The organism is Streptomyces sp. NPDC005752, assembly GCF_040630715.1.
Classification (GTDB): domain Bacteria; phylum Actinomycetota; class Actinomycetes; order Streptomycetales; family Streptomycetaceae; genus Streptomyces.
Genome location: NZ_JBEXYB010000001.1, coordinates 55830 through 285246 on the forward strand (window position 1 = coordinate 55830; position 229417 = coordinate 285246).

At 71.0% G+C, this 229417-nt stretch carries 196 protein-coding genes, 1 tRNA gene and 1 pseudogene (1 of these 198 running past the window's edge); 105 read left to right on the plus strand and 93 right to left on the minus strand.

Going from position 1 to position 229417, the window contains the following annotated elements:
* Positions 1-247: 247 nt before the first annotated feature.
* The gene (locus ABZ441_RS00280) at positions 248-1216 is read right to left on the minus strand and encodes a diacylglycerol kinase family protein (RefSeq protein WP_358966098.1); all 969 of its coding nucleotides are present in this window, start codon (positions 1214-1216) and stop codon (positions 248-250) included.
* Positions 1217-1367: 151 nt separating this feature from the next.
* Here ABZ441_RS00280 and ABZ441_RS00285 point away from each other — a divergent pair, with 151 nt between their 5' ends.
* Positions 1368-1817 (plus strand): hypothetical protein, encoded by a 450-nt coding sequence (locus ABZ441_RS00285; RefSeq protein WP_358966100.1) that lies wholly within the window; start codon positions 1368-1370, stop codon positions 1815-1817.
* A gap of 30 nt (positions 1818-1847) precedes the next feature.
* Here ABZ441_RS00285 and ABZ441_RS00290 read toward each other — a convergent pair whose 3' ends face one another.
* The 3 genes from ABZ441_RS00290 to ABZ441_RS00300 form a co-directional block, all read right to left on the minus strand.
* Positions 1848-2783, minus strand: coding sequence for an RNA polymerase sigma factor SigF (locus ABZ441_RS00290; RefSeq protein ID WP_358966747.1), 936 nt, complete (start codon positions 2781-2783; stop codon positions 1848-1850).
* A 23-nt stretch (positions 2784-2806) separates the two neighbouring features.
* Positions 2807-3220 carry an anti-sigma regulatory factor gene (locus ABZ441_RS00295; RefSeq protein ID WP_014154139.1) on the minus strand — a complete coding sequence of 138 codons (414 nt, stop codon included), beginning with the start codon at positions 3218-3220 and terminating at the stop codon, positions 2807-2809.
* A gap of 230 nt (positions 3221-3450) precedes the next feature.
* Positions 3451-3711 (minus strand): UBP-type zinc finger domain-containing protein, encoded by a 261-nt coding sequence (locus tag ABZ441_RS00300; protein WP_358966103.1) that lies wholly within the window; start codon positions 3709-3711, stop codon positions 3451-3453.
* Between the two features lie 35 nt (positions 3712-3746).
* Here ABZ441_RS00300 and ABZ441_RS00305 point away from each other — a divergent pair, with 35 nt between their 5' ends.
* On the plus strand, positions 3747-5348 hold the full coding sequence (locus tag ABZ441_RS00305) for a Na+/H+ antiporter (RefSeq protein WP_358966105.1): 1602 nt from the start codon (positions 3747-3749) through the stop codon (positions 5346-5348).
* Here the strand turns inward: ABZ441_RS00305 and ABZ441_RS00310 are convergent.
* The 3 genes and pseudogenes from ABZ441_RS00310 to ABZ441_RS00320 form a co-directional block, all read right to left on the minus strand.
* On the minus strand, positions 5324-6256 hold the full coding sequence (locus ABZ441_RS00310; RefSeq protein WP_358966108.1) for a pyridoxal-phosphate dependent enzyme: 933 nt from the start codon (positions 6254-6256) through the stop codon (positions 5324-5326). The genes ABZ441_RS00305 and ABZ441_RS00310 overlap by 25 nt on opposite strands.
* 29 nt (positions 6257-6285) lie before the next feature.
* Entirely contained in the window at positions 6286-6876 is a 591-nt protein-coding gene (locus tag ABZ441_RS00315) for an N-acetylmuramoyl-L-alanine amidase (RefSeq protein ID WP_358966111.1), read from the minus strand.
* Positions 6877-7045: 169 nt separating this feature from the next.
* Positions 7046-7522 (minus strand): annotated as a pseudogene (locus ABZ441_RS00320) (hemin transporter); the annotation flags it as partial.
* A gap of 122 nt (positions 7523-7644) precedes the next feature.
* Between ABZ441_RS00320 and ABZ441_RS00325 the strand changes: the two are divergent.
* Complete coding sequence (locus tag ABZ441_RS00325) at positions 7645-9033, plus strand: FAD-linked oxidase C-terminal domain-containing protein (protein WP_358966114.1); 1389 nt, start codon at positions 7645-7647, stop codon at positions 9031-9033.
* Between the two features lie 8 nt (positions 9034-9041).
* On the opposite strand, the gene ABZ441_RS00330 is transcribed toward ABZ441_RS00325, so the two are convergent.
* Positions 9042-10052 carry a questin oxidase family protein gene (locus ABZ441_RS00330; protein ID WP_358966117.1) on the minus strand — a complete coding sequence of 337 codons (1011 nt, stop codon included), beginning with the start codon at positions 10050-10052 and terminating at the stop codon, positions 9042-9044.
* 260 nt (positions 10053-10312) lie between these two features.
* Between ABZ441_RS00330 and ABZ441_RS00335 the strand changes: the two genes are divergently transcribed.
* The 3 genes from ABZ441_RS00335 (at position 10313) to ABZ441_RS00345 (ending at position 13889) form a co-directional block, all read left to right on the plus strand.
* Positions 10313-11716: a family 2B encapsulin nanocompartment shell protein gene (locus ABZ441_RS00335; protein ID WP_358966119.1), complete on the plus strand. Its 1404-nt coding sequence runs from the start codon at positions 10313-10315 to the stop codon at positions 11714-11716.
* A gap of 98 nt (positions 11717-11814) precedes the next feature.
* On the plus strand, positions 11815-12858 hold the full coding sequence (locus ABZ441_RS00340; protein WP_358966122.1) for a family 2 encapsulin nanocompartment cargo protein polyprenyl transferase: 1044 nt from the start codon (positions 11815-11817) through the stop codon (positions 12856-12858).
* A 365-nt stretch (positions 12859-13223) separates the two neighbouring features.
* Positions 13224-13889, plus strand: coding sequence for a DUF6304 family protein (locus ABZ441_RS00345; RefSeq protein ID WP_358966125.1), 666 nt, complete (start codon positions 13224-13226; stop codon positions 13887-13889).
* 127 nt (positions 13890-14016) lie between these two features.
* Here ABZ441_RS00345 and snpA read toward each other — a convergent pair whose 3' ends face one another.
* Positions 14017-14694 carry a snapalysin gene (gene snpA / locus ABZ441_RS00350; protein ID WP_358966128.1) on the minus strand — a complete coding sequence of 226 codons (678 nt, stop codon included), beginning with the start codon at positions 14692-14694 and terminating at the stop codon, positions 14017-14019.
* Between the two features lie 256 nt (positions 14695-14950).
* Here snpA and ABZ441_RS00355 point away from each other — a divergent pair, with 256 nt between their 5' ends.
* From ABZ441_RS00355 to ABZ441_RS00375, 5 genes are all read left to right on the plus strand, one after another.
* Positions 14951-15904 carry a LysR family transcriptional regulator gene (locus tag ABZ441_RS00355; protein ID WP_358966131.1) on the plus strand — a complete coding sequence of 318 codons (954 nt, stop codon included), beginning with the start codon at positions 14951-14953 and terminating at the stop codon, positions 15902-15904.
* Positions 15905-15976: 72 nt separating this feature from the next.
* Complete coding sequence (locus ABZ441_RS00360; RefSeq protein ID WP_358966134.1) at positions 15977-16981, plus strand: NAD-dependent epimerase/dehydratase family protein; 1005 nt, start codon at positions 15977-15979, stop codon at positions 16979-16981.
* 9 nt (positions 16982-16990) lie between these two features.
* Complete coding sequence (locus ABZ441_RS00365) at positions 16991-17344, plus strand: DUF952 domain-containing protein (protein ID WP_358966137.1); 354 nt, start codon at positions 16991-16993, stop codon at positions 17342-17344.
* Positions 17341-18222 (plus strand): NAD(P)H-binding protein, encoded by an 882-nt coding sequence (locus ABZ441_RS00370; protein ID WP_358966139.1) that lies wholly within the window; start codon positions 17341-17343, stop codon positions 18220-18222. The genes ABZ441_RS00365 and ABZ441_RS00370 overlap by 4 nt, the downstream gene beginning before the upstream one ends.
* Before the next feature lie 248 nt (positions 18223-18470).
* Positions 18471-19493 carry a peptidoglycan-binding protein gene (locus tag ABZ441_RS00375; RefSeq protein ID WP_358966142.1) on the plus strand — a complete coding sequence of 341 codons (1023 nt, stop codon included), beginning with the start codon at positions 18471-18473 and terminating at the stop codon, positions 19491-19493.
* 145 nt (positions 19494-19638) lie between these two features.
* Here ABZ441_RS00375 and sodN read toward each other — a convergent pair whose 3' ends face one another.
* Positions 19639-20034, minus strand: a complete 396-nt coding sequence (gene sodN, locus ABZ441_RS00380) for a superoxide dismutase, Ni (RefSeq protein ID WP_014154121.1) — start codon at positions 20032-20034, stop codon at positions 19639-19641.
* Between the two features lie 180 nt (positions 20035-20214).
* On the opposite strand from sodN, the gene sodX reads away from it, so the two are divergent.
* A complete protein-coding gene (gene sodX / locus ABZ441_RS00385) occupies positions 20215-20652 on the plus strand; it encodes a nickel-type superoxide dismutase maturation protease (RefSeq protein ID WP_358966145.1) in 438 nt (145 codons plus the stop codon).
* 251 nt (positions 20653-20903) lie between these two features.
* Here sodX and ABZ441_RS00390 read toward each other — a convergent pair whose 3' ends face one another.
* Together ABZ441_RS00390 and ABZ441_RS00395 are read right to left on the minus strand one after the other, a co-directional pair.
* Entirely contained in the window at positions 20904-21254 is a 351-nt protein-coding gene (locus tag ABZ441_RS00390; protein ID WP_358966148.1) for a hypothetical protein, read from the minus strand.
* A gap of 457 nt (positions 21255-21711) precedes the next feature.
* Positions 21712-22341, minus strand: coding sequence for a CGNR zinc finger domain-containing protein (locus tag ABZ441_RS00395; protein ID WP_358966151.1), 630 nt, complete (start codon positions 22339-22341; stop codon positions 21712-21714).
* A gap of 65 nt (positions 22342-22406) precedes the next feature.
* Between ABZ441_RS00395 and ABZ441_RS00400 the strand changes: the two genes are divergently transcribed.
* From ABZ441_RS00400 to ABZ441_RS00410, 3 genes are all read left to right on the plus strand, one after another.
* On the plus strand, positions 22407-23201 hold the full coding sequence (locus tag ABZ441_RS00400; RefSeq protein WP_358966153.1) for a class I SAM-dependent methyltransferase: 795 nt from the start codon (positions 22407-22409) through the stop codon (positions 23199-23201).
* Positions 23202-23336: 135 nt separating this feature from the next.
* Positions 23337-23840, plus strand: coding sequence for a SigE family RNA polymerase sigma factor (locus ABZ441_RS00405; protein ID WP_358966154.1), 504 nt, complete (start codon positions 23337-23339; stop codon positions 23838-23840).
* Positions 23837-24613, plus strand: coding sequence for a hypothetical protein (locus tag ABZ441_RS00410; protein WP_358966157.1), 777 nt, complete (start codon positions 23837-23839; stop codon positions 24611-24613). The genes ABZ441_RS00405 and ABZ441_RS00410 overlap by 4 nt, the downstream gene beginning before the upstream one ends.
* A 68-nt stretch (positions 24614-24681) precedes the next feature.
* Here the strand turns inward: ABZ441_RS00410 and ABZ441_RS00415 are convergent, their stop codons facing one another.
* From ABZ441_RS00415 to ABZ441_RS00425, 3 genes are read right to left on the minus strand one after another with little or no spacing between them, the layout of a single operon-like run.
* Positions 24682-25443 carry an amino acid ABC transporter ATP-binding protein gene (locus tag ABZ441_RS00415; protein WP_358966160.1) on the minus strand — a complete coding sequence of 254 codons (762 nt, stop codon included), beginning with the start codon at positions 25441-25443 and terminating at the stop codon, positions 24682-24684.
* Positions 25440-26408 carry an amino acid ABC transporter permease gene (locus ABZ441_RS00420; RefSeq protein ID WP_358966163.1) on the minus strand — a complete coding sequence of 323 codons (969 nt, stop codon included), beginning with the start codon at positions 26406-26408 and terminating at the stop codon, positions 25440-25442. The genes ABZ441_RS00415 and ABZ441_RS00420 overlap by 4 nt, the downstream gene beginning before the upstream one ends.
* A gap of 27 nt (positions 26409-26435) precedes the next feature.
* Positions 26436-27392, minus strand: coding sequence for an ABC transporter substrate-binding protein (locus tag ABZ441_RS00425; RefSeq protein WP_358966164.1), 957 nt, complete (start codon positions 27390-27392; stop codon positions 26436-26438).
* A 522-nt stretch (positions 27393-27914) separates the two neighbouring features.
* Between ABZ441_RS00425 and ABZ441_RS00430 the strand changes: the two genes are divergently transcribed.
* From ABZ441_RS00430 to ABZ441_RS00450, 5 genes are all read left to right on the plus strand, one after another.
* Positions 27915-29150: an NADP-dependent malic enzyme gene (locus tag ABZ441_RS00430; protein ID WP_358966167.1), complete on the plus strand. Its 1236-nt coding sequence runs from the start codon at positions 27915-27917 to the stop codon at positions 29148-29150.
* Positions 29151-29339: 189 nt separating this feature from the next.
* Positions 29340-30305, plus strand: a complete 966-nt coding sequence (locus tag ABZ441_RS00435; RefSeq protein WP_358966170.1) for a zinc-binding dehydrogenase — start codon at positions 29340-29342, stop codon at positions 30303-30305.
* The gene (locus tag ABZ441_RS00440) at positions 30302-30847 is read left to right on the plus strand and encodes a GNAT family N-acetyltransferase (RefSeq protein WP_358966173.1); all 546 of its coding nucleotides are present in this window, start codon (positions 30302-30304) and stop codon (positions 30845-30847) included. Before ABZ441_RS00435 ends, ABZ441_RS00440 begins: the two co-directional genes overlap by 4 nt.
* A gap of 31 nt (positions 30848-30878) precedes the next feature.
* Positions 30879-31088 carry a sigma factor-like helix-turn-helix DNA-binding protein gene (locus ABZ441_RS00445; RefSeq protein ID WP_014154112.1) on the plus strand — a complete coding sequence of 70 codons (210 nt, stop codon included), beginning with the start codon at positions 30879-30881 and terminating at the stop codon, positions 31086-31088.
* Positions 31088-31657 carry a Clp protease N-terminal domain-containing protein gene (locus ABZ441_RS00450; RefSeq protein ID WP_358966176.1) on the plus strand — a complete coding sequence of 190 codons (570 nt, stop codon included), beginning with the start codon at positions 31088-31090 and terminating at the stop codon, positions 31655-31657. The genes ABZ441_RS00445 and ABZ441_RS00450 overlap by 1 nt, the downstream gene beginning before the upstream one ends.
* Before the next feature lie 50 nt (positions 31658-31707).
* Here ABZ441_RS00450 and ABZ441_RS00455 read toward each other — a convergent pair whose 3' ends face one another.
* Both ABZ441_RS00455 and ABZ441_RS00460 read right to left on the minus strand, forming a co-directional pair.
* Positions 31708-32685 carry a helix-turn-helix transcriptional regulator gene (locus tag ABZ441_RS00455; RefSeq protein ID WP_358966179.1) on the minus strand — a complete coding sequence of 326 codons (978 nt, stop codon included), beginning with the start codon at positions 32683-32685 and terminating at the stop codon, positions 31708-31710.
* A gap of 1 nt (position 32686) precedes the next feature.
* Entirely contained in the window at positions 32687-33544 is an 858-nt protein-coding gene (locus tag ABZ441_RS00460; protein ID WP_358966182.1) for a DUF4097 family beta strand repeat-containing protein, read from the minus strand.
* Positions 33545-33790: 246 nt separating this feature from the next.
* On the opposite strand from ABZ441_RS00460, the gene ABZ441_RS00465 reads away from it, so the two are divergent.
* Positions 33791-34678, plus strand: coding sequence for a hypothetical protein (locus tag ABZ441_RS00465; RefSeq protein WP_358966185.1), 888 nt, complete (start codon positions 33791-33793; stop codon positions 34676-34678).
* On the opposite strand, the gene ABZ441_RS00470 is transcribed toward ABZ441_RS00465, so the two are convergent.
* From ABZ441_RS00470 to ABZ441_RS00495, 6 genes are all read right to left on the minus strand, one after another.
* Entirely contained in the window at positions 34679-34861 is a 183-nt protein-coding gene (locus ABZ441_RS00470) for a DUF6104 family protein (RefSeq protein WP_031091411.1), read from the minus strand. It abuts the gene before it with no gap.
* Between the two features lie 90 nt (positions 34862-34951).
* Positions 34952-38761 carry a multifunctional oxoglutarate decarboxylase/oxoglutarate dehydrogenase thiamine pyrophosphate-binding subunit/dihydrolipoyllysine-residue succinyltransferase subunit gene (locus tag ABZ441_RS00475; RefSeq protein ID WP_358966189.1) on the minus strand — a complete coding sequence of 1270 codons (3810 nt, stop codon included), beginning with the start codon at positions 38759-38761 and terminating at the stop codon, positions 34952-34954.
* 260 nt (positions 38762-39021) lie between these two features.
* The gene (locus tag ABZ441_RS00480; protein WP_358966192.1) at positions 39022-40098 is read right to left on the minus strand and encodes an ATP-binding protein; all 1077 of its coding nucleotides are present in this window, start codon (positions 40096-40098) and stop codon (positions 39022-39024) included.
* Complete coding sequence (locus tag ABZ441_RS00485; protein WP_014154105.1) at positions 40095-40832, minus strand: response regulator transcription factor; 738 nt, start codon at positions 40830-40832, stop codon at positions 40095-40097. Before ABZ441_RS00485 ends, ABZ441_RS00480 begins: the two co-directional genes overlap by 4 nt.
* Before the next feature lie 233 nt (positions 40833-41065).
* The gene (locus ABZ441_RS00490) at positions 41066-41749 is read right to left on the minus strand and encodes a spermidine synthase (protein WP_358966195.1); all 684 of its coding nucleotides are present in this window, start codon (positions 41747-41749) and stop codon (positions 41066-41068) included.
* 89 nt (positions 41750-41838) lie between these two features.
* The gene (locus ABZ441_RS00495) at positions 41839-42678 is read right to left on the minus strand and encodes a nucleotidyltransferase domain-containing protein (RefSeq protein WP_358966199.1); all 840 of its coding nucleotides are present in this window, start codon (positions 42676-42678) and stop codon (positions 41839-41841) included.
* A 129-nt stretch (positions 42679-42807) separates the two neighbouring features.
* Here ABZ441_RS00495 and lon point away from each other — a divergent pair, with 129 nt between their 5' ends.
* On the plus strand, positions 42808-45246 hold the full coding sequence (gene lon, locus ABZ441_RS00500; protein ID WP_358966202.1) for an endopeptidase La: 2439 nt from the start codon (positions 42808-42810) through the stop codon (positions 45244-45246).
* A gap of 95 nt (positions 45247-45341) precedes the next feature.
* On the opposite strand, the gene ABZ441_RS00505 is transcribed toward lon, so the two are convergent.
* Positions 45342-46106, minus strand: coding sequence for a polysaccharide deacetylase family protein (locus ABZ441_RS00505; RefSeq protein ID WP_358966750.1), 765 nt, complete (start codon positions 46104-46106; stop codon positions 45342-45344).
* Between the two features lie 170 nt (positions 46107-46276).
* Positions 46277-47119 carry a lysozyme gene (locus tag ABZ441_RS00510; RefSeq protein ID WP_358966205.1) on the minus strand — a complete coding sequence of 281 codons (843 nt, stop codon included), beginning with the start codon at positions 47117-47119 and terminating at the stop codon, positions 46277-46279.
* Positions 47120-47369: 250 nt separating this feature from the next.
* On the opposite strand from ABZ441_RS00510, the gene ABZ441_RS00515 reads away from it, so the two are divergent.
* Positions 47370-47852 (plus strand): MarR family transcriptional regulator, encoded by a 483-nt coding sequence (locus ABZ441_RS00515; RefSeq protein WP_358966753.1) that lies wholly within the window; start codon positions 47370-47372, stop codon positions 47850-47852.
* Between the two features lie 56 nt (positions 47853-47908).
* Here ABZ441_RS00515 and ABZ441_RS00520 read toward each other — a convergent pair whose 3' ends face one another.
* On the minus strand, positions 47909-48694 hold the full coding sequence (locus tag ABZ441_RS00520) for a protein phosphatase 2C domain-containing protein (RefSeq protein ID WP_358966208.1): 786 nt from the start codon (positions 48692-48694) through the stop codon (positions 47909-47911).
* Positions 48695-49054: 360 nt separating this feature from the next.
* Between ABZ441_RS00520 and ABZ441_RS00525 the strand changes: the two genes are divergently transcribed.
* The 5 genes from ABZ441_RS00525 to ABZ441_RS00545 are packed head-to-tail and all read left to right on the plus strand — an operon-like array spanning position 49055 to position 54745.
* Complete coding sequence (locus tag ABZ441_RS00525; protein ID WP_358966210.1) at positions 49055-51949, plus strand: nitrate- and nitrite sensing domain-containing protein; 2895 nt, start codon at positions 49055-49057, stop codon at positions 51947-51949.
* Entirely contained in the window at positions 51946-52425 is a 480-nt protein-coding gene (locus ABZ441_RS00530) for a roadblock/LC7 domain-containing protein (protein WP_358966213.1), read from the plus strand. The genes ABZ441_RS00525 and ABZ441_RS00530 overlap by 4 nt, the downstream gene beginning before the upstream one ends.
* Entirely contained in the window at positions 52422-52835 is a 414-nt protein-coding gene (locus ABZ441_RS00535; protein ID WP_358966215.1) for a DUF742 domain-containing protein, read from the plus strand. Before ABZ441_RS00530 ends, ABZ441_RS00535 begins: the two co-directional genes overlap by 4 nt.
* Positions 52816-53466: an ATP/GTP-binding protein gene (locus tag ABZ441_RS00540; protein WP_358966218.1), complete on the plus strand. Its 651-nt coding sequence runs from the start codon at positions 52816-52818 to the stop codon at positions 53464-53466. Before ABZ441_RS00535 ends, ABZ441_RS00540 begins: the two co-directional genes overlap by 20 nt.
* A gap of 37 nt (positions 53467-53503) precedes the next feature.
* Positions 53504-54745, plus strand: coding sequence for a styrene monooxygenase/indole monooxygenase family protein (locus ABZ441_RS00545; protein WP_358966221.1), 1242 nt, complete (start codon positions 53504-53506; stop codon positions 54743-54745).
* Positions 54746-54816: 71 nt separating this feature from the next.
* Here ABZ441_RS00545 and ABZ441_RS00550 read toward each other — a convergent pair whose 3' ends face one another.
* The 5 genes from ABZ441_RS00550 to ABZ441_RS00570 form a co-directional block, all read right to left on the minus strand.
* Positions 54817-55983, minus strand: coding sequence for an NlpC/P60 family protein (locus ABZ441_RS00550; RefSeq protein WP_358966223.1), 1167 nt, complete (start codon positions 55981-55983; stop codon positions 54817-54819).
* Between the two features lie 178 nt (positions 55984-56161).
* Positions 56162-58702 carry a PQQ-binding-like beta-propeller repeat protein gene (locus ABZ441_RS00555; RefSeq protein ID WP_358966226.1) on the minus strand — a complete coding sequence of 847 codons (2541 nt, stop codon included), beginning with the start codon at positions 58700-58702 and terminating at the stop codon, positions 56162-56164.
* A 68-nt stretch (positions 58703-58770) separates the two neighbouring features.
* Complete coding sequence (locus ABZ441_RS00560) at positions 58771-59046, minus strand: hypothetical protein (protein WP_358966228.1); 276 nt, start codon at positions 59044-59046, stop codon at positions 58771-58773.
* 10 nt (positions 59047-59056) lie between these two features.
* Positions 59057-59818, minus strand: a complete 762-nt coding sequence (locus ABZ441_RS00565; RefSeq protein ID WP_358966230.1) for a TetR/AcrR family transcriptional regulator — start codon at positions 59816-59818, stop codon at positions 59057-59059.
* Between the two features lie 40 nt (positions 59819-59858).
* Entirely contained in the window at positions 59859-60794 is a 936-nt protein-coding gene (locus ABZ441_RS00570; RefSeq protein ID WP_358966233.1) for a diiron oxygenase, read from the minus strand.
* A 189-nt stretch (positions 60795-60983) separates the two neighbouring features.
* Between ABZ441_RS00570 and ABZ441_RS00575 the strand changes: the two genes are divergently transcribed.
* Positions 60984-62093, plus strand: a complete 1110-nt coding sequence (locus ABZ441_RS00575; protein WP_358966235.1) for a ferritin-like domain-containing protein — start codon at positions 60984-60986, stop codon at positions 62091-62093.
* 68 nt (positions 62094-62161) lie between these two features.
* Here ABZ441_RS00575 and ABZ441_RS00580 read toward each other — a convergent pair whose 3' ends face one another.
* A complete protein-coding gene (locus tag ABZ441_RS00580) occupies positions 62162-62476 on the minus strand; it encodes a hypothetical protein (protein ID WP_358966238.1) in 315 nt (104 codons plus the stop codon).
* A 122-nt stretch (positions 62477-62598) separates the two neighbouring features.
* On the opposite strand from ABZ441_RS00580, the gene ABZ441_RS00585 reads away from it, so the two are divergent.
* Positions 62599-63489 (plus strand): ADP-ribosylglycohydrolase family protein, encoded by an 891-nt coding sequence (locus ABZ441_RS00585; protein ID WP_358966240.1) that lies wholly within the window; start codon positions 62599-62601, stop codon positions 63487-63489.
* Positions 63490-63562: 73 nt separating this feature from the next.
* The gene (locus ABZ441_RS00590) at positions 63563-64435 is read left to right on the plus strand and encodes a hypothetical protein (RefSeq protein ID WP_358966243.1); all 873 of its coding nucleotides are present in this window, start codon (positions 63563-63565) and stop codon (positions 64433-64435) included.
* Here the strand turns inward: ABZ441_RS00590 and ABZ441_RS00595 are convergent.
* The 6 genes from ABZ441_RS00595 to ligD form a co-directional block, all read right to left on the minus strand.
* Positions 64401-65489, minus strand: a complete 1089-nt coding sequence (locus ABZ441_RS00595; RefSeq protein WP_358966246.1) for an amidase — start codon at positions 65487-65489, stop codon at positions 64401-64403. The genes ABZ441_RS00590 and ABZ441_RS00595 overlap by 35 nt on opposite strands.
* Positions 65490-65535: 46 nt before the next feature.
* The gene (locus ABZ441_RS00600) at positions 65536-66993 is read right to left on the minus strand and encodes a penicillin-binding protein 2 (RefSeq protein WP_358966249.1); all 1458 of its coding nucleotides are present in this window, start codon (positions 66991-66993) and stop codon (positions 65536-65538) included.
* Positions 66990-68378: an FtsW/RodA/SpoVE family cell cycle protein gene (locus tag ABZ441_RS00605; protein ID WP_358966252.1), complete on the minus strand. Its 1389-nt coding sequence runs from the start codon at positions 68376-68378 to the stop codon at positions 66990-66992. Before ABZ441_RS00605 ends, ABZ441_RS00600 begins: the two co-directional genes overlap by 4 nt.
* Positions 68379-68460: 82 nt before the next feature.
* Entirely contained in the window at positions 68461-68784 is a 324-nt protein-coding gene (locus ABZ441_RS00610; protein ID WP_358966255.1) for a zinc-ribbon domain-containing protein, read from the minus strand.
* Positions 68781-70910, minus strand: a complete 2130-nt coding sequence (locus tag ABZ441_RS00615) for a PBS lyase (protein ID WP_358966258.1) — start codon at positions 70908-70910, stop codon at positions 68781-68783. Before ABZ441_RS00615 ends, ABZ441_RS00610 begins: the two co-directional genes overlap by 4 nt.
* A gap of 182 nt (positions 70911-71092) precedes the next feature.
* Positions 71093-71986: a non-homologous end-joining DNA ligase gene (gene ligD, locus ABZ441_RS00620; RefSeq protein ID WP_358966261.1), complete on the minus strand. Its 894-nt coding sequence runs from the start codon at positions 71984-71986 to the stop codon at positions 71093-71095.
* Between the two features lie 59 nt (positions 71987-72045).
* Here ligD and ABZ441_RS00625 point away from each other — a divergent pair, with 59 nt between their 5' ends.
* The 6 genes from ABZ441_RS00625 to ABZ441_RS00650 all read left to right on the plus strand — a co-directional run bounded on the left by ABZ441_RS00625 (position 72046) and on the right by ABZ441_RS00650 (position 79319).
* Positions 72046-73104, plus strand: a complete 1059-nt coding sequence (locus ABZ441_RS00625) for a Ku protein (protein ID WP_358966264.1) — start codon at positions 72046-72048, stop codon at positions 73102-73104.
* Positions 73105-73541: 437 nt separating this feature from the next.
* Complete coding sequence (locus ABZ441_RS00630) at positions 73542-74690, plus strand: NERD domain-containing protein (RefSeq protein ID WP_358966265.1); 1149 nt, start codon at positions 73542-73544, stop codon at positions 74688-74690.
* A 76-nt stretch (positions 74691-74766) separates the two neighbouring features.
* The gene (locus ABZ441_RS00635; RefSeq protein ID WP_358966268.1) at positions 74767-75726 is read left to right on the plus strand and encodes a D-2-hydroxyacid dehydrogenase family protein; all 960 of its coding nucleotides are present in this window, start codon (positions 74767-74769) and stop codon (positions 75724-75726) included.
* A gap of 97 nt (positions 75727-75823) precedes the next feature.
* Complete coding sequence (locus tag ABZ441_RS00640) at positions 75824-76492, plus strand: SUMF1/EgtB/PvdO family nonheme iron enzyme (RefSeq protein ID WP_358966756.1); 669 nt, start codon at positions 75824-75826, stop codon at positions 76490-76492.
* 44 nt (positions 76493-76536) lie between these two features.
* The gene (locus ABZ441_RS00645) at positions 76537-77268 is read left to right on the plus strand and encodes a hypothetical protein (protein ID WP_358966271.1); all 732 of its coding nucleotides are present in this window, start codon (positions 76537-76539) and stop codon (positions 77266-77268) included.
* Positions 77269-78101: 833 nt separating this feature from the next.
* Positions 78102-79319 carry an ATP-grasp domain-containing protein gene (locus tag ABZ441_RS00650; protein ID WP_358966273.1) on the plus strand — a complete coding sequence of 406 codons (1218 nt, stop codon included), beginning with the start codon at positions 78102-78104 and terminating at the stop codon, positions 79317-79319.
* A 337-nt stretch (positions 79320-79656) separates the two neighbouring features.
* On the opposite strand, the gene ABZ441_RS00655 is transcribed toward ABZ441_RS00650, so the two are convergent.
* The 4 genes from ABZ441_RS00655 to ABZ441_RS00670 all read right to left on the minus strand — a co-directional run bounded on the left by ABZ441_RS00655 (position 79657) and on the right by ABZ441_RS00670 (position 83104).
* Positions 79657-80649: an esterase family protein gene (locus tag ABZ441_RS00655; protein WP_358966276.1), complete on the minus strand. Its 993-nt coding sequence runs from the start codon at positions 80647-80649 to the stop codon at positions 79657-79659.
* Between the two features lie 70 nt (positions 80650-80719).
* Positions 80720-81433, minus strand: a complete 714-nt coding sequence (locus ABZ441_RS00660; RefSeq protein ID WP_358966279.1) for a C39 family peptidase — start codon at positions 81431-81433, stop codon at positions 80720-80722.
* Between the two features lie 156 nt (positions 81434-81589).
* Positions 81590-82588 carry a winged helix-turn-helix domain-containing protein gene (locus ABZ441_RS00665; RefSeq protein WP_358966282.1) on the minus strand — a complete coding sequence of 333 codons (999 nt, stop codon included), beginning with the start codon at positions 82586-82588 and terminating at the stop codon, positions 81590-81592.
* A gap of 444 nt (positions 82589-83032) precedes the next feature.
* Positions 83033-83104: transfer RNA gene (locus ABZ441_RS00670), tRNA-Arg, on the minus strand.
* A gap of 206 nt (positions 83105-83310) precedes the next feature.
* On the opposite strand from ABZ441_RS00670, the gene ABZ441_RS00675 reads away from it, so the two are divergent.
* The 25 genes from ABZ441_RS00675 (at position 83311) to ABZ441_RS00795 (ending at position 109550) form a co-directional block, all read left to right on the plus strand.
* Positions 83311-83781, plus strand: a complete 471-nt coding sequence (locus tag ABZ441_RS00675; protein ID WP_358966284.1) for a response regulator — start codon at positions 83311-83313, stop codon at positions 83779-83781.
* 78 nt (positions 83782-83859) lie between these two features.
* Positions 83860-84930: an ArgS-related anticodon-binding protein NrtL gene (nrtL, locus tag ABZ441_RS00680; protein ID WP_358966287.1), complete on the plus strand. Its 1071-nt coding sequence runs from the start codon at positions 83860-83862 to the stop codon at positions 84928-84930.
* Between the two features lie 27 nt (positions 84931-84957).
* A complete protein-coding gene (gene lysA / locus ABZ441_RS00685) occupies positions 84958-86349 on the plus strand; it encodes a diaminopimelate decarboxylase (RefSeq protein WP_358966290.1) in 1392 nt (463 codons plus the stop codon).
* Positions 86350-86444: 95 nt separating this feature from the next.
* Positions 86445-87800, plus strand: coding sequence for a homoserine dehydrogenase (locus ABZ441_RS00690; RefSeq protein WP_358966293.1), 1356 nt, complete (start codon positions 86445-86447; stop codon positions 87798-87800).
* Positions 87801-87806: 6 nt separating this feature from the next.
* Positions 87807-88877, plus strand: coding sequence for a threonine synthase (gene thrC, locus ABZ441_RS00695; protein WP_358966295.1), 1071 nt, complete (start codon positions 87807-87809; stop codon positions 88875-88877).
* 264 nt (positions 88878-89141) lie between these two features.
* On the plus strand, positions 89142-90059 hold the full coding sequence (gene thrB / locus ABZ441_RS00700) for a homoserine kinase (protein WP_358966298.1): 918 nt from the start codon (positions 89142-89144) through the stop codon (positions 90057-90059).
* Between the two features lie 388 nt (positions 90060-90447).
* Positions 90448-92532, plus strand: a complete 2085-nt coding sequence (gene rho, locus ABZ441_RS00705) for a transcription termination factor Rho (protein ID WP_358966301.1) — start codon at positions 90448-90450, stop codon at positions 92530-92532.
* A gap of 521 nt (positions 92533-93053) precedes the next feature.
* Positions 93054-94157: an LCP family protein gene (locus ABZ441_RS00710; protein ID WP_358966304.1), complete on the plus strand. Its 1104-nt coding sequence runs from the start codon at positions 93054-93056 to the stop codon at positions 94155-94157.
* 188 nt (positions 94158-94345) lie between these two features.
* Entirely contained in the window at positions 94346-94570 is a 225-nt protein-coding gene (gene rpmE / locus ABZ441_RS00715) for a 50S ribosomal protein L31 (RefSeq protein WP_123461667.1), read from the plus strand.
* 153 nt (positions 94571-94723) lie between these two features.
* Positions 94724-95800 (plus strand): peptide chain release factor 1, encoded by a 1077-nt coding sequence (gene prfA / locus ABZ441_RS00720; protein ID WP_205022357.1) that lies wholly within the window; start codon positions 94724-94726, stop codon positions 95798-95800.
* A gap of 45 nt (positions 95801-95845) precedes the next feature.
* Positions 95846-96691, plus strand: a complete 846-nt coding sequence (gene prmC / locus ABZ441_RS00725) for a peptide chain release factor N(5)-glutamine methyltransferase (RefSeq protein ID WP_031091484.1) — start codon at positions 95846-95848, stop codon at positions 96689-96691.
* A gap of 58 nt (positions 96692-96749) precedes the next feature.
* Positions 96750-97397 carry an L-threonylcarbamoyladenylate synthase gene (locus ABZ441_RS00730; RefSeq protein ID WP_031091485.1) on the plus strand — a complete coding sequence of 216 codons (648 nt, stop codon included), beginning with the start codon at positions 96750-96752 and terminating at the stop codon, positions 97395-97397.
* Positions 97394-98035 carry a protein-tyrosine-phosphatase gene (locus ABZ441_RS00735; protein WP_358966309.1) on the plus strand — a complete coding sequence of 214 codons (642 nt, stop codon included), beginning with the start codon at positions 97394-97396 and terminating at the stop codon, positions 98033-98035. Before ABZ441_RS00730 ends, ABZ441_RS00735 begins: the two co-directional genes overlap by 4 nt.
* Positions 98036-98173: 138 nt before the next feature.
* Entirely contained in the window at positions 98174-99463 is a 1290-nt protein-coding gene (gene glyA, locus ABZ441_RS00740) for a serine hydroxymethyltransferase (RefSeq protein WP_358966311.1), read from the plus strand.
* Positions 99464-99556: 93 nt separating this feature from the next.
* Entirely contained in the window at positions 99557-100936 is a 1380-nt protein-coding gene (locus ABZ441_RS00745; protein WP_358966313.1) for an MraY family glycosyltransferase, read from the plus strand.
* A 263-nt stretch (positions 100937-101199) separates the two neighbouring features.
* Positions 101200-101637, plus strand: coding sequence for a hypothetical protein (locus ABZ441_RS00750; protein WP_031091489.1), 438 nt, complete (start codon positions 101200-101202; stop codon positions 101635-101637).
* A gap of 222 nt (positions 101638-101859) precedes the next feature.
* A complete protein-coding gene (gene atpB / locus ABZ441_RS00755; protein ID WP_358966316.1) occupies positions 101860-102675 on the plus strand; it encodes a F0F1 ATP synthase subunit A in 816 nt (271 codons plus the stop codon).
* Positions 102676-102750: 75 nt separating this feature from the next.
* Positions 102751-102996, plus strand: coding sequence for an ATP synthase F0 subunit C (gene atpE, locus ABZ441_RS00760; protein ID WP_014048348.1), 246 nt, complete (start codon positions 102751-102753; stop codon positions 102994-102996).
* Positions 102997-103037: 41 nt separating this feature from the next.
* Positions 103038-103583: a F0F1 ATP synthase subunit B gene (locus tag ABZ441_RS00765; RefSeq protein ID WP_358966320.1), complete on the plus strand. Its 546-nt coding sequence runs from the start codon at positions 103038-103040 to the stop codon at positions 103581-103583.
* On the plus strand, positions 103580-104395 hold the full coding sequence (locus ABZ441_RS00770) for a F0F1 ATP synthase subunit delta (RefSeq protein ID WP_358966323.1): 816 nt from the start codon (positions 103580-103582) through the stop codon (positions 104393-104395). Before ABZ441_RS00765 ends, ABZ441_RS00770 begins: the two co-directional genes overlap by 4 nt.
* A 147-nt stretch (positions 104396-104542) precedes the next feature.
* Complete coding sequence (atpA, locus tag ABZ441_RS00775) at positions 104543-106114, plus strand: F0F1 ATP synthase subunit alpha (RefSeq protein ID WP_358966325.1); 1572 nt, start codon at positions 104543-104545, stop codon at positions 106112-106114.
* A gap of 3 nt (positions 106115-106117) precedes the next feature.
* Entirely contained in the window at positions 106118-107035 is a 918-nt protein-coding gene (locus tag ABZ441_RS00780; RefSeq protein ID WP_031091494.1) for a F0F1 ATP synthase subunit gamma, read from the plus strand.
* Positions 107035-108477 (plus strand): F0F1 ATP synthase subunit beta, encoded by a 1443-nt coding sequence (atpD, locus tag ABZ441_RS00785; protein ID WP_356530883.1) that lies wholly within the window; start codon positions 107035-107037, stop codon positions 108475-108477. The genes ABZ441_RS00780 and atpD overlap by 1 nt, the downstream gene beginning before the upstream one ends.
* Positions 108478-108586: 109 nt before the next feature.
* A complete protein-coding gene (locus ABZ441_RS00790) occupies positions 108587-108961 on the plus strand; it encodes a F0F1 ATP synthase subunit epsilon (protein ID WP_014154046.1) in 375 nt (124 codons plus the stop codon).
* 142 nt (positions 108962-109103) lie between these two features.
* Complete coding sequence (locus ABZ441_RS00795; protein WP_358966328.1) at positions 109104-109550, plus strand: DUF2550 domain-containing protein; 447 nt, start codon at positions 109104-109106, stop codon at positions 109548-109550.
* Between the two features lie 90 nt (positions 109551-109640).
* On the opposite strand, the gene ABZ441_RS00800 is transcribed toward ABZ441_RS00795, so the two are convergent.
* The 3 genes from ABZ441_RS00800 to ABZ441_RS00810 form a co-directional block, all read right to left on the minus strand.
* Positions 109641-111521 (minus strand): glycoside hydrolase family 18 chitinase, encoded by a 1881-nt coding sequence (locus ABZ441_RS00800; RefSeq protein ID WP_358966330.1) that lies wholly within the window; start codon positions 111519-111521, stop codon positions 109641-109643.
* Between the two features lie 168 nt (positions 111522-111689).
* Positions 111690-112340 (minus strand): response regulator transcription factor, encoded by a 651-nt coding sequence (locus ABZ441_RS00805; RefSeq protein ID WP_358966759.1) that lies wholly within the window; start codon positions 112338-112340, stop codon positions 111690-111692.
* Positions 112337-113533 (minus strand): histidine kinase, encoded by a 1197-nt coding sequence (locus ABZ441_RS00810; RefSeq protein ID WP_358966333.1) that lies wholly within the window; start codon positions 113531-113533, stop codon positions 112337-112339. The genes ABZ441_RS00805 and ABZ441_RS00810 overlap by 4 nt, the downstream gene beginning before the upstream one ends.
* A gap of 151 nt (positions 113534-113684) precedes the next feature.
* On the opposite strand from ABZ441_RS00810, the gene ABZ441_RS00815 reads away from it, so the two are divergent.
* Positions 113685-114242: a hypothetical protein gene (locus tag ABZ441_RS00815; protein ID WP_358966336.1), complete on the plus strand. Its 558-nt coding sequence runs from the start codon at positions 113685-113687 to the stop codon at positions 114240-114242.
* Here the strand turns inward: ABZ441_RS00815 and ABZ441_RS00820 are convergent, their stop codons facing one another.
* From ABZ441_RS00820 to ABZ441_RS00830, 3 genes are read right to left on the minus strand one after another with little or no spacing between them, the layout of a single operon-like run.
* Positions 114243-114815, minus strand: a complete 573-nt coding sequence (locus ABZ441_RS00820; protein WP_358966339.1) for a cob(I)yrinic acid a,c-diamide adenosyltransferase — start codon at positions 114813-114815, stop codon at positions 114243-114245.
* Between the two features lie 13 nt (positions 114816-114828).
* Positions 114829-115578, minus strand: a complete 750-nt coding sequence (locus tag ABZ441_RS00825; protein ID WP_358966342.1) for an ABC transporter permease — start codon at positions 115576-115578, stop codon at positions 114829-114831.
* 7 nt (positions 115579-115585) lie between these two features.
* On the minus strand, positions 115586-116368 hold the full coding sequence (locus ABZ441_RS00830; RefSeq protein WP_358966345.1) for an ATP-binding cassette domain-containing protein: 783 nt from the start codon (positions 116366-116368) through the stop codon (positions 115586-115588).
* Between the two features lie 82 nt (positions 116369-116450).
* Here ABZ441_RS00830 and ABZ441_RS00835 point away from each other — a divergent pair, with 82 nt between their 5' ends.
* From ABZ441_RS00835 to ABZ441_RS00850, 4 genes are all read left to right on the plus strand, one after another.
* Positions 116451-117092 (plus strand): helix-turn-helix domain-containing protein, encoded by a 642-nt coding sequence (locus ABZ441_RS00835; protein WP_358966348.1) that lies wholly within the window; start codon positions 116451-116453, stop codon positions 117090-117092.
* Positions 117093-117219: 127 nt separating this feature from the next.
* Positions 117220-118068, plus strand: coding sequence for a 3-hydroxyacyl-CoA dehydrogenase family protein (locus ABZ441_RS00840; protein ID WP_358966351.1), 849 nt, complete (start codon positions 117220-117222; stop codon positions 118066-118068).
* Positions 118069-118311: 243 nt separating this feature from the next.
* Positions 118312-118635, plus strand: a complete 324-nt coding sequence (locus ABZ441_RS00845; RefSeq protein ID WP_205022373.1) for an STAS domain-containing protein — start codon at positions 118312-118314, stop codon at positions 118633-118635.
* Positions 118636-118913: 278 nt separating this feature from the next.
* Positions 118914-121379 carry an ATP-binding protein gene (locus ABZ441_RS00850; protein WP_358966354.1) on the plus strand — a complete coding sequence of 822 codons (2466 nt, stop codon included), beginning with the start codon at positions 118914-118916 and terminating at the stop codon, positions 121377-121379.
* A gap of 69 nt (positions 121380-121448) precedes the next feature.
* On the opposite strand, the gene nucS is transcribed toward ABZ441_RS00850, so the two are convergent.
* Positions 121449-122120, minus strand: coding sequence for an endonuclease NucS (gene nucS / locus ABZ441_RS00855; RefSeq protein WP_205022375.1), 672 nt, complete (start codon positions 122118-122120; stop codon positions 121449-121451).
* Between the two features lie 258 nt (positions 122121-122378).
* Between nucS and ABZ441_RS00860 the strand changes: the two genes are divergently transcribed.
* Positions 122379-122771 (plus strand): SCO5389 family protein, encoded by a 393-nt coding sequence (locus tag ABZ441_RS00860; RefSeq protein ID WP_205022376.1) that lies wholly within the window; start codon positions 122379-122381, stop codon positions 122769-122771.
* Between the two features lie 105 nt (positions 122772-122876).
* On the opposite strand, the gene ABZ441_RS00865 is transcribed toward ABZ441_RS00860, so the two are convergent.
* Positions 122877-123908, minus strand: coding sequence for an LLM class flavin-dependent oxidoreductase (locus tag ABZ441_RS00865; RefSeq protein ID WP_358966358.1), 1032 nt, complete (start codon positions 123906-123908; stop codon positions 122877-122879).
* A gap of 217 nt (positions 123909-124125) precedes the next feature.
* Between ABZ441_RS00865 and ABZ441_RS00870 the strand changes: the two genes are divergently transcribed.
* Positions 124126-124455, plus strand: coding sequence for an ATP/GTP-binding protein (locus ABZ441_RS00870; protein ID WP_205022378.1), 330 nt, complete (start codon positions 124126-124128; stop codon positions 124453-124455).
* A 1-nt stretch (position 124456) separates the two neighbouring features.
* On the opposite strand, the gene ABZ441_RS00875 is transcribed toward ABZ441_RS00870, so the two are convergent.
* The 7 genes from ABZ441_RS00875 to mce all read right to left on the minus strand — a co-directional run bounded on the left by ABZ441_RS00875 (position 124457) and on the right by mce (position 134050).
* Positions 124457-125323 carry an ABC transporter permease subunit gene (locus ABZ441_RS00875; protein ID WP_358966363.1) on the minus strand — a complete coding sequence of 289 codons (867 nt, stop codon included), beginning with the start codon at positions 125321-125323 and terminating at the stop codon, positions 124457-124459.
* Entirely contained in the window at positions 125320-126459 is a 1140-nt protein-coding gene (locus ABZ441_RS00880; protein ID WP_358966366.1) for an ABC transporter ATP-binding protein, read from the minus strand. Before ABZ441_RS00880 ends, ABZ441_RS00875 begins: the two co-directional genes overlap by 4 nt.
* 138 nt (positions 126460-126597) lie before the next feature.
* Positions 126598-127377: an ABC transporter permease subunit gene (locus tag ABZ441_RS00885; RefSeq protein ID WP_205022381.1), complete on the minus strand. Its 780-nt coding sequence runs from the start codon at positions 127375-127377 to the stop codon at positions 126598-126600.
* 5 nt (positions 127378-127382) lie between these two features.
* Positions 127383-128393: an ATP-binding cassette domain-containing protein gene (locus tag ABZ441_RS00890; RefSeq protein ID WP_358966370.1), complete on the minus strand. Its 1011-nt coding sequence runs from the start codon at positions 128391-128393 to the stop codon at positions 127383-127385.
* A 90-nt stretch (positions 128394-128483) separates the two neighbouring features.
* Positions 128484-129422, minus strand: coding sequence for a cellulose-binding protein (locus tag ABZ441_RS00895; protein WP_205022383.1), 939 nt, complete (start codon positions 129420-129422; stop codon positions 128484-128486).
* A gap of 175 nt (positions 129423-129597) precedes the next feature.
* Entirely contained in the window at positions 129598-133389 is a 3792-nt protein-coding gene (scy, locus tag ABZ441_RS00900; protein WP_358966373.1) for a polarized growth protein Scy, read from the minus strand.
* 232 nt (positions 133390-133621) lie between these two features.
* Positions 133622-134050 (minus strand): methylmalonyl-CoA epimerase, encoded by a 429-nt coding sequence (gene mce, locus ABZ441_RS00905; RefSeq protein ID WP_358966376.1) that lies wholly within the window; start codon positions 134048-134050, stop codon positions 133622-133624.
* A 135-nt stretch (positions 134051-134185) separates the two neighbouring features.
* On the opposite strand from mce, the gene ABZ441_RS00910 reads away from it, so the two are divergent.
* Together ABZ441_RS00910 and meaB are read left to right on the plus strand one after the other, a co-directional pair.
* The gene (locus tag ABZ441_RS00910; RefSeq protein WP_358966379.1) at positions 134186-135388 is read left to right on the plus strand and encodes an acetyl-CoA C-acetyltransferase; all 1203 of its coding nucleotides are present in this window, start codon (positions 134186-134188) and stop codon (positions 135386-135388) included.
* A gap of 28 nt (positions 135389-135416) precedes the next feature.
* Positions 135417-136379, plus strand: coding sequence for a methylmalonyl Co-A mutase-associated GTPase MeaB (gene meaB / locus ABZ441_RS00915; protein WP_358966382.1), 963 nt, complete (start codon positions 135417-135419; stop codon positions 136377-136379).
* Positions 136380-136543: 164 nt separating this feature from the next.
* Here the strand turns inward: meaB and ABZ441_RS00920 are convergent, their stop codons facing one another.
* Positions 136544-137206 carry a PepSY domain-containing protein gene (locus tag ABZ441_RS00920; RefSeq protein WP_358966385.1) on the minus strand — a complete coding sequence of 221 codons (663 nt, stop codon included), beginning with the start codon at positions 137204-137206 and terminating at the stop codon, positions 136544-136546.
* Positions 137207-137325: 119 nt separating this feature from the next.
* Between ABZ441_RS00920 and ABZ441_RS00925 the strand changes: the two genes are divergently transcribed.
* Both ABZ441_RS00925 and ABZ441_RS00930 read left to right on the plus strand, forming a co-directional pair.
* Positions 137326-137985: a response regulator transcription factor gene (locus ABZ441_RS00925; protein WP_358966388.1), complete on the plus strand. Its 660-nt coding sequence runs from the start codon at positions 137326-137328 to the stop codon at positions 137983-137985.
* Complete coding sequence (locus tag ABZ441_RS00930) at positions 137982-139445, plus strand: HAMP domain-containing sensor histidine kinase (RefSeq protein WP_358966391.1); 1464 nt, start codon at positions 137982-137984, stop codon at positions 139443-139445. The genes ABZ441_RS00925 and ABZ441_RS00930 overlap by 4 nt, the downstream gene beginning before the upstream one ends.
* Positions 139446-139473: 28 nt before the next feature.
* Here the strand turns inward: ABZ441_RS00930 and ABZ441_RS00935 are convergent, their stop codons facing one another.
* The 4 genes from ABZ441_RS00935 to ABZ441_RS00950 all read right to left on the minus strand — a co-directional run bounded on the left by ABZ441_RS00935 (position 139474) and on the right by ABZ441_RS00950 (position 142099).
* On the minus strand, positions 139474-139950 hold the full coding sequence (locus tag ABZ441_RS00935) for a MarR family transcriptional regulator (RefSeq protein WP_358966394.1): 477 nt from the start codon (positions 139948-139950) through the stop codon (positions 139474-139476).
* Between the two features lie 96 nt (positions 139951-140046).
* On the minus strand, positions 140047-140820 hold the full coding sequence (locus ABZ441_RS00940) for an AIM24 family protein (RefSeq protein WP_358966396.1): 774 nt from the start codon (positions 140818-140820) through the stop codon (positions 140047-140049).
* A complete protein-coding gene (locus tag ABZ441_RS00945; protein WP_358966399.1) occupies positions 140817-141467 on the minus strand; it encodes an AIM24 family protein in 651 nt (216 codons plus the stop codon). Before ABZ441_RS00945 ends, ABZ441_RS00940 begins: the two co-directional genes overlap by 4 nt.
* Positions 141467-142099, minus strand: coding sequence for an AIM24 family protein (locus ABZ441_RS00950; protein WP_358966762.1), 633 nt, complete (start codon positions 142097-142099; stop codon positions 141467-141469). Before ABZ441_RS00950 ends, ABZ441_RS00945 begins: the two co-directional genes overlap by 1 nt.
* Positions 142100-142307: 208 nt before the next feature.
* Here ABZ441_RS00950 and ABZ441_RS00955 point away from each other — a divergent pair, with 208 nt between their 5' ends.
* The 3 genes from ABZ441_RS00955 (at position 142308) to ABZ441_RS00965 (ending at position 144558) form a co-directional block, all read left to right on the plus strand.
* Positions 142308-142658 carry a DUF3817 domain-containing protein gene (locus tag ABZ441_RS00955; RefSeq protein ID WP_205022396.1) on the plus strand — a complete coding sequence of 117 codons (351 nt, stop codon included), beginning with the start codon at positions 142308-142310 and terminating at the stop codon, positions 142656-142658.
* A complete protein-coding gene (locus ABZ441_RS00960; RefSeq protein ID WP_015578763.1) occupies positions 142655-142948 on the plus strand; it encodes an MTH1187 family thiamine-binding protein in 294 nt (97 codons plus the stop codon). The genes ABZ441_RS00955 and ABZ441_RS00960 overlap by 4 nt, the downstream gene beginning before the upstream one ends.
* Positions 142949-143124: 176 nt before the next feature.
* The gene (locus ABZ441_RS00965) at positions 143125-144558 is read left to right on the plus strand and encodes a glycosyl transferase (protein WP_358966403.1); all 1434 of its coding nucleotides are present in this window, start codon (positions 143125-143127) and stop codon (positions 144556-144558) included.
* A 19-nt stretch (positions 144559-144577) separates the two neighbouring features.
* On the opposite strand, the gene ABZ441_RS00970 is transcribed toward ABZ441_RS00965, so the two are convergent.
* Positions 144578-145564, minus strand: a complete 987-nt coding sequence (locus ABZ441_RS00970) for a DUF5937 family protein (RefSeq protein ID WP_358966406.1) — start codon at positions 145562-145564, stop codon at positions 144578-144580.
* Positions 145565-145636: 72 nt separating this feature from the next.
* Here ABZ441_RS00970 and ABZ441_RS00975 point away from each other — a divergent pair, with 72 nt between their 5' ends.
* The 4 genes from ABZ441_RS00975 (at position 145637) to ABZ441_RS00990 (ending at position 149694) form a co-directional block, all read left to right on the plus strand.
* Entirely contained in the window at positions 145637-146980 is a 1344-nt protein-coding gene (locus tag ABZ441_RS00975; RefSeq protein WP_358966409.1) for an MFS transporter, read from the plus strand.
* 32 nt (positions 146981-147012) lie between these two features.
* On the plus strand, positions 147013-147522 hold the full coding sequence (locus ABZ441_RS00980) for a MarR family transcriptional regulator (protein ID WP_358966413.1): 510 nt from the start codon (positions 147013-147015) through the stop codon (positions 147520-147522).
* A gap of 55 nt (positions 147523-147577) precedes the next feature.
* Positions 147578-147910: a DUF3817 domain-containing protein gene (locus tag ABZ441_RS00985; protein WP_205022400.1), complete on the plus strand. Its 333-nt coding sequence runs from the start codon at positions 147578-147580 to the stop codon at positions 147908-147910.
* An 83-nt stretch (positions 147911-147993) separates the two neighbouring features.
* On the plus strand, positions 147994-149694 hold the full coding sequence (locus ABZ441_RS00990; protein ID WP_358966415.1) for a methylmalonyl-CoA mutase family protein: 1701 nt from the start codon (positions 147994-147996) through the stop codon (positions 149692-149694).
* A 31-nt stretch (positions 149695-149725) separates the two neighbouring features.
* Here the strand turns inward: ABZ441_RS00990 and ABZ441_RS00995 are convergent, their stop codons facing one another.
* Entirely contained in the window at positions 149726-150364 is a 639-nt protein-coding gene (locus ABZ441_RS00995; protein ID WP_358966418.1) for a TetR/AcrR family transcriptional regulator, read from the minus strand.
* Positions 150365-150700: 336 nt separating this feature from the next.
* On the opposite strand from ABZ441_RS00995, the gene ABZ441_RS01000 reads away from it, so the two are divergent.
* The 4 genes from ABZ441_RS01000 to ABZ441_RS01015 all read left to right on the plus strand — a co-directional run bounded on the left by ABZ441_RS01000 (position 150701) and on the right by ABZ441_RS01015 (position 154831).
* Positions 150701-151657 carry a tetratricopeptide repeat protein gene (locus tag ABZ441_RS01000; RefSeq protein ID WP_358966419.1) on the plus strand — a complete coding sequence of 319 codons (957 nt, stop codon included), beginning with the start codon at positions 150701-150703 and terminating at the stop codon, positions 151655-151657.
* 603 nt (positions 151658-152260) lie between these two features.
* Entirely contained in the window at positions 152261-152902 is a 642-nt protein-coding gene (locus ABZ441_RS01005) for a DUF6230 family protein (protein ID WP_358966422.1), read from the plus strand.
* A 95-nt stretch (positions 152903-152997) separates the two neighbouring features.
* The gene (locus ABZ441_RS01010) at positions 152998-153573 is read left to right on the plus strand and encodes a DUF6114 domain-containing protein (protein WP_358966425.1); all 576 of its coding nucleotides are present in this window, start codon (positions 152998-153000) and stop codon (positions 153571-153573) included.
* Positions 153563-154831: a hypothetical protein gene (locus ABZ441_RS01015; RefSeq protein WP_358966427.1), complete on the plus strand. Its 1269-nt coding sequence runs from the start codon at positions 153563-153565 to the stop codon at positions 154829-154831. Before ABZ441_RS01010 ends, ABZ441_RS01015 begins: the two co-directional genes overlap by 11 nt.
* Before the next feature lie 122 nt (positions 154832-154953).
* Here ABZ441_RS01015 and ABZ441_RS01020 read toward each other — a convergent pair whose 3' ends face one another.
* The 4 genes from ABZ441_RS01020 to pta all read right to left on the minus strand — a co-directional run bounded on the left by ABZ441_RS01020 (position 154954) and on the right by pta (position 160606).
* A complete protein-coding gene (locus ABZ441_RS01020; protein WP_358966430.1) occupies positions 154954-155589 on the minus strand; it encodes a hypothetical protein in 636 nt (211 codons plus the stop codon).
* A gap of 183 nt (positions 155590-155772) precedes the next feature.
* Complete coding sequence (gene pyk / locus ABZ441_RS01025; RefSeq protein ID WP_358966432.1) at positions 155773-157200, minus strand: pyruvate kinase; 1428 nt, start codon at positions 157198-157200, stop codon at positions 155773-155775.
* A gap of 74 nt (positions 157201-157274) precedes the next feature.
* Positions 157275-158492 (minus strand): acetate kinase, encoded by a 1218-nt coding sequence (locus ABZ441_RS01030; protein ID WP_358966765.1) that lies wholly within the window; start codon positions 158490-158492, stop codon positions 157275-157277.
* Between the two features lie 41 nt (positions 158493-158533).
* Positions 158534-160606, minus strand: coding sequence for a phosphate acetyltransferase (gene pta, locus ABZ441_RS01035; protein WP_358966436.1), 2073 nt, complete (start codon positions 160604-160606; stop codon positions 158534-158536).
* Positions 160607-160847: 241 nt separating this feature from the next.
* Between pta and ABZ441_RS01040 the strand changes: the two genes are divergently transcribed.
* Positions 160848-161873 (plus strand): ATP-dependent 6-phosphofructokinase, encoded by a 1026-nt coding sequence (locus tag ABZ441_RS01040; RefSeq protein ID WP_205022410.1) that lies wholly within the window; start codon positions 160848-160850, stop codon positions 161871-161873.
* Between the two features lie 99 nt (positions 161874-161972).
* Here the strand turns inward: ABZ441_RS01040 and ABZ441_RS01045 are convergent, their stop codons facing one another.
* The 3 genes from ABZ441_RS01045 to ABZ441_RS01055 form a co-directional block, all read right to left on the minus strand.
* Positions 161973-162596: a helix-turn-helix transcriptional regulator gene (locus ABZ441_RS01045; RefSeq protein WP_358966768.1), complete on the minus strand. Its 624-nt coding sequence runs from the start codon at positions 162594-162596 to the stop codon at positions 161973-161975.
* Between the two features lie 166 nt (positions 162597-162762).
* Entirely contained in the window at positions 162763-163437 is a 675-nt protein-coding gene (locus ABZ441_RS01050; RefSeq protein WP_358966439.1) for a response regulator, read from the minus strand.
* A complete protein-coding gene (locus tag ABZ441_RS01055; protein ID WP_358966443.1) occupies positions 163434-165092 on the minus strand; it encodes a sensor histidine kinase in 1659 nt (552 codons plus the stop codon). Before ABZ441_RS01055 ends, ABZ441_RS01050 begins: the two co-directional genes overlap by 4 nt.
* Positions 165093-165246: 154 nt before the next feature.
* On the opposite strand from ABZ441_RS01055, the gene ABZ441_RS01060 reads away from it, so the two are divergent.
* From ABZ441_RS01060 to trxA, 3 genes are all read left to right on the plus strand, one after another.
* Entirely contained in the window at positions 165247-166611 is a 1365-nt protein-coding gene (locus ABZ441_RS01060; protein WP_358966446.1) for a cation:dicarboxylase symporter family transporter, read from the plus strand.
* Between the two features lie 350 nt (positions 166612-166961).
* Positions 166962-167378 carry a MerR family transcriptional regulator gene (locus tag ABZ441_RS01065; RefSeq protein ID WP_358966449.1) on the plus strand — a complete coding sequence of 139 codons (417 nt, stop codon included), beginning with the start codon at positions 166962-166964 and terminating at the stop codon, positions 167376-167378.
* On the plus strand, positions 167375-167719 hold the full coding sequence (gene trxA, locus ABZ441_RS01070; protein WP_358966451.1) for a thioredoxin: 345 nt from the start codon (positions 167375-167377) through the stop codon (positions 167717-167719). The genes ABZ441_RS01065 and trxA overlap by 4 nt, the downstream gene beginning before the upstream one ends.
* An 11-nt stretch (positions 167720-167730) precedes the next feature.
* Here trxA and ABZ441_RS01075 read toward each other — a convergent pair whose 3' ends face one another.
* Entirely contained in the window at positions 167731-168183 is a 453-nt protein-coding gene (locus ABZ441_RS01075; RefSeq protein WP_358966454.1) for a PIN domain-containing protein, read from the minus strand.
* A complete protein-coding gene (locus ABZ441_RS01080) occupies positions 168176-168448 on the minus strand; it encodes a type II toxin-antitoxin system prevent-host-death family antitoxin (protein WP_358966456.1) in 273 nt (90 codons plus the stop codon). The genes ABZ441_RS01075 and ABZ441_RS01080 overlap by 8 nt, the downstream gene beginning before the upstream one ends.
* A gap of 644 nt (positions 168449-169092) precedes the next feature.
* On the opposite strand from ABZ441_RS01080, the gene ABZ441_RS01085 reads away from it, so the two are divergent.
* The 5 genes from ABZ441_RS01085 (at position 169093) to ABZ441_RS01105 (ending at position 174492) form a co-directional block, all read left to right on the plus strand.
* The gene (locus ABZ441_RS01085) at positions 169093-170082 is read left to right on the plus strand and encodes a MarR family transcriptional regulator (RefSeq protein WP_358966459.1); all 990 of its coding nucleotides are present in this window, start codon (positions 169093-169095) and stop codon (positions 170080-170082) included.
* Positions 170083-170200: 118 nt separating this feature from the next.
* Positions 170201-170671, plus strand: a complete 471-nt coding sequence (locus ABZ441_RS01090) for a hypothetical protein (RefSeq protein ID WP_358966462.1) — start codon at positions 170201-170203, stop codon at positions 170669-170671.
* A 421-nt stretch (positions 170672-171092) separates the two neighbouring features.
* The gene (locus tag ABZ441_RS01095; RefSeq protein WP_358966465.1) at positions 171093-171455 is read left to right on the plus strand and encodes a hypothetical protein; all 363 of its coding nucleotides are present in this window, start codon (positions 171093-171095) and stop codon (positions 171453-171455) included.
* 104 nt (positions 171456-171559) lie between these two features.
* Positions 171560-172252 carry an ABC transporter ATP-binding protein gene (locus ABZ441_RS01100; protein WP_358966468.1) on the plus strand — a complete coding sequence of 231 codons (693 nt, stop codon included), beginning with the start codon at positions 171560-171562 and terminating at the stop codon, positions 172250-172252.
* The gene (locus ABZ441_RS01105; RefSeq protein ID WP_358966471.1) at positions 172252-174492 is read left to right on the plus strand and encodes a hypothetical protein; all 2241 of its coding nucleotides are present in this window, start codon (positions 172252-172254) and stop codon (positions 174490-174492) included. Before ABZ441_RS01100 ends, ABZ441_RS01105 begins: the two co-directional genes overlap by 1 nt.
* 87 nt (positions 174493-174579) lie before the next feature.
* On the opposite strand, the gene glgB is transcribed toward ABZ441_RS01105, so the two are convergent.
* The 4 genes from glgB to ABZ441_RS01125 all read right to left on the minus strand — a co-directional run bounded on the left by glgB (position 174580) and on the right by ABZ441_RS01125 (position 182534).
* Entirely contained in the window at positions 174580-177003 is a 2424-nt protein-coding gene (glgB, locus tag ABZ441_RS01110) for a 1,4-alpha-glucan branching enzyme (RefSeq protein WP_358966474.1), read from the minus strand.
* A 41-nt stretch (positions 177004-177044) separates the two neighbouring features.
* Entirely contained in the window at positions 177045-178484 is a 1440-nt protein-coding gene (locus tag ABZ441_RS01115) for a maltokinase (protein WP_358966476.1), read from the minus strand.
* A 229-nt stretch (positions 178485-178713) separates the two neighbouring features.
* Positions 178714-180441 carry a maltose alpha-D-glucosyltransferase gene (gene treS, locus ABZ441_RS01120; protein ID WP_358966478.1) on the minus strand — a complete coding sequence of 576 codons (1728 nt, stop codon included), beginning with the start codon at positions 180439-180441 and terminating at the stop codon, positions 178714-178716.
* The gene (locus ABZ441_RS01125; protein WP_358966481.1) at positions 180438-182534 is read right to left on the minus strand and encodes an alpha-1,4-glucan--maltose-1-phosphate maltosyltransferase; all 2097 of its coding nucleotides are present in this window, start codon (positions 182532-182534) and stop codon (positions 180438-180440) included. The genes treS and ABZ441_RS01125 overlap by 4 nt, the downstream gene beginning before the upstream one ends.
* 717 nt (positions 182535-183251) lie before the next feature.
* On the opposite strand from ABZ441_RS01125, the gene glgP reads away from it, so the two are divergent.
* Together glgP and ABZ441_RS01135 are read left to right on the plus strand one after the other, a co-directional pair.
* On the plus strand, positions 183252-185930 hold the full coding sequence (glgP, locus tag ABZ441_RS01130) for an alpha-glucan family phosphorylase (protein WP_358966482.1): 2679 nt from the start codon (positions 183252-183254) through the stop codon (positions 185928-185930).
* A 330-nt stretch (positions 185931-186260) separates the two neighbouring features.
* The gene (locus tag ABZ441_RS01135) at positions 186261-187934 is read left to right on the plus strand and encodes a SpoIIE family protein phosphatase (RefSeq protein WP_358966770.1); all 1674 of its coding nucleotides are present in this window, start codon (positions 186261-186263) and stop codon (positions 187932-187934) included.
* A 95-nt stretch (positions 187935-188029) separates the two neighbouring features.
* On the opposite strand, the gene ABZ441_RS01140 is transcribed toward ABZ441_RS01135, so the two are convergent.
* From ABZ441_RS01140 to glgX, 4 genes are all read right to left on the minus strand, one after another.
* Entirely contained in the window at positions 188030-190072 is a 2043-nt protein-coding gene (locus tag ABZ441_RS01140) for a M4 family metallopeptidase (RefSeq protein ID WP_358966485.1), read from the minus strand.
* Positions 190073-190868: 796 nt separating this feature from the next.
* Positions 190869-192740 (minus strand): ABC transporter ATP-binding protein, encoded by a 1872-nt coding sequence (locus ABZ441_RS01145; protein WP_358966487.1) that lies wholly within the window; start codon positions 192738-192740, stop codon positions 190869-190871.
* Positions 192737-194539 (minus strand): ABC transporter ATP-binding protein, encoded by a 1803-nt coding sequence (locus ABZ441_RS01150; protein ID WP_358966490.1) that lies wholly within the window; start codon positions 194537-194539, stop codon positions 192737-192739. Before ABZ441_RS01150 ends, ABZ441_RS01145 begins: the two co-directional genes overlap by 4 nt.
* 277 nt (positions 194540-194816) lie before the next feature.
* Positions 194817-196937, minus strand: a complete 2121-nt coding sequence (gene glgX, locus ABZ441_RS01155; protein WP_358966772.1) for a glycogen debranching protein GlgX — start codon at positions 196935-196937, stop codon at positions 194817-194819.
* 269 nt (positions 196938-197206) lie between these two features.
* On the opposite strand from glgX, the gene ABZ441_RS01160 reads away from it, so the two are divergent.
* From ABZ441_RS01160 to ABZ441_RS01190, 7 genes are all read left to right on the plus strand, one after another.
* Positions 197207-198427: an Ig-like domain-containing protein gene (locus ABZ441_RS01160; RefSeq protein WP_358966492.1), complete on the plus strand. Its 1221-nt coding sequence runs from the start codon at positions 197207-197209 to the stop codon at positions 198425-198427.
* Between the two features lie 204 nt (positions 198428-198631).
* A complete protein-coding gene (locus ABZ441_RS01165) occupies positions 198632-199882 on the plus strand; it encodes an Ig-like domain-containing protein (RefSeq protein WP_358966494.1) in 1251 nt (416 codons plus the stop codon).
* An 85-nt stretch (positions 199883-199967) separates the two neighbouring features.
* Complete coding sequence (locus tag ABZ441_RS01170) at positions 199968-200735, plus strand: enoyl-CoA hydratase-related protein (protein ID WP_358966497.1); 768 nt, start codon at positions 199968-199970, stop codon at positions 200733-200735.
* Between the two features lie 250 nt (positions 200736-200985).
* Positions 200986-201501 carry an ATP-binding protein gene (locus ABZ441_RS01175; RefSeq protein WP_358966501.1) on the plus strand — a complete coding sequence of 172 codons (516 nt, stop codon included), beginning with the start codon at positions 200986-200988 and terminating at the stop codon, positions 201499-201501.
* 388 nt (positions 201502-201889) lie between these two features.
* Positions 201890-202699 (plus strand): polysaccharide deacetylase family protein, encoded by an 810-nt coding sequence (locus ABZ441_RS01180; protein ID WP_358966503.1) that lies wholly within the window; start codon positions 201890-201892, stop codon positions 202697-202699.
* Positions 202699-203871 carry a YncE family protein gene (locus ABZ441_RS01185; protein ID WP_358966506.1) on the plus strand — a complete coding sequence of 391 codons (1173 nt, stop codon included), beginning with the start codon at positions 202699-202701 and terminating at the stop codon, positions 203869-203871. Before ABZ441_RS01180 ends, ABZ441_RS01185 begins: the two co-directional genes overlap by 1 nt.
* Before the next feature lie 104 nt (positions 203872-203975).
* A complete protein-coding gene (locus tag ABZ441_RS01190) occupies positions 203976-204191 on the plus strand; it encodes an EF-hand domain-containing protein (protein ID WP_358966509.1) in 216 nt (71 codons plus the stop codon).
* Positions 204192-204239: 48 nt separating this feature from the next.
* Here ABZ441_RS01190 and ABZ441_RS01195 read toward each other — a convergent pair whose 3' ends face one another.
* The 10 genes from ABZ441_RS01195 to ABZ441_RS01240 form a co-directional block, all read right to left on the minus strand.
* The gene (locus ABZ441_RS01195) at positions 204240-206534 is read right to left on the minus strand and encodes an N-acetylmuramoyl-L-alanine amidase (RefSeq protein WP_358966512.1); all 2295 of its coding nucleotides are present in this window, start codon (positions 206532-206534) and stop codon (positions 204240-204242) included.
* Positions 206535-206723: 189 nt separating this feature from the next.
* Entirely contained in the window at positions 206724-207125 is a 402-nt protein-coding gene (locus ABZ441_RS01200; RefSeq protein ID WP_358966775.1) for a GntR family transcriptional regulator, read from the minus strand.
* 49 nt (positions 207126-207174) lie between these two features.
* Positions 207175-208143, minus strand: a complete 969-nt coding sequence (locus ABZ441_RS01205; protein WP_358966514.1) for an ABC transporter permease subunit — start codon at positions 208141-208143, stop codon at positions 207175-207177.
* Complete coding sequence (locus ABZ441_RS01210; protein ID WP_358966517.1) at positions 208140-209084, minus strand: ABC transporter ATP-binding protein; 945 nt, start codon at positions 209082-209084, stop codon at positions 208140-208142. The genes ABZ441_RS01205 and ABZ441_RS01210 overlap by 4 nt, the downstream gene beginning before the upstream one ends.
* Positions 209085-209248: 164 nt before the next feature.
* Complete coding sequence (locus ABZ441_RS01215; RefSeq protein WP_358966519.1) at positions 209249-210979, minus strand: RICIN domain-containing protein; 1731 nt, start codon at positions 210977-210979, stop codon at positions 209249-209251.
* 368 nt (positions 210980-211347) lie between these two features.
* Positions 211348-218685, minus strand: a complete 7338-nt coding sequence (locus ABZ441_RS01220) for a MupA/Atu3671 family FMN-dependent luciferase-like monooxygenase (protein ID WP_358966521.1) — start codon at positions 218683-218685, stop codon at positions 211348-211350.
* Positions 218682-222047 (minus strand): beta-ketoacyl synthase N-terminal-like domain-containing protein, encoded by a 3366-nt coding sequence (locus ABZ441_RS01225; RefSeq protein ID WP_358966523.1) that lies wholly within the window; start codon positions 222045-222047, stop codon positions 218682-218684. The genes ABZ441_RS01220 and ABZ441_RS01225 overlap by 4 nt, the downstream gene beginning before the upstream one ends.
* Complete coding sequence (locus tag ABZ441_RS01230; RefSeq protein WP_358966526.1) at positions 222044-223369, minus strand: MFS transporter; 1326 nt, start codon at positions 223367-223369, stop codon at positions 222044-222046. Before ABZ441_RS01230 ends, ABZ441_RS01225 begins: the two co-directional genes overlap by 4 nt.
* A 173-nt stretch (positions 223370-223542) precedes the next feature.
* Entirely contained in the window at positions 223543-223995 is a 453-nt protein-coding gene (locus ABZ441_RS01235) for an NUDIX domain-containing protein (RefSeq protein WP_358966529.1), read from the minus strand.
* A 319-nt stretch (positions 223996-224314) separates the two neighbouring features.
* Entirely contained in the window at positions 224315-225109 is a 795-nt protein-coding gene (locus ABZ441_RS01240) for a helix-turn-helix transcriptional regulator (protein WP_358966532.1), read from the minus strand.
* Positions 225110-225294: 185 nt separating this feature from the next.
* On the opposite strand from ABZ441_RS01240, the gene ABZ441_RS01245 reads away from it, so the two are divergent.
* The 3 genes from ABZ441_RS01245 to ABZ441_RS01255 all read left to right on the plus strand — a co-directional run bounded on the left by ABZ441_RS01245 (position 225295) and on the right by ABZ441_RS01255 (position 227192).
* Positions 225295-226236, plus strand: a complete 942-nt coding sequence (locus ABZ441_RS01245; RefSeq protein WP_358966535.1) for an SDR family NAD(P)-dependent oxidoreductase — start codon at positions 225295-225297, stop codon at positions 226234-226236.
* Positions 226237-226391: 155 nt separating this feature from the next.
* Positions 226392-226583, plus strand: coding sequence for a hypothetical protein (locus ABZ441_RS01250; RefSeq protein ID WP_358966538.1), 192 nt, complete (start codon positions 226392-226394; stop codon positions 226581-226583).
* A gap of 6 nt (positions 226584-226589) precedes the next feature.
* Positions 226590-227192 (plus strand): hypothetical protein, encoded by a 603-nt coding sequence (locus ABZ441_RS01255; RefSeq protein WP_358966540.1) that lies wholly within the window; start codon positions 226590-226592, stop codon positions 227190-227192.
* A 333-nt stretch (positions 227193-227525) separates the two neighbouring features.
* Here the strand turns inward: ABZ441_RS01255 and ABZ441_RS01260 are convergent, their stop codons facing one another.
* On the minus strand, positions 227526-228911 hold the full coding sequence (locus tag ABZ441_RS01260) for an L-serine ammonia-lyase (RefSeq protein WP_358966543.1): 1386 nt from the start codon (positions 228909-228911) through the stop codon (positions 227526-227528).
* A gap of 154 nt (positions 228912-229065) precedes the next feature.
* Positions 229066-229417: the final stretch of a serine hydroxymethyltransferase gene (gene glyA / locus ABZ441_RS01265; protein ID WP_358966546.1), read on the minus strand. Its footprint extends 911 nt past the window's final position; 352 of the gene's 1263 nt are visible here — the last part of the coding sequence; the start codon falls outside the window, past its right edge; its stop codon occupies positions 229066-229068.

The window sequence follows — 229417 nt, forward strand, 5'->3', positions numbered from 1 at the left end:
AAAGGTCCTACGCCCAGTTGAGCTGGATGTGGTCCTGTTGTGGTGAGGAGGGGTTCTGGCTCTCAGTGGAGGCCGATGTTGCGGGCCGTCCCGATCGCCAAGTAGAGATTCGCAAACCTCGGCGGCGGATACAACCCCTTCTGGAAAGTTTTTTTTGATTCCTCGGTGTCGACTAGGTCACAGCCGTACTTCTAAGGGGTGGGGGCCAGCCCAAACGTTCGAGTTAAAGGACTTTGGCCGCTTCCACTCACACAATCACACGCAGTGCACGGCGTACGCCTGTGAACGTCACGCTCGTACGCAGTCCCAGGTGGTCACCGTCCATCTGGAAGGGCAGTGGAGCCTTTGAATGCAAGGTGAAGTCGGTGAGGTCGTGCATGGAGACGGCGTGCTTGCCGTGTGGACCCTTCTCGGGGCTCGAGGTGAGCAACTGAGTGGCGTACCGGGTCATGGCGGGGGTGGAGAGACGCCTCAGGCCGAGGATGTCCAGGGCGCTGTCGAAGGAGGCCTTCGGGGAGGCGTATATCGGGCGGTTCCCCAGGTAGGTCCAGGGAGCGGTGTTGCAGATTATCGACAGCGCGAGGTCCGTGACCGGGTCCCGGCCGGGGACGTCGAGGGTGATCTGGCCGTCGCGCCGGTGCGGCTCCTCCACGAACTGCCGGAGCACCTGGCGCACGTACAGCGCGTGGGTGGACCGCTTGCCCCGCTCGCGCTTCTGTTCGACCCGGCCGATGACGCCCGCGTCGAAACCGAGTCCCGCACAGAAGGTGAACCAGCGCCCCGGAACGGCCTCGTCCGCCGTGCCCGGGGTGCCGGCCGCCAGGCCGAGTCCCACCGTGCGCTCGCTGCGGTCGGCCAGGGCGTCCAGGATGGCGCCGGTCGCCTCGACGGCGTCGTTGGGGATGCCCAGAGCGCGGGCGAACACGTTGGTGGAGCCGCCGGGCACCACGGCGAGGCTCGGCAGGTTCTCGGGGTCCGGTCCGTTGTGCAGCAGCCCGTTGACCACTTCGTTGACGGTGCCGTCGCCGCCGAGGGCGACCACCAGGTCCACGTCGTCGGAGTCGGCTGCCCGCCGCCCCAGGTCCCGGGCGTGCCCGCGGTACTCCGTGGTCACGGCCTCGATCTTCATCTCGCTCGCGAGGGCGTGGATCAGTACGTCACGGGTCCGCGCACTGGTAGTGGTGGCAGCTGGGTTGACCACGAGAAGTGCGCGCATGTCCGCCAGAGTACCTACCGCGCGGTACCGCCCGAAGCCGCGATCCCATCGGGTCCACTCCCGATGACACAGCGTGACGGGTCCTCCCCTGGGCGCGGGCGTCCCGGCCCCGGCTTCGCTTCCGGGGGTCCGGGATGCGAATCTGAAAGGCGTGAGCACTCAGCAGAACACGCCCTCCCCGTCGCCCTCGGCCGGCGCGGAGAAGCCGGGCCGGATCGCCGCCCTGGCCGCAGTCAACGCGCTCGAAGGCGCGGCGCTCGTCCTCGGCGGGATCTACATGCTGGCCGTCGGGCTCCTCGGGCGGCCCGACAGCATCCAGCAGGCCGAGATGGGCGGGCTCACGCTGGTGGCACTCGGCCTGATCCCGCTGTTCGCCGCGCGTGGGCTCCTGCTGCGGCGCAGCTGGAGCCGCGGCCCCGCGCTCATCACCCAGCTCATGGCGCTGCCGGTGGCCTGGACGCTTCTGCGGTCCCAGGGCGCACTGATCCCCGCGGGCATCGTCCTCGCCGTGGTCGCCGTGACGGGGCTCGTTTTGGTGCTCAATCCCGCGACCACGCAGGCGCTGGGCATCCGGGGGTCGCGGACGACCCCCGACGCCTGACCCGCCGCGGTCCCTGCTCCCGCCGGCCGGCTACTCCTCGACGAGCAGCCGCTCGCGCAGCTGCGCGAGCGTCCGCGCCAGGAGGCGGGACACGTGCATCTGGGAGATGCCGACCTCCTGAGCGATCTGCGACTGCGTCATGTTGCCGAAGAAGCGCAACAGCAGGATCCGCTTCTCGCGTGGCGGGAGGTCCTCCAGCAGCGGCTTGAGCGACTCGCGGTACTCGACGCCCTCCAGGGCCTCGTCCTCGGAGCCCAGCGTGTCCGCGACCGCCGGGGACTCGTCGTCGGTGTCCGGGACGTCGAGCGAGAGCGTGCTGTAGGCGTTGGCCGACTCCAGTCCCTCCAGGACCTCCTCCTCGGAGATCCCCAGGCGCTCCGCCAGTTCGTGCACGGTGGGGGAGCGGCCGTGCTGCTGGGAGAGTTCGGCGGTGGCCGTGGTCAGCGACAGCCGCAGCTCCTGGAGGCGCCGGGGCACCCGCACCGCCCAGCCCTTGTCCCGGAAGTGGCGCTTGATCTCGCCGACGACCGTGGGGGTCGCATACGTCGAGAACTCGACGCCCCGGTCGGGGTCGAACCGGTCCACCGACTTGATCAGGCCGATCGTGGCGACCTGGGTCAGGTCGTCGAGCGGCTCGCCGCGGTTGCGGAATCTGCGGGCCAGGTGTTCCACGAGCGGCAGGTGCATCCGCACCAGCCGGTTGCGCAGCTCGGCCTTCTCCACCGAGCCGTCGGGAAGCTCCCGGAGCTCGATGAAGAGCGCCCGCGCCCCACTGCGGTCGCGTGGATCGTGGTGCGCGTGCTCGCTCATATGGACCGCCCGCTCCGCCTGCGACTGCTCCAACGCGACCGGACGGCCCTTCGTCCCGTCCGCACCGTCCGCCTCGTCCTCCGGATGCGGCCGGGCCTGCTGTTCCGGGAGGGCTGCCGGGCGCACCGCTTCCGACCGGATCGTCTCGTCACGCACAGGACCGTCCCCGTTCCCGTCGCTCACGCCGGCCCGGGTCCCGCGCCGCGCTGTTTGTACAGGCTGATGCTGACCGTACGGTCGTCGGCGACCGTGGAGTCGACCTTGCCGGCCAGTGCGGAGAGCACCGTCCAGGCGAAGGTGTCGCGCTCAGGGGCGCGGCCGTCCGTCGTGGGTGCCGAGACGGTCACCTCGAGGGAATCCCCGACGAGTCGGAAGACGCAGCTGAGGACGGAGCCCGGCACGGCCTGCTGGAGCAGGATCGCGCAGGCCTCGTCGACCGCGATGCGAAGATCCTCGATCTCGTCGAGAGTGAAGTCCAAGCGCGCTGCGAGGCCGGCCGTGGCCGTACGCAGCACCGACAGGTAGGCACCCGCAGCGGGCAGCCGGACCTCTACGAAGTCCTGGTTCCCGGGCTCGCCTGCGATCTGGGACACCCTCACCTCCAAGGTGGCACACACTCGTTCGAGGCTCCGGGACGAGTGCCCGGGGCCATACGGTCCGTCGTCGGTTCTGTGGTCCGGCGACGCTGTCGCCACCCATGATGCCGTGTCGCCGAGACCGCAACCTTGCGATTACTCATCGTATGCATATGAGTACACACAGTGGCTAGAGGTCTGCGGCGGTCAATTGCGAAGAACCGGCGCCGGTTTGACGTACCCAGGCGTCAGACGATCGAACCGTCCACGAAGCACCAGCGCCAGCTCTCGGCGCAGTCGAAGCTGCGCATCACCGGGTGGCCGGTCGCCTCGAAGTGAGCCGAGGCGTGCTTCAGGGGCGAGGAATCACAGCAGGCGACGCGCCCGCAGACCAGGCAGAGCCGCAGCTGCACGGGATGGGTGCCGGCCACCAGACACTCCGGGCAGGTGTCGCTGAGCGGGGCCGGCTCGGGGCGCGGCAGTTCGGATACGTGGAGGCACTCACTCATGATGGCCACGTTACGTCGGATGTGAGGACAGCGAGATGGACGCATTGCCCCTGGTGGCGCTCGTCGCGGTGAGCGCGGTGGTCGCGGGGGCGGCCCGCCGGACACCGGTGCCCGCGCCGCTGCTCCTGGTCGCGGCCGGACTGCTGGCCTCGTACCTGCCCGGAGTGCCCAGCTACACCCTGGACGCGCACATCGTGCTGCCCCTGCTGCTGCCGCCGTTGCTGTACACGGCGGCGGTCGACAGCTCGTACCTGGATCTGCGGGCCAACCTGCGGCCGGTCGCGCTGCTCTCCGTCGGGTACGTGCTCTTCGCGACGGTCGCGGTGGGCTGGCTCGCCTACCTGCTGGTGCCGGACCTGCCACTCACGGCCGCGCTGGTGCTCGGCGCCGTCATCGCCCCGCCGGACGCCGTCACCGCCGCGGCGATCGCCCGCCGGGTGGGCCTGCCCGCCCGGGTCACCACGATCCTCCAGGGGGAGTCCCTGGTGAACGACGCCACCGCGATCACCGCCTTCAAGGTGGTGCTCGCCGCGGCGGTCGGTGAGGGCATGAGCTGGGGCGAGGGGATCGGCGAGTTCCTGCTGGCGTCGGTCGGCGGAGTCGCTGTCGGCCTGCTGCTGATGGTTCCGCTGCACTGGCTGCGCACCCACCTCAAGGAGGCGCTGCTCCAGAACACCCTGTCGCTGCTGATCCCCTTCGTGGCGTACGCGGCCGCGGAGCGGGTGCACGCCTCCGGGGTGCTCGCCGTGGTCGTCGTCGCGCTCTACCTGGGGCACCGGTCCTGGCAGGTCGACTTCGCGACCCGGCTCCAGGAGGCGGCGGTCTGGAAGATGGTCGCGTTCGTCCTGGAGTCGGCGGTCTTCGCGCTGATCGGGCTGCAGCTGCCGTTCGTCCTGAGGGAGCTGGGCGCCTACAGCGTGATGGACGCCTTCCGGTACGCGGTCCTCGTGTTCGTCGCCGTGGTGGTGGTGCGCTTCGTCTGGGTGTACCCCGCGAGCTACCTGCCGCAGTGGTTCTCCAAGCGCGTCCGGGAACGCGAGGGGCCGATGCCGTGGACGTCTCCCCTGATCGTCGGCTGGGCCGGGATGAGGGGGGTCGTCTCGCTCGCCATCGCCTTCTCCATCCCCATGGTCACGCACGACGGTGAGGACTTCCCCGCGCGCAGCCTGGTGCTGTTCCTGACCTTCACCACCGTCATCGGGACCCTGGTCGTCCAAGGGCTGAGCCTGCCCCTGCTGGTGCGGGTGCTGAAGCTCCCGGGACGCGACGCGCGCACCGAGACGCTGGCCGAGGCACAGGCGCAGAGCGAGGCGTCGGCGGCCGCGGACGAGCGCCTGGACGGGCTGCTGGCCGACCCCGTCAACGCGCTGCCCGATCCCCTGACCCAGCGGCTGCGCACCGTCATGGAGCGCCGCCGCAACGCCGTCTGGGAACGGCTCGGCGCGGCGAACCCGGCCACCGGCGAGTCGGCGGACGACACCTACCGGCGGCTGGCCAGGGAGATGATCGCCGCCGAGCGCGAGGTCTTCGTACGCCTCAGGGACGAGCGGAGGATCGACGACGAGATGCTGCGTGCCCTGCTGCGCCGGCTGGATCTGGAGGAGGCCGCCGCCTACCGGGAGTCGGACGGCGGCTGACCGTCACCTGCCGTCCCGGGCCGTCCGGTCACGACGGCGGTGACCGTGGACCCCGGGGCGAAGGCGCCCTCCCCCGCCAGCACGGTCAGCCCGTACAGGAGTTTCGCCACGTAGAGCCGTTCGACGGGCAGGCCGTGCCGGTCCTCGAAGTCGTCGGCGAAGGCGTGCAGCTCCGGTGTCGTACGTGCGTACCCGCCGAAGTGGAAGCGGTCGTCCAGTGACCACCGCCCGACGGGCGCGCCGAAAGCCTCCCGCTGCAGATCGCGTACCGCCGCTCCCAGGAAGCCGCCGCGCAGGACGGGGACGCCGAGGGCGCGCTGCCGGGGGCCGAGCCCTGCGGCCAGTCCCGCCAGGGTGCCGCCGGTGCCACAGGCGACCGCCACGGTGCCGGACCGGCCGCGCAGTTCGCGGCCGAGCTCTGTGCAGCCCTGTGCGGCGAGCGCGTTGCTGCCGCCCTCCGGGATGACCACGCACTCCCCGAAGAGGCTCAGCAGGCCTTCCAGGACCGAGGGAGAGGTCTTCGCGCGGTAGGTCGCGCGGTCCACGAAGTGCAGTCGCATGCCGTCGGCCGCGCAGCGTGCGAGGGAGGGGTTCAGCGGCCGACGGGCCAGCTCGTCGCCCCGCACGACGCCGACGGTGGGGAAGCCCAGCAGCCGTCCGGCGGCGGCCGTGGCCCGGAGGTGGTTCGAGTAGGCGCCGCCGAAGGTCAGTACGGTGCGGCCCGCGGCGGCCCGGAGATTGGGGGCGAGTTTGCGCCACTTGTTGCCCGGCAGGTCCGGGTGGATCAGGTCGTCCCGCTTGAGCAGCAGCGTCACGCGGTGCCGTGCGAACCGCTCGTCCTCGGCCGGCTGCAGGGGTGAGGGCAGCACCGGCCGCAGCCGGGAGAGACCGAGCGTTTCGTCGTCCATGCGTTCATTGTCTGCGGCCCGGTGCCGCCCTACTTCAGCCGGTCGTGGATCCGGTTGCGCATACCCGTCATGGAGAAGCCGCGCGGATCGACCTTGCCGGGCTGCCACTCCCGGTGTCCGACGACCGAGGGGGCGTCCCAGCCGTGGAAGCGGCAGACCGCCGCGGCCGCCTTCTCGACGGCCTCGAGCTGGACGGCGGGCCAGGGGTCCTTCCCGTCGCCGAGGTTCTCGCACTCGAAGCCGTAGAAGTGACGGTTCCCGTCGGTGTTGGACTCGTTGTCCGAGGGCAGGCGCTTCTCGGCCACCACGGCGCGCAGGACGTCGTCGTCGCCGAGGCCGGCGTGGTTGGCACGGCCGTAGCCGACCAGATGGACCCGTCCGTCCTTGGCGATCACACCGTGGCAGAGCGGCCCCGGCAGCCCCGGGTGCCCGTCCCGGCAGATCTCGACGGTGCGGGCCGTGCCCTTGGTGACGGTGTGGTGCAGCATCACGCCGTGCACCGGCCCCCAGGGGCCTTTGTGGTTGCGGTTGTGCGTACGCCAGTCGCCCACCTGGACGACGGTGAGCCCCTCGTTCTTCAGGGCCTTGAGGAAGTTGCTGGCTGACATGGGTGAGGACATGGCCGACTCCTTGTCTGACGGGGGAGCGTGTCCGTACAGCGCTTCTACCGGAACACCTGGCTCCGGCAAACCTGTTCGGGCGTTGTTTGCGCCCTGTGCGATGTGATCCGGACAGTTCGGTCCTGGCGGTTTCGTCCTCAGGTTGTGCGCGTGCCCCGTGCGGGTGGGCTCAGCCCTGGGCGAGCCAGAGGTCGGGACCGAACACCTCGTAGTGGATGTCGGCCGCCGCGACCCCCTTGTCCAGCAGCTGGGCGCGGACGGCGCGCATGAAGGGGAGCGGACCGCAGAGATGGGCGTGGGTGCCCGGGGCGACCGGAACACCGCTCAGGTCGACCGTGCCGGTGCGCTCCGCGGGGTGGCCGGGCTCCGGGTTCTCGTACCAGAAGTGGGCGACGGCGCCGGGAATCTTGCCGGTGAGCGCCGCGTGGTGCGTGCGCAGCGCGTGGTCGGCGGGCGACCGGTCGCCGTGGACCACGACGACGGGGGATCGGCGCTCCTTCTCCGACAGGTGCTCCAGCATCGACAGGATCGGAGTACAGCCGATCCCGGCCGAGGCGAGGAGCAACGGGACGTCGGAGCCGTCGAGAACCAGGTCGCCGTACGGTGGGGAGACGTGCAGCCGGTCGCCTGGGGGCAGTCGCGCGTGCGGCTGCGCGGAGAGATGCAACTTAGACCCCTGGTCCTGTGCGTGAGGGGGCGCGCCATCATGGGGGTGCGGTCCCGTGACGGACGCGGGGTGCGCGAGAGCAGGAGAGGTGGTCACCGGCCGTGCCGAAGCCGAACGCAGCCGACGGGATACCGGCGAGCAGGGTCGTCACCGACCCGGAAAGCCTGGGCCGTTACGCGCGCGACGAGGCGGAGTGGGCCCCGGCGGGCCTGCCCCTCGCCGTCGTACGGCCCCAGGACACCGATGAGGTGCGCGCCGTCGTCGCGTACTGCGTCGAACACCGGATCCCGGTGATCCCGCGCGGCGCGGGCACGGGCCTTTCGGGCGGAGCGAACGCGGTGGACGGTGCCGTCGTCCTCTCCTTCGAGGACATGAACCGGATTCTGCGCGTCGACCCGGTGGAACGCCTCGCCGTCGTCCAACCGGGCGTCGTCAACGACGACCTGCGCGCCGCGTGCGCCGCGCAGGGCCTCTGGTACCCGCCGGATCCGGCGAGCTCTCCCTGGTCCACCATCGGCGGCAACGCCGCCACCAACGCCGGCGGCATGTGCTGCGTCAAGTACGGCGTCACCCGGGACTACGTGCTCGGGCTCGAGGTCGTCAACGGCCTCGGCGAGGTCGTGCGGGTGGGCCGGCAGACCGCGAAGGGGGTCGCCGGGTACGACCTGTGCGGTCTGTTCGTCGGCTCCGAGGGCACGCTCGGCGTGATCACCGAGATCACCGTGAAGCTGCGCGGCGCGCGGCCGGCCGAGCGCACGGTCGCCGGTTTCTTCGACTCGGTCGTCGCGGCCGGTGACGCGGTGCGCCGGGTGACGGCCGCGGGAGTCGTGCCTTCGGCGCTCGAACTCCTCGACCGGCACTGCCTGCGGGCCGTCGACGAGTGGAAGAACATGGGCCTGTCGGCGGACGCGGACGCGATCCTGCTCGGCCGCGTGGACACCCCGGGAGCCGCGGGCGACGCCGAGGCCGAGGCCATGAGGGCCTGTTTCGCCGAGGCCGGGGCCGCCTGGGCCGAGGTCTCCACCGACCAGGCGGAGGCGGACGCCCTGTTCCAGGCCCGCCGGCTCGCCTATCCGGCCCTGGAACGACTGGGGCCGGTGCTCACCGAGGACGTGGTCGTGCCGCGGTCCCGGGTGCCGCAGATGCTGGCGCGTATCGAGGAGATCGGGGGCGAACACGACGTCCTCATCGCCAACATCGCCCACGCAGGCGACGGCAACCTCCACCCCCTGATCATCACCGAACCCGGTGACGACGCGGCCAGGGCCCGCGCCCAGCTCGCCTTCGAGGACATCCTCGACGCGGCGATCTCCTTCGGCGGCACGGTCACCGGTGAACACGGCGTGGGCCTGCTGAAGATGGGCGGCATGGACCGCGAGATCGGTCCCGCCAACCTCGCCATGCAGCGAGCGGTGAAGGCGGCCCTGGACCCCCACGGCATCCTCAACCCGGGCAAGGTCGTCGTTTCGGGAGCACCGCTGGCGTACTGAGCGGCCCTCTATCGCATGGGTTCACCGAGCTCGACGGCACGCAGGGCCGCCGCGAGCGACTGCTCGTCGCCGAAATCCACGGCTGTGTCGGTCAGCTTGATGACGTGCTCGTCGCCATGGGCCAGAGCGCGTTCCACGACCTCTTCGGGCGTGATCCGGCCAGGCGGTGCGTAGGCCACCGGGGCGTCCGGCGCGTACATGGCGGTCACCGCCGCGGACGCGGTCCAGGCGGCCCGGAGGCTCGGTACCCACAGGGCCTCGGGCAGCGCGGGGAGGGTCCGCAGGACTGCGTTGGGGGCCGTGGCAGCGTGGACCAGCATCGTCTCGTCGCCGTGGCCGTGGGTGGCGTACCGGTGGGTGGCCGCCCGGACCAGTTCGGTGAGCCGGTGGCGCGCCCCGGCCGGGTCCGTCACCCCGGCGGCCCACACCGGCAGGCTCCTGACCCGGCCGAGCCGGTCGGGGAAGCCGCCCTCCCGTTCGACGACCGGCGCCACCGCGGCGAGGGCCGCCGCGGCACTGTCGGCGCCGGGCGTGGGGGCGAGGCCGGTGACGGGGTGGTGACGGGCCGCCCAGTATCCGAGGCCGTGGGCCAGTTCGGTCCGACGCGGCCCGGTCTCCTCGCCCGCCAGGAGTGTGCGCACGGCGTGGCCCACGCGGATCACCGGATGCGTCGATCCGCCGTACATACCGGGCAGGAGGCGGGGCCACCACAGCGTGAGCACCTCCCGCCAGGGGTGCTCGGCGAGCTCCCGGCCGAAGTAGCCGATCCAGTCGGCGGCGCGGCGCGGGTCGCCGAGCGCGGACCGCCAGTCGGCGTCCGTGACCGGCTCCACGCGGGCGGGGAACTCCTCCAGCTTCGACGCGTAGAGGTCGAGCCAGCGGTGCACGGCAGCCGACTGACCGTTGGCCGCGAGGGCTTCGACGGCCATCGGTGCGTGATTGGTGAGCCGTCCGAGCCGCTCGGGACCCGAGGTGTGCAGCCGCTGAAGAGCCTCGTCGAGCGTGCCTGTCGTATCCACGGCAGGAACGCTAGGTGCCTGTGCGCTGCGCGGTAACGGGCGTAGGTCCCGGATGTGAGCGGGCTGAAGTCGTAGGACCTGGGCCGTGGTTGCCGTACGTCCGTCACATCCGGGCCCCCCGGGCCGTATACGGGCGTCCAGGCGTGGGCAACGTTCCCGTCCCGGGCCCGAATAGTCACACTCTTTTGTGTAATAGCGTGCCGTGTCCTCAACTGCAAGTCTTCTTCTCGCAGGTCAGTCCATGATCGAGAGGATGTCGGATGTCCGTTGGTGAAGAGGTTCGCGACACGCAGCCGCCGCAGCAGAGTCTCGGCACAGCGGCTGCGCGGAACCTCGCGACGACCACCAAGTCCGCCCCGCAGATGCAGGAGATCACCTCGCGGTGGCTGCTGCGCATGCTGCCGTGGGTGCAGGTGCAGGGCGGCACCTACAGGGTGAACCGCCGGCTGAGCTATTCGGTCGGGGACGGCAGGGTGACTTTCGTCCAGACCGGCGACCGGGTCACGGTCATCCCCGCCGAACTCGGTGAACTTCCCGCCCTGCGCGATTTCGGTGACGAGGAGGTACTGGCCGAACTGGCGCGCAGGTGTGAACAGCGCGACGTCGCGGCCGGAGAGGTGCTCGCCGCGTCGGGGGAGGCGGCGGACCGGGTCCATCTGCTGGCCCACGGCAAGGTCGAGAAGATCGGGGCCGGCCCGTACGGCGACGAGACGGTGCTCGGAGTCCTCGCCGACGGCGCCTACTTCGGCGACCACGTCCTGCTCGACGGCGACGCGACCTGGGAGTACACGGCCCGTGCGGTGACCGCCTGCACGCTCCTGACCTTGCGCCGGTCCGACGTGCTCAACCTCGCCGCCCGTGCGGACTCGCTGCGCGACCATCTCGCCGGGCTGCTCGCCATTCCGCACCAGCGCACCAACAGGTACGGCGAGGCGGAGATCGACCTGTCGGCGGGACATGTGGGGGAGAGCGTCGTCCCGCACACCTTCGTCGACTACGAGTCGGCGCCCCGCGAGTACGAACTGAGCGTCGCCCAGACCGTGCTGAAGGTCCACAGCAGGGTGGCCGACCTCTACAACCAGCCGATGAACCAGACCGAGCAGCAGTTGCGGCTCACGGTCGAGGCGCTGCGTGAGCGCCAGGAGCAGGAGCTCATCAACAACCGGGAGTTCGGGCTGCTCAACAACTGCGACTACGGGCAGCGGATCCAGCCGCACGAAGGGGCGCCCGGCCCCGACGACATGGACGAACTCCTGTCGCGACGGCGCGGGTCGAAGCTGTTCCTCGCCCATCCGCGCGCCATCGCCGCATTCGGACGGGAGTGCAACAAGCGGGGCCTGGTGCCGGAGAGCGTCGAGGTCGGGGGGCACCACGTGCCCGCTTGGCGGGGGGTGCCGATCTTCCCGTGCAACAAGATCCCGGTCACGGATGCCCGCACCACATCGATCATCTGCATGAGGACCGGCGAGGCCGACCAGGGCGTCGTCGGGCTCCAGCAGAGCGGTATCCCGGACGAGATCGAGCCGAGTCTCTCTGTCCGCTTCATGGGCATCGACGAGCAGGCGATCATCTCGTACCTCGTGACGGCCTACTACTCCGCCGCGGTCCTCGTGCCGGACGCCCTCGGTGTCCTGGAGAACGTGGAGGTGAGCCGCTGGCGGTGACGCTCGCCGGGGTCCGGGCGGCAGCCGCCCGGACCCCGTCAGGCCGAGGCCGCGACCAAGGCGCCCCCTGGGCGCCCGGGAAGGAGTGACCCGTGACCATGACCAGTACCGATGCCGCGATGGAGGGGCACAAAGCCGACGTGCTCCTGGAACACACCCGCAACGCCGTCGACCCGCATCTGCGAGCAGCCGTCGAAACGCTGCCCGGTGCGATACGCCGGGTCGCCATGTACCACTTCGGCTGGCAGCACGCCGACGGTACGCCCGCCGCCGGCCGGGCCGGCAAGGCCATCAGGCCCGCGCTCGTCCTGGCCGCCGCGCGTGCACTGGGAGGGGATGCCGAGGCGGCGATGCGGGCGGCCGTCGCGGTGGAGCTCGCGCACAACTTCACCCTGCTCCACGACGACGTCATCGACGAGGACACCACCCGGCGGCACCGGCCCACGGCCTGGGCCGTGTTCGGTGTGCCGGACGCCGTCATCACGGGTGACGCCATGCTCGCCCTCGCCCTGCGGCTGCTGGCGGACGACCCGCACCCGGCGTCCGGACAGGCCGTGGTGCGGCTCTCGACCTGCGTGGTCGAACTCTGTGCGGGACAGCAGGCCGACTGCGCCCTGGAGGAGAGGGGCCCCGAGGACGTCACGCTGGACGAGTGCTTGGCCATGGCCATGGCCAAGACGGGCGCTCTTCTGGGCTGTGCCTGCGCACTCGGGGCGCTCTACGCCGGAGCGGGGGAACGGGCGGTCGACGCCATGGACGGCTTCGGCCGGGAGGCGGGTCTCGCCTTCCAGCTCATCGACGACCTGATCGGCATCTGGGGGGACACGGCCCGCACGGGTAAACCGGTCGGGTCGGACCTGACCGCCCACAAGAAGTCCCTGCCGGTGGTCGCGGCGCTCACCTCGGACGCCCCGGCCGCCGCCGAACTCGCCGCGCTCTACCGGGGTGCCATGAACACACCGGCGGAGGTCCGGAGCGCCGCCGACGCGGTCGACCGGGCGGGCGGCCGGGACTGGGCCCAGATCGCCGCTGCGGACCGGATGGCCCGTGCCGTCCATCACCTGTCCCGTGCGGTGCCCGCACCGGCGGGTGCGGGAGACCTGCTGGCCCTGGCCGAGTTCGTCACCCGCAGAACGCACTGACCGTCCCGTCCGTGACCGGCTCCGAAGACCAACTCCGGGATCCCGTGGACCGGTCGGGCCGACCGGTCCACGGGACGAAGAGAGCGGGCCGGTCAGGGGCGTACGCGTCCGGCAGGCGGCGGCGGAGCGAGGAACTCCCGCCCTTCCGGAGGAGGGCGGCACGCGCAGCCGCGGTCTCTGCGAGCGGCTCGGTCCCACCTCCGCAGGGCAGGCCGTCGACCTTCCCGGTGGCCCCTCGACATGGCCCCCCGATGTGGCCCATCCGGCGCGAACCCCGCGCCGGATGAGGGGGATCGGACTCCGGGGGCGCGGAAGGGGGAGGGTGCCACGGGCCGGTCCCGAGGCACGGACTACAGTCCCTGCTCATGACAGATGAGTCGTGGGCAGGCTGGTACCGGGACCGTCACGGTTCCGAGGCCGTCATTCTCACCACGGACGGACAGCAGCTCCGTATCCGCATCCGGGGCACGGACTTCGAGGGCGAGAGTTTCGACGGTCTGGGCCCCGTGACGGGAACACCCCAGGAAGGGCTGTTCGACCTGGTGGACGGCGTGCTCGACGACTGCGTGCTGGAGTGGGACCTCCCGCTCCCGGTCCTCGTGTCCGGGACGGTCCGTCAGGCCACGCTCAGCTGCCTGCTGTCCCTGCGCAGGGCGGACCCGGACCTGTATCTCGCACTCCATCTGGACGGGGCGGTGTACGAGTCGAACCGCGCCGAGGGGGACTTCGCCGCGGCACTGGCGACGGTCCAGCGGATCCTGCCGCCGGACATGCATCTGCAGACGTGCATAGCCTGCGCCTTCTCCGACTACTTCCCTGCCCCGGCCCGCGGTCTGTCCGGCGGGCTCGCCTGCTTCCGCGGCGCGAAGGACGCGTACCGCGATGCGGCGGGCGGGAACGATGTCGTGGGCCTCTGGGACCGGCGCACCGGATTCGTCCAGGAGATATGGAGCTGCCGGGAGTTCGAACCCCGCCCAGCGCACGGAGCCGGCACGGGTCATCGGGGCGCCTTCCCGCTCGAACTCGCCTGAGCCCTGCCCCGGCGCCCCTGACCTGCCTGGGCTGCGCCCCGTGACCTGTCGGGGGACGCGCCCGTGGGGCCGCCCCGCTCACGCGGAACGGCCCCTGCGCCGGGTGGTGCCGGTGCTGTCTTGCTTGTCAGGACGTGGTGCGGGCGAGAGCCGACGCGAGGCCGTTCTGCCAGAGGCTGTTCACCTGTGAGCGCTCGGCCGCGTTCGGAGAGGCGTTCGTGCAGGACGTACCGGGCCCACCACCCGACATGAGCTCGCTGCACGGACCGGTGTAGTGGTCCGGCAGCCCCAGCACGTGCCCGGTCTCGTGGGCGGTGACCCGGGTCGAGTTGTACTGCTGGTTCTGCGCGTAGTCGAGGAAGATGTAGCCGCTGCCGTGCCCGTTCGTGCTCGCGTACGAACCCCGGGAGTCGTTGCCCTCGCGGTAGGTGAAGTCGGGGTTGGACCCCTCCTGCAGCTTGACGTTGCTGACCGAGCTGTTCCAGATGCTGGTGCTGCTGGCTATCTGGCTGCGGAAGCTGGGGGCGTTGGTGGTGCTGTAGACCACGGTGACGGCTGCGGCGCCCGGCTTCGCGGCCCGCTTCTCGGCGACCGACTTCATGACGGCGTCGAAGAACGCCTTGTTCGCGGCGGCGTTCTCGCTCGAACCTGCGTACGCGGCGTAACCGGCCTGCACCGAGGTCACGGTGGCCGTGGACGCGGGGGCCGGGGCGGCGGCGACTGCGGGGGTGGTGCCCAGCGCGGCGGCGAGGGCGAGTCCGAGACCGGCAACGGCCGACACGACGGCTGTCCTGGGGTGTCTCATGGGGGGTGTCTCCTACCTGTCCGATGGACCCCGTCCGGAAGGCGGACGGGGAACGGGTGGGGGGTACGGAGAGAGTGTCGGGGCAGCCGGGCCCGCAGCGGATGATGTCAACCGGCGATAACACCGCCCTATCGCCCGGACAGGAAGCACACAGGATCAGCACGTGCCGGTCGCCCCGACACCCCCTGAATCGCGCCGGTTGGTGGGGGTTGGGGCATCTGGTGCTCGGCGTACGAACAGTCATACGCTCGCTGTCATGGAGCTCGAGGTGAGACACCTCAGGGCGCTCTGCGCCATCGCCGACACGGGCAGCCTTCACCAGGCCGCACGGCGGCTGGGCGTCAGCCAGCCCTCCTTGACGACGCAGCTCCAGCGGATCGAGAAGACCATGGGCGCGGAGTTGTTCCGCCGGGGGAGGACGGGTTGCCTGCCGACGCTCCTGGGGCGTGCCGTCCTCAGCCGCGCCCGTCCTCTGGTGGACGGCATGACCGCCCTGGTCGGCGCCGCGACGGCGGAGGCCGAGGCCGCCCGGGCCGGTGGACCCTGCCTGCGGATCGGCTCCACCGCGAGCCGAGTGATCGGCGGCTGGCTGCGCGGACTGCGGGTGAGACTGCCCGGCACGGACATCTCGCTCCGTGTCGACGTGTCGGCCCGGGCGCTGCTGGGCGCGGTGGCGGCCGGCCGGCTGGACGTTGCCTTCGTGCACGAGGTGGAAGGGTGTCCGCTCACCGTTCCGGACGGACTGAGCCAGCGCGTACTCGTGGAACGCGAACCCCAGTTCATCTCGCTGGCCCGGGACCATCCGGCGGCCGGAAGGCCGGTCGTGGACCTCGACGACCTGGCGGGAGACCGGTGGATGGTCGACCCCTCGGTGGACGGTGAGTGGGACGGGGTGCGGCGGGTCCTCGGCGCCGCGGGTCTCGATCCGCCCGTCCTGCACGGCGACTACCTCACGGCGGCCTCCCTCGTCGTGCTCGGCGAGGCGGTCGCGCCCTGCCAGCCGACCTCGGGCCCCCGTGACGACATGGCGATCCGCCCTCTGCGCGGCGACCCGCTGGCGGTGCGGCTGTTGCTGGTCTCCCGGCCGGGCGCGGACACGGACGCCGTGTACGAGGAGCTGGAGGCGGCCTACCGTGACGCGGCGCGGCGGGCCGAGGAGTACCACCGGTGGCTGCTGCGCCATCGCAGCCCTCTCGCGTACACGTCCTGACCGTAGAGTTCCCCGTTCTGCCGACAGCGAGGTTCTGTTCCCACGGCCTGTTCCGCCGGGCACGATCACCGTATGAAGCTCTTGATGCTCGGCGGTACGGAATTCGTGGGGCGCGCGGTCACCGACGCCGCTCTCTGGCGTGGTTGGGAGGTCACCGTCTTCCACCGGGGCCGCCACGCGGCACCGGCCGGGGTCCGGACGCTGACCGGTGACCGGACGGCGGGTGAGCCGGGGCTCGCGGAACTGGCCGACGGCACCTGGGACCTGGTGGTCGACACATGGAGCGGCGCACCCTCGGCTGTCCGGGACGCGGCCCGGCTCCTGAGGGGCAGGGCGGGGCACTTCAGCTACGTGTCCAGCAGGTCCGTGTACGCCTTCCCCACCCCCGCGGGGCTCCCGGAGGACGGACCCCTGGTGGCCGGGGCCTCCCAGGACGCGGGAGCGGACACCCCCTACGCAGAGGCCAAGCGTGGTGGGGAACTGGCGGCGCTCGACGCCTTCGGCGACCGCGCGCTGCTGGCCCGGGCCGGGCTGATCCTCGGCCCCGGGGAGAACATCGGCCGTCTGCCGTGGTGGCTGAACCGGACGGCGAGGGGCGGACCCGTCATCGCGCCGGGGCCGGCGGACGCCGGGCTGCAGTACATCGACGCGCGTGACCTGGCGGACTGGCTCCTCGACGCCGCGTCGAACGGCCTGTCCGGCGCGTACAACACCGTGAGCCGCCCGGGGCACACGACCATGGGCGAGCTCCTGGACGCCTGCGTCCGTGTGACCGGTTCCCGCGCCCAACTGCGCTGGACCGAACCCGAGGTGCTCCTCTCCGCAGGTGTCGAGCCGTGGACGGACCTGCCGGTCTGGCTGCCCGCCGGAGAGCTCTACGACACCCTGCACATGGGTGACGTAGCCAAGGCGCACGCAGCCGGTCTGCGCTGCAGACCGGTCGGCGAAACCGTCGCCGACACCTGGGCCTGGCTGCGCGAGCGGGGAGGGGCCGCCCCGCAGCGGCCGGACCGGCCCCCGGTCGGTCTCGACGCGCAGACCGAGGCGAAGCTGCTCGGCGCGCCCGACAGGCCTTAGCGTGGCCCGATGACCGAACAGTTGCTGCACCTCACGGAAGAGCCCCTGTGGGAGGCCGCCCGCAGGGCGGGGACGTACGAGATGTCCACCCGTGGCCGCACCCTGCGGGAGGAGGGATTCATCCACTGCTCGCTGCCCCGTCAGCTTCCGTCTGTGGCCCGGGCGTTGTACGGGTCCGACGCCGCCGGCCTGGTGGTCCTGGTCATCGACCCCGGCCGTCTCCCGGCACCCGTCCGGTACGAAGCCATGGAGTCCGGTGGCGAGGAGTTCCCTCACATCTACGGGCCGCTGCCGACGAGCGCGGTCGTCGAAGTGCGCCCCTGGGACGGGCACATGGCACAGGAGGACGGTGAGGCGGGATGATCAGCCCTCTTGTAGCGGTGACGGGCGCCGGCGGGGCGGTCGGCGGCCGGGTGGCCGCACGGCTGGCCCGGACCGGCGTGCCCGTGCGACTTCTGGGCCGGAACCCTTCCCGGCTGCCCGAACTGCCGGGCGCGACCGTCGGGCCCCCCGCCCCGTACGGCGACGGTGAGGCGATGCGACGCGCGCTCGACGGGGCGCACACCATGTTCCTCGTCTCGGCGCACGAGAGCCCCGACCGGGTGCGCGAGCACATCACGGCGGTGGACGCGGCCGTCGCGGCGGGCGTCGAACGGATCGTGTACGTGTCCTTCCTCGGCGCCGCCCCGGAAGCGACGTTCACCTTCGCACGCGACCACTGGCACACCGAGGCGCACCTGCGGATGGTGGACGTGCGCCACACCTTCCTGCGCGACAGCTGGTACCTGGCGGGACTTCCCGCGATGACGGGCGCCGACGGCGTGCTGCGCGGGCCGGGCGGCGACGGGCGGGTCTCCGCCGTGGCGCACGAGGACATCGCCGACGCGGCGTCAGCCGTCCTGCTGGAGGAGGGGAGCGGTCACGACGGTATGACGTACGACCTCACGGGGCCCGAGGCGTTCACCCTCGCGGAGGCGGCCGAGGAGCTGAGCCGCCGCACCGGCCGCACCATCCGCTACGTCCCCGAGACCCGGGAGCAGGCCTACGCGTCCCGCGCCCACCACGGCGCCCAGGACTGGGAGGTGGCTGGCTGGGTCACGTCGTACGAGGCCATCGCGGCGGGGGAGCTGGCAGTGGTCTCGAACGCCGTACCCGCCCTCACGGGTCACCCGGCCAAGAGCCTGGCCGACTACCTGCGGGAGAACCCGGACAGCTACCGCCACCTTCTTCCGGGATCCTGACCGGGCCTGACCGGACCGGCCCGTACCGGCCCCGGCCGACGCGCCCGGGCCCACACGGGCCCATACACAGGGCCCTGACGGGGCCTGCGTTTGGGCCCATTCGCGGGCCCCTGGACCTATGGCCGGATCGGCGCCTCTTCCCTAGTGTCTATGCGGGTAGATAGTGGCGTGCCCATTACAAATGCACGTCCTGGGGCATGCCCGACTCCGACGACACGTGCCCGATCAGCAGCCCTGAGGGAGAGAACATGTGCGATTCCTGTGCGACGGCGGCCGAGGCGACCACGCCGGAAGGGGCTGAGCCGCACGGCGGACTTTCCCGTCGCGGCCTGCTTGCCGGGCTGGGACTCGGCCTGGGCATCTCCGCAGCGGGTCCGGCCGCCGGAGCCGCGACGGCTTCCGCGGCCCAGTCGGCTTCCGGGGGCGCCACGCCGACGGCTGCGGCGGCTTCGGCGAAGAACGGCAGATGGTCCAATCCTGCTTTGGGCCGTTTCCCCGGCGGCGGCCACTACGGCGCTCCCCGGGGCGGTGCCGCGCACGCCGGTCAGGACGTATCGAACCCGACAGGCACCGGGGTCTACGCGGCAGCGGCCGGAACGGTCGTCCGCCGCTCGTGGGGAGGCGGCCTCACCGGCCGGACCGGTAACGCGCTGGTCATCTCGCACGGCGGCGGCCAGTACACCTACTACGGTCACCTCAACGCCTACCGGGTCGCGCTCAACGCCACGGTCGCCGCCGGTCAGCGCATCGCCGACATGGGGGCCACCGGCAATGTGACGGGACCTCACCTGCACTTCGAGACGCATTCGGGTGGGCTCGGCGTCACGGTCAACCCGGTCACCTTCCTGGCTGCCCGGGGTGTGGACCTGGGCGGCGGCTGGCCCAGGATCGACCCCGGCGCGAGCGGCGCGACGGTCGTCGTCATCCAGCACCTCATGACGCAGCGCGGCTACGGGCTGGTCGCCGACGGGCAGTACGGCACGGTGTCTTCCAACGCCGTCAAGCACTTCCAGAGCGCCAAGGGGCTGGTGGCCGACGGTCAGGTGGGCCCGGCGACCTGGCCGCACCTCGTTCACACACTGCGGCAGGGAAGCAGCGGCTCTCATGTCCGGGCGCTGCAGACCGCTTTGAACAGGCGCAGCGCGGGCCTGGTTGTCGACGGCACGTTCGGAACGGTCACGACGACCGCCGTGCGCACCTACCAGGGCGTCAACCGGCTGGTCGTCGACGGCGAGGCGGGCCCGGTGACCTGGCAGGCGCTGGTCGGCTGACACCGGTCCGGTGAACCCGGCTCAGCCGTGAAAGCAGACCGCACCCGGTCCTCGACGGACGCCGTTCTCGGCGGCCTGCGGACCGGGTGCGGACCGGTAGGTCATATGACCAGCGAGATCGCGGGTCAGACGGCCTAGCCGGAGATCAAGCCTTCTTGGTCTCCCAGAAGATCGTGTCGATCTGGGCGATCAGGTCCAGAGCCTTCTGGCCCGTGGCCGGGTCGTTCGAACCCTTGGCCGCGGAGAGCGCCTTCAGGGTGTCGTTGACCAGCTGGTGCAGCTCCGGGTACTTCTCGAAGTGCGGGGGCTTGAAGTAGTCGCTCCAGAGCACCGAGACGTGGTGCTTCGCGAGCTCGGCGCGCTGCTCCTTGATCAGAACGGCGCGCGTGCGGAAGTCCGCGTCCTCATTGGCCTGGTACTTCTCCTGGACGGCCTTGACGGACTCCGCCTCGATGCGGGCCTGGGCCGGGTCGTACACGCCGCAGGGCAGGTCGCAGTGGGCGCTGACCTTCACCTTGGGGGCAAACAGGCGGGAAAGCATGGAGCTGTCCTTCCTCGTGATCGTCTTCTCAGGTGGGACATTACTCCGTGGGAGGCCCCTTTCAGCGGCTGCCCCCTGGGGCTTAGGCCAAAAGTCCGGGGTGAGGATGGGACCGTCGGCCGAAAATACGCAGTGGTGCGCGCAGCCGTGTACCGGAGGATGGACGGGGAGGTGCCACAGATGCCGGAACCGGCGGAGGAGCCGTGGAGCGGGCGGGCGGCGCGCAGGCCGTTCCAGGTGGTGGAGGTGACGGGGCCGTCGATGGTGCCCACGCTCTACCACGGGGACCTGCTGCTCGTGCAGCGCGGGGCGCCGGTGCGCCCGGGGGACGTGGTGATCCTGCGTCATCCGCTCCAGCAGGACCTGCTGGTCGTGAAGCGGGCATCCGAGCGACGCGGCGGCGGCTGGTGGGTGCTCGGGGACAACTCGTTCGCGGGCGGGGACAGCACGGACTACGGGACGGTGCCCGAAGAGCTCGTGCTGGCCCGGGTGCGGGCCCGCTACCGCCCGCTGAGGAAGGATCAGCGGTCGGTGGCCGGGCTGGTGGGCTGGGCGGTGTCGGCGGTGCGCCGGGTCTCGTCGGAGCGCTCGGACTCCAGGCGCTTGCGGGCCCGGTAGGCGGTGATACGACAGAATCTGCTACGCCAGGTGTACCCGCCGTGCCGCAGAAGGCAACCGCCGCCAAGACAGGGCGGCTTATGGGGAGTTATCAGTGTGGAGGGAATGCGTCGATGTATGCGATCTCTGCCTCTCAATACAGCGCACTTGGTACGCACCGGATAGGCGGGTTTCGCATGTCGGGGAAAATAGATGCGGTACGGGTACTCGCCCCCGTACCGCATCTATGGCTTAGCTTTTCGTCCGGTCAATCAAGGCTTGGGGTACCAGGTAATACCACCCCAAGATCCGCTGACGTATTTCTGATATCCGCGCTGGGTTACCTCGGTTGTGGAACCGCAGGTAGCAGTGCTGTAGCCCGCGGTGGACAGAGCGCCGCCATACACCTTGGCCGCGCCACCGAGGGCGAGGCAGTTGGCGACCGCGCGCACCTTCTGCCCGCATTTAGGTGCTTCCGTGTAGACCTTCGAGCCGTTACTCGTTGATACCGGTGTGACCAGATAACCGCAGCTGGGGTCAGCGGCAGCGGTGCCTCCAAGGGCAAGGACGCCTCCGGCGACAAGCGCGGCTGCACCGATTGCGGATGCCAGCTTCTTGATCAAGGTCCCCCCAAGTTGTGAACGTTTTGCTTCTAAACGCCAGAAAATCTGATGGGCCGCAATTTGCGCTGCCCTGCCTAGTCTTTATATGTGATTTCCGCGGATGTGGGCAATTATTTTTTCGGCCTCCGTGTGGCTGGAATTTTATCCGATTGTGGTTCGTTTGGTTGCATTGCGTAAGTTTGGGCGCGCTGGAAGGTTTGGCGTCGAGCTTCGAGTTGGGGGGCAAAGATTCCGTCCATGCTTCGGTTCGGCAGAAGTGGTTTCCGATGTTCTTCTACTGCGCGGAACCTTTCAGCTGGCGGACCCATAAAGTCGGTTCAGGGCGGGTCGGTTGGGCGGGTAACTGTGATCGCGAGTCGCGTGCTGTGGCTTCAGGGTGGATGGTCAAGGCGTCATTTCGGGCCCTCTGGAGGTCGACGTGGTCGCTGTGATTCCGCTACCGGCCGCTGGGAAGGGATCAGCGGTCGGTGTTCGGGCTGCTGGGCTGGGCGGTGTCGGCGGTGCGCCGCGTCCCGGCGGAGCCCTCCGACACCTGGCGCTTGCGGGCGCGGTAGGCGGCGACGTTGGCCCGGGTCGCGCAGCGGTCCGAGCAGTAGCGCCGGGAGCGGTTCGTCGAGGTGTCGAGATAGGCGTTGCGGCACGGTGCGGCCTCGCACAGGCCGAGCCGGTCCACGCCGTGCGAGGTGAGGTGGAAGGCGAGGCCCATCGCCGCGATCGAGGCGTAGCCCGCCGTCGCGTTCGACGGGTGGTCGGCGAGGTGCATGTGCCAGTCCGGCGTGCCGTCCTCGGCCCGGGTGTCGTGGCCCGAGATCTGCGGACTCACCGGGAACTCCAGCAGCAGTGAGTTGAGCAGATCGACCGCGAGGGTCTCGTCGCCGCCGTCCGCCGCCTCGAAGACCGCGCGGAGCCGGGCCCGCACGGACCGGAAGCGGGTCACGTCCCCGTCGGCCGCACGGCGGGCCGCCTGCGCGTTGGCGCCGAACAGGTCGCGGACGGACTCGACCGTGGTGAGGGAGTCCGTGCCCCGGGCCGGCTCCTCGGTGTTGACCAGACGCACGGCGTAGTCCGAGTAATAGGCCAATTCCACTTGTAGTCCTTACGGTGTGGGTCTATGGTCGATGTGTCGACCAGTGTAATGGGTGGTCGTCCTCAATGGGTATTACAAGTGTGCGTGACGAGGTGGAGGTCCGGGTGACGGCGACAGGCACCGACTGGCAGTCCTGGCAGGAGAGCTGGGACCGGCAGCAGGAGTGGTACATGCCGGACCGCGAGGAGCGGTTCCGGGTGATGCTGGACATGGTCGAGGCCGTGGTGGGGCCCGAACCGAGAGTGCTCGACCTGGCGTGCGGTACGGGCAGTATCACGGACCGGCTCCTCAGGAGGTTCCCCCGAGCCACCAGCACGGGCGTCGATCTCGACCCCGCGCTGCTCGCCATCGCGCGTGGCACCTTCGAGGGGGACGACCGGGTCACCTTCGTCACCGCCGACCTGAAGGACGCAGCCTGGACCCAGCGGCTTCCGTACCCCGCGTACGACGCCGTGCTCACCGCAACCGCACTGCACTGGCTGCACAGCGAGCCGCTCGCCACCCTCTACGGGCAGATCGGCGGACTGGTCAGGGACGGCGGGGTCTTCATGAACGCGGACCACATGATCGACACCGACACCCCCCGCATCAACGCCGCCGAACGCGCCCAGCGGCACGCGGTCATGGACCGGGCCAGGGACCGGGGTGCCGTGGACTGGGCGGACTGGTGGGCCCTGGCGGCGAAGGACCCGGTCCTCGCGGAGCCCACGGCCGAGCGGTTCGCGATCTACGGCGAGCACGCGGACGGTGACATGCCGTCCGTCCACTGGCACGCCCGCACGCTGCGCGAGGCCGGCTTCGCGGAGGCGCGGGCGGTCTGGGCCTCGCCGTCGGACAGCCTGGTCCTCGCAGTGAAGTAGGGCGGCGGTACGAAGACCGAGGGGCGGCTGCGGCCGCCCCTCGATCCGTTCCGGCCCCCGCTGCAACCTGCCGCCCCCGCCGGCGCACTGGAAGGGTGAGACGGTCCGCACCCGCGGGCCCGGAGAGGGGCGCCGATGACGCGGAGCGACGACGACGCCGCACTGCACGCGTTCGTGGAGAGCAGACGCACCGCGCTGTTCCGCAGCGCCTACCTGCTGTGCGGTGACCGGCACGAGGCGGAGGACCTGGTCCAGACGACCCTGGTCAAGGTCGTGCTCGGCGGGAAGCGCCACGGACGCCTCGACAACATCGAGGCGTACGCACGCAAGACCCTGGTCAACACCCACATCGCCGCCCGCCGCCGGTTCTGGCGGCGTGAGCGGCCGTACGGCGAACTGCCCGACAACGCGGGCGAACAGGCCGACTCGGACACCGGTCTGCTGGTCCGGGCGGCGCTCGCCCGGCTCACGGCCAGGCAGCGGGCGGTGCTGGTGCTGCGCTACTGGGAGGACCTGAGCGTGGAGGCCACGGCCGAAGCGCTCGGGATGCGGGAGAACACGGTCAAGAGCCACACGGCTCGGGGCCTGGCGGCGCTGCGCGCCGGCATGACGGCGGACCTGGCGGAGGAACTCGTATGAACACCGTGCACCAACTGCTGGAGCGGGCCGTCGAGTCCGCAGGGAGCCCCGCGGTCTCGACGGAGGCGGTCCACGCCCGGGCGGCCAGGGTCCGGTTCAGGCGCCGGGCCGCGGTGTCCACCGCCGCGCTCGCGGTGGTCGCCACCGGGGCCGTCACCCTGCCGGGCATCGTCGGCGGCGAGCAGCATGAGCAGGCCTCGGTGGCCGCGTCACCGGTGGCCCGGGCCGACGGGAGCGGGAAGGCGGACCGCCTCGCCGCGCTGCTGCCGCCGGACGTGGGCAGCGTCGAACGGGTCTCGCTGGCCGTCCTGGTCAAGGGTGCGACGCCTGAGCAGGCGCGGACGACGTACACCGGGCCGCTGGACGGGGAGTACATGGTCCGCAAGGACGGCGGTACCGGCTACCTCGTCCTGTCCTTCATGGACCGCACCGCGGTGAGCAAGAAGTTCGGTGCCGGGGCCGGACCGGACAACCTCTGCGAGACCCGGGGCAACGAGCCGTCCCTCACCGACTGCGTCCGTGAGGAGCGGCCGGACGGCAGCGTCCTGACGACATGGAGCGACTCGATGGACCACGGCGACGGCGGCACACCCGAGTGGGGCCGTGAGGTCGTCGGCAGGCTGGTGCTGAAGGACGGGTCGATCCTGGCCGCGCGCTCCAGCACGGGCTACCTCGGCGAACGGTCCCAGGGCCAGCTGCTCAGGACCCCGCCGGTCGGCCAGGAGGAACTGGGCACCCTGCTCACGCGTCCCGGGCTGCTGCCCCGGAAGTAGCGGGAAACGGCGAGGAGGGCGGTACGGACCGGGTCCGTACCGCCCTCCTCGTGCTGCCGGCAGAGGTGTTACAGCACCTTCGACAGGAAGGACTTCGTCCGGTCGTGCTGAGGGTTCGTCAGGACGTCACGCGGGTGGCCGGACTCGACCACGACGCCGTCGTCCATGAAGACCAGCGCGTCACCGACCTCACGGGCGAAGCCCATCTCGTGGGTGACGACGATCATTGTCATGCCCTCCTCCGCGAGGCCGCGCATGACGTCCAGGACGTCGCCGACCAGTTCCGGGTCGAGCGCCGACGTCGGCTCGTCGAAGAGCATCAGCTTCGGTTCCATGGCCAGCGCGCGGGCGATCGCCACGCGCTGCTGCTGTCCGCCGGAGAGCTGGGACGGGTAGTTGTTCGCCTTGTCGGACAGGCCGACCCGGTCCAGCAGTTGTCCCGCGCGGGCCCAGGCGACGGCCCTGGTCTCGCCCTTGACCTGGACCGGGGCCTCCATGACGTTCTCGAGGGCCGTCATGTGAGGGAACAGGTTGAAGCGCTGGAAGACCATGCCGATGTCACGGCGCTGGAGAGCGACTTCGCTGTCCTTGAGCTCGTAGAGCTTGTCGCCCTTCTGGCGGTAGCCGACCAGGTCGCCGTCGACGTACAGCCGTCCGGCGTTGATCTGCTCCAGGTGGTTGATGCACCGCAGGAACGTCGACTTGCCGGAACCGGACGGGCCGATCAGGCAGAACACCTCACGCGGGGCGACCTCCAGGTCGATGCCCTTGAGGATGTGCGCGGGGCCGAAGGACTTGTGGACGCCCTCGGCCTTCACCATGGCGGTCATGCGGAGACACCCTCCGAAGGACGGTTGCTGAAGGAGGCGAGGTTGACCTTGACCCGCTGCCACGGGGTCAGCGGCAGGCTGCGCAGGGTGCCTCGGGCGAAGCGGCGCTCCAGGTAGTACTGGCCGACGCTGAACACGCTGGTCATCGCGATGTACCAGATGGAGGCGACGAACAGCATCTCCATCACCGCGTAGCTGGTCGAGCCGATCTGCGACGTGGAGCGCAGCAGCTCGTTGTAGGTGACCGCGTAGACCAGGGACGAGGTCTTCAGCATGTTGATGAACTCGTTGCCGGTCGGCGGGATGATCACCCGCAGGGCCTGCGGGAGCACCACGCGGCGCATCGTCTTCGCCTGGGTCATGCCGAGCGCGTGCGAGGCCTCGGTCTGGCCCTCGTCCACCGACTGGATGCCCGCCCGGACGATCTCCGCCATGTACGCGGCCTCGTTGAGGGCCAGACCCAGCAGGGCGCACATGAACGGCGACATCACATCGGTCATCTCGTCCTTGTAGATGAACGGGATGTTGAGGACCGGGAAGATCAGGGCCAGGTTGAACCAGAGGAGCAGCTGCACGTAGACCGGGGTGCCGCGGAAGAACCAGATGTACAGCCACGCGACCCAGCTGGTCACGGGGTTCTTGGAGAGCCGCATGACGGCGAGCACCACGCCCAGGATCACACCGAGGATCATGGCGAACACACTGATCATCAGCGTGCGGCCCGCCCCGGCCATGACGGTGTCGTCGAACAGCTTGTCCTGGACCGCCTGCCACTGGATGTCGCCCTGCGAGAAGGCGTAGACCAGGGCCGCCAGCAGCGCGAGCACGACCACGCCGCTGATCCAGCGGCCGACGTGCCGGACGGGGATGGCCTTGATGGTCTCCGGTGCGACGGTGGTGGCCTTGGAGACGGGTGCGTCGGCGACCGATGGGCCGCCGGGCACCTTGTCGAACTTGTCAGTCACGGTGACTGCCCTTCGGTGGTGCGCCGGTCACTTGCCGCCGTTGATGGCGGCCTTGTCGATCGCGCCGGTGCCGGCACCCCACTTGTCGAGGACCTTCTGGTAGGAACCGTCGGCGATGATCGCGTCCACGGCCTCCTTGAGGGCGTCACGCAGATCGGTGTTGTCCTTGTTGACGCCGATGCCGAACGGGCCGGCGTCCACCTGCTCACCGACAACTTCGTAGTCCTTGCCGCCGTTGGCCTTGCGGGCCAGGTCGAGGGCGACCGGGTAGTCGTTGACACCGGCGACGGCGCCGCCCGACTTCACGCGGGTCTGGGCCTCGGTGTCGTTCTCGAAGGACTGGATGTCGACGGCCTTCTTGCCGCCGTCCGTGCAGGCCTTCGACTGCTTCTGCAGGGCCTTCTCGTACGTGGTGCCGCGCTGGACCGCCGCGCCCTTGCCGCACAGGTCCTTGATGGACTTGATGCCCTCGGGGTTGCCCTTCTTGGTGTAGACGGCGGTGCCGGCCAGGAAGTAGTCGACGAAGTCCATGCCCTTCCCGAGCTTCTTGCCGTCTTCCAGACCCTCCTGGCGGTCCTTCGTGTCCGTGATCGAGGACATGATGACGTCGTGTCGGCCGCTGTACAGAGAGGTGATCAGGCCTTCGAAGGAACCGGAGGTGAACTCCAACTTCACACCGAGCTGCTTGCCGAGCGCCTCGGCGAGGTCGGGGTCCACACCGACGATCTTGCCGTTCTCGACGGACTCCATCGGCGCGTACTCGGCATTCGTGCCGACCTTGATGACGCCGGACTTCTGGTACTTCTGCGGGAGCTTGTCGAAGAGCGGGGCGCTGTTCTCGGACGTGTCGTTCCCGGCCTTCGTCGAACCGCTGTCGGTCTGGTCGCCACAGGCGGTCAGCAGCAGGGTGCCGGCGACCGCGACTGCGCAGACCGCGGCAATCCGGGACTTCGCGGCCGTACGGCAGAGGGTGCTTGCGGTCATGATCGGAATCCTCCGGCGGTGAGGGAGCGCTGGTCAGGTGGTCACGCACGCACCTTCGAGTGACGCCACCTTGTGTGATTACGGCATCTTGCCATTCGGACTCACCCGATCAGGGGGCCGGGCATGTCAAAATCGGGTAACGGGCGACCCCCGAACATCAATGGGCCGGTGCCGCAGGGCCGGACCATCTGCTGGAAAGTGCGTGCTCCTCCGGAGAATCTCCGGTGCGTCTCGACCTACGGACGGCCTTTGTAGCCCTTAGTGGACTTGTCCAGATATTCGGCTATGAGTCATGTCACCGAGTCGATACCGACTCGTAAGAGGCCCGGTCCGTCCGGTAAGAAAGACCTTTACACCCCTCATCCGGGGCTCAGGGCGCGTGTGCGGCGCGCCCGCGCGTATCTGTTCCCCCTGCCGGAGCGGTCCGACCGCTCAGTGCCGGGAACGTACGCGGTGCCCGCCCACCCCTCCTCAACCAGGAGTGGCCACCCTCAAATGATGAAGACTTAAGGGGTCAACACAATGGCAGCGGAGATCGTCAATCCTCGCAGCGACAGCAAGACGCACGGCACTGCCGGTGCGGAAGGGCTCAGCAGTGCGGACGAGCCCTTCGACCCGGCTTTCGCCCTGCACCGCGGCGGGAAGATGGCCGTGCAGGCCACCGTTCCGATCCGCGACAAGGACGACCTGTCCCTCGCGTACACGCCCGGCGTGGCCAAGGTGTGCAGCGCCATCGCCGAGAATCCCGAGCTCGTCCACGACTACACCTGGAAGTCGCAGGTCGTGGCCGTCGTGACGGACGGTACCGCCGTCCTCGGTCTGGGCGACATCGGGCCCGAGGCGTCCCTCCCCGTGATGGAGGGCAAGGCGATCCTCTTCAAGCAGTTCGGCGGTGTCGACGCGGTGCCCATCGCGCTCGCCACGACCGACGCGGACGAGATCGTGGAGACCGTCGTGCGCCTCGCGCCGTCCTTCGGCGGGGTGAACCTGGAGGACATCTCGGCCCCCCGGTGCTTCGAGATCGAGCGCAAGCTCCAGGAGCGTCTCGACATCCCGGTCTTCCACGACGACCAGCACGGCACGGCCGTGGTGACCCTCGCGGCCCTGCGCAACGCGGCGAAGCTGTCCGGCCGGACGCTCGGTGACCTGCGTGCCGTCATCTCCGGCGCCGGCGCGGCGGGTGTGGCCATCGCGAAGTTCCTGCTGGAGGCCGGCATCGGCGATGTCGCCGTCGCCGACCGCAAGGGCATCGTCAGCGGCGACCGCCACGACCTCACGGACGTCAAGCGCGAGCTGGCGGAGATCACCAACCGGGCGGGCATCACCGGCTCCCTGGAGACGGCCCTGGCCGGCGCCGACGTCTTCATCGGTGTCTCCGGCGGTACGGTCCCCGAGCCGGCTGTGGCCTCGATGGCGCCCGGCGCGTTCGTGTTCGCCATGGCCAACCCGAACCCCGAGGTCCACCCCGACGTCGCGCACAAGTACGCGGCCGTGGTGGCGACAGGGCGGTCCGACTACCCGAACCAGATCAACAACGTGCTGGCGTTCCCGGGCATCTTCGCGGGCGCGCTGCAGGTGCGGGCCTCCCGGATCACCGAGGGAATGAAGATCGCCGCGGCGAACGCGCTGGCGGACGTGGTCGGCGACGAGCTGGCCGCGGAGTACGTGATCCCGTCGCCCTTCGACGAGCGGGTCGCTCCCGCCGTCACGGCCGCGGTGGCCGCGGCCGCCCGCGCCGAGGGTGTCGCGAGGCGCTGACGCAGAAAGGGGCGGGGCGGGGTGCGCGGGCCGCACCCCGCCCCGCCCCTTTGCGCAGTCCGCCGCGGCCTTCCGGGTGCGGGCGCCGTCCGTCCCCGGAGGGCGCCTCCGTACGCGGGGGCGGGCTGGGGCGTGTGTCACACCGCCGAACAGTTACGTCACGGCGCGTCACGGCCTATCGTCGTGGCCATGTTCGCCGCCTACGCAGCCCGCATCGACCGTGACCGGCCCCTGGACGGCCTCGAGCTGGGTGAACGCCCGGCGCCCGAGGCGCGGCCCGGGTGGACCACCGTCCAGGTCCGGGCCGCATCTCTCAACCATCACGACCTCTGGTCCCTGCGCGGTGTGGGCCTCGCCGAGGACAAGCTGCCCATGATCCTCGGCTGCGACGCCGCGGGCGTGGACCAGGACGGCAACGAGGTCGTCCTGCACTCCGTCATCGGCCAGACGGGACACGGCGTCGGCCCGGACGAGCCGCGCTCCATCCTCACCGAGCGCTACCAGGGCACGTTCGCCGAGCAGGTCACCGTCCCCAGCTGGAACGTCCTGCCGAAGCCGAAGGAGCTCACCTTCGAGCAGGCGGCCTGCCTGCCGACCGCATGGCTCACTGCGTACCGGATGCTGTTCACCAATGCCGGTGTGCGGCCCGGTGACTCGGTTCTGGTGCAGGGGGCGGGCGGTGGTGTCGCCACCGCCGCGATCGTGCTCGGCAAGGCCGCCGGCCTCCGGATGTTCGCCACCAGCCGTGACGAGGCCAAGCGCAAGCGGGCCGTCGAGCTGGGGGCCGTGGAGGCCTACGAGCCCGGCGCCCGGCTGCCGAAGCGCGTCGACGCCGTCATCGAGACCGTCGGAGCGGCGACCTGGTCGCACTCGGTGAAATCGCTGCGGCCCGGCGGCACCCTGGTCATCTCCGGTGCCACCAGCGGCGACCGGCCCTCGCACGCCGAGCTGACCCGGATCTTCTTCCTGGAGCTCAGGATTGTCGGCTCCACGATGGGCTCCAAGGACGAACTGGAGGACCTGCTGTCGTTCTGCGCGGCCACCGGGGTGCGGCCCGTCATCGACGAGACCCTGCCGCTGGACCGGGCCCGCGAGGGCTTCGAGCGGCTGGCCGCCGGTGATCTCTTCGGGAAGATCGTCCTCACCACCTCGTGAGGGACGCGGCGGAACTGCTGACCACGGAGGGGCTGTCGCTCCGGCCCTGGCGGCCGGACGACGCTCCGGCGGTGCGCCGCGCCTTCGCGCCCGCGGAGATGGCGCGGCAGGTGGGCCGGCCCGTCACGACCACGGCCGAGGCATCGGAATGGATCGCTGACCGGGAGGACGAGCGGAAGGCCGGCAGCGGATACACCTGGGCCGTCGTCCGTGGGGGAGCCGCACTCGGGTCTGTCGCCGTGACCTCGGTGGATCATGTGCACAACACCGGGTGGGTCTCGTACTGGACCACCGAAACCGCCCGCGGTACCGGTGTCGCCGCCGCGGGCCTGCGCGTCCTGGCCCGCTGGGCCTTCGGCGGCCTGGGGCTCCACCGGCTGGAGCTCGGGCACAGGACGAACAATCCTGCTTCCTGCACCGTCGCCGTGCGGGCCGGTTTCGCCGTGGAGGGAATCGAGCGGAACAAGCTCCGCTACGGGGACGTCCGGTACGACGTGGAACGCCACGCACGCCTCGCCACCGACGATGTCAACTTTGATTGACAAGGGGCGGGCGTCAATGTAGGTTGACATCATGACCGAAGCAACGGATCTCGCCGCACGTGCCGGTGACCGCGACCCGCGCGTCGGGCTGCGGGCCGTCGCCGCGCTGCGGAGGCTGCTCGAGCAACTCGAAGCCGTCCAGGTGAGAAGCGCCCGTGTCCAGGGATGGTCGTGGCAGGAGATCGCTGCCGAGCTGGGTGTCAGCAGGCAGGCCGTGCACAAGAAGTACGGGAGGCATTGATGTTCGAGCGATTCACCGAGGGAGCGCGGGCGACCGTGACCGGCGCCGTGACCCATGCCGAGCGGGCAGGGGCCGACTCCGTCACCGAGGAGCACCTGCTGCTCTCCCTCCTGGACCGGAAGAGCAGCCGCGCCTCCTTCGCCGTCGCCGCTCTCGGGCTCGTCGACCGGCGGGCCTCGATGGAGGCGGCGCTCGCGGAGGCCCGCCGCCGGGGCGGGCTCACCAGGGCCGACACCGAGGCGCTCGCCGGTATCGGGATCGACGTCACCGAGATCCTGACCCGGGTTGAAGGCATCCACGGTGAGGGAGCCCTGGCGGGCGCTCGCGGGAGCCGGCGCCGGTGGTCCGGTCGGCGCCCTTTCACGGGCGGCGCCAAGGGCATTCTGGAAAAGTCCCTGCGCATCGCGCTCGGCCGGCGTGACCGCTTCATCGGCGAGGAGCACCTGCTGCTGGCCCTGACCGCCTGCCCCGGCGTCGTCGCCGATGTACTGGCCGAGAACGGTGCGACCTACGCCACGGTGGAGCGGGCACTGTACGGAGACGGCGGGGAGAGCCGCGCGGCGAGCTGACAGGCCCCCGCCGCCCGGTCGTGGGTCCACGGCCGGGCGGCGGGCGGAATTCACGACGCGCCCTTGGAGCCCTTCGCCTCGTCGGCCGTTCCCCGCAGCAGCGAGTCGATGTGCGTCGCGGCGGTGGCCAGATGACCGCGGGCCTCGGAGAGCTGGGCCCCGGTGACGCCGTGGTCCCGGGCAGCGTCACGGATGTCGTCGCGGAAGCGGTCCAGCAGGCGGTCCAGGTCGCGGGCCGGATCGCCGGTGGTCGCGGCGTCGGCGGCCCACTCGATGTCCGGCTCCTCGGGCGCGGGGCGGCTGTAGGAAGGCCAGGTGCCGGTTCTCGCGAAGTTGCCGAACTGGCCGGTGATCTCAGCCAGTCCGTCCCGCACGCCCGCGGGCCAGTCGCCCCGCGAGAAGTGCTCCTGGACCTGGCGCGCGGCGTTCTGCATCTGCTCCCGCGCCTTCTCGTGCGCTTCCTGGGCCTGGCGGCGGGCCCGGTCCGCGTCCTCACGGGCCCTGCGGGACTCGTCCTTCGCCCTGCGGGCCTGCTCCTTCCACTCCTGCTTGGCCTTGCGCAGCTCCTCCTTCGCCGTGTGCCACGCCTCCTTGTCCCCTGGACCGGAATCCCAGCCGCTCCGGTCGCCGCCGGTGGTGTGCCGGGACTCGGAGGCCGCGGCGCGCATCTCGCTGCGAAGGCGGCCGGCCGCGCCCCGCACGTCGTCGCGGATCTCGGCGGCCAGCTCGGACACGGACTCGCGGATCTCCAGCTCCAGATCGGCCAGCTCGCCGCTGCGGCCCGCCAGCTCGGCCCGTCCGGCGTCGGTGATGGAGTAGACCTTGCGACCGCCTTCGGTGGCGTGGGTGACCAGGCCTTCGGCCTCCAGCTTGGCCAGCCGCGGATACACGGTGCCCGCCGACGGTGCGTACAGCCCCTGGAAGCGCTCTTCCAGGAGCCGGATCACCTCGTATCCATGGCGGGGGGCCTCGTCCAGCAGCTTGAGGAGGTACAGCCGCAGACGGCCGTGGGCGAATACGGGAGCCATGTCAGAGCACCTTTCCGGTCGGCTCGGCATCATGCGCGCTGTCCTGGGAGGGTGGGCGGCGCAGCAGGGCGATCGAGCCCGAGACGGTGGTCGCCTTCAGCTTCCCCCTGCCCGCTCCCAGCGTGCCGGTGATCTTCTTCGCGCCCCATTGGCCGCCCACGCGCAGGTCCTCGAAAGCGTTGGACACGGTGCCGCTCGCGGTGTTCGCCTCGACCCTCGCGTCCGCGGGGTGAGGCAGCCGGATGGCGATCTCCCCGGACACCGAGGTGAGTCTGATGTCGGTCGGATTCGGCGAGGTGTCGAGATCGAGCACCAGGTGGCCCGTGACGGACTCCGCCCGGACCGAGGTGCCGGCGCCCTCGACGACCGTGAGGTCTCCGGACACGGACTGGAAGCGGAGGTCACCGGTGACGGCCTGGGCCTCCAGGTTGCCGGACACGGTCTCGGCCCGGACGGCTCCGGAGAGGTCGACCAGGGTGTTGTCGCCCGAGATGCCCCGCAGCTCGGTGCGTCCTCCGATGCCCGAGACGACAGCCTCGGCGCCGACCGCGCCCACCTCCACCGCCGCGCCGGCCGGGACGGCGAGCGAGACCGCGGCGCTTCGGCGCGGGCTCCGGCGGTCGAGCCAGGTGAGAAGGCCCTGCCAGGGCAGATCTTCGTAGGCGACGGTGAGGGTGCCGCCCTCCAGGGTCACCATCAAGGGAGGCCCTTCGATCGCGGTCACCTCCAGCCGGGCGGTCGGTTCGTCCGTGCCGACGACATTGACCATGCCGTCGACGATGCGCACGTTGAGTGCTGTCACGGGGGCGTCGAAGGTGAGCTTCCGGGGCTCGGCGACGCTCCATGTCGACTCAGGCATGAATCTGACCCTTCCGCTGGGTGGCAAGACGCAACATATCGCGTCAACCTGAGAACACGATATATCGCGAATCGGTAAAGTCAAGGGTGAGTCGAACGGGCGCTCGCGGAGGGCGGAGGTCGGAGGTCGGAGGCGGAGGGTGGAAGGAGGGCGGTAGGGGCGCGGGTGGCGCCACGAAGGCGCCAGGAGGGCGACGAAAGCAAGATGAATGGTTCATGTGCTGCCAAATTGCCCTAGCGTGAGGGCATGACCGCGACATCCGTGGGCGCCCTACTGCTGTGCCGGGCCGACCCCGAGACCGTACGGCCCGTGGCCCGTCTCCTGCGGGAGAGCATGCTGCTCCTGCCCGCCGGAGAGGGCTGGAGCGTGCTCGTCCCCGAGGGCAAGCCCTGGAGGAGGGACGGACGCGTGGGCGGCAGAACACCGGCTGACGGCGGCGTTGGCGGCACACCGGCGGACGGCAGCGGTCCGGAGCCCGTCGACCGCGTCGTCGGCGGATGGGCCACCGCCCTCGCGGTGGGTTCCACCTGGCCTGTGCTCGCCCTGTGGTGGGACGGCGACCGTGCCGGCTACACCCTCGCCTCGGGCTTCCGCCGTCCGGTCGGCTACATCTGGCTGGCCGACGGCACCCCGGCCGCCGAGGACGAAGCCATGCGGACGTCCGCCCTCCGGCTCGGCCTGGACCCCGTCACCGACGTCCAGGCGCTGGAGGCCCTCACCCGCGCGGATCCGGAGACCGATGCCGACGCCCGGCTCCAGGGCCTGCTCGCCGTGCTCACCCGGGCCGGGGTGAAGCTGCCGCCCGGGCTGTCGCCCGGCGAGCCGGCCGACCGGCTGCGCTCGGTCGCCGGGATCCATCCGGAGGCGGAGCAGATCGAATGGGCCGGCTGGCGCGACGCCGTGCGTGAGGAACTCGACGCCGTCGAGAGCGGCAGCCTCGGCCCCTGGGTGATCGGCCCGAGGGCCCGTGCGGTGGCCACGGCTCAGGTCGCCACGGGCCTGCCGCTGGCCCTGTGGGGAGCCCGTAGGCGCAGCGGCGGATGGATCGCCGCAGGGCTGGTCCTTCTCCTGCAGGGTCTGCTGGGCTTCGCGTACGACCGCTGCAGGAACGCGGGCGGCGCCGCCGGGCGGTGACTAGTCGTCCTCGTCCTCGTCGTCCAGCCGTGCCAGCCAGGTCGCGAGCCGCTCGACGGGGACCTCGAAGTCGGGGTTGAGGTCGACGAACGTACGGAGCTGCTCGGCGAGCCACTCGAAGGTGACCTCCTCCTCGCCGCGCCGCTTCTCCAGTTCCTCGATGCCACGGTCCGTGAAGTACATGCGACCAGAATAACGAGGCCGGAACGCCGGAGGACCCGGCCCCGCGAGATGCTCGCGGGGCCGGGCCCTCCGATGACGTACAGCCGCTGATCAGGCCTCGAAGACCTCGGCGAGCAGCTGAGCCTGCTCGGCCTGGTGACGCTTGGCCGAACCGACCGCCGGGGACGAACCGCGCGGGCGCGAGATGCGCCGCAGGCGCTCACCGTGCGGCACGTCGGCGCCGACGGCCAGGTCCAGGTGGTCGATCAGGTTGAGCGCGATGAACGGCCACGCACCCTGGTTCGCCGGCTCCTCCTGGGCCCAGAGGTACTTCTCGGCGTTCGGGTACTTGGCGATCTCGGCCTGGATCTCCGCACCCGGCAGCGGGTACAGGCGCTCCAGACGGATGATCGCCGTCTCCGTGTCGCCACGCTTCTCGCGCTCGGCGTCCAGGTCGTAGTAGAGCTTCCCCGACACGAAGACGACCTTGCGGACCGCCTCGGCGCTGACCGTCTCGTCGCCGATCACCGGGCGGAAGCCGCCGGTGGTGAACTCCTCGACCTTCGAGGCCGCCGACTTGAGCCGGAGCATCGACTTCGGTGTGAAGACGATCAGCGGCTTGTGGTGCGGGTTGTGCACCTGCCAGCGCAGAAGGTGGAAGTAGTTCGACGGCAGGGTCGGCATCGCGACCGTCATGTTGTCCTGCGCGCACATCTGCAGGAAACGCTCCGGGCGGGCGGACGAGTGGTCCGGGCCCTGGCCCTCGTAGCCGTGCGGGAGCAGCAGGGTGACGCCGGACGTCTGGCCCCACTTCTGCTCGGCCGAGGAGATGAACTCGTCGACGACGGTCTGGGCGCCGTTGACGAAGTCACCGAACTGGGCCTCCCAGATCACCAGAGACTCCGGGCGGGCCAGCGAGTAGCCGTACTCGAAGCCCATCGCCGCGTACTCGCTGAGCAGCGAGTCGTAGACGTTGTAACGGGCCTGGTCGTCGGAGAGGTAGAGCAGCGGGGTGTAGTCCTCGCCGGTCTTCTGGTCGACGAGCACGGCGTGGCGCTGGCCGAACGTGCCGCGGCGGGTGTCCTGGCCGGCGAGCCGGACCGGGGTGCCCTCCATCAGCAGCGAACCGATGGCCAGGGTCTCGCCCATGCCCCAGTCGATCGTGCCGTTCTCCACGGAGGCCGCGCGGCGCTGCATCTGCGGGAGCAGACGCGGGTGCACCGTGATGCCGTCGGGGATGTTGACCTGCGACTCGGCGATCAGCTTCACGACCTCCGAGGACACCGCGGTGCCGACCGAGACCGGGAACTCCGCCTGGACGTCCGGGACATGCGGCTGGGACGGTGCCGAGGTGGCCTCGCGGACCTCCGCGAAGACCTTCTCCAGCTGGCCCTGGAAGTCCTGGAGGGCCTGCTCGGCCTCTTCCAGCGTGATGTCGCCGCGACCGATGAGGGACTCGGTGTAGAGCTTGCGCACCGAGCGCTTCTTGTCGATCAGGGTGTACATCTGCGGGTTGGTGAACTCCGGGTTGTCGCCCTCGTTGTGACCGCGGCGGCGGTAGCAGATGAGGTCGATGACGACGTCCTTGTTGAACGTCTGCCGGTACTCGAAGGCGAGCCGCGCGACGCGGACCACGGCCTCCGGGTCGTCGCCGTTGACGTGGATGATCGGCGCCTCGATCATGCGCGCCACGTCGGTGGCGTACATCGAGGAGCGCGAGGACTCCGGTGCGGCGGTGAAGCCGACCTGGTTGTTGATCACCACGTGCACGGTGCCGCCGGTGCGGTAGCCGCGCAGCTGCGACATGTTGAGCGTCTCGGCGACGACACCCTGGCCCGCGAAGGCCGCGTCGCCGTGGAGCGCGACGGGCAGGACCGTGAAGTCCGTGCCGCCCTTGTTGATGATGTCCTGCTTGGCGCGGGCGATGCCCTCCAGGACCGGGTCGACCGCCTCCAGGTGCGAGGGGTTGGCGGCCAGCGAGACCTTGATCTGCTCGCCGTCCAGACCGGTGAAGGTGCCCTCGGCGCCCAGGTGGTACTTGACGTCGCCTGAGCCGTGCATCGACCGCGGGTCGAGGTTGCCCTCGAACTCCCGGAAGATCTGCGCGTACGACTTGCCGACGATGTTCGCCAGGACGTTCAGCCGGCCGCGGTGGGCCATGCCGATGACGACCTCGTCGAGGCGGGCCTCGGCGGCGGAGTCGATGACCGCGTCGAGCAGCGGGATGACGGACTCGCCGCCCTCCAGCGAGAACCGCTTCTGGCCGACGTACTTGGTCTGCAGGAACGTCTCGAACGCCTCGGCGGCGTTGAGCCTGCGCAGGATCCGCAGCTGCTCCTCGCGCTCCGGGGCCGGACGCGGACGCTCCACCCGGTCCTGGAGCCACTTGCGCTCCTTCGGCTCCTGGATGTGCATGAACTCGATGCCGGTGGTGCGGCAGTACGACTCACGCAGGACACCGAGGATGTCGCGGAGCTTCATCATCGTCTTGCCGGCGAAACCGCCGACCGCGAAGTCGCGCTCCAGGTCCCACAGGGTGAGGCCGTGCTCGGTGATGTCCAGGTCGGGGTGCTTGCGCTGGCGGTACTCCAGCGGGTCGGTGTCGGCCATGACGTGGCCGCGGACCCGGTAGGAGTGGATCAGCTCGAAGACCCGTGCGGCCTTGGTGACGTCGTCGTCGTGCGAGGCGTCGATGTCCTTGAGCCAGCGGACCGGCTCGTAGGGGATCCGCAGCGCCTTGAAGATCTCGTCGTAGAACTCGTTCTCGCCGAGCAGGAGCTGGGACAGGACGCGCAGGAACTCGCCGGACGCGGCACCCTGGATGACCCGGTGGTCGTACGTCGAGGTCAGCGTCATGACCTTCGAGATGCCCAGCTTGTTCAGGGTGTCCTGAGAGGTGCCCTGGAACTCCGCCGGGTAGTCCATCGCGCCGACGCCCATGATGAGGCCCTGTCCGGGCATCAGGCGCGGCACCGAGTGGACGGTGCCGATGCCGCCGGGGTTGGTCAGCGAGGCGGTGACACCGGAGAAGTCGTCCATGCCGAGCTTGCCGACGCGGGCACGGCGGACGATGTCCTCGTAGGCCTGCCAGAACTCGAAGAAGTTGAGCGTCTCGGCCTTCTTGATGGCCGCGACGACGAGCTGGCGGTCGCCGTTCGGCTTCACCAGGTCGATGGCCAGGCCGAGGTTGACGTGCTCCGGCTTGACCAGGGTCGGCTTGCCGTCCTTCACCGCGAAGGAGTAGTTCATCGACGGCATGGCCTTGAGGGCCTGCACCATCGCGTACCCGATGAGGTGCGTGAAGGAGATCTTCCCGCCGCGGGCGCGCTTCAGGTGGTTGTTGATGACGATGCGGTTGTCGAAGAGCAGCTTCACCGGAACCGCGCGGACGGACGTGGCCGTCGGCAGCTCCAGCGAGGCGTTCATGTTCTTCGCCACGGCGGCCGACGGGCCGCGCAGCGTCACGAACTCCGGGCCGCCCGGTGCCTCGGCCGGGGCCTCCGCCTTCGCGGGGGCCGGCGCCGCCTTCGCGGGCGCCGCCTTCGCAGGGGCGGCGGGAGCCTTAGCGGGAGCTGCCGGAGCAGCGGCCGCGGGCTTGGCCGGAGCGGCGGGGGGTGCCGCCGGGGCCTGCGCCGGAGCCGCGTTGTTCACGGTGTTCGCGGCCGTAGCCGGAGCCGGAGCCGGGGTCCCCGCTCCCGCGGGTGCGGTGACGGGCTTGTCCGCCGTGCCGGACGTACCCGGCTTGTAGTCGGCGAAGAAGTCCCACCAGGCACGGTCGACCGAATTGGGATCCTGGAGGTACTGCTGGTAGATCTCGTCGACGAGCCACTCATTGGGGCCGAAGGCGGCGGCCGGGTTGGACCCGGTGCCCGCTTCTTGATCGGTCGAGATGCTCGAGTTACTGGGGGACTGAGACGACACGGCGGCAACCGCCCTCTTCCGCTTCACAAGGTGATGGACAGCGGAAATCAAGGCTACGCCCCCCGAGCCGTTACGTGCAGGCCGGGCCGGTCTTCGTCGTGCACATCACATCGGAAGTCGGGTTTCGGCGCATGAAATGGCGGGAAACAAGCAGGGTTCCGCTGTCCTTCGGGTACGCGAGGCCGGTGCTACGGCCCCCTGGACCGTATCTCTTTCCCGGACGGGAAGGAGAAACGGGGCCCTCCGCTTCGAACGCGAGGTCAACTCCGCATCGGAGGGTTCCCCGGAAGAGTGACCTGTATGCGGCAGCCTTTGGCTGATTCGGCCACACCGATGCGCCCGCCGTGCAGGTCCACCGCCCAGCGGGCGATCGCGAGTCCCAGCCCCGTCCCGCCGTCGCTGCCCGGCCCGTGCGGGGACGGCGCCTGACCTCGGTTGAAGCGCTCGAAGACCCGGTGGCGCTCCGCCTCCGGGATGCCGGGCCCCTCGTCGATGACCTCCAGCTCCAGCGACTCGGGATACTCCCCGCGCCGCGCCAGCACCGTGACCCTGCCATGCGGCGGGCTGTGCTTGACGGCGTTGTCGATGAGATTGGCGACCACCTGGTGCAGGCGTTCCGCGTCCGCGTGCGCCGTCAGCTCGGGCGGCGACACGTCGAGGTGAAGATGGACGTCGGTACGGGAGTGGTTGCCCGAACCGGAGGAGAGCCGGCGCTGGGAGGCGGCGAGATTCGCCTCCTTCAGCACACCCGACAGATACGGCCAGACCTCGAAGCGGCGCGCCTTGAGCGCCAGCACACCGTGGTCCAGCCGGGACAGGTCCAGGAGGGTCTCCACGAGTCTGCCGAGGCGTTCGGTCTGTTTCAGCGCCGTACGCATGGTCTCGGGATCCGCCGCGGACACCCCGTCCACCACGTTCTCCAGGACGGCTCTGAGCGCCGCGATCGGAGTGCGCAGCTCATGGGAGACGTTGGCCACCAGCTCCTTGCGGTGCCGGTCCTCCGCCTCCAGATCGTCCGCCATGCGGTTGATCGTCTGCGCAAGGTCACCGAGTTCGTCGCGCCGCCCGGCGCCGCTCACCCGTCGCGTGTAGTCGCCGTGCGAGATCGACCGTGCGACGGCGCGCATCTCGTCCAGCGGGGCTGTCAGACCGTGCGCCACGAACTGGGTGATCAGCAGGGTGGCGATCACCGAGAAGACCGTGATGAACCGGAACTCGGTCCTGGTCCGCAGGGCGACGATGAGCAGCCCGGTCGTGATGAACACGGAGATCACCACGAGCGCGCCCAGCTTGGCCTTGATCGAGAAGGGCCGCAGTCCGGAGCCGGGCCGGGTCATGGCGCGGGGGTCTCCAGGGCGTAGCCGACGCCGTGCACGGTGCGGATCCGCTCGGCGCCGATCTTCCGGCGCAGGGCCTTGATGTGGCTGTCGACCGTGCGGGTCCCGGAGGCGTCCGCCCAGTCCCACACCTCGGCCAGCAGCTGCTCACGCGAGAGCACCGCCCGGGGTGTGTTGGCGAGGCAGACCAGCAGGTCGAACTCGGTCGGGGTGAGGTGGACGTCGTCGGCGCGCACCCGGACCCGGCGCTGCGCGTGGTCGATCTCCAGCTCGCCGAGGCGCAGGATGCCGCTGCGCGGCGTCACCGCGGCCAGCGCCGCCCGCTCGACCCGGCGCAGCAGGACGTGCACCCGCGCCGCCAGCTCGCGCATGGAGAACGGCTTGGTCATGTAGTCGTCGGCGCCGACCCCGAGCCCGACCAGCATGTCGGTCTCGTCGTCGCGTGCGGTGAGCATCAGCACCGGTACGGGGCGCTGGGCCTGCACACGACGGCAGACCTCGAGCCCGTCGAAGCCGGGAAGCATGATGTCGAGCACCATCAGGTCGGGTTGCCAGGCCTCGGCCGCGTCCACGGCCGCGGGGCCGTCCAGTGCCGTCTGCACCAGGAAGCCCTCGGCCCGCAGCCGGGCGGAAATGGCGTCGACGATCGTTGCGTCGTCCTCGACCACCAGCACCCGGCGCTGAGCCCCGGGGGTGGCCGCGACGCCGTTGTGGGTGGTGTGTGTCTGTTCCATCGCCCCGCCCCTGCCCGTTCTCGCGGAGGCCATTCCCCCGGAGGCACGGTTATCGCTTGTGGATTTTCGTCGGTGATCCCTTGTGCCGGTCAGCAGCGTAGAGGCAGAGGACGCCTCTCGGCTACGCAGGGTGTTGACCGTCGTGAAGGTGTTACCCGCGGGAAGGGGACGGACGGACGGACTTGTGCCGCCTCATCCATGATGGGGCAGGGATGTGGGTGCATCGTGGGGGTTCAGTGGTTCCGAAGTGCGAGATGGACCACGTCCGGCACACCTCGGGCAACGGCTACTTCTTCGGTCCTTACTGCGTGGAATCCGGCATTCCGCATAGCGTTCCCGAAGGCCGCGGACGGCTGCGCGGACCAGACCGCGAGGACTCCGCCAGGTGTCAGGCGCGCGAGGCAGGCAGCGAGGCCCGAGGGTGAGTAGAGGCTTTCGTTGTCCTGCGTGACGGTCCAGTCGGGGCCGTTGTCGATGTCCAGGCACAGCGCGTCGTAACGCTCCGTGGTCGTACGGAGAAGCGCTACGAGGTCGGTGCGGAGGATCTCGGTCCGCGGATCGGCGAGCGCCGCGGCGGAGATCCGGCCGAGCGGTCCGGTGAGGTGCCAGTCCACGACGGCCTGCTCCCGCTCGACGACCGCGATCCGGCCCCAGCGCGGCTCGGTGGCCGCGCGCACCAGCGAGAAGCCGACGCCGAGCCCTCCGATCAGCACCGACGGGGTTGGCCGCGAGGCCGGCAGGGCGGCGAGCGCGGCGTCGACCAGCAGACGTTCGGAACGCCCGTCGGATGTGTCCATCAGGAAGCACCCGTTGGCGATGATCTCGAAGACGTCGCCGCGCTCGCGCAGGACGACTTCGCCGAACGGGCCCTCGCGCCGGTCGAGGACGACGGGGCGGTGGGCATCTGTGGCGGGCATGGGCGAGGTCTCCGGTCTCGGCACGGTTCTGTCTCCGGTCGCCCATCCTTCCGTGCGAACAGGGCCCGGACCAGCGGATTCCCGTGGGCTCACTCTTCAGGGCGGGGTGCCTTCGTGCCATGGACCGCGGTGTACTCGGCGGCCAGCCAGGGAGTCAGGTCCTCGACGAGCATCGCCAGTACGGCCGGGTCGGCCGAAGGGGTCCGTGCCGTGGCCGCGGCCGCGCGGACCTGAGCGGCGCGTTCCGGGTGATCCGGGTAGTAGCGCGCGAAGAGTTCGGCGGACCGGTGCAGGTCGCTCGTCCAGCCGCCCCAGCGCGGCATCACCAGGGTGAACGCCGACCGGACGAGGCGGCGGGAGACGCCCCGGCTCAGCTTCCGGCGGGCCTCGTCGGTCGTGGCATCGGCCGCACGGACGCGCCAGCGGGGGAGCGCGAGCCCCAGATCGCCGTTCGTCTCGCGGGCGAGCAGCGAGGTGGGGCGGTAGCGCGGGAGGCGTGCGGCCAGGTCCTCGCCGAGCAGCGGTGTGCAGAGACAGGCGATGAAGAAACCCGCGTCGTCGCGTTCCAGTTCGCTCAGCAGGGTCCGGACGGGGTACAGCAGCAGGCCGACGCCGTCGATCACGGGGAAGGCGGCATCCAGGGCGGCGGAGATCTCCTCGGCCGCCGTCCGGTCCGAGTCGGTGGGCCCGTCGCGGACGGCGACCAGCAGATCCAGGTCGGACACGCCGGGAATGGCCGTGCCCCTCGGAATGCTGCCGTAGAGGTAGGCGCTGTGCAGCCGGTCGGGGCCGTACGCGTCGGTGATGGCGGCGCGGGCCGCCTCGACCACCGGGGCGAACTCCTCGGGTACGCGTTCCGCGGCGCCCTCGCGGCGGATCGTCCCGTCCGCCGCGAGCCCTCTGTCCTCGGTGCCGATCGCTTCGCCCATGCGCGCAGCTTCGCAGGTGGCGGCAGGAGCGGGCAGGTGATCGCTGAGAGCGAACACGACACGGGGAACATTCCCCGGCTCACAAGCATTGAGCCGACATAGCTCAACTTGCCTGCCTAAGGGGAGATCATGACTGCAGGATCCAACGCGTCCACGTCGTCCAAGCCGATCGACCTGCCCGTGCTGCCGCTCGACGACGAGGTCGTACTGCCCGGAATGGTGGTGCCGCTCGACCTGTCGGACGCGGAGGTGCGCGCCGCCGTGGAGGCCGCCCAGGCCGTCGCGCGGTCCGGGGGCGGCAAGCCCGAGGTGCTGCTCGTGCCGCGCATCGACGGGAACTACACCGGGACCGGCGTCCTGGGCACCGTCGAGCAGGTCGGACGGCTGTCGGACGGGGATCCGGGCGCCCTCATCCGGGCCCGTGACCGGGTGCGGATCGGCGCCGGGACCAGTGGGCCCGGTAACGCGCTGTGGGTGGAGGGCACCCGGATCGACGTGTCGCTGCCCGACCCCCTGCCCGGCTCGGCGGCCGAGCTCGCCAAGGAGTACAAGGCCCTCGCCACCAGCTGGCTGAAGAAGCGCGGTGCCTGGCAGGTCGTGGACCGGGTCCAGCAGATCGATGACGTCTCCGCCCTCGCCGACAACTCCGGCTACTCGCCCTTCCTCACCATCGCCCAGAAGGTCCAGCTGCTGGAGACCGTCGACGCGGTCGCCCGTCTGAAGCTGGCCATCCAGTGGCTCGGCGAGCACTTGGCCGAACAGGACGTCGCCGAGTCCATCGCCAAGGACGTCCAGGAGGGCGTCGACAAGCAGCAGCGTGAGTTCCTGCTGAGGCGCCAGCTCGACGCGGTGCGCAAGGAGCTCTCCGAGCTCAACGGCGGACCCGGTTCCGGCGCGGACGAGTCCGACGACTACCGGGCCCGTGTCGAAGCCGCCGATCTTCCGGAGAACGTCCGGGAGGCCGCCCTCAAGGAGGTCGAGAAGCTGGAGCGCTCCTCCGACCAGAGCCCCGAGGGCTCCTGGATCCGCACCTGGCTGGACACGGTCCTGGAACTGCCGTGGACCGAGCGGACCGAGGACGCCTACGACATCAAGGGCGCCCAGGAGACCCTCGACGCCGAACACGCGGGTCTGCAGGACGTGAAGGAGCGCATCACCGAGTACCTCGCCGTGCGCAAGCGGCGTGCCGACCGCGGGCTCGGTGTCGTGGGCGGCAGGCGCGGCGGCGCCGTGCTGGCACTGGTAGGCCCTCCCGGTGTGGGAAAGACCTCGCTCGGCGAGTCCGTGGCACACGCCATGGGGCGCAAGTTCGTCCGGGTCGCCCTCGGCGGTGTCCGGGACGAGGCGGAGATCCGCGGCCACCGGCGTACGTACGTCGGCGCGCTTCCGGGGCGCATCGTCCGCGCCATCAAGGAGGCCGGTTCGATGAACCCGGTCGTGCTGCTCGACGAGATCGACAAGGTCGGGTCCGACTACCGGGGGGATCCGGCGGCGGCGCTGCTCGAAGTACTCGACCCGGCGCAGAACCACACCTTCCGTGACCACTACCTGGAGGTCGAACTCGATCTCAGCGACGTCGTGTTCCTGGCCACGGCCAACGTCCTCGACTCCATTCCCGAGGCCCTGCTCGACCGCATGGAACTGGTCACGCTGGACGGTTACACCGAGGACGAGAAGGTCGTCATCGCCCGTGACCACCTGCTCCCGCGCCAGTTGGAGCGGGCCGGTCTGAAGACCGACGAGGTCGGCCTGGACGAGTCCGCGCTGCGCAAGCTGGCGGGCGAGTACACCAGGGAGGCCGGGGTGCGGAACCTGGAGCGGGCCGTCGCGCGGCTGCTCCGCAAGGTCGCGGCCCAGCACGAACTGGGTGAGCGGGAACTCCCGTTCACGGTGTCCGCACAGGACCTGCGCGGTCTGATCGGCCGGCCGCACCACGTACCGGAGTCGGCCCAGGACCCGGCCGAGCGCCGTACCGCGGTGCCGGGTGTGGCCACCGGACTCGCGGTGACCGGAGCGGGCGGCGACGTGCTGTACGTCGAGGCGTCGTTGGCCGACCCGGAGACGGGGGCGTCCGGACTCACGCTGACCGGTCAGCTCGGCGACGTCATGAAGGAGTCCGCGCAGATCGCCCTGAGCTTCCTGCGCTCGCACGGGGCGGAGCTGGAGCTTCCGGTCGCCGACCTCAAGGACCGGGGCGTGCACATCCACTTCCCGGCGGGCGCGGTCCCCAAGGACGGCCCCAGCGCCGGCATCACCCTGACGACCGCGCTGGCCTCGCTGCTCTCCGGACGGCTGGTCCGTACGGATGTGGCGATGACCGGCGAGGTGTCACTGACCGGACGGGTGCTGCCGATCGGAGGCCTGAAGCAGAAGCTGCTGGCCGCCCATCGCGCGGGCATCACCACCGTGGTGATCCCCCAGCGCAACGAGGCGGACCTGGACGACGTCCCGGCCGAGGTCCTCGAAACCCTGGAGGTCCACCCGGTGACCGACGTCCGCCAGGTGCTGGAGATCGCGCTCGCCCCGGCCTCGGCCGGAGTGCGGGACAGGATCCCGGCCGCCGCGTAGGCGCCACGTCGTGACGGGCGCGGCACCACGCCGACGGCCGGTACGGACGGGCCGTCCTCCTTCCGGAGGGCGGCCCTTTCCGTGCGCGGGCCAGGTCAAGGGCGGTAGACCGTGCCGGGTACGGGCTCCGCAGGGGCCATCAGCTGAGGGACGGTCACGAAGGTGTAGCCGCGCTCCTTCAGCGTGTCGATGATGCCCGGGACCGCGGGGACCGTCCCCTTGTAGATGTCGTGCAGCAGGATGACTCCGTCCTTGCCGGCCTGGTCGAGTATCCGCTTCCTGATCAGTGCGGAGTCGTTCGTGGAGTAGTCCTTGGCGGTCGCGCTCCACAGGACCTGTGCGAGCCCGAGCTCCTCGCAGACGCCGGAGACGGTGTCGTCGGTGCGGCCCTGAGGGGGACGCATCAACCGGGGCCTCTTCCCGGTGATCTCCTCGATCGCGAGCTGGGTCCTCTCCAGCTCCGCCCGTATCTCCGCGGGCTTCTTCTCCGTCAGGATCTGGTGGGACCAGGTGTGATTGGCGACCTCGTGTCCCTCGGCCGCGATGCGCCGCACGGTCTCCGGGTGCTTCAGGACGTGGTTCTCGCCCAGCAGGAAGAACGTGGCAGGCACCTTCTTCTCCTTGAGTACGTCCAGGAGGCGCGGGGTGTCCTTCGCCGGCCCCGCGTCGAACGTCAGCGCGATGCACTTTGCCTTGCGGCAGTCCACCTGGCCGAACACCCCCTTGGCGTCGGAGGCCGCCTCGGCGCGGGCGGATCCGGGAGCTGTCGTCTCCATCGCGCATCCGCCGAGCGCCAGAGTGAGCACCGTCACCAGAGCGGCGGCCAACCCCGAACCGAACGGCGTCGTCTTTCCGGGCACAACAGACACAGCGCGTCACTTCCCCATGGCTCGGCCACACACCGGCGGTGCGGCACGGCGTGACTATACACAGCGTGTATACGTGGTGTGCATAGTAGGGTCCGGGGCAACGCCGGACCCCGGCGACCTGGAGCTGGTCACCGGGGCCCGGGTTCTGCGTCGTGCGGGGATCAGCCGTTCGCGAGTGCCACCACGCGGTCAAGGGCGCCGTTGAAGTGGTTGTGGTCGCCGACCGTCGGACCTGACGACGTGTACTGCCACATCGTGTAGTAGCTCCAGCCGGCCGGGAGTTCGCCGACCGTGGTGTTGTAGCGGGCCACCCAGAGCGGGTTGGTGGCGCCGAAGCCGCCGTTGTTGCCCGTGCAGTCCTTCCACCAGCTGGTCGCGGTGTAGATCACCGGGTCACGGCCGGTGCGCGCCTTGTAGGTGTTCACGAAGTCCCGGATCCAGGCGACCATGCCGGCCTGGGTCTTGCCGTAGCACTGTGCGCCGTACGGATTCCACTCGATGTCCAGCACGCCGGGCAGTGTCCTGCCGTCCCTGGACCACCCGCCGCCGTTGTCCACGAAGTAGTTCGCCTGGGCCGCGCCGCTCGTCGTGTCCGGGGTGGCGAAGTGGTAAGTGCCCCGGATCATCCCGACGTTGTACGAGCCGTTGTACTGCTGCGTGAAGTACGTGTTCTTGTAGTACGTCCCCTCGGTGGCCTTGACGTAGGCCCACCTCACGCCGCTGTTCCACAGGGTCGACCAGGCGACGTTGCCCTGGTGGCCGCTGACGTCCACGCCTTCGGTCTGGACGGCTTTCGTGCCGGTCGAGGAGCCTCCCGCCTGACCGTCGTGGGCGATGACGCCCTGGCCCATTCTCGCCGTGCCCCGCTCGGGGACGGCGGCCGTGTCGGCCGCGGACGCCGCGCCGGGCAGGGTGAGCAGGAGGGTGAGGGCGGCGAGGAATGTCCCCGCCGCGAGAAGGTGGCGCCGGCGGGGTGCCGTGGTTCCGGATCTGTGCACGGGCATTGCGTGCCTCCGAGGGCTCGGTGGGGGGAGCTCATGGCCCAGGAGTGGGTGCGGGACACTCCTGCGGTGCGTGCCGTGGTGTGGACATGCCAACCAGGGCGCTCATGAAGCTACGCACGTAGACCCGTGCTCCGGAAGGGGGCCTGGCGACTGCCGTAGGTCTACGCCTGCGAAATACTGGCGGAGCTGCGGTGATGGCCGGGGCTGAAAGAAAGTTTCATCGGCGGGAAAGCGCATGAGGGGTGCTGACGTGCACGGGAGCGGAAGCGATGGTGAACCCGGCGCGATGGCCGGAAATGGTGTGGACCATGAGTTCCTCGCCCTGGAGAGGGAGTTGGCGGTCTTCCTGCGCCGGGCACGGGCCAGTTCGGGGGAGATGTCCCGCGAGGTCCATCCGGATCTGGAGGCGGCTGCCTACGGGCTGCTCGTACGGCTGGAGTCGGCGGGGCGGCAGCGTGCCACGGATCTCGCCGCCTACATCGGGGTGGGCAAGGCGACCATGAGCCGCCAGCTGCGGGCCCTGGAGGGCCTCGGACTGGTGGCCAGGGAGACCGACCCGGCGGACGGCCGCGCCTCGCTCGTCCACCTCACGGAGGAGGGGCTCGCGCGTTTCCGCAGCGTCCGCGACGCCCGCCGGGGACGCTATGCCCGCAAGCTCGCGGACTGGGACCGCACCGAGGTCGCGGAACTGGCCCGGCTGCTGCACCATTTGAACGAGCGCGCCGAGAGCTGAGGTGCCCGGCTGGACGGCGCCGGCGCCGGCGCGAGGGACGGCTTCACCGCGGGGCCCTACAGCTCCACGAGGACCGCTGTCGCGTCGTCGTGGGTCTTGCCGCGGCCCAGGCGGGCCCGGCCGGAATCGGTCCGCTCCAGTTCCCTCACCCGGTCGATCAGCCCCTGCGGCCCCTCCTTCCGCAGAACCTCCAGAGAGGCACTCCAGTCGCCCTCCTGGAACTTCTCCGTCCAGCGGCTCGCCCCGTCGGTCAGCGCCGCCAGTGCCCGGACCTCGGCCCGGGGGGTCTCGCCCGTCACCGCGCGTGACGACACCAGGGGGTCCGCGGCCGCGGTGAAGAAGCCGCCCTCCTTGTTCCGTGCGTGCGCGTCCGCGATCGCCTCCGATGCCAGCGAGCCAGGTGGCAGCCGGTCGAGGCGGTCGTCGAGCAGGGGCCGGACGGTGCCGTCCGGCGCCTCGACGAGCAGGACCGAGTCGGAGAGCACGAGATGCTCGACCCGCTCGTCGTCCCAACGCGCCAGGACCACCGTCGCCTGAGGCGTACGCACGTGAGAAAGGTCACACGTGGCGCGGTGGGCGTCGGCGGTGCGCCGGATGGACCGTGCGAGGACCTCGGTCAGCGTCAGATCCCGCCTCGAAGCGGACAGTTCGGCCAGGGCGCTCCCGATCCGCGCGGTGAACCACGGAACCGTGTGCACACAGCCGTCGTCGCCCGGAGGTGGGGTCACGCCGTCGAGCAGGACGAGGACGCCACCCTGGCCCGACGCCGGGACGGTGGTCGATGCCCAGTCCTCGTTGGGGCGTTCGGGGCTGCCCGGCTCGGTGGCGAGTTCGATACGCATCGGGACAGTCTGCACGACGTCTTCACGGAGCCTGCACGACCCCGTGGTTGGCCCGTACCAGCAGGTCAGATGGCTCCGCAGGATGGAATCCATACCTCCATGCATATGCGGGCGGGCATAATCCCAAAGCCCGGCCCGAAGTTCCACCCGGTGGCCCGTGCATGCCCAGCGGCGCCCGTGGGGAGACTTGTTCGCCAACTCCGGATTGCTGTTCACTCCTTTGAGTGGCGGAGCGGTTGATGCGCGGCCCCCTCTCAAAAGCGCTGGAATGGTCAGAAGCCGTACCAGGGCGGGGAGCCCATACACGTGACCGTGCGTCACCTCTGCTTCAAGGGCGGACGATCAAGATTGCGAGCACCGGTGCAGAAGAAGCGGCCTCGGAGCAAGAACAGCGCGCGCGAGGAGTCCGGGGCGACGCCTCAGGCGGCTGTGGCCTCCAAACGGACCGTGCGGGTACGCAGCCGGCTCGTCGCCGGCGTTGCCGTCGTAGGGATCACCGTCATCGCCGCGGGCGCCCCGGCGGCGCTCGGCGCGTCCTCCGATCTCAACGAGTCCCAGCGGCTGGTCACGCTCGCAGAGCTGAACCAGCAGGCGATCACCCTCGCGCACTCCCTCGCGGACGAGCGCGACGAGGTCACCGCCCACATCGCGGGCGGCCGTGAGGGCGACGGCAAGGACGGCACGACGAGCCCCGCGGCCCGTGTCGACCAGCAGGTGGACGAGATCCGGGAGGCCGCCCCGGCGGCGCTGCGCCGCGACCTCGCCGACATCCCCTCGCTGCGCCGGACCGCCCTCACGGGCGAGGGCTCGGCGATGGAGGCGTACCAGGCGTACTCCGAGGTCATCGCCAAGCTCCAGGACCTCGCCGACGAGCTCGCCGAGAAGACTCCGCCGCGGGCCGCCGACGCGACCCGCGCCCCGCTCGCCCTCGGCGGCGCCGTGGAGCGGGCCTCCGCCACCAGGGGGTTGCTCCTGGCCGCGCTCGCGGTGCCCGGTACCGAGCCGCAGCAGCCGGAGATCGACCCGCTCACCGGTCTGCCCGTCCAGAGCCAGGACGGAGGCACCGACGAGGACGACCGCAGCCGCGACGAGTTGAGCGCGGCCGCCCAGCAGGCGCGGGTGCACGAGCTCGCCTCGCTCGCGGAGTTCGACCAGTCCGCCGGTACCTCCGCCCGGGACAGGCTCGCCTCCACGGTCACCGGCTCCGAGGTCGCCGTCGCGGAGAAGTACCTCACACGTTTCACCGACCGCCCCGAGCTGTCCGACGCGGACCGGCAGGCCGACCCCGGGAAGGTCGAGGCCGCGCTCTCCGCCAGGATCGACCGCATGCGCGGTGTCGAGTCCGCGCTGGGCACCGCACAGGTCAAGCGTCTGGAGGCGCTGCGCGACGACGACGTCACCGCGCTGGAACTCCACCTCGCCCTGCTCGGCGGCTGTCTGCTGATCGCCGTCGGCGTCTCCACCGCCGTCGCCCGCACCCTCACGCAGCCGCTCGCCGTCCTGCGGCTCGGGGCCGGCCGCATCGCAGCCGAGCCCGAGAGCGCCGAACCCGTCCGCTACACCGGGCGCAACGACGAGTTCGCCCAGGTCGTGCGGTCCATCAACACCCTGCACGGCAAGCTGCAGGAGCTGCACCACGACGTCACAGGCCGGCACGAGAGCATGCAGGCGGAGCACGGCGAGCTGATCGCGGGCCGCGAGGCCCTCACACTCCAGCGGGCCGAACTCCAGGTCCGGGTGGCGGAACTCGGCTCCCAGCTCGAACGGCTGAGGAACACGGTCCACCACACCTTCGTCAATCTGTCGCTGCGCACGCTCGGCCTCGTCGAGCGCCAGCTCGGCGTCATCGAGGGCATGGAGGAGCGCGAGCAGGACCCGGAGCGCCTCGCGACCCTCTTCAAGCTCGACCACATGGCCACCGTCATGCGGCGCCACAGCGAGAACATGCTGGTTCTCGCGGGTACCGATCACAGCCAGGGGCACGCCGGCCCGATCCCGCTGGTCAACGTACTGCGCGCCGCGGTCAGCGAGATCGAGCGGTACGAGCGGGTCACCATCCAGTCGCTGCCGTCGCACGCCCAGGTCGCGGGCTTCGCAGCCGACGACCTGAGTCACCTGGTCGCCGAACTCCTGGAGAACGCGACCTCCTTCTCCCCGCCCGACTCCCATGTCGAGCTCTCCGGCTGGCTGCTGGAGACCGGCGAGGTGATGCTCTCCGTCCAGGACGCGGGCATCGGCATGTCGGTGGTCCGGATGAGCGAGCTCAATGCGAGGCTGGCCGACCCGGCGTCCTTCGAAGCGGGCGAACAGACCGCGGACGGGGCCGGGCTGGGTCTTCAGGTGACCTCGCTGCTGGCCGCCCGCCACGGCATCCGGGTACAGCTGCGCGAACAGAAGGGGAGCGGGGTGACCGCGGTCGTCGTCCTTCCGCAGGCGCTGCTGCCCAAGTCGCCGCCCGCGGCCTCTCCGCCGCCCGTACCGCTGCCCGGGGACGCGCCCACGCTGAACCTGCCGGGTTCCGTGGCCGAGGCCAACTCCAACGCACTCCCGCCCCGCCCCGCCCCTTCCGCCGACGACCCGCTGATCGCGGCCGCGGAGCGGACCCTGCAGGCGGCTTCCCCGCAGCCCGCGACGCCTGCGCCCGCCGAGCCGGTCTCCGAGGCGGCCCCGCAGGCTCCCGAGGCCTCACAGGCCCCACAGGCCCCCCAAGCCCCTGAGGCTCCGCAGACCCCTCGGGCTTCCCATCCCGGGGCCGGGCTCCACGAGGAGGCCGAGGCCGAGGCCGAGACCACGATGCAGGTCCGGCTGCCGGTGCAGCAGGACGCGTCGAGCCCGTACGCCGTCGGACCCGACAGCCACGAGCGCACCGCCGACACGAGCCCCACGACGGCATCCGCAGCCGCGCCCGCGCCCACTCCGGCCGCCGACGTCGTCCCCGGCCCCCGGCAGCCGCTCACCGGACTGGGCGAGGAGGTGCCCGACCCGGCACCCCTGCCCGAGCGCCTCACGGACAAGGGGCTGCCCAAGCGCACCCCCAGGATCGCCGCGCAGTCGTCGGCCCCGGCCACCGAGCGCAAGGGCAGCCTGGACAAGGACGCCCTGCGCCGTCGGCTCGGCGGATTCCACCAGGGGGCGAAGGACGGCCGCCGCGATGTCGAGGCGGAGATCGGCGAGAGCGGCCCACAGACCGACCAAGACCGTACCGACGGTCGAATCGATGAGACGGGGGACACAGTCGAGGAGGCACGCAGTTGACTGCGCCCAGCACATTCGGGCTGAGCACCGAGGCCCGGAACCTTCACTGGTTGCTGAGCAATCTCGTGGAGGAGGTGCCAGGGGTCCACTCGGTCACCGTCGTCTCGTCCGACGGACTCATGCTGCTCTCCTCGGACCCCGGTCTCGCGACGGCCACGGCGTCAGGACGGAAGGATGGCCCCCGGGGCTCCAGCGCCGACCTCGCCACCATCGTCTCCGGCATCGGATCCCTCACGATCGGTGCCGCCAAGCTGATGGACGGCGGCGGCGTCAAGCAGACGATGGTCGCGATGGAGGAGGGCAGCGTCTTCGTCATGTCGATCAGTGACGGTTCCCTCCTCGGGGTACACGCCACCCCCGACTGCGACATGAGCGTCGTCGCCTACCACATGGCGCTCTTCGTCGGCCGTGCCGGACACGTACTCACCCCCGAACTCCGCAGTGAGCTGCGCAAATCGATGGAGAGCACCCAGTGACGTCAGCTGCTGAACCCGTACGAAAACTCCCCGTCAGGGGCTCCGACCGCAAGGCCGCACGGGTCCGTCCGTACTCCCTCACCGGTGGCCGCACCCGCTTCGGCCACGTCCTGCTCGTCGAGACGTTCGTCGCCGCGCTGGAGGCCCCCGAGGAGCGCCGGGAACTCACGAACGGCAACCTCGCCTCGCGCGTCATGCCGGAGCTCCACGCCATCGTCGAGCTCTGCCGCCGGATGCGTACGGTCGCGGAGATCTCCGCCCTGCTGAAGATGCCGCTCGGCGTGGTCCGGGTACTGCTCAGCGACTTGGCCGACCAGGGAAAGATCCGCGTCTACGGCACCGGTCACGGCACCGGCCAGCCCGACCGCGCACTTCTCGAAAGGGTGCTCAATGGACTCCGCCGTCTCTGAGGCGCCGCTCTTCACTCCGCGTCAGCGGAACCCGCAGGACCGGACCGACGAGCCGGTGCAGTCCTGGCAGCTCGACCACACGCGCGCGCCGATCGCCACCAAGATCGTCGTGGCGGGCGGGTTCGGCGTCGGCAAGACGACCTTCGTCGGCTCGGCCTCCGAGATAACCCCGCTCCAGACCGAAGCGCTGATGACGCAGGCCAGTGAGGAGACCGACGACCTCACGGCCACGCCCGACAAGGTCACCACGACCGTCGCGATGGACTTCGGCCGCCTCACACTGGACGACGACCTCGTCCTGTACGTCTTCGGAACCCCCGGCCAGCAGCGCTTCTGGTTCATGTGGGACGACCTGGTGCGTGGTGCGATCGGCGCCGTGGTCCTGGCCGACACCCGGCGCCTCGCCGACTGCTTCGCGGCGCTCGACTACTTCGAGAGCTGTGGTCTCCCCTACGTCGTGGCCGTCAACCACTTCGAGGGGACGACCGATTTCGCCGAGGGCGACGTCAGGGACGCCCTGACAGTGCCTCCGCACGTGCCTGTTGTGATCATGGATGCGCGTAACAGGATCAGCGTCGTCGAGTCGCTCCTCGCCCTGGTGGGTCACGCACTCGACGTCGCCCCCGAGTAACGACAGACGCACCCAGCACACGTAACGGAGAACCGCGATGCGGAAGATACTCATAGTCGGAGCCGGCCAGTCCGGCCTCCAGCTCGCCCTCGGACTGCAGTCCAACGGGTACGAAGTCACCCTGATGTCCAACCGCACCGCGGACGAGATCCGGTCCGGCCGGGTCATGTCGACGCAGTGCATGTTCCACACGGCTCTCCAGCACGAGCGTGACCTCCAGCTCAACTTCTGGGAGTCGCAGGCCCCGCAGATCGAGGGTGTCGGCGTCTCGGTCGCCGGTCCCGACTCCTCGCGAGTCATCGACTGGGTGGGCAAGCTGGACGGTTACGCCCAGTCCGTCGACCAGCGCGTGAAGATGGCCGGCTGGATGGAGACCTTCGCCCAGCGCGGGGGGCAGCTCGTCATCCACGGTGCCGCGGTCTCCGACCTGGACTACTTCTCCCGGACGTACGACCTCGTGATGGTCTCGGCCGGCAAGGGCGAGCTCGTCTCCATGTTCGGCCGGGACGCCTCCCGTTCGCCCTACGACGCCCCGCAGCGGGCGCTGGCCGTCGCGTACGTCCACGGTCTGGGCCCCCGGCCCGAGCACCCGGAGTTCGACGCGGTGCGGTGCAACCTGGTCCCGGGTGTCGGTGAGCTCTTCGTCATGCCGACCCTGACGACGTCGGGCCGTGCGGACATCCTGTTCTGGGAGGGCGTCCCCGGCGGTCCGCTCGACGCGTTCCAGGGCATCAAGGACCCCTCGGAGCACCTGGCCAAGACGCTGGAACTCATGGAGACGTACACGCCGTGGGAGTACGCACGCGCCACGAAGGTCGAGCTGACCGACGCCAACGCCACGCTGGCGGGCCGTTACGCCCCGACCGTGCGCAAGCCCGTCGGGCGGCTGCCCGGCGGCGGTCTGGTACTCGGGGTGGGCGATGTGGTCGTCGCCAACGACCCGATCACCGGCCAGGGTTCCAACACCGCGTCCAAGTGTGCGCACTCCTACCTGCACTCGATCCTGGAGCACGGCGACCGGCCGTTCGACGAGGAGTGGATGGAAGCCACGTTCGAACGGCACTGGGAGAACACCCAGCACGTCGTGAAGTGGACGAACGCGATGCTCGGCCCGCCGCCGGAGCACGTCCTGAACCTGATCGGCGCGTCCGGTCAGCTCCAGCCGGCCGCGGACCGGTTCGCCAACGGGTTCAACGACCCGGCGGACTTCGACAACTTCTTCTTCGAGCCGGAGAAGACGAACGCCTACCTCGCCTCGCTCACCGGCGCGCAGGGCTGACACGAGCGCTCGGAGAGGCCGGCCCGCCCCCTTCCGTCACACTGGTGCGGACGGGTGGGGCGGCCCGGCTCTCATGCGTCCGGGGCGTCGTAGCCCGAGTCCGCACCCGCGGTGGCGCCCTCGGGCAGTTCCGGCGGCGCGTAGGTGCTCAGCGGCTCGCTCCCCGGGTCGGGGCGTACGGCCCCGAGCAGCGGGTTCGAGGCCAGGGGTGAGACCTTCACCGTGGCGCCGGGCCTGGGGGCCTGCACCACGAGACCGTCGCCGATGTAGAGCGCGACGTGCGTCGCCTTCGGGAAGTAGACCACCAGGTCGCCGGGGCGCAGCGAGCCGACCGGTACCTTCGGCAGCCGGCGCCACTGTTCCTGCGAGGTGCGGGGGATCGTCAGGCCCGCGGACGACCAGGCCTGCGAGGTGAGCCCGGAGCAGTCGTACGACTCCGGCCCCTCCGCGCCCCACACGTACGGCTTGCCGATCTGTTCGACGGCGTAGCGGACCGCCTCTCCGCCCGCCGCGGACGGCGTGCGCACCGAGCTGAGCGCCCCCGATGCGGCGAGCGCGTCCTGCGCCTCGCCGATGTTCTTCTCCTCCAGTGCCGACAGCGCGGCCAGCTGCTCTGCCGACAACGAGGCCAGCATCGCCTCGATGCCCTTCAGACGTGACTGCACGACGTCGCGCTGTTTCTTCTGCCGGGCCGCCAGCATCCGCTGCCGGGCCTGCGCCGTACGGGATCTGGCGGCCAGGACCTCGGCGTGCCGCTCCGCGCCGGTCAGCCGGTCGACGACGGCCGAACGGCCTGCCTGGGCACGCTCGATGACATGGCTCTGTTCGAGGGCGCGGGCCGGGTCGTCGGCCAGCAGCAGCGTCAGGTACGCGGAGAAGTCCGTGCGCCCCTGGTACTGGTCCCGCGCCAGCCGCCCGGCGTCCCGGCGCCCGGAGTCCAGCGCGGCCCGGGCCCCGGTGAGTTCGGCGCGCAGCTTCGCGGCCTCGGCGGTCCGCTTCTTCAGCTCCTCCTCGGTGCCGTTGAAGAGCTCGCCCGCCTCCTCGGCCTTCCGGTAGAGCGTCTGCAACTGCTTCAGCAGCCCGGCCACGCTCTGCGGAGCCGGGCCGGCAGCGGGCGCGGGGGCAGGTGAGGCGCCCGGCGTCGGGTCAGGTCCTGCGGGCTCGGCGACGGCGGGGGAGGCGGCGACGACCGCGGCCAGCGCCGCCGTACAGAGGCCGCGTGCGACTCCGCGGGGCACGGCATCACCTCCGGTGTCAGGGGCGATGCCGATTAGTCGGACTACCCCACAAATGGTCGGATCGCACCCATCCGGTCATTCGGTGCGGGGTGATGCAAGGACCGCGTGGCGTGCCGCCCGGGGGTGTGCCCCGAACGGCGGACCCGGTGGTGCGGGCGGGCCTCCGCCCGCCTGCGCGTCACTTCACGGGGAAGGCGTAGAAGGCCCGTTCCCGCTGGACGACGGTGGTCTTCCCGGCGGCCAGCACCCGGTACGGAGCGCTGACCGTCGCGCCCTTCGGGTCCTGGGCCCCGATGTCCTGGAACTTCCACAGCCGGCGCCCGTCCGCGGCGGCGAACGCGGTCACCTGGGAGGCGTCCGCGGCGAGCAGCGTGTTCCCGCCCCCGCTCAGCGTGAGCGCCGGAGCGCCGTCACCGGGCGGAACCTCGGTGGACCGCCGCCAGAGCGGCTTTCCGGTCGCCCGTTCGACCGAGCCGACCTCCTGGTTGCTGTTCGTGGTGTGGAGTACCATCCCGGCCGGGAGCGGCGGGCCGAAGACGGACGACTCGGTACCGTTCAGTGTCCAGACCGGCTTCCCCGTGTCCGTCTCGAAGGCCTGCAGAGCGTCGCCCACCGCGCCGTACAGCCGCCCTTCCCCGTCCCCGGCCGCCGCGCCGGCCGGGGCGACCGCGCCGAACCGCCGGCTCCACAGCAGCTTCCCGCTGTCGCGGCCGAAGCAGCGGAAGACGGCCTTGCCCTTGCCTGCCGCGGCGTCGGAGGGGGTGAGCGTGCCCGCGTCCTGGCGTACGACGAGGTCGGCGTCCCGGACAGCGGTGACGTCGTAGGCAGGGGTGCCGGGTGCCCGGCCCGCGGGCACGGCCACGCGCCAGAGTTCCTTGCGCCGCACGACGTCGTAGGCGAAGAAGTAGGCCTTGGCGGCCTTCGTGTCCTTGCCGCGCTTCTTGCCCTTCTTCGGCTTCGGCGCCTTCACCGTGACGGTGTGGGAACCGGTGAACCAGAGGACGGAACCGGACAGGCCCGTGAGCGGGGCCACCTTCATGTCCGGTACGCCGGTGAACCCGTCCGCGAAGCGCACCCGGTGCTCGATCCGCCCGTCCTCCGGCGACAGCCAGAGAAATTCGGTCGGGGCCGCCAGGAGGCAGAGGCCGTCCCCGGCGGCCAGGACCTCCTGCGCGCCCGCGGCTTCGGGGCACTCCCAGACCTGCCGCCCCGTGCGGAGGTCGACGGCCGTCGCCCCGGCCGTGTCCGTCAGCACCAGCAGCTCGTCCTGCCAGACACCCGCGGTCGACGGGGCCGGGGCGGCGGCCGGTCGGGTGTACATCCACAGGGGATCGGGCGCCAGGCCGGGCAGGGCGGGCCCGGGCGCCGCCTCCGGTTCGCCGGCGGCTGCGCCGGGTTCGCCGGACCCGAAGGCGGACACGGCCGCCCCGCCCAGGACCAGCCCCGCCGCGCCGGCGGCGACGGCGGTGAGCAGCGCCCGCCGGCCGGTGGCCGGGGCTGACGCGCCACGCGGCGCTGCGGTGGGTGCTGCGGAGGGCAGGGCCCGGGGGAGCGCGGGTGCGGCGGCTACGCCCAGGGGTGCGGCGGCAGCCGGGGAGGCGTACGGATACGGCGGTGCGGCTGCAGGCGCGGGTGTCCGCGGCGGGGCGGCCGCCGGGAGGTGCGGGGGCACGGCGGCGAGCCGGGTCGTCGCCCGGTCGGACCGGGGCCCGCGCGACCCGGCCCCCAGGACGCGGGTGGTCCGGCTGCCCTGGCCGATGCCGATCCCCGGCGTGCCGCTCGCGGGAGCACCACCCGTGGGTACCTCGTCCTGGACCGGGGTCACCGGCGTCTCCAGGGCCCGTACCCGTGCCGCCTGGTCCGTCACCGCGGCCGACAGGGGCCCGGGCAGCCAGCCGCCCCTGGCGAGGCCTGCCGCGCCCTCCAGCGCCAGCTCCGCGGCGACCGATCCCGCGCCGGGCCGCTCCCCGGGGTCCTTCGCCAGACAGCTCGCGATCAGCGCGCGCAATCCGTCCGGCACGCCGCCGAGTTCGGCCGGTCCGTGCGCGATCCGCTCGGCCGCCTCCGCCGCGGGCCCGTCGGCGAGCGGGGTCGTCCCGGTCGCCGCGTACGCCAGCAGCAGGCCGAGGACGAACAGGTCGGACGCCGGGCCGGCCTCCCCGCCTTCGACCTGCTCGGGGGTGAGGTAGCCGAGCCGCACCGACAACTGCCCGCCCTCGCGGGCCTCGGCGGAGGCGGCGGCCCCCAGAGGCCCGAACGCGGTCAGCCGTGGGCCGTCCTCGGCCAGCAGCACCGTGTCCGGCGCCAGCCCCTGGAGTACGGCCCCGGTGGCGTGCACCCGGCAGAGCGTCTCGGCCAGGCCCGCGCCCAGTATCCGCACGGCGCGCTCGGGCAGCGGACCGGCGAGGCCGATCGCCTCGGCGAGCGTCACCGCGGGCACGTAGGCCGTGGCCGTCCAGAGCCCGTCGTCCTGCGGAGAGGCCAGCGGCGGCTGCACCCAGCCACCGGCCAGCCGCTCCGCGGTGCGGGCCTCGGAGCGGAAGCGGCGCCCGAAGGCGGGCAAGGAGGCGAGGGAGGGCCGGGCGGCCGTCACCACGGCGGGCCCGTCGCCGTCCGCGCCCCGGGCCAGGTAGTGCACGGCGCTCGCGCTTTCACGGAGGCGCGCGAGCACGGTGTACGGGCCGAAGCGGCGTGGATCGTCCTGACGCAGCGCCTCCATGGCGCACCCCCCTTGTGACCGTGCCCTCGGCACCGGGCCGATCTTACGGGCGCGGGCACGCGGGAGGCTCAGGAGCCGCTTCGGGGGCTGTTCCAGGGCCACTTGGGGGTGAAGCGTTCGCGGCCGTCGGGAGCGTACTCGTACACCCAGCCGCGCTGCAGTCCGAGTCGCTTCGTATGGCCCGCCGGGGCGCGCCGGTAGGCGTGGACGGTGTCGGGGCCGCCGCCGGCGTCCGGTACCGGGACCTCGTACCACTTGGGCGGATGGCCGGTCGGCCCGAGCAGGACGGGCAGCACCCGGCCGTCCAGGGGGCCGCCGCGGAAGGGCGTGTTCTCGCTTTTCACCCGGCCAGTGTCACTCAGGAGGCAGCAGGTGTGCCGCGTGCCCCGCCACCGGGATGATCAGCGCCGTGAGCCGTCCGGCGGGGCCGTCCGTGGTCTCCTGGCTCAGCAGCTCCGCCACCACCTCCGCCGTCTCCTCGTCCGAGGCCGCGGTCGCGGCGAGCAGGGCCATCAGATGGTCGACCAGCCAGGAGCGCAGACCGGCGGCCGGAGGCTGCTTGTCCTCGTCCAGCCAGATCAGGGACGCCGCCTCCACGGCGGCGATCCAGGTGCGGACCATCATCCGCAGCCGGGGCCCCGCCGGCTCCTGGCCCGGGCCGGTCCCACGGCCCAGGTGGAGCAGGATCTGCTCGGCCGCGGACCGCCGCACGCCGTCCACGATCGTCGTCGTGCGCGACGTCTCGGCCACGCTGCCGCCGCGCAGCAACGCACTGAAGCCGGCGTCGTGCTGGTCGACGAAGCCGAGATAGCGGTCCAGGACGCGGCTGACCCGCTCGGTGGGCGGGCCCGCGGCGGGTTCCGCGAAGCAGAGCGTGAGCTGGTCGGCGGCCGATCCTAGGGCGGCCTCGTACAACTGCTGCCTGCCGCCCGGGAAGTAGCGGTAGACCAGCGGACGGGAGACCCCGGCCGCCGCTGCCACCTCGTCGATCGACACGTCGTCCGGCGCCCGGTGGGCGAAGAGGGAGAGCGCCGCGACCAGCAGTTGGGCGCGGCGCTCCTCGACACCGAGCCGTCGGTACGCGCGGGCCGGCGGTACTGCGGGTGCGGAGGTCATACTCCGAAGCCTAAGCGCTCCCTCCGGAAGGGGACCGGCCTCAGGCCAGCAGACCCGAGCTCTTCCACAGCCTGCGCCCCACTCCGTTGAGCACCCCGATGTCGTCGAAGAAGTCCGTGAGCCTCTTCGCCCCCGTCTGCATGACCTCGGCCCGGTGGCCGCTCGCCTTCACCTGGGCGACGGCCTCGTGGCGGTCCAGTCCGACGTTGTCGTACACCTGCGGGTTGACGAAGCACACGGAGAAGACGCGTGCCGCCTCCCCGCAGCTCAGCCTGGTCATGCGCCGCTCCCACGCGGGGGCGGTCACCATCTGGCGGCGCAACTCCTCCCGCGCGTAACGCACATGACGGGCCTCCTCGACGACGTGGATGCGGGTCACTCCGCGTACGAGCGACTGGACGCGCTCGTCGGGGAAGGTGAGTCGCTGCATCCAGTCCAGGATCTCCTCGCCGAGCAGGGTCGCGGCGAACGAACCGGGCGTGGTCGAGATGGTCTTCAGTACCCGCGCCAGGTTGTGGTAGCGGGGCGGCACCGGATAGGCAGGGGCCCCGCCCCACTCGATCATGCGGGCGAACATCATGGAGTGCCGGCACTCGTCGGCGATCTCGGTGAGGGCGTAGCGGACGTGCTTGCTGGTCACGGACTTGTCGTAGATGTGGCGGACGAGCAGCTGCATGAGGATGATCTCGAACCAGATACCGAGCGAGGCCAGCGACGCCGCCTCGTGGCGTGCCAGCTCCATCCGCCGGTCCTCCGACATCGTCCGCCAGAGGGGGGTGTCGTAGAGGGAGACCAGCTCGGGCGGCCAGAACCACTTGCCGTCCTCGGCGGGGGAGGCCCAGTCGAGCTCCGTGTCCGGGTCGAAGGAGTGCTTCGCCGAGGCCTCGAGCAGACGGGCCGCGACCTGCTCCCGGTCCTTGAGCGGGCCGAGGGCGTCGCGCAGCGCCTGGATGTCCTCGTCGGTCACTGTCGTCATGGCTGTGGGCACCTCGCACATGGGTTACCGGCGGTCATTTCTCTGCTCACCGATTATGAGACTGCCTGTCAGCAAGGCAGTCAATCCCTTGTGCGCTACTTGTTGACCCCGCGTCTACCAACGTGTGAACCTGCCAACTGACGTCAGCACCACGGAACATACGATCCTCGCCGCGCGAAGGAGCTCTCCGTGTCGACACACGACCTCTACATCACCCCGCCCCCGGCTCCGACGTGGCAGGTGCCAGCCACAGGTGCCGCCCGTTTCAGCTGGGACTACGACGACGGCCGTGAACGCCTCCTCGCCCTCTACCAGAAGGGCAAGGACAAGCAGTGGGACGGCAACAAGCGCATCGACTGGAGCCTGGAGGTCGATCCCGCGGATCCCCTCGGCACCCCGGACGAGGCCCTCACGCTCCACGGGACGCCGCACTGGGCGAAGATGACCGAGCGGGACCGCGGCGAACTGCGCAAGCACTACACCTCCTGGCAGTTCAGCCAGTTCCTGCACGGTGAGCAGGGCGCCATGGTCTGCGCCGCCCGCATCGTCGAGTCCGTCCCGGACCTGGACGCGAAGTTCTACTCCGCCACGCAGACGATGGACGAGGCGCGGCACGCGGAGATCTACGGACGCTTCCTGCACGAGAAGATCGGGATGCTCTACCCGGTCAACGACAACCTCCAGGGGTTGCTCGGCGACACCCTGCGCGACTCCCGCTGGGACATGCCCTACCTCGGCATGCAGGTCCTCATCGAAGGGCTGGCACTCGCGGCGTTCGGCATGATCCGCGACACCACGACCAAGCCGCTGCCCAAGCAGATCCTCGCCTACGTCATGCAGGACGAGGCCCGCCACGTGGCCTTCGGGCGGATGGCACTGCGGGACTACTACAAGCAGCTGAGTGACGCCGAACTCCGCGAGCGCGAGGAGTTCGTCATCGAGGGCTGCTACCTGATGCGTGACCGCCTCAGCGGCGTCGAGGTCCTGGAGAACTTCGGTATCGGCCGGCAGGAGGCCAAGGAGCTCTCCGAGCACTCGGAGTACCTGCAGCTCTTCCGCAAGCTGCTGTTCAGCCGGATCGTCCCCTGCGTCAAGGACATCGGACTCTGGGGCGAACGGCTCCAGAAGGCCTACGTCGACATGGGTGTGTTCGAGCTGGGCGACTCGAACCTGGACCTGCTGATGGCCCAGGACGAGGAGATCGCCGAGCAGTTGGACCGGGACCGCTTCGCGGTGGAGGAGCGGGCGCGGGTCGCGGAGGTCGCGGACGCGATCACGGCGGGCGGAGCCGACGGCTGACCCGCCCCCTGCCGCCGGCAGGCCCGCGCGACCGCCTGCCGCCCGGCAGACCCGCGCCCGCCCGGCCGCTAGTTCTCGTCGGGGAGCTCGATCGTCCTCCCGTTCTCGTCGAGCGTCCGGGTGCTCCAGTAGGTCGACCACTTGTCGCCCTCGTGCTCGGGAACCTTGCCCTCCGGGTAGCGGGCGTAGCCCTTCGGCGGCTCCTCGTCGTCGGGCACACATGCTTTTCCGGGACCGCCCACGGACAGGACCGGGTACTCGTCGCCCCCGCAGGTCGCCTGCTGCATGGAGCAGGCGCTGGTGAGCAGGGCGACCGTGGCGGTGGCCAGGGCGAGCCCGATCGTGGTGCGGAACGTGGGGCGGAGTCTGTTGGCCGTGCGCATGGTCGGGCTCCCTCTGATGTGTTGCTGACGGGATTCAGCCTGCCCTCACCGGCGGAGCTGATCTTGAGCACGCGTACTCATATCGGGTGTACGTACCGCGTACACCGGCGGAGGATGGGGGCATGAACTCCGCTTCGGCCCTTGGTGATTCAGCAGCAGCCCGCCGCAGTCTCGAAGCGCTCGCGCTCGGTGACGCCTTCGGAGAGCGCTGGTTCCCGCTCTTCCGGCCGCCCCGGCAGGCGTACGCCGAGGTCCGGGCGCGCCGCACCCCGCACGAGCCCGTGTGGCACTGGACGGACGACACCGCGCTGGCGCTGGCCCTGCAACGGGTCCTCGACGAGTGCGGGCAGGTGGATCAGGACCGCCTGGCCCTGTACTACGCCCTGGCCTTCGACGCGGACCGGGCCCGTGGGTACGGGCACGGGATGCACATGCTCCTCCCGGAACTCCTGACCTCTCCGGGGGACTGGCGCACCCTGGCGCCCGGGCTCTTCGAGGGCGGCAGCCTCGGAAACGGGGCGGCGATGCGGGTGGCGCCGCTCGGAGCCCGCTTCCACGCCGACCTCGGCCGGACCGTGGAACAGGCGGCCCTCTCGGCGGTCGTCACCCACGCCCATCCGCAGGGTGTCGCCGGCGCGGTGGCGGTCGCGGTCGCCGCGGCGCTCTCGGTGCGCGGCGGGCTCACCCTGGAGGCGGTCGCCGCGCACACCCCCGAGGGGCCGGTGCGGGAAGGCGTGCTCCGCGCCGCGGGGGTGCCGTTCGTCACGGAGCCCTGGAAGGCCGCCGACCTCCTGGGCAACGGGCAGCGGATCCGGGCCGACGACACGGTGCCCTTCGCGCTGTGGACGGCGGCCCGGCACCCGGACGACCTGGAGCAGGCGCTGTGGGCGACCGCCGAGGGATTCGGCGACGTGGACACGACCTGCGCCATCACCGGGGGCGTGGTCGGGGCGGCGACCGGGACCGAGGGGGTCCCCGCGGAGTGGCGCCTGCGACGGGAACCGCTGAGCTGACGGGGTGGATCCCTCGGTTGCCGAAGCCCCGTACGGCGAACTCCTGTTCGTGCCGGTGACGTAACGTGAGCGCATGAGCATGCCACCGCAGGGTCCGTACGGGCCGCCTCCGCCCCCGCACGGTCCGTACGGGCAGCAGGCACAGCAGCCCGGTGCCTACGGGCAGCAGCCCCCGCCCGGTTCGTACGGGCAGCAGCTCCCGCCCGGCCCCTACCCGCCGCCGGCGGCCTACGCCTACCCGCCCCAGGGGGTGCCCGGTCCTCCCGGACCGTGGGGGCAGCCGGGGATGCCCGGTTGGCAGCCCCGACCGCCGCGCAGGACGCGGGCGGGGCTCGTCGTCGGGATCGTGGTGGGGGTGTCCGTGCTCGTGCTGGGGATCGGCTTCGGCGCGTTCACGCTGATCGACAGGGGCGCGGACGCGGCGTTCCCCGCGGCTACGCACGAACTCGTGGTGCCGGAGGAGGTGCTGGACGGGGAGTTCGCCCTGGCCGAGGACCTGTCGGAAACCGAGGGCAAGGAGATCGAGGAGGCCCCCGACCCGAGGGTCCGGGACGGTAAGGCCGCTGTCGCCCGGTACGGGACGGACGAGGGCGGTGTCCTGGTCCTTTCGGGGATGTACGGACGTCTGGCGAGCCCGGGGGCCATGCGGGCAGAGATCCTGGAGGGCGCGGCCGGGGCCGAGGGCGCGGAGGCGGTCGTGCCGCCCGAGGAGTTCCGGCCCGACGGCTACGGCATCACGGTGGAGTGCCAGGTCGTGCGCTGGACGGACCTCGGCACGACGACCTACGCGCCGATGTGCGCCTGGGGTGACGCCAACACGGCGGCCATGGTCGCCGTGATCCGGCCCGGCGAGATCGCGGAGGACGCACAGTCGGTCGACCTGACGTCGGCCGCCGAGGACACGGCGAAGGTCAGGGCGGAGATCCGCCGGCCGGTCGGCCGATAGGCGACCGGCCGAGCGCCCCCTCCACCGCGCACGCCATGCCGAGCAGCGCCGCGTCCGTTCCCCGCCCCGTCACCAGTTGGAGTCCGGCCGGGCAGCCGTCCCCCGTGAAGCCGGCGGGCACACTCGCCGCCGGATGACCGCTGAGGTTGAACGCCCAGGTCAGCGCGGTGGAGTAGATGTCGCCCGGTCCGTCGTGGCCGTGCGGCGGGGTGGGCGCGACCGGGGTGAGCAGCAGGGGCGTACGGGCGAACAGGGCGTCCAGGGCGCGGTCGTTGGCGGCACGGAGCCGCTCCGTGGATGCGGTCGGGCGTCCCGCGCGCGCCGCGAACCACGCCCGGGCCGGGTCGAGCAGTTCGCAGGAGCCCGGCACCAGGCGTACCGTTCCCGCCGCCACCAGCCGGCCGACGGCTCGCCGCGTCACGTCCGCGACCTCCGGGGCGACGGCGGCGAAACCCAGGTCGGGGCTGTAGACGGCCGGCACGGGGAGCCGCGCCGGCCGCGGCACGTATGCGTCGGCCACGTGGCGCAGATACGCGTCCGCGCGCTCCGCCGAGCTCGCGAGTACCCCGGCGGTCGCCAGGCCCGTGCGGTCGGGGGAGGGGAGCAGACCCGCGCTCGTCCGCAGGCCGAACACCCCGCACCACGCCGCCGGGATCCGCACCGACCCCGCGCCGTCACTCCCGGTCGCCAGCTCCACCATGCCCGCGGCGACCGCCACCGCCGATCCCGCGGAGGACCCGCCCGGAGTCCGGTCGTGGCGCCAGGGGTTGACCGTACGGCCGTGCGCCCCCTGCCCCCAGGTCTGCCACGGCGTACCGGGGCCGGGGACGGAGGTCGCGCCGACCGGGATGCCGCCCGCGGCGATCAGACGGCGCGCGGCGTACGAGCGGATCCCCGAGCGGCCCTTGACCGCGAACGGCAGCCCCGCGAGCGGCAGCCGGGACGCTGCCTCCGCCCGGGCCCGCGCCTCCTCGTGCCACACCTCGGTGAACGCGCACAGTTCCGGGTCGAGCCGGTCGATGCGGGCGAGCGATGCCTCGAGTGCCGCTGTCATGGCACCAGTCTCGGCCCTCGTGCGCGGGGAGGCCCCGGCGCCCGCCTCAGCCCTCCAGCGCCGCCTCCATCACCGCCCGGGCGATCGGGGCGGCGTCGCCGCCCCCGCTGACGTCAGCGCGGTCGGCCTCCGCGTCCTCCACGACCACCGCGACGGCGACCGCCGGGCGGCCGGAGTCCGGGGCCTGCGCCCACGCGATGAACCAGGCGTACGGCGTGCCGGAGTTGTCGACCCCGTGCTGGGCGGTGCCCGTCTTCCCGCCGACCGTCACGCCGTCGATCGCCGCGTTCGTGCCGGTACCGTCCTCCACCACGTCGGTCATCATCCGCTGCAGCTGCTGTGCCGTCGCCGGGTTCATCGCCCGGCGGTAGGAGTCCGAGCCCTGCTGCCTGACCGTGGCACCGCCGTCCTTGGTCACCCGGTCGACCAGGTGGGGGCGCCTGAGGTCGCCGCCGTTCGCGACCGCCGAGGCCACCATCGCCATCTGGAGCGGCGTCGCCGTCGTGTCGAACTGGCCGATGGAGGACTGCGCCAGCTGGTCGTCGCTCATCTCCGAGTCGAAGTTGCTGCGGGCCACCCGTGAGGGAATCGTGAGGCCGTCGTCGTTGAAGCCGAACCTGCCCACCGCCTCCAGCATCCCGTCCAGCCCCACCTCGACGCCGAGACGGGCCATCACGGTGTTGCAGGAGACCCGGATCGCCTCCGCCAGGGACGCCTTCTCGCAGCCGCGCGCCTCGTCGGGCAGCACGGTCGAGGTGCCCGGCAGGACGTACGGGGACGGAGTGTCCGTCGCCGCGTCCGGGTCGGTGACCACACCGGCGTCCAGCGCGGCCGCCGCCGTCACGATCTTGAAGGCCGAACCTGGCGGATAGGTCTGCCGGATGGCCCGGTTGAGCATCGGGCGGCTCTGCGCCCGGTTGAGCCGCGCCCACGCGTCGGTGACCGAGGAGCCGGTGCCCGAGAGGACCTCGGGGTCGTACGACGGTGACGAGACCAGCGCCAGGATCCGGCCGGTGGCGGGGTCGAGGGCGGCCACCGCGCCGCGCCGGCCGTCCAGGCCCTCGTACGCCGCGCGTTGCACCGGGGCCTCGACGGTGGTGACGACGTCGCCGCCGGGCTGCCGGCTGCGGGTGATGTCACCCCAGAGGGGGAGGGGTGCCAGGAGCGGGTCGGTGCCCGAGAGGACGCCGTCCTCGGCGTTCTCCAGCAGCGTGGTGCCGTACGTCTGCGAGGCGTAGCCCGTCACGGGCGCGTACAGCGGGCCGTGGCGGTAGGTGCGCTCGTACGCCAGCTGTTCGCCGGTGTCCTTCGAACCGGTGACGGGTTCGTCGCCGACCAGGATGTTGCCGCGCGGCTGGTCGTAACGATCGATGGTGGTACGGCGGTTGGCCGCGTTGGTGTTCAGTTCGTCGGCCTCGAAGAGCTGGACACGGGCGGCGTTCGCCAGCAGGGCGAGGAGCAGGAAGAGGCAGAATCCGGCGGCGCGCCGGATGTAGGGGATCATTTCTCCTCCGCGGCCGGTGCGGTGCCGGTGCCGGTGCCGGTGCCGGTGCCGGTATCGGGCTCAGGGGTGCGGGCCACGTCGCTGACCCGGATGAGCAGCGCCACGATGATCCAGTTGGTGACCACGGACGAACCGCCCTGGGCCAGGAAGGGCATCGCCATCCCGGTCAGCGGGATCAGGCCCATCACCCCGCCCGCGATCACGAAGACCTGGAGCGCCAGGATCGAGGCGAGGCCGATCGACAGGAGCCGCCCGAAGGGGTCCCGCAGCGCCAGGCCGGCCCGGAAGCCGCGGGCCACCAGCAGGGCGTACAGCAGGAAGATCGCGGTGAGCCCGGCCAGGCCGAGTTCCTCGCCCGCGGTGGCCAGGATGAAGTCGGACTTGGCGGCGAAGCCGATGAGGATGGAGTGGCCGAGCCCGAGACCGGTGCCGAGCATGCCGCCTGCGGCGAACGCGAAGAGGGACTGGGCGAGCTGGCTCGGCCCCTGGCCCGCGTTGATCGTGGCGTACGGGTCCAGCCAGTCCTCCACCCTGCTGTGCACATGGGGTTCGAACGAGCCGACGGCGAAGGCGCCGGCGGCGGCGAGGAGCAGCCCGACGGCGATCCACCCGGTCCTCCCGGTGGCCACGTAGAGCATGATCACGAAGAGGCCGAAGAAGAGCAGTGAGGTGCCGAGGTCCCGTTCGAGGATGAGGACGCCGACGCTGAGCAGCCAGATCGCGACGATGGGGCCCAGGACGCGGCCGGTGGGGAACTGGAGCTTCCAGATCCTGCGGCCGGTGTACGCGAGTGCGTTGCGGTTGGCGGCCAGGTACGCGGCGAAGAAGACCGCGAGCAGGATCTTCGCGAACTCGCCCGGCTGGAAGGAGAGTCCGCCGATCCGGATCCAGATCTTCGCCCCGTTCACCGCGGGGAAGAAGATCGGGACGAGCATCAGCACCAGCGCCGCCGCGACCGACATGTACGCATAACGCTGGAGCACCCGGTGGTCCCGCAGCAGTACGACGACGGCGATGAAGAAGGCCACCCCGAGCGTGGACCAGATCAGCTGCGTCGTCGCCGCCCGGTCGCTCGGCGTCTCCAGGTCGAGCCGGTAGATCAGCACCAGGCCCAGCCCGTTGAGCAGGACGGCGATGGGCAGCAGCAGCGGGTCGGCGAACGGGGCGCGGAAGCGGACCGCGAGATGGGCGAGCAGGGCGAGGAGGCCGAGACCGGCGCCGTACCCGGCGACGTCGGGGGGTACGGCGTCGTTCCGGGCGAGGCCGACGGCGGCGTAGCCGTAGACGGAGACGATCACGGCCCCGATCAGGAGCGAGAGCTCGACCCCGCGCCGCTTCGGCAGGCGTAGCTCGGGAGGGCGTGCGTCCGCCGTCGTTGCGGTCATGCCCCGCAACGTAGCAAGAGGCGGGTGTTATTTCCCTTATGTCAGCTTCGTGGCATTACCCGGCGGACGCTCCCGGGGCGGCTCAGCTCTGGTACGGGTTCTGGCCGCCGGGAGGCGCGTAGCCGGGCTGCTGCTGCTGGGCCGCGCCGAACGGATTGCCGTCCTGTCCGCCCTGGGCCTGCGCCAGCAGTTGCTCCGCCTCCTCCTTCGGTATCTGCCGCTCCCCGCCGCAGAAGGTGCACTGCGTCGCGTACTTCGTGGAGAAGGGGAACAGCGGCACGAAGAACAGCGTGAACTTGGTGACCCGCTTGCGCAGCGTGTGCGCCGCGGGGTTGCCGCACCAGCCGCACACCATCGTCAGGACCGCCAGTTGGTAGAGATAGCCCCGCGTACCGAAAATGATCATGATGTGGTTCCTTTCCCCGTGTCTTCCAGAAGTGTCCGCCGGCAGAGCGCCAGCAGCTTCTCGTCCTCATAAGTGTCGTGACTGCCGTAGCCGCCGTCCATCGCGTTGTGACGGCGCACGGCGAGGAGCTCGGCACGCAGCACCTGTGCCGCGTCCGACCCTGCCGCAGTCAGCCCCATCCGCGCCAGACATTCCGCGACCCGGACTCTGACGTGACGGTTCCTCTCCCACGCGGAGAGGAGCACCGGCACCGCCTCCGCGGCCCGCCCCGACACCTCCCACAGGGCGATCGCGGCGTCGACCCGGAGCCACAGCTCCTCGTGCGCCAACAGGGCCAGCAGCCTCGGCGCGACCGTCTCGGCCCGCCGCCCCAGCCCGCCCAACGCGTTCGCGGCCGCCCGGCAGTCGTGGACCTGCTGCGCCCGCAGCCCCTCGGCCAGCACCGGCAGCACCTCTTCGGCGTCGCCCGTGACCGCCCACAGGGCCTCCGCCGCCTCCGTCGCCGCCGCCGACCCGGGCCGCCGGATCAGCCTGCGGAGCTCCGGAGCGGCGCAGTCGGCGGCCGGCCCGAACGACCCCAGCGCCCGCAGGGCCGCCGTGCGCAGCCACTCGCCCCGGTACTCGGGCGCACCCCGCAGCACCCGCAGCACCTCCGGGGCTGCCTCGCCCGCGCGCAGCGCCGTCAGCCCGGCGAGAAGAGGGCTCGCCCGGTCGTACGCGCCCTCGTCCAGGCCGACCTCGCCGAGCCGGCGCCGCAGCGCCCCGGCGAGCGGGGCCGCCGCCCCGCCGAGGCACCGGATCGCGAACCCCACGTCGTGCGGCACCTCGGGCCGCTCCAGGGCGGCCGCCAGGGCCGGCAGCGCCCGGGCGTCGCCCAGCCTGGACAGCGCCTTCACCGCCGAGCCCAGGCCCGGCGGCCCGCTCGCCCACTCCTTCACCCACGCACCGGGATCCGCCGCCACCCGGCCGGCCAGGGCATCGGCCGCGGGCACGGCCAGGCCGAACAGCTCCTCCAGCACGTGCGAGGCGGCCTCGGCGAGCCGCGGCTCCCGGGCCGCGAGCTGCGCGCCGACCAGCCGCACCAGACCGTCGTACGAACCACGCCAGGCGCGCATCAGCCCGCCGCTCATCCGTACGGCGTCCAGGCGCTGCCAGGGGTCCGGGCTGCTCAGCTGGTCCGTCAGCAGTGCCGTACGGTCGTCCACCCGGTCGTCCAGGCCACTGTGCAGCGTCCGCAGCAGATCGGCGGCCCACGGGGTACTGCGGCCGGCGGACTCCTCGGCCGACAGCTCCCGCAGCTGACCCACCAGGGTCGGCGCGGTGGCCCGGTCCGGCGCGGTCTCGTCACCACCCGGCGCCTTCGCGGTGGCGGACTCCGCCCGGAAGGGCCGGGAGCGCAGCTCCCGCAGCAGCCCCGACACCACCCGCACGACGTCGCCGGGCAGCGCGTCCGGCGCGCACCTGGCCAGCTGGGCGAGGGCCGCGAGCCGCAGCCCGGGCGGATACGCCTCGGCGGCGAGCCGGCTCAGCCAGTCCGCCGCCTGCCCCGACAGCGGCCGGTGGCGCAGGGCGATCCGTCCGGCGGCCTCGACGAGCGCGAGCCGCACCTCGTCGTCCGCCTCGACCGGGAGCCGCTCGCGCAGGAGGACGAGCACCCTCTCCGGCCTGTCGTGCAGCGTGGCCAGGGCCAGCGGTGCGGCGTGCCGCACCCCCGGATCGTCGTCGGCGACCAGCTCGAAGAAGACCGCGGACCCGGCGGACACGGCTGCCGCGGCCATGGCGTAGTTCGCCACGCCCTCTATCTCGTCCTCGTCCAGCTCGTCCAGTTCGCTCTCGTCGTCCACGTCCAGATCGATGCCGCCGATGCTGGTGAGCAGTTCGACGACGCCGCCCCGGTCCCGTATGCCGGGATCCACGGCCAGCTCGAAGAGGAACGGGATGCACGCGAGCGTGCACGCGTACACATCCCCCTGGTGGTGCACCGCGCCGTACATCCCGTCGAGCGCGCTCTCCCGCTCCGCCGCGTCGGCGGAGGCGAGTCCGTACAGGAGCCCCGGCACATCGTCGGCCGGGCCGTAGGCATGCTCCATCGAGGCCCAGTCGACCTCGTCGATCCCCGTGAACACGCCACACCCTCCCCGTGTCTTGTCCCGGCGCCCCGGACACGGCGGGAACCGTGCGTGCGAAGCAGCGCCTGCGCAGAGTGTGCACCACGGCCAGGATGCTCCACCCTCCACTTGCGGCCTTTCCTCACCGCGCCCGCCCGGGCTGTGAAGGTGCGGTGTGCGCCCGGCCCCTCCGACTCCCCTCAGCCCCCGGGCAGAGGCCTGGCCTGCCCGGGATCGGTCAGCGGGCCGAGCAGATCCCCGTGCCGCTCCAGCCGTGCCGTCATGTCACCGGCGAGGAAGACGAGGTCGCCCGGCGCACCGCATGCCTCGATCTCGTCCCAGCCGACCGGCGCGGACACCGTCGGACTGCCTTTCGCGCGCAGGGTGTACGGCGCCGCGGTGGTCTTCGACGCGGCGTTCTGGCTGAAATCCACGAAGACCTTCCCCGGGCGCAGCGCGCGCGTCATCCGGTGCACGGCCAGCTCGGGCAGTGCGGCCTGCGCCTCCACGGCCAGCTTCTTCGCGTAGGCCGTCACCTTCTCGGAGGGGGTGGGCGCCAGGGGGACGAGGAGGTGCAGGCCCTTGGAGCCCGACGTCTTGCCGTACGAGGACAGCCCGTCCGAAGCCAGCCGTTCCCGTAGCCAGAGGGCCACCGCGCAGCACTCGACGACGCTCGCGGGGGGCCCGGGGTCCAGGTCGAACACCATCCGGTCGGCCACGGCGGGGGAGCCCTGCCGCCACTGGTGGGTGTGGAACTCCACCACCAGGTTCGCCGCCCACATCAGGGACGGCAGATCCTGCGCGAGCACCTGGCGGGCGTCGGGGTCGTCGCTGCGGGGCACCGGGGCGGTACGCACCCAGTCGGGTGTTCCGGGCGGCGGATTCTTGGTGAAGAAACGCAACCCCTCCGGACCGTCCGGGTAACGCAGGAAGGACAGCGGACGGTCGCGCAGGTGCGGCAGCATCGCCGCCGCGGCCGTTGCCGCGTAGTAGTGCAGCACCTCGCCCTTGGTGGTGCCGGTCGCCGGGTACAGCACCTTGTCGAGATTGCTGAGCGCCAGGCGCCGCCCCTCCACCTCCGTGATCGGCGTCATACGATAAGAATCACATGAAATCGTAAGGATGAGCTCATAGCGCGCACAAGGGGTGAACGGTGAGGTCCATCTGGAACGGCTCCGTCTCGTTCGGCCTGGTCAGCATCCCGGTCAAGCTCATGAACGCCACGGAGAACCACGCGATCTCCTTCCGGCAGATCCACCTCTCCGACGGCGGCAGGATCCGTTACCGCAAGGTCTGTGAACTGGACGAGGAGGAGGTGCCCGCCTCCGAGACCGTCAAGGCGTACGAGGACGCCGACGGCAGGGTGATCCCCGTGACCGACGAGGACCTCGCCTCGCTCCCGCTCCCCACCGCCAAGACGATCGAGATCGAGGGGTTCGTGCCGGCCTCGGCGATCGATCCCCTCCAGCTGGACTCGGCGTACTACCTCTCGGCCAACGGCGTCCCGGCCGCCAAGCCCTACGCGCTGCTGCGCGAGGCCCTCAGGCGCAGCGGCAAGGTGGCCGTGGCGAAGTACGCGCTGCGCGGGCGGGAACGGCTCGGGATGCTGCGGGTGGTCGACGACGTGATCGCGATGCACGGCCTGCTGTGGCCGGACGAGATCCGCACCCCGGAAGGCGTCGCTCCGGAGTCCGGCGTCAAGGTCCGTGACGCGGAACTGGACCTGGCGGACGCGTTGATGAACACCCTCGGCGACGCCGACCTGGACACGCTCCACGACGAGTACCGCGAGGCGGTCGAGGAACTCGTCGCGGCGAAGGCGGCGGGTGAACCCGTGGCGCAGGAGCGGGCCGAGGAGCCCGAGGGCAAGGTGATCGACCTCATGGCGGCGCTGGAGAGCAGTGTGCGGGCGGCGAAGGAGTCCCACGGGGAGGACAGCGGAAAGGAGGGCGAGGTCGCGGAGGTCCACTCCATCGGCTCCGCCCCGAAGAGGACCGGGGCGTCCTCGAAGCGGGCCCCGTCGAAGAAGGCGGCGCCGAGGAAGGCGGCCGCGAGGAAGACCGCGGCGAAGAAGACCTCCGGGAAGCCCCCTGCGAAGAAGTCGGCAGCAGGGAAGCCCGCGGCCGAGAAGGCGACGGCGAAGAAGGACACCGGGAAGAAGCCCCCGGCGAGGAAGCAGGCCAAGGGGGCTCGGAAGCGCACCTCGGCCTGACGCGACGCGCGCCGAGCCGAGGACCGGCGCGCGGCCCGGCACGGTGCCACCACACCGTCCCTACGGTCGCGTGAGCCCTTCTGCCCCTCCGGCATCCGCGTCGGCACCCCCGCCCTGCCGTCCCGGGGCCTCCCCCGCCTCCGGGACGGGGGAGGCCGCGGGGTGGATCGATCTCGTGGTCGATGCCGCTCGTACAGGTGACGAAGCGACCGTTTCCGAGGCCAGGGACGAAGCGAGGACCATGATGGAGGCCTGTCCGGCTCCGGCTCCCCCTGGCCTGACCGGGTTCCGGAGCAGTCCGGGGCACACAGGGCCCGGCCTGCCCCGGAACGCCGGGCTCCCGACTCCGCGCGCCCCGCTCTGCGCCCTGTGCGGGAGCCGGCCCGGAGTACAGCCTGGGGAGCAAGGACGCCGACGGGGTGAACAGAGGGGGCACGATGCAGGATCTCAAGGTCACGTCATGGCAGCTCTTCGGGCACGACCGGCTCTATGTGAACCTGCCGGACGGCACCGCGATCGGATGGGCGGACCGGGGGAGCGGCACGATCACCGTCCTGCACCCGCGCTACCGCGACGCCGTGACCGACGCGCTCGCGCGCCAGATCCCGGACCTGCCGTCGCTCGTCGGTGAGGACGTGCCGGCGGGGCCGGCGGCCCCGAGGACTCCGCCGCAGGTCCCGCGGATCCCGCCCATGAGGGGGATACGGAAGAGGGGCGTCGTGCAGGAACCGGCTCCCGCGGTGGAGCAGACGTCCGCGCCCGCGCCGGAGACGGGTCACGAGCCGGTGGCCGCGCCTGCGCCGGTCTCCGCGCCCGTGCGGGAATCCGCGCCCGTCCAGGAGCCCGCGCCGGTGCCGGAGTCCGCGCACGGGCACGGCCCGGTGGAGGCGTCCGGCGCGCCCGTGCCGGACCCGGTTGCCGGTCACGGACCGGAGCGGCGCGGGCGGCCGGGCGCCCTCCCCCCGCTGACCCCCGCGAGCGACCTCGCGTCGCGGCGGCCGGGGGCCGGACTCCGGGAGCAGCTCGGCGAATCCGGGACCGGGGCGCTCGTACGGGTGGCCACCGGGGCGCTGCGGCGGCACAGGGACGCGGACCCGCGGCGGGTGGCCCTCGCGGGGGAGCGGCGGGTCGGAGCCGAGCTCAAGCGGCTGACCCGGCACGGCTGGCGGGTGCTGCACTCCGTGCCTCTGCCGGACGGCACGGAGATCGGGCACCTGCTCATCGGACCCGGCGGTGTGTTCGCCGTGTGCACCGAGCACCACCCCGGGGCATCGGCACGGATCGAGGACGGCACGCTGCGGATCGACGACGGCGCCCCGCAGCCGTACGAGCTCGACGGGCGCCCCGGCGCACGGCGGGCCCGGGCCGCGCTGGAGGCGTACTGCGCCTTCGACGTACCCGTGCAGACCGTGCTGGTGTTCACCGGCGTCACCGCGCTGGAGGTGGCCTCCACCCCGGCCGGTACCCGTGTCTGCCGGGAGCGCCAGGTATCTGTTCTCGCCCCGCTGACCGGTGTGTTCACCCCCACCCAGGTGGAGAGGGTCTACGACGTCGCGCGGAACCGGGAGGCCTGGCTGGACGCGTGAGTGCGGGGGCGCGGCCGGTAGATTCCCCCGGGTGCTGCCGCAGTGCCAGTACCCGTACGCCGAAGGGGAAGTCATCATGAAGCTCCGCTGTGCCGTGCTCGACGACTACCAGGCCGTGGCGGTCACCGCCGCCGACTGGTCGTCCGTCGCCGACGACATCGACGTGGTCAGCTTCGCCGATCACTGCGCCACGGAGGACGAACTGGCCGCGCGACTGGCCGAGTTCGACATCGTCGTGACCCTCCGGGAGCGCGTGCCCTTTCCCGCGACGCTGATCGCGCGCCTGCCCCGGCTCCGGCTGCTCGTCGCCTCCGGCATGCGCAACACCTCCATCGACTACGCCGCCGCCGAACGGCACGGGATCACGGTCTGCGGTACCGCCAGCACGGCCACCCCGCCCGTCGAGCTCACCTGGGCGCTGCTGCTCGGACTGGCGCGCGGGCTGGTGACCGAGGCCGACGCCCTGCGGAACAACGGTCCCTGGCAGTCCACCGTCGGGGCCGACCTGCACGGGCGCAGGCTGGGGATCCTCGGGCTGGGGAAGATCGGCAGCCGGGTCTCCGCGGTCGGCCGCGCCTTCGGCATGGACGTGGTGGCCTGGAGTGCGAACCTGACCCCTGAGCGGGCCGCGGAGGCCGGGGTGGGTTTCGCCGCGTCCAAGGAGGAACTGCTGGAGACCAGCGACTTCGTCTCCGTGCACCTGGTGCTGAGCGAGCGCACCCGTGGACTGCTGGGCGCCAGGGAACTCGGGCTGATGCGGCCGGGCAGCTATCTGGTCAACACCTCCCGGGCGGCGATCATCGACCAGGACGCGCTGCTCGACGTGCTGCACCGCGGAGGCATCGCCGGCGCGGGGGTCGACGTGTTCGACGTCGAGCCCCTCCCGGCGGACCACCCGATGCGCAGCGCGCCGCGCCTCCTGGCCACACCGCACCTGGGTTACGTCTCGCAGGCCAACTACGCGGCGTACTACGGGGACGCGGTCGAGGACATCCGGGCCCACCTCGACGGCGAGCCTGTTCGCCTGCTCGGCTGAAGATCCAAGTAGCGTGAGCGCGGGGGAACTTCGCCCCCCTCCGGACAGGAAGGCCCACCACGTGCACACGCTCACCGACGACGAGACGGTCTCCTGCATGGTGCGCATACCGGCCGGGACCGTGGACCTCCGCGACGACCGCCGCGGTGCCCGCTGGCAGGAGGAGATCGAACCCTTCCTGCTCGCCCGCCACCCCGTCACCGTCGGACAGCGCCGCGCCGTCACGGGAGCGGCCCCCGACCTCGACGTGCCCGACGCCCTGCCCGTGACCGGCGTCAGCTGGCTCGACGCCATCGACCTGTGCAACCGGTTCTCGGCCGATGCCGGGCTGGCACCGGTCTACTCCCACGACGTACGGACCGGACAGGTGACCCGCGACCCGGACTCCGACGGCTACCGGCTGCCCACCGAGGCCGAGTGGCAGTACGCCTGCAAGGCGGGGACCACCGGCTACCGCTACGGCGAGATCGACGCCATCGCCTGGTACGACGGCAACTCCGGCGGCCGGGTACACGAGATCGGCGGGAAGATCCCCAACGCCTGGGGCCTGCACGACATGCTGGGCAACGTCTGGGAGTGGTGCTGGGACGTGTACGACGAGGAGGTCTACGGCGCCTACCGCACCTTCCGCGGCGGCGGCTGGGCAGAGTCGGAGCGCGGCTGCGGCGCCACCGTGCGCCGTCGCAGCCACCCCACCTTCGCGATCGACGACCTCGGCCTCAGGCTGGCCCGCGACAACCGGGGCGCGGAAAATTCACGCGGCTGATCGAATACGAGTGCGGTAGGTTTCTGGCACTCGAAGGGGGCGAAGTGGCGAAGCTCAACCAGATCATCGCCGTGGAGAAGGGTGTCAAGAGCAAGTCGCTCCAGGACATCACCGCGGCCCACCACAAGGTGCAGAAGCCGGTACTGCTGGCCGGCATCTCGCGTACGTACCAGCCGAAGGACGAAGAGGGCGAGCAGCTTCCGCCCGAGTCCGCGCGGGTACAGATCAAGGCCGAGGAAGCCCTGCGCGAGATGTCCGCGTCGCTGACCCGGCTGTTCGACGTGACGGCGACGAAGGACTGGGCCAACTGCTCGGCCCGCGCGGACGTCACCGTCGACGGTCGTACGGTCGTGAGCGAAGTACCGGTCAGTTACCTGCTCTTCCTGGAGAAGCAGCTCACCGACCTGCACACCTTCGTGAAGAAGCTTCCGGTCCTGGACGCCTCGGAGTCCTGGTCGCTCGACCCGTCGACGGACTGGTGGAAGACGGACCCGGTCCGCACCATCCGGACGAAGAAGGTCCCGCGCAACCACGTCAAGGCCGAGGCGACCGACAAGCACCCGGCGCAGGTCGACGTGTACTACGAGGACGTGCCCATCGGGTACTGGACGACCGTGAAGTTCTCCGGAGCGCTGCCGGCGCGGCGGGTGAACGAGCTGCTGGAACGCGTCGAGAAGCTCCAGCACGCGGTGAAGTTCGCCCGCGAGGAGGCCAACGGCGCCGAGGTCACCGACCGGCGGGTCGGAGACGCGGTGTTCGGCTATCTGTTCGGCTAGCCCCCGACACGAGGCGGCATCCCCAGAACGCCCCCGCGCCACGTCGTGGGGGTGCGCACCACGCCCGAGGCGGAATTGAGGTCCGCCCCGTGTGTCGAGCGCAAGCTGAAACTGACGTTCAGCCTGAAGACGCGGTAACGGTGGAGGTTCGAGTCCTCCCCCCGGCACCACATGCCGGGGTGGCCCAACATGGCAGAGGCAGCCGCGATCAATCTCAGACTCTCGCTCCAGCTTCAGTATCGCCGCCGACTGCCAGATCGACCGAGTACGGACGAACACCGTTGAATGCTGGTTCGAATCCGGCCTGCGCCTCTTTCACGGCGCGGTAGTTCAAGGGAAGAACGCGACGGTCTGACGACTGATCCGCACTCTTAAACGGCGCTGGCAAGCGCAATTGGGTGGCAACCCCAGGGGCCCGGGAGCTGGATACGACTCCCGGGCTCCGTCACGTCCCGCCCCTCCCGGCTGTGCGACCTGAGGACCTCCGGACCCGTGCGGGCCACCGTCGTATCCGGGAACGGCCGACGTCGACGCGCCCAGGCCGTGGAGCACCGGCTCGTGGCCCTGGGAACGCCGTCGGCCGGCACGTTCGCCGACGGGGCCCTCCCGGACGCCTCGGGCGGCCGCGCGGTCCGGGCCGTCGGGTCTCGAACTGTGCGTCTCGATCTGGCTGATACTCTCCCCGCTACATTCCGCCACCCCCCTTGAACAGGCCCGCGCGATGGGGGTAAGGGCGGCGCCCGGAGAGGCCGTCGACGAGCAGACTCCCGCCTTCCGAGGAGCCGTTCACCACCCCGCACCGCGTTCCCCAGAGACAGAAGGCGAGACCCGACGTGGCTGAAAACCGAGACGTCCTCATCTACTCCAAGCGCTCCGAGGGCGGGGTGCGTTTCGTCTCGCGCCTGCTCAATGAGCTGGGACGCCGCCCGGTCCTGGTCTCCGACGAGCCGGAGGACGTCCACCGCGGCCACTGCGCGGCCCACATCGTGGTCGACTGGGAGACAGCGAGCCTGGAGGAACTGGTGGCGGCGGTCGGGGCGGCGGGCGTGGAGCCTACAGCGGTCGTCAACTTCGTGGATCCGCTGCTCTCCTGGCAGGTGCGCACGGCGCGGCACTACGGACTGGCGGGCGGAGAGAAGGGCCGTGAAGTCCTGCTGAGCAAGGCACGGGTACGGGCGGCCATGGCGGACCGCGGCCTGTCCTCGTTGGCCTTCGCGACCGGAACCGTCACTTCCCTCGACACCGACGCGGTCACCTCGTACCCCGTCATCGTCAAGCCCGACCAGGACTCCGGCGCTTCACGGCTCGTCCGCCGCGCCGAGAACCCGGCCGAGCTCGTCTCCTGCCTCAAGGAACTGGCCGCCGCCTCGGGTCCGGAGACGGACGTCATCGTGGAGGAGTACATCGACGGCATCGAGTTCTCCGTCGACGGGCCGGTGCTGGACAGCCGGTTCCATCCGCTCTTCGAGGTCGAGAAGACGGGGCACGACAACCGGCGGCACCACGACGCGGGACTTCTCATCTCGCCCCCGGTCTCCGCACGGGTGCGCTCTGCCGTGGGCGAGCTGTCGGAGCGGGTTCGGGCGCTGTGCTCCTCTCTCGGCCTCGGGGACAGCTGGCTGCACGTCGAAGGGCGGGTGCGCGCGGACGGCACCTGCGAACTGGTCGAGATCAATCCGCGGCCCGGTGGCCGCTCGTACCGGGACGCCACCCTGCGGGCCTGTGGGGTCGACTCCATCAACATGTCGGTACGCATGGCGCTGGGCGAGCGCCTGGACGGCGTCCTGGCCGGGGCGACCACCGGCACCGAGCTGCTGGCCATGCTTCCCTTCGAGGCCGACCGCGTCGGAACCCTGGCGAGCGCCACCTCCGTCGAGGAGCTCATGCGGATTCCCGGGGTGGTGGACGGCTACCTGTTCGAGCGCTTCCGCGTGGTGACGATGGACCGGGAGAACTTCTTCGCCGAGGCCCTGATCGCCGCCGACAGCATCGCGGACCTGTACAAGATCGCCGAACAGGTCCGCTCGGCTTTCACCTTCACCTTCGAGTGACCCGCACGGGCGGAGGTCCGCTCACTGCCGGGACGGGCCCCGCGACGGTCCGTGCGTGACGGGTACGGCGCAGCAGTGCACCGTCACGGTCCGGTCCGGGGCCCCTCGCCGGTCGACGGTGGCCGGACAGGTCCACCTCAGGTGTTCGTACGGAGCGACGGCCGACGCGTCGGAGGTCAGGACGTCCGGGACCGGATGGAGCCCGCGCCGCCGGGCGCCGCACGCGGCCCGCTTCACCGGCCGGGCGCCCGTACCGTGGCCGCGTGCGGCTGACCCTCCGTCCCGCCGTGGTCGCGCCATGCGCTCAGGGGCGCCCGGTTCAGCGGTCCGTGGGCCCCTAAGCCTTGCGGAGCCGGCCGACGATCCCGTCCAGATCCCGCTGGAACAGATCCGGGCGGACGAAGTGCCCGCCCGGCACCTCGTGCCACTCGTGCGGGATTCCCGCCGCGCCGAGGCCGGCCCGGAACTCCCGCTGGCCGGCGAGCACCTGCGTCTCGTTGACCGTGTCGAACCAGTTGACCGGGTCCGGACTGGTTCCCGCGACCAGGAAGACCCGCTTGTCGCGGTAGCTGCCGATGCGCTGCACGGGGTTGTCCGCGGTGACCCTGGCCTCGTCCCACAGCGGCGCGCCGTAGACCGTGCCGCCGCCCAGCTCCACGGCCGCGGACGAGGTGTTGGCCCAGTGGGTGACCAACCCGAAGTCGCGGCGCAGGCTCGCGGGCCCGGAATGAGCGCTCACCGAGGCGAAGTGGCCGTAGTACTTGGCCGCGTACTTCAGCGCACCGAAGCCGCCCATCGAGAACCCGGAGACGGCCCGGCCGTCGTACTCGGCGAACGTCCGGAAGTTGGCGTCGATCCACGGGATCAGCTGGGCGATGTGGAACGTCTCCCAGTTGCGGGGACCCGTGTTGGAACTGACCGGGTTGGAGTACCAGCCCGCATGGCCCCCGTCGGGCATCACGACGATGACCGGCTTCCCGGCGGTCCAGGCGCGGATGCCCATCCGGTCGAAGGTGATGAAGTCCTGGTCGGCGCCGCCGCCGTGGAAGAGATAGAGGACCGGATAGCTGCGACCGCTGCTGTGATAGCCGTCGGGAAGAAGGACGTTGACCGCCGGATCCCAGCCGATCGCGTCGGTCGCGAAGCGGTAGTACCACATCCGGGGGTCGCGCTCGTCATGGCCCACGACGCGCAGCCCGAAGCCGTCGCCCGCCGCGGCGGCAGACGAGGCCGACGCCATGACGCCTCCCGCGCCGAGGGCCGTTGCCGCGGTGACCGAGCCGATGGCCCTGATGACGTTCCTGCGGGTGGGGCGGTGCGTACTCAACATGATCTCCTGGAGTGGGAAAGGCCCGGCAGCGGGCACCGGCGGGGGATGTGCCCCCGCCGGGCAGGGGGAGTCAGGCGGAATACCCCTTCGGAGGGATCAGCGTGGCGAGCTGGTCGAAGGAGATCCAGTAGATCTGGTTGCCGCTGAAGGAAGCCGGGTCTGCGATGAGGACGGTCCGGTCCACCTCGTCGTAGCCGAAGACGGTGAAGTAGTGGTAGATCGTCTGGTTCGAGGGATACCCGGGCGGCTGGTTCCCCGGCGGGGCCACGATGTTGGCCACCAGCGGGTAGTTGCGGTCGATGTCGAACACGATGTCGTGCCACAGGAGGTCCCGCTGCCCCTGGGTGGGCGGATCGTTCGGCATCTCCTTGGTCTCGTACCAGCCGCCGCCCAGGTTCGAGTTGAGTACGCCGGTCACCTGGCCGATGTGGTCGGTGCCCGCCTGGGTGGTGCCCAGCTGCCAGGCGAGGTCGCCCTGGCTGGGCGGTGCCATCCGGGCCGAGAGGGCGATGCGCGTGGCGGCCGGGCCGCACCAGTACCCGGTCTCCTGGACCTGGTAGTCGATCTGGAGCCAGTGGGCGCTCCTGGTACGCCCGGAGTCGACCCTCAGCCGGCTGCCCGGCTCGTCGAACCCGCTGAGGACGGCCGTGCCCGCCTCGGAGCCGTGGGCGCCGACGGACACGGAGGGGAGGGACGGCGCGGGCGACGCGTAGGCCGCACCTGGCTGGAGCAGCGCTCCGAGGGCGACGACTGCGATCGCGGCGGACACACATCTCTTACGCATGGGAGCTCCTGGGGGGGACGGGCCCGTGAGGAAGGCCGCGGTGGGGGTGCCCGGTCGTGTGCGAGAGCAGGACCAGCGTGATTCCCGGGTCCGTGGAGCCGCAAGCGGTGAAAGTCCAGGCTTACGGGGGAGGTTGGGCCCTCCGCGCCCGTTCCGTCAGAGTGACCCCTGCCGTCCCTCGACGGCCAGCAGGGCACGTCCCTCCTCGGTGGCGAGGTGGAAGGACCGCCCCGCCGTGCGGACCGTGGTGATCAGGCCGGCCGCGCGCAGCACGCTCACGTGCTGGCTGACGGCCGGGTGGGTCACCCGCAGAAGACGGGCGGCCTCGACGGTGGAGCAGCCGGTGAGGGCGGCGCGGAGTATGCCGGCACGCGTGTGCCCGAGCAGCGGCCCCAGCGGGCCGGTTCCCCGACCGGTGCGTGCGTCGGGGACGGGCCCGGCCCAGTCGGCCGCGTGGTGGATGGGATAGACGAGCACCGGTGGCAGCGCGCCGTCGGCCAGTGTGGCCGGCGTGGGCCAGCAGAAGAACGACGGCTGCAGCACGAGGCCCCGGCCCCGCAGATGGAGCTGCTGATCGACGGGGTAGGCGACCTCCAGGACGGGGGGCCGCCAGCGGATCTGCGGACCGAGGCCGGCCAGGAGCCCCTCGGTGCCCCGGTCGAGGAGGCTGTGCAGGCGGACGGCGCGGTCGGCGTCGATGTGTGCGTGGACACGTGGCCAGTAGGGCGCGAGCGCCTCCAGTTGATAGGTGTGGAGGGCGTCGCCGAGCCTGCGCAGGGCATCGCTGTCCCCTGCCGCCAGCGAGCGCACCCAGCCTGGCGGCCTTATGGAGGAAGCCAGTTGGGACAGGTCGGTGCGCAGCCGTGGGCGCGGGGTGCTCATGAGGACGTCGAGAGCCGCCTGCAGGCTGGTGCGGTCGCCGGATGTGGGGGTGAGGAAGTCGGGGGAGTAACCGGTGGGCGGCAGCAGTCCGGCCAGCAGCGTGCGACCGCCCGAGAGTCTGGGCCGGGCCCAGTGCCGCCAGGCACCGAAAACCCGCTCGCCGTCACGGCGTTGGAGGGTCTGCACGCTGTTGGTGATCTCCCAGAGGAAGTCGGGCCCCGGGGCCACCCGGACCCGCGCCAGGTCCTCGGACGTGAAGTACACCCGCAACATGGGCCCTCCAGCGAAAGGCGAAGGTGCGCTGATGCCGACCGCGGGGCGAACGTCGGGTCAACAGCGCACCGGACGAGCTCGGTTGCACCTTCTGCGCAGCACCCCCACGGCTGAACTTCGGGCAGCGTATACCGCTCGATCCCCGAGTTTCCCGCGAGGGAGAGAGGTCGCGCAGCCGGTCCCGGGCCCACTGCTCCGCCGGCGAGGGGACGCTGCCGGCGCGACACCGGGCGAACGTGCGCCGGCCGCGTCCGCCGTCGCGGCCTGCCGGACGCTGTTCCCGGGATTGGCCATGCCGCCTGTGCCCGGCTTCGGCGCCGAGCCCGGGCTCGTGGCCGCGCCCGGGTGCTCACGGCTCCGTTCGGACGCCGACGGGGAACAAAAAAAGACCCCCTGCACAGTGTCGCCACTGATGAGAGGGTCTTTTCGGCACTTCCTGCGAAGTGCCCCCGGCAGGATTCGAACCTGCGCACCCGGCTCCGGAGGCCGATGCTCTATCCCCTGAGCTACGGGGGCGAGTCGCCGCACTTGGCGGCGACGAGTGAAACCCTACCAGCTCCGACGGGGTGTCCGGGCACAGGTTTTTTCCGCGTCGGCCCGCCGGTCCGCCGCCGGTCGGGCCTGTTCAGGGGACGGGCGCGGGAGGTCGTGTGCCGACTCCTGCGGGCGGGGCGCCGAATGCTGTTTCGCGGGGGCGCCCGGCCGCCCCTCCCGGGGCGGAAGTGGGCAAAACCCGGACGCGGCCCTTCCGCTCGACCTACCCTCGAAGGGTGTCAGGGGCGTACGGCCGCGTGCTTGTTGTGGACGACAGCAAGGTCATCCGGCAGCTGATCAGGGTCAACCTCGAGCTGGAGGGCTTCGAGGTCGTGACCGCGGCCGACGGCGTCGAGTGTCTGGATCTGGTGCACGAGGTCTGTCCGGATGTGATCACCCTCGACGTGGTGATGCCCAGGCTCGACGGAATACAGACCGCGGCCCGGTTGCGCGCCGACCCGAGGACGGGGCATCTGCCCGTCGCCGTCATCAGTTCGTGCACACCCCACGAGGTGGCCGCCGGGGTCGACGCGTTCCTCGCGAAGCCCTTCGAGCCGAGCGAGATGGTGCGCATGGTGCACCGGCTCGCGTGCCGGGGTGATCGCACGCGGTTCGACGGCAGGCGCGGCGCGGGGACGGCCGGGAGCGCCGCCGGCTGACCGTGCGGCCGGGCCGCGGCTGCCCGTATGGCGAAACCGGTTGGCGAAGTGCCCCCCTTCCTCCCATACGCTGGTCCCGTGACCCCCGCAGATCTCTCCCGGACCGTGCTGCACGCTGTGCGCCGCGCGGTCGACGAGGACGCCCTGCGCGCGCCGGTGCCCGGCGGCGTGCGGGTCGAGCGGACACGTCCCGGCGGCAGCGGCGACTACGCCTGCGCCGTCGCCCTCCAGCTGGCCGGCCCCGCCGCGCTCCCGGCGAGGGACGTCGCGGCGCTGCTGCGGGACCGGATCGTCGGTGTACCCGGAATCGGACGGGTCGAGGTCACCGGGCCGGGCTTTCTGAACTTCACGCTGGACGCCTCGGCCGACGCCGAGACCCGTGCCGCCCGCGTGCGCGAGGTGCGCGAGGCGGGCCTCCGGTACGGGCGGGTCACCGTGGAGGCCGGGCGGCTCCACCGTCTCCACCACCCGCGCGAGGTCCGGGCCGCCGTCCTCGCGGACAGCGTGGCGCGCCTCCTGCGTACCCAGGGAGGTCAGGTGATCGTCGGCTGCACCGGGGAGCCCGACCCCCACTGGGAACGGCTCCGCGTCAGGGTCTGCTCGCGCCACGCGTCGGAGGAGGCCGAGGAGAGCTCGGAGATCCGTCCCGTCCCCGCCGGTACCACCGCTGAGGCCCTGGTGGGCCGGCTCGGGTGCGAGGCCGCGCTCTGGGGGCTGCAGCGGCCCGCCGCCCACGACCACGCGCCCCTCGGTGACGACCTCCTCGTACAGGGTGAGTCCAACCCGTTCTTCCTGGTCCGCTACGCCCACGCCCGTACCCGCGCCCTCACCCGTGAGGCGGAGCGGCTCGGTTTCACCTGCGGATACGACGTCGACGTCGACGCGCCCGCGCTGCATGCCGCGATCGCCGACCACCCCGGCGTCCTCGCCACCGCCGCCCGCCACCACGCACCCGACCGGCTCGCCCGGCACCTGGAAGCCGTGGCGGACGCCTTCCTCGCCTTCCAGGCCACGACGCCGCCGCTCCCCGTCGGCGACGAGAAACCCTCGGCCGCCCACCGCTCCCGGCTGGCCCTCGCCGAAGCCGCCGGGAAGGTGCTGGCCGGCGGCCTGTTCGTGCTCGGCATCAGCGCGCCCCGACACCTCTGAAGAGACCTGAGAGAGCAGAGCAGAACGATGAGCCGATCCGCCCACCCCGCAGGACCCCGTCACGCCGACGTCCTCCCCGAGGGCCACTACACCGCCCCGGCCACCGACCTCAACGAGCTGGACCCGAAGGTCTGGTCCCGTACGGTCACCCGTGACGCCGACGGTGCGCTCACCGTCGGGGGTATCGAAGTCGCCCGGCTGGCCGAGGAGTTCGGCACTCCGGCGTACTTCCTGGACGAGTCCGACTTCCGGGCGCGCTGCCGTGCCTGGGCGGACGCCTTCGGGGCCGACGCCGACGTGTTCTACGCGGGGAAGGCCTTCCTGTCGCGCGCCGTGGTGCGCTGGCTCAAGGAGGAGGGGCTGAACCTGGACGTGTGCTCCGGCGGTGAGCTCGCCACCGCGCTGGACGCGGGGATGCCCGCCGAGCGCATCGCCTTCCACGGCAACAACAAGACCGTCGGCGAGATCGAGCGGGCCGTCGAGGCGGGCGTCGGCCGGATCGTGCTCGACTCGTTCCAGGAGATCGCCCGGGTCTCGCACATCGCCCAGCGGCTCGGCACGCGCCAGCGGGTGCAGATCCGCGTGACGGTCGGGGTCGAGGCCCACACCCACGAGTTCATCGCCACCGCGCACGAGGACCAGAAGTTCGGGATCGCGCTGGCGGACGGGCAGGCGGCCGAGGCGGTCCGCAGGGCGCTCACCATGGACGGCCTGGAGCTCATCGGCATCCACTCGCACATCGGCTCGCAGATCTTCGACATGGCAGGCTTCGAGGTCTCCGCACGACGCGTCGTCCATCTCCTCGCCGAGGTCCGCGACGAGCACGGCGTCGAGCTCCCCGAGATCGACCTCGGCGGCGGCCTCGGGATCGCGTACACCTCCGAGGACGACCCGCGCGAGCCGCACGAGATCGCCAAGGCGCTCGGCGACATCGTGACCCGGGAGTGCGAGTCGGCAGGCCTGCGCACCCCGCGCATCTCCGTCGAGCCGGGCCGCGCGATCGTCGGCCCCACCGCGTTCACGCTGTACGAGGTCGGCACCATCAAGCCCCTCGACGGCCTGCGGACGTACGTGAGCGTCGACGGCGGCATGTCGGACAACATCCGCACAGCCCTGTACGACGCCGAGTACAGCGTGGCGCTCGTCTCACGCAGCTCCGACGCCGCGCCCATGCTCGTACGCGTCGTCGGCAAGCACTGCGAGAGCGGTGACATCGTGGTCAAGGACGCGTTCCTGCCGTCCGACCTGGCCCCCGGCGACCTGATCGCCGTGCCCGCCACCGGCGCGTACTGCCGGTCCATGGCGAGCAACTACAACCACGCACTGCGCCCCCCCGTCGTCGCCGTGCGCGACGGTCGGGCACGGGTCATCGTCCGCCGCGAGACGGAGGAAGATCTCCTGCGTCTCGATGTCGGCTGATGAAATTCACATCTCAAAATCCGGACGGGTGGCAGAAACCCCCGTCCGGTGAGTGAGACTGGTCCACACATCAGAAGTACGAGAAACGAGGTCGGATGATGCGTACGCGTCCGCTGAAGGTGGCGCTGCTGGGCTGTGGAGTGGTCGGCTCAGAGGTGGCGCGCATCATGACGACGCACGCCGACGACCTCGCCGCGCGCATCGGTGCTCCGGTCGAGCTCGCCGGTGTCGCCGTCCGCCGGCCCTCCAAGGTGCGCGAGGGCATCGACCCCGCGCTGATCACCACCGATGCGACCGCCTTGGTCGAACGGGGCGACATCGACGTCGTCATAGAGGTCATCGGAGGCATCGAGCCCGCCCGCACGCTCATCACCACCGCCTTCGAGCACGGCGCGGGCGTCGTCTCGGCCAACAAGGCGCTGCTCGCCGAGGACGGCTCCGCGCTCCACGCCGCCGCCGAGAAGCACGGCAGGGACCTCTACTACGAGGCGGCCGTGGCCGGCGCGATCCCGCTCGTACGCCCCCTGCGCGAGTCCCTCGCGGGGGACAAGGTCAACCGGGTGCTCGGCATCGTCAACGGCACGACCAACTTCATCCTCGACAGGATGGACACGAGCGGCGCCGGATACTCCGAGGCGCTCGACGAGGCCACCGCCCTCGGGTACGCCGAGGCCGACCCGACCGCCGACGTCGAGGGCTTCGACGCCGCCGCCAAGGCCGCCATCCTCGCCGGGATCGCCTTCCACACCCGCGTCAAGATCGGCGAGGTGCACCGCGAGGGCATCACGGAGGTCACCGCCGCGGACATCGCCTCCGCCCGGCGCATGGGCTGCACCGTCAAGCTGCTCGCCATCTGCGAGCGCGCCGCCGACGGCCGGTCCGTCACCGCCCGCGTGCACCCCGCGATGATCCCGCTCAGCCACCCGCTGGCCTCCGTCCGCGAGGCGTACAACGCGGTCTTCGTCGAGGCCGAGGCGGCCGGGCAGCTGATGTTCTACGGTCCCGGCGCCGGTGGCGCCCCGACCGCGTCCGCGGTCCTGGGCGACCTGGTCGCCGTGTGCCGCAACATCATCGGACAGGCCACCGGCCCCGGTGAGTCCGCGTACACGCGTCTGCCGGTCAGCCCCATGGGCGACGTGGTCACGCGGTACCACATCAGTCTCGACGTGGCCGACAAGCCTGGCGTACTCGCCCAGGTCGCGACGGTCTTCGCCGAACAGGGCGTATCCATCGATACGGTCCGACAGAAGAGCCGACAATCGGGCAGCGGCGACGGAGTTGCCATCGAGCAGGGCGGCGGCGGGCGACGGGTGGGCGGAGACGGCGAGGCATCTCTCGTCGTCGTCACCCACCGCGCGCCCGACGCCGCCCTCTCCGGGACCGTCGAAGCGCTGCGCAAGCTGGACACCGTGCGCGGTGTCGCCAGCATCATGCGTGTTGAAGGGGAGTAAGGACCCATGACCAGCAAGGGCACCCACCAGTGGCGCGGCATCATCGAGGAGTACCGGGACCGGCTCCCGGTCACGGGCTCGACGCCGGTCGTCACACTCCGTGAGGGCGGCACGCCGCTCGTTCCGGCTCAGGTCCTCTCCGAGCGCACGGGCTGCGAGGTGCACCTCAAGGTCGAGGGCGCCAACCCCACCGGGTCGTTCAAGGACCGCGGCATGACCATGGCGATCACCCGGGCCAAGGAGGAGGGCGCGCAGGCCGTCATCTGCGCCTCCACCGGCAACACCTCGGCCTCCGCGGCCGCGTACGCCGTTCGCGCGGGCATGGTCTGCGCCGTGCTCGTGCCGCAGGGCAAGATCGCGCTCGGCAAGATGGGGCAGGCACTCGTCCACGGCGCGAAGATCCTCCAGGTCGACGGCAACTTCGACGACTGCCTGACCCTCGCCCGCAGCCTCTCGGACAACTACCCGGTGGCGCTGGTCAATTCGGTCAACCCGGTCCGCATCGAAGGCCAGAAGACCGCCGCGTTCGAGATCGTCGACGCGCTCGGTGACGCCCCCGACATCCATGTGCTGCCGGTGGGCAACGCGGGCAACATCACGGCCTACTGGAGGGGCTACAAGGAGTACGCGAAGGACGCGGTCTCCACGCACACCCCGCGGATGTGGGGCTTCCAGGCGTCCGGTTCCGCGCCGATCGTCCGCGGCGAGATCGTCAAGGACCCGGCGACCATCGCCACCGCGATCCGCATCGGCAACCCGGCGTCCTGGCAGTTCGCGCTGGACGCCCGGGACGAGTCGGGGGGCTTCATCGACTCCGTGACGGACCGTCAGATCCTGTCGGCCTACCGCCTGCTGGCCTCCCAGGAGGGCGTCTTCGTCGAGCCCGCCTCGGCCGCGTCCGTGGCCGGTCTGCTCAAGGCCGCCGAAGAGGGCAAGGTCGACCCCGGCCAGAAGATCGTCTGCACCGTCACGGGCAACGGGCTGAAGGACCCCGACTGGGCCGTCGCGGGTGCCCCGCAGCCGGTCACGGTCCCGGTCGACGCGGCGGCCGCGGCCGAGCGGCTGGGCCTCGCGTAACCGGTCCTTGCCGCAGCTCAACCGCCCTTCCGGGGCGGAGAGCGCATGGGAGGTGCGCGACACGCATCGTGCGCCTCCTGTGCGCCCTATGTCGCGACAGAACCTTCCTTCGATAAGCTGTGGTCGACCCGCCCCGCCGCATCCGCCGCGGTGCTGTGGCCGTCGTGTCCGCCGGGCCCCGTCCTCCGCACAACGACACCCCACGCCCGTTCGAAACACCCTGCACCACATCCCCGCCGCCGTACAGGAAGAGTCGTCCAACCGATGGCCGGTCCCGCGTTCCGAGCCGCCGCCGTCCGGGTGCGCGTCCCCGCAACCAGCGCCAATCTGGGCCCGGGTTTCGACGCCCTCGGCCTCTCGCTGGGGCTCTACGACGACGTCGTCGTCCGGGTCGCCGATTCCGGGCTGCACATCGACATCGCGGGTGAGGGCGCCGAGACGCTGCCCCGCGACGAGAACCACCTGCTCGTACGTTCCCTGCGCACGGCCTTCGACCTGCTCGGGGGACAGCCCCGCGGCCTCGAGATCGTCTGCGCCAACCGCATCCCGCACGGCCGTGGCCTCGGATCCTCGTCCGCCGCCATCTGCGCCGGGATCGTCGCCGCCCGCGCCGTGACGACCGGCGGCGAGGCCCGTCTCGACGACGCCGCCCTGCTGGAGCTGGCCACCGAGATCGAGGGGCACCCCGACAACGTCGCCGCCTGCCTCCTGGGCGGATTCACCCTCGCCTGGATGGACGGCGGTGCCGCCAAGGCGATCCGGATGGACCCCGCGGACTCCGTCGTCCCCGTGGTCTTCGTCCCGGCGACCCCGGTGCTGACCGAGACCGCCCGGGGCCTCCTGCCCCGCACCGTCCCCCATGTGGACGCCGCGGCCAACGCCGGCCGCGCGGCCCTGCTCGTCGAGGCCCTCAGCAGGCGACCCGAACTGCTGCTCTCCGCCACGGAGGACCGGATCCACCAGGAGTACCGGGCCCCCGCGATGCCGCAGAGCGTGGAACTGGTGAACCGGCTGCGCGCCGACGGCGTCCCCGCCGTCATCTCCGGCGCCGGGCCCACCGTGCTCGCGCTGACCGACGAGGGTTCGGCCGACAAGGTCGCCCGGCTGGCAGGTGAGGGCTGGACCGCGAACAGGCTTGCCCTCGACGCCACGGGTGCGAGCGTGCTGCCGCTCGCTGCGTAATCGCACGTGATTGCCGGTGCAAGAGAGGGGGAATGTTTGTTGGAGCCGGTAGTGTTAACCTCAAGTCAGCAATGGACGTCTTCGTGGCGCGTTGCTTCGTGTCCCGCTCCGGGACCACCACTCTTCCGTGAGCCTCCCCGACTGCCAGAGCAGCCTGCCTGAGCTTTCGAGCACGCTCCGGAACCGGCACGACACCCTCTTGCTCGTCCAGGAGTGGGCCGAGCAGGGGGATCTCGCGCCGGAACCCCGCACATTCATCTCTCCGCCGTACCCGGCGGACCACCGCCCCGGCAAGGTCCGCGATCGACACGATCAACAGACCGCAGTCGGACAGCACAACCGGTCGCCGAGCCAGAAGGCCGACGTCCGCTCCAGGGAAGGACCCTTCGTGAGCGACACCACCGATCTGATGGGCGTGACTGCCGACAAGAGCGTCGACAGCTCCGTGCCCGCCGAAGGTGCTGCCACTGGCACCACCGCACGGCGCCGCCGCTCCGGCACCGGCCTCGATGGCATGGTCCTGGCCGAGCTGCAGCAGGTCGCGTCCGGCCTCGGTATCAGGGGAACCGCGCGTATGCGCAAGAGCCAGCTGATCGAGGTCATCAAGGAGGCGCAGGCCGGAGGATCCTCCGCGCCCGCCCCCAAGGCCGCCGCATCCGCCGGTACGGACGCCGGGAGCAAGCCGAAGCGTCGTGCCACGTCCAAGACGCGCACGGGTGACGAGACCGCTGCCGCGCCGGACGCCGACAAGGCCGCCGCCCAGCAGCAGATCGACATCCCCGGGCAGCCGGCCAGCGACGAGCAGCCCACGGGTGAGCGCCGCCGTCGCCGGGCGACCGCGCAGGCGGGCAGCCCCGACACCAAGGCCGAGTCCAAGACTGAGGCGCACGCCGAGCCGAAGACCGAGTCGAAGGGCGAAGGCCGTCAGGACCGCGCCGACGAGCGCGGCGAGGCGAAGGCCGACGCGAAGGCGGAGTCCGCCACGGACAACGCCGAGGGCCGTCGGGGTGACCGCCAGGACGGCCGTCGTGGCGACCGCCAGGACCGTGACCGCGGTGACCGCGGTGACCGCCGGGACCGCCAGCGCGACCGCCGCGGCAAGGGCGACGACCAGGGCCAGCAGGGCGGCGGACGCCGTCAGGGCCAGGGACAGGGCCAAGGCCAGGGCCAGCAGGGCGGCGGCCAGAACCAGGGCCAGGGCCAGCAGGGCGGCGGCGGCCAGCAGGACGACGGTTACGACGACGAGGGCGGCCGGCGCGGCCGGCGCGGCCGTTACCGCGACCGCCGTGGCCGTCGTGGCCGCGACGACTTCGCGACCGACGTCCAGGTCGCCGACGACGACGTCCTGATCCCCGTCGCGGGCATCCTCGACATCCTCGACAACTACGCGTTCATCCGTACCTCCGGCTACCTGCCGGGCCCGAACGACGTGTACGTCTCGCTCGCACAGGTCCGTAAGAACGGCCTGCGCAAGGGTGACCACGTCACCGGTGCGGTGCGCCAGCCCAAGGACGGCGAGCGCCGTGAGAAGTTCAACGCGCTGGTCCGGCTCGACTCCGTCAACGGCACGGAGAGCGGCCGCGGCCGCCCGGAGTTCCAGAAGCTCACCCCGCTGTACCCGCAGGACAGGCTCCGTCTGGAGACCGACTCCAACGTCCTGACCACCCGGATCATCGACCTGGTCGCACCGATCGGCAAGGGCCAGCGAGGCCTGATCGTGGCCCCGCCGAAGACCGGTAAGACCATGATCCTGCAGGCCATCGCCAACGCGATCACGGTCAACAGCCCCGAGTGCCACCTGATGGTCGTCCTGGTCGACGAGCGTCCGGAAGAGGTCACCGACATGCAGCGGTCGGTGAAGGGCGAGGTCATCTCCTCGACCTTCGACCGTCCCGCCGAGGACCACACCACGGTCGCCGAGCTCGCCATCGAGCGTGCGAAGCGCCTCGTGGAGCTGGGACACGACGTGGTGGTCCTGCTGGACTCGATCACCCGTCTGGGCCGTGCCTACAACCTGGCGGCGCCGGCCTCCGGCCGCATCCTGTCCGGTGGTGTCGACTCGACCGCGCTCTACCCGCCGAAGCGCTTCTTCGGTGCCGCGCGGAACATCGAGGACGGCGGCTCGCTGACGATCCTGGCCACCGCGCTCGTCGAGACCGGCTCGCGCATGGACGAGGTGATCTTCGAGGAGTTCAAGGGCACCGGCAACATGGAGCTCAAGCTCGACCGGAAGCTCTCGGACAAGCGCATCTTCCCGGCGGTGGACGTCGACGCGTCCAGCACCCGTAAGGAAGAGATCCTCCTGGGCACCGACGAGTTGGCCGTGGTCTGGAAGCTGCGCCGGGTGCTTCACGCCCTCGACCAGCAGCAGGCCATCGAGCTGCTGCTGGACCGCATGAAGAAGACGCAGTCCAACGCGGAGTTCCTGCTCCAGATCCAGAAGACGACGCCGGGCAGCGGCAACAACGACTGACGTCACTGCGTCCGCGCACACATGACTGATGCCCCGCCACGAAAGTGACGGGGCATCAGTCATGACGGGGTGGCAACCGAGTACGGGTGTCGCGGAGTTGCCCCGCAGGCCCACATGACCGGGCGCGCCTCCGGTCCGCCGGACGCAGGCGCGGTCCGGCGCATCCGCCCACCGTCGGCAGTGCACCGGCGGCGACGTGGCTCCGGTACCGAGGTGAGGGCGGCCGCTCAGGACGTGCCCGCCGCGACGGGGAGTGACGAACCCCCCCCCGGGTGCGATCTTCGCCACACGCGCCGTGGTCCCGGCCCCCTGGAGCGGCCACCCTGCGTCCGCCCGAAACACCAGGTGGGCGCCGGGTTACCGGCCGGCTCAACTGCTCTCTGCGACGTTCCTCCCGCCCGGCGGCGGCCTCATCCCGTTGTGCAACGCTTCTCGCTGCTCCGGTCGTCCCACCGAGTGACGCCGGACCGCGCCCGTGCACCACGGCAGGGGGTGAGAGCGACAAGCGGGAGAGGTAGCGCATGAGCGAGCAGAGCAGGGGCACCGGCCGAATACGCGGCACCGGCAGCCGCCGGAGGACGCCGTCCCGGGCCCGCAGGGTGAAGAGGATCGCCCTCTGGGGCGCCGCCGCCCTCGTGGTCGTCGGAGGGTCCGGGCTCGGGTACGCCTACTTCACGCTCAACGGCAATCTGAAGGGCGTCGACATCGACGCCGCTCTCGGAGCCGAGCGTCCCGACGACGTGGACGACGGATCGCAGGACATCCTCGTGCTGGGGTCGGACTCCCGCTCCGGCGCCAACGCGCAGTACGGCGCCGACCAGGGGTCCGCGCGGGCGGACACCGCGATGATCGTCCACGTCAACGAGGGCCACACCTCCGCGAGCGTGGTCTCGATCCCGCGCGACACCCTCGTCACCCGTCCCGCCTGCACGAGCGACACGACCGGTGAACAGGTCGGCGCGGAGCAGCAGACGATGTTCAACTCCGCCTACGAGGTCGGCGGGCCCGCCTGCGCGGTGAAGACCGTGGAATCGATGTCCGGCATCCGCATGGACCACTACGTCGAGGTCGACTTCACCGGGTTCAAGAAGCTCATCGACGAGCTGGGCGGCGTGAAGATCACCACCTCGCAGGCGATCGACGACCCCGACAGCCATCTCGCGCTGAAGCCCGGGACCCACACCCTGAGCGGTGAGCAGTCACTCGGCCTCGTCCGTACGCGCCACAGCGTCGGCGACGGCAGTGACCTGGGGCGCATCCAGCTCCAGCAGGCGTTCGTCAAGGCGCTGATGGACCAGGCGAAGAGCGTCGGTGTGTTCTCGGACCCGAAGACCCTCTTCGGGCTCGCGGACACCGCGACAAAGACCGTCACCACCGACTCCGAACTGGCCTCGGTCAACAAGCTCACCGGCTTCGCGAACGGGCTCAAGGGTCTCGGGTCGAAGAACGTCGACATGGTCACCCTGCCCGTGGAGTACGACCCCGAGGACCCGAACCGGGTGCTGCCCCAGGAGAAGGCCGACGGGCAGGTCTGGGCGGCCCTCAAGCAGGACAAGCCGATCCCGAAGTCCGCCACGGCGAAGTCCGCGGGCGACAAGGGCGGGGCCGGAGAAGTCGTCCGCTGAGGGCACCTCCCGCGAACCTTCCGTCACGGAACGGTCGCGGAACGTTCCCCGTACGCACGGGAATACACACGGCCGGGTCCTCGTTTTGGGAGATACGGCCGGTCCTGGCAGACTGGTACGTCGGCCCCGGTTCACGGACGCGCAATCCGCGCGAACGACCCGGAGCCCTCCCGAACCTAGGAGACACCTTGAAGCGCGAGATTCACCCCCAGTACGTCGAGACGCAGGTCAGCTGCACCTGTGGTGCGTCGTTCACCACCCGGAGCACCCTCGACAGCGGCGCCATCCGCGCCGACGTCTGCTCCGAGTGCCACCCGTTCTACACGGGCAAGCAGAAGATCCTCGACACCGGCGGCCGTGTGGCCCGCTTCGAGGCCCGCTTCGGCAAGGCCGCCGGCTCCGCCAGCAAGTAGCGAGCCACTGCGCCGGTTCCCGACGCCCTCCAACGGGGCGCCGGGACCGGCGTTTTTCCGGCTGTGCGGCCGGGTGCGCCCCCGCGCGCGGTACTGGCAGCACACTGATCAGCAGGCCCGCAGACGTATGACGCAGAAACCAGGAGCCCGAAGATGTTCGAGGCGGTCGAGGAACTGATCGGTGAACACGCCGATCTCGAGAAGAAGCTCGCCGACCCGTCGGTCCACGCCGACCAGGCCAACGCGCGCAAGCTCAACAAGCGCTACGCGGAGCTGACCCCGATCGTCTCCACGTACCGGTCCTGGAAGCGGACCGGTGACGACATCGGCACCGCCCGCGAGTTCGCCGCTGACGACCCGGACTTCGCTGCCGAGGTCAAGGTCCTGGAGAAGCAGCGCGAGGAGATCACCGAGAAGCTCCGGCTGCTCCTGGTCCCGCGCGACCCCAGCGACGACAAGGACGTGCTCCTGGAGATCAAGGCGGGCGCGGGCGGCGACGAGTCCGCCCTCTTCGCCGGCGATCTGCTGCGCATGTACCTGCGCTACGCGGAGCGCGTGGGCTGGAAGACCGAGATCATCGACTCCACCGAGTCCGAGCTCGGCGGCTACAAGGACGTCCAGGTCGCCGTGAAGACCAAGGGCGGCAACGGCGCCACCGAGCCCGGCCAGGGCGTCTGGGCCCGGATGAAGTACGAGGGCGGCGTGCACCGTGTGCAGCGTGTGCCCTCCACCGAGTCGCAGGGCCGCATCCACACCTCCGCCGCCGGTGTGCTCGTCACGCCCGAGGCGGAGGAGGTCGACGTCGAGATCCACGCCAACGACCTGCGCATCGACGTCTACCGCTCCTCGGGCCCCGGCGGCCAGTCCGTCAACACCACGGACTCCGCCGTCCGCATCACGCACCTGCCGACGGGTGTCGTCGCCTCCTGCCAGAACGAGAAGAGCCAGCTCCAGAACAAGGAGCAGGCCATGCGCATCCTGCGGTCCCGGCTGCTGGCCGCAGCCCAGGAGGCGGCCGAGCAGGAGGCCTCCGACGTACGCCGCAGCCAGGTGCGCACCGTGGACCGCTCCGAGAAGATCCGGACGTACAACTTCCCGGAGAACCGCATCTCGGACCACCGCGTCGGTTTCAAGGCGTACAACTTGGACCAGGTGCTCGACGGTGACCTCGACGCAGTCATCCAGGCCTGCGTGGACGCCGACTCCGCCGCCAAGCTCGCCGCCGCATAAGCCCCGCCGCCCCGCCCCGCCCGTGAACCCGTACGGAGAACCGCGATGAACCTGCTGCTCGCCGAGGTGGCCCAGGCCACCCAGCGGCTGGCCGACGCCGGTGTCCCCTCACCGCGATTCGACGCCGAGGAACTCGCCGCGTTCGTGCACGGGGTCAAGCGGGGCGAGCTGCACCACGTGCCGGACGCCGACTTCGACGCCCGCTACTGGGAGACGATCGCCCGCCGTGAGGCCCGCGAACCGCTCCAGCACATCACCGGCCGGGCCTTCTTCCGCTACCTGGAACTCCAGGTCGGCCCCGGCGTCTTCGTGCCGCGCCCGGAGACCGAGTCGGTCGTCGGCTGGGCGATAGACGCCGTACGCGCGATGGACGTGGTCGAACCGCTGATCGTCGACCTCTGCACCGGGTCGGGCGCGATCGCGCTCGCCATGGCGCAGGAGGTGCCGCGCTCACGCGTGCACGCCGTGGAGCTGTCCGAGGACGCCCTGAGGTGGACGCGGAAGAACGCCGAGGGGTCCAGGGTCACCGTCCACCGCGGCGACGCCCTGAGCGCCCTTCCCGAGCTCGACGGCCAGGTCGACCTGGTCATCTCCAACCCGCCCTACATCCCGCTCACGGAGTGGGAGTACGTGGCGCCCGAGGCCCGCGACCACGACCCGCAGATGGCGCTCTTCTCCGGCGAGGACGGCCTCGACACCATCCGCGGCATAGAACGCACCGCTCACCGTCTGCTCCGCCCCGGCGGGCTCGTCGTCATCGAGCACGCCGACACCCAGGGCGGCCAGGTTCCGTGGATCTTCACCGAGGAACGGGGATGGGCCGACGCGGCCGACCACCCCGACCTGAACAGGCGGCCCCGGTTCGCGACGGCACGCAAGGCCATGCCGTGACCACCGGGACACCGGCACCGCACGATCCCTACCCGTACATGTCCGAGGAGGCCGGCTGATGGCACGGCGATACGACTGCAACGACGCGACCGACCGTACGACCGGCCTGCGTGAGGCCGCGTCCGCCGTCCGCCGCGGCGAACTGGTCGTGCTGCCCACCGACACCGTGTACGGGATCGGTGCGGACGCCTTCAGTTCGGAGGGCGTCGCCGACCTCCTCGACGCCAAGGGCCGCGGCCGCAACATGCCGACCCCTGTCCTGATCGGCTCCCCGAACACCCTGCACGGCCTGGTCACCGACTTCTCCGAGCAGGCCTGGGAGCTCGTCGACGCGTTCTGGCCCGGGGCCCTCACGCTCGTCGCCAAGCACCAGCCGTCGCTGCAGTGGGACCTCGGCGACACCCGCGGCACCGTCGCCGTCCGGATGCCCCTGCACCCCGTCGCCATCGAACTCCTCACGGAGGTCGGCCCGATGGCCGTCTCCAGCGCCAACCTCACCGGACACCCCTCTCCCGAGGACTGCGACGCCGCCCAGGAGATGCTCGGCGACAGCGTCTCCGTCTACCTCGACGGGGGCCCGACCCCCGGCATCGTGCCGTCCTCGATCGTCGACGTCACCGGCAGGATCCCGGTACTCCTGAGGGCGGGCGCCCTCACGGTCGAGGAGCTCCGCAAGGTGGTACCCGACCTCGAGGTGGCCAATTGACCGCCCCTGAGGGGCGTGGCATAGCGGGGCGGCACGACACTTTCCGCATCCTCCACGTCAGCACCGGCAACGTCTGCCGCTCGCCCATCACCGAGCGGCTGACCCGCCATGCCCTCGTGGACCGCCTCGGCGATCCGCTGAGCGGCGGCCTCATCGTGGAGAGCGCGGGGACCTGGGGGCACGAGGGCGCGCCCATGGAGGCCAACGCGGAGGTCGTCCTCGCCGACTTCGGGGCCGATGCCACGGGCTTCGTCGGCCGCGAACTCCTCGACGAGCACGTGATCCGCGCCGATCTCGTGCTCACCGCCACCCGGGACCACCGCGCCCAGGTGATCTCCATGGGCCACTCGGCGGGTCTGCGGACCTTCACCCTCAAGGAGTTCACCCGGCTGGTGCGGGCCATAGACCCCGCGACCCTCCCGGACGCCCGCGAGGAAGGTGTCGTCGAGCGCGCCCGCGCGCTGGTGCGCGCCGCGGCGGCCCTGCGCGGCTGGCTCCTGGCCCCCACCGCGGAGGCCGACGAGGTCTACGACCCGTACGGCGCCCCGATCACCTTCTTCCGCTCCGTCGGCGACGAGATCAGCCAGGCGCTCGACCCCGTCATGACCGCGCTCACCGGGGTACGCGCCCCCCACTGAGCCACCGTCGGCCCAGCGCACCGCACCGTGGTGCGCCGACCGGCGTAGAGGGGCGTCCGGCAGCGGGCAGGCGCCCGGGGACGGGCCTACATTGGATCTGACGCCACGCACCCCCCTCCTCCAGGCCCGGAGCCCTCGATGCCGGTCACCACTCCAGCCGCCCGCGCGGCCGCGCCACCGTCCTCCCCGTCCGACACCGCCGTGCCGCAGGACTTCGGCGCCCTGCTCCGCCAGGACCCGGAGATCGGCGGCATCCTGCTCGCCGAGGCCGGCCGCCAGTCGAGCACCCTCCAGCTCATCGCCGCCGAGAACTTCACCTCGCCCGCGGTCCTCGCCGCCCTCGGCTCCCCGCTCGCCAACAAGTACGCGGAGGGGTACCCCGGTGCCCGGCACCACGGCGGCTGCGAGCAGGCCGACGCCGTGGAGCGCGCCGCCGTCCGGCGGGCCATGTCCCTGTTCGGCGCCGAGCACGCCAACGTCCAGCCGCACTCCGGCTCCTCCGCCGTCCTTGCCGCGTACGCCGCGCTGCTGCGCCCCGGCGACACGGTGCTGGCCATGGGACTCCCGTACGGCGGGCACCTCACCCACGGAGCCCCCGGGAACTTCTCCGGACGCTGGTTCGAGTTCGTCGGCTACGGAGTCGACCCCGACAGCGGGCTCATCGACTACGCCCAGGTACGCGCTCTGGCCCGGGCCAGGCGCCCCAAGGCGATCGTCTGCGGCTCGATCTCCTATCCACGGCACCCCGACTACGAGCAGTTCAGGGACATCGCCGACGAGGCGGGCGCCTATCTGATCGCGGACGCCGCCCACCCGATGGGGCTGATCGCCGGGGGAGCGGCGCCCAGCCCGGTCCCTTACGCGGACGTGGTCTGCGCCACCACGCACAAGGTGCTGCGCGGACCGCGCGGCGGCATGATCCTGTGCGGCGTCGAGCTCTCGGAGCGCATCGACCGCGCCGTGTTCCCGTTCACCCAGGGCGGCGCCCAGATGCACACCGTCGCGGCGAAGGCCGTCGCGTTCGGCGAGGCGGCGACCCCCGGGTACGCGGTCTACGCCCACCGGGTCGTCGCACACGCCCGGGTCCTGGCGGCCGCCCTCGAGTCCGAGGGCTTCGAGGTCACCACGGGCGGTACGGACACCCACATCGTCGTCGCGGACCCCGCCCCGCTGGGCGTCGACGGCCGCGTCGCCCGTGGCCGGCTCATGGCCGCCGGGATGGTCCTGGACACCTGCGCCCTGCCGTACGGGGACGCGCGTGGGATCCGGCTCGGCACCGCGGCCGTCACCACCCAGGGCATGGACGAGGACGACATGGCGCGGATCGCCGCGCTGTTCGGCGCCGCCGTACGGGAGGAGGGCGACGCCGGCCGGCTGCGGGCGGAGGTGCGCGGACTGGCCGAGCGCAATCCGCCGTATCCCGGGTAGGCGGTGTGGATGAGGTATGTGCAACCAACACCCGTGGCTCGGTGTCCTTGCTGTGGAGACTAGGGTGTGGGGCTGAGATGGCCGGCGAATTCTGTGGGGCAGCCCGTGCGTGATTACCTGCTGACGCTCTGTGTCACGGCAGCGGTTACCTATCTGCTGACCGGGCCGGTGCGGAAGTTCGCCATCGCGATCGGGGCGATGCCCGCGATCCGTGCGCGCGACGTACACCGGGAACCGACACCTCGGCTCGGTGGCATCGCCATGTTCGGCGGACTGTGTGCGGGACTGATCGTCGCGGACCACCTCTTCAACCTGAACAGCGTGTTCGAGCTCTCCAACGAACCCAGAGCCCTGCTCTCCGGCGCCGCCCTCATCTGGCTGATCGGCGTCCTGGACGACAAGTTCGAGCTCGACGCCCTGATCAAGCTCGGCGGGCAGATGATCGCCGCCGCGGTCATGGTCATCCAGGGCCTGACGATCCTGTGGCTGCCCATCCCGGGACTGGGTACCGTCGCCCTCACCCAGTGGCAGGGCACGCTGCTCACGGTCGCGCTGGTCGTGATCACGATCAACGCGGTGAACTTCGTCGACGGCCTGGACGGCCTCGCGGCCGGCATGGTCTGCATCGCGTCCGCGGCGTTCTTCCTCTACACCTACCGGCTCTGGTACGGGTACGGGATCGAGGCTGCCGCCCCCGCGACGCTCTTCGCCGCGATCCTGATGGGGATGTGCCTCGGCTTCCTGCCGCACAACATGCACCCGGCCCGGATCTTCATGGGTGACTCCGGGTCCATGCTGATCGGCCTCGTGCTGGCCGCCGGTGCGATCTCGGTCACCGGCCAGGTCGACCCGGACGCGATGAAGCTGTTCGAGGGCAGCGAGCGGCAGGCGACCCACGCGATGCTGCCGGTCTTCATCCCGCTGCTGCTCCCGCTGACGATCATCGCCATCCCGGCCGCCGACCTGATCCTCGCGATCGTGCGGCGCACCTGGAACGGCCAGTCGCCGTTCGCGGCCGACCGCGGGCACCTGCACCACCGGCTGCTGGAGATCGGGCACTCCCACAGCAGGTCCGTGCTGATCATGTACTTCTGGTCCGCGCTGATCGCGTTCGGCGCGGTCGGCTACTCCGTGCACTCCGCCTCGCTCTGGATCGTGCTGGTGATCGTGGGGCTCAGCGCCGTGGGTCTTGTCCTGCTGCTGATGCCGCGCTTCACCCCGCGAGCCCCGCACTGGGCGGAGTCCTTCGTGCCGCCGCGCTACCGTCGCCGCCGGCACGGGGACGCCGTCGGCAGCGCGACGGAGAGCGAGGACGCCCCGCACGGCCAACACGACCACGGAGGCTCGCAGATGGCCTCTCCGGAGCCCGAACGGGCCTCGGTGTCCGTGGGCGTCTCCGGCGTCAACGGGGCGACAGCGGTCGGCCCCCGTTCGCGCTTCACGGATCGGGACCGGGCCGACTCGCCGCGTTAGCCGCGCCGACACAGATGCCCCTATAGCAGACAAACCGCCGTGATGATCTGCACACACGCGCGGATTAACCCTCATGTGTGACAGCTGGCACACTTTCTGAGTAAAGACCTCATCAAATAGTTTGTGATACCGTTCACGAAGCCCGGTGAGGAGGCCGAAGGACCTGAGTAGCACGGTCCTCCGGCCGGAAGTAACGACTCGGACCGGGCCTACGCTCGTCCCTGACGACCACTGACCACCCCCTGCCACGCGGAGTAACCGCCATGCCGTCCAACGACGCCCGGACTCTCCTCCACACCGCCGTGCCCACTGCCGCCGCCGGTGTTGTCGCCGTCGCCGTCAGTGCTGCGCTCGCCGGCGGCAAGGGAGCGATCGGTGCGGCGGTCGGAACGCTGGTGGTGATCCTCTTCATGGGGATCGGACTCGGCGTTCTGCAGCGCACGGCGAAGTCCATGCCGCATCTGTTCCAGGCCATGGGTCTGGTGCTCTACACGACCGAACTGCTGTTGCTCTTCGTCTTCGTCGCCGCGTTCCAGAACACGACACTGTTCAACCCGAGGGCTTTCGCGGCCTCGTTGATGGCCGCGACGCTCGTGTGGGTCGCGGCGCAGATCCGTGTCCACATGAAGACCAAGATCCTTTACGTCGAACCGGACTCGTCCGCGGGCAAGACGCCCGAGAACATGGGGTCTTCGACGTGAGGGGTAGGGCCGGGATAAGCGCGCGTTCGAGAGCCTGCTATCGTCCGGTGCCAACTGCGGCACTGCGGGCGCGGGCATCAAATTCGGCGCCTGCTCCATCGCGAGGCGTAACGCCTGAGCCGCCCCCCATCCGTAACACCAGTCCAGTGCCGACCAGCGGCTCCTTGCCGCGCCGACACAACGAGGTTGCCGTACCTATGCGCCACGCTGAAGGAGCCCGCGGTGAGTGCTGACCCGACGACGGTGCTCGCCTTCGAGACCGACTGCCACATCTTCGACGGATGCGGCTTCCCGGCTCCTGGCCTGCACTCCTTTCTCTTCGAGCCGATGGCCACCGTCGGCGGCATCGAGATCAACAAGCCGATGCTGCTGGCGGTCCTGAGCACCGTCGTCGTCGTCGGCTTCTTCTGGGCCGCTTTCAACAAGCCGAAGCTGGTGCCCGGAAAGCTCCAGATGGTCGCCGAGGCGGGATACGACTTCATCCGCACCGGCGTGGTCTACGAGACGCTCGGCAAGCGCGAGGGCAAGAAGTACGTGCCCCTCATGGTCTCGCTGTTCTTCTTCATCTGGATCATGAACCTCTGGGCGATCATTCCGCTCGCCCAGTTCCCGGTGGTCTCGGTCATCGGATTCCCGGTGGCGCTGGCCGCGATCGTGTATGTCCTCTGGGTCAGCCTGACCTTCAAGCGGCACGGCTTCGTCGGCGGCTGGAAGAACATCTCCGGCTACGACCCGTCGATCGGCCCGGCTCTTCCCTTCGTCATGCTCATCGAGATCATGTCGAACCTGCTGATCCGGCCGTTCACCCACGCTGTGCGACTCTTCGCCAACATGTTCGCCGGTCACGTGCTGCTGCTGATCTTCACGATCGCCAGCTGGTACCTGCTGAACGGCATCGGCATCGCCTACGCGGGTGTCTCGTTCCTGATGGCCATCCTGATGACTGCCTTCGAGCTGTTCATCCAGGCGCTGCAGGCCTACGTCTTCGTCCTTCTGGCCTGCAACTACATTCAGGGTGCTCTCGCCAAGGAGCACTGAGCGCCCGAGCACCACCCCCCGATAGTCGTCCGGTGGCCAACCCCCACCGGTTCTGAAAGAGAAGGAAGAAACGGCATGTCCGCTCTTGAGACCCTCGCCGCCGTCAACATCACGGGCAACCTCGGTTCCATCGGCTACGGCCTCGCCGCGATCGGCCCCGGCGTCGGCGTCGGCATCATCTTCGGTAACGGCACCCAGGCGCTGGCCCGCCAGCCCGAGGCTGCCGGCCTGATCCGCTCGAACCAGATCCTCGGCTTCGTGCTTTGTGAGGCACTCGCCCTGATCGGTCTCGTCATGCCCTTCGTCTACCCGGTCGACTAATCGCGGCATTCCGACCGCCCGAAGCGACGAAAGGCATTGATGTGAACGCCCTACAGCTGGCGTCCGAGGGAGAGCTTCAGAACCCGCTGCTCCCGGCGGTACCTGAGATCGTCATCGGCCTCATCGCCTTCGCCATCGTCTTCGGTTTCCTCGCCAAGAAGCTCCTCCCGAACATCGAGAAGGTTCTGGAAGAGCGCCGCGAGGCCATCGAAGGCGGTATCGAGAAGGCCGACGCGGCCCAGACCGAGGCCCAGAGCGTTCTTGAGCAGTACAAGGCTCAGCTCGCCGAGGCCCGCCACGAGGCCGCCCGTCTGCGCCAGGAGGCGCAGGAGCAGGGTGCCGTCATCATCCAGGAGATGAGGGCGGAAGGTCAGCGGCAGCGCGAGGAGATCATCGCGGCCGGCCACACCCAGATCGAGGCCGACCGCAAGGCCGCGGCGTCCGCGCTGCGTCAGGACGTGGGCAGTCTCGCCACCGCCCTGGCCGGCAAGCTCGTCGGTGAGTCCCTCGAGGACCACGCACGGCAGAGCGGCACCGTCGACCGGTTCCTCGACGAGCTCGAGGCGAAGGCCGAGGCCGTCCGATGAACGGAGCGAGCCGCGAGGCGCTGGCCTCCGCACGCGAGCGTCTCGACGCGCTGACCGACTCCACGTCGGTCGACGCGGCGAAGCTCGCCGAGGAGCTGGCAGCCGTCACCGCGCTGCTCCACCGCGAGGTGTCGCTGCGCCGGGTCCTCACCGATCCGTCGCAGGGCGGCGAGGCCAAGGCCGAGCTGGCCGGACGACTGCTGAGGGGACAGGTGGGCGGCGAAGCCGTGGACCTGGTCTCCGGCATGGTCCGGTCCCGCTGGTCGCAATCGCGTGACCTGGTCGACTCGGTGGAGGAGCTGGCGAACACCGCAGACCTCACCGCGGCCCAGCGCGCGGGTGTGCTCGACGACGTCGAGGACGAGCTGTTCCGGTTCGGCCGGATCGTCGGCTCCGACGTGGCACTGCGCTCGGCCCTCACCGACAAGGCGGCTCCGGCCACCGCCAAGGGCGGGCTGCTCCGCGGCCTGCTCGGCGGCAAGGCCCAGCCGGTCACCGAGCGCGTGATCACGCGCCTCGTGACGCAGCCCCGAGGACGTAGCCTGGAGGCGGGACTCGACTCCCTGTCCAGGCTCGCCGCGGAGCGCCGGGACCGCATGGTCGCCGTCGTCACCTCGGCGGTGCCGCTGTCCGACCACCAGAAGCAGCGCCTCGGCGCCGCACTGGCGAAGATCTACGGCCGTCAGATGCACCTGAACCTGGACGTGGACCCCGAGGTCCTCGGCGGAATCTCGGTGCGCGTCGGTGACGAGGTCATCAACGGCACGATCGCGGAGCGCCTCGAAGAGGTCACCCGCAGGATGGCCGGCTGACAGCGCGCAGCGCCCACACCGCACCAACTGAACGAGCAAGAATTGCGGCCCGGTTGGGCCGTGCAGAAATTGCAGAAGATTCCTGGGGGTCGCCCCCAGACCCCCTTAAGAAACTTCGGGCCCAACAAGGAGAGCAGGGAACCCCAGATGGCGGAGCTTACGATCCGGCCGGAGGAGATCCGGGACGCACTGGATAACTTTGTCCAGTCGTACCAGCCGGACGCGGCCTCGCGCGAGGAGGTCGGAACGGTCAGCGTTGCCGGCGACGGCATCGCGAAGGTGGAGGGTCTGCCCTCCGCCATGGCGAACGAGCTGCTGAAGTTCGAGGACGGAACCCTCGGTCTCGCCCTCAACCTCGAGGAGCGCGAGATCGGTGCGATCGTCCTCGGCGAGTTCAGCGGAATCGAGGAGGGCCAGCCGGTGCAGCGCACCGGTGAGGTGCTCTCCGTCGGCGTCGGCGAGGGTTACCTCGGCCGCGTCGTCGACCCGCTCGGCAACCCGATCGACGGTCTCGGCGAGATCGCGACCGAAGGCCGTCGCGCCCTCGAGCTGCAGGCCCCTGGCGTCATGGTCCGCAAGTCGGTGCACGAGCCGATGCAGACCGGCTACAAGGCCGTCGACGCCATGGTGCCGATCGGCCGCGGCCAGCGTCAGCTGATCATCGGCGACCGTCAGACGGGTAAGACCGCTCTGGCCGTCGACACGATCATCAACCAGCGCGACAACTGGCGCTCGGGCGACGTGAACAAGCAGGTGCGCTGCATCTACGTCGCCATCGGTCAGAAGGGCTCCACCATCGCCTCCGTGCGCGGTGCCCTCGAAGAGGCCGGCGCGCTCGAGTACACGACCATCGTCGCCGCCCCGGCGTCCGACCCGGCCGGCTTCAAGTACCTGGCGCCGTACACCGGTTCGGCCATCGGCCAGCACTGGATGTACGACGGCAAGCACGTCCTCATCATCTTCGACGACCTCTCGAAGCAGGCCGACGCCTACCGCGCCGTGTCGCTTCTGCTGCGCCGTCCGCCGGGCCGCGAGGCCTACCCGGGCGACGTCTTCTACCTGCACTCGCGTCTGCTGGAGCGCTGCGCCAAGCTCTCCGACGAGATGGGCGCGGGTTCGATGACGGGTCTCCCGATCGTCGAGACCAAGGCGAACGACGTGTCGGCGTTCATCCCGACCAACGTCATCTCCATCACCGACGGCCAGTGCTTCCTGGAGTCCGACCTGTTCAACGCGGGTCAGCGTCCGGCACTCAACGTCGGTATCTCGGTCTCCAGAGTCGGTGGTTCCGCCCAGCACAAGGCCATGCGCCAGGTGTCCGGCCGCCTCCGTGTGGACCTCGCCCAGTACCGCGAGCTGGAGGCGTTCGCCGCCTTCGGTTCCGACCTGGACGCGGCCTCCAAGGCTTCGCTGGAGCGCGGTAAGCGCATGGTCGAGCTGCTGAAGCAGCCGCAGTACGCCCCGTTCCCGGTCGAGGAGCAGGTCGTCTCCGTCTGGGCCGGCACCACCGGCAAGATGGACGACGTCCCGGTCGAGGACATCCGCCGCTTCGAGACCGAGCTGCTGGAGTACCTGCGCCGTGAGCGCAAGGACCTCCTGACCAGCATCGCCGAGGGCGCGAAGATGTCCGACGACACGCTGCAGTCGATCGCCGACGCGATCGCCGCCTTCAAGCAGCAGTTCGAGACCTCGGACGGCAAGCTCCTGGGCGAGGGCTGATCGATGGGCGCTCAGCTTCGCGTTTACAAGCGCCGCATCCAAGCCGTCACCGCGACCAAGAAGATCACCAAGGCGATGGAGATGATCGCCGCCTCGCGCATCGTCAAGGCGCAGCGCAAGGTGGCGGCGTCGATGCCGTACGCGACCGAGCTCACCCGTGCGGTGACCGCGGTGGCGACCGGCTCGAACACCAACCATCCGCTCACCACCGAGGCCGAGTCCCCGGCCCGGGCCGCGGTCCTGCTCCTCACGAGCGACCGCGGTCTGGCCGGCGGCTACTCCTCCAACGCCATCAAGGCGGCGGAGCGGCTGAGGGAGCGGCTGGCAGCCGAGGGCAAGGAGGTCGACACGTACATCGTCGGCCGTAAGGGTGTCGCTTACTACGGCTTCCGCGAGCGCAAGGTCGCGGAGTCGTGGACCGGCTTCACCGACAGCCCCGAGTACTCGGACGCCAAGAAGATCGCCGAGCCCCTCATCGCGTCCATCCAGAAGGACACGGCCGAGGGCGGCGTCGACGAACTGCACATCGTCTTCACGGAGTTCGTGTCGATGATGACGCAGAACGCGGTCGACGGCCGGATGCTGCCGCTGTCGCTCGACGAGGTCACGGAGGAGAGCACCGAGAAGGGCGAGATCCTTCCGCTGTTCGACTTCGAGCCGTCGGCGGAGGACGTCCTCGACGCTCTTCTGCCGCGCTACGTCGAGAGCCGTATCTACAACGCACTGCTGCAGGCCGCCGCTTCCGAGCACGCCGCCCGCCGCCGTGCGATGAAGTCGGCGACCGACAACGCCGGGGACCTGATCAAGAGCCTCTCCCGGCTTGCCAACGCGGCCCGCCAGGCCGAAATCACCCAGGAAATCAGCGAGATCGTCGGCGGTGCAGGTGCGCTGGCCGACGCGTCCGCGGGGAGTGACAAGTAATGACGACGACAGTTGAGACGGCCGCTGCCACGGGCCGCGTCGCCCGGGTCATCGGCCCGGTCGTCGACGTGGAGTTCCCCGTCGACGCGATGCCGGAGATCTACAACGCCCTGCACATCGAGGTCGACGACCCGGCCGAGGCCGGCGCTCGTAAGACGCTGACCCTCGAGGTCGCCCAGCACCTGGGTGACGGCATGGTCCGCGCGATCTCGATGCAGCCCACCGACGGTGTGGTCCGCCAGGCCCCGGTGACCAACACGGGCACGGGTATCACCGTCCCGGTCGGTGACATCACCAAGGGCAAGGTGTTCAACACCCTCGGCCAGATCCTGAACGAGCCGGAGGCCGAGGCGCAGATCACCGAGCGCTGGCCGATCCACCGCAAGGCCCCGGCCTTCGACCAGCTCGAGTCCAAGACCGAGATGTTCGAGACCGGCCTGAAGGTCGTCGACCTGCTGACCCCGTACGTCAAGGGCGGCAAGATCGGTCTGTTCGGTGGTGCGGGCGTCGGCAAGACGGTCCTCATCCAGGAAATGATCATGCGTGTGGCGAAGCTGCACGACGGTGTGTCGGTGTTCGCCGGTGTCGGCGAGCGCACCCGTGAGGGCAACGACCTCATCGACGAGATGACCGACTCGGGCGTCCTGGAGAAGACCGCGCTGGTCTTCGGCCAGATGGACGAGCCGCCGGGCACCCGTCTGCGGGTCGCGCTGTCCGCCCTGACCATGGCGGAGTACTTCCGCGATGTGCAGAAGCAGGACGTGCTGCTCTTCATCGACAACATCTTCCGCTTCACGCAGGCCGGTTCCGAGGTCTCCACGCTGCTCGGCCGTATGCCGTCCGCAGTGGGTTACCAGCCGACCCTGGCCGACGAGATGGGTGTGCTCCAGGAGCGCATCACCTCGACGCGTGGTCACTCGATCACCTCGATGCAGGCGATCTACGTCCCCGCGGACGACCTGACCGACCCGGCCCCGGCCACCACGTTCGCCCACCTCGACGCGACGACGGTTCTCTCCCGTCCGATCTCCGAGAAGGGCATCTACCCGGCCGTGGACCCGCTGGACTCCACGTCCCGCATCCTGGACCCGCGCTACATCGCGCAGGACCACTACGACACGGCCAGCCGTGTCAAGGGGATCCTGCAGAAGTACAAGGACCTCCAGGACATCATCGCGATCCTCGGTATCGACGAGCTGGGCGAGGAGGACAAGCTCGTTGTCCACCGTGCCCGTCGCGTCGAGCGCTTCCTGTCGCAGAACACCCACGCCGCCAAGCAGTTCACCGGCCTGGACGGTTCGGACGTCCCGCTCGACGAGTCGATCGCCGCGTTCAACGCGATCTGTGACGGGGAGTACGACCACTTCCCCGAGCAGGCGTTCTTCATGTGCGGTGGCATCGAGGACCTCAAGGCCAACGCCAAGGAGCTCGGCGTCTCCTGAGCCTCCGGCTCACCGAGGGGGGTGGGTGTGTCCCGCCCCCCTCACCACGCCCCGTAGAATCGAACCGACACCCGGCACGACCGCCGGGTGGTGACCCGAGGAGCCACCCTTGGCTGCTGAGCTGCATGTCGAGCTGGTCGCCGCGGACCGCAGTGTCTGGTCCGGCGAGGCCACCCTCGTTGTCGCACGTACCACGTCCGGCGACATCGGCGTCATGCCCGGTCACCAGCCGCTCCTGGGTGTGCTGGAATCGGGCCCCGTGACGATCCGTACGAGCGACGGCGGGACGGTTGTCGCCGCTGTGCACGGCGGTTTCATCTCGTTCGCGGACAACAAGCTCTCGCTGCTCGCTGAGATCGCCGAGCTTGCTGACGAGATCGACGTCCAGCGTGCCGAGCGCGCGCTGGAGCGTGCGAAGTCCGACACGGACGCCGGTGCGGAGCGCCGCGCGGACGTGCGACTGCGTGCGGTGGCGGCGCACTGAGCGTCCCCACGAGGAGTTTTTGACTCAGCCGCGGCCCGAGCTGGAGAGATCCAGACCGTGTCGCGGCTGAGGCGATGCAGGTGCAGTCCGGTTCGGCTCGGTTCGGTATCCGTTACTCGACGATGCGAGGAGGTCGGTGGAGATGGTCCTCGCTTTGTGGGTGGGCGGTCTGGTCGTCGTACTGGTCGCGGTGGGTCTGTTCGTCTTCGGCCTCCGCAGGCGGCTGATCCAGCGTTCCGGCGGAACCTTCGACTGCAGCCTGCGCTGGGACGTGTCCGAGCAGCCCGATCCTTCCGGCAAGGGCTGGGTGTACGGGGTCGCCCGCTACAGCGGTGACCGCGTCGACTGGTTCCGGGTCTTCTCCTACTCGCCCCGTCCCCGTCGCGGTCTGGAGCGCTCCGCCATCGAGGTCGTCGCCCGCCGGCTGCCCGAGGGCGAGGAGGAGCTGGCGCTCCTGTCCGATTCCGTCGTGCTCGGCTGTCTCCACCGGGGGACGCGCCTGGAGCTGGCGATGAGCGAGGACGCCCTGACCGGTTTCCTCGCCTGGCTGGAGGCGGCGCCGCCCGGCCAGAGGGTCAACGTGGCCTGAGAAAGGCCCGCAGAGCATGCGAAAACCGGGGAGACAGGGGGCGGACCTGTCTCCCCGGCGCTTTTGCGGGGGTGTGACTGCCTCGTGGCGTTAGTTGAGGCCGCTGTCCATCGCGCTCACGAGCTCACCGTTCGCGGTGTCTCCGCTGAACTCCCAGAAGAACGCACCGCCCAGCCCCTGGCCGTTCGCCCAGGCCATCTTGGACTTGATCGTCGCCGGGGTGTCGTAGCTCCACCAGTTGGTGCCGCAGTGGGCGTACGCGGTGCCGGCGACCGTGCCGGTGGCGGGGCAGCTGTTCTTGAGGACCTTGTAGTCCTCGATGCCCGCCTCGTACGTTCCCTGGGCCGCCCCGGTCGCGGTGCCGCCCGGTGCCGCCTGGGTGACGCCGGTCCAGCCGCGCCCGTAGAAGCCGATGCCGAGCAGCAGCTTCTTCGCCGGGACGCCCTTGGCCTTCAGCTTGGCGATGGCCGCGGCGGAGTTGAAGCCCTCCTTCGGCACGCCGCTGTACGAGGTCAGCGGGGAGTGCGGAGCCGTCGGGCCCTTGGCGTCCCAGGCACCGAAGAAGTCGTACGTCATCACGTTGTACCAGTCGAAGTACGTCGAGGCGCCCGCGTAGTCCGCGGCGTCGATCTTGCCGCCGTCGGTGCCGTCCGCGGTGATCGCGGCCGTGACCAGGTTGTTCGTCCCGAACTTGGTGCGCAGCGCCGAGGAGAGGTTCTTCAGCGCTGCGGGACCGCTGGTGTCACAGGTGAGACCGCAGGCGTTCGGGTACTCCCAGTCGATGTCGATGCCGTCGAAGACGTCGGCCCAGCGGGGGTCCTCGACCAGGTCGTAGCAGGACTGGGCGAACGCGGCGGGGTTCCGCGCCGCGGCACCGAAGCCGCCGGACCAGGTCCAGCCGCCGAACGACCAGATGACCTTGATGTTCGGGTACTTCGCCTTGAGCTTGCGCAGCTGGTTGAAGTTGCCGCGCAGCGGCTGGTCCCAGGTGTCGGCGACACCGTCGACCGACTGGTCCGCGGTGTAGGCCTTGTCGTAGTCGGCGTAGGCGTCACCGATGGTGCACTTGCCGCCCTGGACGTTGCCGAACGCGTAGTTGATGTGCGTGATCTTCGCGGCGGAACCCGACGTCACCAGGTTCTTGACGTGGTAGTTGCGTCCGTAGACGCCCCACTCGGTGAAGTATCCGAGGTTGACCTTGCCACCGGGCCCGGGGCCCGGGTCGGTGGTGCCGGTGGTGCGGACCGCCACCGAGGCGCTGACCGGACCGGTCTGGTCGGCTGTGTCCCGGGCCCGCACGGTGTACGAGTAGTCGGTGCCCTTGGTGAGGCCCGTGTCGGTGTACGTCGTGGTGGTGACCGTCGCGACCTTGGCGCCGTCGCGCAGGACGTCGTAGTTCTTGACGCCCTTGTCGTCCGTGGCGGCGGACCAGCTGATCTTCGCCGAGGTGTCCGTCACGCCGCTCGCGGTCGGGGTTCCGGGCTTGGACGGCGGGTTGTCGCCCGGGACGCTGCCACCGTCACAGGAGGCGCCGTTCAGCTTGCAGCCGGCGGGGGAGCCGGAGCCGGTGCCGTTGAAGCCGAAACTGATGCTGGCGCCGGGGGCGACCGTACCGTTCCAGCCGAGGTTCTTGGCGGTCCAGTGGGTTCCGGAGCTGGTGACGGAAGCGTCCCAGGCGGAGCCGACCGCGGTGCCGGAGGGGAAGTCCCACTCGATCGTCCAGGAGGAGAGTGCCGTGGTGCCGGTGTTCTTCACCGTCCACTGGCCCTCGAAGCCGGTACCCCAGTCGGACTTCTTGACGTAGGTGGCCGTGGCCGAGGTGGCGGCCTCGGCGGGGGAGGCCAGGCCGACCATCGCGGCCAGGGGAAGCAGCAGTGCGGTGAGGCCCGCGACCGCCTTGGACCTGGTGGCTGTGCCTGCGCCGCGTCTCCATCTGAGTCGGGTGAGGCGTACGGGGTTGTCAGTGCTCAACGGTGCTCCTCGGGTGAGGTCCGGCAAACGGGGATGATCCGTAACCTGCGAACCCTGCGTCGCCCTGAGCTCGCCTTGTCATGGCGTACTCACCGCAGCGTGTCCGGTGAGATTAGGAAGGTCTGGACCAATCGTCAAGAGGTCCAGACCAAAGTTCCCCGCCGGTGATCAGATGCCCAACTCCTGGGCAAGCACCGCCGCTTGGACCCGGTTGCGCAGTTCCAGCTTCCCGAGCAGCCTGCTGACGTGCGTCTTCACCGTCGCCTCGGCCATCGAGAGGCGCCCGGCGATCTCCGCGTTCGACAGCCCCTCGCCGAGGCAGCCCAGCACCTCCCGCTCCCGGCGCGTCAGCGCGTCGAGCGCGTCCGGAGCCGGCCCGGCCGCCCTGCGGGCGGAGGTGGCCCCGGCGAACTCCTGGATCAGCCGTCGCGTCACGGCCGGGGCGATCGAACCCTCGCCGCGCGCCACCGTGCGGACGGCGTCGAGCAGGTCCTTCGCGTCGGTGTTCTTCAGGAGGAAGCCCGAGGCACCCGCGCGCAGGGCGCCGAAGACGTACTCGTCCAGGTCGAAGGTGGTCAGCACCAGCACGTCCGCCAGCCGTTCCCCCACGACCTGCCGCGTCGCGGACACCCCGTCGAGCCGGGGCATCTGTACGTCCATCAGCACCAGATCCGGGCGCAGTTCACGGGCCAGACGCACGGCGGCCTCACCGTCCGCGGCCTCGCCCACCACCTCGATGTCCGGGGCGCTCCCCAGAATCAGCACCAGCCCCGCGCGTACGGCCGACTGGTCCTCCGCGACCAGTACCCGGATGGTCATCCCCGCCATGTCCCTTCCTCGACGGGCAGTTCGGCCCGCACCAGCCAGATCTTCCCGCCTTCGGCCCCGGGCTCCGGCCCCGCGCCGATCATCCCGCCCAGCAGCGCCACCCGTTCCCGCATCCCCACGAGTCCGGCCCCCGAACCGGGCGCCCGAGGGCCAGGCCGGTCGCCGAACACACTGCTCACCTCCACCGTGAGCACCCCCCGCGACCGCTCCAGCCGAACCGTCACCGGGCCGGGCGCCGCATGCTTCAGCGCGTTGGTCAGCGACTCCTGGACGATGCGGTACGCCGCCAGCTCCACCGGCGCCGGCAGCGGCACGGACTCCTCGCGGCCGTCCTCCAGGGTGACGGTGAGCCCGCTGGACGCGGAGTTCGCGCCGGCCTGTCCGACGAGAGCGTCCAGGGAGGCCAGCGTCGGTGCCGCGCCAGGAGGTCCGTCCGCTCCGCTCTCCCGCAGCAGGCCGATCAGCCGGCGCATCTCGGCCAGCCCGTCGACGCTGTTCTGCCGGATCACCCCGAGGGCGTTGCGGGAGGTGACCGGTTCGTCGATGGAGAGCGCGGCGGTGGAGTGGATGGCGATCGCGGAGAGGTGGTTGGCGACCATGTCGTGCAGCTCGCGGGCCATCCGGGACCGCTCGGCGGTCACCGCCTGGGCCCGGTCCGTCTCGGCCAGCAGTGCGGTCTGATCGGCGCGCAGCCGGGCGGCCTCGGCGGCGTCCCGGTGGTTGCGCACGGCGGCCCCGGTGAGGGCCGGCCCGAAGGAGACCATGCCGACGACGATCCCGAGGAGTACGGCGTCCGCGGACGGGACCCAGGCGATGAAGCCGACCGTCGTGGCGACCGTGACCAGCAGCGTGATGACCGGGATACGGCGCGACGCGGCGGGCGGGCCGTACAGCACGGCCGCGTACACGAGGTCGGTGAACATCAGCAGGGTGGCCAGACTGCCCACGGTGAACTGATCCGCCACCAGGGCGAGCGTGCCGACAACCAGAGCGGTCCGAGGAGAGCTGCGCCGCAGCAGTTCGAGGGCCGACATCAGCACGAGCGGCAGCAGGGACACCCAGGGGGAGTCGAAGAGCCGGCCGTTCTGGATGTGGATGCCGATCAGCCACAGGACCACACCGCCGGACAGCCCGCTGACCGAGAGCAGGACGTCGTCGCGATGCGGGCGCACAGGGGAGAACACCCTCCCATCCAACACGTCGGCGTGCGCCGGCACGTCAGTACTCGGGGTGAGCCCCGGCTACATCGAAGGATGCAGTCACGTCTCGTCACTGCCGACGACGACCCGGCCCCGGACGGAGGGGAGCCTGGAGGGGACCGGAAGGAGAAGGACCGTGATCGTCACACTGATCGTGCTCTGCGAGGTCGGCTTCTGGATCCTGCTGGCCGCCGGACTCGCGCTGCGCTACGTCGCCAGGAAGCCCCGGCTGGGTGCGGCCGTGCTGCTGTGCGAGCCCCTGCTGGAGGTCGTCCTGCTGGTGGTGACGGCCATCGACCTGAAGAACGGCGCCGAGCCGGGCGTGAGGCACGGCCTGGCCGCCGTCTACATCGGCTTCACGGTGGGACTCGGCCACTCCACCATCAAGTGGGTCGACGCCAGGGTCGCCCACCGCTTCGCGGGCGGCCCGCCGCCGGTGAGGCCGCCGAAGTACGGGATGGCCCGGGCCGCCCACGAGTGGCGCACCGCCGCGCGCTGGATCGTGGCCGCGGTGACGGCCATCGCCCTGCTCCAGGCCGCGGTCTGGTACGTCGGCGGGGACGGCGACACCGGCTCGCTGCAGATGTGGCAGCAGAAGATGCTCTGGGTGATCGGGATCAACCTGGTCATCGCCGGCGGCTACACGCTCTTCCCCAAGCAGGAGCCCAGGGACCGGGCCGGGGCGGGCCGCTGATCAGCGTTCGCCGCCCGGCACCCACAGCACGTCGCCGACCTCCTTGTTCGCCGTCCTGGCGAGGATGAACAGGAGGTCGGAGAGGCGGTTCAGATACGTCGCCGTCAGCGCGTTCATCACCTCCCCGTGCACCTCCAGCGCCGCCCAGGTGGACCGCTCCGCACGGCGGACGACCGTGCAGGCCTGGTGCAGCAGCGCCGCCCCCGGAGTACCGCCCGGAAGGATGAAGCTGCGGAGCTTCTCCAGCTCCTCCAGGAAGGTGTCGCAGTCCGCCTCCAGCTTGTCGACGTAGGACTGCTCCACCCGCAGCGGCGGGTACTCCGGGTCCTCGACCACCGGCGTGGACAGGTCCGCGCCCACGTCGAAGAGGTCGTTCTGCACACGGACGAGGACCTTCACGACGTCCTCGGAGAGGTTCCCGAGAGCGACGGCCGTACCGATCACGGCGTTGGCCTCGTTGGCGTCGGCGTAGGCGGAGATCCGCAGATCGGTCTTGGCGGTCCGGCTCATGTCGCCGAGGGCGGTGGTGCCCTTGTCGCCGGTGCGGGTGTAGATGCGCGTCAGATTGACCATGGGGCCAGCGTAGTTACGCCCCGGCCCGGCGGAACACGCGCGTGCCGACCGTCACAGCCAGAAGGGCGAAACCGAGGGCCACCAGTACCCCGTACAGCATGTGCGCCGTCGCGTACGAGCCGACGTACGCGTCCCGCACCGCGTCCACGAGGTAGCGGAACGGCGTGAAGTGCGACAGGACGTCCAGCCATGCCGGGCCGAGCGTCATCGGCAGCATCAGGCCGGAGAGCAGCATGGCCGGCATGGTGAGCGAGTTGATCACCGGTCCGAACTCCTGCGGTGTGCGCACCCTCATGGCCAGGGCGTACGACAGCGAAGCCAGTGAGACCGCCAGCAGGCCCACGAACGCGAAGCCGATGAGTACCCCGGGCAGCGGCGCGCGCAGCCCCATGGCCAGCGCGGCGAGCACCAGCAGCACGGCCTGGAACATGAACAGCAGGGCGTCCCGCAGGACCCGCCCCAGCAGGAGCGCGAGGCGGCTGACGGGGGTCGCGCGCATGCGCTCCACGACCCCCGTCGACTTCTCGATGATGATCGCGAACCCGGCGAACGAGGCGCCGAAAAGGCCCAGTTGCAGCAGCAGTCCGGGCACCAGGACCTGCCAGGAGTCACCGGTGGAGCCGAGTGGGAGGCCCGTGAGGAGCGGGCCGAAGAAGAGCAGGTAGAGCAGCGGCATCAGGATCCCGAAGAAGATCTGGAACCGGGACCGCAGGGTCTGCCGGACGTACCGGCCGAAGATCAGTGAGGTGTCGTGGAGAAGCATGGGGGTCCTATACGGCGACGGGGGAGGCATCGGCGGCGGCCGGGCTGCGGCCGGTGATCGCGAGGAAGGTGTCGTGGAGCGAGGCGTCGGGTGAGCCGGCGTGCTCCGTCTTGAGCGCGGCGGGAGCGCCCTCGGCGACGACCAGGCCCTTGTCGATGACGACCAGCCGGTCCGCGAGGGCGTCCGCCTCGTCGAGGTAGTGGGTGGTGAGCACGACCGTCGTGCCGAATTCGTCCCGCAGCCCCCGGACCAGGTCCCACAGGCCCTCCCGGCTGCCCGGGTCGAGCCCGGTGGTCGGCTCGTCGAGGAAGAGCAGGGGCGGGCGGTGGGTGAGACCCATCGCGATGTCGAGGCGGCGGCGCTGGCCGCCGGACAGCGCGGACGTCCTGCGGTCCAGCAGGTCGCCGAGGCCGAGGCGCGCGGCCAGTTCGGCCGTGCGCGCGATGGCGTCGGCCCTGCTCAGCCGGTAGAGCCGCCCTTGGGTGACCAGTTCCTCCCGCACGGTGACGTGCGGGTCCACCCCACCGGACTGGGCGACGTAACCGCACTTCTCGCGCACCCCCGCCGGATCGGAGATCAGGTCGTGCCCGGCGACGGTCGCCGCGCCGCCGGTGGGGGCGAGCAGCGTGGTGAGCATCCGCAGTGTGGTGGTCTTGCCCGCGCCGTTGGGGCCGAGCAGGCCGACGATCTCGGCGGGAGCGACGGTCAGGTCGACCGAGCGCACGGCGTGCACCGGTCCCGTCTTCGTCGTGAAGGTCCGGGCGAGCCCGGACGTGCTGATGATTGGCATAGCGACTACAAAAACAGAGCGACTTAAAAATTGCAATGTCTCCAAAAATTCAGGGACCCCACGAGGTCCGTAGGATGGGCCCATGACCGAGGGACTGCGGGAGCGGAAGAAGCGCCGGACGAGGCAGCACCTCTCCGACGTGGCCACCGGACTCTTCGTGGAGCGGGGCTTCGACGCGGTGACCATCGCCGAGATCGCCCGGGCCGCCGACGTCTCGGTGAACACCGTGTACAACTACTTTCCGGCCAAGGAGGACCTCTTCCTGGACCGCAGCAAGGGTGTGATCGACCGGCTCTCGCGCTACGTCCGTGGCCGCGACGCGGGGGAGTCCGCCGCTGACGCCGTCCTGCGCGAACTCCGGATCCAGGTGGAGGGTGTCTCACCCGCTGTCGGCCTCATGGACGGGTACGCGCGCTTCATGCGGGTCATCGAGGGGGCCGACGGACTCAAGGCCCGTCTCTGGCACATCGGGCAGGAGGTGCAGCTCAACCTGGAGGCGACCGTGCGGGAGGAGTCCGGGGCCGGCCCCGGTGACCCCGTGCCGGACCTGGTGGCCGGTCAGCTCTCCTGGGTTCACAGCACCCTCATGGCGTACATCGGCCGGGAGATGGTCGCGGGCCGCGCCCCGGCCGAGGTCTCGCGCGACGCGCTCGTCCTGCTCGACGACATGGAGGACCTCCTCGGCGAGAAGGTCCTCAACTACGCGCGGCGCGCCGCCGCGTGACGGCGACCGGTGTGATGTCCGTCATGTGAGACGTGACGCGCATCTCTTCGCGGCCTCACGGCCCCTCACGGGTACTAACCTCCGCCGGAGAGCATGTGAACAACCGAGATGCATAGGGGTGCGAATCGTGGCCAGGAAGCTTGCCGTCATCGGCGCCGGACTCATGGGGTCCGGTATCGCGCAGGTCTCCGCCCAGGCGGGCTGGGACGTCGTGCTGCGGGATGTCACCGACGAGGCCCTGGCCCGCGGGCGCGGCGGCATCGAGGCCAGTTACGGCAAGTTCGTCGCCAAGGGCAAGCTGGAGGCAGCCGACGCGGAGGCCGCGCTCGCGCGGATCACCACGACCACCGACCTCGACGCCGTGGCCGACGCGGACGTCGTCGTCGAGGCCGTCTTCGAGAAGCTCGAGGTCAAGCACGAGATCTTCCGTACCCTCGACAAGGTCGTACGGGAGGACGCCGTCCTCGCCTCCAACACCTCCGCCATCCCGATCACCAAGATCGCGGCCGTGACGGAGCACCCGGAGCGGGTCGTCGGCGTCCACTTCTTCTCGCCGGTCCCGATGATGCAGCTCTGCGAGCTGGTGCGCGGCCACAAGACGAGCGACGAGACCCTGGCCACCGCAAGGGAGTTCGCCGAGTCCGTGGGCAAGACCTGCATCGTCGTCAACCGCGACGTCGCGGGCTTCGTCACCACCCGGCTGATCTCGGCGCTGGTCGTCGAGGCGGCCAAGCTGTACGAGTCGGGCGTCGCCTCGGCCGAGGACATCGACACCGCATGCAAGCTGGGCTTCGGCCACGCGATGGGGCCCCTCGCCACGGCCGACATGACCGGCGTGGACATCCTCCTGCACGCCACGGGCAACATCTACACCGAGTCCCAGGACGAGAAGTTCGCCGCTCCGGAGCTGATGCGCCGGATGGTCGATGCAGGTGACATCGGGCGCAAGAGCGGGCAGGGCTTCTACACCTACTGATCACGACCGGGTCCCCGGCTGTCTGATGTGCCGTCAATCAGGCCCGGGAGACCCGGATCCGGCGCCGTCCGGCACACGGATCCAGCGGGTGACGCCGGACCCGTTTCACCCCTCGGGGTGAATTCGGTATCGGTTCGCTTACAGACGGCAACTTCTCTGTCGCCACCGCAGTCAGTGGTGGCAGAGGCAGAAAGAGAAAATTCAGACAGAGACCTTGCTGCGGAGTACTTCCGGGGAGCGCATATGCATATCAGGGGCGACCACGCCGAGCTGGCCGTCGGGGGCCGCCTCGATGTCCGAAGCGCGGCGGACGCCCGTACGGTCCTGCATTCGGCCGTCGACGACGGGGCGGGCGATCTCGTGCTGAACCTGACCGAGCTCGACTCGTGGGACGCCACCGGACTCGGCGTCATCATGGGCGCGCACCGCAGAGCCGGCCGGGCCGGCCGGCGGCTGGTGCTGCGCGGCGTGCCGCCGCAGATGCAGCGCCTGCTGGTGGCGACGAGGCTCCACAGGATCCTCGCGATCGAGGGCGGCCTCGCCGCGGAATCACTGCCGCGCGTCTGAGCGTGTCCACGAATCCCCCGGGCCTCCCGCCCGGAAGGACCGGGATGTTCGACGGTGGGAGGTGCGGGTACGGGTGATACACGCACAATCCTCACGAGAACGTGATGTCAGGGACGGCGCGGCCCCCCGCTGGATCGTAGATACTGTGCGAAGGTTTAGGGTTCGGCCGTCTGCCGATCGACGAGAACCCCCCTGGCGGACACCGGACCGGGAGCGACAGCGGGGCGTGCGAGGCCGGAGGGGGCAACCGCGCGCTGCGCGTCTGGGGGACTGAGACGATGAACCCGACCAACCGGGGACCGGAAGAGTACGGCGACGACCGTTCCGGTGGCGACGGCGCGCCGCGACGTCCGTCCCGTGACCCGCTGACCCCCGACTTCGGGCACCAGACGCCCCAGCAGTCGCGCACGGTGCAGCTGGTATCGGGCGACTTCCTGCTCACGGTCAATCCGGTCGACGGCAGCGAGATCGAGCCCTGCCGCCCGGGGGAGCGGCCCGACGCGCCCGTACGGCGCGCCGCCGCACAGCGTGTGGACCGCGAGCGTGCCGCCGCGCCGCCCGTCCCGCCGGGCCCGCCCTCGCCTCAGACGCCTCTCCTCGAACGCCGTGACGAGCGCGAGCGGTTGGTGCGGCTGCTCGCCCGCGGCCGCTCCGTCTGCCTCACCGGTGCGCCGGGTTCCGGCCGCACGGCGCTCCTGGACGCCGTCGCCGCCGACTGCGCGGACCTGGCGCCCGACGGGGTCGTACGGCTCTCCGGGCACAGGCGGACCGCCGGTGACCTGCTCCACGGGCTGTTCGAGGCCGTGTACAGCGCCCCGCTGTACCGCCCCGACCGCGAAGGGCTCGTCGCGCTCGTCCACGGCATCGGTGCCGTCGTCGTCGTCGACGACCTGGAGTTCGGCGGCGCCGCGCTCCAGGAGCTGCTCGACGCGACCCCGGAGTGCGCGTTCCTCTTCGCCACGGCCCCCGACGCCGCAGTACCGCCGGCCGACGTGAACCTCGAAGAGGTCGTCCTCTCCGGACTCGGACGCAGCGCCTCGATCGAGCTCATGGAGCACGTCGTGGAGCGCGCGCTCACCGACGAGGAGGCGAACTGGGCGGGAGACCTCTGGTTCGAGTCCGAGGGACTTCCGCTGCGCTTCGTCCAGGCCGGAGCCCTCCTGCGACGCCGCGACGGCCTGCGCACCGACCAGGACGCGTCCGACGGCTACGACGACGACCCGGCCGACGCACCCTTCGGCCGGGCCGAACCGGCCCACCCCCCGCTGCCCAGCCTCGGTGAGGGTGCGGCACCGGCCGCCCTGCTCGCCTCCCGGCTGAGCGAGGCCGCCCGGGAGACCCTGCGCTTCGCCGTCGCGCTCGGCGGTGAGGTGCCGCACCAGGCCCATCTGCCCGCTCTGGTGGGGGACACCCACGCCGACGCCGCACTGGGCGAGCTGGCGGTCAGCGGTCTTCTCTCCCCGGCCGGACCGCGCTACCGGCTGGCCGCCGGGGTCCTGGCGCAGCTGGAGGCGAGCGGCTACGGCGAGAGCGCGGAGGACTACGCCCGCAGCGCCGCCCAGCACTTCGCCTGGTGGGCGGCGCACCCGTCCGTCACCCCGGAACGCGCGGTCGCCGAGGCGGACGCCATCCTCGCCTCGATCGCCCGGCTCGTCCCCGCAGAGGCGCCGGGACAGGCCAGTGTCGCCGTCCTGCTGGCCCGCAGCGCCGCCCCGGCCTTCGCTGCCGGGATGCAGTGGGGCGCCTGGGAGAAGGCCCTCAGGGCGGGCCAGGAGGCCGCGCGGATCGCCGGTGAGGTGGCGGAAGAGGCGTACTTCCACCATGAGTTGGGCGTCCTCGCGCTCTGCACCGGGCTGCTGGACCGTGCCAGGGCCGAACTGGAGGCGTCCATCGGCATGCGTGGGGCGCTCGCCGACAAACCCGGTGCGGTGGCCGGGCGCCGCGCGCTCGCCCTCGTCGCGGACCGCTCGGGCGAACCGGTGCACAGCATCTCCGCGGGCGAGGAGGTGCCGGACGCGCGTCACGACGAGTCGGCCTCCCCCTCAGGCGGCGCCCCGGCGGCCAAGCCGCTCTTCCCCCGGGTGACCGATACGTCCGGGACCCTGATCACCCGTCAGGACCCGCCCCGCCCCGGCGCACCCTCCGGGCGTGCGGGAGTGCTCCTCGGCGCACGGCGCAATCTCGTCGCGGTGGGCGCGGGCGCGCTGCTGGCGGCGGTGCTCGGCACCGTGGTGACGCTCGGTGCCACCTCGGGGAGCGAGGACCAGGAGGGGCAGAGCGTCACGACCGAGCAGTCGGCGAACGAGGACGACGGAGAGAGCGGCGTCTCCGCGGACGAACCGGCCGACGACTCCGTCACGGGCGAAGGCACGGCCGGCGGCGGTTCCTCGTCCCCCGGCCCGTCCGGCGCCGCCACCCCGTCCACCAGCGCGACCCCGTCCCCGGACACCACCGGCCCCGGCACGAGCCCGGGAACGGGCGACTCGTCGAGCGACAGCCCCAGTGACTCCCCGACGCAGGGCAGTCCGTCGCCCACGAAGAAGCCGACGAAGACGCCGACCACGTCGCCCAGCGAGTCCGAGACCCCCAGCGAGTCCCCGACCGACCCCGAGCCCCCGTCGCCCACTCCGTCGGAGTCGGAGACGACCACGGACCCGTCCACGTCCGACTCCGCGAGCGGGCCGGCCGAGACCGTCACCGCGTCGACGACGCAGGACGGATCCGGTACTCCGACGACCGCCTGAGAACGGAGAACGCCGTGCGGGCCCGGAGTCCGGGCCCGCACGGCGTCACCGGGGCGACAGCCCCGTGGGTCAGAACAGTCGCAGTTTGTCGTCCTCGATGCCGCGCATCGCGTCGTAGTCGAGGACCAGGCACCCGATCCCGCGGTCCGTCGCCAGCACGCGGGCCTGCGGCTTGATCTCCTGCGCGGCGAACACGCCCCGCACCGGGGCCAGGTGCGGATCGCGGTTGAGCAGCTCCAGGTAGCGGGTCAGCTGCTCGACGCCGTCGATGTCGCCCCGCCGCTTCAGCTCCACGGCCACCGTGGCGCCGTCCGCGTCCCGGCACAGGATGTCGACCGGGCCGATCGCGGTCGGATACTCGCGGCGGATCAGGGTGTAGCCCTCGCCGATCGTCTCGATCCGGTCGGCGAGCAGCTCCTGGAGATGCGCCTCCACGCCGTCCTTGATCAGCCCCGGGTCGACACCCAGCTCATGGGACGAGTCGTGGAGGATCTGCTCCATCGTGATGATCAGTTTCTCGCCCGCTTTGTTGACCACGGTCCAGACGCCCTCGGTTTCGTCGGCGCCCTCCTTGAGGGTGCACGGCGGGGACATCCAGTTGAGAGGTTTGTACGCCCGGTCGTCGGCGTGGATCGACACGCTGCCGTCCGCCTTCACGAGGATCAGACGGGGGGCGGAGGGCAGGTGGGCAGTGAGCCGGCCCGCGTAGTCCACGGAGCAACGGGCGATGACGAGACGCATGGTCGGCAACGCTACTCGACGACCACGGGTGCACGCGATTCGCGCACCCGTCACTCACGTACCCCGAGGGACGCCGATCTGGCTTGCCCCTCTTTGCGACCGTTCGTTGGTGGCCGGTTGTGTTCCCAATCTCCTGGTGCGGCCCGGACTGCACCCTTACCGTGTAAGCAGGAGGTCGCCGTCTGTGTACGCAGCGTCGCCGCCCAGCCCTGCCCGTAAGGCCCCGGCCACCTGTCCGGGGCCGCGAGAGGAGAACTCATGTCGCTCGACGTCTCACCGGCGCTGTTGGAACAGGCCGAGCGAGGCGAGGTCGACGAAGCCGACTTCGTCGACTGCGTCCGGACCTCCCTGCCCTACGCATGGGAGATGATCAGCTCCCTGGTGGCCCAGCTGAAGGTCGACGGCGGGCAGTTCGCCGACAACCAGACGCCCCCGCCGGACGAGCAGGCACGTGGTCAGCTGCTGCGTGCGCTCGCGAGTGATGCGATACGCGGCGCGCTGCAGCGGCACTTCGGGGTGCGCCTGGCATTCCAGAACTGCCACCGCCTCGCGGTGTTCCCGCTGGACGCATCGGTCGACGAGCGGCTGGCCCGATTCACCTCGGTGCGAGGCCAGTTGCTCAACCAGTCGCCCGAACTCCGGGACTGCTGAACGCTTCTGCTGCCGCTTCGGGCCGCGGGAGGTGCAACTGGCTCCGGGGCGGCAGCTCCCGTACCACCGCACCACCGCACCATCAGGACCACCTGCGTGAACGGATCACTTCAGCAACGGCAGCACTTCCGTGCCCAGCCGCTCCACGTTCGTCTCCGTCGCCGCGAGATCGCCCGATCCCTCCACCATGAGGGCGTAGCGGGTGATGCCCGTGCGCTCCGCCGTGGCCGCCAGCCGGTCCGCGGCGAAACGGGGCGGCCCCACCGGATGCAGGCCGCAGAGGAACTCCGTGTACGCGACGGGGTCCCGCATGACCCGGTGCCGGCCGTCGACCGTCACATGGGCGTCGAGCCCCTGCCGCAGCCAGCCCGGCATCGCCTTCACGAGCGTCTCCAGGGCGTCCGCGGGACTGTCGGCGATCTGGGCCACCCCTGCGGACACATGTGCTACTCGCTCCACGACCTCCGCCGGCTGGCCGGCCTCCCGGGCGGCCGATCGCCACAGAGCGACCATGTCGGCCTTCTCCTCGTCGCCGCAATGCATCCCGAGGAGCATGGGCAAACCCTTTTCAGCGGCGAGTTTCACGCTTTTCGCAGACGTGCAGGCGACGATCACCTCGGGACCCGGCGGGCCGTCCCCGAGCAGCTCGTCGGCGCGCGGAACGACGGCCACCTCGCGGAAGTCGTAATGCCGGCCGCTCCCCGCCACCCGGGGCTTTTCCAGCCATGCGAGCAGCAGCTCCAGAGCCTCGGGGAAACCCCTCTCGTACGCCCCGAGCCCGCCTCCGAAGACCTCCAGGTCGACCCACGGACCGCCACGCCCCACCCCGAGGGAGAAGCGGCCTCCGCTGGTCAGATGCAGCAGCGCGGCCTGCTCGCCGAGCGCGACGGGGTGCAGGTTCGGCAGCACGCTCACCGCCGTCCCCACGCGGATCCGGCGGGTGCGGCCGAGCAGCAGGGCGGCCAGTGTCGTGGCGGACGGGCACACCCCGTACGGCACGAAGTGGTGCTCCGCGAGCCAGACGGAGTCGAGCCCCGACTCCTCCGCGACCTCGGCGGACCTGACGGCCCGGTGCAGGGCCTCGCCCTGCCCCTGTCCCGGGAACTGGGCTGCCAGTACGAACGTTCCTACGCGCATCGCCTTCTGCCTCCTTGCGGCCGACGCGGCTGTCCCCCCTCACTGGCAACAACGTCTGACACGTGCCAAAGGCACGGTCCACGGCGAAGTTGTTGCGATTTTCCGGTAACCCACCCGCCCGTCGCTGCTCACGCGTCACTCCTGACACGGGCCTGCGGCCGATGCCTCTAGGCTGGACGGAACAATCTGCCCCAACCGCCACCCCGTGAGGTGTCCCGTGTCCCCGCGCCGCAACCGCCCTCGAGGCGGCGAGAGTCCCACCGGCAGCCCAGGAGGCGCGGGGGAGCGGTACGGCGGGGGCGGTGCCACGGAGAGCTGGCAGGGCGAGGAGTGGTCGGTGCGCCCGGTGAGCGGCGCGAGCGCGGCGGGCAAGCGCTACCGCTGCCCCGGCTGCGACCAGGAGATCCCCTCCGGGGTCCCGCACCTCGTCGCCTGGCCCGAGTTCGGCGGGATCGACGACCGCAGGCACTGGCACAAGGCCTGCTGGAACGCGAAGGACCGCCGCACCACACGGGTGCAGCGGTCCAGGAACGCTCCGCGCTACTGAGTCACACGTCCCGCCGGTCCAGCGACGCGAAGGCGCCTGCCATGGCCACCGCGGTCACGCCGACGATGATCCACAGCGGCTCCCAGCCGGTCGGCCCCGACGTGGTCACCGACGCCTCGTACAGCGAGCCGATCTGGTTGGGGATCGAGTACTCGAAGAGGGCCTGCTGCACACCCGCCAGCGTCGGCGAGAACATGAAGATCGCCAGAACCAGCGGGAGCAGTACCACCGCGATCATGATCGTGATGGCGCCCGCCGAGTGCCGGACGATCGCGCCGACCGCGAGCGAGAGCAGCCCGAGCGTCGCGACGTAGAAGCCCACCCCCACCGTGGAGCGCACCCAGAAGCCGGTGCCGGGGGTCGCCCCGTCCAGCATGGCCGTCTGCAGGACGCCCACGACGCCGGTGGTCACCGTGGTGATCGTGAAGGCGAGCAGGAAGAAGACGACCGCCTTCGCGATCAGTATCCGCGACCGGCTCGGGCACGCGGTCAGCGTCGTGCGGATCATCCCGGTGCTGTACTCGGACGCGATGGTCAGCACGCCCAGGGTGATCACGCAGATCGATCCGAGCAGTACGCCGAAGAAGCCCAGGCTGAGCACCGGGGTGTCGTCCAGGGGAGCCTCCGAGAGGCTCACGACGAACGCGGTGAGCAGACCGATGCCGAGCAGCAGGACGATCATCACGCCGAGCGTCCACATCGTGGAGCGCACGGAGCGGATCTTCGTCCACTCGGAGGCGATCGCGTCACCGAGGCCGGGAGTGCGCACGGGGATCGGTGAGGAGTACAGGCCGGGAGGAGCCTCCGGGTCCCGCTGCGGCTCCTGGGGAGCCTGGTCCGCCTGCGGTGGAGTGGCCGGCATCGTCATCGGGAGTCCTCGCTGGTCCTGCGCTCGGTCCGGTCCGCGGTGGCCGCGGGGGTGGGGGCGGGTGCCGGTGCGGCGGCGTGCTTGTTCTGTCCCGGGGGCGGCGGGGCGTACCAGTCCTGCTGGGGGACCTCCTGCGGCGCGTGGCCGGGTTGTGCGTGGGCCTCGTGGCCCGGCTGCCCGTAGCCGGGCGGCGGCAGCTGGAGGCCCTCCTTGGCGTCCGCCGTCGAGCGGTAGTCCACGACGCCCTGCGTCATCCGCATGTACGCCTCCTCGAGGGACGCCCGGTGCGGCGAGAGTTCCCACAGCCGGATGTCCGACTCGTAGGCCAGGTCGCTGATGCGGGACAGGCCCAGCCCGGTGATCCGCAGGGCACCGTCCGGCTCCGGCATCACCCTGCCGCCCGCCTCCGTGAGTGAGGTGGTCAGCTTCTCCCGGTGTTCCGGCCGGTCCGCCGGGACGCGGACCCGGGCGAAGTCCGCCGAGTTCGCCGAGATGAAGTCGGTGACGCTCATGTCGGAGAGCAGTTGCCCGCGGCCGATCACGATCAGGTGGTCTGCCGTGAGGGCCATCTCGCTCATCAGGTGGCTGGAGACGAAGACCGTACGGCCCTCGGAGGCCAGCTGCTTCATCAGGTTGCGGACCCAGAGGATGCCCTCGGGGTCGAGTCCGTTGACCGGTTCGTCGAAGAGCAGCACCTGCGGGTCGCCGAGCAGCGCGGCCGCGATCCCCAGCCGCTGTCCCATACCGAGGGAGAAGCCGTTGGACCGCTTCTTCGCGACGTCCTGCAGCCCGACGACACCGAGGACCTCGTCCACCCGGGCCGCCGGGATGCCCGCCAGCTGGGCGAGGGACAGCAGGTGGTTACGGGCGCTGCGTCCGCCGTGCACGGCCTTGGCGTCGAGCAGGGCCCCCACCTGGCGCGGGGCGTTCGGGAGGCTGCGGAAGGCGTGCCCGCCGATCGTCACGTGCCCGGAGGTGGGCCGGTCCAGCCCGAGCATCATGCGCATGGTGGTGGACTTGCCCGATCCGTTCGGACCGAGGAACCCCGTGACGGCACCGGGACGCACCTGGAAGGAAAGGTTGTGCACGGCCGTCTTCGCGCCGTAGCGCTTCGTCAGGCCGACTGCCTCGATCATTCTCCAGCCCCATCGACTTATCTGTCGTCGGGGCCCAGGCCTCCGGCCGCATGCCCCCCGTCAAGAGTTAGGAGGATAACCAGCCGCGGGCGGTTCCGGCCAAGCGGCTGAGCGGAGCGTCGGCGTCCCGGGGCCCGTTCAGGCGTCCCGCTTCTTCAGCACCACGTAGCCGCCGATCAGCGCCGCCACCACCCACAGTGCCATGATCCCGAGCCCGGTCCACGGCCCGTACGGCGCCGGATCGCTGTTCAGCGCGTCCGGCACCACCTGCATGATCTTGGATCCGGCCTGGTCGGGGAAGTACCGGGCCACGCTCTTGGCACCCGGGACCGCGGAGAGGATCTGCGAGACGAGGAAGAAGAACGGCATCAGGATGCCCAGCGACAGCATCGAACTGCGCAGCATCGTGGCCACGCCCATCGAGAAGACCGCGATCAGGCCCATGTAGATGCCGCCGCCGACGACGGCGCGCAGTACGTTCTCCGCACCGATGCCGGTGCCGCGGTCCCCGAGCAGGGCCTGGCTGAGGAAGAAGGTCATGAAGCTGGTGGCGAGGCCGACCACCAGGGCCAGGACACCCGCCACCGCGATCTTGCTGAAGAGGAACGACCCGCGCTGCGGTACGGCCGCGAGCGAGGTGCGGATCATGCCGGAGCTGTACTCCGTTCCCACCACCAGGACGCCGAAGACGACCATCGCCAGCTGCCCGAGGACCATCCCGGAGAAGCTGACGAACGTCGGGTCGAACGTGGCCTGCTCGGCGGCTGAGAGATCGTCGAACTGGCTCTTCAGCAGAGCGCTCAGGGCCGCGCCCATGGCGACCGTGACGAGGAACGCGCAGATCAGCGTCCAGGTGGTCGACGAGACCGTACGGATCTTGGTCCACTCGGAATTCAGGACCGCGGGTACCGATGCCATCGCCGTCACACCCCCTTCGTCATGTCGCCGGCCGTGTCGCCGACGGGCTGCTGCTGGTCCCACCGGTCGCCCCAGTGGGGGCCCACCGGCGGTGGCTGGGCGCCCTCGCGTTCGGAGTGGGCGTGGTACTCGACGGAGCCCGCCGTCATCTGCATGAACGCCTCCTCCAGGGACGCGCGCTGTGCGCTCAGCTCGTGGAGCACGACGCCGTTCCGGCCGGCGAGCTCACCCAGGCGTTCCGGGGTCTCGCCGTCGATCTCCAGCGTGCCGTTGCCCGACTCGACCGCGACGACGCCCTCCACGTGCAGCAGGTCACGCAGGCGCTCCTGCTCCGGGGAACGCATCCGTACGAAACTGCGGGAGTTCTCGCGGATGAAGTCGGCCATCGAGGTGTCCGCGAGCAGCTTGCCCTGCCCGATGACGATCAGGTGATCCGCGGTCAGGGCCATCTCACTCATCAGATGCGAGGAGACGAAGATCGTCCGGCCTTCCGAGGCGAGCGCCTTCATCAGATTCCTGATCCAGTGGATCCCCTCCGGGTCCAGACCGTTGACGGGTTCGTCGAACATCAGGATCTCGGGGTCGCCGAGCAGCGCGGCGGCGATTCCCAGCCGCTGCCCCATGCCGAGCGAGAAGCCCTTGGACTTCTTCTTCGCGACCGCGCTCAGGCCGACCGTGTCCAGCACATGGGAGACCCGGCTCGCCGGGATGCGGTTGCTCTGGGCGAGACACAGCAGGTTGTTGTACGCGCTGCGCCCGCCGTGCATCGACTTGGCGTCCAGGAGCGCCCCGATGTGCTTGAGCGGCTCCTGGAGGTCGCGGTAATGACGGCCGTCGATCCGCACCGTGCCGCTGGTGGGGTTGTCGAGGTCGAGCATCATCCGCATGGTCGTGGACTTGCCCGCGCCGTTCGGGCCGAGGAACCCGGTCACCATGCCCGGTCTGACCTGGCATGACAAATGGTCCACTGCAACCTTGTTGCCGAAGCGTTTGGTGAGGCCGTCGAGCTCGATCATGCGCTCACGCTAGAACGGCCGCGCGCCCGGCGCCACCACAAAGGCGGAACCGGGCGCGCGGAATGTCGCAGCCGACGTGAGGGCCGTCGCTCAGCGGGTCTGCTGGGCGGGGACACCACGGGTGGCGGACTCGTCCTCCGCCGGGGAGCCCGCGGCGGCGACCGCGGCACCCGTCAGCGTCGCCAGCATCTCGCGGACGTTGGTCAGCTGGGCGTTGATCGAGTCGCGGCGGTTGGTGAGCGCAGCCAGCTCGCGCTCCGACTCGCTGCGGATCCGGTCGGCCTTGGCGTTCGCGTCGGCGACGATGTCCTCGGCCTGGCGCTGAGCGGTCTCCACCGTCTGGCGGGCGCGGCGCTCGGCGTCCGTACGGAGCTTCTCGGCCTCCAGGCGGAGCTGCTCCGCGCGGTGCTCGATCTCGGCGAGGCGCTTCTCGGCCTTCGCCTGACGGGACGCGAGGTCGCGCTCGGACTGCTCGCGGCGCTTGGCGAGGTTCGTCTCGAAGTCCGCGGCGGCCTGGGCGGCCTTGGCACGGGTCTCCTCGAAGAGGGCGTCGGCCTCCTCACGCTTCTGCTGGGCGTCCTTCTGGGCGTCGGAGCGCAGCGTGGTCGCTTCGCCCTTGGCCTTCTCGACGATGCGGACGCCCTCGTCCTCGGCCTTCGCCTTGCGCTCCGACGCGAAGGACTCCGCGTCGTTGCGGACCTGCTGGGCGGCCGACTCGGCCAGCTCACGGTGCTGCTCGGCGGCGCGGCGGGCCTCCTCACGCAGGTCCTTCGCCTCCTCCTCGGCGAGGCGGAGGATCTTCTCCACGCGGGCGCCGAGCCCGGCGTACGACGGCTCGGCGTCGTTGACCTGGGCCTGGGCGTTCTGCGTCTCGAGGTGGAGCTCCTCGATGCGCTTCTCCAGAGAGGTGATCCGGGCGAGCGCGCTGTCACGGTCGGCGACGAGTTTGTTGATGCGGTCGTCCACCTGACCGCGGTCGTATCCACGTCGCACGAGCTCGAAGCCGAAGGGGGAGGAAGGGTCACTCATGGGGTTCCTGTCGAATGAGACCGGTGAGGTGTTAGAGGGAATCCTAGGGGCCCGAGCGGCGTGTCAACGTGAAGATGCCGCTTTGGTATGGAGAATGACACCCCTTTTGAGTGGCTGACCCCCGGAGTGCTTGCGGCCCGAAGGGCTGAATGTTCATGACGAAATACACGGGCGGCTACGCGTCCGACGCCTTGCCCCCCGACCGCGTACCCGCTGCCGCGCCGGCCTTGACGCCTCCGGCACTTCCGCCCGAGGCCTTGCCCGTCCCGCCCGGAGCCTCGAAAGACTCCAACGCCTCCAGGACGTCCTGGACACGGGAGATCTCCGTATTGATGTCCTCGCGTCTGCGGACCAGCAGGTCCAGTTCCCGGCGTCCCTCGTCGACCGTCTGCTTCGCCTCGGCCTCCGCGTCGGCACGCAGCTTCTCGGCCACCCGGGTCAGCTCGGCCTTCTTGGTCTCGGCCTCCTTGAGGAGCGACTCGGCGCGCTTCACGGCGGCGATACGGACCTTGCTCGCCTCCGAATTCGCGTCCGCCAGCAACTCCTTGGCCCTGGCCTCGGCCTCGGCCCGCTGATCGGTGGCCGCCTTCATCAGCTTGTCGACACGCTCGCCGGCCGTCTTCATCTGCTCGGAGGTCTCGCGGCGGGCGCGCTCGTGCAGTTCCTCGATCTCGCTCTCGATCCGGGTCCTGAGCTCCTCAGCGCGCTCGCGGGTGGCGGTGGCGTCCCCGCGCGCACCGACGAGCAGCTCGTCCGCGTCCGTACGGGCCCGTTCCACCAGGGAGTTGCCCTCGACCGTGGCCGCCGAGGTGATCCGCACGGCCTCGTTGCGGGCGGCGCCGACCATCCTGTCGGCCTGCTCCTCGGCCTCGGTGGCGGCGCGCAGCGCCTCCTCCCGGGCCTTCTCGACGAGCTTGTCGGCCTGTTCGGCGGCGTCGGTACGGCGCTTCGCCGCGGCCTCACGCGCCTCGTCCAGCAACCGGTCCGCCTCCTGACGGGCCTCCGCGCGCAGTTGCTCCGCCGCGGCCTCGGCGTCGGCGCGCAGCCGCTCCGACTCCTCGCGGGTGCGTCCGGCGTGCTCCTGGGCCGCGCCGACGGTCCGAGCCGCCTCCGCACGCAGCCGCTCCGCCTCGTCGGTCGCTTCCTTGACGAAGCGTTCCGACTGCTCGGTGGCCTCGGTGCGGACCCGCTCGCTCTCCTTCGTCGCCTCGGCCATGAGCCGGTCGGCCTGCGCAGCCGCCTCGGACCGGATCCGGTTGGCGTCCTCACGGGCCTCGCCCCGGGCCCGCGAGGCGTCCTGCTCCGCCGACGCGAGGGCGTCGGACGCCTCCGTGCGGACCCGCTGGCTGTACTCCGAGGTGTCCGAGCGCAGCTTCTCCGACTCGGTGATGGCCTCGGACACGGTCCGCTCCGCCAGGGCCTTCGCGGCCTCCGACTCCTCGTGCGCGACCTGACGGATGCGACTGGCGTCCTCGGCGGCCCGCTCACGCTCGGCGTAGGCGTCGGACCTGAGCCGGTCCGCCTCCTCCTGCGCCTCGGTCCGCGTCCGCTCCGCCGAGTGCTCGGCGGCCGAGCGCAGCCCGGTGATCTCCTCCTCGGCCTGTTCCTGCAGCCCGGCGACCGAGTCCCGCACCTGCTGGGCGGTCTGCTCGGCTGCGGACACCAGCTCCGTGGCCCGGCTCTCCGCCTCCTCGACCAGCCGCTGGGCCTCGGCCTGAGCCTCCTCGACCCGCTTGCGGGCTGAGGCGAGGAGCTCCTCGCTCTGTTCGCGGGCGCGCTCGCGGTCCTGTTCGGCCTCGGCACGCGCGGAGCTGAGCGCCTCCTCGGCGGCGCGGCGGCGGCGGTTCGCCTCCTCCTGGGCGGCGGCCAGTGCCTCGGCGGCCTCCGCGCCGACCCGTTCGGCGGCGGCCGCGGCCTCGGAGCGCACCCGGTCGGCGCTCTCCTGCGCCTCGTTCTTCAGCCGCTCCGCCTCGGCCGCGGCCTCGCTGCGCAGCCGTACGGCCACCGACTCGCCCTCGGCGCGGGAGCGCGCGGCGTCGGCGGCGGCCTCGGTGCGCAGCCGCTCGCCCTCCGTCGTGGCCTGCTCCTGGAGCGCGCGGATCCGCTCGGCGGCCTCCGTACGCAGCCGCTCGGACTCCTCGCCCGTCTCGCGGCGGATCCGCTCCGCCTCCGTACGCGCCTCGCCGAGTGCCTGCTCCGCGGCGGTGACCCGGGACTCGGCCTCGGTGTGCAGCCGGGTCAGCTCCTCGGCCGCCTCCGACCTGCGGGCCTCGACCCCACGCTCGGTCTCCTCGCGCAGCTCCTCGGCCGCCTTCTCCGCCGCCGCGGTCAGCGCGGTGGCCTGCTCCTCGGCCTCGGCGCGCAGCTTCTCCGCCTCGGCACGGCTGCGTTCGAGTGCTTCCTCGGCCTGCTTGCGCAGGGTGGCGGCGCGCTCGGCGGCCTCGGTCCGGACGCGCTCGCTCTCGGTACCCGCGGAGGTCCGCAGCTCCTCGGCACCGGCCTTGGCCTTGGTGAGCAGCTCCTCGGCGGTGCGGGCACCCTCCTCGAGCTGCTGGACGGCCTCGCGGCGCGCCTCGCCGCGGATCCGCTCGCCCTCGGCCACTGCTTCGGAGCGCAGCTGCTCGGCCTCGCCGCGGAGCCGGCGTGCCTCCTCCTGCAGCTCGACGGTCTTGGCCCGGTACTCCTTGGTGTCGTCCTTGGCCGCGCCCTTGAGCTGGTCGGCCTGCTCGGCGGCCTCGCCGCGCAGGCGGTCCGCCTCGGCCTCGGCCTCACGGCGGATCCGGTCGGCCTCCTCGCGGGCCGACCTGGTGGTGGACTTGGCGTCGTCGGAGGCCTTGGTCAGGACCTCTTCGGCGCTCCGGGCCGCCTTCGCGAGCTGGGCCGCGGCTTCCTCGGCGGCCAGGGTGCGGGCCTTCTCGGCGGCCTCGGCGACCACCCGCTCGGCCTCCGCGCGGGCGTCGACGAGCGCCTGCTCGGCCTCTTCCTTGAGCGTCTCGGCCTGCTTCGTGGCCTCGCCGACCAGCCGGGCGATCTCGGACCGGGCCGTACGGGTGCGCTGCTCGTTCTGAGACTCGGCACCGGCCAGCCGCTTGGCCGCGGCGTCCTTCGCCTCGGTGAGGACCTTCTCGGCCTCCAGCCGGGCCTCGCGCAGGCGGGTCTCCGCCTCCTGCATGCGCTGCTCGGCCGCACGGTTCAGCTCGGCGGTCTGCTGCCGGGTCTGCTCGGTCTCGGCGGTGGCCGTCGAGCGCAGCTGCTCGGCGTGACCGGTGGCCTCCTGGGCCTGGGTGGAGGCGGCCTCCAGGAGCCGCTCGGCGTCCCGGCGGGCCCGCAGCAGTGTCGACTCGGCGTCCGCACGGGCCGACTCCGCCTCGGAGTTGATGCGCCGACGGGTCTCGTCGGCCAGCCGGGCGGCCTCGGCACGGGCGGCGGCCAGCGACTGCTCGGACTCCGCGCGTGACTCGTCCAGGAGGCGGCGTGCCTGGGACTCGGTCCTGGCCCGCAACTGCTCGGCCCAGGCGACGTTCTCGTTGACGTGGGACTCGACGGTCTGGCGGCGCTCCGCCAGCTCCTGGTCGAGCCGCTGGCGCCGCTGCACCGCTTCGGCGTGCAACTCCGCCTGGAGCCGGGCCTGGTGCTCCGCGTGCTCCTGCAGGATGCGCTGCGTCTGCGCCCTGGCCTCGCGCAGCTCGCGCTCGGCGTCGGTGCGCAGCTGATCGGCCTGGGTCTGGGCGTTACGGAGCATCTGTTCGGCCTGGTAGCCGATGTCCGCGCCGTCGTGCGCGGGACGGGTCGCCAGACTGCGCCGCGCCTCGTGCAGCTTGGCGCGCAAGACCTCGACCTGGTAGCCGAGGTCCTCGGCGTGCTGGACGGCCTTCTCCCGGTCGGTCTTCAGCCGGTCCATCTCGGCTTCGAACCGCGAGAGATGGTCGTCAGCTCGGTGGCTCTGCTGGCTCTCGTAGCCCCGCACTGCGCGGTCCCATCCTTCCCCGAGCTCTCAACGTCTTCCCCAAGCTCTCAACTTCGTTCGAGCAGGGGATGCCCCACTGAGCAGGGGGAGACCCCAACCCTGGTCGCAATTCCTCGTACGAGTCCGCTCGCCGGCGAGCGGCCCCCCGGGGAATGGTGACAGATCAACGGCACGGTCCCGACCCGGCCCCGGCCCGGAACAGCCCACTCTACCGGGCCGGGTATCGGTCGGGTCAGTGCTCTGTTGCCGAGGTGACCAGTTCGGTCAGCACCCCGTGGCAGTCCTTGGGGTGCAGGAAGGTGATCCGGGATCCCATCGAGCCGGTCCTGGGCTCGTCGTACAGCACCCGGACGCCCTTCTCACGGATGTCGGCGGCGTCCGCGTCGACGTCCGCGGTCCCGAAGGCGATGTGGTGCACGCCCTCACCGTTCTTGGCCAGCCACTTCCCCACGGCCGAATCCTCACGGGTCGGCTCGAGCAGCTGGAGGTAGGAAGCTCCGCCGTCCGAGGTCTCGTTGATCTTCAGCATGGCCTCCCGGACGCCCTGCTCCTCGTTGATCTCGGTGTGGTGCACCTCGAAGCCGTAGGTCGCGCGATAGAACTCCACGGTCTTGTCGAGGTCGAAACAGGCGATTCCGATGTGGTCGATTCGCGTCAGCATGGAACCAGTGCAGCGCCCCGGGGATGGTTACGCAACGTGCGCGCGATCACACCCGCTGCCGGATGACGGGCGCGGTACCGCTCAGTACATTCATGTAAACCCTCGTTCACAACCGATCCCAAGGGGCTGTGCCTCATGTCAGGAACGACCGGATCCACCTCAGTGATCGTCGCGGGCGCGCGAACGCCCATGGGCCGTCTCCTCGGCTCGCTGAAGAGCCTCTCCGGAGCCGACCTCGGAGGCGCCGCCATCAAGGCGGCGCTGGACCGGGCCGGGATCGGCGGCGACCAGGTCCAGTACGTGATCATGGGCCAGGTGCTCACCGCCGGGGCCGGGCAGATCCCCGCACGCCAGGCGGCCGTCAAGGCCGGGATCCCGATGAACGTCCCCGCGCTCACCGTCAACAAGGTGTGCCTCTCGGGTCTCGACGCGATCGCCCTTGCGGACCAGCTGATCCGCGCCGGTGAGTTCGACATCGTGGTGGCCGGCGGCCAGGAGTCCATGACCAACGCCCCGCACCTGCTCCCGAAGTCCCGTGAGGGATACAAGTACGGCGCGATCCAGATGCTCGACTCGATGGCCCACGACGGTCTGACCGACGCCTACGAGAACATTCCGATGGGCGAAGCCACCGAGAGGCACAACATCCGCCTGGGGCTGGCCCGCGCCGACCAGGACGAGATCGGTGCCCTGTCCCACCAGCGCGCCGCCGCCGCCCAGAAGAACGGCATCTTCGAGGCCGAGATCACCCCGGTGGAGATCCCGCAGCGCAAGGGCGACCCGGTACTCGTCTCCAAGGACGAGGGCATCCGCCCCGAGACGACCACGGAGTCGCTCGCCAAGCTGCGTCCGGCCTTCTCCAAGGACGGCACCATCACCGCCGGCACCGCCTCGCAGATCTCCGACGGGGCCGCCGCGGTCGTCGTCATGAGCAAGGCGAAGGCCGAGGAGCTGGGCCTGGAGTGGATCGCCGAGATCGGGGCCCACGGCAATGTGGCAGGCCCGGACACCTCGCTCCAGTCGCAGCCGTCCAACGCCATCAAGCACGCCCTGAAGAAGGAGGGCATCGGCGTCGAGGACCTCGACCTCATCGAGATCAACGAGGCCTTCGGGGCCGTCGCGGTCCAGTCGATGAAGGACCTCGGCGTCACGTCCGACAAGGTCAACGTGAACGGCGGCGCGATCGCGCTCGGCCACCCCATCGGCATGTCCGGCGCCCGTCTGGTGCTGCACCTGGCGCTGGAGCTGAAGCGGCGTGGCGGCGGCACCGGGGCGGCGGCGCTGTGCGGCGGCGGCGGCCAGGGCGACGCGTTGATCATCCGCGTACCGGGCAAGTAGTCACCGTACGAGCGAGCGAGGAGGCCGAGTGAAGGTGGACGTCCCCACCCTGGTCGAGCAGGCACGTGAGGGCAGGCCACGTGCGGTGGCCCGGCTCATCTCCCTGGTGGAGGGTGCCTCGCCGCAGCTGCGGGAGGTGATGGCGGCGCTGGCACCGCTCGCCGGCCACGCCTACGTCGTCGGCCTGACCGGGTCGCCGGGTGTCGGCAAGTCCACCTCGACCTCGGCGCTGGTCTCCGCCTACCGGAAGACCGGCAGACGGGTCGGGGTCCTGGCCGTCGACCCGTCGTCGCCGTTCTCCGGGGGCGCGCTCCTCGGTGACCGGGTCCGGATGTCGGAGCACGCCTCCGATCCGGGCGTGTACATCCGCTCCATGGCCACCCGCGGCCATCTGGGCGGACTCGCGTGGTCGGCCCCGCAGGCGATCCGGGTGCTGGACGCGGCGGGCTGCGACGTGATCCTCGTGGAGACGGTGGGGGTGGGCCAGTCGGAGGTGGAGATCGCCTCCCAGGCCGACACCTCCGTCGTCCTCCTCGCCCCGGGCATGGGTGACGGCATCCAAGCGGCCAAGGCCGGAATCCTGGAGATCGGCGATGTCTACGTCGTCAACAAGGCCGACAGGGACGGCGCGGACGCCACCGCCCGCGAGCTCAACCACATGCTGGGCCTGGGGGAGTCCCGTGGGCCCGGCGACTGGCGGCCGCCGATCGTGAAGACGGTCGCGGCCCGGGGCGAGGGCATCGACGAGGTCGTGGAGGCCCTGGAGAAGCACCGGGCGTGGATGGAGGAGCACGGAGTCCTCGCCGAGCGGCGCACGGCACGTGCGGCCCGCGAGGTCGAGACGATCGCCGTCACCGCGCTCCGTGAGCGGATCGCCGATCTGCACGGCGACCGCCGGCTGGACGCGCTGGCGGAACGGATCGTGGCCGGAGGCCTCGACCCGTACGCGGCGGCGGACGAGCTGGTCGCGGGTCTCACCGGCGGGAACTGACGGCTCCCCGGGCGGCGTGCGGGCCGCCCGGGGAACCGCCGGGCGTGTCCGCGCCGTGCGGCGCTTCTCCCCGTCCCTCACCTCGCCCGACGACGAAACGGTCCGGTCCGGGTTCGCCCCCCGAGACGGTTCCGGACGGGACCGCGCCCGCACGGCGGGGGCGATCAGTCGTCGCTGTCGTCGTCCTGGTCGTCGTTCCGGTCGTCGTCCTGGTCCACGGTGACCTTGCCGCTCTTCGCGTCCACGTGCAGCTCGTGCTGCTTGCCGTCCTTGCCCGTGACATCGACGTCCCAGTGCGGCGCACCGCCCCCGCCGCCGTTGTCGTCGCCGTCGTCGTCCAGGTCCACCGACGTCACCGTGCCGGGCTGGGCTGCGAGCGCGGCCTTCACCGCCGCGTCCAGTGGGACGCCCGCCGCACGGGGTGCGTGCCGGTCGCGGTCGTCGTTGTCGTCGTCCTCGCGGTGGGACAGCACCTTTCCGTTCCGCGCGTCCACGGTCACGTCGTGCCAGACCTTGTCGGAGCCGTACACGTCGAGCTCCCAGACGGTACGCGCGCTGTCGTCGTCATCGTCCAGCTCGGCCTCGGTGACCGTGCCGGGGACGGCCTTCAGCGCGGCGCCGACCGCCTCGTCGAGCGCGGTCCGCCCGGTCTTCGCGGTCCCGGTGCCACCGGCGTCCCCGTTGGTAGCCGCCGCCCGGTCCGTGCCCGCCACCGTCCGGTCGTCGTTGCCCCCGCCTTCGGAGTCGGCGAAGGCGGCGGTCGTGACGAGCCCGCCTCCGACCAGTACGGCGGCGGTGAGAGCGGCGACTGCGATGTTGCGCTTCATGATGGGTTCCTCCCCGATGGGATCTGCGGTGCGACGGGTTCCACACTGGCGGTGCGATGCTGAACGCAGCCTGAAGCCACCTGAAGGCGTCTTCAGGTTCGGTTTGGGAAGCTGTCCCCATGCGCCTGTTGATCGTGGAGGACGAGAAGCGCCTGGCCACGTCCCTCGCGAGGGGACTCACCGCCGAGGGCTTCGCCGTGGACGTCGTGCACGACGGCCTGGAGGGTCTGCACCTGGCCGGTCAGGGCGTCCACGACCTCCTGGTCCTCGACATCATGCTGCCCGGGATGAACGGCTACCGGATCTGCGCCGCCCTGCGCGCCGCGGGGCACGAGACGCCGATCCTGATGCTGACGGCGAAGGACGGGGAGTACGACGAGGCGGAGGGCCTCGACACAGGCGCCGACGACTATCTGACCAAGCCCTTCTCGTACGTCGTGCTCGTCGCCCGGATCAGGGCGCTGCTGCGCCGCCGCGGCGGTTCCGCCTCCCCGGTGCTGACGGCCGGGACGCTGCGGATGGACACCGCCGCCCGGCGGGTCCACCGGGGCGAGGAGGAAGTCACCCTCACCGCGAAGGAGTTCGCCGTCCTGGAACAGCTCGTGCTGCGGGCGGGCGAGGTGGTCAGCAAGGCGGACATCCTGGAGCACGTCTGGGACTTCGCCTACGACGGGGACCCGAACATCGTCGAGGTCTACATCAGCACCCTGCGCCGCAAACTCGGCGCCGCGTCGATCCGTACGGTACGGGGCGCGGGCTACCGGCTGGAGGCCCTGTGAGGTCCGTACGCGCCAGGGCCGCGCTGGGCGCCACGCTGGTCGTGGCCGTCGCCCTGACGGTCGCGGGGCTGGCCGTCCTCCTGGTGCTGCGCGGCAACCTGACGGACCGGGCGGGCCTGGAGGCCGAGGTGGCCGCACGTGAGGTGGCCGGGCAGCTTGCCCTGGGGGCGACGTACGCGGAGCTGGAGCTGGGCGACGAGGACACCCACCCCGTCCAGGTGACCGACGAGCAGGGGAGCGTGGTGGCCGTCTCCAAGGACCTGGAGGCGATCTCGGGGACGGGCACGGCGCAGGTCGTACCGGTGCCGTCGGCGCCGGTACCGAGCCCGGGCGACGACGATGACGACGACGATGACGACGGGGGCGGGAGCGAACCGGCCCGGGGCGAGGTCTCCTCCGACCCGCCGGACTTCGCGAACGGAACCGCCACCGTCGACGGCGAGACGGCGGACTACCGTTTCGCGGCGGTCGAGTCGACCACCGAGCAGGACGTCACCCTGACCGTCCGCGCGGGAGCTCCGCTCGCGGCCGAGCAGGAGGCCGTGGACACCGTGCGCACCTCGATGCTGACCGGGCTGCCCCTCATGCTGCTCGTCGTCGCAGGAGTGACCTGGCTGGTCACCCGGCGCGCACTGCGACCGGTCGAGGACATCCGGCAGGAGATGGCCGCGATCACCGCCTCCGAGGACCTCAGCCGCCGCGTGCCCGAGCCGGACTCGCGGGACGAGATCGCGCGGCTGGCCCGTACGACCAACGAGACCCTCACCGTCCTGGAGGCATCGGTCGACCGGCAGCGGCGTTTCGTCGCCGACGCCTCGCACGAGCTGCGCAGTCCGATCGCCTCGCTCCGCACCCAGCTGGAGGTGGGGCAGGCCCACCCGGAGCTGCTGGACGTGCCCGGCGCCGTCGCCGACACCGTACGGCTGCAGGCGCTGGCCGCCGACCTGCTGCTGCTCGCCCGGCTCGACGCCGGTGAGCGGCCGGGGCGCACGGCCGTCGACGTCGGGGCGCTGGTCCGCGAGGAGGTCTCCCAGCGCACGGCGGACCGGATCCCGCCGGAGGTGTCCGTCGTCGGCCGCGGGTCGCTCGAGGTCGCCGGGTCGCGCGGGCAGCTGGCCCGGGTGATCGGCAATCTGCTGGACAACGCCCAGCGTCACGCGGAGCGTTCGATCGCCGTGTCGGTGCGGGAGGACCGGGGCGGCGTGCTCGTGGAGGTCGCCGACGACGGCTCGGGCGTGCCCGGGGCCGAACGGGACCGCATCTTCGAGCGCTTCGTCCGCCTGGACGACGCCCGCAGCCGCGACGACGGCGGGGCCGGGCTCGGCCTGGCCATCGCCAGGGATGTCGCCTCCCGGCACGGAGGCACCCTCACGGTGGCCGAAGCGCCGGGCGGAGGCGCGCTGTTCACCCTGCGGCTGCCGTCGCGTCCCGCGCCCGGAGGAGAGCCGGCGGCCGGCTGATCCGGACGGGAGGTGCTGAGGGCCCGTGCTACGGCTTGCCGCGCCGGCCGCGCAGATGCTCCGCGATCGGGGTCAGGGCGTCGTGCAGGCCGGCGAGCTCGTCGGGGGAGAGCAGATTCATGAAGTGCCTGCGCACCGACTCGACATGGTGGGGCGCGACCTTCCGCATCGTCTCGGCGCCCAGTTCCGTGAGGACCGCGAACAGCCCGCGCCGGTCCGACTCGCAGTGCTCGCGCCGCACCAGGCCGGCGTTCTCCATGCGGGTGATCTGGTGCGAGAGCCTGCTCTTGGACTGCAGGGTGGCGGCGGCGAGATCGCTCATCCGCAGGCGCTGGTCCTCCGACTCGGAGAGGTTGACCAGGATCTCGTAGTCGTTCATGGTCAGGCCGAACGGCTGGAGGTCCTTCTCCAGCTGATGCGTCAGCAGCCGGCTGACGTCCAGGTGGGTGCGCCAGGCGCACTGCTCCGCATCGGTCAGCCAGCGGGTGGCCGTCTCGGTCTCCATGTATGAATTCTACCTAAGATGTTGAAAGCCGGACGAATTCTGTTGTGTGACCCCGCGCACGCGCCTGCCCCGGTGTCACACTCCGCAGAGTACCGCTCACAGCCCGAAGCGACGCTGGAGGTCCCCCAGCTGACCGGGCATGCGAGGTGTGGAGCCGTGTTGACCGCCCCCGGGCCCGCCGCCCGGCACACCCGGCTCGTGCGGCACGGCGCCGGCCGCCTGCTCGGGCAGCAGCGCCTCCGTCGACTGGAGCAGTACCGTACCCGCCCCGACGAACTCGAACTGATGCTCCTCGCCGGAGGTGCCGCCGATTCCGGTCAGTGAGCGCAGCCCGCCCATCACGCCGGTCATGTAGCCGTGATCGTAGTGGTGGCACGGTGAGGGACAGTCCGCCCACCCCACCAGCGCCTGGGGGTCCACCCGCAGCGGCGGCTCCATGAAGACCACCGGTCCGTTGGAGGCGGCGACGAACTTCCCCGTACCGATCAGGGTCAGGAAGCCCGGCACGATCGACTGCTTCAGCGCCAGCGTCGGCTGGTAGGCGAGCAGGTTGCCGGACCGGATCGTCAGGTTGCCGTCCTCCAGGTCGAAGGAGTTCACGTCGAAGGCCCGGTCCGCGAGCAGCATCTTGCCGCTGCCCTCGGCCACCACCCAGTCGCTCGCGTGCAGCGGGGAGTGGAAGCTCGTACGGATCAGCCGCTCGAAGCGCCCGTGCCCGATGCCGTTGAAGTCGATCTGCCCGTAGTAGGCGATCATCTTGCCCTTCTGCAGGAACCACTGGCTCCCCTTGAGCTCCACGCAGAAGGTGTACGCGTTGACGTTGTCGTCCGACGGCAGCGTCATCGGGTCGAAAACCACGGGCGTGCTCACAGCTTCTCCTCCGACGCCTGGACGTACACTGCTCCGCTGCCGCTGAGCTCCAGCTGGAACGCCTCACCGGAACCGCGCCCCACCATGTCGCGCCAGCCGAGCGCGGTGGACAGCTTGTTGGTCACGTCCCCGTGGTGGGCGACGTACGCCTGCGGGTCCACGTGCACCGGCCTTCCCGGCGTGATCGGCAGCTCGATCACCCCGCCGTGCGCCATCACGGCGACCGCGCCGTGGCCCTTGAGCGTCGTCGTGAACAGGCCCTGCCCGGTCACCTGGCCGCGCACCATGCCCATCACCCCACCCTGTGAGCCCATGAACATGGTGCCCTGCCGGAGCGTCCCGTCGAAGGCGAGCAGCCGGTCGGCCTCCACGTAGAGGGTGTCGCCGGCCAGGTTGATCACCTGGATGTGGTGGCCCCCGTGGCCGAACATCACCGTGCCACTGCCCTCGACCGTCATCAGGGGGGTCGCCTCGTTCGCCACCCGCCGGCCGATCATCGAGCCCAGGCCGCCCTGTCCGCCCTGGACGTTCGGGGTGAACGAGACATCGCCCCGGTACGCGAGCATGGCGCCGCGCTGGCTGTACATCTTCTGGCCCGGCGCCACCGCGGCCTCGACCATCTTCGAGTTGATCTCGCGGAACGGCATCAGACGTCACCCCCGACGGTGTTCCGCTCGCTGGGCTGCACGTAGACGAGTCCGTCGCCCTCGAAGCGGATCTGGAAGGACTCGCCGGAGCCCTCACCCATGAGCGTCCGGAAGTTCACCCCGGACTGGAAGTGCTGCTGGAGCCTGCCCTGGTGGGCGATGTAGGCGCCGGGGTCGACGTTCAGCGGGTACTGGGGTGACACCCGCAGCACCACGGCGGAGCCGTCCGACATGATCGCCGCCTGACCGGTCCCCTCGACGGTCGTGGTGAACAGGCCGTTGCCGCTCGCCCCGCCGCGCAGGCCCGTGAAGGAGGTGCCGGTACGCAGTCCGGCGTCGGTGGCCAGCAGATTGCTCGCCTCGACGTACAGGGTCTCGCCGTGCAGCGAGACGAGGTTGATCTCGCTCGCCCGGTCGGCGAAGTAGCAGGTGCCCTGCCCCGTCACCTCCATCATCACCATCTGCTCGCCGGTCAGCCGGCGGGTCACCATGCCGCGCAGACCCTCACCGCCGCCGGACATCTTCTTGAACGCCATCCGGCCGTCGTAAGCGACCATCGAGCCGTTCTTCGCCTTGACGGCGTCGCCTGTCAGGTCGACGGCGAGCGTCTTGCTGCTTTGGAGTCGGAACATCGCCACGGTGCGACGTTAGCCGCAGGGGAGCCCGGCGGACAGGGCCCGGCGGACGATCCCGACCCCGACGCGACCCTGATATGCGCCGATACGTGCCGCGCGGGTCCGACGGGACCCCCTGCCCCGGGGGACAGGGAGCGATGCCACAATGGCCGTGCTTGTGCCTGCGTTCACAAGCCGACACGCCCCTCCCACCGAAGGTGCCCTCGTGGACATCAAGACCGCTTCCGCCCTGCACCGGCTGCGCCTCATCTCGCTTCCCGAGGCGCTGTCCTTCCCGGCACTGCTCATCTTCGGCTCGCTCCTCATGCGGGTCTCGGACATCGACTTCCTGATGCCGCCCCTCGGCGCGCTGCACGGCATCCTCTTCACGATCTACGTCATCTTCCTCGTGGACGTGTGGGTCAAGGCCAAGTGGCCCCTCAAGCGTGTCGGCCTGTTCTTCCTCCTCGCGGTGGTGCCGTTCGGCGGGCTCTACGGGGAGAAGCTGCTCAAGAAGTACGAGGCCGACGGAGTCATCGCCGCCCGCGCCCGCGCCGAGGGCAAGGTGAGCGCGTGATCGTCGCCTTCTCCGTCAGCCCGCTGGGCGTCGGCGAGGACGTCGGCGAGTACGTCGCCGACGCCGTCCGTGTCGTCCGCGAGTCCGGGCTGCCCAACCGCACGGACGCGATGTTCACCTCGATCGAGGGTGAGTGGGACGAGGTCATGGACGTCGTCAAGCGTGCCGTCGCCGCCGTCGAGGCCCGCGCGGGCCGTGTCTCCCTGGTGCTCAAGGCCGACATCCGGCCGGGTGTCACCGACGGTCTGACCTCCAAGGTCGAGACGGTGGAGCGACATCTGGCGGGCTGACGCCTGACGCGTGGCCCGGCCTCACACCGGAAGCCGCACAGGAAGAGCCGGTCACACGAAGAGCCCCCGGCGACGGGGGCTCTTTCCGTTCGGGCGAAGAAAACCCCTCTCTCGGGCCTGCCGGGTCGACACATTGTCATATCTACCCTTCTGTGGGGATACCAGGATTCCTGACCATGGGAGGCGTGATGCCGTCGGAGGGTCACGATCACGACAGCTGCGGCCGCCACGGGGGTGCGCTCGCGGAGCCGCCCGCGGCGGGGTACCGGGTGCGGTACCGCGGCCTCCCGCGCACCCGGAGGCGTCGAATAGGCGCCGTCCTGCTGATGCCGCTCGTCCCCGCCGTCACCGGCCTGCTGCTGCTGTACGTGCTGTGGCCCACGCACTGGACCCAGGGTGGGGGCGGCCGGAGGTGGCTGGTGCTCGCCGACTCCCTGACGCTGGTGTCCGTCGGCCTGGTCGAGCTGTTCCTGCTGGCCAACGTGGCCGCCGTGGCGTACGCGCTGTCGGTGGCCAGGGACCCGGTCCCCGTGACTCCGGAGCCGGGCCGGGTGCTCGCCTTCCTCACCACCTACACGCCGGGCAGCGAGCCCCTCTCCACGGTGCGGGCCGCCCTGGAGGGCGCCGTACGGATGCGGCACCCCGGACCGCTGGACGTCTGGCTGCTCGACGAGGGTGACGACCCGGAGGCCCGGATGCTCTGCGCCGAGCTGGGCGTGCACCACTTCACCCGCCACGGGGTGCCCGAGTGGAACCAGGAGACCGGTCCGCACAGGGCCGGGACGAAGCACGGCAACGTCAACGCCTGGCTCGCCAAGCACGGTGACGCCTACGACCTCGTCGCGTCGGTGGCCTCCGGCCACGTCCCGCGGCCGGAGGCCCTGGAGCGGATGACCGGCTACTTCCGCGACCCCGATATCGCCTTCGTCGTCGGCCCGCGGGTCCACGGGGGCGAGGCGCGGGCCGCCGGGCCCTCGCAGCTGCTCTCCGACGCACTGGCCCAGCTGGCGGGCAACCGCCACGGGGCGCCCCTGTTCGACGGCACCGACAAGGTCGCGCGCGTCGCGGCACTGCGCCAGGCCGGCGGCTTCCAAGGCTCCGTCACAGGGGCTCCGGCCACCGGTTTCGTGATCCACCGTCTGCGCAACCCGCTGACCGGACGGTACTGGCGCTCGGTCCACACCGCGGACGCCCGGGCCGACGGGAAGCGTCCCGTCTCCTGGGCCGACTGGTCCACCCAGCGGCCACGCCGGTCCCGGGAGGCCTGCGGGACGCTGCTGCGGCAGTACGGGAAGGCACTGTTCCGGGTGCGGCCCGGGCGGCTCCTCAGCTACACGCTGACGCTGGCCCGCCGGCCCGTGGAGGCGGCCACCTCGCTGTTCGGCGTGCTGAGCTGTGTGCTGGTCCTCACCCACACGCAGTCGCGCGTCTGGGCGCTGCTCGCCCTGATGACCGCCCTCGTGCCTCTCGTGCTGCGGTCCCTCACCCTCCTGCGCAGGCCAGGGGCCCGCGGCGCGGCCGACCGGTCGCGTACGGTGCGTCCCGCCCCGGAGCCGGAGCCCGTACTGGCCGCCGCCGTCGGCGCGAGCCCTCCCGCGGGAGGGAACTGACCGCGCCGGGCGGGCCCGTTCAGGTCTCCTGCGCCGCCAGCGCGATGCCCAGCGGGGTGCGCTCGTACAGCACCTGGTGTCCGTAGCGCCGCGAGGTGAGCAGGCCCGCCGCGCGCAGCGCCGACAGGTGCGCGGACACGGAGGACGGGGCGAGCGCGAGCCGGTGTGCCAGGGCGCTCGTACCGGCCGGTTCGCCGAGGGCGCACAGCACGTCGGCGCGGGCCCTGCCCAGCAGCCGGACGAGCGCCTCCGGTGTCCGGTCGGCGGTCTCCGTCCAGAGTCCGCCGATGCCACGCGCGGGGTAGATCACGGCGGGCTGCCACGGGGGCTCGTAGCCGCCGACGACATCCGGCCAGACGAAGACACTGGGCATCAGGACGAGCCCCCGGCCGCCGAGCACCCGGCTGTGGTCGCCGCGGGTGCCGACCACCGTCAGGGTGGAGTCCGTCCAGCGGAGCCGCGGGCTGAGCTCGCCGAGCAGCCGCTCGAAGCCGACCTCGGCGAGGCGTCGCGAATGGAAGGCGATGTCCGCCTCCAGCAGGGCGCGCAACCGGGGCCAGTGCGGCCGGACCATCACCTGCCACGCCCGCTCCAGCAGGTCCGCCAGTTCCTGGACCGTCCGTGCCGGATCGGCGAGCATCCGCTGCCCGGCGGGCGAGTGCAGGGCGCCCGGTGTGTCGGCGAGGGCGAGCGCCATGTCGTCGCGGGCCGTCGCCGGATCCGTTCTGCGCACGGCCGCCAGTTCCTCCGCGAAGGTGGCGAGCGGTCCGAGCGGCGGCGGGCAGACGAAGTCCGGGTTGTGGCCGGGCTCCGGCATCAGCAGCCACAGCGGTGTCAGGTCCAGCCCTGCGGCCCCCTCCTTGATCCGCCGGAGCCACGGCAGGTGGTAGCCGTGACGGGACGGGTGGCGGAGTGTGCGCACGGCCGCCTGCGTCTCCCAGAGCGGCGAGAGCGCGAAGCGGCAGCGCAGCAGGTCGCTCTCGTCGAAGTGAAGGTGGAACGGCATCGGGGCCCACTCGAGTTTCGGCGTGAGCCGAAAGTCTACGGAGGCGCCGGGCCGCCCGTCCAAGCTGCGTCCATGCCGACCGACCACACCACTGAGGCGGGACCACCCCGCGAGCCCGCCCCGCCCCCGGAGCCGGCGTCCGCTCCGGACCAGGACCCCGCCCCGGAGGCGGGAGCGGCCTCCGCTCCGGCCCCCGGAGCCGGGGGATACCGCGCCGTCCTCGCCGTGCGGGAGTTCCGGGCGGTCTTCGCCGCGCACCTGCTCTCCCTGCTCGGCGTGGTCGTCAGTGAGCTGGCGCTCACCGTGCTCGTCTACGACCTCACCGGCTCGCCCCTCCTGTCCGCCCTCACCTTCGCGCTCGGCTTCCTCCCGTACGTCGTCGGCGGCACTCTCTTCGCCGGGGTCGCCGACCGGTACCCGGCCCGCCGGGTCCTCGTCACCTGCGACCTGATCTGCGCGGGCTGCGTCGCCGTCATGGTGCTCCCGGCCTCCCCCGTCGCGGTGCTCCTCGCGCTGCGGTGCGTGGTGGCGGCGGTGGCGCCCGTCTTCACCGGGACGCGTACGGCGGCCCTCACCGACATCCTCGGGGAGGGCGACCTCTACGTTCTCGGGCGCTCGCTGCTCCGTCTGGTCTCGCAGAGTGCCCTGTTCGTCGGCTTCGGCGCGGGCGGTGCGCTGCTCACCGTGCTGTCCCCGCGCGGGGCGATCACGTTCACCGTCGTGACGTTCCTCTGCTCGGCGGTGCTGCTGCGTCTGGGCACCCGCGACCGGCCCGCCCGCGCGGCGTCAGGGCCCGGTGGCCCGCTCCTGAAGGAGTCGCTCGCCGGGGCACGCGCACTCCTCGGCGACCGCCGGATCCGCGGGCTCCTCCTGCTCTTCTGGGTGCCGGCCTTCTTCGTGGTGGCCCCGGAGGCGCTCGCCGCGCCGTACGTGGACGAGATCGGAGCCGGCCCCGCCGCGCTCGGGCTCCTGATGTGCGCGACGGCCGTGGGGCACATCGGCGCCGAGCTGTACGTGGGGACCGCCCTCGCCCCGGGCGCCCGCTCCCGGATCGTGCTGCCCGTCGCCGCCGTCGGTCTGCTGCCCCTCGTGCTGTACGCGTTCCGCCCGGGCATGGCCCTGACCCTGGCCGCTCTCGTCCTGGCCGGGGCCGGGGCGGCGTACGTCATCGGGCTCGACCAGTGGTTCGTCGACGCGGTTCCCGAGTGTCTGCGGGGACGTGCGATGACGCTGCTCACCGCCGGCCTGATGACGGTCCAGGGCCTCGGAATGGCCCTCGCGGGACTGGCCGCGGAGTTCTTCCCGGTGCACCAGGTGGTCGCGTCCTCGGGTGCGGTGGGGACGCTCTGCACGCTCCTGCTGGTCGTGGAGGTGCGTAGAACACGTATCCGGTACCGAAGTGCGAGACAGGGCTGACCGACATGTGACCAGTGGGTAAGGTCGTGCCCGTGCCGAAGCCGCTCAGCCTCCCCTTCGATCCCATCGCCCGCGCCGAAGAACTGTGGCACCGGCGCTGGGGACCGGTGCCCTCCATGGGGGCGATCACGTCGATCATGCGGGCGCAGCAGATCCTGCTCGCCGAGGTGGACGCGGTGGTCAAGCCGTACGGGCTGACCTTCGCCCGCTACGAGGCGCTGGTCCTGCTCACCTTCTCGCAGGCGGGTGAGCTGCCGATGTCCAAGATCGGCGAGCGTCTGATGGTGCACCCCACCTCCGTGACGAACACCGTGGACCGGCTGGTGCGCTCGGGGCTGGTCGACAAGCGCCCCAATCCCAACGACGGGCGCGGAACCCTCGCCTCCATCACGGACAAGGGCCGCGAGGTCGTCGAGGCGGCCAGCCGGGATCTGATGGCGATGGACTTCGGTCTCGGGGCGTACGACGACGAGGAGTGCGCCGAGATCTTCGCCATGCTGCGCCCGCTGCGGGTGGCCGCCCAGGACTTCGAGGACCGGTAGCCGCGAGGCCGGGGCGCTGCAAGATCGCTCCGGCCGCCCGGTTACGCTCGATGCCATGAAACGCAGCGTGCTGACCCGCTATCGGGTGATGGCCTACGTCACCGCCGTCATGTTGATGATCCTGTGCGTGTGCATGGTCTTCAAGTACGGATTCGACACCGGCGAGAGCCTCACCTTCGCGGTCTCGCAGCTCCACGGCGTCCTCTTCATCATCTACCTGGTCTTCGCCTTCGACCTCGGATCCAAGGCGAAGTGGCCGATCGGCAAGCTGCTCTGGGTGCTGGTCTCCGGCACCATCCCGACCGCCGCGTTCTTCGTCGAGCGCAAGGTCGTCCGGGAGGTCGAGCCGCTGATCACCGACGGCTCCGCACAGGCCGTCAAGGCCTGATCAGAGGCACCTGAACCGCCCCGCGCGAAGCGCCGGGCGGTTTGCCGTCGACATTTACTAGGACGTCCTAGTAAATTTGAACCATGGACGCTCACGCGATCGAGGAAGGCCGCCGTCGCTGGCAGGCCCGTTACGACAAGGCCCGCAAGCGCGACGCGGACTTCACCACGCTCTCCGGGGACCCCGTGGAGCCCGTGTACGGGCCTCGCCCCGGCGACACGTACGAGGGGTTCGAGCGGATCGGCTGGCCGGGCGAGTACCCCTTCACCCGGGGACTCCACCCCACCGGCTACCGGGGCCGCACCTGGACGATCCGCCAGTTCGCCGGCTTCGGCAACGCCGAGCAGACCAATGAGCGGTACAAGTCCATCCTGGCCAACGGCGGCGGCGGACTCAGCGTGGCGTTCGACATGCCGACCCTGATGGGCCGCGACTCCGACGACCCCCGCGCGCTCGGCGAGGTCGGCCACTGCGGCGTCGCCATCGACTCCGCGGCCGACATGGAGGTCCTGTTCCAGGACATCCCGCTCGGCGACGTCACCACCTCCATGACGATCAGCGGACCCGCCGTCCCCGTCTTCTGCATGTACCTGGTCGCCGCCGAGCGGCAGGGTGTCGACCCGGCCGTGCTCAACGGCACGCTCCAGACCGACATCTTCAAGGAGTACATCGCGCAGAAGGAGTGGCTCTTCCAGCCCGAACCCCATCTGCGCCTCATCGGCGACCTGATGGAGCACTGCGCCCGCGACATCCCCGCCTACAAACCGCTCTCGGTCTCCGGCTACCACATCCGCGAGGCCGGGGCCACGGCCGCGCAGGAGCTCGCGTACACCCTCGCCGACGGCTTCGGGTACGTCGAACTCGGCCTCTCCCGCGGTCTGGACGTCGACGTCTTCGCCCCCGGGCTCTCCTTCTTCTTCGACGCGCACCTCGACTTCTTCGAGGAGATCGCCAAGTTCCGCGCCGCCCGACGGATCTGGGCCCGCTGGATGAAGGAGACCTACGGCGCCAAGACCGACAAGGCGCAGTGGCTCCGCTTCCACACCCAGACCGCCGGAGTCTCGCTGACCGCCCAGCAGCCGTACAACAACGTCGTGCGCACCGCCGTGGAGGCGCTGTCCGCCGTCCTCGGCGGAACCAACTCCCTGCACACCAACGCCCTGGACGAGACGCTCGCCCTCCCCTCCGCGCAGGCCGCGGAGATCGCGCTGCGCACCCAGCAGGTGCTCATGGAGGAGACCGGCGTCGCCAACGTCGCCGACCCGCTGGGCGGTTCGTGGTACGTCGAGCAGCTCACCGACCGCATCGAGGCCGATGCCGAGAAGATCTTCGAGCAGATCAAGGAGCGCGGCACCCGGGCGCACCCGGACGGCAAGCACCCCATCGGGCCGATGACCTCCGGCATCCTGCGCGGCATCGAGGACGGCTGGTTCACCGGCGAGACCGCCGAATCCGCCTTCCGGTACCAGCAGTCGCTGGAGAAGGGCGAGAAGCGGGTCGTCGGCGTCAACGTCCATCACGGGTCCGTCACGGGTGACCTGGAGATCCTGCGGGTCAGCCACGAGGTCGAGCGCGAGCAGGTGCGCGAGCTCACCGGGCGCAAGGAGGGTCGTGAGGACGCGAGGGTCGGTGCCGCGCTGGACGCGATGCTGGCCGCCGCACGCGACGGCTCGAACATGATCGCGCCGATGCTGGAGGCCGTACGGGCGGAGGCGACCCTGGGCGAGATCTGCGGGGTGCTGCGCGACGAGTGGGGCGTCTACACGGAGCCGCCGGGCTTCTGACCCACGGCCGACGGCTCATGGCCCGGGGCCCTCAGAGCCCCGGGCGCCGCTCCGTGCCACCCAGGCCGCCGAGCAGCAGCATCGTGAAGCTCCGGGCCCAGTCGGTGTCGACGGGCTCGGCGCTCACCAGCGTCCGGTGCACCACGGCACCCGCGATCACGTCGAAGATCAGGTCGGCGGTGCGGGCGGCCACCACCTCGTCCGGTTCGGTGGGCAGTTCCCCGCGTCGCTGCGCGCGCTCCCTGCCCTGGAGTACGAGGTGCTTCTGCCGGTTCACGATGGAATCGCGTATACGATCCCGCAGCGCCTCGTCCCGCGTCGACTCGGCCACCACGGCCATCAGTGCCGTCTTGGTCTCCGGCCGCTCCAGCAGGACCGCGAACTGGAGGACCACGGCCTCCACGTCGGCCGCGAGGCTGCCGAGGTCGGGCAGCTCCAGCTCGTCGAAGAGGACGGCGACCGCGTCCACCACCAGCTCGTTCTTGCCGGCCCAGCGGCGGTAGAGAGTCGTCTTGGCGACCCCCGCCCGCGTCGCCACATCGCCCATCGTCAGCTTCGACCAGCCGAGGTCGACCAGCGAGGCGCGGGTCGCCTCGAGGATCGCGGCATCGGTCTCGGCGCTGCGGGGACGTCCGGACCGGGTGGGTTCGGTGGGGCTGCGGCTCAGCATGCGGCGACCATACCGGCCGGTAAGTAGTGCTGACCGGCCCGGGAGCCCGTGAGACAGATCACCGCGCGCTCTTGCGGTGGAGGGGGTCCGGACAGTTACGCTACGGGTCGTAGCGTAAGAAGCGACGGTCCGTTCGTCGTGGCGCCACGACTGATCGACAGGCACTGGCGCCGGGTGGGGACCCGGCGCCGAACACGGGGTTTTCAGGGCCCTGGAACCGTTTCCGTCCGCCCGCCGCGCACACCGGCGCGGCTGCGGGCGGAGGCGGTTCGCGGATTTTTCCGGAACAGTGCGCACAGGGGGGAGGATGTACGTATGCAGCCTAGGAACATGTCCATGAGCGGCGTCGTCGACCTCGCCGCTGTGAAGGCGGCCGGCGACGCCAAGGCGAAGGCGGAGCAGGCCCGCGCGGAGTCGGCCCGGCAGGGGGGTGGCGGTGCCGTGACACCCGCCTCCCTGGTGATCGACGTCGACGAGGCCGGCTTCGAGACCGACGTCCTCCAGCGCTCCACCGAAGTCCCGGTCGTCATCGACTTCTGGGCCGAGTGGTGCGAGCCGTGCAAGCAGCTCGGTCCGCTCCTCGAGCGTCTCGCCACCGAGTACAACGGCCGCTTCGTGCTGGCCAAGGTCGATGTCGACGCCAATCAGATGCTGATGCAGCAGTTCGGGATCCAGGGCATTCCGGCCGTCTTCGCGGTGGTCGCCGGACAGGCGCTTCCGCTCTTCCAGGGCGCGGCCCCCGAGAGTCAGATCCGTCAGACGCTGGATCAGCTGATCCAGGTCGGCGAGGAGCGTTTCGGTCTCACCGGGATCGCCGTCGACGCCGGCGCGGACGCCGGTGACGAGGAGAGTGCCCCCGCCGAGGTGCCCGCGGGGCCGCACGACGCCCAGTTGGAGGCCGCCGCCCAGGCGCTGGACGCCAACGACTTCGCCGGCGCCGTCCAGGCGTACAAGAGCGTCCTGGCGGTCGACCCGGTCAACACCGAGGCCAAGCTGGGTCTCGCCCAGGCCGAACTGCTGGGCCGCGTGGCAGGGATGGACCCGCAGCAGGTCCGCAAGGACGCCGCGGAGAATCCGGCGCAGCCGGTGGCGCAGATGGCCGCCGCCGACCTGGATCTCGTGGGTGGGCACGTCGAGGACGCCTTCGGACGGCTCGTCGAGACGGTCCGCCGGAACTTCGGCGACGACCGCGATGTCGTCCGGGTGCGGCTCCTGGAGCTCTTCGAGGTGATCGGCCCCGACGACCCGCGGGTCGCCGCCGCCCGTACCGCCCTGGCGCGCGTCTTGTTCTGATGTGACAACACGGCCGTGGAGCCCGTCCGGGCACCACGGCCGTTTTCGCGGGCGAACGACAAGGAACACATCCGCTTTACCAAAACTTGATAAAAGTACGCACTGTTACTCGTAGTAAATCAACCGCAGGGGTCTGTCCGCTTTCGGGCTGTAATCCCGCCATTCGCACGTCCCTTTGGTGCCACCCTGTGTGGCCGGACGATACCCCCCTGTCGTGTCCCGGTTATCTGGTCGTTACTAGTCAGTAACGACCCCCCTTGTGTCACGGCCGCGAATGCACCACGATCGGCCACGCTCGGTCCAATGCCCGTCGGCTCGGCGCCCAGTCGGCGCAGACGGGTCTGTTGGGTCCCCACCGGGTGGTCGGCGGCAGTGGCGCCGACCGCGGACAGGGGGGTTCCTGCCCCTGGGCAGGGCCTGTCCGGAAACCGGTTGCGCAGACGCGCGGCCAGTGGTTGTCGCTCGGGGGTGATCGCCGGTGATTCGGATGCGGTACGCGCCTCCGGTCCGGGCGCTCTCCTTCCCGAGGACGTAGCACTTCTCCCATCCCAGGGCGGGCACGATGCCCGTACCGGAGATGTACGTCCGAGAAGGAGGAAATTTATGAGTTCGCAGGTTCGCGGTGGTACCAGATGGAAGCGTTTCGCTCTGGTCATGGTGCCGAGCGTCGTGGCGACCGCCGCTGTCGGCGTCGGTCTGGCGCAGGGTGCGCTCGCCGCATCGTTCAGCGTCTCCGGCCAGAGTTTCAAGGTCAGCACCGACAAGCTCGTCGGTAAGGACTTCGTCCAGTACGGCAGTGTCGCTGTCGGCAAGGACCTCAAGGGCAACGACGCTGCTCACCCGGTTGCCGTTTCCGGCTTCAGCAGCGCCACGATCACCAACATGTGCCAGTCGGTGGTCACGCCCAACCTGCCCTTCGGCCTCGGCAGCGTCAGCCTGCAGCTGAACGCGGGTACCGACCCGAAGAAGCCTGTCGAGGCGACGAACCTGTACCTCGACGTGGCCCAGCTCGACGCGGACGCGTACTTCGAGAACATCGACATCGGCGTCGCCGCCGGTTCGGTGGGCAAGCCCGGTATCCAGCCCGGCACCGAGAAGGCCGTCAACCCGAACGGCTTCGCGCAGCGCGCCGAGACGGCGACGCTGAGCAACGTGGAGCAGACGGCGTGGGCGACCACCGCCGGCACCTTCAAGCTCAGCAACCTGAGCCTGAAGCTGCACAAGGGCGTCAAGGAGTGCTTCTAAGCGCTCGCCCGGGTGGCCGGAGTGTTCCCTGCGGACCTCCGGTCGCCCACCCCTTCTCTTCTCACGGCAGTACCGGTTCCAGGGAGCTGTTTTCCATGAGCCCCGAGTCCACAGGGCAGAACGAGCACTACCTCACCGTCTACCGGCGGGGATTCCGCACCTGGCGGGGTAACCGGCCGTTCTGGGCGGGCCTTTTCACCATCCTGGGTGGTCTACCCATCGCGTACTTCCCGTACGCCAACATGCACCTCGGCAACATGACGATCGCGATGTCGACCACCGCGGGTGCCGGATCGCTGATCATCGGGGTCCTGCTCGTCACGCTGGGCCTCACGATGTGGTTCCACCACATCGTGAGGGTCTTCGCCGGTGTCGCCGCGATCCTGCTCGCGCTGATCTCCATACCCGTCGCCAACATCGGCGGCTTCATCGTCGGCTTCGTCTTCTCCCTCCTCGGCGGAGCCCTCTCCATCGCCTGGGTACCCGGCGACGCGAAGGGCGGCGTCCCGGACACCGGGAACGCGGCCTACGAGCACCGGAGTTCCGAGGCCGACGACGCGCGGGCACCTGAGCACGGCCAGGAGTTCCAGGGAACGGCAGCCGTCCCGCCGCAGCCGATGCGGTTCGACGGGGCGGTCGAGGCCGACGGCGGGAGGCATCGTGCGGGGTGACGACGGTCAGACGAACGGCTTCGGGCAGGACGACGTCCCGGAGCGAAGAGGGCCCCGCCACGCGGCCCCCAGGAAGTCGCTGCTGACGAAGCTGCACATGCCCGCGGGCAAGAAGGCGTTCGCGCTCGCCGCGATGCCGACAGCGGTCTTCGTCGGAATGGGCCTCACCCCGAAGCTCGCGATGGCCGACGACAGTTCGGACATCCCGTTCGCCCCCGGCCCCTGCGTGACGCGCTCCGACGAGCCGGCCGAGTCGGAGAAGCCCGAGGCGAAGCCGACCCCGAGCGCCACGCCGTCCGACGAGGCGGGCAAGGACGACTCCGGCACGGACGAATCCGGCAAGGACGACGACGCCGCGACGCCGACGCCGTCCGCGAGCGAGAGTGCGGGGGAGGACGCGCCCGAGGGGACCCCCGAGGACAAGACCGCCCCGTCGGCCACGCCCACGCCCACCGAGTCGAAGAACCCGCTCGACCCGCTGGGTGTCGGTGACGCGCTCAAGGACATCTTCGACGGACCGGACAAGGAGACGGCCTCGCCGTCCCCCAGCGCCACCACCGAGAGCCCGGAACCGTCGAAGAGCGCCGACACCACCAAGCCGGTGGAGAAGGCCACGGACGAGGCGAAGGACACGGTCGACAAGACCACCGATGCCATTCGTGAGGCGGCCGAGAAGGCGGGCGAGGACATCGAGGAGCTCGACGACGACGTCAAGGGTCTCGACCCGGTCAAGGACGAGGCCATCCCGGACGGCGCCAAGGAGCGCTTCCCCTGCCCGACAGCCGACCCGGAGGCTCTCGCCGCGGCCGACCTGGAACAGGGTATCCCGCTGCTCCCGGACGACCCGTGGATCCTGGAGACCTCGAAGCTCACGCTCACCGGGCTCGACTACCAGGGCATCGTCGAGGTGAAGACGTACAACGGCAGCATCAAGAAGGTGCTCAAGTTCACGGCCGACACCATCGACATCAAGGACCTGCACCAGCTGACGAAGGGCCCAGCGGGCACCTCCGGTCATGTCAAGGCGGAGGGCGGTTCCACGTCCACCATCCGCAACGGCACGGTGACGATGTACACGGAGGAGCTGAAGGGCAACCTCTTCGGCATCATCCCGATCACCTTCAGCCCGCAGTCCCCGCCGCCGCTGAACGTGCCCTTCGCCTTCTTCACCGACGCCACGGTGAAGCAGGCCGGCCAGTTCGGCGGCTCGCTCAAGGTGCCCGGCCTGCAGAACTACTTCACCGGCGGCAACAGCTAGACCCCACAGCCCCGTTCGGGAGCCGCACAGCACCGCGGGCCGTCCCTCTCACCGAGAGGGGCGGCCCGCAGTCGTGTCAGGCCGCAGTGGCGGCCACCGTGGGCGCGACACGCAGGCATGGGCTACGCGTCCACGAGATGCCCGACGTCGCCCACGACGTACTCCCCGTACCGGAACGCCGTGCCCAGCTCCGCCAGCCGCGCGTACCGCTCCGTCGACAGGCGCAGGTACTGCGGCGACAGCGCGTCACTCCTGACGGGCAGGGCGCGCAGCAGCAGCCGGAAGGCGAGATCAGGCGTACACCGGTCCACGCACTCGGTGAGTGCCCGGACCATCTCCCCTTCGAGCACGCCGTCGAACTCCTCGACGGCCGCCCGGACCCGGCCGGCCAGCTCCGGGCCGTCGTACCGGTCCGCCCCGGAGAGCGTCACGGGGGCCGGGCGGCGGGCGAGCCACGTGTCGCACACCCCGGTCAATTGCCGCGTCCACGCGGCACCGTCCGTGAGGCGGCCACGGTGGAAGAAGCGCTCCCCGCCCTCCACGCAGCCCTCCCACAGCACGGTGACACGGTCGGCGGGCAGCGCGTCGTGGAGGAGGCGGGCGTCACGGCGTACCAGCAGCACGGCTTCCGGCTCCAGTTCCTCCACGAACTGACCGGCCACAGCATCCGCTTCCGTGGATGCGTCCGGTGCCCAGTCCCGGTGGAAGAAACTCATGACCCAGGGGACACCGAACGTGAACTCCGTGGACCGGCCCATCGGCCCGTCTCCTCCCTCGCGCCGGTTACTCGGTGTCAACCTGGTCCGGCGCCGGAGCACAGGCCCCCCGAACCGTGGGATTCCGGCAGCCCGGTCCGGCCGCCGCTCCGGGCGGCTCCGAACGGCTGTGGCCCGCGTCCGGTCACGTACCGGAACGCGGGCCACAGCCGTGCGGATGAATCCTCAGGCGCGCTCGCCGCTCAGGTGGTGCACCCGGACCATGTTGGTCGTGCCGGGGACGCCGGGGGGCGAGCCGGCCGTGATGACCATCGTGTCGCCGTCGCTGTAGCGGTTCAGCTTCAGCAGCTCCGCGTCCACCAGGTCGACCATGGCGTCCGTGTTGTCCACGTGCGGGACGACGTAGGACTCGACACCCCAGCTCAGCGCGAGCTGGTTGCGGGTCGCCTCCTCCGTGGTGAAGGCCAGGATCGGCTGAGCCACGCGGTAGCGGGAGAGGCGGCGGGCGGTGTCACCGGACTTGGTGAAGGCCACCAGCGCCTTGCCGTCCAGGAAGTCCGCGATCTCGCAGGCCGCCCGCGCCACCGAACCGCCCTGCGTGCGGGGCTTCTTGCCCGGCACCAGCGGCTGGAGGCCCTTGGACAGGAGCTCCTCCTCGGCGGCGACGACGATCTTCGACATCGTCTTGACCGTCTCGATCGGGTACGCGCCGACCGAGGACTCCGCCGACAGCATGACCGCGTCCGCGCCGTCCAGGATCGCGTTGGCGACGTCGGACGCCTCGGCGCGGGTCGGGCGGGAGTTGGTGATCATCGACTCCATCATCTGGGTCGCCACGATCACCGGCTTGGCGTTGCGGCGGCACAGCTCGATGAGGCGCTTCTGCACCATCGGGACCTTCTCGAGCGGATACTCGACGGCGAGGTCACCGCGGGCGACCATCACGGCGTCGAAGGCGGCGACGACGCCCTCCATGTGCTCGACGGCCTGCGGCTTCTCGACCTTGGCGATGACGGGGACACGGCGGCCCTCCTCGTCCATCACCTTGTGCACGTCCTTGACGTCCTCGGCGTCCCGGACGAAGGACAGCGCGACCATGTCGCAGCCCATCCGCAGGGCGAAGCGCAGGTCCTCGACGTCCTTCTCGGACAGCGCGGGGACGTTGACCGCCGCACCGGGGAGGTTGATCCCCTTGTGGTCGGAGATGACACCGCCCTCGATGACGATGGTGGTGACCCGGGGACCGTCGACCGAGACGACCTTCAGCTCGACGTTGCCGTCGTTGATCAGGATCGGGTCGCCCTTGGCGACGTCGCCCGGCAGCCCCTTGTAGGTGGTGCCGCAGATCGACCTGTCGCCGGCGACGTCCTCGGAGGTGATGACGAACTCGTCCCCCCGGACCAGCTCGACGGGGCCCTCGGCGAACTTCCCCAGGCGGATCTTGGGGCCCTGGAGGTCGGCGAGCACGCCGACCGCACGGCCGGTCTCGGCGGCGGCCTTGCGGACGCGGTCGTAACGTCCTTGGTGCTCCTCGTGGGAGCCGTGACTGAAGTTGAAACGGGCCACGCTCATGCCGGCCTCGATCAGAGCGACGAGCTGCTCATGGGAGTCGACGGCGGGACCGAGGGTGCAGACGATTTTGGAACGGCGCATGAGGCGGATCCTATCGGTTTGTTTCACTGCGGAATATTCCGTCTGGTGGAAGATACAAAGGGGCGCGGGCCCGCTCAGTTGTGGACCAGGTCGAAGGTCTGACCGGCGATCTCCAACTCCTCGTCCGTAGGTACGACGGCGACCGCCACCCGCGCGCCGTCGGGCGAGATCAGCCGCGGTTCGCCGGACCGTACGGCGTTGCGGTCCGCGTCCACGGCCAGGCCGAAGCCCTCCATCCCCGCGAGCGCAGCCTCCCGCACCGGGGCCGAGTTCTCCCCGACCCCCGCCGTGAACACCACGGCGTCCACCCGGCCGAGGACCGCCGAATAGGCGCCGACGTACTTCTTCAGGCGGTGGATGTAGACGTCGAACGCGAGCGTGGCGCGTTCGTCGCCCTCGTCCACCCGGCGGCGGATCTCCCGCATGTCGTTGTCGCCGCAGAGGCCGACCAGGCCGCTCCTCTTGTTCAGCAGGACGTCGATCTCGTCCGTCGACATCCCCGCCACCCGCTGCAGGTGGAAGGTGACGGCCGGGTCGATGTCTCCCGAACGCGTACCCATGACCAGCCCCTCCAAGGGGGTCAGCCCCATGGACGTCTCCACGCACCGGCCGCCCGCCACCGCGGAGGCCGAGGCGCCGTTGCCCAGGTGCAGCACGATCATGTTCAGCTCGGCCACGGGCCGGCCCAGCAGCTCGGCCGTCCTGCGTGAGACGTACGCGTGCGAGGTGCCGTGGAAGCCGTAGCGTCGGATGCGGTGCGCGTCGGCGGTCTCCACGTCGATCGCGTACCGGGCGGCGTGCTCCGGCATCGTCGTGTGGAACGCCGTGTCGAAGACCGCGACCTGCCGAAGGTCCGGGCGCAGCGCCTGTGCCGTTCGGATCCCGGTGATGTTCGCCGGGTTGTGCAGCGGCGCCACGGGGACGAGCCGCTCGATCTCCCTCAGCACCTCGTCGGTGATCACCGTGGGCTCGCTGAACCTCAGTCCGCCGTGCACCACCCGGTGGCCGATCGCCGCCAGCTCGGGGGAGTCCAGTCCGAGCCCGTCGGCCGCCAGCTCCTCGGCCGCGGCCTTCAGCGCCTCCTCGTGGTCGGCGATCCTGCCGGTGCGCTCGCGGGGCTCCCCGCCCTTCAGGGGTGTGTGCACCAGACGGGAGGAGGACTCGCCGATCCGCTCGACGAGGCCGGTGGCCAGCCGAGACCGGTCACGCATGTCCAGCAGCTGGTACTTCACCGACGAGGAGCCGGAATTGAGCACGAGTACGCGGTGGGCGTCGGTCGAGGCGTCAGTCATGGAGCGGGAGCCCTCACTGGTCGGGTCGGTGGTCATGGCGGTCATTCCCCGCCCTGCGCCTGGATCGCGGTGATGGCCACCGTGTTGACGATGTCCTGCACCAGCGCGCCGCGGGACAGGTCGTTGACCGGCTTGCGCAGTCCCTGCAGGACCGGGCCGACCGCGACCGCGCCCGCCGAGCGCTGGACCGCCTTGTAGGTGTTGTTGCCGGTGTTGAGGTCGGGGAAGATCAGCACGGTCGCCCGGCCCGCCACCTCCGAGGCCGGCAGCTTGGTCGCGGCGACGGACGGCTCGACCGCCGCGTCGTACTGGATCGGGCCCTCGATGCTCAGGTCCGGCCGTGAGGCGCGTACCCGCTCCGTCGCCTCCCGCACCTTGTCGACGTCGGCGCCCGAGCCCGAGGTGCCCGTCGAGTACGAGAGCATCGCGATCCGCGGGTCCACACCGAAGCGGGCGGCGGTGACCGCCGACTGCACCGCGATGTCCGCCAGCTGCTCCGCGTCCGGGTCCGGGTTCACCGCACAGTCGCCGTAGACCAGGACCTTGTCGGCGAGGCACATGAAGAACACCGAGGAGACGATCGAGGCCTCGGGCTTGGTCTTGATGATCTCGAACGCCGGCCGGATCGTCGCCGCCGTGGAGTGGACCGAGCCGGAGACCATGCCGTCGGCCAGGCCCTCCTGGACCATCAGCGTGCCGAAGTAGTTGACGTCCGAGACGACGTCGTACGCCAGCTCCACCGTCACCCCGCGGTGTGCGCGCAGTACGGCGTACCGCTCGGCGAAGCGCTGGCGCAGCTCGGAGGTCTGCGGATCCACGATCTGGGTCTCGGCGAGGTCGATGCCCAGGTCGGCCGCCTTCTTGCGGATGACGTCGGTGTCCCCGAGCAGGGTCAGGTCGCAGACGTCGCGGCGGAGCAGCACGTCGGCCGCGCGCAGGACGCGCTCCTCGGTGCCTTCGGGCAGGACGACCCGTCGCCGGACGGAGCGGGCCTGTTCCAGGAGTTCGTGCTCGAACATCATCGGGGTGACCCGGCCGCTGCGGGCCACGGAGATCCGCTCCAGCAGGGCGCCGGTGTCCACGTGACGCTCGAAGAGACCGAGTGCGGTCTCCGCCTTGCGGGGCGTCGCCGCATTCAACTTGCCCTCAAGGGCGAAGAGTTCGGCCGCCGTGGGGAAGGAGCCGCCGGTCACCGCGACGACCGGGGTGCCCGGTGCGAGGCGGGCCGCCAGCCGCAGTATCTCCTCGCCGGGGCGCTCGTTCAGGGTCAGCAGGACGCCCGCGATGGGCGGTGTGCCGGCGCTGTGCGCGGCGAGCGAACCGACGACCAGGTCGGCACGGTCGCCGGGGGTGACGACCATGCAGCCGGGGGTCAGGGCCTTCAGGAGGTTCGGCAGCATGGCGCCGCCGAACACGAAGTCCAGCGCGTCCCTGGCCAGACCGGAGTCGTCGCCGAGCAGAACCGTTCCGCCCAGCGCGGTGGTGATCTGGGCGACGGTGGGCGCGGAGAGCGCCGGGTCGTCGGGCAGTACGGAACAGAGCACCGGGAGCTGCGCGCCCAGCCGCTCGGCGATGTCGGAGCGGTCCGCGGACGCCACCCGGTTGACGACCATCGCCAGGACGTCGCAGCCGAGACCGGCGTAGGCCCGGTACGCGTTGCGCGTCTCGGCCCGGACGGACCCGGCGTCCTGGCCCTTGCCGCCGACCACCGCGATCACCGAGGCGCCGAACTCGTTGGCGAGCCTCGCGTTCAGGGCGAGCTCGTCGGGGAGCTGGGTGGCGGCGAAGTCACTGCCGAGGACCAGCACCACCTCGTAGTCCCGGGCCACCCGGTGGAACCGCTCGACGAGCAGGGAGACCAGCTCGTCGGTGCCCTTCTCCGCCTGGACGGCGGAGGCCTCCTGGTAGTCCAGGCCGAAGACCGTCTCCGCGCTCTGCGAGAGCCGGTAGCGGGCCCGCAGCAGCTCGAACAGCCGGTCGGGTCCGTCATGGACCAGAGGCCGGAAGACGCCGACCCGGTCCACCTGACGCGTCAGTAGCTCCATGACTCCCAGATCGACGACCTGGCGGCCGTCTCCCCGGTCGATCCCGGTCACGTACACGCTGCGCGCCACGCGTGGTCTCCCGTCCTGTTTGGCTTGTATTGCCCCTTTGACGATACCTACCGGGGCAGGTGGGCCGCCCACCGGGCACCGTGCCCCGGCGGGGGCCGCCGGGCACTCCGATCGGGCCCCGCCGAGTGGCCGCGAGCGCCGGGGTCCGGCCGGGCGTGGGACAATCGTCGTGGCTCACGGTACGGGGGTTTCTCGACGGTCCCCGGAATCCATGGCACTAGGGAGCAGGAGACAGAGCAGGATGCGCATCGGAATTCTCACCGCAGGCGGCGACTGCCCAGGTCTGAACGCTGTGATCCGGTCGGTCGTGCACCGCGCCGTGGTGGGCCACGGCGACGAGGTCATCGGCTTCGAGGACGGCTTCAAGGGTCTGCTCGACGGCCACTTCCGGCCCCTCGACCTGAACGCGGTCAGCGGCATCCTGGCCCGCGGCGGCACGATCCTCGGCTCGGCGCGGCTGGAGCGCGACCGGCTGCGCGAGGCCGCCGAGAACTGCGCGGAACTCTCACTCCGTTACGGCATCGACGCGCTGATCCCGATCGGCGGCGAAGGCACCCTCACCGCGGCCCGCATGCTGTCCGACGCCGGCATGCCCGTCGTCGGCGTCCCGAAGACCATCGACAACGACATCTCCGCCACCGACCGCACCTTCGGCTTCGACACCGCCGTGGGCGTCGCGACCGAGGCCATAGACCGGCTGAAGACCACCGCCGAGTCGCACCAGCGGGTCATGGTCGTCGAGGTCATGGGCCGCCACGCGGGCTGGATCGCGCTGGAGTCCGGCATGGCCGGCGGTGCCCACGGCATCTGCCTGCCGGAGCGGCCCTTCCAGATCGACGACCTGGTCAAGATGGTCGAGGAACGCTTCGCGCGGGGCAAGAAGTTCGCCGTCATCTGCGTGGCCGAGGGGGCGCACCCGGCCGAGGGCTCCATGCCGTACGCCAAGGGAGAGATCGACCAGTTCGGGCACGAGCGCTTCCAGGGCATCGGCAACCGGCTCGCCGCCGAGCTGGAGCTGCGCCTGGGCAAGGAGGCCCGGCCGGTCATCCTGGGCCATGTGCAGCGCGGCGGCACGCCGACCGCCTACGACCGGGTGCTCGCGACGCGCTTCGGGTGGAACGCCGTGGAGGCCGTGCACCGCGGTGACTTCGGCCGGATGACGTCGCTGCGCGGCACCGAGATCGTGATGGCCCCGCTGGCGGACGCCGTGACCCGCCTGAAGACGGTTCCCAGCGACCGGATGTACGAGGCCGAGTCGGTCTTCTGAGCCGGCCCGAACCTACGCGCGGCCCCTGCCGTCCTTCGCGGACGTCGGGGGCCGCTGCCGTCCCTCGTCGACCTCGGGGACCGCTGCCGTCCGCCTCGCTCAGATCCCGGCCGTGCGCCAGAACTCCTGGACCACCCGGTCCAGGAACTCCCGCCCCGCCTCGCCCGCCGTCCCCGCCCGGTCCCGCCCCGTGGTGTTCCAGCTCAGCGTCGACACCATCAGGGCCTGGTAGTCGGTGTGCAGCTGCTCCAGCACGTCCTGGACCAGGACGCGGTCCAGCGGCACGAGCTTGTCCACCGGTTTGACGTACGCCTGCCAACGGGTCGTGACCGCCTTGGCCAGCAGGTCCGCCAGCTCCTCGTTGCGGCCGGTCGCGGTCAGGAACTGCGCCGCCGACATGTCCAGCGCGTCGCAGAGCGCCACCGCCTGGCGCTCGTTGCCGCGCCAGCGGCCGGACTCCTCGATCCGCTGGTACGCGGCGCCCGTCATCCCGAGCGAGCGTGCCAGTTCGTCCACCGCGATGTCCCGGGAAAGCCGGTGCTCGCGCAAGGTGCTCGCGACGGCCAGCAGTTCGCCCGGCGCGCACCACAGCACACCGGCCAGCGCCATCAGTTCGCGCTCACCGGGAAGAGCCGTGCCGCGTTCCCAGGCCATCACCGTCTCGGCCGTGATCCGCAGTCCGTACTGGGCGCCGAGCCCGTACGCAACATGTCCGGGAGCCATTCCCAGGGCCTCGCGGAGTCGGCGCGCGGCGGGGGCGTTGAAGGGCGGGGTGGGGTGCACGGCCCCACCGTAGAAGCCCGGGAACGCCCTGGCTACAGGCTGTTCCTCACAGTTGACCCTTCGTACGATCCTCCTAGGAAGGGCCCTCTCCCGGTGGCGGGCACCATCAGCGTGTTTCAGCCACCCAGTGGTAATGCAGCTCGGGCCGGCCGACCTGACCGTAGCTCGGCCGCCGCACCGCCCGGCCCCCCGTCACCAGGTGCTCCAGATAGCGTCGGGCGGTGATCCGGGAGATGCCCAGCTCCTCACCGGCGCCCGCCGCCGTCACCCCCTCCGGCGCCTCCCTCAGAGCCCGTGTCACCGCCTCCAGCGTCGGGCCGCTCAGCCCCTTCGGCAGCGTGGCCGGGTCGGCGACCCGAAGCGCGCCCAGCGCCCGGTCCACCTCCTCCTGGCCGCTCGCCTCACCGGCGGCCCCCCGGAATTCGGCGTACCGCACGAGCCGGTCCCTCAGCGTGGGATACGTGAACGGCTTCAGCACGTACTGCACCACTCCGAGCGACACGCCTTCCCGCACCACCGTCAGATCGCGCGCCGACGTCACCGCGATGACGTCCGCGCCGTGCCCCGCCGCCCGGAGCGAGCGCAGCAGCTGCAGACCGTGTCCGTCGGGCAGGTAGAGGTCGAGCAGCAGCAGGTCGACCTCCGTCCGCTCCAGCGCCCGTACCGCCTCCGCCCTGGAGTGGGCGACGGCCGCGACCTCGAAGCCCGGCACCCGGCCCACGTACAGCTGATGGGCGTCCGCGGCCACCGGATCGTCCTCCACGACCAGCACCCTGATCACGGTGCGGCCACCTCCGTCCTCGCCGTACGGCCGGCCGCGGGCAGCCGCACCGTGAACTCCGCCCCGCCGCCCGCGGCCCGGCCCAGCGTCACAGTCCCGCCGTTGCGGTGGACCGCCTGCCGCACGAGCGCCAGGCCGAGGCCGCGCCCCGTGCCGTGGGTCGTCCAGCCGCGCCGGAACACCTCGTCCGCGTCGGCCGGGCCGATCCCGGCACCGGTGTCCGCCACCCGCAGCAGCAGCTCACCGGACTCCGTCCGCGCGGTCACCGTGACCAGGGCCCGTGCCGAGGTCCGCTGCGCGGGCGGGGACCCGTCCGCTTCGCCCGTCACCGGCTCCGAGGCGGCGTCCGCCGCGTTGTCGATCAGGTTGCCGAGGATGGTCACCAGGTCGCGCGGCGCCAGGGAGTGCGGCAGGGCCCCGTCGTCGATCCGGCTGTCCTCGGTGAGCACCAGTTCCACGCCGCGCTCGTTGGCCTGCGCCGCCTTGCCGAGCAGTAGCGCGGCGAGCACCGGCTCGGCGACCGCGTCCACGACCCGGTCGGTGAGCACCTGGGCCAGCTCCAGCTCCGCCGTCGCGAAGTCCACCGCCTCCTCGACCCGGCCCAGCTCGATCAGCGACACCACGGTGTGCAGCCGGTTCGCCGCCTCGTGCGCCTGTGAGCGCAGCGCCTGGGTGAAGCCGCGCTCCGAGTCGAGCTCACCGGAGAGCGCCTGCAGCTCCGTGTGGTCCCGCAGCGTCACGACCGTGCCGCGCCGTTCGCCACCGACCACCGGGCTGGTGTTGACGACGATGACCCGGTCCGACGTCAGGTGGACCTCGTCCACCCGCGGCTCGGAGGCCAGGAGCGCCCCCGTCAGCGATGCCGGCAGCGCGAGCTCGTCGACCCGGCGCCCGACCGCCCCCGGCGCCAGCCCCAGCAGCTCCCGGCCCGCGTCGTTGATCAGGGCGACCCGGCGCTGCCCGTCCAGCATGAGCAGCCCCTCGCGGACCGCGTGCAGCGTGGCCTCGTGATAGGTGTGCATCCGGCTCAGCTCGCCCGCGTTCATCCCGTGCGTGTGCCGCCGCAGCCGCGCGTTGATCACGTACGTCCCCAGCCCGCCCAGCGCCAGGGCGGCCCCCGCCGCCGTCCCCAGGGCGCCGAGCTGCTCACGTACCTGGGTGGACACCCGCTCGACGGTGATGCCCGCGCTGACCAGGCCGACGATCCTGTCCCCGTCCCGCACGGGGGTGACGACCCGTATCGAGGGGCCGAGCGTGCCTGTGTAGGTCTCCTCGAACGTCTCGCCGAGCAGGGCGCGCTCGGTGTGCCCGATGAAGCTCCGGCCGATCTGGCCGGGGTCGGGATGGGTCCAGCGGACCCCGTCCGGATTCATGATGGTCACGAAGGCGATCCCGGTGTCCTCGCGGACCTGCTCCGCGTACGGCTGGAGTACGGCGGACGGGTCCGGGGTACGGATGGCCTCCCGCACCGACGGCGATCCGGCCATGGCGAGGGCGGCGGCCCTCACCTGACGGGCCGCGGTCTCCTCTGCCTGGGACCGCCCGGAGGCGTAGGCGAAGAAGGCACACCCGGCCACGACCGCCGCCACGAGCAGGGCCTGCATCGCGAACAGCTGGCCGGCCAGGCTGCGGGGGAGGGTTCGGGGCAGGCGCATGCTCCCCAGTCTGCCTGGCGGGGAGACCCGGCCCAAGGTGGCTCGAAAGCATCTGTGAACTATATGAACGCAAGGGTGACGGCCGTCACAGGGAAGTGAATAGTCACCGGGGCCCCCAGGGACGGGGAGCCGCCGTATACCCGAGGAGACCCCCGTGGCAGAGAAAGCCGCACGACGGGACCGCACCCACTATCTCTACATTGCCGTGATCGCCGCCGTGGTGCTTGGCATCACGGTGGGCCTGGTGGTTCCCGACTTCGCCGTGGAGCTGAAGCCGATCGGCACAGGCTTCGTCAACCTCATCAAGATGATGATCTCGCCGATCATCTTCTGCACCATCGTGCTGGGGGTCGGCTCCGTACGGAAGGCCGCCAAGGTCGGCGCCGTCGGCGGCCTGGCCCTCGGCTACTTCCTGGTGATGTCGACCGTTGCCCTGGCGATCGGCCTGGTCGTCGGCAACCTGCTGGAGCCCGGCTCCAGCCTCCACCTCACCGACGCGGCCCGCGCCGCGGGCGAGGCGCAGGCGGGTGACAGCGAGTCCACCGTCGAGTTCCTGCTCGGCATCATCCCCACCACCATGGTGTCGTCCTTCACCGAGGGCGAGGTCCTGCAGACCCTGCTGATCGCCCTCCTCGCGGGCTTCGCGCTGCAGGCCATGGGCTCGGCCGGTGAGCCGATCCTGCGCGGCATCGGGCACATCCAGCGCCTCGTCTTCCGCATCCTCGCCATGATCATGTGGGCGGCCCCGGTCGGCGCGTTCGGCGCGATGGCGGCGGTGGTCGGCGAGACCGGCGTGGACGCGCTGAAGTCCCTCGCGATCATCATGATCGGCTTCTACGTCACCTGTGCGCTCTTCGTGTTCCTGATCCTCGGTGCGATCCTGCGTCTGGTGGCCGGGGTCAACATCTTCACCCTGCTGAAGTACCTGGGCCGTGAGTTCCTGCTGATCCTCTCCACCTCCTCGTCCGAGTCGGCCCTGCCGCGGCTGATCGCGAAGATGGAGCACATGGGCGTCAGCAAGCCCGTCGTCGGCATCACCGTGCCGACCGGCTACTCCTTCAACCTCGACGGCACCGCGATCTACCTCACGATGGCCTCACTGTTCATCGCGAACGCCACCGGCGACCCGCTGACCATCGGTGAGCAGATCTCCCTGCTGGTCTTCATGGTGATCGCCTCGAAGGGCGCTGCGGGCGTCACCGGCGCCGGTCTGGCCACCCTCGCGGGCGGCCTGCAGTCGCACCGCCCGGAACTGGTCGACGGAGTCGGCCTGATCGTCGGCATCGACCGCTTCATGAGCGAGGCCCGCGCCCTGACGAACTTCGCGGGCAACGCGGTCGCCACGGTGCTGGTCGGCACCTGGACCAAGGAGATCGACCGGGAGCGGGTGGACCAGGTCCTCTCCGGCGCCCTCCCGTTCGACGAGCAGACGATGACGGACGACGCCCACGGCGGCGAGCCGCACGTCCCGGACGCCCGGGAGGACGGCGAGGAGAAGCCCTCCCTCGCGAAGGTCTAGGGAAACAGGCAGGTGAGTGCGGCCGGTACGGGAACCCCCGTACCGGCCGCGTTCGTCATGGCAGACTGCCGTTCCACTGTGAGCACACGAGTGCGACACGCGTTCCCTACCCGTGCTGCCGAGGAGCGGGATGCACGGGAATCTGGCGGAGACCGCCCAAGCCGCTCTGACTGCCGCGTGCGCGCCGGGCGCAGGCTTGGACGCGGCCCTGCCTGCGCCCCGCCTCGGGGGCGACACCACCGTCGTCGTCGCCGACACGTGCGTACGGGGCGCTCTCGGCTTCGTCCCGCCGGACGCGGTGCCGCGTCCTGACTTGCCTTGACGCCGACGTCAAGGATTACGGTCGCTGTATGCGAATCGGGGAACTGGCCGAACGCGCCGGTACGACGACACGGACGCTGCGGTACTACGAGTCACGGGGCCTCCTGCACGCGCGCCGCGCGGAGAACGGCTATCGGACGTACGACGAGGACGACCTGCGGCAGATCCAGCAGATCCGGACCCTTCAGGACTTCGGATTCGACCTGGAGGAGACCCGTCCCTTCGTCGACTGCCTGCGCGCCGGCCACCCGGCGGGCGACGCCTGCCCGGCGTCACTGGCTGTCTACCGGCGCAAGATCAGTGAACTGGACTCGCTCATCGGACAGTTGCGGGGAGTCCGGGCGGAGGTGGGCGCGCAACTGGCCCGCGCCGAACTGGAGGCTTCGGCCGAACTGCCCGGAGGCCCCGAACCACGGTGCGAACTGAACTGGGAGGACGAGAAGTGATCCATGCGGATGGTGTCGCCGAGGTGACGGACGCGACGTTCGACGCGGAGGTCCTGAGAGGAGGTGTTCCGGTGCTGGTCGAGTTCACGGCCGACTGGTGCGGTCCGTGCCGCCAGCTCGCCCCGGTGCTGAGCGCCATCGCGAAGGAGGAGGCCGGCCGGGTCAAGGTGGTGCAGATCGACGTGGACCACAACCCGGGTATCACCAGCCGTTACGCCGTGCTGTCGATGCCGACCCTGATGGTGTTCCAGGACGGCGAACCGGTGAAGTCGATGGTGGGCGCCCGCCCGAAGCGCCGCCTGCTCCAGGAGCTTGAGGACGTGCTCCCGGCGGCGGTCTGACGGCCGTGCGCTCACAGGTCGCCAGGCAGCAGCCGGAAAGCCGGATGGCCGGTGAGCGGACGCATTATCGGGAAGTGGCGGTCGGAGGTGAAGAGGTCTGCGGTCTGGAAAGCTGCGGCGAGCACCACGTTCATCGCGTCGGCCAGCCCGACCCCTCGGCCGTTGTCGGCATCCTCGTATCCCCGCATGACTGCCATGGCGCCGCGCAGGTGCGGGGTCACTTCAGGGACTTCGAAGCGCCTGGCCTCCACTTGGCCCGCGACGAAGTCGAGTGCGTTCATGGAGGCGCGGGCGCCGACCCGTGAGGTGAGCAGATAGTCCAGTTCGGTGAGGACCATCGGCGACACCACGAGGTGCCCCACGGAGGCGAGCGCGTCCCTGTGCGCCGGATGGCCGGGGTCCTTGGGAGTGAACAGCCGGTACAGGGCGTTTGTGTCGGCGATCGCGACCGGACTGTCAGTCATCGATCGCGCCCATACCCATCAGCGTCGCGTCGATCTCGTCGTCGGTGAGTGCTGGGCCGCCCAGATCGGGAAGATCCAGTCGGCCCATCGGGTCGGTGCGGAAGGGATAGGAGAGCCGGCCCAGGCGGGACCCCCGGGGAACGATGTCCCCTATGGGCACGCCGTCCTTGGTGATGGTCACCGTCTCGCCGGCCTGGACACGGGCCATGACGCGCGAGGTCTGTTGGTTCAGCTCGCGAAGCGGGACTTCCCTGTTGTCGCCCATGACGTGAGTGTACTACTTGTTCTACACCGCAGCCCGGCGTCGACTCCGGGCCCAGGCGGCGGACGGACGGCGCCCTGTCCCGGGCAGATCGCCGACCGGTACGTGCTGCCTGCCGCTCGGACCTCCCTCGGCGTGCTTCAGGTTGTCGGCGACGAATCCGTCAGTCACCTGCTCGTTGCGCTCGGGATCTCCGTGGTCGTGACCGCCGGTGCTCTCGCGACGCGTTACGGGCGGCTGGCGCTCTCATCGCTGCGCGGAGGCGGCAGGCCGTAGCCCTCTCCGAAGCTCAGGTCTCGGAACCCGGGTCTCGGGGCCCGAGGTTCGAGCATCGGATGAGGTCCCGTCACCCATTCGTGGGTATGCGCGAGGCTTCGGGCCCGGCGCTTGAGCTTCGGGATTCGGGGGCCGGGGTCCGGGGGCCGGGATTCGAGCGATGTTGTTCATTCGGCAGGTAAGTAAAGGGGTTTGGGGAAACCGATCCACCCTCCCTACCCCGTCACGGCCAGCAAGTATGACTAATCGTGACCGGCTTGCGGCGCAGAGTCGCGGGTGCTTACGGTGCCCACAACGAAATGACCCCGGCACGGTGTTGGACGCACCAGCCGGGGTCTGACCCAAGATCGAGCACCCAGAAGGACGATCTCGTGGCTACCCAGCACCTTAGCTCCGCCCCTTCCGCGCCCGCACCCTCGCGCTCGTACCGCCAGGCCCGCACCGGCTACGGCAAGCGCTCCGTACGGGATCAACCTCCGGCCCAGGCAGCCGACTTCGCCTTCCTCCCCGAGCGTGAGCGGTACGTCGCCGGGTACGTCGACCACCTTCCCGAGGGTGCGGCCATGGACATCAAGTCGCTCGCCAAGGACCTGCCGCTGTACGGCCAGATGGCCATCGGCACCGCCCTGCGCGCACTCGCGGTCGCCGGGCATCTCCGTCACGTACGCTGCCGCGTCGAGACGCTCGGCCAGAGCCGCTGGGTGACGCGCACCTACTGGTCCCGCCGCGCCCGCGACAACGAGTGGTGGGCCTCCCACCTGGCCGGGGAGACGTCCGGGGCCGCAGACGCTCCTGTCGCTCCGCCGACGCCCACGCCGCAGGAGACGCCCGCCACCCCCGCCGTACCGCAGCAGAGGACGTCCGCCGCCCCGACCCCCGACAGCGCCGCTCCCTCGCCCGCGTATCTCGCCCTGGCCCGGGTCGGCCGTATCGAGCCCCGACTCGCCCTGTCCGCCGGGGACTGCACGGCGTTGGAGCAGCTTGCCTCCGAGTGGTTCGCCCGTGGGGTGGACGCCGATTACCTCACGCAGGCCCTCACCTCGGGGATCCCGTCGCTGATCGGCTCGCCCGTCGGCTTCGTACGCCGCCGCCTCACCGACAAGCTCCCGCCCTGCCTGCCCGCTGTCGCCCCCGCCGCTGGACCTGCCGCGTCAGCCGTACGCCGCCCGCTTCGGGTGGAGTGCGCCGAATGCGGCCGCCCCGGTCCGGCCGAAGCCCTTCCGGACGGCCTCTGCCGCCCCTGCCGCGCCGGTACCCAGGCCGGAACGACCGCCCTGGTGGAGGCAGCGGCCGAACTGCCGGGCGAGCGCGATATCCACGCGCTGGTGGGCAGTATGCGCAACCTGATGCGAGCACCCTGACCGCGCCTCCGCGTCGACAGTCCTGCGCCCCGGCCGAGCCCGCAGGGGCGCCTGTCGGTGTGCCTGGCTAGGCTTTCCGTGCCCGGAGCCTGTCGAGGCGCCGGGGGATACACCGATCATGGGGGAAGCAATGCGCAGGACACTCACCGCGACGGCCTTCGTGCTGGCGGCCGCCCTGCTGACGGGCTGCGGGGGTGGCGAGGAGACGCAGGCCGACGAGCGCAAGGGGCAAGGCGCCAATGCCCCGGAATCCGCGAAGCCGGAGGACACCGGCGAAGGCACGGCCGAAGAGGGTGAAGCGCACGAGGTGACGATCAAGGTCGAGGGGACGGGGAAGAGCAACGTCATGTACACCCTCGACGACTCGGACTTCACCGAGGTGGAGCTGCCGTGGACGAAGACGGCCACCATCGCCCCACGGGGAGCGGAGAGCAAGGTCGGCCGGCTGGTGATCGTCACCCCCGGCAACACGACCACCGCCGACGGCAGGCTGGTCTCGGCAGGATGCTCGATCACCGTCGACGGCAGAAAGGTCGTCGAGTTCAAGGGCGGCGAGAAGGGCAAGCCCTGCTCGTACAAGCTCAAGTAGGGTCGGTGGCGGACGTGGTGACGCCCTCTTGGGGCGAGCAAATGGTGTACGTGAGGGTGGCGACCCTTGTACCGGTCCGCAACCGAGCGACTTGGCGGACTGCTCTGGGGCGGGCTTGAGTGGGCTGCCGGTCGGTCACGTTCCCCGGAGGAAGCGCGCTTCCGCGCGAGCAGCCGGGCGCTCGAGTGCGGGATGAGTGGGCGCGTCGGGGGTGGTGCCCTTTCCTGCCCCATGGGTCATGTGGATCTGTGTGCTGTAGAAGTCGCGATCGAACGGGACGAGTTGAGGGCAACGTCCCCTTGTGTCCCGGCCGGACCCGGAGGCGCGTGATTCGCTTGTGAAGAGAAGTCGGATGTTGATCAAGTCCCCGCTAGCATGTGGCCTTCGACGCCCATCAACCTTTCAAAAGGGGACAGTTCTCATGACCAAGCGAAGAATTGCAGTGGCCATGTCTGCACTTGGAGTCATCGTGCTTGTCGGAGCTGCACCGGCTCTCGCTTACCAGACGGCGACCCTCTCCGGCACAGGGCAGGCTCGCGTGTACGACAATTCTACGTCGAGCGCCAAGGTGGGTGCCTGGGACAGCACTTCGGACTCCAACCCGGTTTACAGCTCGTACTATCGGTCGGCGAGCTCCGGCACCTTGCGGAACGTGTGGAACAAGCAAGGCAGCGGCACCGAGGCGTACTCGGGCACCGGAAGCTGGGTCATCAAGGCGAAGATCTGCGAATCCCAGATAGCCCAGCCGGATGACTGCTCTGTATACGTGGCCATGAGCCACTGACAAACGTGTGCTGACTGGATCCGCCGCGGCGGGGTCCTGTCAGATCTACTCAGTCCGTGATCCGGTCACGTGCTGATGACCGACCGGCTGAGAGAGACCGTGTGATGCAAGTGAACTCCGTGCTCGACGTGCGGGACCTCCACTATTCTGTAGCCGGGAGAGCTCTGCTCGACGGGGTGGACCTCACTCTTCCTGCCGGTCGGTCGCTGGCCGTCACCGGGCCCAGCGGGACGGGCAAGAGCACGCTGCTCAACTGTCTGCTGGGGTTGATCCGGTACGACCGAGGTGAAGTCCGCATAGCCGGCAAGGACCTGGCCGCGCTCAAGCCGCGCAATCTGGCCCGGCACCGGCGGGACACCATTGGCATGGTGTTCCAGTTCGGCGAGCTGTTGCCCGAGCTCACGCCCGTGGAGAATGTCGCGATGGCCGCGCTCCTGGCCGGGGTGAAACGGGCCGAAGCCTTCGGCCGTGCGCGTCAGCTGCTCACCGACCTCGGCGTACCGGTGGAGGGAACTCCGACCGCGGAGCTGTCCGGCGGGGAGAGGCAGCGGGCGGCCGTGGCCCGAGCCCTTGTGAACCGGCCCGCTCTGCTCCTGGCCGACGAGCCCACGGGGTCGTTGGACACGCGGAATCGTGAGGCGGTGGCCGAGTTGTTGTTCTCCCTTCCCGAGCGGTGGGGGTGCGCGGTGCTGGTCGTGACGCACGACGAGTCCGTCGCTGGCCGCGCCGACAGCCGGTTCGCTCTCCACGAAGGGCGACTCGTCGCCCAGGCGGCATCCTTCCCGCGAGGGGCCTGATGAGAGCCGGGAGGTCGCTCAGCAGCCAGCTGCTGCGGATGGGGCGCGCCGCCGGAATCGGCTCGTCCGACGGGCGTATCCGCTTCGTGGCCCTGACGATCGCCACGGCCGTGCTGGCCGTGACCTTCGTATCAGTGGCCGCCACCTGGGCCACGTATGAGAAGAGGACGGAACGCGGGGCGGCCCGCACGCCTGTGCTGCGTCTGCACGAGGGCCAGACTCCGGACGAGGCGCCTCTGCGGCTGCAGATGTACCTGGACGACGTTCACGACCGGCAGGTCGAGGTCGTCTTCGTCGAGCCCGTGCGCCCTGACGCTCCGCTGCCGCCGGGTATGTCCCGCTGGCCTGGCGCGGGCGAGGCGGTGTTGTCCCCTTCTCTCGCCGCCGACGGGGTCGGTGACCGGTACGGGCGCGTCGTGGGGAGCATCGCTCCGGAAGGGCTGGCGAGTCCTGGCGAGCGTTACGCCTATGCGCGGCCGGCGGACGGATCACTCACCGTCGAACATGCCATGCTCGCCACCGGCTTCGGCTCCCCGGACGCGGGCGGCTTCGGTGACCTGGCCACGGTGCGCCCCTTCTCCGTCTTCCTCAGCCTCCTGATCGCCATGCTCGGCCTGCCCGCCGGTCTGTTCGCCGTGGTGGCCACCCGGTTGGGGGCCGCAGGCCGTGACCGGCGTACCGCGCTCCTCGGCGCGCTCGGCGGTTCACGTCGGCAACTGGCTTTGCTGAGCACGGGGGAGGCAGCTCCGGCTCTGCTGCTCGGTGTCGCGCTGACCGCTACCGCCCTGGGGGCGGTTCTGGTCACAGATATGAGGATTCCGTTCGTCGGCTATGTGCTGGCCGCTTCCGACATGCGTGCCCACGCCTGGCAGTTGGTCGGCGCATTGATCGCAGCACCCCTGATACTGGCAGCCCTGAACATTCTGATGCATCGATGGACAGGGCCCGGCCGGTCCACCAGACCACGCGCCGCGAGCCGGGGGCGGCTGGTGAAGGTCGGAGCCGGGCTGTGCCCCGTGTTCCTCGGAATACTGAGTTGGTCACCCACGGCGTTCGCGACACAAGGAGCCACCCAGACCGTCGTACTCGTGTCTCTGCTCGGCACGGTCGGAGCCTTGGCCACCCTGCCCGCGGCCATCGCACTGCTGCTGTCCGCCGCCGGCCGGGGTGTGACCGCGTTCGGACGCCGTCGTGGGCTGGCGGGGACGCTGCTCGCGGGCCGATGGACGCAAGGGCGCCCCGGCTACCTCTCACGGCTCGTCGCGGGCGTGGTCATCGCTGTGGGGCTGCTGAGCGTGGTGCAGGTGTATCCGAGCATGCACAGTGCCTCCGTCCAGGGGGCGCTGGCGATGCGGGAACGTTTCGGACACAGCATTCTCACCGTCCAGGTACCGCACGGTGCCGAGGGCAGGACCGGCCCGTGGTCCGAAAGACTGCCGTCCGGCGCCGAGGTGGCGGTGGTCGACTCGACGCTCGGTCTGGCGAACGGGGCGGGCGAGGTGAGGGAGGGGCCGAACGGCCCCGTCGAGGTCCGGCAGGAGGTCACGGTCCGCGGAGACTGCAGCGCCCTGCGGGGCCTGGGCCTGAAGTGTCCGGCCGGCAGGAGCACAGGAGCCGCCCCGCTCTCGGAATCCACGCCCGCCCTCCGCGCTCTGCTGCCGGCTTCCGTTGCACAGGTCGGCGTGAGCCGCGGTCCCCTTGCCGCCCGTCAGGGAAACGTGCTCATCGTGTACTCCCCACAGGGGGAGGCCCTCCCGCTGGGACGGCTCAAGCAGGAGGCCCTTGCCGCACTGGGCCCCGGGGCCCTCGTCGAGAGTGTGGGCCAGGGATGGATCGGAGGGGCGGCCCTGCTCTCCTCCCAGCTGCGCTGGGTGACGCTTCTGGGTATCGCGGGGGTGGGGCTCGTGGCGTTGGCCGCCGCGTTGAACTGCCTCGCCGAGGTCCTCCGCTTCGCCGGTTCCATCGCACCGGTGTCCGTGGTGACCGGCAGTCGGCGGGTGTACGTGACCGTGGCCCTCTGGACCCTCGCAGCGCCCCTGTGTGCCGCGGCCGCACTGGGTGCGGTCAGCGCGGTTTGGGTGACCCTTCCCTACACGACACCGCCGAGGAACGGGGTGCTGCCACCTCAGATGCTGAGCGCCACGGTGGCTGTGGTGTGCGCTCTGGCGGTGTCGGTCGCAGCTCTGGCCGCCCTGAGTGCCGTACGGGAATCCAGGCGCTGGCGCCCCCGGCACGACTGAGCAGGCAGAGGGCGGCGCACCGGCACCGGCGAGGGGCGGCGCACCTGGACCTCCAGGTGCGCCGCCCCTCTTCCGTGCCCCGTCAGCTCAGGCCGGCCGCAGCCAGACCGTCGCCAGTGGCGGGAGCGTCAGCGTGATGCTGGTGTCCCTGCCGTGGGCCGCCACCGCCTCCGGCTTCAGCGGCTCCTCGTTGCGCACGTCACCGCCGCCGTAGCGCTCCGCATCCGTGTTGATGACCTCCACCCACGCTTGCGGCCCGTCCGGTACGCCGATGCGGTAGTCCTGTCGCACCACGGGGGAGAAGTGGGAGACGGCGATCAGCGGTGAGCCGTCCGCGTCGTACCGCACGAACGAGAACGCGTTGTCCTCCGCCGCACCGCCGTCGATCCAGTCGAAGCCCCCGGGGTCGGTGTCCCGCTGCCAGAGCGCGGGCAGCGCGTTGTAGACCCCGTTGAGGTCGGTGACCAGGTTGCGTACGCCCCGGTGGTCGCCGGAGGCCTCGTACGTTTCGTCGAGCAGCCACCAGTCCGGGCCGTGGCCCTCGGACCACTCGGCCCCCTGCGCGAACTCCTGGCCCATGAAGAGGAGTTGTTTGCCGGGATGCGCCCACATGAAGCCCAGGTAGGCCCGGTGGTTCGCGCGCCGCTGCCACCAGTCGCCCGGCATCTTGCTGACCAGGGCCTGCTTGCCGTGCACCACCTCGTCGTGCGAGATCGGCAGCACGTAGTTCTCGCTGTACGCGTACACCATCGAGAAGGTCATCTCGTTGTGGTGGTACTTGCGGTGGACGGGCTCCTTGGACATGTACACCAGGGAGTCGTGCATCCAGCCCATGTTCCACTTCAGGCCGAAGCCGAGGCCGCCGGAGTCCGTGGCGCGGGTGACGCCGTCCCAGGCCGTGGACTCCTCGGCCATCGTGACGACACCGGGGTTGCGCCGGTAGACCGTCGCGTTCATCTCCTGGAGGAAGGCCACCGCGTCCAGGTTCTCCCGGCCCCCGAACTCGTTCGGCGACCACTGGCCGTCCTCGCGCGAGTAGTCGAGGTAGAGCATCGAGGCGACGGCGTCGACCCGCAGCCCGTCGATGTGGAACTCCTCGCACCAGTACGTGGCGTTGGAGACCAGGAAGTTGCGGACCTCCTTGCGGCCGTAGTCGAACTCCAGGGTTCCCCAGTCCGGGTGCGCCGCCCGGTTCGGGTCGGAGTGCTCGTACAGCGGGCGGCCGTCGAACTCGGCGAGCGCCCAGTCGTCGCGGGGGAAGTGCGCCGGCACCCAGTCCATGAGGACGCCGATCCCCGCCGCGTGCAGCGCGTCGACGAGGAAGCGGAAGTCGTCGGGTGTGCCCATGCGGGACGTCGGCGCGTAGAAACCGGTGACCTGGTAGCCCCAGGAGCCGCCGAAGGGGTGCTCCGAGACCGGCATCAACTCCACGTGGGTGAAGCTGAGTTCCCGTACGTAGGCGGGGAGCTGGGAGGCGAGCTGGCGGTAGCTGAGGCCCGGCCGCCAGGACGGCAGGTGGACCTCGTAGACGGAGAACGGGGCCTCGTGGACCGGGCGGTCGCCCCGGTGGCTCATCCAGTCCTCGTCCTGCCACTCGTGGTGCGACGCGGTGACCACCGAGGCGGTCGCCGGAGGCACCTCGGTGCTGCGGGCCATCGGGTCGGCGCGCAGGGTGTGCGAGCCGTCGGGCCTGCTGATGTCGTACTTGTAGACGGCGCCCTCACCGACGCCGGGGAGGAACAGTTCCCACACGCCGGTGGAGCCGAGCGAGCGCATGGGGGAGGCCGTGCCGTCCCAGTAGTCGAAGTCGCCCGCCACGCGGACCCCGCGCGCGTTCGGCGCCCACACGGTGAACCGGGTGCCCGCGACACCCTGGTGCTCCATCGGCTGGGAGCCGAGCGCCTTCCACAGCTCCTCGTGCCGGCCCTCGCCGATCAGATGCAGGTCGAGTTCGCCGATGGCCGGCAGGAAGCGGTACGGGTCCTCGACCTCGATCGTGTTGTCGTCGTAGCCGACCCGCAGCCGGTACTCCTCAGGCACGGCCGGCAGCGGCAGGACCCCGGAGAAGAAGCCGTCGCCGTCGCTCTGCAGTTCGGCCTGCTTGCCCTTGACCACCACCGCGACGGAGCGCGCGTGCGGGCGCAGCGTCCGGAAGAGCACACCGCCCGAGGCCGGGTGCGCGCCCAGGACACCGTGCGGGTCGTGGTGCTCACCGGCGAGCAGCCGCCCCCGGTCCGCGTCGTCCAGGGCGGTGGCGGGCAGCACGTTCCTGCTGCCCCCGCCGCGGCGCGGGCGGGGCGTGGAGCCGGCCGCCGCAGTGGAACGCTTGGCCCGGGTGCGCTTGGCGGGGGGTGGCGGGGCGGACTCGGCAGGTGCCTCCACGTCCGCGGCGGCGGTGACGGGAGCGGTGGCGGGCGGCGCGGCGGCGGTGACCTCCGTGGCCACCGGCTTTGCCGTGGGCGGGACCTCGATGGGTTCGGACGGCTTGCGGGACGGCTTGCGGGCGGTCACGGAGACAGCCTCCTCGGGAGGTGAGTGGTGGGAAGCGGAGGTCACGCGGGCGTGGCGGCCAGGCGCTGGATGGCGGCCATCGGGACGGGCAGCCAGTCGGGACGGTGCCGGGCCTCGTACAGGACCTCGTACACCGCCTTGTCGGTCTCGTGGGCACGCAGCAGTTCCGGTTGGGCCCGCGGGTCGGAGCCCGCCGCGCCGGCGTAGCCCTCGCAGTACGCGGCACGGCAGCGGGCCGCCCATTCGGGGTTCCACGGGTGGTGCGAGCGGGCCGCGTAGTCGAAGGACCGCAGCATCCCCGCGACGTCGCGCACCGTCGGCTGCGGGCTGCGGCGCTCGGGCAGCGGCTTGGCGGGCTCTCCCTCGAAGTCGATCAGCGACCAGAAGCCGTCCTCCCCCCGCAGGGTCTGGCCCAGGTGCAGATCGCCGTGCACGCGCTGGGCCGCCCAGCCGTGCCCCGTGTCCCCGAGCGCCGCGACGGCGTCGAAGGCGGTCCGCAGCCCGGGCACGTAGGGGACGAGTGCCGGGACCGCCTGGGCCGTCGCCTCCAGCCGCTCCACCATCCCGGCCACCAGGTCCCTGGTGCGGTCGTGGGCCAGGGAGGGCGTCGGCAGCGCGGCGGCGAGCGCCGTGTGCACCTCGGCCGTCGCCCTGCCGAGCGCGTGGGCCTCGGTGACGAAGTCCCGCCCCTCGGCCAGGGCGGCGAGCGCGAGTTGCCACCCGTCCTGCGCGCCGTGCAGGAAGGGCTGCAGCACGCCGAGCGTCAGCGGCTCCGGGCTCGTCGTCGCCTCGAACCACGCCACCGGTGCCGGGACCCGGCCGCAGCCCTCGCGGCCGAGCGCGAGCGGCAGTTCGAGATCGGGGTTGGTGCCGGGGAAGACCCTGCGGAAGATCTTCAGGATGAGTGCGTCCCCGTAGACGAGCGAGGAGTTGGACTGCTCGGTGTCCAGGAAGCGCGGGGTGAGACCGGGCGGGACGGGCTTCGCGCGGTCGAAGCGGAGTGGGCCGAGGGAACCGGGATCACGGAGCCGCTCCAGCAGGAGATCGGCGACGCGCGGGTCGTGCAGGCCCTCGTACAGGGTGCGGCCGGCCAGCGGTCCCTCGGTGACCAGGCCGATGCGCGCGCCGGCCAGCCGCTGGGGCAGTGCGGTGCGCACACCGAGCAGGAGCTGGTAGCAGTCGCCCTGCGACTGTGCGGGCCGTCCGCTCGGCTGGTGGACCCGGACGAGCAGATGCAGCAGCCCGGGACCCGTGCCCGTGGTGTCCAGGGGCAGTATCTCCGTCGCCGCGACGAGCGAGAATCCGGTGACGGGCTGCCCCTTGCCGGCGAACCACCGCTGCCGGGGAACCCACTCGTGGAGCAGCGGGGCGAGCGAGGGGAGCAGCGCCGTGGTGCCCGTGGCGCTCGAATGTCTTCTTGTCGTCTTTCTCGATGTTGTGTTCTTCGCCAGGGCGACTCGAGTGGATGCAGCCTCCGACATGGCATCGCGTCCTTTCCCCGGGCACACCACAGGATGCGAAGAGTGTCCCGGATTGCGGCAATGGCTGTCCGGCTGTGCGGGACGTGTCGGGTGAGGAAAGTCCGTACGGACGTGATCAGAGGGGCACATGAGCCCTCAGGAACCCCGAAGAGCTCGATATGGGGTCAGAGTGCCCCCTGCGGGGCGGCGGAAACCGCCCCGCAGGTGACGTCGGTCGGTCGATGTGCCGTCAGTTCGCGGGCAGTGGCGGGATGCCGGCCGGAGCGTCCTTCCGCATGCGGAACCAGTAGAAGCCGTGGCCGCCGAGAGTCAGCAGGTAGGGCCACTGGCCCACGGCGGGGAAGCGCACCCCGCCGATCAGTTCCACCGGATGGCGTCCGCTGAAGTCCCGTAGATCCAGCTCGGTCGGCTGTGCGAACCGCGAGAAGTTGTGGACGCACATCACGAGGTCGTCCTTGTACTCGCGGGTGAACGCGAGGACCGCCGGGTTGGACGAGGGGAGTTCGCTGTAGGAGCCGAGGCCGAACGCCGGGTTCTGCTTGCGGATCTCGATCATCCGGCGCGTCCAGTGGAGCAGCGACGACGGCGAGGCCATCGACGCCTCGACGTTGGTGACCTGGTAGCCGTAGACCGGGTCCATGATCGTGGGGAGGTAGAGCCGCCCCGGGTCGCTGGAGGAGAAACCGGCGTTGCGGTCGGGCGTCCACTGCATCGGGGTGCGTACGGCGTCGCGGTCGCCCAGCCAGATGTTGTCGCCCATCCCGATCTCGTCCCCGTAGTAGAGGATCGGGGAGCCAGGCAGGGACATCAGCAGGGCGGTGAACAGCTCGATCTGGTTGCGGTCGTTGTCCAGCAGTGGCGCGAGGCGCCGGCGGATGCCGATGTTGGCCCGCATCCGCGGATCCTTGGCGTACTCCGCGTACATGTAGTCGCGTTCCTCGTCCGTGACCATCTCGAGCGTGAGCTCGTCGTGGTTGCGCAGGAAGATGCCCCACTGGCAGCCCGACGGGATGGCCGGGGTCTTCGCCAGGATCTCCGACACCGGGTAGCGGCTCTCGCGCCGTACGGCCATGAAGATGCGGGGCATCACGGGGAAGTGGAACGCCATGTGGCACTCGTCGCCGCCGGCCGTGTAGTCGCCGAAGTAGTCGACGACGTCCTCCGGCCACTGGTTGGCCTCGGCCAGCAGGACCGTGTCCGGGTAGTTGGCGTCGATCTCCTTGCGGACCCGCTTGAGGAAGTCGTGGGTCTCGGGGAGGTTCTCGCAGTTGGTGCCCTCGCGCTGGTAGAGGTACGGCACGGCGTCGACGCGGAAGCCGTCGATGCCGAGGTCCAGCCAGAAGCGCAGGGCCGAGACGATCTCCTCCTGCACCGCCGGGTTCTCGTAGTTGAGATCGGGCTGGTGCGAGAAGAACCGGTGCCAGTAGTACTGCTTGCGGACCGGGTCGAAGGTCCAGTTGGACGTCTCCGTGTCGACGAAGATGATCCGCGCGTCCGGGAACTGCTTGTCGTCGTCGGCCCAGACGTAGTAGTCGCCGTACGGCCCGTCGGGATCGGTGCGGGACTGCTGGAACCAGTCGTGCTGGTCGCTCGTGTGGTTCATGACGAAGTCGATGATCACGCGCATGCCGCGCTGGTGCGAGGCGTCGACGAACTCCACGAAATCGGCGAGATCGCCGAATTCGGGCAGCACGGCGGTGTAGTCGGAGACGTCGTAACCACCGTCGCGGAGCGGTGACTTGAAGAAAGGCGGCAGCCAGAGGCAGTCGACGCCCAGCCACTGCAGGTAGTCGAGCTTGGCGGTGAGGCCCTTGAGGTCGCCCACGCCGTCCCCGTTGGAGTCCTGGAAGGACCGGACGAGTACTTCGTAGAAGACGGCGCGCTTGAACCAGTCGGGATCGCGGTCCTTGGCGGGAGTGTCCTCGAACAGGTCGTGGACAGGCTCATTGACGATCATGGTGTGGGTGACCCTCCGGTCGGCGGGGACGGTCGCAGGACCGCGATGTGCGCCGGTGTCACACCCGGCTCGAGACGCACGTAGAAGGTCCTGCCCCAGTGATAGGTGTCGCCGGTGAGCTCGTCGCGCACCGGCACGCTCTCGTGCCGGTCGAGGCCGAGACGCGGCATGTCCAACGAGACCGTGGCCTCCTGGGTGTGGTGAGGGTCGAGGTTGACGACCACCAGAACGATGTCCGAACCGGAGCGCTTGCTGTAGACGATCAGCGCCTCGTTGTCGACCGAGTGGAAGTGCACGTCGCGCAATTGCTGGAGTGCCGGATGGCGACGGCGGATCCGGTTGAGGGAGGTGATCAGGGGAGCGAGCGAGCGGCCCTCACGTTCCGCCGACTCCCATTCCCTGGGCCTGAGTTGGTACTTCTCGGAGTTCCGGTACTCCTCGCTCCCGGGATGCACCGGGGTGTTCTCGTACAGCTCGAAGCCCGCGTACACGCCCCAGGACGGGGACAGCGTCGCGGCCAGCACGGCCCGGGCCTCGAAGGCGGGGCGGCCGCCCTCCTGGAGGTAACCCGGAAGAATGTCGGGCGTGTTCACGAAGAAGTTGGGCCGCATGTACGAGGAACTCTCGCCCGAGAGCTCGGTCACGTACTCGGTGAGTTCCTGCTTCGTGTTACGCCAGGTGAAGTAGGTGTACGACTGCTGGAAGCCGACCGAGGCCAGCGTGCGCATCATCGCGGGCCGGGTGAATGCCTCCGCCAGGAAGATCACGTCCGGGTCGGTGCGGTTGACGTCGGCGATCACCTTCTCCCAGAAGACCACCGGCTTCGTGTGCGGATTGTCGACGCGGAAGATCCGTACGCCGTGCTCCATCCAGAAGCGCAGGATGCGGACGGTCTCGGCGACGATCCCGCTCAGGTCCTTGTCGAAGGCGATCGGATAGATGTCCTGGTACTTCTTGGGCGGGTTCTCGGCGTAGGCGATGGTCCCGTCCGGGCGGTGGTGGAACCACTCCGGATGCTCCGTCACCCAGGGGTGGTCAGGGGAGCACTGGAGCGCGAAGTCCAGTGCGATCTCCATCCGCAGGGCGCGGGCCGTCGACACGAAGTGGTCGAAGTCGTCGAGCGTGCCGAGATCGGGGTGGACGGCGTCGTGACCGCCTTCGGCCGAGCCGATCGCCCAGGGCACTCCCGGGTCGTCGGGGCCGGGGGTGAGGCTGTTGTCCGGGCCCTTGCGGTGGGCGGTCCCGATGGGGTGGATCGGTGGCAGGTACACGACGTCGAAGCCCATCGCGGCCACGGCCGGAAGCCGTTCCGCGGCGGTCCGGAAGGTGCCGCTGACCATCCTGGTGGTGGGCCCGGCGATGTCCGCCGTGACCGCCGGGCTCTTCTTCCGCGTGGCCGCCGACGTCTTGGCGGTCTTCGCGGCCCGCGGCTTCCGGGCGGGCTGAGGGGGAGCGGCCGGCTCCTCCCGCGCTCCCTCGGACCGTGGGAACAGCTCGTACCAGGAGCCGTACAGGGCACGCCGGCGCTCCACGGTCAGCGGCAGCGGACGGGACGCGGTGACCAACTCGCGCAGCGGATGGCGGCCCAGCGCCTCGTCCACCTCGGCGGCCAGCGCGGCCGCGAGCCGGGCGGCCGCCGGGCGCTGTGTGTCGCGCAGCGCGTCGACGGCGGTCAGCACGGCCTCGCGCCCGTCCTTCTTGGGTACGCCTTCGGCGGCGCGGGCGTACAGTTCGGCCCCCTCGTCGAGGACCAGGGCGGTGTCGATACCCGCCGGGATCTTGATCCGCGCGGCCGCGCGCCACGTGCTGACCGGATCACTCCACGCCTCGACGGTGTACGTCCAGCGGCCCTCGGACTCCGGGGTGACATCGGCCCCCCACCGGTCCGTGCCCGGGGCCAGCTCGCGCATCGGCGTCCAGGCGCCGGGCCGTCCGTGCGGGTCGCACAGGACGACGTTGGCGGCCACGGCGTCGTGGCCCTCGCGGAACACGGTGGCGCTGACCTCGAAGGTCTCGCCCGCGACGGCTTTGGCGGGCCGTCTGCCGCAGTCGACGAGCGGACGGACGTCCAGGACGGGAATGCGACCGATCATGGAATCACCTGGGGGTCGGAGCTCGGCATGCGGGGCGCGCGACGTGGGCGTGAAGGGCTGACCGCGCACGCCGCGATGGTGGGGGTGCGTCCTTTGTAGCTGCTCGGCTGTCGGCTGGCGGGCTGTGGGCATGGCCGCTCCTGTCCGCGTTCACTCGAATGGCACTCGAATGGCAGGTGCGCGGGCGGTTCGTGCTCGGACCGGGGCACCTGGGATGTGCAGCGCGGGGTGTTACCGGGGAAGCTTTCCCACCGATTTCGGGCGGCCAATCCCGACGGTGTGTCAACTCCTGGGGGCAACGGGTGCACGCGCTGTGGGCCGCGCGCCGGTCCCCCGGCCGTCACGCGGGCACCTCCGCAGCCTTCCCTGTGGTGCGGGGTGCCACAAGTCCGCGTGAGGTGAGGAAATCAGCCATATCGCCCGTGACAGATGGTAGGTAAATGGCGCATCTGGCCCATGGGGCGCGCGGGGCGTGAGGAGCTGGAGTTGCCTGCCGGGCCCCGGTGCCAGGGGTGGTCCAGGTGTCGCCGGAGGGAGGGCGCGCACCGTGCGGTGCCGGGGGCCGGGGCGGGCGTACCGCGCCGAAAGGGGCCCACTGAGCCGGTCGCGCGCCGTGGTTGCCCGCGGGGGCACACCGCTACCGTCGAGGGTGACGGAGAGGGCGCCCACCGTCGTGCGTCCCCTCGGATCCGTAGGTCCCCTGTAAAGGTGGGATACGTGAAGGCCATTCGTCGGTTCACCGTGCGCCCCGTCCTCCCCGAACCCCTGCGACCGCTCAGCGACCTCGCCCGCAACCTGCGCTGGTCCTGGCACACCGAGACCCAGCAGCTCTTCCGGGCCGCCGACCCGGAGGGCTGGCGGCCCGCGGACGCCGACCCCGTGCGTCTGCTGGGCGCCGTCTCCGCGGCACGCCTCACCGAGCTGGCCGGTGACCAGCACTTCCTGAGCCGCCTCACCGAGGTGTCCGAGGGACTCCGGGAGTACCTCGGCGGCCCGCGGTGGTACCAGAACCAGCTCTCCCAGGGCGCCGAGCTCCCCGCCGCCGTCGCCTACTTCTCGCCCGAGTTCGGGGTCACCGCGGCCCTGCCCCAGTACTCGGGCGGGCTCGGCATCCTGGCCGGTGACCATCTGAAGGCCGCCAGCGACCTGGGCGTGCCGCTCATCGGCGTCGGCCTGCTCTACCGGCACGGATACTTCCGCCAGAGCCTGTCCCGGGACGGCTGGCAGCAGGAGCACTACCCCGTCCTCGACCCCAACGAGCTGCCGCTCACCCTCCTGCGGGAGGCCGACGGGGCTCCCAGCCGTGTGGTGCTCGCCCTGCCCGGCGGCCGCTCCCTGTACGCCTCGGTCTGGCTGGCCCAGGTCGGGCGCGTCCCCCTGCTGCTGCTCGACTCCGACGTCGAGGAGAACGCACCGGGCGAGCGCGACGTCACCGACCGGCTCTACGGCGGGGGCAGCGACCACCGGCTGCTGCAGGAGATGCTGCTCGGGATCGGCGGTGTGCGCGCGGTGCGCACCTACTGCCGGCTGACCGGGCACGCGGCACCCGAGGTGTTCCACACCAACGAGGGGCACGCCGGATTCCTCGGCCTGGAGCGCATCCGGGAACTCTCCGAGACGGGACTGGACTTCGACGCGGCCCTGGAGGTCGTGCGGGCCGGCGCGGTCTTCACCACGCACACACCGGTGCCCGCCGGGATAGACCGTTTCGACCGCCAGCTCGTGGCCCGTCACTTCGGTGACGACGGCGAGTTGCCGGGGGTCGGTGTCGAGAAGATCCTGCGCCTGGGGATGGAGACCTACGACGGCGGGGAGCCCGGCCTCTTCAACATGGCGGTGATGGGGCTGCGGCTCGCCCAGCGGGCCAACGGCGTCTCCACCCTGCACGGATCCGTGAGCCGGGAGATGTTCTCCGGGCTGTGGCCGGGATTCGATCCCTCCGAGGTGCCGATCACCTCGGTGACCAACGGGGTGCACGCCCCGACCTGGGTCGCACCCGAGGTTCTCCGGCTGGGTGCCGGCTCATTCGGCTCCGAACGCGCCGAGAACGCCCTCGCCGGCGCCGAGGTCGGCCAGGAGGCGGGCGTCGACGGCGGGACGGCCGGCACTCCGAGGCGCTGGGACGCCGTGACCGCCGTCCCCGACCGTGAGATCTGGGAGCTGCGCCGGGGTCTGCGTGAGCAGCTCGTCGCCGAGGTGCGCAAACGGCTCTACGCCTCATGGCGCAGGCGCGGCGCGGGCACCGCCGAACTGGGCTGGATCGACGGTGTGCTCGACCCAGACGTGCTGACCATCGGCTTCGCCCGCCGGGTGCCCTCGTACAAGCGGCTGACGCTCATGCTGCACGACCGCGACCGGCTGCGGGAGCTGCTGCTGCACCCGACGCACCCCATCCAGATCGTCGTCGCCGGCAAGGCCCACCCCGCCGACGACGGGGGCAAGAGGCTCGTGCAGGAACTGGTGCGCTTCTCCGACGACCCGCGGGTGCGCCACCGCATCGTCTTCCTGCCGGACTACGGCATGGGGATGGCGCAGAAGCTCTACCCGGGCTGCGACGTCTGGCTCAACAACCCGCTGCGGCCGCTGGAGGCGTGCGGCACCAGCGGGATGAAGGCGGCGCTCAACGGCTGCCTCAACCTCTCTGTGCGTGACGGCTGGTGGGACGAGTGGTTCGAGCCCGACTTCGGCTGGGAGATCCCCACCGCCGACGGCTCCGCCACCGACGAGGAGCGGCGCGACGAGCTGGAGGCCAACGCCCTCTACGCGCTGATCGAGGACCGGGTCGCCCCCCGTTTCTACGACCGCGACGCCGAGGACCTGCCCGAGCGGTGGATCGAGATGGTCCGCCGCACCCTGGTCACCCTGGGGCCCAAGGTCCTCGCGGGCCGCATGGTGCGTGAGTACGTCGAGAGGCTCTACGCTCCGGCCGCGCAGTCCCGGCGTGCGCTCGAGCCCGCCACCGCCCGCGAGCTCGCGGCGTGGAAGGCCAGGGTCCGTGCGGCCTGGCCGCAGGTGGCGGTGGATCATGTGGAGGCCTCCGCGGACACCGTCGTCGGGGGTTCCGCCGAGCTGGGGTCCAGCATGGCGCTCCGGGTCCGGATCGCCCTGGGCGGTCTCGACCCGGAGGACGTGGAGGTGCAGGTGGTCGCCGGACGGGTCGACTCCGGGGACGCGATCGCGGAGGCCCGGACGTATCCGCTGAAGCCGGCCGGCGGTCACGACCTGGAGGACCGCTGGCTGTACGAGGGCCCGCTCGCCCTCGACCGTACGGGCCCCTACGGTTACACCGTGCGTGTCCTGCCCGCGCATCCGCTGCTCGCCTCGGGTGCCGAACTCGGCCTGGTCGCCGTGCCGAACGCGTCCACGGGTGACGGCGGCGGGATGCTCCTGCGCTGACGGCCGTCCCCCGGGGCGGGTCCCGGCGTGCTTGCGCGCCGGGACCCACCCCGCGTTCGCGGGGGACCACCGGTACACGGCGGAGGTGCTTTTCGGCCCGACCTCGCTAACATGACTGCCGTGCCGGTGTGGCCCTGCGGCCACCCACGTGACAGCGAGGCGTCCGGGCGGACGCGAGTGGAGGTCAGCACGGTGAACGGCGGCGGTGGCCCAGCGAGACGCCTGACCCGTCGGCTGGCCGCGCAGAACGGTGTCTCCCGGCGGCTGTACGTCCGCCGGCCGGGGCCCTTCGGGCCACCGCTGGGCGACCGCTTCACCACCGCCGCCCGGATGCGTTGGCTCAACGAGGCGAGCACCCGGATCGGCACGACGCTCGACCTGGAGCGAACCGCTGAGGAGCTGGCCCGATTCAGCGTCCCGCGGCTCGCCGACGCCGCCGCGGTCGACCTGCTGGAGTCCGTGCTGCGCGGCGAGGAGGGCGAGCGCGTCACCGGTGCGGCGGTGCCCGTCACCCGCGCCATGGCGGTGCGTGCCATCGACGCGCTGAACGGACTCGAACCCGCCCCGGTGGGCGAGGTGGTCGACCGCAGGGAGCGCCGCGAGACGCTGCTGACCACCGAGTGCCTGCGCAACCGCCGGCCCGTGATGGTCAGCCGGATGACCCCGGAGGACTTCGAGCGGGTCGCGCCGACGACGAGCGCGGAGGAGGCGATGCGTCGCCAGGGCGTCCACAGCTACATGGCCGTCCCGCTGATCGCGCGTGGTGTCCTGCTGGGTTCCGCGGACTTCGTACGCGCCGGCGACAGCCCGCCCTTCCACCGCACCGACCTGGAGCTTGCGGGTCAACTCGCTTCCATGGCAGCGGTGTTCATAGACAACGCCCGGCTCTACGGGCGTGAACGCGAGCATGTCGTCTCGCTGCAGCGCTCCCTGCTCCCGCGCGCCACGCCGCACACCCCCGGCCTGCGGGTGCACGCCCACTACGCGCCGGCCGCCGAGGCGCACGGGGTGGGCGGCGACTGGTACGACGTGGTGGCACTCCCCAGCGGGCGTACGGCGCTGGTCGTCGGCGACGTCACCGGCCATGGTCTGCCGGCCGCCGCTACGATGGGCCGGCTGCGGGCCGTCGCCCGTACGCTGATGATGCTGGACATCGCCCCCGACCGGCTGCTCGCCCGGCTCGACCTGGCCACCCGCGACCTGGAGGACGACCAGGTCGCCACGTGTCTGTGCGCGGTCTACGATCCGGCGGACTCCAGCTACACGATCGCGAGCGCGGGGCACCCGCCGCCGTTGCTGGTGGAGAGCGGCGGTACCGCCCGCTACCTCGACGTGCCGGTCGGGGCGCCGCTGGGCGCCGGGGTCATCCCCTACGACCCGCTGCGGTTCCGCGGCCCGGTGGGCGGGCGGCTCGTCCTCTACACCGACGGCCTGATCAAGACACGTACCGACGACGTGGACGTACAACTGGAAGGGCTGCGCGCCTCCGTGACCGCGATGGCGCCCGAGCAGCTCGACGCGGGCGGCCCGCTCACCGCGCCGCGGCAGGACGACGGCCGGTTCGACGAGGCGGTCCTGCTGATCGCCGGGGGCCACGAGCTCTCCCCCGAGGTGCGGTTGCGGGAGTGGGACCTGCCGACGGAGGGCAACCCCGCCTCCACCGCCCGCAAGCTGGTCACGGAGCAGCTCGCGCAGTGGGACCTGTCCGAACTCGCCGACGTGACGGAGCTGGTGGTCAGCGAACTGGTCGGCAACGCCCTGCGCTACGGCGGCGGTCCCGGACGGCTCCGGCTGCTGTGCGACGAGCGGCTCCAGGTGGAGCTGGCCGACACCGGCCCCGACCTGCCGCAGATCCAGCACGCCGACGTGAGTGACGAGGGCGGGCGAGGACTCCAGCTCATCAACCTGCTGTGCCGCAGGTGGGGTTCGTGCCGTACGGCGACCGGCAAGATCGTCTGGGCCGAGCAGAACGTCCCCGTCCGGGGCGCGGACCCGGCCTCCTGACGCACGGGACGGCCCCGGGGAGCACGCTCCCCGGGGCCGAACCGTTCAGTGGTGTGCGCTCCGGGCCGTCGCCTGCCGGCGTTCCCGGACGGTGCTCAGAAGGTGAGCTTGACGCTGTTGAAGGTGCCGGTGTCGCCCGAGTAGACGTCCTGGACCCTCAGGTTCCACGTGCCGTTGGCCACCTCGGACGAGGCGTTGACCGTGTAGGTCGCCACCACGTTGTCCGCGGAGTCGCTCGACGAGGAGTTCTTCAGCCGGTACGCCGTCCCGTCCGGGGCGACCAGGTCGAGGACGAGGTCACCGCGGTAGGTGTGGCTGATGTTCACCGCCACCGACAAGGTGCTGGGCGCGTTGCCGGTGACGCCGCTGACGACGACCGGGAAGTTGGCCGTGCTGTTGTCGGTGATCGCCTTGGCGGTCGTGTTCTGGAAGACCTTGCCGCCCGGGTCGGTGCCGCCGCCGGGGCGGGAGCCCACGGCGATGGCGGCCCAGGCGTTGGCGACGCCGGCGTACTCGGCGCTCGACGTGCCGTACAGCTCACCGGCCACGGCGAGGGTGCCGGTGCGGGCCGCGGCGTAGTTCGTGGTGGAGGTGAACTTCGTGGTGAGCGCCTTGAACCAGATCTGCAGCGCCTTGTCCCGGCCGATGCCGGTCACCGGAAGGCCGTCCGACGTCGGGGAGTTGTAGGAGACCCCGTTGACGGTCTTGGCCCCGCTGCCCTCGGACAGGAGGTAGAAGAAGTGGTTCGCCGGGCCCGAGGAGTAGTGGACGTCGACGCCGCCGAGGCCCGAGTACCACGAGTCCTTGGACGCGCCGTCCTTGCTCGGCTTGTCCATGTAGCGGAGCGGGGTACCGTCGCCGTTGATGTCGATCTTCTCGCCGACGAGGTAGTCGCCCGGGTCGGTCGCGGTGTTGGAGTAGAACTCCACGCCCGCCGCGAAGATGTCGGAGGTGGCCTCGTTGAGGCCGCCCGACTCACCGCTGTAGTTGAGACCGGCGGTGTTGGAGGTGACGCCGTGCGTCATCTCGTGGGCCGCCACGTCCAGCGAGGTCAGGGGGGCGAGGTTGCCGCTGCCGTCGCCGTAGGTCATGCAGAAGCAGCTGTCGGACCAGAAGGCGTTGACGTAGTTGTTGCCGTAGTGGACACGGGAGTACGCGCCGACACCGTCGCCCCTGATGCCGCTGCGGCCCATGACGTTCTTGTAGAAGTCCCAGGTCTCCGCGGCGCCGTAGTGCGCGTCGGCCGCGGCGGTCTCGGTGTTCGACGCGGCGCCGTTGCCCCAGACGTCGTCGGTGCCGGAGAACAGGGTCCCGGTGCCGGACGTGCCGCGGTTCAGGTTGTACGTCTTGTGGTTGCCACGCGCACTGTCGGTGAGGTTGTACGAGCTGCCGGAGCCCGAGGTCCCCAGCGTCACCTGGCCGCTGTACTGCGTGTTGCCGGTGCCGTTCTCGATGGCCTGCCACTCGAAGAGCTTGGCGCCGGAGGAGGCGTCCGTGATGACGTGCAGCTCGTTCGGGGTGCCGTCGTGCTGGAGGCCGCCGACGACGGTCTCGTACGCGAGCTGCGGCGTGCCGTTCGCAGCCCACACCACCTTGCGGGGCGCCTTGCTCGCTTCGGTGCTCTTCGAGCCGTCGGCCCTGGCCGCGGTGAGTGCCTGCTTCTCGGCCGTGGCCGGCGCGACGTCCGCCGCGGTGCCGACGGCCTTCAGCTGGGCCCCTGTCGCCTTCGACGCCTTGGTGACGCCCTCCGTCGTCCCGGACTTCGATGCGGACACGACCAGGTCGCCACCGAGCACGGGGAGACCGTCGAGCGTGCGCTCGTAGCGGGTGTGGGTGGTGCCGTCGACGTCCTTGACGACGTCGCGGACCACCAGCTTCTCCTTGGCGCCGAGCCCCAGGTCCTCGGCGGTGGCCGCCTTGGTGGAGTTGGCCTCCCGGAGCAGTTCGGCACGCTGGGCGGGGGAGAGCTTCGCGGGGAGTGCGCCGGGGTCGGCGCCCTTCGCCACGGCGGCGGGGGCCGCGGTCGCGCTTCCGGGGGCGGCCGTTGCGGCGCCGCCCTGCATTCCGACGGCGAGGAGTGCTGCGGTGGCTATCAGAGCGCCGGTCGCGGTGGCACGACGGCTGTGCGTGGATCTCACGCGGACTCCTTCTGCGAGGGGGCAACGGCCGACTGGGTGAGTGGGCCGGCAGAGCAGGCGGTGCGTGGAACGGGGGAAGAGTGCCACCGCGAACATGCGCCTGTCAGGACCGCGTCAATACATTGGCCGGAAATCGTTCGTTGCCGGAAGATGCGTGTTCGTTAACCGGACGTTTCCCCGTGTGTCATCCGTGTGGCGGCGTACGCCGCCGAGATGGTCAACTGCCTTACCGCGCAGGGTGGAGAGGGGTTTCCATCGGTAGCCGTCACGTCCGGGGCCCGCAGGGGGAAGCGGACGCGGACCACGGGCTGAGATGTGCGCGAGCGTATGGCTGGATCCGGGCCGGACGCTCTACGGAGGCCGCCGACTGTCGGCCCGGAGCGGTGACACGGGCTCGGCAGCCGGCCGCCCTCGCCCCGGCCCGCGGGTGCGGCCGGGGCGCGGAGAGCGCCGTCGGAGGGGGCGCCGACGTGCGCTCATGGCTTCCGTGCCACGCCGTCCCGCAGGGCCCGGTCGCTGAGGGAGTCGCCGCTGTCGATCGACACCGGGACGGTGGCCGGCCCGTCGCGATATCAGCTGTCCCAGGTGCCCGGCTCCGACCCCGGTGTGGGTCGGTCCTGGCTCCGGGCCCGTCGCACCCGCCCTGACCGCCTGCGAGCAGGCCCGCCTCCCCGCCGGCCCCCGGTGGTGAGGCGGGGAGCGCGGCCGGGCGGGGATCAGCCCGGTGGCGGCCGGCGTGAGCCCGGGGTGGAGGTACCGGCCCGGATTCGAGGGACGGTGCCGCCGTCGGTGAGCCTCAGGCCAGACTCTCCCGCCACGCGCGGTGCAGGCCCGCGAACCGGCCCGTGCCGCCGATGAGTTCGGCCGGGGTGCCGTCCTCCACGATCCGGCCCTTCTCCATCACCAGGACCCGGTCCGCGATCTCCACGGTCGACAGACGGTGCGCGATCACCACCGCGGTGCGCCCGTGCAGCACGGTGTCCATGGCCCGCTGCACCGCCCGCTCACCCGGGACGTCCAGCGAGCTCGTCGCCTCGTCGAGGATCAGGACGGCGGGGTTCGCGAGCAACGCGCGTGCGAAGGCGACGAGTTGACGTTGCCCGGCGGAGATCCGGCCGCCCCGCTTACGGACGTCGGTGTCGTACCCGTCGGGCAGCGAGCTGATGAAGTCGTGCGCCCCGATGGCCTTGGCCGCGTGCTCGATCTCCTCGCGCGTCGCCTCCGGGCGGCCGATCGCGATGTTCTCGGCGATCGTCCCGGAGAACAGGAACGCCTCCTGGGTCACCATCACCACGCCCCGCCGCAGCTCAGGCGTCGCCAGGTCGCGCAGGTCGGTGCCGTCCAGCAGGACCCGGCCCTCCGTCGGATCGTAGAAGCGTGCCAGCAGCTTGGCCAGCGTCGACTTGCCCGCGCCCGTCGAACCCACCACGGCCAGGGTCTGGCCCGCGGGGATCGTCAGACCGAAGCGCGGAAGGACCTCACCACCGGTCCGGTAGGCGAACCGCACCCCTTCGAAGGTGACCGCCCGGCCCGGGTGCTCACCGGCGAGTGCGGGCAGCTCCTTCGGCGCCCCGGGCTCCGGAACCGTGGGTGTCTGCGCCAGCAGGCCCGCGATCTTCTCCAGCGAGGCGGCCGCCGACTGGTAGGAGTTCAGGAACATCCCGAGCCGGTCGATCGGGTCGTACAGTCGCCGCAGATAGAGCACCGCGGCGGCCAGCACACCCAGCGCCAGTGTCCCCGACGCCACCCGGTGGGCGCCCCACAGCACCATCGCGGCCACCGCCGTGTTGGCCACGAGCCTGGAGCCGACGACGTAGCGGGCCATCTCCAGCAGAGCGTCGCCGTTCGTCCGCTCGTGACGGCGGTTGAACACCGCGAAGTCCTCGTCGTTGGCGCGCTCCCTGCGGAACGCCTGCACGGGGCGGATCCCGTTCATCGTCTCGGCGAACTTCACGATGACCGCGGCGATCGCCGAGGAGCGCGCCGAATAGGCCGTGGCCGCCCGTCGCCGGTAGCTCCGCACCAGCAGGTACAGCGGTGCGAAGGAGGCCACCGCGATGGCACCGATGCCGAGGTCCAGCCAGAGGAGCATCAGGGAGATCGCCACGAACGACAGGACGACGCCGATGAGTTCCTGCAGGCCCTCGCTCAGCAGTTCGCGCAGGGACTCCACGTCCGTGGTCGAGCGGGAGATCAGCCGGCCCGAGGTGTAGCGCTCGTGGAAGTCGACACTCAGCGCCTGCGAATGCCGGAAGATCCGCCCGCGCAGATCGAGCAGCACGTCCTGGTTGATCCGCGCGGCGGCCCGGATGAAGGCGTACTGGAGAAGTCCCGCGCCGAGCGAGCACACCGCGTATCCGATGCCCACGGCGGCCAGCGGGCCGTAGTCGTGGTCCCGGAACGCGGGCACACCGCTGTCGATGGCGTACGCGACCAGCAGTGGTCCCGCCTGCACCGCGGCCTGCTGGACGACCAGCAGGAGGGAGGCCACGACCACCCTGGCCCGCAGGGGCCCCAGCAGGGAGGTCAGCAGCGCCCAGGTGGCGCCCCGGGGCGTGGGCAGGGCTTCGGCGTCGAACGCGTCCGCCTCACCGGGCGGGCGGCCGGACCTGTCCCCGGAGAGGTCGTCACCGGCGAGGGCGGGCCCGTCGGCAGTCGTACTGGTCATCGGGCGTTGCCCTCCTCGGGGACGAGAACACCTGTGTCGTGGGCGCCGGACATCAGCCAGGCGTATTCGGCGTTGCTGCGCAGGAGTTCCTGGTGTGTCCCCACCGCGCTGATCCGGCCCCCGGAGAGCAGCGCCACCCGGTCCGCCAGCATCACCGTGGACGGCCGGTGGGCGACGACCAGCGCGGTCGTCTCCTCCAGCACGCGCCGCAGCGCCGCCTCCACCAGCGCCTCCGTATGCACGTCGAGGGCGGAGAGGGGGTCGTCGAGCACCAGGAAGCGCGGCCCCCCGACAACGGCGCGGGCCAGCGCGAGGCGCTGCCGCTGGCCGCCGGAGAGGCTCAGCCCCTGCTCACCGACCTGCGTGTCGACGCCCTTCGGGAGCTCGTGCACGAAGTCGGCCTGGGCGACGGACAGGGCCCGGCGCAGCTCCTGACCACCTGCGCCCCGCGCACCCATCAGTACGTTCTCCCCGACCGTCGCCGAGAAGAGGGTGGGTTCCTCGAAGGCCACCGACACCAGCTCGCGCAGCCGGGACCGCTCCATGCCGGCGACGTCCTCGCCGTCCAGCAGGATGCGGCCGCCGGTGACGTCGTGCAGCCGGGGTACGAGCGCCGTCAGCGTCGTCTTCCCGGAACCGGTGGCGCCCACCAGGGCCATCGTCTCGCCCGGACGGATCCGCAGATCGATCCTGGCCAGGACGGCCGGTGAGCCGGGCTGGGCGTCGGGGTAGCGGAACTCCACCCCTTCGAAGACGATGCCCTGCCCGCTTCCCGCGGCACGCTCCTCCCGGGGCGCGGGCTCCGGCTCCTCCGCCACGTCCATGACCTCGAAGAAGCGGTCGGCGGCCGTTGCGGACTCCTGGCTCATCGCCAGCAGGAAGCCGATCGACTCGACCGGCCACCGCAGCGCGAGAGCCGTCGAGAGGAACGCGACCAGTGTGCCCGCGGACAGACCGCCGTCGGCGACCTCGATCGTGCCGAGCACCAGCGCGGCACCGATCGCCAGCTCGGGAATGGCGGTGATGAGCGCCCAGATCCCCGCGAGGAGCCGGGCCTTGCCGAGCTCCGTGGCGCGCAGCCGCTGCGCGAGCGCGCGGAAGGCCAGTGCCTGGCTGCGGTTGCGGCCGAAGCCCTTGACGACACGGATACCCAGCACGCTCTCCTCGACGACGGTCGTCAGATCGCCGACCTGGTCCTGGGCCCTGCGCGCCACCAGCGCGTACTTCGTCTCGAAGAGCGAGCACAGGACCATGAGGGGGACGGCGGGCGCGAGCAGTACCAGTCCCAGCGACCAGTCCTGGGCGAACAGGATGACGAAGCCGACCAGAATGGTCGTGCCGTTGACCAGCAGGAACGTCAGTGGGAAGGCAAGGAACATCCGCAGCAGCATCAGATCCGTGGTCCCGCGCGAGAGCAGCTGTCCCGACGGCCAGCGGTCGTGGAACGCCACGGGCAGCCGCTGCAGATGGCGGTAGAGGTCGGCGCGCATCGACGCCTCGACCCCGGCGAGCGGCCGTGCCACGAGCCACCGGCGGAGCCCGAACAGCGCGGCCTCGGCGATTCCCAGCAGCAGCAGGTAGAGCGCTCCCAGCCACACCCCGCCGGGATCACGGTCGGCGACCGGTCCGTCCACCATCCACTTCAGGATCAGCGGGATCACCAGGGCGAGGCAGGAGGCGAGTATCGCCACGAGTGCCGCGCTGATCCAGCGCACACGCACCGGTCTGACATAGGGCCACAGTCGCAGGAGGGAGCGCACGGCGGACCGGTCCGTGGGCTCTGCAGGTTCTTCGGGCATCAGGAGCGAGCCTAAGGTTCACCACTGACATCGCTCACGTGGTTTTCCGGTCACGCACCGTGGGTCGCAGCGCCCGTCCGACCGATCGGACGACGGCGGCCCGGGCGGGACGGCGGACACCGCCCGCCGGACTCCTCACGGTCATGTCGGTCATCGAGGTGAACGGGATCCACGAGGCATAGTGCGGCCCTGACCGTCCCGCCTCCTCGCGCCGCGCACCGAAAACCGCGAGGCGGCCGTCGCCTGCGAGCGTGGCGTCCTCGGCTGAGCACGCCCCTCACTCCGAGACCCGCAGCAGCAGCACCGACCTCCCCTCCACCGTGAGTGCCGTGCCGCCCCGGTGGCGGGTGCCGGGGGCCGCGGACTGGTCCTCCCGCGAGGTGTCCAGCACCAGTTCATAGGACTGCGCCCACGGCGGGCCCGGCAGCAGGAAGTCGCAGGGCCGGTGGTCCGCGTGCAGGACCGCCAGGAAGCTGTCGTCGGTGATCTGCCCGCCCCGGGCGTCACGGCCCGGGATGTCGCGCCCGGACAGGTAGAGACCCAGCGTCGCCGCCGGGGCGTACCAGTCGCCCTCCGTCATCTCCGTCCCCTGCGAGGTGAACCACGCCAGGTCACGCAGGCCGTCCGGGGCCTGCGGAGTCCCGGCGAAGAAGGCGCGGCGGCGCAGCACCGGATGGCGGTGGCGCAGGGCCAGCACCCGGGCGGTCAGCTCGGTCAGCTCCCGCCACCGGGGGTCCTCCAGCAGCGACCAGTCCAGCCAGCTGACCTCGTTGTCCTGGCAGTAGGCGTTGTTGTTGCCGCCCTGCGTACGCCCCATCTCGTCGCCCGCCACCAGCATCGGCACCCCGGTCGACAGGAGCAGCGTGGTCAGGAGGTTGCGCAGCTGCCGGCGGCGCAGGGCGTCGACGTCGGGGTCGTCGGTCCCGCCCTCGGCCCCGCCGTTCCAGGAGCGGTTGTCGTTCGTCCCGTCGCGGTTGCCCTCGCCGTTGGCCTCGTTGTGCTTCTGCTCGTAGCTGACCAGGTCGCGCAGGGTGAAACCGTCGTGAGCGGTGACGAAGTTGACCGAGGCGTACGGGCGCCTGCCGCCCCAGGCGTAGAGGTCACTCGAACCGGTGAGCCGGTAGCCGATGTCGCGTACGTCGGGCAGCGCCCCACGCCAGAAGTCGCGTACGGCGTCCCGGTAGTGGTCGTTCCACTCGGTCCACAGGGGAGGGAACGCGCCGACCTGATAGCCGCCGTTGCCCACGTCCCAGGGCTCGGCGATCAGCTTGACCCGGCGCAGTACGGGGTCCTGGGCGATCACGGCGAGGAAGGGGGAGAGCATGTCCACGTCGTGCATCGAGCGGGCGAGTGCCGCCGCCAGGTCGAAGCGGAAGCCGTCGACTCCCATCTCCGTCACCCAGTAGCGGAGCGAGTCCGTGATCAGCCGGAGGACCTGCGGCTGCACCACGTGCAGGGTGTTGCCGCAGCCGGTGTAGTCCGCGTAGCGGCGGGCGTCCTGCTGGAGGCGGTAGTAGCCGCGGTTGTCGATGCCGCGCAGGGACAGCATCGGGCCGAGCTCACCGGCCTCCGCCGTGTGGTTGTAGACCACGTCGAGGATGACCTCGATCCCGGCGTCGTGCAGGGCGCGCACCATCTGCTTGAACTCGCCGACCTGCTGACCGGTGGTGCCGCTCGCCGCGTAGTCCGCGTGCGGCGCGAAGTAGCCGATCGAGTTGTATCCCCAGTAGTTGTGCAGCCCGCGACGCAGCAGGTGGTCCTCGTGGGCGAACTGGTGGACCGGGAGCAGTTCGACGGCCGTCACCCCGAGGCGCCGGAGATGGCCGATCGCGGCGGGGTGGGCGAGCCCGGCGTAGGTGCCGCGGAGCTCGGGCGGGATGTCCGGGTGGAGCTTGGTGAAGCCGCGCACGTGCAGTTCGTAGATGACCGTGTCCGCCCACGGCGTCTTCGGTCTGCGGTCCTGCGCCCAGTCGTCGTCGTCGTGCACGACGACCGCCTTGGGGACGTACGGCGCCGAGTCCCGGTCGTCGCGCACGGTGTCGGCGACATGCTGCTCGGGCCAGTCCCTCACATGGCCGTACACCTCGGGCGGCAGGGTGAACGAGCCGTCCACCGCGCGGGCGTACGGGTCGAGGAGCAGCTTCGCCGCGTTCCAGCGAGCGCCCGTCCAGGGGTCCCAGCGGCCGTGCACCCGGTAGCCGTAACGCTGTCCCGCGCCCACGCCGGGGACGAAGCCGTGCCAGATCTCGTGCGTCAGCTCGGTGAGCGGGAGCCGGGTCTCGGTGCCCCGCTCGTCGAAGAGACAGAGCTCGACGGCCTCGGCCCCACCCGCCCACAGGGCGAAGTTGGTGCCCGCCACTCCGTCCGGACCGACCCGGAAGCGGGCCCCCAGGGGCATCGGGGCACCCGGCCATACGGGTGGTCTGTCCACTTCGTTCCCGGGGGCCGGTCCGGTCGCCGTCACCCTTCCCGTCGTACGCGGTGTTTCCTCCTGCTCGGCTGTGCTCGACACCTCTAGGCCTCCTGCGGCTCGTCGGAGCGGCCACCCGCGGAAGGAGTGGGCGGCGTCCCGGCCGCGCCCTTCCCGGCGGTGTCCTCCTCCCTGTTCTGCCCACCGGCGGCCCCGCACTCACGTTTCCCCGGGGCGGCCGCGTCGTTGGGGGGAGCGTGAACCACGTAGCGAAGAGAGCACGGGCGGGTTCGGCCGCCGTGCTGACATGGGCAGGACTGTTCACCGTGTCGGCCGCACTGACCGGCTGCACCGGGTCGACACCGTTCTTCGGGGACAACCGCTCACCCGGGGACGCCATCCGGATCACCCCCCACGACGGTGCGGAGAACGTCGGCGTTGACAGCCGGCTCGAGGTGACCGTCTCCGACGGACGGCTGGAGCGGGTGAAGGTGACCCGGACGGAGGACGCGGAACACCAGGAGGTGCCGGGCCGGATCGCGGAGGACGGCCGGTCATGGGCACCCCGGGACGACGGGTACCGGCTCGGGCTGGCCGGGAAGTACAGCGTGGAGGCCGTCGCCGTCGACGGCGACGGCCACCGCTCGGCGCGCAGCACGACGTTCACCACCCTGGTCCCCAAGGACCGTTTCATCGGCTACTTCAAGCCGGAGAACCGGTCCACCGTGGGCACCGGGATGATCGTCTCCTTCGACTTCAACCGGCCCGTCACCCGCCGTGCCGCGGTGGAGAAGGCCATCAGGATCACCACGGAACCCGAGGTCGAGGTGGTCGGCCACTGGTTCGGCAAGGACCGGCTCGACTTCCGCCCCGCCACCTACTGGGAGCCGGGCACCGAGGTCACCGTCGACGTGGGCCTGCGTGACGTGGAGGGCGCCCCCGGGGTGTACGGCAGCCAGCGGAAGAAGGTGACCTTCGAGGTCGGCCGCTCCCAGACGTCCGTGGTGGACGCCCGGGCGCACACCATGGAGGTACGCCGGGACGGCGAGTTGGTCAGCACGGTGCCGATCACCGCGGGTGCGGCGAAGACGACCACGTACAACGGCAGGATGGTGGTCTCCGAGCTGCACGACGTGACCCGCATGGACGGCAGCACCGTCGGCTTCGGCGGTGAGTACGACATCAAGGACGTCCCGCACGCCATCCGTCTGACGAAGTCGGGCACCTTCCTGCACGGCAACTACTGGGAGTCGCCGGACATCTTCGGCACCGAGAACACCAGCCACGGCTGCATCGGGCTGCGCGACGTGAAGGGAGGCAGCTCCGGAACCCCGGCCGGCTGGTTCTTCGAGCGGACGCTCGTCGGCGACGTGGTCGAGGTGGTCAACTCCACCGACAGGACCGTCGCTCCGGACAACGGGCTCGGCGGCTGGAACCTCGGCTGGCCGCAGTGGAAGGCGGGTTCAGCCCTGCGCTGACCCCCGGCCCGACCTGGGCGGGTCCCGGAGGCGCGCCCTCCGGGACCACCCGGCGGCGGAGCGGGCCGACTTGGGACGGAACAGTGACATTCCGGAGGAGTTCTCCCGACGTTCGGTGTGATTATCTTGCGCGGGGCGTGCATCAACAGCGCGCGGGGGCGCGGGCCATGGCGGGGCCAGGCCGCGTGAGGGGAGACGACCACATTGAACGGGCATCCGATATCGGGCGCATGGGCCGGCGCGGGCGGGGGACAGCGCGGGCGAGGGGCCCGCGGACTCCTCGCACTGGGACTGGGCGCGATGCTGTTGCTGGTGACCGCGTGCGGGGGCAGCGGAGCCGCCGCCGACAGGAACGGCGGGCAGGCGGGCGGGAAGGCCGATGACACCAGCGCCTCGCAGGCGGTGGTGACCATCGCTCCCAAGGACGGCGCCGACGACGTGGCGACCAGCGGGGCGCTGAAGGTCTCGGCCGCCAAGGGCAAGCTGAGCACCGTGAAGGTCGCCGACCCCAAGGGCAAGGAGGTCGGGGGGAAGATAGCCGGGGACGGTCTCAGCTGGGCGCCCGACCGCCACCTGGCAGCGGCGACCAAGTACACGGTGCACGCGGTCGCCAAGGACGCGAAGGGCCGTGAGTCGGCCAAGGACACCAGCTTCACGACGCTGGTCCCGCAGAACACCTTCATCGGCCAGTACACGCCCGAGGACGGCTCGACCGTGGGCGTGGGCATGCCGGTGTCGATCCACTTCACCCGGGGCATCACCGACCCCGGGGCCGTGGAGAAGGCGGTCAGCGTGACGGCGGAGCCCGCCGTGAAGATCGAGCCCCACTGGTTCGGCAACGACCGCCTCGACTTCCGCCCCGAGGAGTACTGGGCCGCGGGCACGAAGGTGACCCTGCGCCTCGACCTCGACGGCGTCGAGGGGCGGCCGGGCGTGTACGGCAAGCAGGCCAAGACCGTGAAGTTCACCATCGGCCGCAGCCAGGTCTCCACGGTGGACGCGAGCTCCCACCGGATGAAGGTGGTCCGTGACGGCAAGCAGATCAAGGACATCCCGATCTCCGCGGGCGCACCGGCCACGACCACGTACAACGGGCAGATGGTCATCAGTGAGAAGCTCAAGGTGACCCGGATGAACGGTGACACCGTCGGCTTCGGCGGCGAGTACGACATCAAGGACGTGCCGCACGCGATGCGCCTGTCGACCTCCGGCACCTTCATCCACGGCAACTACTGGGGCGCGTCGGGCATCTTCGGCACGACCAACACCAGCCACGGCTGTGTCGGCCTGCGGGACGTGAGAGGTGCCTGGGACAGCAAGACTCCCGCGGCCTGGCTCTTCGACAACTCGCTGATCGGCGACGTGGTGATCGTGAAGAACTCGAAGGACAAGGTGATCCAGCCGGACAACGGCCTCAACGGCTGGAACATGGACTGGGCGGAGTGGACCGAGTAGATCCCCGCCGCTGACGTGCGTGGGCCCGGTGCTGTGACCAACGGCACCGGGCCCACGCACGTTAGTCCTGGTTAACCTGCTCCCCATGACCGTAACCCTCGAAGTAAGCGACAACGTCGGCACGATCCGGCTGGACCGTCCGCCGATGAACGCCCTGGACGTCGCCACCCAGGACCGGCTGCGGGAGCTCGCGGAGGAGGCGACCCGGCGCGACGACGTGCGCGCCGTGATCCTCTACGGCGGTGAGAAGGTGTTCGCGGCAGGCGCGGACATCAAGGAGATGCAGGCGATGGACCATGCGGCGATGGTCGTACGCTCCAGGGCCCTGCAGGAGTCCTTCACCGCCGTGGCACGCATCCCCAAGCCCGTCGTCGCAGCCGTCACCGGCTACGCCCTGGGAGGGGGCTGCGAACTGGCCCTCTGCGCCGACTTCCGGATCGCCGGTGACAACGCGAAGCTCGGCCAGCCGGAGATCCTGCTGGGGCTGATCCCCGGAGCGGGCGGCACCCAGCGGCTGTCCCGGCTGGTGGGCCCGTCCAGGGCCAAGGACCTGATCTTCACGGGTCGTCAGGTGAAGGCCGCGGAAGCCCTGGCGATCGGGCTGGTGGACCGTGTGGTGCCCGCCGCCGAGGTCTACGAGCAGGCGCATGCCTGGGCGGCACGGCTGGCACGGGGGCCCGCGCTGGCGCTGCGCGCCGCCAAGGAGTCCGTGGACGCGGGGCTGGAGACGGACATCGACACCGGGCTGACGGTCGAGCGGAACTGGTTCGCCGGTCTGTTCGCCACCGAGGACCGTGAGCGTGGCATGCGCAGCTTCGTCGAGGAGGGCCCGGGCAAGGCCGAATTCCTCTGACCGAGCGTGAGTTACGTACACGGGCGCGCACGTTCATCCGTGCGGGCGGATCAGCCGGACCTTAAGAGAACCTTAAGGTCCGGCGGTCCTCCCGTCCGTGCAATTACCTGTCCGCCATCTGTCATCCCAGGTGGGCACAACTGCGCGGACCTCCGTTCTGCCCCCGGCATATGCCGGAGAACCGGCCCGGAATGACTGGTTCCGGGAAGGGAATTCCGTCGAACGGTCACAGAGCGCGTTCTGTGCGGCCATGATGGTGGGCATGTCGGGCCTGGAGGGTGTGGAGCAGCCGCGACCGCGCAGCGGCGCGACAGCGGCGCGCCGGATGTCTGCCGTCGAAGACGAACAGGCGTTCAAGGCGCTGGAGTTGTTCGGAAATCCGACGGAGGGTGAAGTCCGGCTGCCCTCGCTTCCGGAGTCCGCCGCGACCGCCCGCCGGATCACTTCGTGCGTGATGCTGCGTCAGTGGCAGCTTCCTCCGCAGACCGCCGAATACGGAGTGCTACTGGTCTCCGAACTCGTGGGCAACGCGGTGCGGCACACCGGGGCGCGCGTCTTCGGTCTGCGGATGCTGCGCCGTCGGGGCTGGGTCCGGATCGAGGTGCGGGATCCCTCGCGCGGACTGCCGTGCCTGATGCCCGTCCGTGAGACGGATGTCAGCGGGCGAGGACTCTTCCTGGTGGACAGGCTCTCCGACAGGTGGGGCGTGGATCTCTTGCCGCGCGGGAAGACCACCTGGTTCGAGATGCGCACCACCGACCGCTGACACGCAGAAGCCCCCGGTCGGCCTTGGTGCGGCTCGGCGGGGGCTTCTGAGGGGGCCGTGGAATGGGGGGGGTGTATCCACGGCCGCACACGGGACCTGGCTCGGGTCGGAGGAGGTCGTGTCCCGACTATGGCAGACGGGCGAGCGCGGAGCCAAAGCCGCAAAAAGGGCTTTTGGGTGCAATGCTGGTTATTTAGGTTGCACATCACAGGTGGGGTAGGTCACTCGCCTTGCATTCTTCATGTTCTCTTCAGATCTTCCATGCGGTTCATTGGTCACCTCTCGGGCGTGGCCATGCCCGGCCGGCCCCGCATTTCCGCTCATTCCGCCTACTCTGTGTCAGGTCTCGGGGAATCAGAACCCGAACCGACCCGCGAGGTGGACGGCCATGAACGGTCGCTGGACACCGGTGCCCCGCCGTGGCGCCCTGCGTACGGCAGCCGGATCCCTCCTGGCAGGCATGGCGGCAGCGGGCTGCGCGCGGGACGGAACCCCGCAGTCGCCGGCCCGGAAGGAACAGAACGGCGACAGTGCGCAGAGCGCCCGGAAGGCCCACGGCGCCGCACGCCAGGCCGCCGCCCCGCGCCGCTTCCCCGGGCAGCCGGTCCAGATCGAGCACGGCCCCCGTGACCGCCCCCGCGTCGCCCTCACCTTCCACGGCCAGGGGGACCCCGCCCTGGCCCGCGCCGTCCTCGGCGAGGCCGAGCGCGCCGGCGCCCGCCTCACCGTCCTGGCCGTCGGGAGCTGGCTCGACCGGTACCCCGGCATGGCCCGCCGGATCCTGGACGGCGGCCACGACCTCGGCAACCACACCGAGAGCCACCTCGACATCAACGCGATGGACGAGGCGCGGGCGTACGGGGAGGTCGCCGACTGCGCCCGGCGCCTGCGCCGGCTCACCGGTTCCATCGGCACCTGGTTCAGGCCCTCGCGCGCCCGCCACGCCACGCCGCTCGTCCAGGAGCTCGCGCGGCGCGCCGGATACCCGCACGTCCTGTCCTACGACGTGGACTCCCTCGACTTCACCTCTCCCGGGGTCGCGGCCGTCACCCGCAAGGTCGCAGGCGAACTCCGCAACGGCTCCGTCGTGAGCCTGCACTTCGGCTACCGGGACACCGTCGCCGCGCTGCCCCTCCTCCTCACCGAAATCGACCGGCGCCAACTGCGCGCGGTGACCACCACGGAGCTGTTGACCTGATGCCTCCCTCCCCGCGCGCCCTCACCGCCGCAGCCCTCCTCGTCGCCTCGCTCGCCGCCTGCGCCGCCCCCGCGGACCACACGCGGCCCGAGCCCTCCCGTACCGAGGCAGCCGCCCCGCCCGACCGTCCGGCGTCCCCGTCCGGGCTGCCCGGGATGCCTCCCGTGCTCGACCCGAAGAACGTCTACGCGGCGGACCGTGCGGGAAAGCTCGCCCCGGCCGTCAGGGACTTCCCCTCCCGGATCTACGTCCCCAACACCAACTCCAACACGGTGACGGTGATCGACCCGGCGACGTACAAGGTCGTCGAGACCATTCCCGTCGGCAACCAGCCGCAGCACGTCGTGCCCTCCTGGGACCTGAAGACGCTCTGGGTCAACAACGACCTCGGGGACAGCCTCACCGCGATCGACCCGGCCACCGGGAAGGCCGGCCGGACGCTCGACGTCTCCGATCCGTACAACCTCTACTTCACCCCGAACGGCAAGTACGCCGTCGTCATGGCCTCGATGGACCGCGAGCTGGTCTTCCGTGACCCGCACAGCATGAAGGTCGCGAAGACGCTGCCGGTGGACTGCGCGGGGGTGAACCACGCGGATTTCTCTGCGGACGGACGCTACTTCATCGTCTCCTGCGAGTTCTCCGGTGAGCTGCTCAAGGTCGACACGGAGAAGATGAAGGTCGTCGGACAGCAGCGGCTGCCGATGCAGGGAGCGATGCCGCAGGACGTCAAACTCTCCCCGGACGGCTCGACGTTCTACATCGCCGACATGATGGCGCACGGCATGTGGGTGCTGGACGGCAAGGCGTTCACCACCCCGAGGCTGCTGCCGACCGGCAAGGGCGCCCACGGCCTCTACGTCAGCCGGGACTCCAGGAAGATGTACATCTCCAACCGGGGCGAGGGCTCCGTGTCCGTCTTCGACTTCGCCGGGAAGGAGCTCACCGCGAAGTGGCACCTCCCCGGCGGCGGCAGCCCCGACATGGGTGGTGTGTCGGCCGACGGCAAGGTGCTCTGGCTCTCCGGCCGCTACGACGCCGAGGTGTACGCGATCGACACCTCCAGCGGCAAGGAGCTGGCCCGGATCCCGGTCGGCAGCGGGCCGCACGGACTGGCGGTCTACCCGCAGCCGGGCCGCTACTCGCTCGGCCACACCGGCGTCTTCCGCTGACGGGCGCCGGGTCCCCGTCCGTGCGCCGTCGCCCGCCGGAGGAGCCGCTCGGACTGCCGGATAATCTGACCTTCGTCAACGACGCTTAACGAAGGGGCGGAACAGTGGCGGACATCGAGTCGGCACGCAAGGCATTCGAGCGCTTCGACCAGAACAGCGACGGCAGCATCACGGCCGCCGAGTACAAGAGCGCGATGGCGCAGCTCGGAGACCCCTACGTCACCGAGACCGTGGCGCAGGCCGTCATCAACGCCCACGACGCCAACGGTGACGGCGAGCTCACCTTCGACGAGTTCTGGGCCTCGCAGAACAAGGTCTGACCCGCACCGGGACCGGCAGCAGCCGGCCCGGCGCGGTGGGCGGCCCGGCTACCTGAGGTGGACCAGGCCGTCGGTGGTGAGGGTGGGCCGGCCCTTCGTGCCGGCCACCACGATCTTGACGGTGTGCTTGGCGGAGGCCGGCCAGGACTTCGTCCAGACGGCCTGGCGGTACGCGGCGGACGAGGACTTCAGATCCACCGTCGCGGCCTTGACGCCGTCCACATAGACGTACGCCTGCCCGGACGTCGAGGCCCGGGACACCACCCAGGCGACCGAGCGGCCGGTGAACGTCCAGCTCAGGGAGGCGTTCTTGGTCCCGCTCGTGTACGACTTGCCGCCGAGGTAGCTGGACGAGGACTTGGTGGTCCAGGTGCCGCTCCTCTTCGCCGAGGACTCCTGGAGGATGACGGGTGTACCGGCGACCGAGGCGGCCGTGCTGTTGCCCGCGAGGTCGTACGCCGTCATCTTCCAGCTCGTCGCCACGCCCGACTTCGCCGTGTGCGAGGCGCTGGTGGTCGTCGGACCGTAGGTCCTGGCCACCGGCGCGGTCAGGCGGACGTCCCTGAGCCGCACCGCGTCGGAGCCCTTCCACTTCAGGGTGAGCGGAACGGCCGTCGTGTTCACCGTGCCGGTGCGCAGCGACAGGGAGGGCTTCGTGGAGAAGGCGGGGGCGGTGCGGTCGGCGACCACGGTCGCCGCGGCCGACACGGAGGTCCTCCCCGACTGATGCGTCGCGCGCACCTGGACGGTGTGGCTGCCGACGGCCAGGGTGGCCTTGGCCGACGACGCGCTGCCCGCCGTCGAGGCGACGGACTTACCGTCCACCAGCAGCTCGTACTTCGTGACGAACACGGCGGGTGTGGTCGCCGACCAGCCGACGGTGACGTCCGCCTTGGTGTAGTACTTGTTGCCCGAAAACGCGGCGCCGGTCACCGACTTGACGGTCAGGCCCGCGACGGGACCGGCCGCGTGACCGCGGATCGTGGGCAGCTGGGCGTACAGCTTGGTGCCGGGGCACTGGGTGTTGAAGCCGTCGCGGTGCCCGGAGACCGCGTTGAAGGAGTACGACCCGCCCGCGGTGAACGTCTTCCCGGCGAAGTTGTTGCCGTTCGCGCCCGCGGTCAGAGTGGCCGTCGCCGAGGGACTGACGCCGTACTGACCGAGCTTCCACGCGGCGATCCTGGCCACCGCGGTCGTCGCGGCGGTCGCCGCGGATGTGTCGGTGTACATGCCGATGACGGCGATGCCCGCCGTCTCGCGGTTGAAGCCATAGGTGTGCGCGCCCAGCACGGCGCGGTCCACGCCACCCTTGCGGCCCTCGAAGACCGTGCCGCACTTGTCGACGAGGAAGTTGTAGCCGAGGTCCTTCCAGCCGTTCGACTGCACGTGGTAGGCGTGCAGCCCCCGGACGATCGCCGCCGAGTCTGCGCAGGAGTATGCGTTCGTCTGCGCCGTGTGGTGCACGAAGACGGCTTTCACCGTGTCCATGTAGTCCGGTGACTCGTCGTTGAGGGATTCGTCGGCGTTCCAGCCCTCCCGTGTGACGATCGGAGGTTTCGGTGCCGTGGACGGCAGGGGCGGAGGCAGTGTCGCGGTCGGTCCGGCGGTGGGGGAGGGGGACTCGCCCGGGGGCGAGGGCGAGGCGGTGCCACCGGGGTCCGTGCTCGGGGACGGGTCCACCGGGGCGCCGGTGCTCGGCTCCTCGGTCGCCGGTCCGGCCGTCTCGTCGGTGGGCGCGTCGGTGGGACCGGTCGAAGGGCTCCCGGCCGGGTCGGACGGTTCGTCCGTGGGGTCGGCCGACGGTTCGTCGACGGCGTAGGCGGCCGGCTCCGCCGCGGTCCCGGACACCTTGCCGGGGTCCACCGTGTCGAGCCGCAGGCCCTCGGGGAGCCCGGCGGATGTGCCCTTCCCGGCGGATACCCGGACCTCGACGCCGTCGGAGGGGCCGACCCAGCGGGGTTCGGTGGTGCCGCGGACCCCGGGACGGCCGGCCTCCGTACGCCCGTCGACCTCCGTGTCGATGGGCAGCCAGGCCGACCAGTCGCCGGTCCGGGCCGACCGTGTGCGAGCCTCGACGGTGCCGTCCACCTGGGCCGACGGGTCGGTCCAGGTGACGCCGAGCATGCTGAAGGGCTCGGTGCTGCCCCGGCGCAGGGATGCGTTCGCCCCGTCGCCCGACACCTTCAGGGCGTCGTGGTGCACCTCGGTCCGCGCCGGACCGGACGAGGCGCCGACGCCGTCGGGCACGTCCGAAGTGCCGGTCACCCCCTCGAACACCAGGACGCCTGCCACGGCCGCCGTCGCGACGGCAGCCGTGGCCCCTATTCTTCGCTTCACTCGCACGTGGGTCCCCGAGGATGAATGACTGCCGTGGCGGCAGTGCGGAGGATGTGACCGGACGCCGGTCGGATCTTTTTACGATCCTCGCGCATTCTTCACATCCAGTCCCGGCGTCAAGGCATCGACCTGGTCACGATCGACCAGTCCCGGGACCTCGTTGCCGGGAAGGGCTCGCCCAGGGCGGCCGGGCGCTCAGCTCTCCGGGGCGGGCGGGTAGGCGGCCTCGAAGGAGGCCCGGAAGAGGGCCTGGACCTCCTCGCGGCCGAGGCCCTCGTCACGCGCCTGGTGCAGCCATTCGTTCAGCGCGGTGCGCAGCGGCCACTCGGGGCCGGATCCCGGCTCGGCGAGGGTGCGGGTGATGAACGTTCCCGCACCCTGGCGCACTTCGGCGAGCCCCGCACGCTCCAGCTCGCGGTAGGCCTTGAGTGTGGTGTTCGGGTTGACCTTCGTGGTGGCGGCGACCTGCGCGGCCGTGGGCAGCCGGTCACCCTCCTCCAGCGCCCCCATCCGCAGGGCCTGCTCGACCTGCCGGACGATCTGGAGGTACGTCGCCACTCCGCTGCGCCGGTCGATGCGGAACACGACCACGGACATCACCTTCCGCTCGATCAGTGACACTTTACGTAGAGGATGCGTGGCGGCCCTACAGGGGACGCCGGGAGGCCCACCACAGGGCGAACGCGGTCAGCACGGCCGTGCCGGCCAGCAGGATTCCGGCGCCGGTCCACTGCATGGCGGCCATCTGGCCGTAATCGAGGTACTGGAACACGTTGTTGACGATGCCCTTCTCCTCGACGCAGGCGTTCGTGGCCTTCTCCGTCGCCTCGGCGCAGGAGCCCCATCCGTACAGCTGCCCGTCCGCGCTGCCGACCCAGCGGTCCACCTCGTACGCGTCGTCGAGGTACGCGGGCGACGCGGAGTCCAGCGGATACGTGGCCGTGCGAGGCGTGCCCAGGAGGTTCCGGTACATGCCCCAGACGCCCTGCGCGGCCACGCAGAAGGCGAAGGTCACGACCATGGAGGCGAGGACCCGGCGCAGCAGGATGCCGATCGTGAAGCCGGCCGCGGTGAGGAACAGGGCGAGTGCGGGGAGGACGGGGCCCGTGGTGTCGAAGACGGAGGGGTTCATCCAGTGGTCGGCGAGGACCGAACGGTAGGGCCGCCACCACCAGGTGAAGACCGCGGAGAGGGTCGTGCAGGCGGCCAGGGTGATCAGGAGGCACCAGCCGAGCTTGGTGACGAGCCAGCGGCGGCGTGTCACGGACTGCGTGGTGACGAGCTGTGCGGTGCCCTGCTCCTGGTCCGCGGCGATCAGGGGGGCGCCCAGGAAGACGGCGAGGATGCCGGGAAGCAGGTTCAGCAGGGAGGTGAGCCGGCCGTAGCCCTCGCCCACGACGGGCAGTGGCACGGTCTTCCCGGCCCGGTCCGCGGCGGCGAGCGTGTCGATCAGCTGGCCGCGCATGTAGACGATCCAGAGCGATCCCAGCACCACCAGGGCGAGGATGCAGAGCAGCGCGGTCCGGTGCTGTCGCAGGACCAGCCAGGTCAGTCCGCGCAGCAGCCTCGGGCGGGCGGTGCCGGCGGTCGGCGCGGCGGTCAGGGTGGTGCTCATGCGGTCCTGGTCCCCTCGGTCTCGGTCTGTGCGCCGGGTGTGTACAGCGGGGGAGCGTCCGGCGAGCGCAGATGCGCGAGCAGCACTTCCTCCAGGCTGGGCTCGGCCACCTGCCAGTCCCCGGACAGCGGACCGTCGAGCCGCACCATCGCCTGGAACTGCCGTCCCTGCACGCGCTTCTCGATGACCGTGTGGCGGGTGAGAGCGGCGGGCAGGTCCCCGTCCTCGGCCAGCCCGGTCACCAGCGCGTGCGCCGGCACCAGGGCGTCCGCGTCGCCGGCCATCCGGATCCTGCCGTCGGCCACGACCAGCAGGTAGTCGCACATGTCCTCCAGCTCGGCCACGATGTGCGAGGACATCACCACCGTGGTGCCGCGCTCGACGGCCTCGGCCATCAGCAGCGTGCCCATCTCGTCGCGGGCCAGCGGGTCGAGGTCGGCCATCGGCTCGTCGAGCAGGAGCAGATCCGGCCGCTTGCCGAAGGCGAGCGCGAGGGCGACCCGGGTGCGCTGTCCGCCGGAGAGCGTCCCGACCGAGGCGTTCATGGGTACGTCGCCCGAGCGCACGATCCGCTCCGCCGCCGCCCCGTCCCAGCCGGGGTTGAGCTCGCCGCCCATCCGCAGCGTCTCCGCCACGGTGAATCGCTTGAACATCGGTTTGTCCTGCCCGAGGAAGGCGAATCTCGGCATCACCCGAGGATCGCCCACGGGCATCCCGAACATGCGCAGTTCGCCCTGCGTCGCCGTCACCTGACGACTGGCCAGGCCCAACAGGGTGCTTTTGCCGGCACCGTTGGGGCCGACGAGGCCACAGATCCTGCCCGCCGGAAGTCGGAAGGAGCAGTCACGCAGCGCCCAGCCGCGCCGATAGCGCTTCCCCAGTGCGGTGGCCTCCAGGGCCCATGCGCCCGGACTGCCGCCCGGATCGCTCGTCTCCGTCATACGTCTCACCCAAATTCCATTAGTCAATTAATGGAATCATGGTCATCGCGGGGCGTGGGTGTCAAGCGAACTCCGGTGACCCGGGCCGCGACGGCTCACCGGGCGGAAACGAGGAAGCGGCCTCCCCCTGTGCGGGGGAGGCCGCTTCCGGTCGTGGGCGGGACTCAGACCCGCTGCAGCCACCAGATCTGCGGCTGGAGACCGTTGCAGGTCCACTGCTGGACGTCGGCCCCCGGCGTACGGGAGCCCTCGGCCACGTCGAGGCACTGACCGCTGGACCCGGAGACCAGGCGGTAGTAACCGCGGCCGACGTTCTCCACCCGCCAGTCCTGCGCCGGCTGGGCGTTGCAGTACCACTGCCGGACGTTCGCACCGGGGGTGCCGGAGCCGTTCTCCACGTCCAGACAGTGCCCGCTGTTGCGTCCGGTCAGGGTGAAGCGGCTGTCCCCGCGGGCGCGGAGCGTCCAGTCCTGCGGGCCCAGTCCGTTGCAGGTCCACTGCTGGACGTTGCCGCCCGCGGCGCGCGAGTCCGCGGCCACGTCGAGGCAGTGCCCGCTGCCGGCGTTCCGCAACCGGTAGACCGCGCCGTCCGCCACCCCGGCCGCGTCACCGCTGCCGGTGAGTGAGCCGGTGGCGACGTACGGGCGGCACACCGAGCCGTCCCAGTCGGTGGCGATCTGCAGGAGCCTGCGTCCGTCGGCCGACGGAAGCAGCGGGGAGCTGTAGTTCGGGCAGTAGTTCACCGCGGGGTCGGGCACCTGTACGGGCGACTCGATCTCGTACCAGGGGCCGGAGCCGTTCTCCGTGTTGACGAGGACCGTGCGGCCGCTGTCCGCCGAAGGGGTGCCGTCCCGGTTGAGCAGCCGCTGGCCCACCAGCAGGATCCTGCCGTTCGGACCGCCGTCCGGCGAGGGGGCCCAGGCGATGGTCGGCGCGGCGCGGAAGTACTTCCCGTCGACCGTCTCGGGCCGGGTGCCGAGTGCGGTCGGGGCACCCCAGTCCCAGCCGTCCGGGGAGGTCCGGAAGTGCACCACACACTGGTACCGGCCGCCGGGGTTGCAGATCTCGAAGCTCATGAAGTAGGTGCCGTTCGGAAGCTTGCGCACCACGGGCATGCCCGGCCGGTCCGGGGCCCAGCCGCTGGCCACGGTGGGATGGTGGCCCTGCCAGGTCACCCCGTCGTAGCTGCGTGACGCCATCAGCTTCTGGCTGTGCGCGGGGTCCGTCTCGTCGGCGTAGTGGCAGACGAGCGCACCGTCGGTGGCCACGGAGAACTCCGGCTCCCACAGTCCGCCCGCGCCGTTCGCGGTGGCGCAGGCGGAGAGGTACGACCAGGTCCGGCCCACGTCGTCGCTGCGCCAGATCCGCAGGGCCATGCGGCGGTCCTGCTCGTCCTGGCCCGCGGACGAGGCCCACAGCAGCGTGCCCGGTGCCAGGCCGCCCACCTGGCGGGGCAGCTCGAACAGGGTGGCGCAGCACAGCCCCTGGCCCGCCGCGGACTCCGGATCGGCGACCCGGCCGACCTGCCGGAAGGACGTACCGCCGTCGGTGCTCTCGTGGATGGCGCCGATGCCGTTGTTGCCGTCGAAGGTGACTGCGCTCGCCAGTACCCGCCCGTTCGCCGCGCCGCTGTGGGCGAGCCGGACCGCGCGGGGGTAGAGGCCCGTACCGGTTCCCAGGGGCGTGCCCGTGGCGGTGACGGCGGGAGGTGAGATGGCAGCCGCGGGGGAGGGGGTCCGGGCCGTGGCCGGCGCGGCCAGGGCCAGCAGCAGGCTCAGGGCCCCGGCGACGCAGAGCAGGAGCCGTCGAAGCCCGGCACGGGGAGGGGGTGCTGCAGGGCCGGCGTGCGGGTCGGCCCCCGGTGAGGTGGGTGGATGTGGTCGGTGCGTACGCATCAGGGGTTCCTCTCCTGGCGGGGGCGGGCCGCGGCGGCCCGTGGGGGTGGCCACCGACGCGGTGCGGGCATCAGCGACGCGACGGGTGGCCGGTAAGTCATGTACCTGACATGCGGACCTCCGGGCGGGCGGATTCGCCGTCAGTGCGGAAAGTACATCGATGTAAATCGGGGCTGTCCAGACTGTGGCACACCCGTGCGGGGGGCGGGAAGTGGTGGAGCGGACCCAGCTGCCTCCCGGTACGCGCCCGGGAGGCCGAGCGTCGGTCGCGAGACGGGCGGAGACGGAGCCGCCGGCCCCGCAGGGGCCTCCCGCGCGAGCCGGAACCGGCCCCTCCGCGTGTGCGGAGGGGCCGGCCGAGCCGTCGCTCAGGCATCGCCTCCCAGTGCGTCGGCGACGCCTTCGGCGAGGAGGCCGGTGTACGTGGCCGTCCACGCCTCGATCGTGGCGCGGTCCCACAGGTCGGTGGAGAACTCCACATAGCCGGAGAGCACGTCGCCCGTGGGGATCAGCCCGAAGTTGAACTCGGAGCGGGCGCCGGAGACGGTCAGGTCCTCCACCGCCGTGGTCAGGCCCGGCAGTTCGATGTCCGTCTCCAGCGAGTTCTGGTACTGGAAGCCGATCGGCAGCCGGTCGGGGACCTCGGTACCCAGTGCCGCCGTCAGGCCGGCCGCCATCGCGCGGATCGGCGCCGCGTGGTCGATCGCCTCGACCGTCCGGCGCGCCACCTGGTCGACCAGCGCGCCGAACGACCCCGCGCGGTCGCCGCGGACCCGCAGCGTGAAGGACGAGACCGTGCAGGCGGCGAGGGCCTCGAACTCCCGCCGCTCGCGGTTGGCGTAGGAGATGCCGAGCAGGACGTCGGGGTCGCCCGTCACCTTCTCGAGGAGGCGGGCCATGGCCGCCGCGGTCACCGCGAAGGGCGTCGTGCGGTGCCGGCGCGCCAGGGTCTCCACGCCCGTGCGCACGTCGTGCCCCACCGTGAACAGCACCACGTCGCCCGCTCCGCTCAGCTCCGCGGGGCGTGGCCGGTCCAGGGGCAGCGACCGGGAGAAGGAGGCACCTTCGAGCTGCCGCGCCCAGTGGCCGACCAAGCGGCTCTTGTCCTGCGTGCGGCTCCGCTCACGCTGCCAGTGTGCGTACGCGCCGGGCTGAGGTACGTTCTCGGCCAGGCCGTGCGGCTCCCCGGTGGCCGCTGCCCGGTACAGCGCGGCGAGTTCACGCAGCAGGACGGTGACCGACCAGCCGTCGCAGGACGCGTGGTGCAGGACGAAGAGCAGCACCCAGCGGTCGTTCCCCGTGCGCAGCAGACGGAGGACCGGCGCGAGTTCGGCCCGGATGTCGAAGGGGACGGCGGCTGTCCTCGCCGCTGTGCGATCCGCCTCCGCCTCCGCCTCCGCAGCCGATCCGCACTGCCCGAGCAGGTCCTCCTCGGGCAGTGCGACCGGCCGGGGGCGCAGCGCCTCCTGCTGCCACTCCCGCGTCCCCGCGCTCTCCACCAACCGGGTGCGCAACGCCTCGTGGCGGGCCACGAGTTGGGTCAGGGCCGTGCGCAGGGCCGGTACCACGAGCGCCCCCGTGAGGGTCAGGCGCATCGCCACGTTGTAGATCTGCGGCCGGGGGTGCGTCAGGTGGCGGGTGATGAAGGCGGACTGCTGGGCGGTGACCGGCGCGCGGTCGAGGACGTCACCCCCGCCCTCGTCCTCTCCGTCCCCGGGCACTCCCGCGGCCCGCGTTCCGGCCCCGCCCGTGCCGAAGTACGCCGCCATCCCGCGCAACGTGGGTTCCTCGTAGAAGCGTGCGACGGGGTACTCCTCGCCGAACTCCTCCCGCACGCTGTTGGCCAGGCGGATCGCCGTGATGGAGTGGCCGCCGAGATCGAAGAAGGAGGCCTCGCGGCCGACGGTGCCGGCGTCGATCCCGAACTCCTCGGCCCACAGGGCCCGTAGCCGCTCTTCGACGTCCGACGCCGCCGGCACGGTAGCTGCGGTCGTCGCCCGCCCGGACGGCGCCGGGACCTCCACCGAGGTGGTCAGGGACGGCTCGGGCAGCGCGGCCCGGTCCAGCTTCCCGTTGCCGGACAGCGGGAGGCCCGGCAGGACCGCCCAGGCGTGCGGCACCAGGTGGCCGGGGAGCCGCGCGGCCAGTTCCTCCGTGAGCCGGTCGGCGGTCTCCTGCTCCCGGGCCGACGCCGTGGCGGGCACGACATAGGCGGCCAGCCGGGCCTCGCCCCGCTGGTCACGGCGGGCCAGCACGACCGCTTCGGCGACGTCCGGCAGCCCGCCCAGTGTCCGCGTGACCTCCTCGGGCTCGACGCGATAGCCGCGTATCTTCACCTGGTCGTCCGACCTGCCGCGGAACATCAGGGTGCCCGACCCGTCCCAGCACACCAGGTCGCCGGTGCGGTACAGGGTCCCCTCGCCGCCGAGCGGGTCGGGGACGAAGCGCTCCGCCGTGAGGTCGGGGCGGCCCAGGTAGCCGGTGGCGACGCCGGGGCCGCCCACGTACAGCTCCCCCACTTCGCCGGCGGGCACTTCGCGGCCGTGTGCGTCGAGCACGCGCAGCGTGACGTTGTCGACGGGACGGCCGATCGGGATCGGGGCGCCCGGGCCCTCGGCGGTCGCGGGCTCCACCGTCTGGGTCGTGCACAGCACGGTCACCTCGGTGGGCCCGTAGACGTTCACCGTCTCGTAGGCGACGCCCGCGCGCGGCCGGGTGCCCAGAACGTCACCGCCGAGCAGCAGGTGCCGTAGCGGGGGCTGCCGGTCGGCCGGCAGTTCGAGGACCCCCTTGCCGAGGGCCGTCGGCAGGATCGAGAAGGTGATCCGGCGGTCCGCGTACCAGCGGGCCAGCGCGGCGGGGTCCTTGCGGGTCGTGTCGTCGGCCACGACGACCGTGGCACCGGCGGTCAGCGCGGGCCAGATCTCCAGCGCGGCCGCGTCGAAGCTCTGGCTGCACACGGCGGCGCTGCGGTCGTCCGCGGTGAACCCGAAGCGCTCGTGGTGCCACTGGCACAGGTCCACCACGGCCCGGTGCGGCAAGGCCACGCCCTTGGGGGCGCCGGTGCTGCCGGAGGTGTAGATGACGAAGCAGAGGGACTCGGGTCCCGGGGCCGCCGGGGGCTCCTGCGGTGCGGGTACCACGTCCGCGCCTGCGCGCGTGAGTGCGGCGGCGTCGACCACGGTGGTGCCAGGTGGCGCTGCCGGGGGCTCGTCACCACTCACCACGAGGATTCCGGCGCCGCTCTCCACGAGCACCGCCTCGGCCCTGGCCCTCCCCTGCCCGGGGTCCAGCGGAACGTAGCCGTGGCCCGACTTGAGGGCCGCGAGCATGGCGACGACCAGTTGCGCGCCGCGCGGCAGCCACAGCGCTACCGGCGCTCCGTCGCGGCCCTGGTCGCGCAGGACGGCCGCGAGGCGCTCGGCCCGCTCGTCCAGGTCACGGTAGGTCAGCGTCTCCTCGCCGCTGATCACGGCGGTGCGGCCGGGGGCGGCCTCGGCCCACCGCGATGCCAGGGCATGGACGGTGCTGCGGGTCCGCTGCCGGGTGCGCCCGCGCCGCCATGCGTCCGGCACCGCGGCCCCGGTGCCGGTGGCCCGCGCGAGCACGTCCCTGAACGTCCCGAAGAGCGCCTCGATCGTCGTCTCGTCGAACAGATCGGTGTTGTACTCCAGATGGCAGCGAATACCGTCCGGCCGGTCCGTGAAGTACACGCTGAGGTCGGTCAGCGCCTTGTCGGGGCCGGAGTCGAGCGGGGTCGCCCGCACCCCGGGCAGCTCGAAGCGGAACGGGTCGCCGGTCTCGAACTCGGCGAGCGTCTGGAAGACGGGGGTCCGGTCGAGCACCCGGACGGGGGCCAACTCCCGGACGACCACCTCGAACGGCACGTCCGCATGGTCGTACGCGTCCAGCGCCACCGCCCGCACCCGGTCCAGGAGCGTGACGAAGTCCGGCTGTCCGGAGAGATCGAGGCGAAGGGCCAGGGTGTTCACGAAGAAGCCGACGACGTCCTCGTACGGGGGTGTGCGGTCGGACATCGGGGTGCCGACGACGAGATCGTCCTGGCCCGTCACGCGGTGCAGGGCGGTGGCGTACCCGGTGAGCAGCGTCATGAAGAGGGTGCAGCGCCGCTCCCGGCTCAACGTGCGCACGGCTGCGGACAGTTCGGCGTCGAGAGTGTGGAAGAGGGCGTGGCCGTTCGATGTCATCACGGCGGGCCGCGGCCGGTCGGTGGGCAGTTCCAGGACGGGCAGGTCGCCGTCGAGCGCCTTCTTCCAGTACGAGAGGTCCTCCGCGGCCTTCGCGCCGTCGAGCGAGCCGAGCTGGGCACGGGCGTGGTCGGCGTAGGTCCGGGCCAGGGCGGGCAGGCCGGCGGGCGGGGCGCCCGTGAGCTCCGCGCGGTAGAGGGCGGACACGTCGCGCGCGAGCACCGCGGCCGATGCCGCGTCCATGACGATGTGGTGCAGGGACAGGACGAGGACGTGCCGCCGCTCGCCGAGCCTGACCAGGCGCGTGACGAACAGCGGTCCTTCCGCCAAGTCGAAGCGGCGCCCGCTCTCGGCCTTGAGGGTGGCGGCGACCGCGTCGTACCCGGGGTCCGTGCCGTCGACGACGGCGAAGTCCACCTCGCCCGGAGCCTGGGTGAACTGCCGTGCCTCGCCGGAGACGTCGCGGAACACCGTACGGAGCTGTCCGTGCCGGGCGGCGAGGGCGCGCAGGGCGGAGTGAAGGGCGGGCACGTCCAGGGGGCCGTCGAGCTCGATGGCCTTGACCTCGTTGTACGCGGTACGCCCCGGCAGCATCCGCTCCAGGAACCAGACACGCTGCTGGCTCGGTGACAGGGGCGCCCACGGGGCGTCGGGTGCGGGCGCCCGTCCGGCGGACGACGCGCACGCGCGGCGCAGCGAGTCGAGGTGTACGAGCCCTTCGCGCATCGCGGTGGGTTCGACACCGAAGTCGACCAGTGCCACGATCTCGTCGGCTCCCGCCGCACGCACCTCCTCGACGACCGGGCGCACGCTCTCCGGGCTGCCGATGAGAGCGCGCTGGTCGCAGTAGCGGTCATAGGCGCGCCGGAAGACGACATCCAGGTCGTCCTCGGTCATCGCCGAGAGGTCCAGCTGGTGGCCGAGGCTGTTGGCGACGCCGCCGAACAGCGACAGGGACGCCCGCATGTACCGCGACAGCGGATCGCGGGCCTCGGCGCGCGCCGTCGCGTGTTCCTCGGCGAGGTAGGTGTGCAGGAGCACGGCGACGCGTCCCGCGTCGGGATCCAGACCGTGCGCGGCGCGCGTGCGCCGGTAGAGCGCGACGTTCTCCCCGAGCTGCTCGACGCTCTGGGTCATGAGGTTGGTGACGATGCCCAGGTCGTGGCGTGCGGCCAGTTCGTAGGACGCAGGGTTGCCGACCACGGCCGTGTACATGGGCGGAGCGTCCTGGACGGGGCGCGGGAAGAGCCGCAGATCCGCCTCGCCGGCGCCGGTGGTGCGGCGTACCGGCTCTCCGAGCCACAGCTTCCGTATCTGCGCGATCTGTTCGTACATCGTCTCCTTGTGGGAGCCGAAGCGCTCGGGGAAGAAGGCGAAGTCGTTGGCGTGCCAGCCGCTGGCGCAGCCGATCCCGACCCGTCCACCGGAGAGGTTGTCGACCATCGACCACTCTTCGGCGACGCGGATCGGGTCGTGCAGCGGGAGCACGACGGAGCCCGCGTTGATGCGGACGCGTTCGGTCTCGCGGGCCAGCGCGGCGGCGAGCACGACGGGGTTGGGGAAGAGCCCGCCGAAGGAGTGGAAGTGCCGTTCGGGGATCCACAGGGAGTGGAAACCGTTGCGGTCGGCGAAGCGGGCGGTCTCCAGGATGTGGTCGTACTTGCCGTGCCTGGGGGTGGTGTCGTCCTGCGGGTAGTCGCCGAAGAAGTAGACGCCGAAGTCGAGCGGGCGCCCGGAGGGGGGCCGGCTCGCCGAGGAAGCCGGGCGGGGGGCACGCCGCGCCGTCGCGGCGGTGTTCCAGGCCATGGCCCGCGTCCTCGGCTCGTCTGCGGGAGGGGTGGCCGCCGCACGCGGCTCCGGCTGGGTGACGGCCGGCGGTGCGGCTGGCTTGGGCGGGGTGACGGCCGGCGGTGCGGCCACCGGCTTCGGCACGGCGACTCCCGGTGCCACCCTGGCCTTCGTCCGGAAGAACCCGGCGTCGCGCAGCTCCCGCAGCGAGCCCTGCACCGCGTCGGCGATGAACTCGATGTCGCCGTCGGAGTGCTCGGTGGAGAGGAAGAAGTTGCGCCACTCCCACACGTGCACCCCGCGCAGCATGAGGTGGTGGTAGAGCAGCTCCATGTCCGCGCGGTGCTCGAACCGGAACATCGAGCCGAAGTGGCGCATGCTCAGGGAGAACTCCTCGGCCTCGAAGAAGGCGTTGAGCGTCGCGGCCAGCTCGTCGGTGCGCGCGTTCAGGCGCTCCTGGAGGCGCGGGCTGTGCTCCTTGAGGTGGCTCAGCACGGCTCGGGTGGCGACCATCGACACCGGGTGCTGGATGTAGGTGCCGCCGAAGAACGTGGTGTCGGCCTCCGGGTAGCTGTCGTCCCCGTAGCTCCAGTGGCCGCCGTCGATGCCGTCCATGATGTCGGCCCGCCCCGCGATGGCCCCGATGGGGAATCCGCCGCCGAGCAGTTTGCCGTAGGTGGCGAGGTCGGGAGTGACTCCGTAGAGCTCCTGGGCGCCGCGTGGCGCGGGGCGGAAACCGGTCAGCATCTCGTCGAAGAGCAGCACGATGCCGCGGCGCCGGGTCAGTTCGCGCAGCCGGCGTACGAAGCCGGCCGGCTGGAGGGAGGGGTGGCGGCTCTGCACCGGTTCGACGACGACGGCGGCGATGTCGTCCGCCTGCTGCTCGATGAGGGCGAGGCTCTGCTCGCTTCCGTACGGCAGCACCAACAGGTCGGCGACGGCGTTCGGCGGGACGCCCGCGGACATCGGGACCGTGACCGGGTCCTCGCCGCCGGTGCGCGTGGAGCGTCCGAGAACGTTGTCGTTGTGGCCGTGGTAGGCGCCCTCGAAGGTGATGATGCGGGTGCGTCCGGTGGCGGCGCGGGCGAGGCGGATGGCGGCGGAGTTCGCCTCCGTACCGGAGTTGGCGAAGGCGACCCGCTCCATGCCGGTCAGTTCGGCGAGCAGTTCGGCGGCCTCGCCGGTCTCCACGGTGCGGGGGCCGAGCTGGATGCCGCGCGAGAGGTGCTCACGGACGGCCTCGGTGACGAAGGCGGGCTCGTGGCCGAAGAGCAGCACGCCGAAGCCCATGGTGATGTCGACGTACCGGTTCCCGTCGATGTCCTCCAGCCAGGATCCCCTGGCCCGCCGCCCCGCGATGGGGTACAGCATCTCCTTCGTGCTGCCGCGGAACCCGACCGCCGCCCGGCTGTCGGCGAGCACCCGCCGGTAGCGCTGGGCGACCTGCTTGGAGGTGGGCGTCTTGGCGTTGTAGCGGCGCACCAGGTCGTCGAGGTGCGCCCGCTGGGTCTCGGGAGAGCCGCCGCGGACCATGCCGGAGCCGCGGGACACCTCCGGGCGCGGCCCGTGCTGGGCGGGTCGCGCAGCCGCGGCCTGCTCCGGCCCGGTATCGGGCGCCCCCATCTGGATCGCTATGCGCCGCGACAGCTCGGCCATCGCGGTGAGGTCCTCGTCGACCGCCGCGGAGACGGATCCGGGGCCGCCTGTCATCGGTCCACCTGGCCGGCCCGGGCCGTCTGGGCGCTGAGCAACTGGCTCAGCTGGCCCATCAGTTGCAGCTGCATCTGGGTGAGCTGGTGGACCTGCCGCACGAGGTCCTCCAGCTCCTGGCGGGTGGCGTACCCGGTGGACGCGGCCGGGGCGGGCGGCGCCGGGGCGGGCACGAACGACACGGTGGCCGGCGCGGGCTCGCGGAACGCCGGGGCGGGCTCGGGGGCGGGTGCCGCGTACACCGTGGGCCCGGGCGCCGCCTCCTGGGCCGGCGGCTCGGGGAGCGGCTCCGGGACCGGCTCGCGGACCGGCGGTTCCGGAGCCGGCTCGAGGCGCCCGGGCGTGCCCGTCACCTCCGTCGCCCCCATCTTCCCGACGATGACCAGGGCGAGCCCCTTCGCCGTCTCCGCCTTCTCGAAGAGTTCCCGCATCGACACCTTGACCCGGTGCTCCTCCTCCAGCTCACGCAGTACGCCGATCATCTGCAGCGAGTCCGCCCCGAGATCGAAGAAGGAGGCGTCCTCGGCCACCTCGTCGGTGTCGTAGCTGAGATGCTTCGCGGTGACCTCGACGATGTGCTTGAGCACACGCCCGACCGCTGCTTCGTCCTGTGCCACTTCGGTCCCGTCTCTTGCCGGTCGTAAGGGCCGGGAGAGGTGGTTCTCCGGCCCTGTCCAGTAGTCCTTGTGCTGGAAGCGGTAGCCGGGCAGGGGGATCCTGCGGCCCGTGCCGTCCATGAAAGCCCGCCAACGGACCGGCGCCCCGGCCCTGTAGAGGCCTGCCGCCGCGTCCCAGAGCGGCTCGAGCCCGGCCCCGCGCCGCAGCGTCGGGTACACCCGGCGGCCTGCCGGCTCCCTCCGCGCGAGCCCGCTGAGGGTGGTGTGCGGGCCGAGCTCCAGAAGCGTGCCCGTGGCTGTGTGCGACGTGCCGATCTCCCGCAGCGCGTCGGCGAATCTCACCGGTTCGCGGGCCTGCCGCACGAGGTGGTCGGGGTCCGGGCGCCAGCCCGCGGGGCGGGTCCGTCCGTCCAGGGTGCTCACGAAGGGCACGACGCACGGCGTGAGTTCGACCTCGGCGCACAGCTCGTGGAGTCCCGCCGAGACGGGGTCCATCAGCGCCGTGTGAAACGCGTGCCCCACCGGAAGCCGCCGAGCCGCTATTCCGCGCCCGGACAGGAGCGCTGTGAGACGTTCCACGGCGGCGGTCCCTCCCGCGAGCACCTGACTGCGGGGGCCGTTGACGACGGCGAGTTCCACGCCGGGCACCTCGGCGGCGAGCTCCCGCGCCGCACGTTCCTCCAGCGGCACCGCGATCATCGCCCCCGGCGCGCAGTGGTCCCGCATCAGCCTGCCCCGCCCGGCCGTGAGACGCAGCCCGTCCTCGACGGAGAGCGCCCCGGCCGCGTGCAGCGCCGCGTACTCGCCGACGCTGTGCCCGGCCACCACGCGCGGTGTGATCCCGGCCGTGCGCCACAGCCGCACGAGTGCGCACTGCAGGGCGAAGAGCGCCGGCTGCGCCAGCTCGGTGGGCCATGGCGCCTCGGCCCCCGGCCCCTGATCCGCCGCGAGAAGCGGGGCGAGGAGGCTGTCGCCGCCGCTGAGTCCGGCGTACTGCCGCTCGCAGGCGTCGAGGACCTCGCGGACGACGGGGAATCGCTCGTGCAGCAGCCGTGCCACGCCCCCGTAGAGGCTGCCCTGCCCCGTGAAGAGGAACCCGGTACCGGCCTCGTCCGTGCCGCCCCCGTCCGGCCGCGGATCCGCGAGCCGGTCCTCGAGAGCGACCGTGAGCGCCGCCACGGTGTCGCCCCGTACCGCGAGGCGGTGCCTGCGATGGGCGCGGCCGAGCGCGAGCGTCGTCACGAGGTCCGCATGCCGCGTGCCGGGGTGGGCCCGCAGGTGGTCGCGCAGGGCCAGGGCGTTGTCGGCGAGCGCAGCCTCCGTGTGGCCCGCGACCACCAGGACACCCGGCGGCTGTGGCACCCCGGCCGGGCGGGGCGCGGGCTCGGGGGCCTCTTCGAGTACGACGTGGACATTGGTGCCGCCGACCCCGAACGAGCTGACGGAGGCTCTGCGCGGTCCGTCCCCCCGCGGCCAGGGACGTGCCGAGTCAGGGATGTAGAAGGGGCTCGCCGCGAGATCGAGGGCGGGGTTGGGGCGGCGGAAGTTGGCCATCGGAGGGATGACTCCGTGCCGGAGCACGAGCAGTGCCTTGATCATGCCGGCCAGGCCCGAGAGGACGTCGAGGTGACCGATGTTGGCCTTGACCGATCCCAGGGCGCAGTATCCGGTGCGGGCGGTGTCGGCACGGAACGCGGAGGTCGCGCCCTCGAACTCGATCGGGTCGCCCTTCAGCGTGCCCGTCCCGTGTGTCTCCAGATAGCCGATGCTGCCGGCGTCGACCCCCGCCCTGCGCAGGGCCCGCCGGATGGCGCCGCGCTGGCCGTCGGCGCTCGGCGCGGCGAACGTCCGCTTGTCGGCACCGTCGTTGTTGGCTCCCCAGCCGCGGATGACGCCGTGGATGTGATCACCGTCCGCGAGGGCCCGGTCGAGGCGCTTGAGCACGACGGCCGCGACACCCGTGCCGCCGACGGTCCCGTCCGCGTCGGCGTCGAAGGGCCGCAGACGGCCGCTCCTGGAGAGGATGGACCCCTTGACGTACTGGTAGCCGAGGACCTGGGGCACATGTACGGCGGCAGCGCCCGCGACAGCGATGTCACACTCGCCGTAGGCCACGGACTGCGCGGCCTGGTACACCGCCGTCAGTGAACTGGAGCACGCCGTCTGTACGTTGACGGCCGGTCCGGTCAGACCCAGGCGGTAGGCGGCGCGGTTGGCGGTGAAGTCGGTGAAGTTGCCGATGGTCACCTGCAGTCCGGCCACCCAGTCCGCCACGCCCTGGCCGAGGACGTTGTTCTGCAGGTAGGACTGGAGGGAGTACAGGTGGTAGCCGGTACTGGCGTAGACGCCCACCTCATGGCCGCCGGTTTCCCCGGCGCCGCCCGCGTACCCGGCGTTCTCCAGGGCGTGATGCACGCACTCGAGGAACAGCCGGTGCTGCGGGTCGGTGATGCGGGCCTCGTGCGCGCTCATCCCGAAGAAGCTCGCGTCGAACCCCGCGATGTCTTCGAGGATCCCGCTGGCCCCGACGAAATCATCGGCGCGGTACTCCGCCTCGGTCACGCCCGCCGCGGCGAGCTCGGCCTCGGTGAAGCGGCGGATACGGTCGGCGCCCTCATGGATGGTGCGCCAGAAGTCCTCCGGGGTGTCCGCGCCGGGCAGCCGGAAGGACATCCCGATGACGGCCACGGGTTCGAGCGCGGGGACGGAGCCGGGTGCGGGCACGGCCTCGGGAGCTGCGGTCATCGTGCGTCGGCCTCGCTCTCCACCGACGACGTGTCCTGTCGTGCGGCATCCTGCCGTGACGTCTCCCGGCACGCGGTGTCCTGCTGTGACGGAGGCTTGGTGCCGGCTCCTCGGCCGTGCCGCACGAGGACGACGAAGAGGGCGGCGCAGAGCACGATCGCCAGGCCGTGCAGCAGGCCCACCACGTGGATCGGGGAGTACCGGTCCAGGAGGGCGCCGCTGACCAGCATCCCGAGGCCGAAGCCGGTGTTCTCGACCGAGGCGGACAGGCCGAAGAGCCGGCCGCGCTGTTCGTCCGGCGCCGCCTGGAGCCGGGTGACGTAGGCGATCTCGGTGAGACCGTCGGCCATGCCGGCCACCAGGGCGGCCGCGACGGCGACGCCCGTGGGGAGCCCCGCGAAGACCACGATGAACGCTGCCGACATCACACAGGCCCCGATCGCGAAGGCCCGCTCTCCCGGCTCCCGCCGCCCCTCCCGTCCCGCCCAGCGCCCGCACAGTTGCTGCATGACGATGTTGCCCACGGCCCAGGTGGCCCAGAACTGGCTGATGAACGTGGCCGGATGGGACGGGTCGAGAGCGCTGGAGTACACCGGCAGGGCCACGTTGTGCGACGACGATCCGAGGCCGTCGGCGGCCCTGATCACCATCATGACCGCGATCACGGGAGCCGCCCGCAGCAGGACCAGCGCCCCGGCCCGGCGCCGCTGCTCCCGCCTGGTGGCCTTGTCGGTCGCCGCCGCGCCGTCGCCCCTGTCCGCCCTCTCCGGCCGTGTCCGGATCGGCAGTGAGAGCAGCACGCTCGCCGACACGGCGAACGAGGCCGCGTCGAGGGAGATCGCGGCGACGTAACCCAGCTGGGCGACCACGACACCCGCTGAGGCGAACCCTGCGATCATCGCCAGCGAACGCCCCGTCGCAAGAGTTGCGTTGGCGCGGAGTCGCAGTTCAGGACCGACGATCTCCGGGATGCTGCTGCGCAGGGAGACGCCCGACAGTGTCGAGCAGAAGCCGGTCACGACGGCCAGCACGTACAGGAGCCCCGCGCGCCCGCCGTCGGGAACGATCAGCAGCACCACCATGGCGACGCACTGCGTGAGATCGGCGCCGACCATCAACTTCTTGCGGTCGTAGGCCGAGACCAGCCGTCCGCTCACGAAGCCGGACAGGACGCTGGTGAGCAGGCGTACGGCCATGAAGATCCCGGCGGCCAGCGCACTTTTGGTGACGTCGTAGATGAAGACGTTGAGGGCGACCATGTTCAGGTAACTGCCGTACGCCGAAAAGCCGTTGCCCACTACGAGCAGACGAAAGTGCCTCAAGCGTGCCCCCTGATCAGCGCGTTCCGTCACTCGCCGTCGAGTGGCTGCGCCGAGTCGGCATCCACCTGCCCCGAAGTGAGCTCCACGGCCTCCGAATCGGTGACTCTACAACGCCAATAAGCCTCGAAAGCACGGAGGTTGGCTTGTTCTGTGACCTTGGGCTGCCGGTCGGTTCAGGGCGTGTCCGCCGTTCGCGCCCCTCGCGCACCGATCATGCCGAGCGAGTCGATCGCGGGCGGGGACAGCGTCGAGTGCTCCAGGCCGGACAAGGGCGTCCAGGCCGCAGCACAGGTGGAGTCGTCGGCCTTGGTGACCACGAGGGGGCCGGGCCTGAGATCGACGACGTAGAAGAGCCCCACCAGATTCCAGCTCACCCCGAGCCGGTGGGCCGCATACGTCCGCGCGTCCACCAGGTGGGCGTCGTGGAGTTCCAGGCCGGTCTCCTCGTACAGCTCGCGTTCCAGCGCCTCCCGTGGCTGCTCACCCGGATCGATTCCCCCGCCGGGCAGATGCCACAGCCCTGGCGTGAACACCGGAGAGGCGTCCGAGAGCTGTGTCAGCAGCAGGCTGTCCTGTGTCGCGGCGATGGCATACGCCGATACACGTGGACGTGACGGATCCCCCACTGTGCCCCTCCAGACATCGATTTCCGCGGCTCCGACCCGGCCGTACGGAACAACCTATCGATCACGCTCCAGGAGGGGCAGACCGCTTTCCCGTTTCGTCGGACACCGGGAGGGCCCCGGACACGAGGTCGGCCGGCCGACGCGGCGATGGAGCGACCTTGCAGGGTACGTGGTGCGTAACTTGTCGGCCGGGACGGCGGGGTGGCGTCCGCCCCTGCTGCCCTTGGCCTCCGGCCCTCGCGGCCCGACGTAGGTCAGCTCGCGCTGGCGGTCGCGCCCGACCGACACAAGAAACGGGCGCACGGCCGCAGGCGGTGGTTCAGGTGTGGTGAGGGGTGAAGAGCATGACCCAGTGGTCGTTCTCGGGGTCATGGAGCATTTCGCTGTCGAAGGCGAGCGGGCCCTTTGCCGGGTGGTTGACGTGCTTCATCGCGGAACTCCAGGCCCCGATCTCCCCCTTCTGCCAGTGGCGGTCGAACTCGGAGTTGCTGGTGGAGAGTTCGTGGAACAGAGAGCGGAGATACTCGTCTTCCCGGTAGTGGCTGAGTGCTTTGCGGAGTTCAGCGGTGGCCACCCGGGCTAGTTGTTCGGCCCCTTCGTTCCCGAGTACTTTGTCGAGTCCCGTTGCGGTGAAGGCCCGGTACGCGATGTTGCGGCCGTAGGGTCCGTCGTCGAAAAGGGGCCCGAACAGGTCTGCGGCGGTGGCGTTGAAGGCCAGCATGTCGAGCCGGCCGTCGTGGATGGTGACCGGCATGACGTCGTTCAGGCTGTCAAGCAGCTGCCGGAGACCCGGGCGGATCTCTGCGGCGGGTGCCGGTGATGGCGGGAGGCGCGCACCGGCGAGGCGAAACAGGTGGTCCCGTTCGACGTTCGAGAGCCGGAACGCTCGGGCCAGTGCGGTGAGGATCTCCCGAGACGGGCGGGCGGCGCGGCCCTGTTCGAGGCGGGTGTAGTACTCGACCGAGATGCCCGCGATGTCGGCGAGTTCCTGACGTCGCAGACCCGGGACACGCCGGTGGGACAGGGGGGAGACTCCGGGCCGAGTCCGGGGCGCTGTCTGGGAGCGGTGGTGACGCAGGTACTCGCCCAGACCTGACCGCTCATCTCCCTGCATGGATCCATTGTCCCTCCCCGTGAGGCGGGGACCCGGTCGGAACGTGGCCCTATGGGTACCAGGCTCGAGGCGATCTCCCTGACCGCCGGAGGCTGCGTCAGGGTCGGTGGTGACACAGAACGCGTACGTCGACGCTGGTCGACGCCACCGCCGACACCACCGGCCCCAGCCCAGGAGACTCCCCCATGACCACAGCCAACCGATCCCTGATCATGACCGGCGCCACCCGAGGGATCGGACTGGAGGCCGCGCGGAACGTCCTCAGACGCCGACCCGACACCCACCTGGTCGTTCTCGGACGGGCCTCCTCCGCCGCCGAGGCACTGCCGGGCCTGCGGGAGATCTCCCCACACGTCTCACACGTCGACATCGATCTGGCGAGCAAGGCCGGCGTCGCCGCCGCCGGCGCACGCCTGGAAGACCTCCTCGACTCCGGTGCCCTGCCTCCGCTGTGGGGCCTGGTCTTCAACGCGGGTGTGCACCTGTCCAACGCGTCGGAAGCCACGGTCGACGGTTACGAGCGGACCTTCGCCGTGAACGTCATGTCCACCCACCAGCTCCTGCGGCAGCTCCACCCCCACCTTCGCCCACCGGCCCGCATTGTCGTCACGGTCAGCGACGCCCACTTCGGCGACCTCCGACATACCGGAGGAACCATGCCCTCGCCCCAATGGGCCCTCCCCGACGTCTCCCGACCCGGAGCGTTCAACCGCTCAGGGAACGTCCGAGCCGGCCGCCGGGCCTACGTCACCAGCAAGCTCGGCGGTATATACCTGGTCCACGAGTGGTCCCGCCGCCTGCCCGAAAAGGTCGACATCGTCGCCTACAACCCCAGCCTCGTCATCGGAACCGGACTCGCCCGAGAAGCCGGCGGCGCGTTCCCCTTCCTGATGCGGAGAATCGTTCCGATACTGGCGGCCACACCCCTGGTAGACACCCCCGGCCCCGCGGGCAAGAAACTCGCCGACGCCATCCTCGGCGCCGTCCCCGCCCCGACCGGCGCTTACATCCACCGAACCCAAGCCATGCCGTCATCCACCGAGTCCTACAACCCCGACCGCGAACACGCCCTCTGGAATTGGCTGGAGCAACTCCCGTGGGAACAGGCCCCACGAACAATCAACTGACATACGGACAAGGGCCCCGCGCGGCGATTCCCCACCCACCGAGGTCGCGGAGGTCACTGGCCTCCCTTCGGCCGGCTGTCAAGCGCGGTGAGATGGGGGCCTTGGGCCTCACGGCCGTCTCCCGGTGGGGGATCGCACTGCTGATCCTTATCGGTGTGACCGATGTGGACCTGTCGGGTGTGTGGCTCGGCGTCTTCGCGCTCGCCTTCCTGGCGGTCCTGGCCTGCCTGCTTCTGGAGGTCGTGGTGGTGCTCTTCAACCGGCCGAAGTTCGTCGTCCCGCCCCCTGTGCGTTCCGACCCCGGCGTCTTGGCCACACGTGGCGCCCGTGGCCCCAGAGGTGACTGACGCCGTATGTCCGCGCAGAAGAAGAGTGCCGCCGTCCCGCCGCCCATCGGGCGCCGTCGGACGCGTCAAGGCACGGTCCTGGTCGGGGTGCTCGTGTTCGCGCCGTTCTTGGGGCTCGCGGTGGCGGCACTCGGAGGGTTTCACCCCGGTGTGCCACTCGTTCCATGTGGCCTTGCCGCATTCGTCGGCTTCATCCTGATCAGCGACGTGCACACGGGCCGGCCCCCCACCCGTGTAACCGGCAGCCTGCTGACCGCACGGACCCCCACCGGCATCCGGACTCTCGACCTGTCCGACATGGAGCGAGTGCGGCTGCTCACCAGCTTCTCCCGCGGCGGCGTGTCCGATCGCGTGATCCTCGTACGCGACCGGCACGGCGTCTGTATCGGTCTGCGGGAGGAGAACGACGGGCGCAGAGTGCGCCGCGCGCTGGAGGGGCGCTCGTCCCATGGCGGGCAGCCTCGCGTGAGCCGCGCGGTCCGGGCCCATCTGGGCATGACGGCCGACGGAACCGGCCGGCACACGGTCATGAGCTGGCTGGCCACGGTGGTTGGTCTCTGCTGCTATCTCGGCGTGATCACACTGCTCACCGGTCTGATCTCGCGATAGACACACGTGGCGGATCGCCCTTGCGCGGCGTCCGACGTCACCCGGCAACACCGCACGGCACCACCCGATGTGAACGCTCTCGGTCTCGTAATGCCTCGCTACCTGACGTGAACCCACTGCACCCGTACCTGAGCCAAGCCGACTCAAGAGCGCCGGGTGATCTTGCAGTAGCCAACTCCAACCGCGACCAGCGAACTCCTCGGGGACATCCCGGGGACTTTTCTGGGACTTTCACGCCTGTCCCAGAAACTTTTCGGGGACATTCAGCCAGGTAAGCAGGTAAGGCCCTGACAGCGCTGCAAGGTGCGAACGTGCTGGTCAGGGCCTACTTGCCTAGCACTCGATGATGTTCACCGCGAGCCCGCCCCGCGCCGTCTCCTTGTACTTGACGCTCATGTCCGCGCCCGTCTCCTTCATGGTCTTGATGACCTTGTCGAGGGAGACCTTGTGGCTGCCGTCGCCGCGCAGCGCCATCTTCGCCGCCGTGACCGCCTTCACCGCCGCCATTCCGTTGCGCTCGATGCAGGGGATCTGGACGAGGCCGCCGACCGGGTCGCAGGTCAGGCCCAGGTTGTGCTCCATGCCGATCTCGGCGGCGTTCTCCACCTGCTCCGGGGAGCCGCCCAGGACCTCGGCGAGGGCGCCCGCGGCCATGGAGCAGGCGGAGCCGACCTCACCCTGGCAGCCGACCTCGGCGCCGGAGATGGAGGCGTTCTCCTTGAAGAGCATGCCTATGGCGCCGGCGGCCAGCAGGAAGCGGACGACGCCGTCGTCCTTCTCGGCCTCGGTGCAGCCGCCCGCCGCGAAGTTCACCCAGTAGTGCAGGACGGCGGGGATGATGCCCGCCGCGCCGTTCGTCGGGGCGGTGACGACACGGCCCCCGGCCGCGTTCTCCTCGTTGACGGCCATCGCGTAGAGGGTGATCCACTCCATCGCGTGTGCCTGGGGGGCGCCTTCGGCACGCAGCTGCCTGGCGGTGTTCGCGGCGCGGCGGCGGACCTTCAGACCGCCGGGCAGGATGCCCTCGCGGGACATGCCGCGTGCGATGCAGGCCTGCATGACGCGCCAGATCTCCAGCAGGCCGGCCCGGATCTCGTCCTCGGTCCGCCAGGCCTTCTCGTTCTCCAGCATCAGGGAGGAGATGGACAGGCCGGTCTCCCGGGCGAGCCTCAGCAGCTCGTCGCCGGTGCGGAAGGGGTGCTTCAGGACGGTGTCGTCAGGGACGATCGGGTCCTCGCCGGCCACGGCGTCCTCGTCGACGACGAAGCCGCCGCCCACCGAGTAGTAGGTCTTCTCCAGAAGCGGGGCACCGGCACGGTCGTACGCGAAGACCGTCATCCCGTTGGCGTGGTAGGGCAGCGCCTTGCGCCGGTGCAGGACCAGCTGCTCGTCGGGGTCGAAGGGGACGTCGTGCATGCCGAGGAGACTGATGCTGCGCGAGGCGCGGATCTCCTCGACGCGGGCGTCCGCACCTTCGACGTCCACCGTCCGGGGCGACTCGCCCTCCAGGCCGAGCAGGACGGCCTTGGGCGTGCCGTGTCCGTGGCCGGTCGCGCCGAGTGAGCCGTAGAGCTCCGCCCGGATCGAGGCGGTGTGGGCCAGCAGGCCCTCGTTCTTGAGGCGGCGGGCGAACATGCGGGCCGCGCGCATCGGGCCGACCGTGTGGGAGCTGGACGGGCCGATACCGACCGAGAAGAGGTCGAAGACCGAGAGGGCCACGGGGGTACTCCTAAAGGCGTTGGTGGACGACGTTGTCCGCCGGGTGGTGCGGGACGGGCCGGGTGGGCCCGGGAGCGCGGGGCAAAGGGGTGGGGGCACCGGGCTCACTGTGTTCAGTGTGCGCGGTGCCCCCACCCTGCGTGCAAACTGCGGGTTACTTCTTGACGCCGGGGTACAGCGGGAACTTCTCGGCCAGCGCGATGACGCGGGCCTTGAGGGCGTCGGTGTCGTACGCGGGCTTCAGAGCGGCCGCGATGATCTCGGCGACCTCGGTGAAGTCCTCGGCCTGGAAGCCGCGGGTGGCCAGGGCCGGCGTACCGATCCGCAGGCCCGAGGTGACCATCGGGGGCCGCGGGTCGTTCGGGACGGCGTTCCGGTTGACCGTGATGCCCAGCTGGTGGAGCCGGTCCTCGGCCTGCTGTCCGTCGAGCTCGGAGTTGCGCAGGTCCACCAGGACCAGGTGGACGTCCGTGCCGCCGGAGAGGACGGATACGCCCACCTCGGTG

Excerpts from the sequence above, each read along its gene's own strand:
- ABZ441_RS00280 (WP_358966098.1), bottom strand. The coding sequence starts at position 1,216 with ATGCGCGCACTTCTCGTGGTCAACCCAGCTGCCACCACTACCAGTGCG.
- ABZ441_RS00300 (WP_358966103.1), bottom strand. The coding sequence starts at position 3,711 with ATGAGTGAGTGCCTCCACGTATCCGAACTGCCGCGCCCCGAGCCGGCC.
- ABZ441_RS00305 (WP_358966105.1), top strand. The coding sequence starts at position 3,747 with ATGGACGCATTGCCCCTGGTGGCGCTCGTCGCGGTGAGCGCGGTGGTC.
- ABZ441_RS00310 (WP_358966108.1), bottom strand. The coding sequence starts at position 6,256 with ATGGACGACGAAACGCTCGGTCTCTCCCGGCTGCGGCCGGTGCTGCCC.
- ABZ441_RS00315 (WP_358966111.1), bottom strand. The coding sequence starts at position 6,876 with ATGTCCTCACCCATGTCAGCCAGCAACTTCCTCAAGGCCCTGAAGAAC.
- ABZ441_RS00335 (WP_358966119.1), top strand. The coding sequence starts at position 10,313 with ATGTCCGTTGGTGAAGAGGTTCGCGACACGCAGCCGCCGCAGCAGAGT.
- ABZ441_RS00340 (WP_358966122.1), top strand. The coding sequence starts at position 11,815 with ATGACCAGTACCGATGCCGCGATGGAGGGGCACAAAGCCGACGTGCTC.
- ABZ441_RS00345 (WP_358966125.1), top strand. The coding sequence starts at position 13,224 with ATGACAGATGAGTCGTGGGCAGGCTGGTACCGGGACCGTCACGGTTCC.
- snpA (WP_358966128.1), bottom strand. The coding sequence starts at position 14,694 with ATGAGACACCCCAGGACAGCCGTCGTGTCGGCCGTTGCCGGTCTCGGA.
- ABZ441_RS00355 (WP_358966131.1), top strand. The coding sequence starts at position 14,951 with ATGGAGCTCGAGGTGAGACACCTCAGGGCGCTCTGCGCCATCGCCGAC.
- ABZ441_RS00360 (WP_358966134.1), top strand. The coding sequence starts at position 15,977 with ATGAAGCTCTTGATGCTCGGCGGTACGGAATTCGTGGGGCGCGCGGTC.
- ABZ441_RS00365 (WP_358966137.1), top strand. The coding sequence starts at position 16,991 with ATGACCGAACAGTTGCTGCACCTCACGGAAGAGCCCCTGTGGGAGGCC.
- ABZ441_RS00370 (WP_358966139.1), top strand. The coding sequence starts at position 17,341 with ATGATCAGCCCTCTTGTAGCGGTGACGGGCGCCGGCGGGGCGGTCGGC.
- ABZ441_RS00375 (WP_358966142.1), top strand. The coding sequence starts at position 18,471 with ATGTGCGATTCCTGTGCGACGGCGGCCGAGGCGACCACGCCGGAAGGG.
- sodN (WP_014154121.1), bottom strand. The coding sequence starts at position 20,034 with ATGCTTTCCCGCCTGTTTGCCCCCAAGGTGAAGGTCAGCGCCCACTGC.
- sodX (WP_358966145.1), top strand. The coding sequence starts at position 20,215 with ATGCCGGAACCGGCGGAGGAGCCGTGGAGCGGGCGGGCGGCGCGCAGG.
- ABZ441_RS00400 (WP_358966153.1), top strand. The coding sequence starts at position 22,407 with ATGGGTATTACAAGTGTGCGTGACGAGGTGGAGGTCCGGGTGACGGCG.
- ABZ441_RS00405 (WP_358966154.1), top strand. The coding sequence starts at position 23,337 with ATGACGCGGAGCGACGACGACGCCGCACTGCACGCGTTCGTGGAGAGC.
- ABZ441_RS00410 (WP_358966157.1), top strand. The coding sequence starts at position 23,837 with ATGAACACCGTGCACCAACTGCTGGAGCGGGCCGTCGAGTCCGCAGGG.
- ABZ441_RS00415 (WP_358966160.1), bottom strand. The coding sequence starts at position 25,443 with ATGACCGCCATGGTGAAGGCCGAGGGCGTCCACAAGTCCTTCGGCCCC.
- ABZ441_RS00425 (WP_358966164.1), bottom strand. The coding sequence starts at position 27,392 with ATGACCGCAAGCACCCTCTGCCGTACGGCCGCGAAGTCCCGGATTGCC.
- ABZ441_RS00430 (WP_358966167.1), top strand. The coding sequence starts at position 27,915 with ATGGCAGCGGAGATCGTCAATCCTCGCAGCGACAGCAAGACGCACGGC.
- ABZ441_RS00435 (WP_358966170.1), top strand. The coding sequence starts at position 29,340 with ATGTTCGCCGCCTACGCAGCCCGCATCGACCGTGACCGGCCCCTGGAC.
- ABZ441_RS00445 (WP_014154112.1), top strand. The coding sequence starts at position 30,879 with ATGACCGAAGCAACGGATCTCGCCGCACGTGCCGGTGACCGCGACCCG.
- ABZ441_RS00450 (WP_358966176.1), top strand. The coding sequence starts at position 31,088 with ATGTTCGAGCGATTCACCGAGGGAGCGCGGGCGACCGTGACCGGCGCC.
- ABZ441_RS00455 (WP_358966179.1), bottom strand. The coding sequence starts at position 32,685 with ATGGCTCCCGTATTCGCCCACGGCCGTCTGCGGCTGTACCTCCTCAAG.
- ABZ441_RS00460 (WP_358966182.1), bottom strand. The coding sequence starts at position 33,544 with ATGCCTGAGTCGACATGGAGCGTCGCCGAGCCCCGGAAGCTCACCTTC.
- ABZ441_RS00465 (WP_358966185.1), top strand. The coding sequence starts at position 33,791 with ATGACCGCGACATCCGTGGGCGCCCTACTGCTGTGCCGGGCCGACCCC.
- ABZ441_RS00470 (WP_031091411.1), bottom strand. The coding sequence starts at position 34,861 with ATGTACTTCACGGACCGTGGCATCGAGGAACTGGAGAAGCGGCGCGGC.
- ABZ441_RS00480 (WP_358966192.1), bottom strand. The coding sequence starts at position 40,098 with ATGACCCGGCCCGGCTCCGGACTGCGGCCCTTCTCGATCAAGGCCAAG.
- ABZ441_RS00485 (WP_014154105.1), bottom strand. The coding sequence starts at position 40,832 with ATGGAACAGACACACACCACCCACAACGGCGTCGCGGCCACCCCCGGG.
- ABZ441_RS00490 (WP_358966195.1), bottom strand. The coding sequence starts at position 41,749 with ATGCCCGCCACAGATGCCCACCGCCCCGTCGTCCTCGACCGGCGCGAG.
- ABZ441_RS00495 (WP_358966199.1), bottom strand. The coding sequence starts at position 42,678 with ATGGGCGAAGCGATCGGCACCGAGGACAGAGGGCTCGCGGCGGACGGG.
- lon (WP_358966202.1), top strand. The coding sequence starts at position 42,808 with ATGACTGCAGGATCCAACGCGTCCACGTCGTCCAAGCCGATCGACCTG.
- ABZ441_RS00510 (WP_358966205.1), bottom strand. The coding sequence starts at position 47,119 with ATGCCCGTGCACAGATCCGGAACCACGGCACCCCGCCGGCGCCACCTT.
- ABZ441_RS00520 (WP_358966208.1), bottom strand. The coding sequence starts at position 48,694 with ATGCGTATCGAACTCGCCACCGAGCCGGGCAGCCCCGAACGCCCCAAC.
- ABZ441_RS00540 (WP_358966218.1), top strand. The coding sequence starts at position 52,816 with ATGGACTCCGCCGTCTCTGAGGCGCCGCTCTTCACTCCGCGTCAGCGG.
- ABZ441_RS00545 (WP_358966221.1), top strand. The coding sequence starts at position 53,504 with ATGCGGAAGATACTCATAGTCGGAGCCGGCCAGTCCGGCCTCCAGCTC.
- ABZ441_RS00555 (WP_358966226.1), bottom strand. The coding sequence starts at position 58,702 with ATGGAGGCGCTGCGTCAGGACGATCCACGCCGCTTCGGCCCGTACACC.
- ABZ441_RS00565 (WP_358966230.1), bottom strand. The coding sequence starts at position 59,818 with ATGACCTCCGCACCCGCAGTACCGCCGGCCCGCGCGTACCGACGGCTC.
- ABZ441_RS00570 (WP_358966233.1), bottom strand. The coding sequence starts at position 60,794 with ATGACGACAGTGACCGACGAGGACATCCAGGCGCTGCGCGACGCCCTC.
- ABZ441_RS00580 (WP_358966238.1), bottom strand. The coding sequence starts at position 62,476 with ATGCGCACGGCCAACAGACTCCGCCCCACGTTCCGCACCACGATCGGG.
- ABZ441_RS00585 (WP_358966240.1), top strand. The coding sequence starts at position 62,599 with ATGAACTCCGCTTCGGCCCTTGGTGATTCAGCAGCAGCCCGCCGCAGT.
- ABZ441_RS00590 (WP_358966243.1), top strand. The coding sequence starts at position 63,563 with ATGAGCATGCCACCGCAGGGTCCGTACGGGCCGCCTCCGCCCCCGCAC.
- ABZ441_RS00595 (WP_358966246.1), bottom strand. The coding sequence starts at position 65,489 with ATGACAGCGGCACTCGAGGCATCGCTCGCCCGCATCGACCGGCTCGAC.
- ABZ441_RS00600 (WP_358966249.1), bottom strand. The coding sequence starts at position 66,993 with ATGATCCCCTACATCCGGCGCGCCGCCGGATTCTGCCTCTTCCTGCTC.
- ABZ441_RS00605 (WP_358966252.1), bottom strand. The coding sequence starts at position 68,378 with ATGACCGCAACGACGGCGGACGCACGCCCTCCCGAGCTACGCCTGCCG.
- ABZ441_RS00610 (WP_358966255.1), bottom strand. The coding sequence starts at position 68,784 with ATGATCATTTTCGGTACGCGGGGCTATCTCTACCAACTGGCGGTCCTG.
- ligD (WP_358966261.1), bottom strand. The coding sequence starts at position 71,986 with ATGACGCCGATCACGGAGGTGGAGGGGCGGCGCCTGGCGCTCAGCAAT.
- ABZ441_RS00630 (WP_358966265.1), top strand. The coding sequence starts at position 73,542 with ATGCAGGATCTCAAGGTCACGTCATGGCAGCTCTTCGGGCACGACCGG.
- ABZ441_RS00635 (WP_358966268.1), top strand. The coding sequence starts at position 74,767 with ATGAAGCTCCGCTGTGCCGTGCTCGACGACTACCAGGCCGTGGCGGTC.
- ABZ441_RS00640 (WP_358966756.1), top strand. The coding sequence starts at position 75,824 with ATGGTGCGCATACCGGCCGGGACCGTGGACCTCCGCGACGACCGCCGC.
- ABZ441_RS00655 (WP_358966276.1), bottom strand. The coding sequence starts at position 80,649 with ATGTTGAGTACGCACCGCCCCACCCGCAGGAACGTCATCAGGGCCATC.
- ABZ441_RS00660 (WP_358966279.1), bottom strand. The coding sequence starts at position 81,433 with ATGCGTAAGAGATGTGTGTCCGCCGCGATCGCAGTCGTCGCCCTCGGA.
- ABZ441_RS00665 (WP_358966282.1), bottom strand. The coding sequence starts at position 82,588 with ATGTTGCGGGTGTACTTCACGTCCGAGGACCTGGCGCGGGTCCGGGTG.
- lysA (WP_358966290.1), top strand. The coding sequence starts at position 84,958 with ATGAGCCGATCCGCCCACCCCGCAGGACCCCGTCACGCCGACGTCCTC.
- ABZ441_RS00690 (WP_358966293.1), top strand. The coding sequence starts at position 86,445 with ATGATGCGTACGCGTCCGCTGAAGGTGGCGCTGCTGGGCTGTGGAGTG.
- thrC (WP_358966295.1), top strand. The coding sequence starts at position 87,807 with ATGACCAGCAAGGGCACCCACCAGTGGCGCGGCATCATCGAGGAGTAC.
- thrB (WP_358966298.1), top strand. The coding sequence starts at position 89,142 with ATGGCCGGTCCCGCGTTCCGAGCCGCCGCCGTCCGGGTGCGCGTCCCC.
- ABZ441_RS00710 (WP_358966304.1), top strand. The coding sequence starts at position 93,054 with ATGAGCGAGCAGAGCAGGGGCACCGGCCGAATACGCGGCACCGGCAGC.
- prfA (WP_205022357.1), top strand. The coding sequence starts at position 94,724 with ATGTTCGAGGCGGTCGAGGAACTGATCGGTGAACACGCCGATCTCGAG.
- prmC (WP_031091484.1), top strand. The coding sequence starts at position 95,846 with ATGAACCTGCTGCTCGCCGAGGTGGCCCAGGCCACCCAGCGGCTGGCC.
- ABZ441_RS00730 (WP_031091485.1), top strand. The coding sequence starts at position 96,750 with ATGGCACGGCGATACGACTGCAACGACGCGACCGACCGTACGACCGGC.
- glyA (WP_358966311.1), top strand. The coding sequence starts at position 98,174 with ATGCCGGTCACCACTCCAGCCGCCCGCGCGGCCGCGCCACCGTCCTCC.
- ABZ441_RS00750 (WP_031091489.1), top strand. The coding sequence starts at position 101,200 with ATGCCGTCCAACGACGCCCGGACTCTCCTCCACACCGCCGTGCCCACT.
- atpE (WP_014048348.1), top strand. The coding sequence starts at position 102,751 with ATGTCCGCTCTTGAGACCCTCGCCGCCGTCAACATCACGGGCAACCTC.
- ABZ441_RS00770 (WP_358966323.1), top strand. The coding sequence starts at position 103,580 with ATGAACGGAGCGAGCCGCGAGGCGCTGGCCTCCGCACGCGAGCGTCTC.
- atpA (WP_358966325.1), top strand. The coding sequence starts at position 104,543 with ATGGCGGAGCTTACGATCCGGCCGGAGGAGATCCGGGACGCACTGGAT.
- ABZ441_RS00780 (WP_031091494.1), top strand. The coding sequence starts at position 106,118 with ATGGGCGCTCAGCTTCGCGTTTACAAGCGCCGCATCCAAGCCGTCACC.
- atpD (WP_356530883.1), top strand. The coding sequence starts at position 107,035 with ATGACGACGACAGTTGAGACGGCCGCTGCCACGGGCCGCGTCGCCCGG.
- ABZ441_RS00795 (WP_358966328.1), top strand. The coding sequence starts at position 109,104 with ATGGTCCTCGCTTTGTGGGTGGGCGGTCTGGTCGTCGTACTGGTCGCG.
- ABZ441_RS00805 (WP_358966759.1), bottom strand. The coding sequence starts at position 112,340 with ATGACCATCCGGGTACTGGTCGCGGAGGACCAGTCGGCCGTACGCGCG.
- ABZ441_RS00820 (WP_358966339.1), bottom strand. The coding sequence starts at position 114,815 with ATGGTCAATCTGACGCGCATCTACACCCGCACCGGCGACAAGGGCACC.
- ABZ441_RS00825 (WP_358966342.1), bottom strand. The coding sequence starts at position 115,578 with ATGCTTCTCCACGACACCTCACTGATCTTCGGCCGGTACGTCCGGCAG.
- ABZ441_RS00830 (WP_358966345.1), bottom strand. The coding sequence starts at position 116,368 with ATGCCAATCATCAGCACGTCCGGGCTCGCCCGGACCTTCACGACGAAG.
- ABZ441_RS00835 (WP_358966348.1), top strand. The coding sequence starts at position 116,451 with ATGACCGAGGGACTGCGGGAGCGGAAGAAGCGCCGGACGAGGCAGCAC.
- ABZ441_RS00845 (WP_205022373.1), top strand. The coding sequence starts at position 118,312 with ATGCATATCAGGGGCGACCACGCCGAGCTGGCCGTCGGGGGCCGCCTC.
- ABZ441_RS00850 (WP_358966354.1), top strand. The coding sequence starts at position 118,914 with ATGAACCCGACCAACCGGGGACCGGAAGAGTACGGCGACGACCGTTCC.
- nucS (WP_205022375.1), bottom strand. The coding sequence starts at position 122,120 with ATGCGTCTCGTCATCGCCCGTTGCTCCGTGGACTACGCGGGCCGGCTC.
- ABZ441_RS00860 (WP_205022376.1), top strand. The coding sequence starts at position 122,379 with ATGTCGCTCGACGTCTCACCGGCGCTGTTGGAACAGGCCGAGCGAGGC.
- ABZ441_RS00865 (WP_358966358.1), bottom strand. The coding sequence starts at position 123,908 with ATGCGCGTAGGAACGTTCGTACTGGCAGCCCAGTTCCCGGGACAGGGG.
- ABZ441_RS00875 (WP_358966363.1), bottom strand. The coding sequence starts at position 125,323 with ATGACGATGCCGGCCACTCCACCGCAGGCGGACCAGGCTCCCCAGGAG.
- ABZ441_RS00880 (WP_358966366.1), bottom strand. The coding sequence starts at position 126,459 with ATGATCGAGGCAGTCGGCCTGACGAAGCGCTACGGCGCGAAGACGGCC.
- ABZ441_RS00885 (WP_205022381.1), bottom strand. The coding sequence starts at position 127,377 with ATGGCATCGGTACCCGCGGTCCTGAATTCCGAGTGGACCAAGATCCGT.
- ABZ441_RS00890 (WP_358966370.1), bottom strand. The coding sequence starts at position 128,393 with ATGATCGAGCTCGACGGCCTCACCAAACGCTTCGGCAACAAGGTTGCA.
- ABZ441_RS00895 (WP_205022383.1), bottom strand. The coding sequence starts at position 129,422 with ATGAGTGACCCTTCCTCCCCCTTCGGCTTCGAGCTCGTGCGACGTGGA.
- mce (WP_358966376.1), bottom strand. The coding sequence starts at position 134,050 with ATGCTGACGCGAATCGACCACATCGGAATCGCCTGTTTCGACCTCGAC.
- ABZ441_RS00910 (WP_358966379.1), top strand. The coding sequence starts at position 134,186 with ATGTCAGGAACGACCGGATCCACCTCAGTGATCGTCGCGGGCGCGCGA.
- ABZ441_RS00920 (WP_358966385.1), bottom strand. The coding sequence starts at position 137,206 with ATGAAGCGCAACATCGCAGTCGCCGCTCTCACCGCCGCCGTACTGGTC.
- ABZ441_RS00925 (WP_358966388.1), top strand. The coding sequence starts at position 137,326 with ATGCGCCTGTTGATCGTGGAGGACGAGAAGCGCCTGGCCACGTCCCTC.
- ABZ441_RS00935 (WP_358966394.1), bottom strand. The coding sequence starts at position 139,950 with ATGGAGACCGAGACGGCCACCCGCTGGCTGACCGATGCGGAGCAGTGC.
- ABZ441_RS00945 (WP_358966399.1), bottom strand. The coding sequence starts at position 141,467 with ATGCCGTTCCGCGAGATCAACTCGAAGATGGTCGAGGCCGCGGTGGCG.
- ABZ441_RS00950 (WP_358966762.1), bottom strand. The coding sequence starts at position 142,099 with ATGTTCCGACTCCAAAGCAGCAAGACGCTCGCCGTCGACCTGACAGGC.
- ABZ441_RS00965 (WP_358966403.1), top strand. The coding sequence starts at position 143,125 with ATGGGAGGCGTGATGCCGTCGGAGGGTCACGATCACGACAGCTGCGGC.
- ABZ441_RS00970 (WP_358966406.1), bottom strand. The coding sequence starts at position 145,564 with ATGCCGTTCCACCTTCACTTCGACGAGAGCGACCTGCTGCGCTGCCGC.
- ABZ441_RS00975 (WP_358966409.1), top strand. The coding sequence starts at position 145,637 with ATGCCGACCGACCACACCACTGAGGCGGGACCACCCCGCGAGCCCGCC.
- ABZ441_RS00985 (WP_205022400.1), top strand. The coding sequence starts at position 147,578 with ATGAAACGCAGCGTGCTGACCCGCTATCGGGTGATGGCCTACGTCACC.
- ABZ441_RS00990 (WP_358966415.1), top strand. The coding sequence starts at position 147,994 with ATGGACGCTCACGCGATCGAGGAAGGCCGCCGTCGCTGGCAGGCCCGT.
- ABZ441_RS00995 (WP_358966418.1), bottom strand. The coding sequence starts at position 150,364 with ATGCTGAGCCGCAGCCCCACCGAACCCACCCGGTCCGGACGTCCCCGC.
- ABZ441_RS01000 (WP_358966419.1), top strand. The coding sequence starts at position 150,701 with ATGAGCGGCGTCGTCGACCTCGCCGCTGTGAAGGCGGCCGGCGACGCC.
- ABZ441_RS01005 (WP_358966422.1), top strand. The coding sequence starts at position 152,261 with ATGAGTTCGCAGGTTCGCGGTGGTACCAGATGGAAGCGTTTCGCTCTG.
- ABZ441_RS01010 (WP_358966425.1), top strand. The coding sequence starts at position 152,998 with ATGAGCCCCGAGTCCACAGGGCAGAACGAGCACTACCTCACCGTCTAC.
- ABZ441_RS01020 (WP_358966430.1), bottom strand. The coding sequence starts at position 155,589 with ATGGGCCGGTCCACGGAGTTCACGTTCGGTGTCCCCTGGGTCATGAGT.
- pyk (WP_358966432.1), bottom strand. The coding sequence starts at position 157,200 with ATGCGCCGTTCCAAAATCGTCTGCACCCTCGGTCCCGCCGTCGACTCC.
- ABZ441_RS01030 (WP_358966765.1), bottom strand. The coding sequence starts at position 158,492 with ATGACTGACGCCTCGACCGACGCCCACCGCGTACTCGTGCTCAATTCC.
- ABZ441_RS01040 (WP_205022410.1), top strand. The coding sequence starts at position 160,848 with ATGCGCATCGGAATTCTCACCGCAGGCGGCGACTGCCCAGGTCTGAAC.
- ABZ441_RS01045 (WP_358966768.1), bottom strand. The coding sequence starts at position 162,596 with ATGGCTCCCGGACATGTTGCGTACGGGCTCGGCGCCCAGTACGGACTG.
- ABZ441_RS01055 (WP_358966443.1), bottom strand. The coding sequence starts at position 165,092 with ATGCGCCTGCCCCGAACCCTCCCCCGCAGCCTGGCCGGCCAGCTGTTC.
- ABZ441_RS01065 (WP_358966449.1), top strand. The coding sequence starts at position 166,962 with ATGCGAATCGGGGAACTGGCCGAACGCGCCGGTACGACGACACGGACG.
- ABZ441_RS01075 (WP_358966454.1), bottom strand. The coding sequence starts at position 168,183 with ATGACTGACAGTCCGGTCGCGATCGCCGACACAAACGCCCTGTACCGG.
- ABZ441_RS01080 (WP_358966456.1), bottom strand. The coding sequence starts at position 168,448 with ATGGGCGACAACAGGGAAGTCCCGCTTCGCGAGCTGAACCAACAGACC.
- ABZ441_RS01090 (WP_358966462.1), top strand. The coding sequence starts at position 170,201 with ATGGGGGAAGCAATGCGCAGGACACTCACCGCGACGGCCTTCGTGCTG.
- ABZ441_RS01095 (WP_358966465.1), top strand. The coding sequence starts at position 171,093 with ATGACCAAGCGAAGAATTGCAGTGGCCATGTCTGCACTTGGAGTCATC.
- ABZ441_RS01100 (WP_358966468.1), top strand. The coding sequence starts at position 171,560 with ATGCAAGTGAACTCCGTGCTCGACGTGCGGGACCTCCACTATTCTGTA.
- ABZ441_RS01105 (WP_358966471.1), top strand. The coding sequence starts at position 172,252 with ATGAGAGCCGGGAGGTCGCTCAGCAGCCAGCTGCTGCGGATGGGGCGC.
- ABZ441_RS01115 (WP_358966476.1), bottom strand. The coding sequence starts at position 178,484 with ATGTCGGAGGCTGCATCCACTCGAGTCGCCCTGGCGAAGAACACAACA.
- treS (WP_358966478.1), bottom strand. The coding sequence starts at position 180,441 with ATGATCGTCAATGAGCCTGTCCACGACCTGTTCGAGGACACTCCCGCC.
- ABZ441_RS01125 (WP_358966481.1), bottom strand. The coding sequence starts at position 182,534 with ATGATCGGTCGCATTCCCGTCCTGGACGTCCGTCCGCTCGTCGACTGC.
- ABZ441_RS01135 (WP_358966770.1), top strand. The coding sequence starts at position 186,261 with ATGCGTTGGCTCAACGAGGCGAGCACCCGGATCGGCACGACGCTCGAC.
- ABZ441_RS01145 (WP_358966487.1), bottom strand. The coding sequence starts at position 192,740 with ATGACCAGTACGACTGCCGACGGGCCCGCCCTCGCCGGTGACGACCTC.
- ABZ441_RS01150 (WP_358966490.1), bottom strand. The coding sequence starts at position 194,539 with ATGCCCGAAGAACCTGCAGAGCCCACGGACCGGTCCGCCGTGCGCTCC.
- glgX (WP_358966772.1), bottom strand. The coding sequence starts at position 196,937 with ATGCCCCTGGGGGCCCGCTTCCGGGTCGGTCCGGACGGAGTGGCGGGC.
- ABZ441_RS01170 (WP_358966497.1), top strand. The coding sequence starts at position 199,968 with ATGACCGTAACCCTCGAAGTAAGCGACAACGTCGGCACGATCCGGCTG.
- ABZ441_RS01175 (WP_358966501.1), top strand. The coding sequence starts at position 200,986 with ATGATGGTGGGCATGTCGGGCCTGGAGGGTGTGGAGCAGCCGCGACCG.
- ABZ441_RS01180 (WP_358966503.1), top strand. The coding sequence starts at position 201,890 with ATGAACGGTCGCTGGACACCGGTGCCCCGCCGTGGCGCCCTGCGTACG.
- ABZ441_RS01185 (WP_358966506.1), top strand. The coding sequence starts at position 202,699 with ATGCCTCCCTCCCCGCGCGCCCTCACCGCCGCAGCCCTCCTCGTCGCC.
- ABZ441_RS01200 (WP_358966775.1), bottom strand. The coding sequence starts at position 207,125 with ATGTCCGTGGTCGTGTTCCGCATCGACCGGCGCAGCGGAGTGGCGACG.
- ABZ441_RS01205 (WP_358966514.1), bottom strand. The coding sequence starts at position 208,143 with ATGAGCACCACCCTGACCGCCGCGCCGACCGCCGGCACCGCCCGCCCG.
- ABZ441_RS01210 (WP_358966517.1), bottom strand. The coding sequence starts at position 209,084 with ATGACGGAGACGAGCGATCCGGGCGGCAGTCCGGGCGCATGGGCCCTG.
- ABZ441_RS01215 (WP_358966519.1), bottom strand. The coding sequence starts at position 210,979 with ATGCGTACGCACCGACCACATCCACCCACCTCACCGGGGGCCGACCCG.
- ABZ441_RS01220 (WP_358966521.1), bottom strand. The coding sequence starts at position 218,685 with ATGACAGGCGGCCCCGGATCCGTCTCCGCGGCGGTCGACGAGGACCTC.
- ABZ441_RS01225 (WP_358966523.1), bottom strand. The coding sequence starts at position 222,047 with ATGACCGCAGCTCCCGAGGCCGTGCCCGCACCCGGCTCCGTCCCCGCG.
- ABZ441_RS01240 (WP_358966532.1), bottom strand. The coding sequence starts at position 225,109 with ATGCAGGGAGATGAGCGGTCAGGTCTGGGCGAGTACCTGCGTCACCAC.
- ABZ441_RS01245 (WP_358966535.1), top strand. The coding sequence starts at position 225,295 with ATGACCACAGCCAACCGATCCCTGATCATGACCGGCGCCACCCGAGGG.
- ABZ441_RS01255 (WP_358966540.1), top strand. The coding sequence starts at position 226,590 with ATGTCCGCGCAGAAGAAGAGTGCCGCCGTCCCGCCGCCCATCGGGCGC.